Origin of the sequence: Thiomicrorhabdus aquaedulcis (assembly GCF_004001325.1) — a bacterium.
Lineage (GTDB): Bacteria > Pseudomonadota > Gammaproteobacteria > Thiomicrospirales > Thiomicrospiraceae > Thiomicrorhabdus > Thiomicrorhabdus aquaedulcis.
Genome location: NZ_AP018722.1, coordinates 749,222 through 979,907 on the forward strand (window position 1 = coordinate 749,222; position 230,686 = coordinate 979,907).

The 230,686-nt window shown below is 43.9% G+C and carries 222 protein-coding genes, 3 tRNA genes and 10 pseudogenes (2 of these 235 cut by a window edge); 178 read left to right on the forward strand and 57 right to left on the reverse strand.

Annotated features, from left to right (window positions below; translation table 11 throughout):
- The 10 genes from EP181_RS03310 to EP181_RS03355 form a co-directional block, all read left to right on the forward strand.
- Positions 1 to 125, forward strand: the 3' end of a protein-coding gene (locus EP181_RS03310) for a CinA family protein (RefSeq protein WP_127470397.1). The gene continues 373 nt to the left of window position 1, outside the view; the window shows 125 of its 498 coding nt (coding positions 374–498); its start codon lies beyond the left edge, outside the window; the stop codon is at positions 123 to 125.
- A 146-nt stretch (positions 126 to 271) separates the two neighbouring features.
- Positions 272 to 1,318, forward strand: coding sequence for a recombinase RecA (gene recA, locus EP181_RS03315; protein ID WP_127470398.1), 1,047 nt, complete (start codon positions 272 to 274; stop codon positions 1,316 to 1,318).
- 52 nt (positions 1,319 to 1,370) lie between these two features.
- Complete coding sequence (locus EP181_RS12945; RefSeq protein ID WP_476718457.1) at positions 1,371 to 1,988, forward strand: regulatory protein RecX; 618 nt, start codon at positions 1,371 to 1,373, stop codon at positions 1,986 to 1,988.
- Between the two features lie 183 nt (positions 1,989 to 2,171).
- Positions 2,172 to 4,763, forward strand: coding sequence for an alanine--tRNA ligase (alaS, locus tag EP181_RS03325; protein WP_127470399.1), 2,592 nt, complete (start codon positions 2,172 to 2,174; stop codon positions 4,761 to 4,763).
- Positions 4,764 to 4,812: 49 nt separating this feature from the next.
- Positions 4,813 to 6,039, forward strand: a complete 1,227-nt coding sequence (locus tag EP181_RS03330) for an aspartate kinase (protein WP_127470400.1) — start codon at positions 4,813 to 4,815, stop codon at positions 6,037 to 6,039.
- A 205-nt stretch (positions 6,040 to 6,244) separates the two neighbouring features.
- Positions 6,245 to 6,336, forward strand: a tRNA-Ser gene (locus EP181_RS03335).
- A 110-nt stretch (positions 6,337 to 6,446) separates the two neighbouring features.
- Positions 6,447 to 6,523, forward strand: a tRNA-Arg gene (locus EP181_RS03340).
- Between the two features lie 134 nt (positions 6,524 to 6,657).
- Positions 6,658 to 10,572 carry an Eco57I restriction-modification methylase domain-containing protein gene (locus EP181_RS03345; RefSeq protein ID WP_127470401.1) on the forward strand — a complete coding sequence of 1,305 codons (3,915 nt, stop codon included), beginning with the start codon at positions 6,658 to 6,660 and terminating at the stop codon, positions 10,570 to 10,572.
- Between the two features lie 45 nt (positions 10,573 to 10,617).
- Positions 10,618 to 11,085, forward strand: coding sequence for a hypothetical protein (locus EP181_RS03350; protein WP_127470402.1), 468 nt, complete (start codon positions 10,618 to 10,620; stop codon positions 11,083 to 11,085).
- A 182-nt stretch (positions 11,086 to 11,267) separates the two neighbouring features.
- The gene (locus EP181_RS03355) at positions 11,268 to 12,188 is read left to right on the forward strand and encodes a restriction endonuclease (RefSeq protein WP_232023557.1); all 921 of its coding nucleotides are present in this window, start codon (positions 11,268 to 11,270) and stop codon (positions 12,186 to 12,188) included.
- 230 nt (positions 12,189 to 12,418) lie between these two features.
- Here EP181_RS03355 and EP181_RS12840 read toward each other — a convergent pair.
- A pseudogene (locus EP181_RS12840) lies at positions 12,419 to 12,575 on the reverse strand (IS3 family transposase); the annotation flags it as partial.
- 74 nt (positions 12,576 to 12,649) lie between these two features.
- Here EP181_RS12840 and EP181_RS03365 point away from each other — a divergent pair.
- Positions 12,650 to 12,949 carry a transposase gene (locus EP181_RS03365; RefSeq protein WP_127470405.1) on the forward strand — a complete coding sequence of 100 codons (300 nt, stop codon included), beginning with the start codon at positions 12,650 to 12,652 and terminating at the stop codon, positions 12,947 to 12,949.
- A gap of 107 nt (positions 12,950 to 13,056) precedes the next feature.
- On the opposite strand, the gene EP181_RS11880 is transcribed toward EP181_RS03365, so the two are convergent.
- Entirely contained in the window at positions 13,057 to 13,233 is a 177-nt protein-coding gene (locus tag EP181_RS11880) for a hypothetical protein (RefSeq protein ID WP_172959681.1), read from the reverse strand.
- A 532-nt stretch (positions 13,234 to 13,765) separates the two neighbouring features.
- Between EP181_RS11880 and EP181_RS11885 the strand changes: the two genes are divergently transcribed.
- From EP181_RS11885 to EP181_RS03370, 3 genes are read left to right on the forward strand one after another with little or no spacing between them, the layout of a single operon-like run.
- Positions 13,766 to 13,924, forward strand: a complete 159-nt coding sequence (locus EP181_RS11885; protein ID WP_172959682.1) for a hypothetical protein — start codon at positions 13,766 to 13,768, stop codon at positions 13,922 to 13,924.
- The gene (locus EP181_RS12035) at positions 13,896 to 14,147 is read left to right on the forward strand and encodes a hypothetical protein (RefSeq protein WP_197723421.1); all 252 of its coding nucleotides are present in this window, start codon (positions 13,896 to 13,898) and stop codon (positions 14,145 to 14,147) included. Before EP181_RS11885 ends, EP181_RS12035 begins: the two co-directional genes overlap by 29 nt.
- The gene (locus EP181_RS03370; RefSeq protein ID WP_232023495.1) at positions 14,078 to 14,530 is read left to right on the forward strand and encodes a Fic/DOC family protein; all 453 of its coding nucleotides are present in this window, start codon (positions 14,078 to 14,080) and stop codon (positions 14,528 to 14,530) included. Before EP181_RS12035 ends, EP181_RS03370 begins: the two co-directional genes overlap by 70 nt.
- A gap of 111 nt (positions 14,531 to 14,641) precedes the next feature.
- Here the strand turns inward: EP181_RS03370 and EP181_RS03375 are convergent, their stop codons facing one another.
- The 3 genes from EP181_RS03375 to EP181_RS03390 form a co-directional block, all read right to left on the reverse strand.
- A complete protein-coding gene (locus EP181_RS03375; protein WP_127470406.1) occupies positions 14,642 to 15,718 on the reverse strand; it encodes an ATP-binding protein in 1,077 nt (358 codons plus the stop codon).
- Between the two features lie 531 nt (positions 15,719 to 16,249).
- Positions 16,250 to 17,350, reverse strand: coding sequence for an alkene reductase (locus tag EP181_RS03385; protein WP_127470407.1), 1,101 nt, complete (start codon positions 17,348 to 17,350; stop codon positions 16,250 to 16,252).
- A 122-nt stretch (positions 17,351 to 17,472) separates the two neighbouring features.
- Positions 17,473 to 18,804, reverse strand: a complete 1,332-nt coding sequence (locus EP181_RS03390) for an ABC1 kinase family protein (protein WP_127470408.1) — start codon at positions 18,802 to 18,804, stop codon at positions 17,473 to 17,475.
- Between the two features lie 151 nt (positions 18,805 to 18,955).
- Between EP181_RS03390 and EP181_RS03395 the strand changes: the two genes are divergently transcribed.
- Entirely contained in the window at positions 18,956 to 19,591 is a 636-nt protein-coding gene (locus EP181_RS03395) for a cupin domain-containing protein (RefSeq protein ID WP_127471754.1), read from the forward strand.
- A 46-nt stretch (positions 19,592 to 19,637) separates the two neighbouring features.
- Here EP181_RS03395 and EP181_RS03400 read toward each other — a convergent pair whose 3' ends face one another.
- The 3 genes from EP181_RS03400 to EP181_RS03410 form a co-directional block, all read right to left on the reverse strand.
- Positions 19,638 to 20,843, reverse strand: coding sequence for a DEAD/DEAH box helicase (locus EP181_RS03400; RefSeq protein WP_127470409.1), 1,206 nt, complete (start codon positions 20,841 to 20,843; stop codon positions 19,638 to 19,640).
- Between the two features lie 314 nt (positions 20,844 to 21,157).
- Positions 21,158 to 22,195 (reverse strand): tryptophan--tRNA ligase, encoded by a 1,038-nt coding sequence (gene trpS, locus EP181_RS03405; protein WP_127470410.1) that lies wholly within the window; start codon positions 22,193 to 22,195, stop codon positions 21,158 to 21,160.
- Between the two features lie 97 nt (positions 22,196 to 22,292).
- Positions 22,293 to 22,748, reverse strand: a complete 456-nt coding sequence (locus EP181_RS03410) for a methyltransferase family protein (RefSeq protein WP_127470411.1) — start codon at positions 22,746 to 22,748, stop codon at positions 22,293 to 22,295.
- A 226-nt stretch (positions 22,749 to 22,974) separates the two neighbouring features.
- Here EP181_RS03410 and pcnB point away from each other — a divergent pair, with 226 nt between their 5' ends.
- The 4 genes from pcnB (at position 22,975) to panC (ending at position 26,884) form a co-directional block, all read left to right on the forward strand.
- Positions 22,975 to 24,426, forward strand: coding sequence for a polynucleotide adenylyltransferase PcnB (gene pcnB / locus EP181_RS03415; protein WP_127470412.1), 1,452 nt, complete (start codon positions 22,975 to 22,977; stop codon positions 24,424 to 24,426).
- Between the two features lie 5 nt (positions 24,427 to 24,431).
- A complete protein-coding gene (gene folK / locus EP181_RS03420) occupies positions 24,432 to 24,941 on the forward strand; it encodes a 2-amino-4-hydroxy-6-hydroxymethyldihydropteridine diphosphokinase (protein WP_127470413.1) in 510 nt (169 codons plus the stop codon).
- A 270-nt stretch (positions 24,942 to 25,211) separates the two neighbouring features.
- A complete protein-coding gene (gene panB, locus EP181_RS03425; protein ID WP_232023496.1) occupies positions 25,212 to 25,973 on the forward strand; it encodes a 3-methyl-2-oxobutanoate hydroxymethyltransferase in 762 nt (253 codons plus the stop codon).
- A gap of 53 nt (positions 25,974 to 26,026) precedes the next feature.
- The gene (panC, locus tag EP181_RS03430; protein WP_127470415.1) at positions 26,027 to 26,884 is read left to right on the forward strand and encodes a pantoate--beta-alanine ligase; all 858 of its coding nucleotides are present in this window, start codon (positions 26,027 to 26,029) and stop codon (positions 26,882 to 26,884) included.
- Positions 26,885 to 26,974: 90 nt separating this feature from the next.
- Here panC and panD read toward each other — a convergent pair whose 3' ends face one another.
- The 4 genes and pseudogenes from panD to EP181_RS03450 form a co-directional block, all read right to left on the reverse strand.
- Complete coding sequence (panD, locus tag EP181_RS03435) at positions 26,975 to 27,373, reverse strand: aspartate 1-decarboxylase (RefSeq protein WP_127470416.1); 399 nt, start codon at positions 27,371 to 27,373, stop codon at positions 26,975 to 26,977.
- Between the two features lie 229 nt (positions 27,374 to 27,602).
- A pseudogene (gene ppc, locus EP181_RS03440) lies at positions 27,603 to 30,391 on the reverse strand (phosphoenolpyruvate carboxylase).
- Positions 30,392 to 30,569: 178 nt separating this feature from the next.
- A complete protein-coding gene (gene ppa, locus EP181_RS03445; protein ID WP_127470417.1) occupies positions 30,570 to 31,103 on the reverse strand; it encodes an inorganic diphosphatase in 534 nt (177 codons plus the stop codon).
- A gap of 142 nt (positions 31,104 to 31,245) precedes the next feature.
- Positions 31,246 to 32,217 (reverse strand): class 1 fructose-bisphosphatase, encoded by a 972-nt coding sequence (locus tag EP181_RS03450; RefSeq protein WP_127470418.1) that lies wholly within the window; start codon positions 32,215 to 32,217, stop codon positions 31,246 to 31,248.
- Between the two features lie 284 nt (positions 32,218 to 32,501).
- Between EP181_RS03450 and thiI (EP181_RS03455) the strand changes: the two genes are divergently transcribed.
- Both thiI (EP181_RS03455) and thiI (EP181_RS12215) read left to right on the forward strand, forming a co-directional pair.
- Positions 32,502 to 33,518 (forward strand): tRNA uracil 4-sulfurtransferase ThiI, encoded by a 1,017-nt coding sequence (gene thiI, locus EP181_RS03455; protein WP_232023497.1) that lies wholly within the window; start codon positions 32,502 to 32,504, stop codon positions 33,516 to 33,518.
- Between the two features lie 8 nt (positions 33,519 to 33,526).
- The gene (gene thiI, locus EP181_RS12215; RefSeq protein WP_232023498.1) at positions 33,527 to 33,904 is read left to right on the forward strand and encodes a thiazole biosynthesis protein; all 378 of its coding nucleotides are present in this window, start codon (positions 33,527 to 33,529) and stop codon (positions 33,902 to 33,904) included.
- Here thiI (EP181_RS12215) and EP181_RS12220 read toward each other — a convergent pair.
- The gene (locus EP181_RS12220; protein ID WP_232023499.1) at positions 33,886 to 34,422 is read right to left on the reverse strand and encodes a transglycosylase SLT domain-containing protein; all 537 of its coding nucleotides are present in this window, start codon (positions 34,420 to 34,422) and stop codon (positions 33,886 to 33,888) included. The two genes, thiI (EP181_RS12215) and EP181_RS12220, sit on opposite strands and share 19 nt — an antisense overlap.
- 53 nt (positions 34,423 to 34,475) lie before the next feature.
- The gene (locus EP181_RS12225) at positions 34,476 to 35,132 is read right to left on the reverse strand and encodes a transporter substrate-binding domain-containing protein (protein WP_232023558.1); all 657 of its coding nucleotides are present in this window, start codon (positions 35,130 to 35,132) and stop codon (positions 34,476 to 34,478) included.
- A gap of 793 nt (positions 35,133 to 35,925) precedes the next feature.
- Here EP181_RS12225 and EP181_RS03465 point away from each other — a divergent pair.
- Genes EP181_RS03465 through rlmB form a run of 3 tightly spaced genes read left to right on the forward strand, consistent with a single transcriptional unit; the run spans position 35,926 to position 38,992 of the window.
- Positions 35,926 to 37,443, forward strand: coding sequence for a ribonuclease R family protein (locus tag EP181_RS03465; protein ID WP_338064740.1), 1,518 nt, complete (start codon positions 35,926 to 35,928; stop codon positions 37,441 to 37,443).
- An 8-nt stretch (positions 37,444 to 37,451) separates the two neighbouring features.
- Complete coding sequence (locus tag EP181_RS12785; RefSeq protein WP_338064741.1) at positions 37,452 to 38,243, forward strand: RNB domain-containing ribonuclease; 792 nt, start codon at positions 37,452 to 37,454, stop codon at positions 38,241 to 38,243.
- A 2-nt stretch (positions 38,244 to 38,245) separates the two neighbouring features.
- Positions 38,246 to 38,992, forward strand: a complete 747-nt coding sequence (gene rlmB, locus EP181_RS03470) for a 23S rRNA (guanosine(2251)-2'-O)-methyltransferase RlmB (protein WP_127470419.1) — start codon at positions 38,246 to 38,248, stop codon at positions 38,990 to 38,992.
- Positions 38,993 to 39,221: 229 nt separating this feature from the next.
- Here the strand turns inward: rlmB and EP181_RS03475 are convergent, their stop codons facing one another.
- Positions 39,222 to 40,325: a PfkB family carbohydrate kinase gene (locus tag EP181_RS03475; protein WP_232023500.1), complete on the reverse strand. Its 1,104-nt coding sequence runs from the start codon at positions 40,323 to 40,325 to the stop codon at positions 39,222 to 39,224.
- 807 nt (positions 40,326 to 41,132) lie between these two features.
- Between EP181_RS03475 and fnr the strand changes: the two genes are divergently transcribed.
- The 9 genes and pseudogenes from fnr (at position 41,133) to EP181_RS03520 (ending at position 49,915) form a co-directional block, all read left to right on the forward strand.
- Complete coding sequence (fnr, locus tag EP181_RS03480) at positions 41,133 to 41,891, forward strand: fumarate/nitrate reduction transcriptional regulator Fnr (protein WP_127470420.1); 759 nt, start codon at positions 41,133 to 41,135, stop codon at positions 41,889 to 41,891.
- 503 nt (positions 41,892 to 42,394) lie between these two features.
- Complete coding sequence (pal, locus tag EP181_RS03485) at positions 42,395 to 42,919, forward strand: peptidoglycan-associated lipoprotein Pal (RefSeq protein ID WP_127470421.1); 525 nt, start codon at positions 42,395 to 42,397, stop codon at positions 42,917 to 42,919.
- A 141-nt stretch (positions 42,920 to 43,060) separates the two neighbouring features.
- Positions 43,061 to 45,705 (forward strand): annotated as a pseudogene (gene pepN / locus EP181_RS03490) (aminopeptidase N).
- A 38-nt stretch (positions 45,706 to 45,743) separates the two neighbouring features.
- Positions 45,744 to 47,330 (forward strand): type 1 periplasmic-binding domain-containing protein, encoded by a 1,587-nt coding sequence (locus EP181_RS03495; RefSeq protein WP_172959683.1) that lies wholly within the window; start codon positions 45,744 to 45,746, stop codon positions 47,328 to 47,330.
- A gap of 85 nt (positions 47,331 to 47,415) precedes the next feature.
- A complete protein-coding gene (locus EP181_RS03500; RefSeq protein ID WP_127470423.1) occupies positions 47,416 to 48,312 on the forward strand; it encodes a hypothetical protein in 897 nt (298 codons plus the stop codon).
- A gap of 82 nt (positions 48,313 to 48,394) precedes the next feature.
- Complete coding sequence (locus EP181_RS03505; RefSeq protein WP_127470424.1) at positions 48,395 to 48,577, forward strand: hypothetical protein; 183 nt, start codon at positions 48,395 to 48,397, stop codon at positions 48,575 to 48,577.
- Between the two features lie 35 nt (positions 48,578 to 48,612).
- Positions 48,613 to 48,825, forward strand: a complete 213-nt coding sequence (locus EP181_RS03510; RefSeq protein ID WP_127470425.1) for a hypothetical protein — start codon at positions 48,613 to 48,615, stop codon at positions 48,823 to 48,825.
- 94 nt (positions 48,826 to 48,919) lie between these two features.
- Complete coding sequence (locus tag EP181_RS03515; protein ID WP_232023501.1) at positions 48,920 to 49,432, forward strand: LPP20 family lipoprotein; 513 nt, start codon at positions 48,920 to 48,922, stop codon at positions 49,430 to 49,432.
- A 69-nt stretch (positions 49,433 to 49,501) separates the two neighbouring features.
- Positions 49,502 to 49,915, forward strand: a complete 414-nt coding sequence (locus tag EP181_RS03520; protein ID WP_127470427.1) for a hypothetical protein — start codon at positions 49,502 to 49,504, stop codon at positions 49,913 to 49,915.
- 145 nt (positions 49,916 to 50,060) lie between these two features.
- Here EP181_RS03520 and EP181_RS12230 read toward each other — a convergent pair whose 3' ends face one another.
- From EP181_RS12230 to flgA, 5 genes are all read right to left on the reverse strand, one after another.
- A complete protein-coding gene (locus EP181_RS12230) occupies positions 50,061 to 50,435 on the reverse strand; it encodes a PilZ domain-containing protein (RefSeq protein ID WP_232023502.1) in 375 nt (124 codons plus the stop codon).
- Positions 50,436 to 50,440: 5 nt separating this feature from the next.
- Positions 50,441 to 50,662 (reverse strand): hypothetical protein, encoded by a 222-nt coding sequence (locus tag EP181_RS12235; RefSeq protein ID WP_232023503.1) that lies wholly within the window; start codon positions 50,660 to 50,662, stop codon positions 50,441 to 50,443.
- A 229-nt stretch (positions 50,663 to 50,891) separates the two neighbouring features.
- A complete protein-coding gene (locus EP181_RS03530; RefSeq protein ID WP_127470428.1) occupies positions 50,892 to 51,383 on the reverse strand; it encodes a flagellar export chaperone FlgN in 492 nt (163 codons plus the stop codon).
- Between the two features lie 133 nt (positions 51,384 to 51,516).
- Positions 51,517 to 51,834: a flagellar biosynthesis anti-sigma factor FlgM gene (gene flgM / locus EP181_RS03535; protein WP_127470429.1), complete on the reverse strand. Its 318-nt coding sequence runs from the start codon at positions 51,832 to 51,834 to the stop codon at positions 51,517 to 51,519.
- A 152-nt stretch (positions 51,835 to 51,986) separates the two neighbouring features.
- Entirely contained in the window at positions 51,987 to 52,727 is a 741-nt protein-coding gene (gene flgA / locus EP181_RS03540) for a flagellar basal body P-ring formation chaperone FlgA (protein ID WP_127470430.1), read from the reverse strand.
- Between the two features lie 174 nt (positions 52,728 to 52,901).
- Between flgA and EP181_RS03545 the strand changes: the two genes are divergently transcribed.
- From EP181_RS03545 to EP181_RS03875, 69 genes and pseudogenes are all read left to right on the forward strand, one after another.
- On the forward strand, positions 52,902 to 53,861 hold the full coding sequence (locus EP181_RS03545; RefSeq protein ID WP_127470431.1) for a chemotaxis protein: 960 nt from the start codon (positions 52,902 to 52,904) through the stop codon (positions 53,859 to 53,861).
- An 85-nt stretch (positions 53,862 to 53,946) separates the two neighbouring features.
- Positions 53,947 to 55,266 (forward strand): hypothetical protein, encoded by a 1,320-nt coding sequence (locus EP181_RS03550; protein ID WP_127470432.1) that lies wholly within the window; start codon positions 53,947 to 53,949, stop codon positions 55,264 to 55,266.
- 560 nt (positions 55,267 to 55,826) lie between these two features.
- The gene (gene flgB / locus EP181_RS03555) at positions 55,827 to 56,225 is read left to right on the forward strand and encodes a flagellar basal body rod protein FlgB (RefSeq protein WP_127470433.1); all 399 of its coding nucleotides are present in this window, start codon (positions 55,827 to 55,829) and stop codon (positions 56,223 to 56,225) included.
- Between the two features lie 40 nt (positions 56,226 to 56,265).
- Complete coding sequence (gene flgC / locus EP181_RS03560; protein WP_127470434.1) at positions 56,266 to 56,676, forward strand: flagellar basal body rod protein FlgC; 411 nt, start codon at positions 56,266 to 56,268, stop codon at positions 56,674 to 56,676.
- Between the two features lie 39 nt (positions 56,677 to 56,715).
- Positions 56,716 to 57,408, forward strand: a complete 693-nt coding sequence (locus tag EP181_RS03565) for a flagellar hook assembly protein FlgD (protein WP_127470435.1) — start codon at positions 56,716 to 56,718, stop codon at positions 57,406 to 57,408.
- Between the two features lie 363 nt (positions 57,409 to 57,771).
- The gene (locus EP181_RS03570; RefSeq protein ID WP_232023504.1) at positions 57,772 to 59,190 is read left to right on the forward strand and encodes a flagellar hook protein FlgE; all 1,419 of its coding nucleotides are present in this window, start codon (positions 57,772 to 57,774) and stop codon (positions 59,188 to 59,190) included.
- A 383-nt stretch (positions 59,191 to 59,573) separates the two neighbouring features.
- Entirely contained in the window at positions 59,574 to 60,317 is a 744-nt protein-coding gene (locus tag EP181_RS03575) for a flagellar basal body rod protein FlgF (protein WP_127470437.1), read from the forward strand.
- Between the two features lie 30 nt (positions 60,318 to 60,347).
- Positions 60,348 to 61,139, forward strand: coding sequence for a flagellar basal-body rod protein FlgG (gene flgG / locus EP181_RS03580; protein WP_127470438.1), 792 nt, complete (start codon positions 60,348 to 60,350; stop codon positions 61,137 to 61,139).
- Between the two features lie 114 nt (positions 61,140 to 61,253).
- Positions 61,254 to 61,991, forward strand: coding sequence for a flagellar basal body L-ring protein FlgH (locus EP181_RS03585; protein WP_232023505.1), 738 nt, complete (start codon positions 61,254 to 61,256; stop codon positions 61,989 to 61,991).
- 406 nt (positions 61,992 to 62,397) lie between these two features.
- Positions 62,398 to 63,510 carry a flagellar basal body P-ring protein FlgI gene (locus EP181_RS03590; RefSeq protein ID WP_127470439.1) on the forward strand — a complete coding sequence of 371 codons (1,113 nt, stop codon included), beginning with the start codon at positions 62,398 to 62,400 and terminating at the stop codon, positions 63,508 to 63,510.
- Between the two features lie 26 nt (positions 63,511 to 63,536).
- Positions 63,537 to 63,989: a rod-binding protein gene (locus EP181_RS03595; protein WP_127470440.1), complete on the forward strand. Its 453-nt coding sequence runs from the start codon at positions 63,537 to 63,539 to the stop codon at positions 63,987 to 63,989.
- Between the two features lie 101 nt (positions 63,990 to 64,090).
- Positions 64,091 to 65,878 carry a flagellar hook-associated protein FlgK gene (gene flgK / locus EP181_RS03600; RefSeq protein ID WP_127470441.1) on the forward strand — a complete coding sequence of 596 codons (1,788 nt, stop codon included), beginning with the start codon at positions 64,091 to 64,093 and terminating at the stop codon, positions 65,876 to 65,878.
- A gap of 2 nt (positions 65,879 to 65,880) precedes the next feature.
- Positions 65,881 to 66,924 (forward strand): flagellar hook-associated protein FlgL, encoded by a 1,044-nt coding sequence (gene flgL / locus EP181_RS03605; RefSeq protein ID WP_127470442.1) that lies wholly within the window; start codon positions 65,881 to 65,883, stop codon positions 66,922 to 66,924.
- A gap of 76 nt (positions 66,925 to 67,000) precedes the next feature.
- Positions 67,001 to 68,332 (forward strand): murein transglycosylase domain-containing protein, encoded by a 1,332-nt coding sequence (locus EP181_RS03610; RefSeq protein ID WP_127470443.1) that lies wholly within the window; start codon positions 67,001 to 67,003, stop codon positions 68,330 to 68,332.
- Between the two features lie 107 nt (positions 68,333 to 68,439).
- Entirely contained in the window at positions 68,440 to 69,984 is a 1,545-nt protein-coding gene (locus EP181_RS03615) for an ATP-binding protein (protein ID WP_127470444.1), read from the forward strand.
- Positions 69,985 to 70,547: 563 nt separating this feature from the next.
- A complete protein-coding gene (locus EP181_RS03620; RefSeq protein WP_127470445.1) occupies positions 70,548 to 71,552 on the forward strand; it encodes an NAD-dependent 4,6-dehydratase LegB in 1,005 nt (334 codons plus the stop codon).
- Positions 71,545 to 72,723 (forward strand): LegC family aminotransferase, encoded by a 1,179-nt coding sequence (locus EP181_RS03625; RefSeq protein ID WP_127470446.1) that lies wholly within the window; start codon positions 71,545 to 71,547, stop codon positions 72,721 to 72,723. The genes EP181_RS03620 and EP181_RS03625 overlap by 8 nt, the downstream gene beginning before the upstream one ends.
- Before the next feature lie 151 nt (positions 72,724 to 72,874).
- Positions 72,875 to 73,090, forward strand: a complete 216-nt coding sequence (locus EP181_RS03630) for a hypothetical protein (RefSeq protein ID WP_127470447.1) — start codon at positions 72,875 to 72,877, stop codon at positions 73,088 to 73,090.
- Entirely contained in the window at positions 73,087 to 73,665 is a 579-nt protein-coding gene (locus EP181_RS03635; protein ID WP_127470448.1) for an acetyltransferase, read from the forward strand. Before EP181_RS03630 ends, EP181_RS03635 begins: the two co-directional genes overlap by 4 nt.
- Positions 73,662 to 74,395, forward strand: a pseudogene (gene neuB, locus EP181_RS03640) (N-acetylneuraminate synthase); the annotation flags it as partial. The gene EP181_RS03635 and the pseudogene neuB, both read left to right, overlap by 4 nt.
- An 87-nt stretch (positions 74,396 to 74,482) precedes the next feature.
- A complete protein-coding gene (locus EP181_RS12620) occupies positions 74,483 to 74,656 on the forward strand; it encodes an SAF domain-containing protein (RefSeq protein WP_269471163.1) in 174 nt (57 codons plus the stop codon).
- Positions 74,653 to 75,690: a PDDEXK nuclease domain-containing protein gene (locus EP181_RS03645; RefSeq protein WP_127470449.1), complete on the forward strand. Its 1,038-nt coding sequence runs from the start codon at positions 74,653 to 74,655 to the stop codon at positions 75,688 to 75,690. The genes EP181_RS12620 and EP181_RS03645 overlap by 4 nt, the downstream gene beginning before the upstream one ends.
- A gap of 116 nt (positions 75,691 to 75,806) precedes the next feature.
- Positions 75,807 to 77,249: an ATP-binding protein gene (locus EP181_RS03650; RefSeq protein ID WP_127470450.1), complete on the forward strand. Its 1,443-nt coding sequence runs from the start codon at positions 75,807 to 75,809 to the stop codon at positions 77,247 to 77,249.
- Positions 77,246 to 78,421, forward strand: a complete 1,176-nt coding sequence (neuC, locus tag EP181_RS03655; RefSeq protein ID WP_127470451.1) for a UDP-N-acetylglucosamine 2-epimerase — start codon at positions 77,246 to 77,248, stop codon at positions 78,419 to 78,421. Before EP181_RS03650 ends, neuC begins: the two co-directional genes overlap by 4 nt.
- A gap of 643 nt (positions 78,422 to 79,064) precedes the next feature.
- The gene (locus tag EP181_RS03660) at positions 79,065 to 79,889 is read left to right on the forward strand and encodes a class I SAM-dependent methyltransferase (protein WP_172959684.1); all 825 of its coding nucleotides are present in this window, start codon (positions 79,065 to 79,067) and stop codon (positions 79,887 to 79,889) included.
- 2 nt (positions 79,890 to 79,891) lie between these two features.
- Complete coding sequence (locus tag EP181_RS03665; RefSeq protein WP_127470453.1) at positions 79,892 to 80,851, forward strand: phosphotransferase; 960 nt, start codon at positions 79,892 to 79,894, stop codon at positions 80,849 to 80,851.
- A gap of 124 nt (positions 80,852 to 80,975) precedes the next feature.
- Positions 80,976 to 82,025 (forward strand): nucleotidyltransferase family protein, encoded by a 1,050-nt coding sequence (locus EP181_RS03670; RefSeq protein WP_127470454.1) that lies wholly within the window; start codon positions 80,976 to 80,978, stop codon positions 82,023 to 82,025.
- Positions 82,026 to 82,046: 21 nt separating this feature from the next.
- Positions 82,047 to 82,766 (forward strand): acylneuraminate cytidylyltransferase family protein, encoded by a 720-nt coding sequence (locus EP181_RS03675; protein WP_127470455.1) that lies wholly within the window; start codon positions 82,047 to 82,049, stop codon positions 82,764 to 82,766.
- A 497-nt stretch (positions 82,767 to 83,263) separates the two neighbouring features.
- Positions 83,264 to 84,318 (forward strand): annotated as a pseudogene (locus tag EP181_RS03685) (6-hydroxymethylpterin diphosphokinase MptE-like protein).
- Positions 84,318 to 85,247 carry a tetratricopeptide repeat protein gene (locus tag EP181_RS03690; RefSeq protein WP_127470458.1) on the forward strand — a complete coding sequence of 310 codons (930 nt, stop codon included), beginning with the start codon at positions 84,318 to 84,320 and terminating at the stop codon, positions 85,245 to 85,247. Before EP181_RS03685 ends, EP181_RS03690 begins: the two are co-directional and overlap by 1 nt.
- A 516-nt stretch (positions 85,248 to 85,763) precedes the next feature.
- Positions 85,764 to 86,699 (forward strand): flagellin N-terminal helical domain-containing protein, encoded by a 936-nt coding sequence (locus tag EP181_RS03695; RefSeq protein ID WP_127470459.1) that lies wholly within the window; start codon positions 85,764 to 85,766, stop codon positions 86,697 to 86,699.
- Between the two features lie 116 nt (positions 86,700 to 86,815).
- Positions 86,816 to 87,751 (forward strand): flagellin N-terminal helical domain-containing protein, encoded by a 936-nt coding sequence (locus tag EP181_RS03700; protein WP_127470460.1) that lies wholly within the window; start codon positions 86,816 to 86,818, stop codon positions 87,749 to 87,751.
- Positions 87,752 to 87,788: 37 nt separating this feature from the next.
- Positions 87,789 to 88,193 (forward strand): flagellar protein FlaG, encoded by a 405-nt coding sequence (locus tag EP181_RS03705; RefSeq protein WP_127470461.1) that lies wholly within the window; start codon positions 87,789 to 87,791, stop codon positions 88,191 to 88,193.
- A 27-nt stretch (positions 88,194 to 88,220) separates the two neighbouring features.
- Entirely contained in the window at positions 88,221 to 88,667 is a 447-nt protein-coding gene (locus EP181_RS03710) for a flagellar protein FlaG (RefSeq protein ID WP_127470462.1), read from the forward strand.
- Between the two features lie 156 nt (positions 88,668 to 88,823).
- Complete coding sequence (gene fliD, locus EP181_RS03715) at positions 88,824 to 91,178, forward strand: flagellar filament capping protein FliD (protein WP_127470463.1); 2,355 nt, start codon at positions 88,824 to 88,826, stop codon at positions 91,176 to 91,178.
- 85 nt (positions 91,179 to 91,263) lie between these two features.
- Positions 91,264 to 91,697, forward strand: a pseudogene (fliS, locus tag EP181_RS03720) (flagellar export chaperone FliS).
- Between the two features lie 11 nt (positions 91,698 to 91,708).
- Complete coding sequence (locus tag EP181_RS03725) at positions 91,709 to 92,011, forward strand: hypothetical protein (RefSeq protein ID WP_127470464.1); 303 nt, start codon at positions 91,709 to 91,711, stop codon at positions 92,009 to 92,011.
- A 155-nt stretch (positions 92,012 to 92,166) separates the two neighbouring features.
- Entirely contained in the window at positions 92,167 to 93,348 is a 1,182-nt protein-coding gene (locus tag EP181_RS12625; protein ID WP_127470465.1) for a sigma-54 interaction domain-containing protein, read from the forward strand.
- 32 nt (positions 93,349 to 93,380) lie between these two features.
- Positions 93,381 to 94,529 carry a sensor histidine kinase gene (locus EP181_RS03735; RefSeq protein ID WP_127470466.1) on the forward strand — a complete coding sequence of 383 codons (1,149 nt, stop codon included), beginning with the start codon at positions 93,381 to 93,383 and terminating at the stop codon, positions 94,527 to 94,529.
- A complete protein-coding gene (locus EP181_RS03740) occupies positions 94,526 to 95,941 on the forward strand; it encodes a sigma-54-dependent transcriptional regulator (protein WP_127470467.1) in 1,416 nt (471 codons plus the stop codon). Before EP181_RS03735 ends, EP181_RS03740 begins: the two co-directional genes overlap by 4 nt.
- Positions 95,942 to 96,226: 285 nt before the next feature.
- A complete protein-coding gene (gene fliE, locus EP181_RS03745) occupies positions 96,227 to 96,574 on the forward strand; it encodes a flagellar hook-basal body complex protein FliE (protein ID WP_127470468.1) in 348 nt (115 codons plus the stop codon).
- A gap of 64 nt (positions 96,575 to 96,638) precedes the next feature.
- Positions 96,639 to 98,339, forward strand: coding sequence for a flagellar basal-body MS-ring/collar protein FliF (fliF, locus tag EP181_RS03750; protein ID WP_127470469.1), 1,701 nt, complete (start codon positions 96,639 to 96,641; stop codon positions 98,337 to 98,339).
- On the forward strand, positions 98,332 to 99,354 hold the full coding sequence (gene fliG, locus EP181_RS03755) for a flagellar motor switch protein FliG (RefSeq protein ID WP_127470470.1): 1,023 nt from the start codon (positions 98,332 to 98,334) through the stop codon (positions 99,352 to 99,354). Before fliF ends, fliG begins: the two co-directional genes overlap by 8 nt.
- A gap of 1 nt (position 99,355) precedes the next feature.
- Positions 99,356 to 99,667, forward strand: a complete 312-nt coding sequence (locus EP181_RS03760; protein WP_127470471.1) for a hypothetical protein — start codon at positions 99,356 to 99,358, stop codon at positions 99,665 to 99,667.
- 95 nt (positions 99,668 to 99,762) lie between these two features.
- A complete protein-coding gene (locus tag EP181_RS03765) occupies positions 99,763 to 100,212 on the forward strand; it encodes a FliH/SctL family protein (RefSeq protein ID WP_172959686.1) in 450 nt (149 codons plus the stop codon).
- A 329-nt stretch (positions 100,213 to 100,541) separates the two neighbouring features.
- Positions 100,542 to 101,885 carry a flagellar protein export ATPase FliI gene (gene fliI / locus EP181_RS03770; protein ID WP_127470473.1) on the forward strand — a complete coding sequence of 448 codons (1,344 nt, stop codon included), beginning with the start codon at positions 100,542 to 100,544 and terminating at the stop codon, positions 101,883 to 101,885.
- A complete protein-coding gene (gene fliJ / locus EP181_RS03775) occupies positions 101,885 to 102,334 on the forward strand; it encodes a flagellar export protein FliJ (protein WP_127470474.1) in 450 nt (149 codons plus the stop codon). The genes fliI and fliJ overlap by 1 nt, the downstream gene beginning before the upstream one ends.
- 131 nt (positions 102,335 to 102,465) lie before the next feature.
- Entirely contained in the window at positions 102,466 to 104,061 is a 1,596-nt protein-coding gene (locus tag EP181_RS03780) for a flagellar hook-length control protein FliK (RefSeq protein WP_127470475.1), read from the forward strand.
- A 9-nt stretch (positions 104,062 to 104,070) separates the two neighbouring features.
- Positions 104,071 to 105,060: a methyl-accepting chemotaxis protein gene (locus EP181_RS12630; RefSeq protein WP_127470476.1), complete on the forward strand. Its 990-nt coding sequence runs from the start codon at positions 104,071 to 104,073 to the stop codon at positions 105,058 to 105,060.
- 97 nt (positions 105,061 to 105,157) lie between these two features.
- Positions 105,158 to 106,009 carry a flagellar motor stator protein MotA gene (gene motA, locus EP181_RS03790; RefSeq protein WP_127470477.1) on the forward strand — a complete coding sequence of 284 codons (852 nt, stop codon included), beginning with the start codon at positions 105,158 to 105,160 and terminating at the stop codon, positions 106,007 to 106,009.
- 64 nt (positions 106,010 to 106,073) lie between these two features.
- A complete protein-coding gene (motB, locus tag EP181_RS03795; protein ID WP_127470478.1) occupies positions 106,074 to 106,955 on the forward strand; it encodes a flagellar motor protein MotB in 882 nt (293 codons plus the stop codon).
- A gap of 63 nt (positions 106,956 to 107,018) precedes the next feature.
- Positions 107,019 to 107,612, forward strand: a complete 594-nt coding sequence (locus EP181_RS03800) for a flagellar basal body-associated FliL family protein (RefSeq protein WP_127470479.1) — start codon at positions 107,019 to 107,021, stop codon at positions 107,610 to 107,612.
- A gap of 10 nt (positions 107,613 to 107,622) precedes the next feature.
- On the forward strand, positions 107,623 to 108,642 hold the full coding sequence (gene fliM / locus EP181_RS03805; protein ID WP_127470480.1) for a flagellar motor switch protein FliM: 1,020 nt from the start codon (positions 107,623 to 107,625) through the stop codon (positions 108,640 to 108,642).
- A complete protein-coding gene (fliN, locus tag EP181_RS03810) occupies positions 108,635 to 109,087 on the forward strand; it encodes a flagellar motor switch protein FliN (RefSeq protein ID WP_127470481.1) in 453 nt (150 codons plus the stop codon). Before fliM ends, fliN begins: the two co-directional genes overlap by 8 nt.
- A 133-nt stretch (positions 109,088 to 109,220) precedes the next feature.
- Positions 109,221 to 109,850: a flagellar biosynthetic protein FliO gene (gene fliO / locus EP181_RS03815; protein WP_127470482.1), complete on the forward strand. Its 630-nt coding sequence runs from the start codon at positions 109,221 to 109,223 to the stop codon at positions 109,848 to 109,850.
- Positions 109,819 to 110,616: a flagellar type III secretion system pore protein FliP gene (gene fliP / locus EP181_RS03820; protein ID WP_127470483.1), complete on the forward strand. Its 798-nt coding sequence runs from the start codon at positions 109,819 to 109,821 to the stop codon at positions 110,614 to 110,616. The genes fliO and fliP overlap by 32 nt, the downstream gene beginning before the upstream one ends.
- Complete coding sequence (gene fliQ / locus EP181_RS03825; RefSeq protein WP_127470484.1) at positions 110,616 to 110,885, forward strand: flagellar biosynthesis protein FliQ; 270 nt, start codon at positions 110,616 to 110,618, stop codon at positions 110,883 to 110,885. Before fliP ends, fliQ begins: the two co-directional genes overlap by 1 nt.
- Positions 110,886 to 110,898: 13 nt before the next feature.
- A complete protein-coding gene (gene fliR / locus EP181_RS03830; protein WP_232023506.1) occupies positions 110,899 to 111,558 on the forward strand; it encodes a flagellar biosynthetic protein FliR in 660 nt (219 codons plus the stop codon).
- Entirely contained in the window at positions 111,555 to 111,677 is a 123-nt protein-coding gene (locus EP181_RS12635; protein WP_269471150.1) for a hypothetical protein, read from the forward strand. Before fliR ends, EP181_RS12635 begins: the two co-directional genes overlap by 4 nt.
- 3 nt (positions 111,678 to 111,680) lie before the next feature.
- Complete coding sequence (gene flhB, locus EP181_RS03835; RefSeq protein ID WP_127470485.1) at positions 111,681 to 112,808, forward strand: flagellar biosynthesis protein FlhB; 1,128 nt, start codon at positions 111,681 to 111,683, stop codon at positions 112,806 to 112,808.
- An 86-nt stretch (positions 112,809 to 112,894) separates the two neighbouring features.
- The gene (flhA, locus tag EP181_RS03840) at positions 112,895 to 114,988 is read left to right on the forward strand and encodes a flagellar biosynthesis protein FlhA (protein ID WP_127470486.1); all 2,094 of its coding nucleotides are present in this window, start codon (positions 112,895 to 112,897) and stop codon (positions 114,986 to 114,988) included.
- A gap of 1 nt (position 114,989) precedes the next feature.
- Positions 114,990 to 116,183 (forward strand): flagellar biosynthesis GTPase FlhF, encoded by a 1,194-nt coding sequence (flhF, locus tag EP181_RS03845; RefSeq protein ID WP_127470487.1) that lies wholly within the window; start codon positions 114,990 to 114,992, stop codon positions 116,181 to 116,183.
- Positions 116,173 to 117,051, forward strand: coding sequence for a MinD/ParA family protein (locus tag EP181_RS03850; RefSeq protein WP_127470488.1), 879 nt, complete (start codon positions 116,173 to 116,175; stop codon positions 117,049 to 117,051). The genes flhF and EP181_RS03850 overlap by 11 nt, the downstream gene beginning before the upstream one ends.
- Positions 117,052 to 117,059: 8 nt before the next feature.
- Positions 117,060 to 117,785, forward strand: a complete 726-nt coding sequence (locus EP181_RS03855) for an RNA polymerase sigma factor FliA (protein WP_127470489.1) — start codon at positions 117,060 to 117,062, stop codon at positions 117,783 to 117,785.
- A 76-nt stretch (positions 117,786 to 117,861) separates the two neighbouring features.
- The gene (locus tag EP181_RS03860; protein ID WP_127470490.1) at positions 117,862 to 118,266 is read left to right on the forward strand and encodes a chemotaxis response regulator CheY; all 405 of its coding nucleotides are present in this window, start codon (positions 117,862 to 117,864) and stop codon (positions 118,264 to 118,266) included.
- Between the two features lie 86 nt (positions 118,267 to 118,352).
- Positions 118,353 to 118,760, forward strand: coding sequence for a protein phosphatase CheZ (locus tag EP181_RS12640; RefSeq protein WP_269471151.1), 408 nt, complete (start codon positions 118,353 to 118,355; stop codon positions 118,758 to 118,760).
- Positions 118,745 to 119,035 carry a protein phosphatase CheZ gene (locus tag EP181_RS12645; protein WP_269471152.1) on the forward strand — a complete coding sequence of 97 codons (291 nt, stop codon included), beginning with the start codon at positions 118,745 to 118,747 and terminating at the stop codon, positions 119,033 to 119,035. Before EP181_RS12640 ends, EP181_RS12645 begins: the two co-directional genes overlap by 16 nt.
- Before the next feature lie 116 nt (positions 119,036 to 119,151).
- Positions 119,152 to 121,233, forward strand: coding sequence for a chemotaxis protein CheA (locus EP181_RS03870; protein ID WP_127470491.1), 2,082 nt, complete (start codon positions 119,152 to 119,154; stop codon positions 121,231 to 121,233).
- A 19-nt stretch (positions 121,234 to 121,252) separates the two neighbouring features.
- Complete coding sequence (locus EP181_RS03875) at positions 121,253 to 121,756, forward strand: chemotaxis protein CheW (protein WP_127470492.1); 504 nt, start codon at positions 121,253 to 121,255, stop codon at positions 121,754 to 121,756.
- Here EP181_RS03875 and EP181_RS03880 read toward each other — a convergent pair.
- From EP181_RS03880 to EP181_RS03900, 5 genes are all read right to left on the reverse strand, one after another.
- Positions 121,753 to 122,046 carry an EscU/YscU/HrcU family type III secretion system export apparatus switch protein gene (locus EP181_RS03880; RefSeq protein WP_127470493.1) on the reverse strand — a complete coding sequence of 98 codons (294 nt, stop codon included), beginning with the start codon at positions 122,044 to 122,046 and terminating at the stop codon, positions 121,753 to 121,755. The genes EP181_RS03875 and EP181_RS03880 overlap by 4 nt on opposite strands.
- Positions 122,047 to 122,166: 120 nt before the next feature.
- The gene (locus EP181_RS03885) at positions 122,167 to 122,442 is read right to left on the reverse strand and encodes an STAS domain-containing protein (protein ID WP_127470494.1); all 276 of its coding nucleotides are present in this window, start codon (positions 122,440 to 122,442) and stop codon (positions 122,167 to 122,169) included.
- A 33-nt stretch (positions 122,443 to 122,475) separates the two neighbouring features.
- Complete coding sequence (locus EP181_RS03890; RefSeq protein WP_269471153.1) at positions 122,476 to 122,847, reverse strand: response regulator; 372 nt, start codon at positions 122,845 to 122,847, stop codon at positions 122,476 to 122,478.
- A 90-nt stretch (positions 122,848 to 122,937) separates the two neighbouring features.
- Positions 122,938 to 123,459 (reverse strand): chemotaxis protein CheW, encoded by a 522-nt coding sequence (locus EP181_RS03895; protein WP_127470495.1) that lies wholly within the window; start codon positions 123,457 to 123,459, stop codon positions 122,938 to 122,940.
- 146 nt (positions 123,460 to 123,605) lie between these two features.
- Entirely contained in the window at positions 123,606 to 124,601 is a 996-nt protein-coding gene (locus tag EP181_RS03900) for a hypothetical protein (RefSeq protein ID WP_127470496.1), read from the reverse strand.
- Positions 124,602 to 124,863: 262 nt separating this feature from the next.
- Between EP181_RS03900 and EP181_RS03905 the strand changes: the two genes are divergently transcribed.
- The 5 genes from EP181_RS03905 to EP181_RS03925 all read left to right on the forward strand — a co-directional run bounded on the left by EP181_RS03905 (position 124,864) and on the right by EP181_RS03925 (position 130,111).
- Positions 124,864 to 125,691, forward strand: a complete 828-nt coding sequence (locus EP181_RS03905) for a CheR family methyltransferase (protein ID WP_127470497.1) — start codon at positions 124,864 to 124,866, stop codon at positions 125,689 to 125,691.
- A 66-nt stretch (positions 125,692 to 125,757) separates the two neighbouring features.
- The gene (locus tag EP181_RS03910; protein ID WP_232023560.1) at positions 125,758 to 126,852 is read left to right on the forward strand and encodes a protein-glutamate methylesterase/protein-glutamine glutaminase; all 1,095 of its coding nucleotides are present in this window, start codon (positions 125,758 to 125,760) and stop codon (positions 126,850 to 126,852) included.
- A gap of 160 nt (positions 126,853 to 127,012) precedes the next feature.
- Positions 127,013 to 128,242, forward strand: a complete 1,230-nt coding sequence (locus EP181_RS03915) for a methyl-accepting chemotaxis protein (RefSeq protein WP_127470499.1) — start codon at positions 127,013 to 127,015, stop codon at positions 128,240 to 128,242.
- Positions 128,243 to 128,445: 203 nt separating this feature from the next.
- On the forward strand, positions 128,446 to 129,303 hold the full coding sequence (locus EP181_RS03920) for a DUF6279 family lipoprotein (protein WP_127470500.1): 858 nt from the start codon (positions 128,446 to 128,448) through the stop codon (positions 129,301 to 129,303).
- Positions 129,304 to 129,499: 196 nt separating this feature from the next.
- Entirely contained in the window at positions 129,500 to 130,111 is a 612-nt protein-coding gene (locus EP181_RS03925; protein WP_127470501.1) for a lipocalin family protein, read from the forward strand.
- A 49-nt stretch (positions 130,112 to 130,160) separates the two neighbouring features.
- On the opposite strand, the gene EP181_RS03930 is transcribed toward EP181_RS03925, so the two are convergent.
- Entirely contained in the window at positions 130,161 to 130,505 is a 345-nt protein-coding gene (locus EP181_RS03930) for an acyl-CoA thioesterase (RefSeq protein WP_232023561.1), read from the reverse strand.
- Positions 130,506 to 130,696: 191 nt separating this feature from the next.
- On the opposite strand from EP181_RS03930, the gene aroC reads away from it, so the two are divergent.
- The 4 genes from aroC to EP181_RS03950 all read left to right on the forward strand — a co-directional run bounded on the left by aroC (position 130,697) and on the right by EP181_RS03950 (position 136,004).
- Complete coding sequence (aroC, locus tag EP181_RS03935) at positions 130,697 to 131,791, forward strand: chorismate synthase (RefSeq protein ID WP_127470502.1); 1,095 nt, start codon at positions 130,697 to 130,699, stop codon at positions 131,789 to 131,791.
- A gap of 104 nt (positions 131,792 to 131,895) precedes the next feature.
- Positions 131,896 to 133,032 (forward strand): MFS transporter, encoded by a 1,137-nt coding sequence (locus EP181_RS03940; protein WP_232023508.1) that lies wholly within the window; start codon positions 131,896 to 131,898, stop codon positions 133,030 to 133,032.
- A 40-nt stretch (positions 133,033 to 133,072) separates the two neighbouring features.
- Complete coding sequence (gloA, locus tag EP181_RS03945; RefSeq protein WP_127470504.1) at positions 133,073 to 133,468, forward strand: lactoylglutathione lyase; 396 nt, start codon at positions 133,073 to 133,075, stop codon at positions 133,466 to 133,468.
- Positions 133,469 to 133,571: 103 nt separating this feature from the next.
- Positions 133,572 to 136,004 (forward strand): methyl-accepting chemotaxis protein, encoded by a 2,433-nt coding sequence (locus EP181_RS03950; protein ID WP_127470505.1) that lies wholly within the window; start codon positions 133,572 to 133,574, stop codon positions 136,002 to 136,004.
- Positions 136,005 to 136,038: 34 nt separating this feature from the next.
- On the opposite strand, the gene ygfZ is transcribed toward EP181_RS03950, so the two are convergent.
- Positions 136,039 to 137,142, reverse strand: a complete 1,104-nt coding sequence (gene ygfZ, locus EP181_RS03955; protein ID WP_127470506.1) for a CAF17-like 4Fe-4S cluster assembly/insertion protein YgfZ — start codon at positions 137,140 to 137,142, stop codon at positions 136,039 to 136,041.
- Positions 137,143 to 137,330: 188 nt separating this feature from the next.
- Between ygfZ and EP181_RS03960 the strand changes: the two genes are divergently transcribed.
- Positions 137,331 to 137,894, forward strand: coding sequence for a chemotaxis protein CheW (locus EP181_RS03960; RefSeq protein WP_127470507.1), 564 nt, complete (start codon positions 137,331 to 137,333; stop codon positions 137,892 to 137,894).
- Between the two features lie 148 nt (positions 137,895 to 138,042).
- Here EP181_RS03960 and nadB read toward each other — a convergent pair whose 3' ends face one another.
- Positions 138,043 to 139,734: an L-aspartate oxidase gene (gene nadB, locus EP181_RS03965; RefSeq protein WP_172959687.1), complete on the reverse strand. Its 1,692-nt coding sequence runs from the start codon at positions 139,732 to 139,734 to the stop codon at positions 138,043 to 138,045.
- A 272-nt stretch (positions 139,735 to 140,006) separates the two neighbouring features.
- On the opposite strand from nadB, the gene EP181_RS03970 reads away from it, so the two are divergent.
- The 10 genes from EP181_RS03970 (at position 140,007) to EP181_RS04015 (ending at position 149,331) form a co-directional block, all read left to right on the forward strand.
- Positions 140,007 to 140,570, forward strand: a complete 564-nt coding sequence (locus EP181_RS03970; RefSeq protein WP_127470508.1) for a SoxR reducing system RseC family protein — start codon at positions 140,007 to 140,009, stop codon at positions 140,568 to 140,570.
- Between the two features lie 93 nt (positions 140,571 to 140,663).
- Positions 140,664 to 142,091, forward strand: a complete 1,428-nt coding sequence (locus EP181_RS03975) for a DegQ family serine endoprotease (protein ID WP_127470509.1) — start codon at positions 140,664 to 140,666, stop codon at positions 142,089 to 142,091.
- A 257-nt stretch (positions 142,092 to 142,348) separates the two neighbouring features.
- The gene (gene lepA / locus EP181_RS03980; RefSeq protein ID WP_127470510.1) at positions 142,349 to 144,157 is read left to right on the forward strand and encodes a translation elongation factor 4; all 1,809 of its coding nucleotides are present in this window, start codon (positions 142,349 to 142,351) and stop codon (positions 144,155 to 144,157) included.
- Positions 144,157 to 144,927, forward strand: coding sequence for a signal peptidase I (lepB, locus tag EP181_RS03985; protein WP_127470511.1), 771 nt, complete (start codon positions 144,157 to 144,159; stop codon positions 144,925 to 144,927). The genes lepA and lepB overlap by 1 nt, the downstream gene beginning before the upstream one ends.
- A gap of 2 nt (positions 144,928 to 144,929) precedes the next feature.
- Positions 144,930 to 145,643, forward strand: a complete 714-nt coding sequence (rnc, locus tag EP181_RS03990) for a ribonuclease III (protein ID WP_127470512.1) — start codon at positions 144,930 to 144,932, stop codon at positions 145,641 to 145,643.
- Between the two features lie 62 nt (positions 145,644 to 145,705).
- The gene (era, locus tag EP181_RS03995; RefSeq protein ID WP_127470513.1) at positions 145,706 to 146,692 is read left to right on the forward strand and encodes a GTPase Era; all 987 of its coding nucleotides are present in this window, start codon (positions 145,706 to 145,708) and stop codon (positions 146,690 to 146,692) included.
- A gap of 52 nt (positions 146,693 to 146,744) precedes the next feature.
- Positions 146,745 to 147,488 carry a DNA repair protein RecO gene (recO, locus tag EP181_RS04000; RefSeq protein WP_127470514.1) on the forward strand — a complete coding sequence of 248 codons (744 nt, stop codon included), beginning with the start codon at positions 146,745 to 146,747 and terminating at the stop codon, positions 147,486 to 147,488.
- Positions 147,489 to 147,549: 61 nt separating this feature from the next.
- On the forward strand, positions 147,550 to 148,299 hold the full coding sequence (gene pdxJ, locus EP181_RS04005; RefSeq protein ID WP_127470515.1) for a pyridoxine 5'-phosphate synthase: 750 nt from the start codon (positions 147,550 to 147,552) through the stop codon (positions 148,297 to 148,299).
- A 14-nt stretch (positions 148,300 to 148,313) separates the two neighbouring features.
- Positions 148,314 to 148,694 (forward strand): holo-ACP synthase, encoded by a 381-nt coding sequence (acpS, locus tag EP181_RS04010; protein ID WP_127470516.1) that lies wholly within the window; start codon positions 148,314 to 148,316, stop codon positions 148,692 to 148,694.
- 64 nt (positions 148,695 to 148,758) lie between these two features.
- On the forward strand, positions 148,759 to 149,331 hold the full coding sequence (locus EP181_RS04015; protein ID WP_338064743.1) for a DUF445 domain-containing protein: 573 nt from the start codon (positions 148,759 to 148,761) through the stop codon (positions 149,329 to 149,331).
- A gap of 207 nt (positions 149,332 to 149,538) precedes the next feature.
- Here EP181_RS04015 and EP181_RS04020 read toward each other — a convergent pair whose 3' ends face one another.
- The 7 genes from EP181_RS04020 to EP181_RS04050 form a co-directional block, all read right to left on the reverse strand.
- Positions 149,539 to 150,300 carry an EAL domain-containing protein gene (locus EP181_RS04020; RefSeq protein WP_127470517.1) on the reverse strand — a complete coding sequence of 254 codons (762 nt, stop codon included), beginning with the start codon at positions 150,298 to 150,300 and terminating at the stop codon, positions 149,539 to 149,541.
- A gap of 144 nt (positions 150,301 to 150,444) precedes the next feature.
- Positions 150,445 to 150,696 carry a transporter suffix domain-containing protein gene (locus EP181_RS04025; protein ID WP_127470518.1) on the reverse strand — a complete coding sequence of 84 codons (252 nt, stop codon included), beginning with the start codon at positions 150,694 to 150,696 and terminating at the stop codon, positions 150,445 to 150,447.
- On the reverse strand, positions 150,693 to 151,595 hold the full coding sequence (locus EP181_RS04030) for a PA4780 family RIO1-like protein kinase (RefSeq protein ID WP_127470519.1): 903 nt from the start codon (positions 151,593 to 151,595) through the stop codon (positions 150,693 to 150,695). The genes EP181_RS04025 and EP181_RS04030 overlap by 4 nt, the downstream gene beginning before the upstream one ends.
- A 133-nt stretch (positions 151,596 to 151,728) precedes the next feature.
- Positions 151,729 to 152,205 (reverse strand): transcription elongation factor GreB, encoded by a 477-nt coding sequence (gene greB, locus EP181_RS04035; protein WP_127470520.1) that lies wholly within the window; start codon positions 152,203 to 152,205, stop codon positions 151,729 to 151,731.
- Between the two features lie 25 nt (positions 152,206 to 152,230).
- Positions 152,231 to 152,683, reverse strand: a complete 453-nt coding sequence (locus tag EP181_RS04040) for a hypothetical protein (protein ID WP_127470521.1) — start codon at positions 152,681 to 152,683, stop codon at positions 152,231 to 152,233.
- Between the two features lie 325 nt (positions 152,684 to 153,008).
- Positions 153,009 to 153,368, reverse strand: coding sequence for a DUF6858 family protein (locus EP181_RS04045; RefSeq protein ID WP_127470522.1), 360 nt, complete (start codon positions 153,366 to 153,368; stop codon positions 153,009 to 153,011).
- A 74-nt stretch (positions 153,369 to 153,442) separates the two neighbouring features.
- Positions 153,443 to 154,567 carry an NAD(P)/FAD-dependent oxidoreductase gene (locus tag EP181_RS04050; protein ID WP_127470523.1) on the reverse strand — a complete coding sequence of 375 codons (1,125 nt, stop codon included), beginning with the start codon at positions 154,565 to 154,567 and terminating at the stop codon, positions 153,443 to 153,445.
- 258 nt (positions 154,568 to 154,825) lie between these two features.
- Here EP181_RS04050 and cobU point away from each other — a divergent pair, with 258 nt between their 5' ends.
- The 4 genes from cobU to cobS are packed head-to-tail and all read left to right on the forward strand — an operon-like array spanning position 154,826 to position 157,804.
- Entirely contained in the window at positions 154,826 to 155,377 is a 552-nt protein-coding gene (cobU, locus tag EP181_RS04055) for a bifunctional adenosylcobinamide kinase/adenosylcobinamide-phosphate guanylyltransferase (RefSeq protein ID WP_127470524.1), read from the forward strand.
- A gap of 18 nt (positions 155,378 to 155,395) precedes the next feature.
- Positions 155,396 to 156,448 (forward strand): nicotinate-nucleotide--dimethylbenzimidazole phosphoribosyltransferase, encoded by a 1,053-nt coding sequence (gene cobT, locus EP181_RS04060; RefSeq protein WP_127470525.1) that lies wholly within the window; start codon positions 155,396 to 155,398, stop codon positions 156,446 to 156,448.
- Between the two features lie 5 nt (positions 156,449 to 156,453).
- On the forward strand, positions 156,454 to 157,062 hold the full coding sequence (locus EP181_RS04065) for a histidine phosphatase family protein (protein WP_127470526.1): 609 nt from the start codon (positions 156,454 to 156,456) through the stop codon (positions 157,060 to 157,062).
- Positions 157,049 to 157,804, forward strand: coding sequence for an adenosylcobinamide-GDP ribazoletransferase (cobS, locus tag EP181_RS04070; RefSeq protein WP_127470527.1), 756 nt, complete (start codon positions 157,049 to 157,051; stop codon positions 157,802 to 157,804). The genes EP181_RS04065 and cobS overlap by 14 nt, the downstream gene beginning before the upstream one ends.
- An 85-nt stretch (positions 157,805 to 157,889) precedes the next feature.
- On the opposite strand, the gene EP181_RS04075 is transcribed toward cobS, so the two are convergent.
- Positions 157,890 to 158,882: a 1-aminocyclopropane-1-carboxylate deaminase/D-cysteine desulfhydrase gene (locus EP181_RS04075; RefSeq protein ID WP_232023509.1), complete on the reverse strand. Its 993-nt coding sequence runs from the start codon at positions 158,880 to 158,882 to the stop codon at positions 157,890 to 157,892.
- A 57-nt stretch (positions 158,883 to 158,939) separates the two neighbouring features.
- Between EP181_RS04075 and EP181_RS04080 the strand changes: the two genes are divergently transcribed.
- From EP181_RS04080 to EP181_RS04110, 7 genes are all read left to right on the forward strand, one after another.
- Positions 158,940 to 160,157, forward strand: a complete 1,218-nt coding sequence (locus EP181_RS04080; RefSeq protein WP_127470528.1) for an ammonium transporter — start codon at positions 158,940 to 158,942, stop codon at positions 160,155 to 160,157.
- A gap of 462 nt (positions 160,158 to 160,619) precedes the next feature.
- Positions 160,620 to 162,764 (forward strand): Lon protease family protein, encoded by a 2,145-nt coding sequence (locus EP181_RS12795; RefSeq protein ID WP_338064744.1) that lies wholly within the window; start codon positions 160,620 to 160,622, stop codon positions 162,762 to 162,764.
- A 1,014-nt stretch (positions 162,765 to 163,778) separates the two neighbouring features.
- Positions 163,779 to 166,334 carry a methyl-accepting chemotaxis protein gene (locus EP181_RS04090; RefSeq protein WP_127470529.1) on the forward strand — a complete coding sequence of 852 codons (2,556 nt, stop codon included), beginning with the start codon at positions 163,779 to 163,781 and terminating at the stop codon, positions 166,332 to 166,334.
- Positions 166,335 to 166,387: 53 nt separating this feature from the next.
- Positions 166,388 to 167,326 carry a GGDEF domain-containing protein gene (locus tag EP181_RS04095; protein WP_127470530.1) on the forward strand — a complete coding sequence of 313 codons (939 nt, stop codon included), beginning with the start codon at positions 166,388 to 166,390 and terminating at the stop codon, positions 167,324 to 167,326.
- A 44-nt stretch (positions 167,327 to 167,370) separates the two neighbouring features.
- Positions 167,371 to 168,351, forward strand: a complete 981-nt coding sequence (locus EP181_RS04100; protein WP_127470531.1) for an EAL domain-containing protein — start codon at positions 167,371 to 167,373, stop codon at positions 168,349 to 168,351.
- 33 nt (positions 168,352 to 168,384) lie between these two features.
- The gene (locus EP181_RS04105) at positions 168,385 to 168,672 is read left to right on the forward strand and encodes a transposase (RefSeq protein WP_127470532.1); all 288 of its coding nucleotides are present in this window, start codon (positions 168,385 to 168,387) and stop codon (positions 168,670 to 168,672) included.
- 11 nt (positions 168,673 to 168,683) lie between these two features.
- A complete protein-coding gene (locus EP181_RS04110; RefSeq protein ID WP_232023563.1) occupies positions 168,684 to 169,577 on the forward strand; it encodes an IS3 family transposase in 894 nt (297 codons plus the stop codon).
- Here the strand turns inward: EP181_RS04110 and EP181_RS04115 are convergent.
- Together EP181_RS04115 and EP181_RS04120 are read right to left on the reverse strand one after the other, a co-directional pair.
- A complete protein-coding gene (locus EP181_RS04115) occupies positions 169,557 to 170,408 on the reverse strand; it encodes a GGDEF domain-containing protein (RefSeq protein ID WP_127470534.1) in 852 nt (283 codons plus the stop codon). The two genes, EP181_RS04110 and EP181_RS04115, sit on opposite strands and share 21 nt — an antisense overlap.
- 604 nt (positions 170,409 to 171,012) lie before the next feature.
- Positions 171,013 to 171,789 carry a M90 family metallopeptidase gene (locus tag EP181_RS04120; RefSeq protein WP_127470535.1) on the reverse strand — a complete coding sequence of 259 codons (777 nt, stop codon included), beginning with the start codon at positions 171,787 to 171,789 and terminating at the stop codon, positions 171,013 to 171,015.
- Between the two features lie 94 nt (positions 171,790 to 171,883).
- Here EP181_RS04120 and EP181_RS12650 point away from each other — a divergent pair, with 94 nt between their 5' ends.
- The gene (locus EP181_RS12650) at positions 171,884 to 172,015 is read left to right on the forward strand and encodes a hypothetical protein (RefSeq protein ID WP_269471154.1); all 132 of its coding nucleotides are present in this window, start codon (positions 171,884 to 171,886) and stop codon (positions 172,013 to 172,015) included.
- A 217-nt stretch (positions 172,016 to 172,232) separates the two neighbouring features.
- Here EP181_RS12650 and EP181_RS12655 read toward each other — a convergent pair whose 3' ends face one another.
- The 5 genes and pseudogenes from EP181_RS12655 to EP181_RS12665 all read right to left on the reverse strand — a co-directional run bounded on the left by EP181_RS12655 (position 172,233) and on the right by EP181_RS12665 (position 174,313).
- Positions 172,233 to 173,525 carry a methyl-accepting chemotaxis protein gene (locus EP181_RS12655; protein WP_197723393.1) on the reverse strand — a complete coding sequence of 431 codons (1,293 nt, stop codon included), beginning with the start codon at positions 173,523 to 173,525 and terminating at the stop codon, positions 172,233 to 172,235.
- A gap of 14 nt (positions 173,526 to 173,539) precedes the next feature.
- The gene (locus EP181_RS12660; RefSeq protein ID WP_269471155.1) at positions 173,540 to 173,668 is read right to left on the reverse strand and encodes a hypothetical protein; all 129 of its coding nucleotides are present in this window, start codon (positions 173,666 to 173,668) and stop codon (positions 173,540 to 173,542) included.
- On the reverse strand, positions 173,665 to 173,817 hold the full coding sequence (locus tag EP181_RS12845; RefSeq protein ID WP_420824415.1) for a hypothetical protein: 153 nt from the start codon (positions 173,815 to 173,817) through the stop codon (positions 173,665 to 173,667). The genes EP181_RS12660 and EP181_RS12845 overlap by 4 nt, the downstream gene beginning before the upstream one ends.
- A gap of 6 nt (positions 173,818 to 173,823) precedes the next feature.
- Positions 173,824 to 174,200, reverse strand: a pseudogene (locus tag EP181_RS04135) (cache domain-containing protein); the annotation flags it as partial.
- Positions 174,191 to 174,313 carry a hypothetical protein gene (locus EP181_RS12665; protein ID WP_269471156.1) on the reverse strand — a complete coding sequence of 41 codons (123 nt, stop codon included), beginning with the start codon at positions 174,311 to 174,313 and terminating at the stop codon, positions 174,191 to 174,193. The pseudogene EP181_RS04135 and the gene EP181_RS12665, both read right to left, overlap by 10 nt.
- Positions 174,314 to 174,880: 567 nt before the next feature.
- Between EP181_RS12665 and EP181_RS04140 the strand changes: the two genes are divergently transcribed.
- Positions 174,881 to 175,444 carry a hypothetical protein gene (locus tag EP181_RS04140; protein ID WP_127470537.1) on the forward strand — a complete coding sequence of 188 codons (564 nt, stop codon included), beginning with the start codon at positions 174,881 to 174,883 and terminating at the stop codon, positions 175,442 to 175,444.
- Between the two features lie 17 nt (positions 175,445 to 175,461).
- Positions 175,462 to 176,535, forward strand: coding sequence for a hypothetical protein (locus tag EP181_RS04145; RefSeq protein WP_127470538.1), 1,074 nt, complete (start codon positions 175,462 to 175,464; stop codon positions 176,533 to 176,535).
- A 140-nt stretch (positions 176,536 to 176,675) separates the two neighbouring features.
- Here EP181_RS04145 and EP181_RS04150 read toward each other — a convergent pair whose 3' ends face one another.
- From EP181_RS04150 to EP181_RS04170, 5 genes are all read right to left on the reverse strand, one after another.
- On the reverse strand, positions 176,676 to 177,149 hold the full coding sequence (locus EP181_RS04150; RefSeq protein WP_476718458.1) for an efflux RND transporter periplasmic adaptor subunit: 474 nt from the start codon (positions 177,147 to 177,149) through the stop codon (positions 176,676 to 176,678).
- Between the two features lie 152 nt (positions 177,150 to 177,301).
- Complete coding sequence (locus EP181_RS04155) at positions 177,302 to 177,940, reverse strand: efflux RND transporter periplasmic adaptor subunit (RefSeq protein ID WP_127470540.1); 639 nt, start codon at positions 177,938 to 177,940, stop codon at positions 177,302 to 177,304.
- Positions 177,941 to 178,005: 65 nt separating this feature from the next.
- The gene (locus EP181_RS04160) at positions 178,006 to 180,432 is read right to left on the reverse strand and encodes an ABC transporter permease (protein WP_127470541.1); all 2,427 of its coding nucleotides are present in this window, start codon (positions 180,430 to 180,432) and stop codon (positions 178,006 to 178,008) included.
- 1 nt (position 180,433) lies between these two features.
- The gene (locus EP181_RS04165; RefSeq protein WP_127470542.1) at positions 180,434 to 181,162 is read right to left on the reverse strand and encodes an ABC transporter ATP-binding protein; all 729 of its coding nucleotides are present in this window, start codon (positions 181,160 to 181,162) and stop codon (positions 180,434 to 180,436) included.
- Between the two features lie 249 nt (positions 181,163 to 181,411).
- Complete coding sequence (locus EP181_RS04170) at positions 181,412 to 181,954, reverse strand: DUF2062 domain-containing protein (protein ID WP_127470543.1); 543 nt, start codon at positions 181,952 to 181,954, stop codon at positions 181,412 to 181,414.
- Between EP181_RS04170 and EP181_RS04175 the strand changes: the two genes are divergently transcribed.
- From EP181_RS04175 to EP181_RS04195, 5 genes are read left to right on the forward strand one after another with little or no spacing between them, the layout of a single operon-like run.
- Complete coding sequence (locus EP181_RS04175; protein WP_127470544.1) at positions 181,938 to 184,577, forward strand: DNA internalization-related competence protein ComEC/Rec2; 2,640 nt, start codon at positions 181,938 to 181,940, stop codon at positions 184,575 to 184,577. The genes EP181_RS04170 and EP181_RS04175 overlap by 17 nt on opposite strands.
- Before the next feature lie 52 nt (positions 184,578 to 184,629).
- Positions 184,630 to 185,709 (forward strand): tetraacyldisaccharide 4'-kinase, encoded by a 1,080-nt coding sequence (gene lpxK, locus EP181_RS04180; protein WP_127470545.1) that lies wholly within the window; start codon positions 184,630 to 184,632, stop codon positions 185,707 to 185,709.
- Positions 185,710 to 185,711: 2 nt separating this feature from the next.
- Positions 185,712 to 185,912, forward strand: coding sequence for a Trm112 family protein (locus EP181_RS04185; RefSeq protein WP_127470546.1), 201 nt, complete (start codon positions 185,712 to 185,714; stop codon positions 185,910 to 185,912).
- A gap of 23 nt (positions 185,913 to 185,935) precedes the next feature.
- Entirely contained in the window at positions 185,936 to 186,712 is a 777-nt protein-coding gene (gene kdsB / locus EP181_RS04190) for a 3-deoxy-manno-octulosonate cytidylyltransferase (RefSeq protein WP_197723394.1), read from the forward strand.
- Entirely contained in the window at positions 186,706 to 186,912 is a 207-nt protein-coding gene (locus EP181_RS04195) for a hypothetical protein (RefSeq protein ID WP_127470548.1), read from the forward strand. Before kdsB ends, EP181_RS04195 begins: the two co-directional genes overlap by 7 nt.
- Positions 186,913 to 186,919: 7 nt before the next feature.
- On the opposite strand, the gene EP181_RS11890 is transcribed toward EP181_RS04195, so the two are convergent.
- Positions 186,920 to 187,084 carry a hypothetical protein gene (locus EP181_RS11890; RefSeq protein WP_172959689.1) on the reverse strand — a complete coding sequence of 55 codons (165 nt, stop codon included), beginning with the start codon at positions 187,082 to 187,084 and terminating at the stop codon, positions 186,920 to 186,922.
- A 105-nt stretch (positions 187,085 to 187,189) separates the two neighbouring features.
- Between EP181_RS11890 and EP181_RS04200 the strand changes: the two genes are divergently transcribed.
- Positions 187,190 to 188,161, forward strand: a complete 972-nt coding sequence (locus EP181_RS04200; RefSeq protein ID WP_232023510.1) for a hypothetical protein — start codon at positions 187,190 to 187,192, stop codon at positions 188,159 to 188,161.
- Positions 188,162 to 188,195: 34 nt separating this feature from the next.
- Entirely contained in the window at positions 188,196 to 188,990 is a 795-nt protein-coding gene (locus EP181_RS04205) for an HAD family hydrolase (protein WP_127470549.1), read from the forward strand.
- 57 nt (positions 188,991 to 189,047) lie between these two features.
- Here the strand turns inward: EP181_RS04205 and EP181_RS04210 are convergent, their stop codons facing one another.
- The 7 genes and pseudogenes from EP181_RS04210 to queE form a co-directional block, all read right to left on the reverse strand.
- A complete protein-coding gene (locus EP181_RS04210; RefSeq protein WP_127470550.1) occupies positions 189,048 to 189,977 on the reverse strand; it encodes a metal ABC transporter permease in 930 nt (309 codons plus the stop codon).
- Positions 189,974 to 191,314, reverse strand: coding sequence for a metal ABC transporter permease (locus tag EP181_RS04215; protein ID WP_127470551.1), 1,341 nt, complete (start codon positions 191,312 to 191,314; stop codon positions 189,974 to 189,976). Before EP181_RS04215 ends, EP181_RS04210 begins: the two co-directional genes overlap by 4 nt.
- A 32-nt stretch (positions 191,315 to 191,346) precedes the next feature.
- Complete coding sequence (locus EP181_RS04220) at positions 191,347 to 192,144, reverse strand: metal ABC transporter ATP-binding protein (protein ID WP_127470552.1); 798 nt, start codon at positions 192,142 to 192,144, stop codon at positions 191,347 to 191,349.
- Between the two features lie 73 nt (positions 192,145 to 192,217).
- Positions 192,218 to 193,152 (reverse strand): annotated as a pseudogene (locus EP181_RS12850) (metal ABC transporter solute-binding protein, Zn/Mn family).
- Between the two features lie 37 nt (positions 193,153 to 193,189).
- Complete coding sequence (gene rlmD / locus EP181_RS12270) at positions 193,190 to 193,855, reverse strand: 23S rRNA (uracil(1939)-C(5))-methyltransferase RlmD (RefSeq protein WP_232023511.1); 666 nt, start codon at positions 193,853 to 193,855, stop codon at positions 193,190 to 193,192.
- Positions 193,856 to 194,022: 167 nt separating this feature from the next.
- The gene (locus EP181_RS12275; protein ID WP_232023512.1) at positions 194,023 to 194,448 is read right to left on the reverse strand and encodes a TRAM domain-containing protein; all 426 of its coding nucleotides are present in this window, start codon (positions 194,446 to 194,448) and stop codon (positions 194,023 to 194,025) included.
- A 112-nt stretch (positions 194,449 to 194,560) separates the two neighbouring features.
- Entirely contained in the window at positions 194,561 to 195,205 is a 645-nt protein-coding gene (gene queE / locus EP181_RS04235; protein WP_127470553.1) for a 7-carboxy-7-deazaguanine synthase, read from the reverse strand.
- Positions 195,206 to 195,325: 120 nt separating this feature from the next.
- Here queE and leuC point away from each other — a divergent pair, with 120 nt between their 5' ends.
- The 14 genes and pseudogenes from leuC (at position 195,326) to EP181_RS04305 (ending at position 209,987) form a co-directional block, all read left to right on the forward strand.
- Positions 195,326 to 196,741: a 3-isopropylmalate dehydratase large subunit gene (leuC, locus tag EP181_RS04240; RefSeq protein ID WP_127470554.1), complete on the forward strand. Its 1,416-nt coding sequence runs from the start codon at positions 195,326 to 195,328 to the stop codon at positions 196,739 to 196,741.
- A 23-nt stretch (positions 196,742 to 196,764) separates the two neighbouring features.
- Complete coding sequence (gene leuD, locus EP181_RS04245; RefSeq protein ID WP_127470555.1) at positions 196,765 to 197,406, forward strand: 3-isopropylmalate dehydratase small subunit; 642 nt, start codon at positions 196,765 to 196,767, stop codon at positions 197,404 to 197,406.
- 52 nt (positions 197,407 to 197,458) lie between these two features.
- Positions 197,459 to 198,546: pseudogene (gene leuB, locus EP181_RS04250) on the forward strand (3-isopropylmalate dehydrogenase).
- A gap of 3 nt (positions 198,547 to 198,549) precedes the next feature.
- Positions 198,550 to 199,557 carry a M23 family metallopeptidase gene (locus tag EP181_RS04255; RefSeq protein ID WP_127470556.1) on the forward strand — a complete coding sequence of 336 codons (1,008 nt, stop codon included), beginning with the start codon at positions 198,550 to 198,552 and terminating at the stop codon, positions 199,555 to 199,557.
- Positions 199,558 to 199,673: 116 nt separating this feature from the next.
- On the forward strand, positions 199,674 to 200,696 hold the full coding sequence (locus EP181_RS04260) for an aspartate-semialdehyde dehydrogenase (RefSeq protein WP_127470557.1): 1,023 nt from the start codon (positions 199,674 to 199,676) through the stop codon (positions 200,694 to 200,696).
- A 3-nt stretch (positions 200,697 to 200,699) separates the two neighbouring features.
- A complete protein-coding gene (gene truA / locus EP181_RS04265; protein ID WP_127470558.1) occupies positions 200,700 to 201,491 on the forward strand; it encodes a tRNA pseudouridine(38-40) synthase TruA in 792 nt (263 codons plus the stop codon).
- On the forward strand, positions 201,482 to 202,117 hold the full coding sequence (locus EP181_RS04270; RefSeq protein WP_232023513.1) for a phosphoribosylanthranilate isomerase: 636 nt from the start codon (positions 201,482 to 201,484) through the stop codon (positions 202,115 to 202,117). The genes truA and EP181_RS04270 overlap by 10 nt, the downstream gene beginning before the upstream one ends.
- 33 nt (positions 202,118 to 202,150) lie before the next feature.
- A complete protein-coding gene (gene trpB / locus EP181_RS04275; protein WP_127470559.1) occupies positions 202,151 to 203,356 on the forward strand; it encodes a tryptophan synthase subunit beta in 1,206 nt (401 codons plus the stop codon).
- Between the two features lie 69 nt (positions 203,357 to 203,425).
- A complete protein-coding gene (gene trpA / locus EP181_RS04280) occupies positions 203,426 to 204,253 on the forward strand; it encodes a tryptophan synthase subunit alpha (RefSeq protein ID WP_127470560.1) in 828 nt (275 codons plus the stop codon).
- A gap of 15 nt (positions 204,254 to 204,268) precedes the next feature.
- A pseudogene (gene accD, locus EP181_RS04285) lies at positions 204,269 to 205,122 on the forward strand (acetyl-CoA carboxylase, carboxyltransferase subunit beta).
- 37 nt (positions 205,123 to 205,159) lie between these two features.
- Complete coding sequence (locus tag EP181_RS04290; RefSeq protein WP_127470561.1) at positions 205,160 to 206,608, forward strand: bifunctional folylpolyglutamate synthase/dihydrofolate synthase; 1,449 nt, start codon at positions 205,160 to 205,162, stop codon at positions 206,606 to 206,608.
- Entirely contained in the window at positions 206,601 to 207,143 is a 543-nt protein-coding gene (locus tag EP181_RS04295) for an SPOR domain-containing protein (RefSeq protein WP_127470562.1), read from the forward strand. The genes EP181_RS04290 and EP181_RS04295 overlap by 8 nt, the downstream gene beginning before the upstream one ends.
- Positions 207,144 to 207,215: 72 nt before the next feature.
- Complete coding sequence (gene purF / locus EP181_RS04300; protein WP_127470563.1) at positions 207,216 to 208,733, forward strand: amidophosphoribosyltransferase; 1,518 nt, start codon at positions 207,216 to 207,218, stop codon at positions 208,731 to 208,733.
- Positions 208,734 to 208,808: 75 nt separating this feature from the next.
- Complete coding sequence (locus EP181_RS04305) at positions 208,809 to 209,987, forward strand: O-succinylhomoserine sulfhydrylase (RefSeq protein ID WP_127470564.1); 1,179 nt, start codon at positions 208,809 to 208,811, stop codon at positions 209,985 to 209,987.
- 47 nt (positions 209,988 to 210,034) lie between these two features.
- Here the strand turns inward: EP181_RS04305 and EP181_RS04310 are convergent, their stop codons facing one another.
- Positions 210,035 to 210,271, reverse strand: a complete 237-nt coding sequence (locus tag EP181_RS04310) for a YhbY family RNA-binding protein (RefSeq protein WP_172959690.1) — start codon at positions 210,269 to 210,271, stop codon at positions 210,035 to 210,037.
- 310 nt (positions 210,272 to 210,581) lie between these two features.
- Here EP181_RS04310 and rlmE point away from each other — a divergent pair, with 310 nt between their 5' ends.
- From rlmE to nuoN, 21 genes are all read left to right on the forward strand, one after another.
- Positions 210,582 to 211,199, forward strand: coding sequence for a 23S rRNA (uridine(2552)-2'-O)-methyltransferase RlmE (gene rlmE / locus EP181_RS04315; RefSeq protein WP_127470565.1), 618 nt, complete (start codon positions 210,582 to 210,584; stop codon positions 211,197 to 211,199).
- 186 nt (positions 211,200 to 211,385) lie between these two features.
- Complete coding sequence (ftsH, locus tag EP181_RS04320) at positions 211,386 to 213,338, forward strand: ATP-dependent zinc metalloprotease FtsH (RefSeq protein ID WP_232023514.1); 1,953 nt, start codon at positions 211,386 to 211,388, stop codon at positions 213,336 to 213,338.
- Between the two features lie 65 nt (positions 213,339 to 213,403).
- Positions 213,404 to 214,237 carry a dihydropteroate synthase gene (folP, locus tag EP181_RS04325; RefSeq protein ID WP_127470566.1) on the forward strand — a complete coding sequence of 278 codons (834 nt, stop codon included), beginning with the start codon at positions 213,404 to 213,406 and terminating at the stop codon, positions 214,235 to 214,237.
- A 32-nt stretch (positions 214,238 to 214,269) separates the two neighbouring features.
- On the forward strand, positions 214,270 to 215,604 hold the full coding sequence (gene glmM, locus EP181_RS04330) for a phosphoglucosamine mutase (RefSeq protein WP_127470567.1): 1,335 nt from the start codon (positions 214,270 to 214,272) through the stop codon (positions 215,602 to 215,604).
- Between the two features lie 68 nt (positions 215,605 to 215,672).
- Positions 215,673 to 216,428: a triose-phosphate isomerase gene (gene tpiA / locus EP181_RS04335; protein ID WP_127470568.1), complete on the forward strand. Its 756-nt coding sequence runs from the start codon at positions 215,673 to 215,675 to the stop codon at positions 216,426 to 216,428.
- A complete protein-coding gene (secG, locus tag EP181_RS04340; RefSeq protein ID WP_127470569.1) occupies positions 216,428 to 216,745 on the forward strand; it encodes a preprotein translocase subunit SecG in 318 nt (105 codons plus the stop codon). The genes tpiA and secG overlap by 1 nt, the downstream gene beginning before the upstream one ends.
- A 69-nt stretch (positions 216,746 to 216,814) precedes the next feature.
- A tRNA-Leu gene (locus EP181_RS04345) sits at positions 216,815 to 216,899 on the forward strand.
- Positions 216,900 to 216,957: 58 nt separating this feature from the next.
- Positions 216,958 to 217,314: an NADH-quinone oxidoreductase subunit A gene (locus tag EP181_RS04350; protein WP_127470570.1), complete on the forward strand. Its 357-nt coding sequence runs from the start codon at positions 216,958 to 216,960 to the stop codon at positions 217,312 to 217,314.
- Positions 217,305 to 217,781, forward strand: coding sequence for a NuoB/complex I 20 kDa subunit family protein (locus tag EP181_RS04355; RefSeq protein ID WP_019555923.1), 477 nt, complete (start codon positions 217,305 to 217,307; stop codon positions 217,779 to 217,781). Before EP181_RS04350 ends, EP181_RS04355 begins: the two co-directional genes overlap by 10 nt.
- A 35-nt stretch (positions 217,782 to 217,816) precedes the next feature.
- A complete protein-coding gene (locus tag EP181_RS04360) occupies positions 217,817 to 218,488 on the forward strand; it encodes an NADH-quinone oxidoreductase subunit C (RefSeq protein WP_127470571.1) in 672 nt (223 codons plus the stop codon).
- Between the two features lie 12 nt (positions 218,489 to 218,500).
- A complete protein-coding gene (locus EP181_RS04365; RefSeq protein ID WP_127470572.1) occupies positions 218,501 to 219,754 on the forward strand; it encodes an NADH-quinone oxidoreductase subunit D in 1,254 nt (417 codons plus the stop codon).
- Positions 219,751 to 220,254, forward strand: a complete 504-nt coding sequence (locus EP181_RS04370) for an NADH-quinone oxidoreductase subunit NuoE family protein (RefSeq protein ID WP_127470573.1) — start codon at positions 219,751 to 219,753, stop codon at positions 220,252 to 220,254. The genes EP181_RS04365 and EP181_RS04370 overlap by 4 nt, the downstream gene beginning before the upstream one ends.
- Positions 220,255 to 220,260: 6 nt before the next feature.
- Entirely contained in the window at positions 220,261 to 221,541 is a 1,281-nt protein-coding gene (gene nuoF / locus EP181_RS04375) for an NADH-quinone oxidoreductase subunit NuoF (protein WP_127470574.1), read from the forward strand.
- Positions 221,542 to 221,628: 87 nt separating this feature from the next.
- Complete coding sequence (nuoG, locus tag EP181_RS04380; RefSeq protein ID WP_127470575.1) at positions 221,629 to 223,743, forward strand: NADH-quinone oxidoreductase subunit NuoG; 2,115 nt, start codon at positions 221,629 to 221,631, stop codon at positions 223,741 to 223,743.
- Positions 223,744 to 223,746: 3 nt separating this feature from the next.
- Positions 223,747 to 224,808, forward strand: a complete 1,062-nt coding sequence (gene nuoH, locus EP181_RS04385; protein WP_127470576.1) for an NADH-quinone oxidoreductase subunit NuoH — start codon at positions 223,747 to 223,749, stop codon at positions 224,806 to 224,808.
- 13 nt (positions 224,809 to 224,821) lie between these two features.
- Positions 224,822 to 225,313, forward strand: a complete 492-nt coding sequence (gene nuoI, locus EP181_RS04390; RefSeq protein WP_127470577.1) for an NADH-quinone oxidoreductase subunit NuoI — start codon at positions 224,822 to 224,824, stop codon at positions 225,311 to 225,313.
- A gap of 17 nt (positions 225,314 to 225,330) precedes the next feature.
- Positions 225,331 to 225,972 (forward strand): NADH-quinone oxidoreductase subunit J, encoded by a 642-nt coding sequence (locus tag EP181_RS04395; protein WP_127470578.1) that lies wholly within the window; start codon positions 225,331 to 225,333, stop codon positions 225,970 to 225,972.
- Complete coding sequence (nuoK, locus tag EP181_RS04400) at positions 225,969 to 226,274, forward strand: NADH-quinone oxidoreductase subunit NuoK (RefSeq protein ID WP_127470579.1); 306 nt, start codon at positions 225,969 to 225,971, stop codon at positions 226,272 to 226,274. Before EP181_RS04395 ends, nuoK begins: the two co-directional genes overlap by 4 nt.
- A gap of 6 nt (positions 226,275 to 226,280) precedes the next feature.
- Entirely contained in the window at positions 226,281 to 228,254 is a 1,974-nt protein-coding gene (nuoL, locus tag EP181_RS04405; RefSeq protein WP_127470580.1) for an NADH-quinone oxidoreductase subunit L, read from the forward strand.
- A 32-nt stretch (positions 228,255 to 228,286) separates the two neighbouring features.
- Positions 228,287 to 229,801, forward strand: coding sequence for an NADH-quinone oxidoreductase subunit M (locus EP181_RS04410; protein ID WP_127470581.1), 1,515 nt, complete (start codon positions 228,287 to 228,289; stop codon positions 229,799 to 229,801).
- 22 nt (positions 229,802 to 229,823) lie between these two features.
- Positions 229,824 to 230,686, forward strand: partial view of an NADH-quinone oxidoreductase subunit NuoN gene (gene nuoN, locus EP181_RS04415; RefSeq protein ID WP_127470582.1) — the 5' portion only. The gene runs 589 nt beyond the window's last position; only the first 863 of its 1,452 coding nucleotides appear in the window; the start codon lies at positions 229,824 to 229,826; its stop codon lies off the right edge, out of view.

Consider the following 230,686-nt stretch of genomic DNA (forward strand, 5'->3'; position numbering starts at 1 on the left):
GTCACGAGGCGGTAGTGACCCAGGCCTGTTTGTTTAAGGGCGACCGTCAAGCCATTCGCGAGCAAACCACTCAAACCGCTTTATTAGGCATCATAACGTTGCTCGAAACCCAAGCGATTGCGTGATTTAATCGCCCGCCTTAGCTAGGATTTACGCCCGAGTTGTGGGATAATTTTGCGCTTATTAAAATGCGTAACGGTGTTTTAAGGGTCTCTAAGTATTTAAATAAACTAGCCCGACATGATAGCCCAACATTAAAAAGGATTTACAGATGGATGATAACAAGCAAAAAGCCTTAATTGCTGCCTTAGGTCAAATTGAAAAGCAATTTGGTAAAGGCTCAATTATGCGCATGGGTGACAGCACCGCACCCAGAGACATTGAAGCCATCTCCACCGGTTCTTTAGGGTTGGATATTGCGTTGGGCATTGGCGGTTTGCCAAAAGGTCGTGTTATTGAAATTTACGGCCCCGAATCGTCTGGTAAAACCACCTTAACCTTGCACGTTATTGCCGAAATGCAAAAAGCTGGTGGCACTGCTGCGTTTATTGACGCCGAACACGCGCTTGACCCCATTTACGCCGAAAAACTTGGTGTGGACATTGATAACTTATTGGTGTCGCAACCTGATACTGGCGAACAAGCGCTTGAAATTACCGATGCGCTGGTGCGTTCTGGCGCAGTGGATGTGGTCGTTATCGACTCGGTAGCCGCCTTAACGCCCAAAGCCGAAATTGAAGGCGATATGGGCGATTCGCACATGGGTCTGCAAGCCCGTTTGATGTCGCAAGCGTTGCGTAAGCTGACCGCCAATATTAAACGTACCAATACATTGGTGATTTTTATTAACCAAATTCGTATGAAAATTGGCGTTATGTTTGGCTCGCCCGAAACCACTACCGGTGGTAACGCACTTAAGTTTTACGCCTCGGTGCGTTTAGACATTCGTCGTATTGGCGCGATTAAAAAAGGCGAAGAAATCATTGGTAACGAAACCCGCGTTAAAGTGGTCAAAAACAAAGTGTCGCCGCCGTTTAAACAAGTGGAATTTGATATTCTGTACGGCCAAGGTATTTCACGCGAAGGCGAAATTATTGACTTGGGCGTGCAAGAAAAACTGATTGATAAATCGGGCTCGTGGTACAGCTACAAAGACCAGAAAATTGGCCAAGGTAAAGACAATGTGCGTCAATTTTTAATCGACAATCCCGAAATTGCTAAAACGTTAATTGTGCAAATTAAAGAGCGTTTAATGCCCAAGCCTTATGTGCGCGGCGGTGCTGTGGCAGATAATATTGACGACGTTGAATCAGTATAAAAGACTCAACTTGTATTAAACCCAGTTTAAGAACTTACCAGGCCTGGTCAAAATGAAAAGTGCCGAAGACTTTTTGGCTGAGTTGGCTGCAACAACGCAAACCTTGCAGCCAACGGTTACATTAACCGTAACCCAAGAATGTGCTGGCGCTAAACAGTTAAAACAGCAAATTGAAGCCCGCGCGGTGTTGCTGTTGGCCATGCGTGAGCACGGTGCTAAAGAACTTAAACAAAAGCTATTAAGCAAGTTTGTTGAAACCGATGCCTTGTTAAGTCAATACAACGTGTTACCAGGCCTGGTGAAAAACCTAATTAACGATGTAGTGCAAATTTGCCAAGAAAAAGATTGGCAAAACGACGAACGCTACATTGAACAAGCGGTGCGTAACTGGGCCGACAAGGGCAGTGGGCCGCTAAAAATTAGGCAAAAACTGCAGCAAGGCAGTGCGCGCGATGACTTAATTAGCGCCTATTTAGACTGGGACGATGCCGATTGGCTTGCGCTGGCGCGTGCGGCGTTATTAAAAAATACGGTGCAACCACCAAGCCAAAAGAGCCAAAAGAACAGGCTAAACGCATGCGGTTTTTACAAAGTCGCGGCTTTACCGGGCAGGCTGTTTGGAAGGCGTTTTGTTGAGTCAGTATTGGTTGACCAGCTTGCGTGGGTTTAGGTTAGTCCAAAAAAATACATCAACCCCTTGCGCCGCCCTTAAGTGGCGCAAGGGGTTTTTAACACAATTAATCGCATTACTATTGTCTGATTCAAAAGCTCGCAAATTAGCTTACTAAGCTAATTTATAAAGGCTTTAGACAGACGTTACCCCATTATTTTAAACGTTTAAGGTAGATTCACTATGACCAGTGCAGAACTTAGAAAGGCTTTTTTAGACTTTTATGTTAAGCAAAACCACACCGCGGTTCACTCAAGTCCGGTGGTGCCTGCCAATGATCCAACGCTGTTGTTTACCAACGCCGGCATGGTGCAGTTTAAAGAGACGTTTTTAGGTCAAGAATCACGCGATTACGTGCGTGCCACCACGGTGCAACGTTGTATTCGTGCCGGCGGCAAGCACAACGACCTTGAAAACGTTGGTTACACTGCGCGTCACCATACGTTTTTTGAAATGTTGGGTAACTTCAGTTTTGGCGATTATTTTAAACATCAAGCCATCACCTTTGCCTGGGACTTTTTAACCAAAGAGCTTAAATTACCGGCCGAAAAATTGTGGGTAACGGTGTTTGACGAAGACACCGAAACCGCCGACATTTGGTTAAAAGAGATGAAGATTAGCCCAGAGCGTTTTTCACGTTGTGGCGCTAAGGACAACTTTTGGTCGATGGGCGACACCGGGCCTTGTGGGCCGTGTACCGAAATTTTTTACGACCACGGTGCAGACATTGCCGGCGGCCCACCCGGTTCGCCCGACGAAGACGGCGACCGTTACATTGAAATTTGGAACCTGGTGTTTATGCAGTTTGATCGTGCGGCCGATGGCACCTTAACGCCTTTGCCCAAACCGTCGGTAGACACCGGCATGGGCTTAGAGCGTTTAGCGGCCGTAATGCAAGGTGTACACAATAACTACGACATCGATTTGTTTAAAGCGTTGGTCAGCAAAGCCGCACAACTCACCGCGCAAATCGACTTAAGCAACAGCTCGTTGCGCGTGATTTCAGATCATATTCGCTCGTGTGCGTTTATTGTCGCCGACGGGGTTATGCCTTCAAACGAAGGACGTGGTTACGTGTTACGACGCATTATTCGCCGCGCCATTCGCCACGGTTACAAGTTGGGTCAAAGCCAGCCCTTCTTTTATAAAATTGTCGGCACCTTGGTTGAGCAAATGGGCGAGGCTTATCCTGAATTAAAAGCGCAACAAGCCAATGTAGAACGCGTGTTAAAACTCGAAGAGGAGCGCTTTGCCGAAACCCTTGAAAACGGTATGAAACTGCTTGACGAAGTGATGAGCAATTTGCAAGGCACTGTGATTGCTGGTGATGTCGCGTTTAAGTTGTACGACACCTTTGGTTTTCCGTTGGATTTAACCGCCGATGTAGCGCGTGAAAATGGCTTAACGGTCGATAACGACGGATTTGCCAGCGCCATGGACGCACAGCGCGAACGCGCGCGTTCGGCGAGTAGTTTTGGCAGCGGCGTGGCTCAACGGGTTGATTTTGAAGGTCATACGCAGTTTTTAGGCTATGATCGTGATGAAGCCGACAGCACCATTTTAGCGATTTTTGTGGACGGCAAGTCGGTGGCTTCGGCCGCTGAAGGCACTCATGCCATTGTTATTTTAGACCGTACCCCGTTTTACGCCGAATCGGGCGGACAAACCGGTGACAGCGGCAGTCTAACCGAAGGCATGAACAGTTTTCATGTCAACGATACCCAAAAACAGGGCACGTTGTTTTTGCATCAAGGTGTGGTGACGGCGGGCACAATCAGTGTCACCCAAGCCATTCATGCCAAAATTAATTTAGAAGATCGTCGCGCCTGTGAGGGTAATCACTCGGCCACCCATTTACTGCACGCGGCTTTGCGTAAAGTATTGGGCACACACGTTCAGCAAAAAGGTTCGCTGGTAAAAGCCGATCGTTTGCGTTTTGACTTTGTGCAGTTTGAGCCTATTTCGGCTACCCAATTGCGTGAAGTAGAGCAGATGGTTAACCAAAAAATCATGCACAACGCCCCAGTAGAAATGACCGAAATGGACATTGAATCGGCTAAAGCTAAGGGCGCAATGGCGCTGTTTGGCGAAAAATACGGTAAAGTGGTGCGAGTGGTGCAAATGGGTGAGTTTTCTGTTGAATTGTGCGGTGGAACACACGTCAATTCGGTGGGCGACATTGGGCCTTTTCGCATTACCGCTGAAAATGGCATAGCCTCTGGCGTAAGACGTATTGAAGCGGTCACCGGTGAAGCCGCTTGGGCAGCCATTTACGCCGAAGACGCGGCACTGGCACAGGTAGCCGAAGTGGTCAAAAGCGACAAGCAACAAGTGGTAGCTAAAATCACCCAGGTGATGAACGACTACCGTGCGCTCGAAAAAGAACTTAAGCAGTTGCAATCTAAGTTAGCCGCATCACAAGGCGATGATTTAGCCACTCAAGCAGTTAAGGTTGGCGAAGTGAATGTGCTGGCGGCCACGATGCAGGGTGCAGATACTAACGTGTTGCGCGAAACCCTAGACAAGCTAAAAGACAAATTAGCCCCGGCGGTGATTGTTTTGGCGGCGGTTGAAGGCGACAAAGTCACCTTAGTGGCCGGTGTAAGCAAAGCCGTAATAGGGCAGTACAAAGCTGGCGAATTGGTGAATCACGTCGCCATGCAAGTGGGGGGTAAAGGCGGTGGTCGTCCCGATATGGCGCAAGCCGGTGGCAATGACCCCAGCAAATTAGACGCGGCTTTGGCTTCGGTAGTGGCTTGGGCGCAAAGCAAGTAACGTCAAGTAAAATTTACTTAATTTAAAACTAACAAAAGAAATAGAAAAAATGGCATTAATTGTTCAAAAATACGGCGGCACTTCAGTAGGTAATATTGAGCGCATCCAAAATGTAGCCAACAAGGTCGCGCAGTTTGTCGATCAAGGGCATCAGTTAGTGGTGGTTTTGTCGGCCATGAGCGGCGAAACCAATCGCTTGATGGCGATGGCCAACGAAATTCAAACGCGCCCCTCTAAGCGTGAATTAGACGTGATGTTAACCACCGGCGAGCAAGTCACTATTGCGTTATTAAGCATGGCGTTGCAAGAAAAAGGCTATCCAGCCATTTCCTACACCGGTTGGCAAGTGCCTATTCGCACCGACGATTCGTATACCAAAGCGCGTATTTCTGAAATTGATGGCGATAAAATTCGTTATCAATTGGCCGAAGGCAAAGTGGTGGTGGTCGCGGGCTTTCAGGGAATCAGTTTTGAGGGTGATATTACGACCCTTGGTCGTGGCGGTTCGGATACCACAGCGGTGGCTTTAGCCGCCGCATTAAACGCCGACGAATGTCAAATTTACACCGATGTAGACGGCGTTTACACCACTGATCCGCGCGTAGTGCCCGAGGCCAAACGGTTAGATAAAATCACCTACGATGAAATGCTTGAATTGGCCAGTTTGGGTGCCAAAGTATTGCAAATTCGTTCGGTTGAATTTGCCAGTAAATACAATGTACCGTTAAGAGTGTTGTCGTCTATGCAAGACGGTGGCGGCACGCTGATTACTTCTGAAGAACACTTTAAGGACAATGAGATGGAACAACCACTGATCTCGGGAATTGCGTTTAGTCGCGATGAGGCAAAATTGATGATGTTAGGCGTACCCGACAAACCGGGCGTTGCCTATAAAATTATTGGCCCTATTTCGGACGCCAATATTGATATTGATATGATTATTCAAAACCAAGGCGTAGACGGTACTACCGACTTTACCTTTACCGTAAGCCGTTTAGACGCACCCGCTGCGCTAGAGATGCTGCAAAGCAGCGCCAACAAGCTAGGTGCGCGTGAAGTCTTGTCTGACGACACCATTGTTAAAATTTCTATGGTAGGTGTGGGCATGAAATCACACGCCGGCATTGCCAGCACTGTGTTTAAAACCTTGGCCGACAATAACATTAATATTCAAATGATAGGCACCACCGAAATTAAAATATCGGTGGTGATTGAAGAGCGTTATTTAGAAACAGCGGTGAAAGCCTTGCACCAAGCGTTTGATTTAGACAAATAACTTAATAAATCTTTTGCCAGTGTTTTAAAACCCGCTTAACCGCGGGTTTTTGTTTCTGGCGGTTAAAGCGGCGTTGATTGAATGTTGATTGAGTATTCACGTTGGTTTTAATGGTTTTAATGCCCGCAAACCAAATAAAACCTAAAAATTGCACCTGTAAGGTTTACAAGCCGTAACATTGCTTGTATTATACGCGCCTGAAATAGGAGACGTGGCCGAGAGGCTGAAGGCGCTCCCCTGCTAAGGGAGTATAGGGTTTATCCCCTATCGAGGGTTCGAATCCCTCCGTCTCCACCATTTCATTGGTTTTATTTAGTGTTAGCCTACTAAAAATAGTGAAATAAAAATAGTGAAAAATATTCTTGACAGTTTACAAATTAAACACTAGAATACGCACCACTTACAAAGCGCCCGTAGCTCAATTGGATAGAGTACTCGGCTACGAACCGAGCGGTTAGGGGTTCAAGTCCCTTCGGGCGCACCATATACTAAACCCCGTTTAATCTAAGATTAAACGGGGTTTTTTATTGTCTAAAATTTATTCGTCTTGTTTAATTTTTAATATTTCGTATACTCGTTGGCTTGCTAAAAATACTTAACAAACCAGGTGTCGAATCCTTGAAAATTAAAAACCACAAATCACTCATTTCTTACGAACACAATTTATTTAGCCCCGCGTTTTTAATGTCCCATTGGGCGAAAGATTACGATGCCTATTGCGCCAGCGGTGAAGATGATACGCTGCGCGAAAAACTAAGCCATTGGGCGAATAAAGACTTTCAAAAAGAAACGGCTGCCGAAGGGCGCTTTGTACAATTATTTTTTGTTGAACTTTGGTGTTACATCGGCTCTGGTGAACAAAACCGAGAAGATGGATTTACCCTTTACCCACAATTTCCTATCAATCATGCTGGGCAGCGCGGTGGCAAAGGTTATGCCGACTTAGCCCTCGGCTGGTTTGCCTTACAAGATCACCCCGAAACGCCGCAAGTGTTATGCGAATTTAAAGATATTCGTTCCGGCCTCGACGAAAAACAAAATCGCAAAGACAACGATCGTTCGCCGGTGCAACAATGCGCTGACTATCTACACTTTGCCCGCCAGCAATATGCGCCTTACGGACACGAGAAAATTCAACCCACCTGGGGCATTGTTACCGATATGAACGAATTCCGTTTATATTGGAAAGCCAAAATGCCGGGGCAATACCAGCGGTTTATTCTCAAACCCAAGACCATGAAAGAGCAATCGCTTAGCCTGCTGGCCGATAGCGAACAGGCTCGTCAACAACGGTTTTTATTCAAAACCCTGTTTCAAAGCGACATGCTCCTAAATCGCGGCAATGCATCTGCTTTGCTCAAACTGTTCAACTCTCAGCAAATTCAAGAAAAAGTGCTTGAAAAGACCTTTTATTTTGAATATCGCGACTATCGCGAAACCTTATTTAAAACCTTGTTAAAAGCCAACACTTTAAACTACCCACCGCAAAAACTGGTACGCCTCACCCAAAAACTGCTCGACCGCTTACTGTTTATTATGTTCTGCGAAGACATGGGCGCGCACCTCGAATATCCGGTAAATCTGCTGCGCGATTTAATGGTCGAAGGCTCGCAAGACACTCGCTATAACCCACTAGCCAACGACTTTTACGAAGAAAAAGTATCACGCCTGTTTAAAACCATGCGACTGGGCGGCACCTTATGGAATCACCGCATCAACAAATTCAATGGCGGATTATTCGCCGCCGATGACGACTTAGAAAACTTGTTTATCCCCAACCACATCTTTTTTACCCCGATGCAGGGCGCAACCGAACAGGCGATGAAAACCGAAAAACACACCTTGCTGTATTTTTCCGCCAACTACAATTTCGGCATCGAAGACGGCGGCGAACGCACCATCGGCCTTTACACCCTTGGGCGCATTTTCGAGCAATCCATTACCGACCTCGAAATCATGGAAGCCGAAGCCGCCAACGAAGAATCGCTGATGAAACTCAGCAAACGCAAAACCGACGGCGTGTACTACACCCCCGAATGGGTCACTGAATATGTGGTCGAACAAACTCTTGGGCTACGCCTGCGCGAACTGCAAACCGAACTTGGCTTTGAGGCCTACAGCGACTTAACCGATTTAGAAATCGACGCCGCCCACACCAAAAATGGTAAATTCGCCGCGCAAAAATCCCGCGCCAAAAGCTACTTTGAAGTACTTGAAGAATATGAAGTGCGTCTGAGCGAAATAAAAGTGCTTGACCCTGCCTGCGGCAGTGGCGCGTTTTTGATACAAGCGCTTAAACGCCTGCTAAAAGAACACGAAGCGATCAACAAAGAAAAAGCCCGCATCAGCTACGAATTTAAACAAGGTGGCCTGTTTGATGTTGGCCAAGTCTATCGCAATATTCTCTCTAAAAACCTTTACGGTGTGGACATCAACCCAGAATCGGTTGAAATCACCAAACTCGCACTTTGGTTGCATACCGTCATGCCCGGCCAGCCCCTATCCTCGCTGGATAACAATATCCTTTGCGGCAATAGCCTGGTCGATTGGGATATTCAAACCATCTTGCCCGACCTTAAGGAACACCAACTCGCCAAAATCAACCCGTTTAGCTACGCCGAAGCGTTTCAAGAGGTCTTCGCCAACGGCGGTTTTGACGTGATTATCGGCAATCCGCCCTACATCAAACTGCAAAACATGAAAAAGGTCGCGCCGGAAGCGACCGAATACTGGGTAAAGGCCACTAAAACCGAAAGCCTGACCGACGAAAACGGTCAAATAATTGAAAAGCAGGTGCCGAAATTTCGCAGTACCCAAACCGGCAATTACGATATTTATTTACCGTTTTTTGAACAATCGGTGCAACTGATTAACCCAAAAGGGCGCATGGGGTTTATCGCGCCGAGTGTTTGGGCGGTAAACGAATACGGCGCAGGGCTAAGAGCCTTTTTACATCAAAGCCAACAAATGGATCGTTGGATTGACTTTAAAAGTTACCAAATTTTTGACGAAGCCATTACCTACACCGCGTTGCAGTTTTTTACTGGTCAAGCGAATGACGGCATCAAATTGCATTTTGCTCCGCAAGGCGCGGATGATTTAGCAGGCCTGCATTGGGACGACATTACGCCTTTACCTTATCATCAACTCGACCCTAACCAGGCCTGGCAGTTTATGCCGGAAGTTGAACGGGTTTTAATCAATAAATTATTTGAAACTTGTCCATCTTTGAAAAGCATGACTACATCAATTTCACAAGGTTTGATTACAAGTGCAAATAATATTTATCACCTCACCAAAGTCGCAGACGGACGTTATATTTCCTATACCGATAAACAAAATCCATTGGAAATTGAAATCGAAGACGGCTTAATGAAACCGCTGATTTCCGGTATAGAGGCCAAGAGATATCAACAGCCGCTCACCGAAACCTATTTACTGTTTCCCTATGACCTCAGCGGTGATTCACCGAAATTATTTACTCAGCAACAAATGCAAACCCAATTCCCGCAAGGCTGGGTGTATTTGCAAGCGCATGAGGCATATTTACGCGGGCGCGAAAGTGGAAAATTTAGTAACGATGCTTGGTATCAGTTCGGGCGTAATCAAAATCTAGATAAGCAGGGAGATAAAAAGTTATTTGTCGCTGGCACAGCACCAGAATTGAGACTCTCGTATGACTATGAGGCTAAATATACTGCGAATGATAAACGCGTTTATACAATTCATGCGGAAAAACAAAATGACTTAATCTACTTGCTGGGTATCTTAAATGCCCCTGTAGCCAGCTACATTTTCAAAAAAATTGCTAGGCCAAAAGCCGGTGGATTTTTTGATATTGAATCGCAATATCTTGCCCCTTTGCCCATTCCAAATGCCAACGACGAGCAAAAAGCCCATATTGGCGAACTGGCGCAAACTTTACAAAACTTGCATTCGGAATACCGCGATAAACTCGCGCAATTTGATAAACGCCTCGCTTCTACGCAAATGCTCGCCGAACCCAAAGACTTAGCCTGGCTTTGGGCGGATATTCAACCCATCAACGACCTTAAAAAATCCGACCAAGCCAAAGCCAGCGGCTTAAAAGGCAAAGAACTCACCGAATGGGCGAAACAACAGGCACAAAAAGTGTTGGACAAAAACCTGCAGCCGCTAGCCAGCCAACTCAACGCCAAAACCAAGCTGGTCGTGCAATATCAAGACGGCGAAATGAGTTTATTAGCAAATGGCATCGAAGTCATTACCCAATATATCACCGATGAACAAGCCGCTTTGATGGTTCCGCAATGGCGACAAGTCATACGCACCACCAATATCACCCCCAGCGTCACCGCCGACAAACTCGTTGGACACCTGCTCAACCTAAAAACCACCCATAACGCCAGCCTAATCCAACAACTCAACACGCTCGACACCGCGCTGGAAAACCTCCAAACCCAAATCCAAACCAAGGAAACCCAACTCAACCAACACACCTACCAACTCTACAACCTAACCCAAGACGAAATCGCGTTGATTGAGGGTGGGTGAAGTTCATTTTTATTTGAATCTGCGAAATGAAAAAAAGGATTGATTATGAAAAAGCGTTCTTTTAAATCGGTTTTAACATCGCTGCCTGATTTGGTCGATATGCGTGTGACTTATCTTAGGCCTATTTTTGCGACAATTATATTTTTGAGCCTTGTTATTTGGGTGATATTTTTAACGGATGGTTCGGTTATTTGGATAGCTTTAACGCTTGGTGCTTTATGGGGTGGCTTTCCTGTCATTACCGGCTTAGCAGGCCTGGTGGTTTTTGTGTGGTGTTTAATGGAATCTTTGCTGAGCTGGGCAATCAACAAGCCTAGAGTTTTTAAAGCGCCCAAACGGCTTTCGATTGAAGAAAAGCAGAAGTTAAATGATTGGTTGGCCAGTCAAGAACAAAATACTGAATGCGAAAATGGTCAATTAACCCATACTAAAAAACAAGACAATAAATTTTTACTTGGCGTTATTGCAGGTGCCATTGGAATAAGCCTGTTAAGTGGTTGTGATGATGAATAAATTGATGTGTGAAGGTTCAGTCGTCACTCATTTCTGGGCACCTGCGTGGGAATGCAGACCGATAGCGAGTAAATCGGGGTCGTAAATGAGACTGTTGAACAAGGAACGGGTTTCCAGTAACCAAGTTTGATGGCGGTATCGGTCTGCTTTTGAACAATTAATAGGATTAAATTTTTGAGGTGATGATGGCGATTCCTGATTTTCAAACGGCGATGTTGCCGGTTTTAAAATGTTTGGCGGGCAAGGATGTGGTGAGTTCGGCGCAGATTGTGGAGCAGTTGAGCGATGCGTTTGCTTTAACGCCGGAACAGCGTGCGGAGTTATTGCCCTCTGGTAAGCAACCGATATTTAAAAATCGTGTTGGTTGGGCGATTCTGCATTTAAAAAAGGCCGGCCTGATCAGTTCGCCTAAACGTGCGCATGTTCAGATTACCGAGTTGGGACAATCAGTGTTGGCGCAAATGCCAGAGAGTATCAACCTGCGGTATTTAAATCAGTTTGAGAGTTATCGCGAATTTCGTTCCATTAAAGCTTCAGATAAAGAACCTCTTGAAGACATTTTAGCGCCAAATTCAGCAGGCACACCGGACGAGCAATTACAGCAGGCGTATCAGTCGTTGAATTGCAGTTTGGCGGCGGAACTATTGGATAACGTTAAACAGCTTTCGTCCCAAGCATTTGAACAGTTGGTGGTGGATTTGATGATTGGTATGGGTTATGGCGGTGCGCGTAAAGAAGCGGGGCAGGCGACTAAGCTGACGGGCGATGATGGCATCGACGGTATTATCAATGAAGACAAATTGGGTTTGGATGCGATTTATCTGCAAGCCAAGCGCTGGGAAAACACCGTTCATCGTCCAGAGATTGATAAGTTTATTGGTTCGTTGACGCGGCAAGGCGCAAAAAAGGGGGTATTTATTACCACGTCGGATTTTTCGCAGGGCGCGTTAGCCTCGGTGCGTGGGCTAAATTTATCGGTGGTGCTGGTGGACGGTCAAAAGCTGGCTGAGTTAATGATTGAGCATAATGTGGGTGTGAGCGTGAAAGAAATTTATCAAGTTAAAGCTTTGGACTCAGATTACTTTGAGGGCTTTTTAGCCTAAAAACCCGCCAAAAACAACCAGGCCTGGTTGTTTTTGTTGGCATTTTAAATGTGTTCATTATTTATGAACTTGAAGTTGTTGTGAACGGCTTGTTGTGATCTAAGCGGTGTAGTTATACGGTATGGACTGTCAACCCTTTTTCGTACACAAAGACGCCCATTTTTTATCTAAGTCCTTCATGGCTTTGATCCATTGATTTTCATACTCTACTGGCGAGTAATCGTCATTGGTACTGTGCATTCTTTTGTGGTTGTACCAACCAATATATTCGGTCACATCGTACAATGCTTCTTTACCCGTGCTGTAGGTTGTCCGATACACTCGTTCCTTTTTCAAAGAAGCAAAAAAACTCTCTACCACCGCATTATCCCAACAGTTTCCGCGACGGTGGACTGGATACAATCCTTCGTACACAAAGACACGTTAAAATGTAACTAAAAAATACGAACGGAAATTGAAATATGAAACACCTAAAACGCTATGACGATCAACTCAAACAACAAGCCATTGAAATGGCGTTAGAAGGTTCAAAACCAGTCGCGCAAATCGCCCGGGATTTGGGCATAACCGCTAACACCCTCTACGGCTGGGTCGATAAAACCCGCCGCGCCAATCCGAGCAAAGCGTCAACTAAACCTGCTGAAGTCAAGCCAGTTGATTTAGAGGCAGAGAGCCGCAAACTCAAACGCGAATTAACGCGTGCGCTGAAGGACGTCGAACTGCTAAAAAAGGCGGCCGCGTACTTTGCGGCACACAAGTAGCAAAGTACGCCTGGATAGACGAACATAAGACCCAGCATGGCACTTGTCGATTATGATCTATATCCTATATTTGAGGTAATTATAGGCTATAAAACCCTACAGGTTTATTAGACCATTACAGGCCAAGCTCTTTCACCCATAGGGTTGTTATTGACAGTGATCATTTGAAATTCAATGGATTTCCAATCAATGAGTTGATTGAGTTCGTCTAACTCTGTAATCGCTTCATGCTCGTGGATAAAGGCATCTGCAAGTGAGGTTTGAGTTAGGTTTTTCCAGGCCATTTTAGTGCTCCATTGAATGGTTTTAATGGGGTGTATTTTAAAGGTGAGTGACTTTGCATATCAGAATATTTTGAGTTTTTCAAAGGGTTCTCGTGCAAAGGTCTCTATTAGAATGAATTGTTTTATTAATTAATAGTGGTACACATTTGGTACACAAAATTTGAATTTCTTGAATATTTAATAGGTATAAAAAAGCCACAACCCCTGTTTATAAAGGATTGTAGCTTATGGTATCTGGTGGAGGTGGGCGGAGTCGAAAGCCCTTTTTTTATAGTGGTTTTAGTGGCTATATTGCCATTTTTGTGCCACTTGGTTTGTTGCTTACTTGGTTCTATAGAGGATTTTGTTGATCATCTAGGCCATAAATCCACTCAGATACTATATAACATTGTTTAAATATGAATTTAAAATGCAGGCTAAAAAAGGGCGTGAATAGATGGGGAAAAAGGCTTATAATTTCAGACGATAAATAATTGACGTTAGTGTTAAAAAAACGTCAGGGTGTAGTGAATGATTTATGGAGGAACTAAAAATGGAACTGTCTTCTAAACTTAAAGAACAGCTTAAAAAAGCCGTCCGAGTATCCATGCGTATTGAAGGTTACTCTGAGAAGTCGTCACCTGAGCTCCAAAAACAAGCTAAGACCTTAATGGAGTTGTACGGTGTTAAAGTATCAATTCCAGCAAAGTAACATCTACTATCCAAAAACAACCATTCCTAAAAACCGTCTTGAAATAACGGATTCAGCCCTACTCACTGAAATTGAAGCGGAGCTGTTAAATACCGCTTATACCGATTACACCCAATTTATCACCCCACAAACCGAATTTGATTTAGATTTTTTGTGGGTTTGCACCACAACACGTTTAATTCTCTTTACGACTGGGCAGGCTTCATTCGTACCGACAATATGAGTAAAGGCGGAAGCTTATTTTGCCAAGCGGCTTTTCTGCACAAAGAACTCAATAAATTGTTTAGTCAGCTAAAAGCAGAGCACTACCTTAAAGACGCAGCCAACACTTCGACACAAACCTTTGCGGAGCGCATTGCACACTATCAATGTGAGCTGATTAGCCTGCATCCTTTTTATGAACTCAATGGCCGCATTACGCGTTTGTTCTTTGATTTAATTGCGCTTGTTAACGGCTATCAACCTATTGACTACGAATCGGCCTTAATGATTGATAAGCAGCCTAATGACTACATTCAGGCTTCTATTGAATGTGTACAGTTGGCCGATATGAACTCCTTACTGAACATTATTTTGAACGGACTTCAAAAGCAAGAGGCTCTTTGACAAAGAATATCCCCGTTATATTGCTGTCAATTTAATGCCCTCTCAAGACATTAAAAATTGACTCCTTGCGTAAAAAAGCGGTCTTTAGCATGGCTTAATTTAAATGAGTCTTTATGTACTAAGTTCTCTAAAGTTCAACTTCAAATAACCGTCACTTACTTTTCTTGTTGCAAGAAGCGTATCACCACCATGTTTTGTAACTCTGAGATGACATTTTATCTTGTAGGGTTGTCGGGTATAGTTTATTTCAGATGACTTATTTGCCCTCACATAGGCTTCACCAGCACTCAACCTGTTCATCATTTCTGGTGTCAAACCTTTTAAAGCCGTATTAGCTTGTTGGATATGTTTTAGCCAGTTTGGTGAGTTAAATTTGTGTAAAAAAATAATCGATGATAACTCAATTAATGGAAGTGGCACGGAGAGCGGGTCTTGGCTCGCAATAATAACACTTGTAGCCCGGTGTCTCATTTCACGTACTGCTTCAACTAACCCTGTCACCATGTCAGGGTTATCAATGTATTTATGACACTCGTCAAAAATTATAATTTTATTAAAAGCCTGATTTTCAAATTTGGTTTCAGAAAACAGATTGAGTAGGACTACAAACAGGCCGAGTGCTTCGTCCTTTTCAATTAATTCATCCCGAATATCAACAATAATTAGCCTTCCAGGTTTAAGCAATGAGCCTAAATCAAATTCATCGTCAATGTACTGCTCAGCGAAGTCCAAACGCATTTGAGCAAGTTCAATTGTTTTATCAGCCATTTCTGAATTACATATCTCTTCTCGGAGTATTTCTAATGTCAACTCATCACGGTAATAACGCATAATTTGGGTGAGCTGTCGAATATAGGCTGAATTATTTCCTACAGCGCCCATTAAAAACTTCCAATGACTTACATGTGGTTTTTTTGAAGAAAATTTTAATGGATATACATCTATTCCGGGATACTCAATTTTACGTTCATTGACTTTATCTTCACTAGTTAACATTACGACATCATTTAAACAGCTCGGCTCTGCTCCATAAATTGATCTTAATTTCTCAACTTGATCGGTATCCGTATTTGGATTAATCATTGAACAAAATTCAGGGCTATAGTTCTGCGTTGCACTGTAATGAAAAATTACCGAAGCCAAGGGCTGTACCAAATAATTAATTCCAGGAATTTGCATCTGTGCCATTTCTGAAATTGCGCCTAATGTATAACTTTTTCCTCCTCCTTGAACACCAAATAAACTAATTGTATTTGGATGGTTTAAGTCTAATACAACTTTGGTTCCTGCATTATCAGCAATGATTCCATATTGAGCTGAATATTCATTCGCACCAAGGATTACGGTATCATCGACGCTAGATAAACTACTCTGAATTAATCGTCCGCGATAAAATCAACTTAGATATTTTTTGGCTCAAAGATAAAGCACTAGAAGATTCTGGAAATCTTCCGTCACCAGAAGTTTTGGCCGCTGAAATTGTAGAACAGCTGGATGCGGCTTTGGAAGAGTTTAGATCTGCTGAGGCACTCTTAGGATAATAAATTATTATTTCTAATACACAGATAGTTTATCTGCCAGTTAAGACCTTTTACACGAGTAAGGTACAAAAGAAAAACGCGGAAAGATTTGCCTGATTTCAGTTTAAAATGCAGGTGAGTTTTTACCTTTTTTTGTGCCTTTACCCTTGCAGAGTTCTTTTAAGATGGCCTTTTTAATTTAGTCCATAAACGGATAGTCGTTGTAGCCTTTGGCGCCAGGTGTGTAAAAGGTGCTGGGGTCGGCTGGGTTGAGTGGTGCGCCGGCTTTAATGCGCTCGGGCAGGTCGGGGTTTGCCAAGTAGGGTACACCAAAGGCCACGGCACTAAGCTGATTTTGGGCAATGGCCGTTTCGGCTTCTTGGGCGTTATAGCCCATATTTCCAATTAGGTTGCCGTGGTAATTTTGTTGTACAGCTGTCAAAATATCTTGTTTTTGCAGGCCTAAAAAGTCACTGCGCATTACGTGCAAATACGCTAAATTGAATTGGTTTAATTCGGTGCTTAACCAACGTGTTAGCTCGATGGGCTGGCTGTCTTGCATGCTGTTAAAGCTGTTAACCGGTGATATTCTAAGTCCCACACGGTCACTGCCCCATACTTGGCAGACGACGTCTAATACTTCTAACAATAAACGCGCTCGATTTGGAATGCTGCCGCCGTAGACATCGGTGCGCTGATTGCTGCCGTCGCGTAAAAATTGGTCTAATAAATAGCCGTTTGCGCCGTGAACTTCTACTCCGTCAAATCCAGCCGCCTGCGCGTTAAGGGCGGCTTGTTTAAATCCTTGAATAATGTCGGCAATCTCGTCAAGGGTTAAGGCTTTGGGCACGGTGTAGGGCAATTTGCCTTGTGGTGTGTGCACTTCGTCGTCGGTAATGGCCAGTGCACTGGCGCTTACTGGAACGTTACCGTTGTTTAACGCGGGGTGACAGGCGCGCCCACCGTGCCAAATTTGTAAAAAAATTCGGCCGTCTTTGGCATGTACCGCATCGGTAACGGTTTTCCAGCCAGCAATTTGTGCGGCCGAATAAATTCCGGGCTCTTTATAAAACGCACTGCAGCCTTCCATAGCCATGGTGGCTTCGGCGATCAGCAGGCCGCTGCTGGCTCGTTGGGCGTAATGTTGAGCCATAAGCGCAGTAGGAATATGGTCTTGCTCGGTGCGTCCACGGGTTAAAGGCGCCATAAGAATGCGATTGGGCAGGGTAATTGCCCCAAGCGTTAGCGGGGTAAATAGGTGCGGGTAGGCGTGCTGATTTTGCTGGGTGCTGTGGTTCATAACATCTCTTTTTTAGGGTTTTTTAATAGCGACCAGGCCTGGTAAGACGCTGGATGAGTGAATTTAAGTGAAAGTTATTCAAAAGATTATTGAAACGTTCGTTCTAAAGGTCGTTCAAAAGGTCATTCGTTAATGTCTTGGGTCACATTTTTAAACAGTTGATACACATTAATACGTGCCTTAAGTTTGCTGGCCAACAAATAAAGGCCACCGAGTTTGCGATGAAAAAACAGCGCATCGGCCGGCGGGGTATGCCAATAATCTTGTTCTAGGCTTAAGGCCATGCCTTTGGTTTTAATGCGACTGGCTAAGTCGGATTGGGCAAAGTCGTATTCGCCATCATACTGTAACGGCTCACAGGCCTGGTAAAACAACTCGAGTACGGCGGTTTTTTGTTGGGGTAAGATATGCTCGCTAAAAAAGCCAATTTGTTGGGCGGCGGCCAAAATATCATCAAGCTGATGATTTTGTGCTCCGCGCATTAATTTTAAATACCCATTGGCGATTAAATCGCTGTAATGACGGGTTGCCCCAAAGTCCAGCAGGACAATGCGTTGGGTGGCTGGGTTAAATTGATAATTGGCAAAGTTAGGATCGGTTTGCACCAGTTTAAAGACAAACATCTCTTTAAAGAGCAGTTCAAACAATGTGCTCATAATAAAATCACGTTCGGCTTGTGGGGCATTTTCGCGTGATTCAATGGCGACACCCTCAACAAAATCCATGGCTAAAATGCAGTCACAGCTTAAGTCGGCATGCACTTTGGGCAGGGTAAAGCGCGCATCGTTGTTTAAATGTGTTCTGTAAAGATTTAAACAGTCGGCTTCGTAATGGTAGTCGGCTTCGGCGTGCAGTTGGCGTTTGGCTTCTTCTAAAATGGGTTGCAGGTTGACTTCTTTAGGAATCAAGCGCGACAGCCGTAATAAACTGGCTAAATTATCAATGTCGCTGTCAATGCTGGTTTTAATACCCGGGTATTGAATTTTTAACGCCAAATGACGCCCATCAAGAGTGTGCGCTTGGTGCACTTGGCCGATGGACGCGGCGGCCACAGGGTAAAACGAAAATTGGGTAAATTGTGCTTGCCAATCGACTCCCCAGGCCTGGTCTAATTGCCCCATTAATTGGTTCAACGGCATAGACTTGGCTTCAGAGCGCAGTTTGGACAAAATAAGGGCAAGTTCTTCAGGAATGAGATCGCCCGCGTCCATAGACAACAGTTGCCCAACTTTCATGGCGGCACCGCGCAATTGGGCTAGATGGTCGGCCAAGCGATGAGCATTTTGCGGGGTGAGCAACAATTCTTTAGAACTTGGACGCTGCCCTTGCAACCACTGTTTACTGCCTTGTGCCAACATGCTGGCGGCAACACCACCCACCAATTGTCCCATTTTAGATAGGCGACCTAAACGGCTTTTGGGAATGTTGGCACTTTGAATCGGTGGTTTGTTCATGAAGATTCCAAATAAAAAAGCCAAGAGATTGTACAATGAATGCAGTTTAATTATACGTTATGCACAGTTATTGTATAGTATTTTGAGTCATCCGACATTTTAAGACGTTTTAAGGAGTTTCATTGTGACCACTGACCGTCCAGCCATTAATATGGATTTTACCCAACGTGTCTGGGTAGACACGCACGCGATGGAGTGGCAAGGCAGTCGCGCCGATGGAGTGTTGCGTAAACCTCTAGAGCGTGAGTTTACCGAGCACGGTCGCACCACCAGTATTGTGCAGTTTATGCCAGGGGCGGCGTTTCCTAAGCATACGCATCCGTTGGGCGAAGAAATTTTGGTGCTCGATGGCGTGTTTTCGGACGAACGCGGCGATTATCCCGCCGGAACCTACCTTCGCAATCCACCCAATTCTAGCCATGCGCCGTTTTCAAAAGAGGGTTGCGTCTTGTTTGTAAAGTTAGACCAGTTTGACCCATTAGACTTGGATACGGTGGTGTTGCCAACGCACCAAATGCCCATGCAACCAGGCCTGGGTGGTTTAAAGGTGTTGCCATTGCATCACTATGGCACAGAAAGTTGTGCGTTGGTGTTTTGGCCAAAAGGTGAGCGCTTTCAAGCCCACAAACATTGGGGTGGCGAAGAGATATTGGTGCTAAGTGGCACGTTTAAAGACGAGCACGGAGCCTATCCAACCGGCAGTTGGCTGCGCAGCCCACATTTGAGCGAGCATTTTCCGTATGCCGACGAAGAAACGCTTATTTATGTGAAAACGGGTCATTTGTAATGCGTGTTTTTAATGCGCTACTTTGACCAGGCCTGGTTGTTTTAAGTTAGTACGATCGACGGGGGTGATAGTTTAAAACAGACACCGGCACCGTTTTTTTCACGGTAAAGCCATCTATTTCTTTACGCTCAATAAGATGCCCTAACAAGCTTTCGATGGCACATAAGTTTTTAAAGTCGTCTTTAGACACAAATGAGATGGCTTCTCCTGACGCACCGGCACGTCCTGTGCGGCCAATTCTATGTATATAATCTTCGCTTGGAAACGGCAAATCGTAATTGACCACACGAGCAAGTTGCTGAATGTCAATGCCGCGCGCCGCAATGCCTGTGGCCACTAAAAAGCGCAATGTACCGGCTTTAAAGTCGGCCAATATTTGCTCTCTTATAGCTTGGCTGCGCCCACTGTGAATGCAGTCGGCTGCAATGCCGCGTTTTTCAAGCTGAGCGACTAATTTGGCGGCCGAGTGTTTTTTCTCAACAAAAATCAACGCCTGATTCCACTGATTTTGCACAATAAGATGACTTAATAAGGCTGATTTATTGTCTTTGTCGACCGTGATTAACCATTGCTTTATTTTAGGAGCCGTTTTTTTGTGTGCGGTTATTGAGATTTCTGCGGCATCATCGTATACGGTATCGGCCAAATAGCGCACTTCGTCGGTCAGCGTGGCGGAAAACAGTAGACTTTGGCGAGCCCCAGGCAGGCGGTCGATTATTTTGTTAATGTCGTCAATAAAGCCCATGTCGAGCATTCGGTCGGCTTCGTCTAACACCAAGGTTTCTAAATCGTCAAAATACAACGCGCGTTGATAGGCCAAATCCAGCAGACGGCCAGGGGTCGCTACTAAAATATCAATGCCGTCGAGCAAACGCTTTTTTTGCGGTTCTAAGTCTGTACCGCCGTAAACTGCCAGCGAGCTTATGGGCAGATACTTAGCGCACTGAGTAATGTTGGCCGCAATTTGCACCGCCAGTTCACGGGTAGGGGTAAGGATTAGGGTGCGAATGGACTTACTGCGCAATTGGCTTGATGGGTTTTGTGCGTCAAGTTGGGTTGCGTGAATTTTTTCTAAAATAGGCAATACAAAACTGGCGGTTTTACCTGTACCAGTTTGCGCGGCAGCCATGAGATCTTTGCCCGATAAAATAATAGGAATGGCTTGTTTTTGAATGTCGGTAGGCGTTTTGTAACCAATGTCTGACAGTGCTTGCAATATGGGTTGGCTTAATCCGAGTTTTGAAAATGGCATAAAACACCTTTAAAAGTAATAAGCGCACCAGTAGAGCGCAAAATGGCATTATAGAGACTTAATGCAAAATAAAGCGTAAAAACGCACAACGAGGTGCTCGAGTGTTGTAAACAAAGAGCCTTTTTTTTGAGACGCAGAACTTGGCGATTAGCCAACCATTCACTTGTGCAAACAATCTTTTAAGATGCTTTTTAGCTTAAAGAGTTTATTATTTTTATGGTTATTAATGGTTGTTTAATGTTTATGCCTCACAAAAAAGCCCAATTTGTTTTGGGCTTTTTTGTAGGTCACTTTAAATTGCAAAGGTCTCTAAATTAAGGCAAAACAAAGCCGATGGTTTCATGAACTTGCTTTAAGGTTTTTTGCGCTTGGATGCGTGCGGTGGCGGCACCTTGTTTTAATACGTCGCGCAAAAAGGTTTCGTCTTGGCGAATTTGGTAAAAACGCGTTTGCATGGGTTCTAGATAATTTACCACCAGTTCGCCCAGTTCGGCTTTTAAGTGGCCGTACATTTTGCCTTCAAACTGTTTAACCACCGCATCAATCGGCTGGCCGCTAATGACCGAATAAATGGTTAACAAGTTGGCCAGGCCTGGTTTGTTTTCTAAATCGTATTCGATTTGCGTGCCAGAGTCGGTTTGGGCTTTTTTAAATTTGGTCAGAATGGTTTTTGGGTCGTCCAACAGGCCAATAAAGTTGTTTTTATTGCTGTCCGATTTGGACATTTTGCTAAGTGGGTCTTGCAGGCTCATAATGCGACCGCCCGATGTGGTGGGGGCAATAAACGGTTCGGGAATTTTGAAGACTTCTTTGCCAAAGCGGTTGTTGTAGCGATGCGCTAAATCGCGGGTGAGTTCTAAATGTTGTTTTTGGTCGGCTCCTACGGGCACCATTTGAGTTTGATACAACAAAATGTCGGCGGCCATAAGCACGGGGTAGTCAAACAGACCCACGTTGATGTTTTGTTCGCGTTGTTCGTGCTTTTGCGATTTGTCTTTAAATTGCGTCATGCGGCTAAGTTCGCCCATGTAGGTTGAGCAATTTAAAATCCAGGCCAGTTCAGAGTGCTCGGGAACGTGCGATTGAATAAATACCGTGCTTTTGGCCGGATCAATGCCGGCGGCTAAGTACAAAGCGACAAAGTCTAGGCTGCGTTTTAGCAGGTCTGCGGGTTTTTGTTCGACCGTGATGGCGTGCATGTTAACCAGTGAAAACAAGCAGTTGTAGTCGTCTTGCATGGTAACCCAGTTTTTGATTGAACCGATGTAGTTGCCAATCATTAAATCGCCAGAGGGCTGAATGCCACTAAAAAGCGTGGGTTTGTTGGCGTTGGAAGTGGTGTGAGGGTGCATAGTAGGTTCTTTGTTGGTTCTTTGTGAGTTAATAATGAATGGGCCGTATTTTCGCATTTTTGCTTTTGAATAACCAGTTTGGCCTGCGCCTGCTTAGTTAAAATACGCCGGGAATTAGCCGTTTGGTCTTTTGTTGATACAACGCGTAAAACGGTAGTTGTTCTTTCAGTAGGCGTTCTTCGTAGCTGAGTTTAATCACCAACGCTAAAGTAAGTGTGGCATAGATTGCATAAGTAATGAGTGAGTTGTGCTCAATCACCATGACGCTAAAAAACAGCAAAATAGAGGCGTACATAGGATGGCGTATTTTGCTGTAAGGCCCGGTTGTGACCAATTCAATGTCGGGCATGGGGTCGGGCACAATATTAAAGTGGCCTAAATGCATGGTTTTTATGGCCCACAACCCTAACACAATCGCGCTGAACTGAGCAATCAACGCTATTACGCTAAATTGCCAAGGTAAATTCAACAGTAATAGAGCAATTAAAGTAAATTGCGCGGCCACTAAGCCAAAAGACAGGCTAGGGTGTTTAAGGGTTTGGTTAGATGGCATGGGAGACTCTTTTGAGTACGTGAATGAAATTTAATTGTACTCGAGTGGTGAATGTTGAGGGATTAATGTGCTTTAAAAACACCTTAAAAACACCTTAAAAGCGCCCTAAAAGGCAATGCCCGTGCAAATAGCTGTTTAGATTGTTGGTATACTGAGTCAAAGACTTTAAAAAACTCGTAAAAGCGGCTAGAATGCAACTCTATTTTTGGCAAACCAATGGCATTCTATGCAACGAATTATTCGTAAAATCACCGCTTTTTTCTCTAGAACACCCAAGTCCGAGATGTCGATTGAGCGCGCTCAATCCTTGCCCAAGGTGATTGAACGTAATCAGCATCACATCTCACGCGATGACGTAGATAAGTCGGCATTAGATGTTTTATACGGCTTAAAACGCGCTGGTTTTGAAGGGTATTTGGTCGGTGGTTGTGTGCGCGATTTATTGTTAGGCTTGGAGCCTAAAGATTTTGATGTGGTGACCAACGCCGAACCCGATCAAGTTAAAAACGTCTTTAAGCAACGTTGCCAACTGATTGGCCGTCGTTTTAGACTGGCGCATGTGCGCTTTGGTCGCTTAGTGGTTGAAGTGGCTACGTTTCGCGGCCCAGGAGAGGGCGAAGGCGCACAGCGTAAAGACCGTTTTGGACGCAATGGCAAGTTGTCAGGCCCAGCCAGACAGGTCGATGGAGCGGGTAGGCTAGTGCGTGATAACGTCTATGGCACCATTGAAGAAGACGTGTGGCGCCGTGACTTTACCGTTAACGCGCTGTATTACAATATAAAAGATTTTTCTATTGTGGATTACACGGGCGGCTTAGAGGACATTCAAAAAGCCCAATTGCGTTTGATTGGTGATCCTGAAACGCGTTACCGCGAAGACCCAGTGCGCATGATTCGTGCAGTGCGTTTTGCCGCTAAGCTTGGGTTTAACATCGAGACTAAAACCGAAGCGCCTATTAAATCAATGGCCATATTACTGCGTGATGTGTCTAATGCCCGTTTGTTTGAAGAGGTGTTAAAACTGTTTCACGGCGGTTCGGCGGTGCAGGTGTTTGAAAAGCTGCGCCATTACGATTTGTTTAAACACTTGTTTCCGCTTACCGACCAAGTATTGGCCGAAGAGCACAATAATTTTCCTAGAATGTTGGTGATTGAGGCACTTAAAAGCACCGACAGTCGCATTCAAAATGGTAAGTCGGTTAATCCATCGTTTTTGTTTGCAGCTTTATTGTGGGAGCCGATGCTTAAGCGCCAAAAAATTCATTTAGCCGATGGGTTGGTTCCGCAAGAAGCCTTTTTTGCAGCGTGCAATGATGTGATTGATCAGCAAATTCGTAATACCGCTATTCCAAAGCGTTTAACAGCGCAAATACGTGAAATTTGGAGCTTGCAGCCAGCCTTGCCAAAACGTCATGGAGACCGGGCGCAAAAGCTAATGGAGCACCCTCGCTTTAGAGCGGCTTATGACTTTATTGGCATTAGAGCCGCCGCGGGTGAAACTGATTTAATCCCTATTTTTGACTGGTGGACAGAATACCAGACCAAAGACCCTGTTGAGCAAGTTGCGTTTGCCAATGCGGTAGAAAAACCACAGTTTATTAAGAAAGTTCGACGCAATCGCAACTTTTACCGCAAGCGCAGTCAAAATAGCCGCAGTGGCAACGGCGAATCCAGTTAACGTTTATGGCACAGGTTTATATTGGGTTGGGCAGTAATTTAGCCAATCCGTCTTTACAGTTGCGCTCGGCCTTAAAGGCTATGGCCAACTTACCCAATACTTGTCTGCTTAGCACGTCTTCATTTTACGGCTCTGCCCCTCAGGGCCCACAAGATCAACCCGATTTTATTAACGCAGTGTGCTTGCTGGACACGCCACTGTTGCCTAACGAATTGCTTAAGGCGCTTCAAGCTATTGAGCAGACCCAAGGACGCACCAAAAAGCGCCATTGGGGCGAGCGTTTAATTGATTTGGATATTTTGTTGTACGACGACCAAGTTATTAATGCCATTGATTTAACTGTACCGCACCCACAATTGTTATTACGTGATTTTGTTTTGCAACCGTTGGCTGAAATTGCACCAGGCCTGGTCATTACTCAATATCAATTACGGCCATTTGAGCCACCTCATGCGCAACTTATGCAAACGGTTGAAGCGTGGTTGGAGCAGCTTGGGTGCGCGTATTTAAAGTAAAAAGGGTGCTGTACGCATCAAAGTCAGTTAAATATTAGCCAAACTATTTTTTGAGCCACGGTCTTAAAGAGACCTTTGCACGAGTCAAGGCACGGTAAAAAATGGCTAAAATTTACCTGATTTTTGTTGAAAACCTTGCGAATAGCCAGCTATTCACTGCAGATTTCGCCGCAATCAGGTAAATTTTATCTCATTTTTATCTCGCACCTCATTCGTGCAAAGGTCTCTTAAAGGATGTTCTATGCGCAAAACCTTATCGTTCTTAAAAAAATGCACCAAAGTGGTGAAAAAATAGCGTGCCTAACCGCCTATGATGCGCCCACCGCTTTTTGGGCAGCGCACGCGGGTGTAGACGTGTTATTGGTGGGCGACTCGCTGGGTATGGTGGTACAGGGTCACGCTACCACCTTGCCGGTGTCGCTGGATGAAATGGTTTATCACACTCAAATGGTGCAACGTGGCAATGACCAGGCCTGGTGTATTGCTGACATGCCTTTTATGAGTGACGCTTCGTTAGAAAGTGCATTGCAATGCGCCGCCCGTTTAATGAAAGAGGGTGGGGCAAACATGGTTAAACTCGAAGGGGGTGACCGAGTGTTGGGCATCGTGCAACGCTTGGCTGAGCTGGGTGTGCCAGTCTGCGGTCATTTGGGTTTGTTGCCACAATCGGTAGAAAAGCACGGTTATAAGGTGCTAGGCAAGGACGACGATTCGGCCAATAAACTTTTAAAAAGTGCGCAAGCCTTGCAAGATGCCGGTGCAGACATGTTGGTGCTAGAATGCGTGCCCAGTGCATTGGCACAACAAATTACAAACGCCTTGGTTATTCCAGTTATTGGCATTGGCTCGGGTGCGGCCACCAGTGGTCAAGTGTTAGTGCTACACGATGTTTTGGGGATTACGTTAGGAAAATCCCCTAAGTTTGCCCATAATTTTTTGCAAGAACACAACTCTATTCAAGCGGCATTGGCGGGTTACGTTACGGCTGTTAAAACCCATGCTTTTCCCCAGGCCTGTCATGCAGTGGGGTAAATTAAAGCGTGATGAACATCGCAACATCTCGTTATGTAACAGGAAAACTAACTATGCAGGTTGTTGAACAGCTTAGTGATTTAAAAACAGTGCTTCAAGGTTGGCGGCAAGCGGGTTTAACGGTAGGGTTTGTGCCCACTATGGGCAATTTGCACGCAGGGCATTTAAGCTTGGTGAGCTTGGCGCAAAGACACTGCGATAAAGTGGTGGTAAGTATCTTTGTTAATCCGTTGCAGTTTGGACCAAATGAAGATTTTGCAGCCTACCCAAGAACTGGGCTTTTGGATCAAGCAGCATTGCGCTCATTAAACACAGACGTACTGTTTTACCCAGCTGTAACGCAAATGTATCCCAATGGCTTAACCCAAACACTGGTTAAGGTGCCGCCACCGTTAACGACCGTGTTAGAAGGCTCAAGTCGTCCTGGGCATTTTGATGGGGTCACTACGGTGGTTACCAAGCTATTTAACATGGTGCAACCTGATGTGGCGGTGTTTGGGCAAAAAGATTTTCAACAGCTTCGAGTGATTGAAACGATGGTGGCTGACATGGCATTGCCCATTAAAATTATTAGTGGGGCAATTGCACGGGATGAAGACGGTTTAGCGTTAAGTTCACGTAATCAATATTTAAACGCCAAGCAACGCGTCATCGCGCCCAAGTTAAACACTGTGCTGCAAGATGTTCAAATGGCGTTGCACGCAGGCAATACAAACTACACGGCATTATGCGCTGCCGCCAGCGCACAATTGTTGGCATTGGGGTTTGATGCGGTTGACTACTTAACAGTATGTAATGCACAGACCTTACAATCGCTAAAAAACGATGCAACCGAGCAGGAAGTGGAGCGGGTTATATTAGTCGTTGCCAGGTTAGGCAAAACCCGTTTGTTAGACAATATTGTGGTGTAAGTGCACAAATATCAATGTTTTAAAATTTACACAGCAAAAAGCCCCAAAGGGGCTTTTTTTTAAATGTACCCATACATCAACACGTTTGGGTTACACCGTTTTAGTGTGCTCTTGCATTTGTACCGCAACAAAGTGACTGGTGTGAGTGATTTTATTTTGCGCATCAAAATACACCATGTTCGGCTTAAACGCGTTGGCGTGGTTTTCATCCATGCTGGCGTAAGTGGCAATAATTAACAAATCTTTTGGCTTCGCTTTGTGAGCGGCTGCGCCATTGACCGAAATAATACCACTGTGATCTTCTGCGCGTATTGCGTAGGTTGTAAAACGTTCACCATTATTAACGTTGTAAATTTGAATTTGTTCATATTCACGAATGCCAGCCGTGTCTAATAAATGCCCATCAATGGCGCAAGAGCCTTCGTAATCAAGCTCGGAGTGCGTGGTGGTTACACGGTGTAGTTTTGCTTTTAAGAGCGTAATTTGCATAAATGTCTCGTTCATTCGTTTGCATTGATTGGTATGGAAATAGCCACCACACCACTGCATAATCGCGGTTTAAAAGGCATTAAAATGTCTTAAGCACGCGTTTTAAACCACAAAGTTTTAAAATAGCGGTCTATTATACTGTTATTTTTTAAAAACTCTAAATTGCCAAACCTTGTAATACTCAAAAGGTTGAGCACCCCAGGGAATTCTTTCACATTCAATAACCTAATTAACCCGTATTACGCATGCCTGCGGCAATGGCGTTTATGCTGTTAAGTAAGGGTGGAAGCCATACTTCGCGTTCTTCGGGGGTAGAATTTTGAGCTTTATAACGGCGCAATAATGCAATTTGGATGTTGTTTAACGGTACTAAATACGGGTTGCGACGCTTAAGCGAAAGGGCAATGCCCGGGGTTTCGGCCATTAGATATTTGTTACCACTGATGCTTAAAATGTGTTTAACCGCACGGGCATGCTCAGATGCAATCATGTGATAAATCTTTTGAGCGTCCGATTGATCTTGCCCAAGCTTACTATACTCTTCGCCAATGGATAAATCGGTTTTAAACAGCGCCATTTGAATGTTGCTAAGTAAGGATCTAAAAAATGGCCAGTTTTGGTACATGTCTTTTAACTGTTCTTCGCCGTGTTGAGCAATCCAATTGTCTAAAGCATAACCGGTACCTTGCCAAGCCGGAAAAGTCATGCGGGCTTGTGCCCAGCCAAATACCCAAGGAATCGCTCTAATCGATGATTTGGATAAATTGCCGGTTTTACGGTGCGAAGGACGCGAACCAATGTTAAGTAAACCAATTTCGGTTACGGGCGTGGATTCGTAGAAAAATTTAAAAAATCCTTCAGTGTGATCGGTAAGCTCTCTAAAATTATGTTCGCCTTCCTTAGCAAGGTTTTGCATGATTTCTAGGTGTGCGGGATTGTCGGCATTGGTGCTCTTAACCAGGCCTGTACTGGCTTTCATTAAGCCCGTTACGCCAAGCGATATTTCATACATAGCGGTTTCAGAGTTGCTGTATTTGTACGACAATACTTCGCCTTGCTCGGTAAACTTAATAGAGCCACGCACCGTGCCTGTGGGTTGCGACAAAATAGCAAAATGGGTAGGGCCGCCGCCGCGACCCACTGTACCACCGCGACCGTGAAACAGGCGACAATCAACTAGATGCGCGTCGGCCAGTTTCATTATTTGTTGTTGGGCTTGGTACAAGCTCCAAGCCGATGATAAATTGCCGCCATCTTTAGCCGAGTCTGAATACCCAAGCATGATTTCTTGCTGATTGCCCGACGCTTGCAGTAACGCTTTGTAGGTGGAGTTTTCAAATAAAGCCGCAGTGACGGGCACAATTTTTTCAAGATCTTCAATGGTTTCAAACAGCGGTGCAATTTGAATATCGCAATAAGGTTTGCCCGCGTTGTAACCGGCCAGGCCTGCTTGATGCGCTAAGAACAATACTTCCATCACATGACTGGCTTTGTGGGTCATGGATATAACGTAATTGTTAAAGGCGTTTACGCTAATCTCTTTACGCATTTCACGAATGACATTGAAGACTTCTAATACTTCAATGGTCATCTCACTCAGGGTTAAATGTTGAGTATCAATAATGGTGGCCGAGGCGACGTGGCTGGCTAATAGATTGAGTTTTTCTGATTCACTTAAACTGTTGTAATGAATGCCTAAATGCCCTAGTAGGTCGGCAACGGCATCGCTGTGCACATTGGATTCTTGACGAATGTCCAAGCGCATTAGGTAAAAACCAAAGGTTTTGACCAAGCGAATTAAATCTTGAATGTCGGCATTGGCCACATTGGCATCACCGTGACCAATTAACGAGTTTTGTATGAGCTCAAGATCTTCTAAAAAGCTTTGTTCTGAATCATAAGCAAACGGACTTTTTAAGCAGCGTTCGTCGTTTAAACGGGCTTCAATGTATTTTAAATTTTGCTGAAGTTTGCCATGAATAAGGTATAACAAGCGGCGATAGGGCTCGTCTTTAAAGCGTTCTGGACGCTTTTTGAATACTTTTTCAATTAAGTCGGCGTCAACAATGGTGGCGCGATTAATCACTTCTTGTGAAATGCTACACAAATAGCGCGAATGAGTCAGTTTAGAACTTAAATCAAAAACGCGTTTTTGGTATTCGTAAATCACCGCGCGAGATTGGAGCAACAGTGCGTGCACTGTGGTGGTATGGGTTACAAATGGATTGCCATCACGGTCGCCACCAATCCACGAACCAAAGGTTAAAAATTGGGGGTGGTCAGTGCATCGTCTGGATAATGTTTAGCCAGAGCGCGTTCCATATAGCGATAGACTTGTGGCACGGCATCAAACAGCGATTTGCGGAAATAATAAATACCGTTACGAATTTCATCTTCTACGGTGGGTTTTTGACGGCGAATTTCGTCAGTTTGCCACAATACTTGAATTTGAGTTTCAAGTTGTTCGTATACCGAGTCTTTGGCGTAATCGTTATGGTAACTGTCTGCTTCGTTAAGAGTGCTTAAATCTAAGAAAATACGCCTTAGATTGTCCATGACAGATCGGCGTTTAGACTCGGTTGGGTGGGCTGTAAATACCGGAATGTAATGTAACTTGTTAATAAGGTTTTGAACCTGCTCTCCATTCATTCCTTGTTCTTTAAACTCACCAATCGTGTTTAAGACCGAACCTGCCCATAGAGGGCCATCAGAGCGCAATTGACTTTGGCGCTCATGGTATTGATGTTCTTCTTCAGCCAGGTTTACTAGGCTAAAGTAGAGGTTAAAGGCGCGAATAATTTGCGTGAGTTCGTCGGCACTTTTAGATTCGATAAACTGAGTTAACGATTGGCGCAGAACCGCATCTTCTTCTTTTTGCAACGTAAGGTAGCCTGTACGCAACTGCTCGACTGCATCGTAAATATCTTTACCCACTTGCGATTCAATAACGTTGCCAAGTACACGACCTAATAACTTAACGCGGGCTCTTAATTGTTTATCGCGATTCTCTGCAACCATAGTAACTCTCAGTTTCTTAAACAAAATTTGGCGCAAATTATAACAGAAAATCTTGATGCGTTAAGTTGGATAATTAATGAGGGGGTAAACGAGCGAAGCAAAAAGCAAAAAAGCCCTTTAAAAAAGGGCTGTTTAAATTGCTTTGCTAGCTCTGTCTAGTCTAAGAAGATTTGCAGAGTTACTTGTCGCTGGCTTGGTATTGCGCAACGCCATTTAAAATTTCTTGACGAGCGGCTTCAACATCACCCCAACCATCAACTTTAACCCATTTTCCTGGCTCTAAATCTTTGTAGTGGCTAAAGAAATGCTCAATTTGCTGTTTAAGCAGCGGCATGTCTTCAACTTTTTCAATTTTTGAATAGATGGGAGAGAGTTTGTCTACCGGCACGGCGATGACTTTAGCGTCTTCGCCACCGTCGTCGGTCATTTTAAAGACGCCAATGGGGCGACAACGAATGACCGAGCCAATCATTAATGGGTGCGGTGTAACCACTAATACGTCTACTGGATCACCATCGTTTGACAAGGTGTTGTTAATATAGCCGTAGTTGGCGGGGTATTGCATGGTGGCACCTTGTAAGCGATCAACCCAAACCAAGTCGGTTTCTTTGTCGACTTCGTATTTGATAGGGGGCGCAAACGCCGGAATTTCGATGATAACGTTAACGTCGTTTGGTACGTCTTTGCCCGCAGGGACAGCTGAATAACCCATGATGGTTTCCTTTTAAACTTGTATATTTTTTGTAAATTAAAACTTGAAAGACTTGAAAGACTTGAAAGACTTGTAAGGCTTATAAACCAAAACACCCTCTATGAGGGTGTTTTGAGTCTGTGTAAGCAAGTTTTAACCAATTTTATTTGTGGTAAGCCACAACTTTAGCCACTTCGTTTTTAGATCCTAATACCACTGGTACGCGGTCGTGAATGCCTTTAGGCTCAACGTCCATAATGTCCATACGACCGGTTGAAGAAGCACCACCGGCTTGCTCAATCAACATAGACATTGGGTTACCTTCGTACATTAGACGTAGTTTACCGGCTTTTGAAGGGTCACGACTGTCGTAAGGGTACATGAAAATACCACCACGCATTAAAATACGGTGAACTTCGGCCACCATTGAGGCTACCCAGCGCATGTTGTAACGTTTGCCTAACGGGCCTTCTTCGCCTTTTAAGCAGTCGTCAATGTACTGCTTCATTTCAGGTTCCCAAAAACGTTGGTTTGACATGTTAATGGCAAATTCAGCGGTGTCTTCAGGGATTTGAATGTTTGACTTGGTTAATACAAACTCGCCAACGTTGCGGTCTAGTGTAAAGATGTTTACACCGTTGCCGGTGGTCATAACCAATAGAGCAGATGGGCCGTAAAGAACATAACCGGCAGCAACTTGCTTACGGCCATTTTGTAAGAAAATTTCTTGCTGATCGCCTGTGCGGTCATCGGCTGGGGCTTCTAAAATTGAGAAGATAGTACCAACAGAAAGGTTAACATCAATGTTTGAAGAGCCGTCAAGTGGGTCAAAGGTAACAAGGTATTTGCCCGTTGAGTGGCCAGCGATAGTGAAGTCTTCTTCTTCTGAACCAACGCCTTTTACATAGGGGTTGGCAACCAAAATGTCTTTTAATAAGTCGTTAGAGATAACATCAAGCATTTTTTGAGTTTCGCCTTGAACGTTTTCGTCTTCGGTAGCACCCAAAATTCCAGCTAATTCACCTTGGCCTAGTTTGTAGGCGATGTCTTTACAGGCCACCATAACGTGATTAATAACCAGTTCTAGTTCTGCAGAAATGTTGTCATTGGCTAATACTTGGTCGAGTCTTTTCATTGAGGGCCTCTTTTTTTAATGAAAGTAAAAATTTGCGCAATATTAACATGGCATTTGGCTTTTTATCAATTTTTATCATCACCAGGCCTGGTTGATTGTGTTGGATTGCGCTTAGGTAAGTGATTGTTAGGTGTGAATAATTTAAATAGAAAAGCAGGGTTTGTCTTAAAAATCAGTAAAATACGCAGTTTAAACGTGTGTGCAATAGCAAGTGAGAGTGTTATGAAGTTTATGGTTAAGCTGTTTCCAGAGATTATGATTAAAGGCCAGCCGGTTAAAAGAAGATGATTTTACGGCTCAGTGATAATCTACGTGTGCTGTTGCGGCGCATTGATGCCGATGTAGTGGTTACCCATTTTTGGGACAAAATAGAAGTACACACCGCCGAACCTTTTGTGACTAAAGTGCGTGAGGTTTTAAAACAGACGCCAGGTATTGAGCAGGTTTTAGAGGTGGTGCAATACGATACTGGCGTAGATTTTTTAACCATTGCTCAAAAAGTAGCGGTGCACGCTGTGCCCTTAATTGCAGGTAAAACCTTTGTTGTACGAGTTAAACGTACCGGAAATCATCTTTTTAGCTCATGTGATTTGCAGCGTTTTGTGGGTGAGTACTTGTTAATGGTGGGCACGCCTAAAGCGGTTGATTTGCATTTGCCTGAGGTCAAAGTGCAATTTGAGTTGCATCAAGACGTTATTAATGTCATTACCGATCGTTACCCAGGTTTGGGTGGCTACCCTATGGGTGGGCAGGGTGATGTGCTGTCATTAATGTCGGGTGGTTTTGATTCAACCATTGCCAGTTACATGACCATGAAGCGTGGCATTAAAACTCATTTTGTGTTTTTTAATTTGGGGGGTGCGGCGCACGAGTTAGGTGTAAAACAAGTGGCGCTTTATTTGTGGGGTCAGTTTGGTGCGTCGCATCGGGTGTCGTTTGTAACCGTACCATTTGAAGACGTTGTGGCTGAAATTTTTCGTTCTACCCATGAAAGCTACATGGGTGTAATACTTAAGCGGCTTATGTTAAGTGCATCTGAGCAAATAGCCGATCAGATGGGTATTGAGGCATTGGTCACCGGTGAAAGTGTTGCGCAGGTTAGCAGTCAAACACTAAGAAATTTGGCGGTTATTGATGCGGTGACCACAAAGCTGGTTCTTAGGCCTTTGGCGACCTTTAATAAAGTGGATATTATGGCCATGGCCGATGCCATTGGCACGCGTCAATTTGCTCAAAGCATGCCTGAATATTGTGGCGTTATTTCTAAAACCCAGTCATTAATGCCTCGTTTGAGCGCGTAGCGCGCGAGGTGCAGAAGTTTGATTTTAAGGTTTTGCAAGCGGCAATAGACGCCGCAGTGAGTGTGCCGGTGGATAAAATTATTGAGGACGTACAACGCTCGGAGTTTACTAAGGTGATTCATGCTATCGACGACACGATTGACAGTGAGCAAAATCCAGTAGTGGTCATTGATATTCGTCGACCCAATGAAGTTACTGCCGAGCCTTTAGCTTTACGCCATGTGTTAACGATTCCTTTTTACGAGCTTAAAACGGCCTTTAAAACCCTTAATCCCAGTGTGCGCTACGCTTTGTATTGCGACAAAGGCGTAATGAGTCAGTTGCACGCTCAGTATTTAATCGAGTTAGGTTTTGATAATGTTTTGGTTTACAGACCTTTGGTTTGATTTAAATAGTCGTCTATTTGTATGTTTTTAACCCGCTGTTTGTTGTCAAACAGGGTTTGTGCCGTTTTTAAGGCTATTTTGGTTTTTTGTATTTGGGTGACGTAATTAACCGTGCTGATGCCAATAGAGCTTCGTGCTAAAACCTCAACGTTATAAAACCATTTGTAGCGGTTATAGCCTTGTTGTTCGGCTTCTCTTTGCAGCATTTGAATTCTGGCAGGGCCTGCATTGTAGGCGGCTAAAGTAAAATTTATTCTATCTTCTGTTGAATAGTTGGGGTCAGAAAAAAACGTATCGCGCAAATAGGCTAAATATTTTGTTCCAGCGTGAATGTTTCCCTCTAGTGTACTAATGTCATCTATGTTAACCGCCCAAGACTGAGCGGTTGTAGGCAGTATTTGCATAATGCCTAAGGCTCCATTAGGGCTTTTGGCACTGTTGTCAAAGCGTGATTCAAAATAAGCCAAACCGGCCAAAAGCAACCAATCAAAATCATAAAAATCACCGTATCTTTGCAAATAATGTTGCAGGCAATTAATCTCAGTTAATGGGCTTAAGTTGATGGGTTTATTTATCCAAAGGGGTTTTCAAAATATCGATTATACAACGTGTTGTGCAGTGGTTGACCAGGCCTGGCGTACTGGGTAATAAAGTCATTAAGCGACGCTTGTAGCTCGGGAAGTTTAGGGTTAATTGCCCAGGCTAGCTTGCCGCCATGGTGAAAAATAAACTCGCTTTCAACCCGAATGTTTGGCAATGTTTGTTGGTAAATTTGAGCGATGTGACTGTCGGCCACCGTCAAGTCAAATAAACCGGTGCCTAGCATTTCTAATAAATCTTCAGTTTCTAAAAAAGGGTCGGCTTGAATAATTTCCATTGGTTCAAGTCCTAATTGTCCAAGTCCTTGATTAAATTTTTCAAGATGAATAATGTGGTTGCTGTTAGAAACCACCACCACTTGGCGACCAGACAGGTCTTCAAGTCGTTTTAATTGCGGTTGGTTTTGGTGTGCAACTAATACTTTGTTAATGTTTTCAATATACGGTTCAGTGTAAGTAATAAGCGTTTGAATTTCGGGGGTGACAGTAAGACCCGCAGCGATGACATCACCACGACCTGCTTTAAGTTCGGTAATAAGGACTTCAAAAGGATGAGCTAAAAACACTACGTGAGTTTGATAACGCTGTTTTTTTGGGCCTCGGTTTAGATAATGTTCGTACGCTTTAATAAGGTCATGTTCAAACCCTAGTTGACCTTCACCTTTGGCAGCACCAAAAAATTGGTGCGATTATGGCTTACTAAAACGCGTAATACTCTGCGTTGTCTAATGTCTTTTAAGTCACCAAAAAATGGTTCATTAATGCGTGTGGTAATTGACGATTTAGGCACAAATGGTTGGGTGTTAAGGGGTAGTATTGAAGATGTGTAGACTTGTTCATTGGCAAAAGCCAGTGGCGCAAGCCAGCCTGGGTAGGTGCCCCAAAAAAGAGTTAAGCCAAATAGATGCACTATAAAGAGCTTAAATGACGAGTGGATTGTGCGATTGACAAAGTTATAACCTTGCAATTTACGGACAGTCATTTTAATTTAATGCCTTGTTTTGTAAAGATTTATTTTAAGTTATTAAGAAGGCATTGCATCGAATAGGTTAAACAAACGTCAAGTCAAAAAAACCTTTTAAAGTAATTTGTAGGTTTGAGCAAAAAGTGCCGTAAAAAACCTCGAAACCATAATGCTTGCAAGCTTTTTAACCCCTGCAAGGCCGCATTGAGTTAAGAATTTATTTGCAGATAAGATTTATTACGCACTGTTTTATTGTGTAATCAAGGTCTCTAGTACTTGTTTTAAGGATTTCAGAGGTCTTTTAATCTTCTCAATCGAGTACATTTAAAATGAATGCAATAAACTGGGCTAACTATTTGTTATAATAAGCGCAATTTTTCAATCAAACAGTCTCTGTTGTGCGTTTTAATGAAAGCGCAGACAATAAACAGACTTGTTTTTAACTTAGATGGTATCGAGTGAGCAATCAGAATACTCCGGATCTATTAGATCCACACGCAACCCGTGAAGCGGCAAAATACGACAATCCTATCCCCAGTCGCGAATTTATTTTAGACGCCTTAGAAACAGCTCAAAAGCCTTTGCGTCTGTTTGAACTTGCCGAAATCTTAGATATTACCGAAGACGATGAAGAGCGCTATGAGGCCTTGTCGCGTCGTTTAAAAGCCATGAGTCGTGATGGACAACTTATTCGCAATCGCCGTGGTGCATTTGGCTTGTTGCAAAAAATGGATTTGGTTAAAGGACGCGTCTTAGGCCACCCAGATGGTTTTGGGTTTTTGGTGCCAGAAGAAGGCGGTAAAGATTTATTTTTATCTGAAAAAGAAATGCAAAAAGTTTTGCATGGCGACATTGTTATTGCTTCGATTGTGGGTGAAGATCGTCGTGGCCGTCAAGAAGGTACAATTGTTGAGGTTGTTGAATATTGCACCACTCAAGTGCTGGGTCGTTTAAATTTAGAAGATAACATGGCTTGGGTGCGTCCTAATAATAATCGCATAACCCAAGACGTTTTTATTCCTCAAGACGGCTTGATGGGAGCTAAAGAAGAGCAAATTGTATTGGTTGAAATTATTCATCAACCATCAAAGCGTTCCGGACCTGTCGGTAAAATTGTTGACATCGTGGGCGATTATATGGCGCCGGGTATGGAAATCGATTCGGCTATTCACGCTTACGGGTTGCCTAATACCTGGTCGGATGAATTGCTTGCCGAACTAGCGCAAATTCCAGATGAAGTCACTGAAGCTGACCTAGAGGATCGTAAAGATTTACGGTCATTAAATTTAGTGACCATTGATGGTTCGGATACAAAAGATTTTGACGATGCCGTGTTTGCTAAGCGTCGTAAAAATGGTTGGCGCTTAGTGGTGGCCATCGCTGACGTAGCCCATTATGTGAAGCCAGGCACCGAAATCGACAAAGAGGCTTATAAACGCGGCAATTCTGTGTACTTTCCTCAGCGCGTGGTTCCCATGTTGCCGGCTAAGTTATCCGATGGTTTGTGTTCGTTAAACCCACATGTTGACCGTCTGTGTATGGTGGCTGACTTGTCTATTAACGAAGACGGTAGCTTAGAGCGCAGTCAATATTATCGCGCTATTATGAATTCAAAAGCGCGCTTAACTTATGATCAGGTGAACAGCATTTTAACCGATGCAACAAGCGGCTATCGTGAGCAGTTTGCTGAGCAAGTTGAAGACGTTGAAGAGTTGTATGCATTGTATAAAGTGTTGCAAAAAGCACGTGAAGAGCGTGGCGCGCTTGAATTTGATACTACGGAAACCCGTATTATTTTTGATGACGCACGCAAGATTGAGGCTATCGTGCCAGTGGTGCGTAATGACGCGCATAAGTTAATTGAAGAATGCATGCTGATGGCAAACGTAGCCACCGCTCGTTATTTAAAGTGGCACAAAATGCCCATGGTGTATCGCGTACATGAGTCGCCCACTTTAGAGCGTTTAAAAACTTAAGAACCTTTTTGGCTGATTTTAGCCTAACCTTAGAAGGGGGCGATGAACCTACAGCGCACGATTATGCAGCGGTTATGGCCAAGATTCAGGGCGAAACCTATCAGCATTTAGTGCAAACAGTTTTGCTTAGAAGTATGAATCAAGCCGTGTATCAGCCCGAAAATAAAGGTCATTTTGGTTTGAATTATGAGCATTATACGCATTTTACATCGCCCATAAGACGTTACCCTGACTTGCTAATTCATCGTGCCATTGCTCATGTTTGGACCAAAAAAGGTCCTGAGCTGTTTGATTACACCGAAACTCAAATGCAAGCTCTTGGTCAACATTGTTCAGATACCGAGCGCCGTGCCGATGAAGCTACCCGTGATGCTGTTACGTTCTTAAAATGTGAGTTTTTATCGCATCGTTTAGGGCAAGAGTTTGAAGCCGTTGTAACGGCCGCAACCAACTTTGGATTGTTTGTTGAAATTGATCCACTTTACGTTGAAGGCTTAGTACATATTACCGAATTGGGTGAAGATTATTTTCATTACGATAACGCTCGTCATTGTTTAAAAGGTGAACGCACTGGTAAAGTCTATCGCTTAGGCGATCGTGTAAGGGTTCAAGTGGCGCAAGTTAATTTGGATGACCGTAAGGTCGACCTAAGGTTTGTTGCAACGGAATCATCATTAACGCCATCAAACGAAACCGATGAACTTAATGATGAGTTAGCTGACGGTGACGAAGCGCCTAAGCGTGCAAAAAAGAAACGTTTTTATCGTAAAAAGAAAACTTCTTCAAAAGCTGGAGCGTAATAGTGGCTCAAGAAATCATTTACGGTTTGCATGCGGTTGAAAAGTTTATTAAACAATCACCTCATCTTGTGTACTTATTGGGGTTTGAAAAGGGGCGATTAAACAATCGTCAACAAGCATTGTTTAATCAAGCCAAAGGTTTGGGTTTGGCGCCGCAGTTGTTAGAACAGTCTGAGTTTGATGCTCTTGATGCCAATCATCAAGGGGTAATGGCTAAGGTTGCCCAGCAAGCGGATTTAACCGAAGCGGATTTAGCCCACATTGTTGAAACCACCCAAAACCCGCTGTTTGTCTTTTTAGACGAAGTGCAAGACCCTCATAATTTAGGCGCTATTTTAAGAACGGCCGATGCTGTGGGGGTTCACGCGGTTATTATTCCTAAGCACAATTCAGTTGGCTTAAATGCAACAGTACGTAAAGTGGCTTCGGGTGCGGCTGAAAATGTTAAATTAATTGTGGTGTCAAATTTAGTGCGCACTATGAAGGAGCTGCAACAAGGCGGTATGTGGATGATTGGGTTGGCGGGTGAAACCGAGCAAACCATTTATGACCATGATTTAACAGGTTCAATCGGCATTGTGATGGGAACCGAAGGCTCTGGTTTACGTCGTTTGATAAAGCACGAGTGTGATCATTTGGCGTCTATACCCATGGTGGGTGTTGTAGAAAGTTTAAACGTGTCTGTGGCCACTGGAGTCGTTTTGTATGAAGCCTTTAGACAACGCCGTGTTGCGCCAACGTTAGCCTGAGTTGAGTGGCGTAAAGACGCTAATTAAGACGTTAATTTAAGACATGTAAACAATGTGTTGTATTAAATGAAGCAAAAAAGCCGACCAGGCCTGGTCGGCTTTTTTGTTTTTAGAGCGCCGATAGGCACAATCTATTACGCTAAAAAAATATCTCCCTTGTCATCAATTTTAATATCAATGACCCGCAACGATTCGTTCCAGCATGGCCCATCAATACACAAACCGTCTTCTATATTAAAAAAGCCTCATGCACTGAGCATTTAAGGGTTTTTTCAAATGGGTTTACGTCAATTTTAAACGCTTCATTAAGCGGCACGTTTTGATGTGGGCAGTTGTTCTCATAAGCTTTTACCGTATCGTCAAACTTAATAAGTACCACAGACGGAGCACCGTCTTTGGCTGGGGTAACTAGGGTTTTGGCGTTGCTCAATTGTTTAATATTTGCCAATGGCGTTGCATGATTGTCCAATAGTAAGTTGTCCAGGCCTGGTTGTCGGCATTTTTTGGCGGCTAACGAATTGGCGTGCGTGACCGCTTGGCTTAAAGACATTTCTTTTACTAAACCATCAATTAACCCTGCGTTAAACGTATCCCCAGCACCTAAAGTATCCACAATCGGCATAACAGGCTCGGCGGGTAAGTGGTGTACCGAGTCGTTTGGAGTACTGTACCAAACGCCTTTTGCTCCCCATGTACACACTAAATTTGCGTGTTTGACTGTTTTTTTAATAGCATTTAGCAATGATTGGCCATCAATAAAGCCTTTGGCTTTAGCGTAATGGTGCGAAAAAATAATTAAATTAACCTGAGGAAATAACGCTTCAATGCCTTCACGAGGTTTTTCAACTTCTAATGAAATGGGTTGATGGCTTAAAAATGTTTTAGCGATATTGAGCATGCCACTTAAGTTGTCAAGGTTACGACCTTCAAAATGCAGCCAGTCATATTCTTCAATCTCAATTTTGGCAAAATGCTCAAAGCTCAGCTCGGGTAAGTCGCGAAAATGCACAATGGTTCGATGGCCATTCTGGGCATTTAGGGTAATAAATGAGGTAGGTGTACGACCTTTAATAAAGGTTTGTATGTGCTGAGTATCAATTTTACGTGCGCGTAAGTTGCTTAACAACTGTTTAGCTTCGCCATCGGCCGCCAGCGTGGCGCATAGTGCAGTTTGATGGCCTAATTGAGTTAGTACATGCAAGCTGTTACTGGCATTACCACCGCTGGTGGTTTGTTTTTGTGTGGCGCGAATCTCTTCATCTTCGAGGGGATGGTGAGGAACGGTTAAGACAATGTCGAGTACCACGTTGCCGATGCCTAAAATTTTTGCCATGAAGGGTTTCCTAAACGTTGTATGTAATAAAGCAGTTTAAAATGTCGAGTAGTAAAAATCTCTGAGTGCGGCTGTACGCAATTAGAGTTGCCGAATCGAATTTTAGCATATTTACAGTAATCATCACGGTTGACAAAAGACGATTGTCAATAAATATAAAAGGTGAATAATTTTTAAAATAACTTGACAAGGCCTGTGCTAGAGTTAATTTTTATATTTATATTCTGTTGTCATTAAGTACTGTAACATATTGTTTCTATTATGTTATATGTCTATTTTATAAAGCAATAACTTGGATTATGGTTCACGTTTGTTTATCCACAAAAGCTGTGGATAACTTTGTGAGTAATCTTTATAAAGCACGCTTAAGTGCTTTAAAATAGGATATAAATATTAAACTGATTAAATTTTAATCAATCGTTTAAATTGCACCCAAAGTCGGTAATGCCATTTCATGTCTATTTTTAAATATTGTCAAAATAAAGCTCTCACAAAGGCTTAATTAACTCAAAAAATCGCTCGAACGGGTGATATACAGAAAACCACTTCACTTTTACCATAAGGGCGTAAACACAATAAAGGTACGGCCGCTAAAACTTATCTTGTATCAAGAAAAATCATAAGGTTGCAAAAAGGGGGTTACAATTTGTAAATAGAAAACTCTTAACCAGCGTGCCGTTTTGGGTGGGTAAAATTAAAAAGTCTTTGGTCATGTTTACCAGTATCTAATAAAAATTTTTCTGTCTTGATGCTATTTTTATGGATGTAAAACGCGAGCAAAGGTTTTGTTAAAGAATAGGTGATGCTATGAATGAAATAAAATCGGCTTTTAATGTTGGCTGTTTAAACTGTGGATTGCAAAAAATCTGTTTTCCAACAGGCCTGCAGAAAAGTGAAATTGACCGTTTAGATGAGATTGTGGAGCGAAAAAGTCCTTTAAAAAAAGGCCAACATCTTTTTTCAACAGGCGACGTATTTAGTTCTTTATTTGCCATTCGAGCAGGGGTTGTAAAAGTGTACTCTTACTCTGATGTGGGAGAGGAAGTTATACACGGATTTTATTTACCCGGCGATGTGATTGGCGTAGAGGCTGTTGCCACTAAAACGCATCATTTAAATGCCATTGCCTTAGACGCTACTAGTGTATGTGCACTGCCTTTTGATGAGTTGAGTGAGTTGTCATTGCAGATTCCACATTTAAATCAGCAAATGTTTACTATTATGAGTAAAGAGGTAAACGAAGGGCGTATTCATGCCGAAATGTTAACCAAACGTAATGCGGATCAGCGTGTGGCGCAATTTATTTGGGATATGGCCGAGCGTTATCGTAATCGTGGTTATTTTCATAAAGAATTTAGGTTAGGCATATTACACCGTGATGTGGCTGTGTATTTGGGCTTAACTCCAGAAACGGTGTCACGTATTTTAGCCAAGTTGCATCAAGATCAAATAGCCACGTGGAAAAAGAAAGAGGTGGTTATTCATAACGAATCCAAGTTACGGGCGTTAGCGGGTTTATTACACTGTGATTTAAATTATTACTCGCCAAAGCTACTGGCTGTTTGATGGTGGAAAAAAATGCTTTTATTGAGACCTTTGCACGAGTGGGGTGCGAAAAAAAATGAGTAAAAATTTACCTGATTGAGGCGGGAAACGTAGTGAATGGCTGGCTATTCACAAGTTTACCAACTAAAAGCAGGAAAATTTTAACCATTTTTGGCCGTACATCCATTCGTGCAAAGGTCTCTATTAGCGGCTGTTACTAGAAAATAAGTACGTTTAAAGCACTTGCTTTCAAGAGTCGCAGAGCACCCATTAAAGAATTTTTACCGTAATTTGAAATATTTATGATGCATTTTTGCACCTGTTGTAAAATAAACACCAATTTATGCCTGTTTAGTTAATAAAGTACGCAAATATTTTTGCGTTCGGGTAGAATCCGCTCTTAGGTGAAAGCTTGGTTAACAAGTTTTTTAGGGGACTTCTAAACCATCAAAACACCAAAATTTTTTTGTTTAATTACAGCATCTTATAATGATGTTGAATTTTAATTTTAGGAAGTAATCAATATGTCAGTCACAAATATTAAGCAATTATTTTTAGTTGGTTTTTTAGGTTTAGCGTTAGTAGGTTGTAGTTCTACTCCTAAAACAGAAGAAGCGGCTCCTGTCGCTACTGTAGATACAACTGATGCAGACGCAGCGCGTCTAGCGGCAGAAAAAGCAGCAGCAGATTTAGCGGCTAAAAAAGCAAATCTAATGGCAATCATTGCGGGCAAAGTAGTTCGTTTTGAATTTGATAAATCAGATGTTCAGCCAGAGTTTTTCAGCATTGTTAAAGCAAACGCTGATTACTTAGCACTTGACCCTTCAGTTGCTGTTACCATTAACGGCCACTGTGATGAGCGTGGAACACGTGAGTACAACCTTGCTTTAGGTGAGCGTCGTGCTGCTGCGGTTAAAACTGCATTAATGTCTGAAGGCGTAAGCGCTGACAGAATCAACGTAGTCAGCATGGGCGAAGACAGTCCTGTTGCTGAAGGTCATAACGAAGCGGCTTGGTCTGAAAACCGTCGCGCTGAGTTTGCATATTAATTGAATTAATAGCTTAATCTCGTTATATTTAAAAGCCTTTCTGCCCGCGGGTAGAAAGGCTTTTTTTTTACCTAATTTTTATCTATTTTCTACGCCATTTTCTATTATATTTTTTCATTTATTAAGAAGAGTCCCTACGCTATGTCTGCCTCAGAGCCCGTTGTTCATTATTTAAAAGACTATCAAGCACCATACTTTAGTATAGAAGCGGTGCATTTGCAGTTTGAGTTGCACCCAACGGCTACGCGCGTTACTAATACCATGCACATAAAAACGCTGACCATTCAGCCGCATTTAGTGCTGTTGGGCGAGCAGCTTAAGTTGGTGCAGGTCTTATTAAATGGGGTAGACATCACCCAGGCCTGCTTATGCGATGCTGAAAGTTTAAGCGTGCCTTTAAACGATTTTATGAACACTTTTGATTTAGTGATTGTGACCGAAATTGCTCCCCAAAAAAATACTGCGCTCGAAGGGCTGTACCGCACCAGCGGTAACTATTGCACCCAGTGTGAGGCTGAAGGGTTTCGTAAAATATCTTATTACTTAGATCGTCCCGATGTATTGAGTTGTTTTACCACTAAAATTATTGCCGACAAAACCGACAACAGAGTGTTGTTGTCTAATGGTAATTTGATTGAAAGCGGTGACTTACCCAATAATCGTCACTACGCCGTATGGCATGATCCATTTAAAAAACCCTGTTACTTGTTTGCACTGGTAGCCGGTAATTTAGAGTGCATTGAAGACGTATTTTGCACTGCGGATGGCCGTGATGTCGTGTTACGGATTTACGTTGAAGCGCAAAATATTGATAAATGCGAACACGCCATGGCATCGTTAAAAAATCCATGCGCTGGGACGAAACTCGCTTTGGCCTCATTTATGACTTGGATATTTACATGATTGTGGCCGTAGACGACTTTAATATGGGTGCGATGGAAAACAAAGGCTTAAACGTTTTTAATTCTAAGTTTGTTTTAGCCAAGCCCGACACGGCCACCGATGTAGATTATGAAGGCATTGAAGCGGTTATTGCCCACGAGTATTTTCATAATTGGACGGGCAATCGTGTTACCTGTCGGGATTGGTTTCAGCTCACTTTAAAAGAAGGTTTAACGGTTTTTAGAGACCAAGAGTTTACCGCCGACATGCTCTCGCCTGAGGTAAAACGCATAGAAGATGTCAAGCGCTTGCGCAGTAATCAGTTTCCTGAAGACGCCGGCCCGATGGCGCATCCTATTCAGCCACAGTCGTATATTGAGATGAATAATTTTTATACGATGACAGTGTACGAAAAAGGTGCCGAAGTGGTGCGCATGTACCATACCTTATTGGGTGAAGAAGGTTTTAGACGTGGCATGGATTTATATTTTAAACGCCACGATGGTCAAGCGGTGACAGTGGATGATTTTAGACGCGCCATGCAAGATGCCAACAATATAATCCTAGAGCAAATGCACCACTGGTATGTTCAAGCCGGAACGCCGACTCTTAAGATTAATACCCATTTTGACGCCACGACCAATCTCTATCGCATTGAGGTGGCTCAGTCATTGGCTTCTGTGGAAAATAAGGCCGACTTTAAGCCGTTATTGATTCCATTAAAAATGGGGTTGTTAAACTCAGCAGGCCTGGTTATTGCACTAAAACCTGCGGCCAATACTCTGCATAAGGTGATGGGCAACGCTCAAGAATGTGTGTTGCGTATCACTGAAGTTTGCGAATTTTTTGAATTTGAAGCCGTAGATGAACTACCCGTGCTTGCGTTGTTAAAAGGTTTTTCGGCGCCTGTACAGTTAGAGTATGCCTATTCTGATGCCGAATTAAGCCTTTTAAGCCGTGCAGACAGTGATGCGTTTGTGCGTTGGGAAGCCATGCAAACATTGTTTATAAATGAGCTTAAAGCCAATGTTAAAAGGTTTGAGTCTGGCGATGAGTTAGCCTTATCCGATGCCATGCAAAGTGCATTTAAAGGCGTTTTAGAAGATACCACGGCCGATGCAGGATGGGTGGCTTTGGCTATGACCTTGCCAGATTTAACGTACATAGGTGAGCAATACCCTCAAGTGCCGGTCGAGGCCGTGTATGAAACGCACTTGTGGTTGAGAACCGCTCTAGCCAAAGCATTTTCGGATCGTTTATTGACGTTATATCAAACCCTTAACCAAGTTAATGCGCCATATCGTTATGATAAAAATGATATTGCTAAACGCAAATTAAAAAACAGTTGCTTACGTTATTTAATGCGTCTACCAGAGCACCTTAATTTGGCAAAGGCGCAGTATTTCAACAGTCAAAATATGACCGATGTGCTGGCGGCCTTGGAAACGCTGTCGCACACCGAAAGCCATGATCGTGCAGAATGTTTGGCACATTTTTACGCAAAATGGCAACACGACGGTTTGGTGCTGGATAAATGGTTTACGTTACAAGCGGCTTCACATCATTTGCATGCTCTTGAGCAGGTTAAAGCCCTAATCGAACACCCCGATTTTATCTACACCAACCCTAATAGGGTGCGCAGTGTGATTGGCGTGTTTGGCCGTTTGAGTTGGTTAGGTTTTCATAGACAAGACGGTTTGGGCTATGAATTTTTAGCGCAACAAGTCTTAAAAATTGATGCCCTCAATCCACAAGTAGCGGCGCGCATGGTGGCTCCGTTTACACATTGGCAACGTTTTGATGACACTCGAAAAGCTCAAATGCGCGCGGCGCTTGAAAAGATTTTGGCGCACACTCCTCTTTCTAAAGATGTCTTTGAGATTGTTTCTAAATCGTTACATTAGGGGCGAATATGCGCAATGTGTTTAACCATAGCATGTGCATGGTTTTGTTAAATCTGGGTGTATTATTGAGTGCTTTGCCGCTGGCAAGTGTTGCCTATGCCAACGATTTAAGCACCTATTTACTGCAAGCCATTCAAGAAGAAGAGGGTGGGCAAGAAGCGGTGACGGCGTCTCCAGACACCCATCAATCTGACCCAATGCAAGCGGTTGGTACGCCCATTGAGCAAATTGATCAAGAGATTATTATTTTACGTGCTGAATTAGCACACAGTCAAAATCAGCCCGAACAGGTAAGTTTGTATCTTAATCAGTTAAGCGCGCAGCGCATTTTTCCCGCATTCAAAGCTCGTTATTTGGCGCTGTTAGACAGGCAAAAAGCGCCGCAGCCTAAAGTGACTCAAATTGAATTGCCCGACTACCTATCAGACGAGGCGCTAAACTTGCCCAGCAAGGTAGGTTTAGAGGTTGTTGACACGCATATCGTCAAAGGTTTAAAGATTGATTATCAAAACCCCAGTACGGTGTTTGCTGTGTTATTGCCCTTGTCTGGAGATTATGAAGCGGCTGGAAAAAAGGTACTTAATGGCATTACGGATGCGATAAAAAACCAGTCTATTCGAGCTAAGGTGGTGGTCTTTGACACCGAAGAATACGGGTCGGCATGGTCGCTTTGGCAGGCGGTTAAGGTGCATCAACCCAGCTTGGTGTTGGGGCCGTTACAAAAAGAACAGGCGCGAGCCTTTCAGGCGTTAAAAACGCAAGTGCCTACCTTATACTTTAATCAACTTTCTCCATTGTTTGCGTACGAACGAACACTTGCCCCTAATAAAAGTGCCGGTCTTAAAGCTGTTTTTTCGATTTTGGACAGTCACGAAAATCAAAATGTATTGGTTTTAAGTGACGCTGATGAAGCCTTTATTAATCTTGAAAAAACTTTTCACCAGGCCTGGTTAAATCAATATCCTGATGCGCATTATGTCCATCAAAGTCTTAACGACTCAAAAGAGCGAGAAACCCCCGGTAAAGTTCGTGCCAGCAAGTTGAATGTGGGGCAGGTATTAGAAAATGGTTTAAACATTCACCACTCAATAAATAGGGCAAAAGTGCTTGAAAACATTGTAGAAACTGCAATTGAGTTTAAACCTCGGCCACGACAAGATTTTGGCGCGGTGGTGTCGCTGTTGCCGCATAATCAAGCCGCACAAGCCGCGCCTTTTTTGAGTTTTTTAGGCGCTCAAAAAACTAAGCATATTTGGTATCCAGGGCAAATGCCCAACATGGCATTGCTGGCCAATGAGTTACAAACTTGGCCAAAAACGTATGGGGTTTTACCCTTTTACGGTGCCGAAAATGCACGTGATGCCCTATTGGCGCTTAAAAATGAAGATAGTGGCCTATTTTATGCTTTGGGTAGATCGGCTGTTGAAATGGTAAAGTACGATGTGCTGTCAAATCCCTTGGCGCAATCTTCGCAAGGGTTATTAGACCAAGTGGAAATGCATCAAACCAGTCATTTTCAACTTATGCCCACGGTGTATTGGATAGATAACGGAGTGTTTAAGGTTATGCCAGAGGCAGCACTGTACGAAGAGTCGGCGAAGCCTGCTAAAGAAAACCAAGAATGAGCCGATACACTTTATTAATGTAAGTAATTCGCAGTGTAGCCGGTCTAGGTTATGTACTGTATGAATTGACTGAGGAACTCACAAAGTGGCAGCGAAAGATGAAACGTTTGACCCAAATGACTTAGACAGTATTGATGCTCTGTTGGACGAGGCAGAGTTAGATGCACTCATTGATAAGCCGTCTGAACCGCCTGTTGTTTCAGTGGCGCCCGCGCCTGAGCAGACTATTGATATGGACGCTGCGGCGCAGGTTATTGACAGTAATAATAAATCGTTGGGTGGTCTGGACGCTGATGTGCTTAATTCACTGAGCGAAGTGGCTCCCGCAGCGGTGGCACCGCCTTTAGCGTCTGCCAGTGCTGCACAATCGGCGGTAAATACCAGTAAAACAGTGGACGATGCAGACGATTTTTTAGCAAAACGTGCAGCGGCAAAAAACAACCCTAATGTACAAATGACGGCGGATGATATGGATGCAATCAAAAAGATGATTATTATCTTTGGTTCAGTTTTGGTGGTGCTCACCCTTACAGCCATTGGTATTGGTGTGTGGGGAGCGCTTTCAGGCTCGTCGAGTACATTAGATGAGGAATCTCAAACATTGATTGAGTCGGTTAAGGTGGTTAGCGATACCAATGCAGAAACCATTAACAGTGCTGATAAAACCATTAAGTCGGTCGAAAAGAAATTAGACGCGCTTAATTTTCAACTTGAACAACTGGCCACAGACATGCTCGAGTTGGGAAAGTCGACACCGGTGAGCGCGCCGGTCGTGAGCACTAGTACTCCAGCGCTTAAGTCAGGAATCATTGACCCATTGGGCTTAGGCGCTCCAGTCACGCCTACACCGGTGGACGCAAAAGCCTTAACGCCTGCACAAGCAAGTCCTGCAGTGGTCGCAGTAAGTGCTGACCCATCGCCCGTTATGTTAAGAAAAATGGCGGAGTTAAACAAAAAGTGCTTAGCACTCAAGCAAAGCTAGATGAGGTAAATGCTCGACTAAAAAAAATGCAAGGCCAATATCAGTCGTTGTTGCTTAGCGTAAAAAAGCTGAAAAACAAGCCGTGATACATCAGTTAGAGCAGCAGTCAGCATTGCAAAAAGCACAGGCTGAGCAACGCGCTAAACTGGCACAAGAGGCTCAAAAGCAAGCTGAAAAACAAGCGAATAGCAAAAATTCGGCCTATCAATACAAGTCATCAGAAGGTGGTGTGTATGACCGAGCTATTAGCGATTCGTACCCATAACCAAGCGTACAAACCTAAAAACAGGGAGCTGGCTAATGTCATATTATTTGTTTAAGTTGAGTTTTTATGGCCTGTTGAGCATGGCTTTAGTGAGCCTCAGCGCGTGCAGTACGTTTGACAGCGCTGAGTGGCTTGGTTTGGATGCGCAAGGCACGTCTTTAAAAGTGCCCGATTATTATTCAACAAAAAATTTGCCAACAGAGTATTCACCAGGCCAGGTCTATTACATTCAATCGGTACAAGAATAAGCCTTAATAATGCCTTTCTAACGCATTAAAAGCATGTGGACTCGTTAAATTTACAATTTTAAGCAGACAGCGGAGTAAAAAAATGAAACATAAAATGTTATCTACACTCGGGTTAGTGGGCGCTTTATCGGCGGCTTCTTTAGGTGGCTTAAGCGGTTGCGTTGCCAACTCATCTTGTCCAGACGGTTCGTGTCAAAGTACGGCTCAGTCTGCAAAGCCAGAATTAATGAAAATAGCCGGCATTGGTTATGGTGCAACCGGTACTTATACTGGCTATACACCCGGTCAAAGTCGTTTGATGGCCATTAGAGCGTCTAAGTTAGACGCGTATCGTGCGCTGGCCGAACAAATTAACGGCATTAAAATTGACAGTAATACGTCCGTTGCTACTATGACCGCCAAAAGCGATAGTTTTAGGGCGCGTGTTAATGCAGTGGTGCGCGGCGCTAAAGTTGTCAGCGTTACCCCGATGGCAGACGATAACTACGAAACTGTTTTAGAGGTGCTGGTTGATAAGCGTTTCTTTGAAGATGCCATGGTGTACAACAGTGCTTCAAACTCTAAATCGTATGAACCGGACAATGGTTACAAAGTGAGTTCATATTAAAAATTTTACAAATTAACCTGCATTAGTTCAGTGTGAAAGTGATAAATTCAGGTGTTTGGGAGCGATTCAATGAAAATAAATACCATTACACTCAGTGTTGTATACGGTTTTTTTGTGAGTATTGTTGTGTTGCAAAGCGTTGCACACGCCGCCAGTATCAGTACTCGGGTTAAGACTTTAGAAGGGCAGGTCTCTAAGCACGATAAAGTGGTTAAGCAGAGTCAATCGCTTATTAAGGCGCAAAACGCCAAAATTGATAAGAGTGTGGCATCGGTGAAGTCACTGGAAAAAAAGGTGGATAATTTAGCGCAGCAAAAACCACCTTCAATTGAGCCGCTGGCAGTGGGTGATAATCAGTCTAAAAATCCTGTTCTGTTTAACGCCAATGCGTTTGCAAGTAAGCCGAGCGATTCAGCAGGCATACCCCCCGTTGCCCAACAAGGCAATAAACCGCCCAGTCTAAAGGCTTATACGTTTCCGTAAAAGAACGTTGGCGGGGTCTAAGTTATATTGATTTTTACAGCTGTTAAGTCTGTCAATAAATAGTCTATAAACAACTATCCCGCCAATTGGCGGGATAGTTGTTTATGGAGCTTAAAGCTGTATAAAAAGGCATGGTAGATTGATGTTATGCAATATTATTATTTCGTTTTAGTCGTTCTGCACGACGTTGCTCTTGCGCATATTCAATCTCTTTAGCTTGAATAAAATACACCAGTTTACGACGATCTTCTTCGGTTAACTTTTGATACTCTAACGCCACGGTTGAACTTTGTGAGCCATCTTTGTTTGGAGAGATGCTCACCACGTCACAGCGAACAAACACAGGGCTTTCGTTGACTAAGGGTTTAATTAATAAATCAACCTTGTAACTTTGATCAATCTTTTCACTCATTTCAATCGCAATACCACTGGCGCTTAAATTCACTAAGCGATGAGGAATCGCGCGCGACAACTGTTTTTCATCGACAGTTTGCAATAAAAAATTAATTTTAGTGTTCATAGCCGTTAGGGCTGCGGCCAGTAATGTACTTTTTGATTGATTTGTCCAATGACTTGATTAATTTGCTCATCCAACTCGTTTAAATTTTTCATGAAGTATTCTTCAATATATCGAGCGTCAGGACGTGCAGGTAAAGCGATATTTTGCGCTTCTTCAGCGGTGAGTAATCTATAACTGCACGGCATCATGACATCAATTCTAAAAAATTTACGTTGGTCTTTAAGCATAGTGTTCTCTTAATATATTCGGGTTTTAAGCACCGCGTTTTATCTAGCTCTATAAGATACAGCCAATACGTTTTGTGTGCAAAACAATAAAACAATAGTTTAGACGAAATACGATCAAAATAAAAATCGGTTGTGCGGTATGAGCAAAAAACATTAAGCAATAAATAAGCCAGGCCTGGTCATTTGCTTTTAGAGATTATAAAGCGATGAGGTGAGTTGCTACTCTAGATTAAGCTTGGCCTAAAGTGGTTTGCTGGCTTGAGGTGGATTTGCTTTCTCCAGCCGCGTCATAAAGGTTAACTTGGGTTGCTGATTTGCCAGAGATGAGGTTTAGCGTGTGTTGGTTTAGCGTGCTTAAGATTTGAATAGAAATGCCATTGGCGGCGTTTAAATTAAAGCAAGCTTGAGTGAGTTGTTCAATCTGCAAAAGGTCTTGTTGCAAGGTGGTGGGTAAGGTGGGCCAAATAGAATCGCTTAACAGTTGAGTTACAGGCATTGGAGGGCTAATGCATAACTCAAGACTGCTGAGTTGTTTTGCAAGTTGTTGTTGCAATTGTTCTTTAGACTTAAGTATGTGTAGAATTTTTTCAATATTGTTTATCTGTTTTAAAGCTTGCGCTTCAACGTCTAAAACGGCTTTAAATTCAAGCAAAGCACTTTTAAGTTGACCTATTTGTGAGGTAAATACATCAAGTAAAGTAATGGCTGTGTTTGAGTTCATAAAGAGTCTTTAGTAAAGGTTTTAAATAGACAAACCAAATTAAGCTAATAAATCTATTAAGCCGTTAAATCTAATAAGCCATTTAGGCTAACAAAAAAAGCTATAAATCTTAAGCCGTTTAAACGATTAAGCTTTATAGACGCGCAAATAAAGCTTCGGTTTGCATTAATTTGTCGGCAATTTTTTCTGGATTAACCTGGTAGCTGCCATCTTGAATTGCGGCTTTAAGCGCTAAAATACGTTCTGAATTATCAATGTTAACGCTTTGCGCTTTTTGCTCAAGGTCACGTACTTGAGATAACGTGTTGGTTAATGTGACTTTATCAGTATTGGCGGTTAGGCCTAAATTAATGCTGCCTTGAGCATTTGCCATACCGTCTTTATCGGCGGCTTTAGTTTGTTCTGCAGAGCGACTGGATAATGGGCTGCTGTTTACGTTTTTAATGTCCATTTTATTTGGCCTCACACCTATGGGATGGAATAGTTTAGCAGTATTGCTTGCTGCTGTTTAAAGATTTCTAAATACGTTAACGGCAAGTTTTGAATAACTTTAGGGTAAATGTTTTGTTTTTTTTAAAAAATGCAAAAAAAGCATAAAAAAATTTACGGAATCAACACGGTATTGGGAGCAATAACTATGCCTTTTATAATAATTTCGGACGTGCCGTTTTTAACTTCAACAGGTTGTTGTTCTACTGCATCGTTTAATGCGGTGCCGTTAGTTTGAACTTCAATGGTGCCAATGTAGGTGATAATGTTAATTTGTTGATTTTTAAATACCCAGAATGGCGGTTGTAAATCGTTTATGTTCAGAACGCTGCGTGGGCCAATGGCTTTTTTGGTGCGCATTCCCACCGCGTTTTCAAGGTTAATTAAACTGCCTTTTTGCACATTTTTATAATGTGTTAACACTTGTTCTACATCATCAGGTTTAATAACGGCCTGTTTGGCAATTGCTTGAGTGGTCATTATCGCCGGCAATTTTCCATCTACTACGGCCGGAACAAACACTTTCCACATGGGTTGAGCGCAATTAACGCCAATAGTCATGCGCCCGGCGTAGTCACTGGGGTTTCTGTCGACTAACTCAAGCGGCTGGGTACACAGCGGAAGTTGCAGGGTGGGGCTTAATTTTTTAAGCGTAATCTCTGCTTCATAAATATGTTGGTCAGTTTTTTGCTTAACGTATTCAAGAACCTGGTCGTGAATGCTTTCAATCGATTGAACTGTGGTTGGAATGGGCGCTGAAAAAACGCGCCAAGGCGTAAACAGGGCGCCAAAAAAAGTGGCTAAAATCAACCACAAAAGTGCTTTTGTTGTAAAGTGTGTCAAAGTAATATGCATGCATTACATACTAACCGAGTTTGTCTGGTTTTTAAATGGCGAGGCAAAAAATGGTTTAAACAATTGACCAGGCCTGGTTGTTTTACCCAAAGTATTAACAATCGTATCAGTAGCTGTATCAGCAATAAGAATGAACAATTCAAACATGAACAATTCAAATAGGGTGGCGTTACCATGTCTAGCTTTTTAAAAGGAGTTGACCAAAGAACTTCGTTGGCCGGTATGAACCGGATGGAGTTATTGCTTTTTACCATTCGTGGTAAGCAGTTATTTGGTATTAATGTGTTTAAAGTGCGCGAAGTCATTCGCACGCCAGACATTTCGCCGGTGCCTAAGTCGGACGCTCGTGTGGTGGGCGTGTCATACATACGCGGTAAAACCATGCCCATGATTGACTTGGCAAAAGCGCTTGATTTAGAAGCCATTGACCCTACAAAGTATGGCGAAACCTTAACCATCGTGACCGAGTTTAACAGCTCGGTGCAGGGGTTTTTGGTAGAAGATGTTGATCGCATTGTGCATTTGCGCTGGGAAGACATTTTGCCGCCACCCGACTCGTTGCAAAATTTAAACTACTTAACCGGTATTACTCGGGCGCGTGATCAAATTGTTGAGATTGTCGACGTCGAAAAAGTTTTAACCGAAGTGTCTGGTAAGCCGCGCGAGATGTCGGACGAGTTTGTGAGTAGCTACCTGGCTAAAACGCGTGGTCACGACTTTTTTGTATTGGGCGCCGATGATTCGAGCGTGGCGCGGTCGCAGCTTAAAAGTATTTTAGACAAATTAGGCATTGCCAATAAAATTGTAAACAACGGTAAGTTGGCGCTCGAGTTTTTACAGAAATGGGCTGACGAAGCCGATAAAGGCCTTGCTGATCGCGTGAGTCAGCGCATGCTGATGGTTATTTCTGACATTGAAATGCCCGTAATGGACGGTTACACCTTAACCACCAGTATTCGCAAGGACGACCGTTTAAAGGATTTATACGTTGTGCTTAACTCATCATTAAGCGGTGGGTTTAACGAATCGCTTACCGGCAAAGTGGGTGCAAATAAGTTTATATCCAAATGGCATGCTGAAGAGTTGGCGACCACCATTGTGGCTAGAATTGATGATATTACTAAAAAAGCCTAATCGCTCTTTAAGTTTGTCTGAGTGGTTTAAAGGCCGTTTAAACGCTTTTTAAATAGGTTTTAACGTTAAAAAAGGAATGCACACCATGCACAAACACATTGACCAGGCCTGGTTAAAGGCTGTTTTTAAGTTTTGTTCTATGGGTTTGATGTTGTCATTCTCGTTATTGAGTGTGAGCGCGTGTGCGCAAACATTTGAGTTTGAAGAGCCGGTCAAGCCACTTAAGTCACAAGCCATGCAGGCTAATCCAGACGCGTGTGTGGTGGCCAGCGGGCAAGCCAGTTCAGAGGGAGTTGATACGCAATTTGCAAAAAAAATGGCCATTCGTGATGCCCTGAAAGCCGCCTCTCTTAAAAATAACGTTACGGTTAAAACCGATCAATCGGTCGAAAATCAGCAGCTTACCAAAGACAGCGTACGCTTTACCTCACAAAGCAAAGTTAAAAATTACACTATTTTAAAAGAAGGGTTAGAAGAGCGAGAAGACGAGTATGGGCAAGTTAAAAAAGGCGCGTTAAATTATCAAGTAACCTTAAAAGTATGCTTAACCGAAGAGGCCAGCGCCTGCCCAAACTTGCCGGGTAACGCTTATCAAACTCGTGTTGCCATTGGTCCGGTTGTGATGGTAAAAGCCAATGAAGCCAATGATATTTCTAATTTACTGTTTGGTTTTCAGCAAGAGCTTGATCGACGTATGGCCAAACAAGGCTATCAAAACCACGTCTTGTTTGATGAAGCCGTTGATTTGCAACCCAACGTCATGGTGGCGCCTAATTTAGAGCCCGAGCAATTAAATTTAATTAGAGATAAAACGGGTGCGCAGTTTTTATTGCTGACGGTTATTCGCTCTATGTCGTCGCACAACGAAGGCAGTAACACGTTTAACAACGTTAAGCGGTTTTACAATTACGAGGTTAAAAACGACAGTCGCTACATTGAAGCCGATTGGTATGTGATTGATTTAATGCGTTACGAAATAGTGAGTCAATCGCGTGGCGGATTTGATGTAAAAGGCGAGGTGTATGTAGGGCGTGATCGTCCGTTTGGCACCAACGCTTTTTTTGCCAGCGACACCGGTATTGCCTTTCATGCATTGTTAGAGCAACAGACTCAACAAGTGTTGGGGTTTTTGCAATGCCAACCACTCGAAACTCAAATAATTGACGTGCGTGACGGCGAATACATTGTGTATTTAAACCGTGCTTCGGGGGTAAAAGAGGGTGACGATTTAGCGGTATACAACAAAGTAGGTCGCCCAGTACGAGTTAACGGCATTGATTTGGGCACGGACGAATCGCCCAGTGGCTTTATTAGAATAAAGCGCATGATGCCCAAATTTGCCGTGGCCGAGCTGACGACCCAAAAAGGCTTGGTGCAAAACGGTGACGTGGTTCGGGCTTGGTAGTCATTGACGCTTAAAAATATGTATTTAAAAACCGGTCATTCAAGTTTGAGTGACCGGTTTTTTTATGTCAAAAATTTGACCAGGCCTGGTTGTCTTAGTTTTTACATGCATAAATTGCGGTCATTGTAGACATAAGCCAATCCACGTCATTGCGGGCTTGCAGTATATGGGGCAGATGCCGTGTCGTAGCACGGCATGACGTAAATGTGGCGTGGCATGAGGGTGGTTTGTGGTTGAAATGAAAGCCAATCCACGTCATTGCGGGCTTGACCCGCAATCTATTGGGGTTTCCAGTGCATGGGGCAGATGCCGTGTCGTAGCACGGCATGATGGAAATGTGGTGTGGCATGACGGTTTAAGCAAAGCAACCAGGCCTGGTTAAAGTAAATTTTAAAATAACATAAAGAAGTCTCCTAATGTTTTACAAACTTGGCCGAATACGGGCGGTTTTAAATTTCTTAAGTTATTTTTTACGATTTTAAGCCACTATTTTTAATGTTGGCATTCACTTTGCTAATGTCTTGATAAGAATACAGTCGTTAAAAGTAAAGGGGGCAATCATGGCAGAATCAATATTTGGCATACACGAACGCGCGTTGCAAGTACGCACGGCGCGCGGTGAGATGCTGGCCAATAACTTGGCCAATGCCGACACGCCTAATTTTAAGGCGCGTGACATTGATTTTAGACAAGCCATGAACGAAGCAGGTCCGGTAAAAGGCTCGCACAGTTCGGATATGAATAGAACCAATGCGCGCCATATTGAAGGTTTTGCGCAGATGTCAACGTCCGACTTTTTAAAGTTTAGACAGCCCACCCAACCCGCATTAGATGGCAACACGGTCGAAACGCACATTGAAAAAGCCAAGTTTATGGAAAACGCCATGCAGCAAGAAGCCACGCTGGAGTTTATTAACAGCCGAATTACTGGAATACGTGGCGCATTGCGCGGCGAATAATGATTAACGTTAAATTGGTTAAATTGCTTAGGAGTTTATTATGTCCATGTTTAATATTTTAGATATATCCGCCACTGGATTGCACGCGCAAACGGTGCGTTTAAACACCATCGCCTCAAACATGGCCAACGTTGACAGCGTAAGCTCTAATAAAGAAGACACTTATCGCTCTAAGCAGCCGATATTTCAGACCATTTTAAACGGTGCCAAAAACGAACCCACTGGAGGGGTGCGTATTAAAGAGATTGTTGAAAACCAAGAACCGTTAAAAATGGAATACAGCCCAAATCACCCTATGGCCAACGGCGATGGGTACATTTTTAAACCCAATGTCAATATTGTGGAAGAGATGGCCAATATGATGTCGGCCTCGCGGTCGTATGAGACCAATATTGAAGTGATGAACACCTCTAAACAGCTGTTGCTACGCACCATTCAATTGGGTAAATAACACACGTTACCTAAGTACCTAATTTAACAGGAGTCTATCATGGCCGATTATCTACCCAGTGTTACCAGTGGCAACAACGATTACGTCAACTCGTTGCAACAGTCAACCAATGCAAGTGCGTCTTTACCCAGTAAAGTCATGGGTCAGGCCGACTTTTTAAGATTATTGACCACACAATTGCAAAACCAAGACCCGTCAAAACCGATGGATCCCACCAGTTTTGTAACCGACCTTACCCAAATGAGTCAGTTAGAAGCCACCACCAAAATGAACGCCTCTATTATGGCAATGACCTCGGGTTTTCAGGGGTTGCAGACCATGCAAGCGGCGGCCATTATAGGTAAAAACGTGCAAGTGGTGGGGGATGACTTTTCACACACACAAGGCCAGGCCTCACAATTTAGACTGAACAGTGAAAGCCCGCTTACCGACGTAAAAGTGGTGGTAAGTGATGCCAACGGCATAGTCAAAGAGCTGAGTGTTGGCGATGTGCAGTCGGGCGAAAAAGTGGTGGATTGGAACGGTTTAGACAAAAACGATCAGTTACGCGCCGGCGGAGTGTATTCGCTTACCGCTTATGGCACCGATGCCAATGGCGATTTAAAGTCGATTGGTACGGTGGTGCCATCACGCGTTAATTCGGTGGGCGTGGGTTCGGACGGAGCCATGACCTTAACCCTAGCCACGGGCGAGCGCGTTAAAATGGATGCGGTGCGTGAGATTAGTGGTTAAGTGGCGGTTAATGGACGGTTATATTGAGACCTTTGCACGAGTCAATGCACGAATAAAAATGGTTAAAATTCACCTGATTTTTGTTGAAAAACTTGTGAATAGCTCGCTATTCACTGCGTTTTCCGCCGCAATCAGGTAAATTTTCCCTCATTTTTCTTTCGCACCTGACTCGTGCAAAGGTCTCATATTGATTTAATAGTTTATTGAGTTTTGCTTAGACAGCGCAAAATTAATTTAAGTTGGTTTGTAAATTGCTACTTATTTTAAACGTTTTACACGGTTTTAGACGCTTTAAACGCTTTAAAAAATCTAAAACAACCAACGGTTTTTTATTACAAAATACAAAAAAGTGGGAGAGTCATCATGGCTTCATTTGATTTAAATGCATTAAGCGGTATTAATGCTGCGTCGAACGGTTTAGCGGTTATTTCTAACAACCTAGCCAACTCACAGTCGGTGGGGTTTAAAGCTTCACGTGCCGAGTTTGCCGATATGTTTTCCGGCCCGCAAAATTCACCGGGTTCTGGGGTGCGTGTGGCGGCCATTACGCAAAACTTTACCCAAGGTACGGTAAGTGGCACAGGGCGTGAGTTAGACATGGCCATGAACGGCGAAGGCTTTTTTGTACTAGAAGACCAAACAGGTAAATACGAGAACGTATACACACGAAATGGCTCGTTTAAATTAGATAAAGAAGGTTTTTTAACCGACCAATCTGGCAATAAAGTACAGGGGTATTTGTTAAACGAAGCTATGTCCACTGAGCTTAAGCCGGTGTTTAGCACAGCGTTATCCTCGATTGATTTGGACGCCTTAAACAAAATACCCAAAGCCACTTCTGAGATGACCTATAACATTAACTTGAATGGCCAAGAAGTAGATAATTTAGATTCTACCGGTGCCCTTGTAAGTGCAGATTTAACCAAGTTAACCACGCCAGGCGATGATAATCTTAACGCGTATGATGGGTTTCCAGACTATTTTTACCCTATGACCATTCACGATAGTTTGGGTGGCGAGCATACGTTAAACGCTAATTTTTATAAAAATACAGTAGTGGATAATGGTACAGATCCCAAATACACATCTTGGATAGCGCAGTACACCATTACCGCGTTAGACGATCAAGGTAATACCACCTATACAGGTCACACCGTCGCACCAGCGACTCCGGCGGCGGCTCAAGGGCAGATTTATGAACTGCGTTTTGATACCAACGGACAGTATTTGGGGGCGTTTGATGAAGCTTCAATTGGAACTCTTGGCGCAACGCCCATTACCCCAGTGTTAAATTTCGAAATTGATAATCCCCTGACTGGAGCAACCGATCCATTAGGCGATTTAGCGGGTATTTCACTCGACTTTACCGACATGAGCCAATTTTCTGGCACATATAACCAGCGTGGAACCACACAAAATGGTTATTCAATTGGTGACTTGGTGGGCTTAAGCACGGGGCTAGACGGGGTGATTGAGGCACGTTATTCTAACGGACGCTCTATTCCGGTTGCGCAGTTGGCGGTGGCTAACTTTGCCGATAAAAATGCGATGGAAAAATTGGGTGGTCAAACTTACGCTCAATCGTTTGCGTCGGGTGCGGTGCAATTGGGTACGCCAGAAAACAACGGTTTTGGTTCGATTGTGGCGGGTTCGTTGGAGTACTCTAACGTGGATACCGCGGCCGAATTGGTGAATATGATTCAAACGCAACGTACTTACCAGGCCTCGGCTCAGGTGATTTCAACGTCGCAAGAACTGACCCGAACTATCTTGAACTTGTAATGTAGGCGCGTAAGTTAACATGTAACAAAAGTTTAGCACACCGTTTTAACCTATCTTGCCGGCGCCTTGCCGGCATTTTTTTGCCGTATGGCAAGTCTTTCCTTATAAGTGTATCGGCTTATTTCTAAAACCTTTAGCGCGGCTTAAGCATAAAACTTTCTTAAATTGGCACGCTTAGTGCTAAAAAACTCGTGTATCAAAAATAAAGTGTCAAAAAAAAGACAATGCTAAACATACAAGGAAAGGTAAGCACGTAAATTAGGGCGTTAGACCCATACAAAGCGTGTTTAAAGTTTAGGTAAGGTGGTGGGTTGGCAGTGCGTTGTTTAGACGCCTAAACATCTAAAACGCCGCCTTACTTTTTATTGAATTGGAGAAGTTTCATGGATCGCATGCTGTACATCGCAATGAGCGGGGCTAAAGAGGTGATGTTGTCGCAAGCTAACAACGCCAACAATTTAGCCAACGCCAACACCGATGGCTTTAAACAAGATTTTAATATCTTTAGAGCCCAGCACATGCAAGGTCCAGGTTGGGAGTCGCGCGCCTATTCTATGGACGAGCGTCCCGCCACCGATTACACCGCAGGGGCTATTAAAGTCACTGGGCGTGATTTAGACGTGGTCACCAAGTCGGACGGTTACATGGCCATTCAAACCCCAGCGGGCGACGAAGGTTTGGTGCGTACCGCCAGCATGCAAGTGCTTGAAAATGGTAATTTGGTGGACGTATCAGGTAATCCGGTTTTAAACGAGGGCGGTATTCCCATTAATATTCCGCCCACCAAAAGCATCACCATTGGCGATGACGGTACGATTTCGATTGTGCCGGCCGATTCGCCCAGCAATCAGTTGGTGGTACTAGACCGTTTGCGCTTGGTAAAGCCCGATATTAAAGATTTACAAAAAGGCTTAGACGGTTTTAGCCGTTTAAAAGCCGATGCCGCACCTTTGGTGCAAGAGCAAGTCAGTGTGGTGAGTGGTGCGTTAGAAACCAGTAACGTCAATACCGCCGAGGCGTTGGTACGCATGATTGAGTTGTCGCGTAAATACGAGCTGCAAGTCAAAATGATGTCTACCACCAAAAGTCATGCTCAAAAATCCGATCAATTATTGTCGTTAAGATAGCGTAGCCGCACTGCGGCCTAGGAGACCATTATGAACAGAGCTTTATACGTTGCCAAGACGGGCTTAGAAGCCCAACAGTTTAGATTGGCGGCTATTTCTAACAACTTAGCCAACGCCAATACTTACGCCTATAAAGCGGGGCGAGCCGAATTTGACGATTTAATGTATCAAAACATTCGCCAACCCGGCGCACAGGCCAACCAAGATGAAACCAGTACCTTGCCTTCGGGTTTGCAGTTGGGTACTGGGGTAAAAGCCATTGGGGTGCAAAAAATTCACACCCAAGGCAACTTAATGGTCACCGATAACCAGTTGGACGTTGCCATTGAAGGCAAGGGGTTTTTTCAGGTATTAGACCAGGGTGGAAACTTAACCTATACCCGTGACGGCTCGTTTCAGGTGAATCAAAATGGCGACGTGGTCACCTCGTCGGGGTATTTGTTAGAGCCCAATATTAATATTCCGCAAGATGCTACCGAAGTTTCAATTACCCGAGACGGCGGGGTGTTTGTAACGCAGCCGGGCAACGTTGAGCAAAACCAGGTGGGGCAAATTCAGTTGGCCAGTTTTATTAATCCGGCTGGTTTGGAAGCGTTAGGGCACAACTTTTACGCCGAAACAACGGCCAGCGGCGTGGCCAACGTAAACGACCCACAAACGGCCGAAGCGGGTGCTTTAACGCAAGGCGCGCTAGAAGCGTCTAACGTGAATACCGTAGAAGAATTAATTGGCATGATTGAAGCCCAGCGAACTTACGAAATGAACTCAAAAGCCATCGCCGCCGCTGACGGCATGATGCAGTATTTAAACAATAACGTTTAATAAGCGTGCAAATGTCTTTAAAGATACGCCAAATATAACGTAATTAAATCACCAGGCCTGGTTGCAAGCAGCGCGACAAGCAAGGCTATTGTGAATAGACTAAAGGGATAAAAAATGAAATCTTTAATGCAAAAACACATTAAGTTAGTGAATTTAGCCAGCGTGTTAATGTTGACAGGCGCAGTGTTAAGCGGTTGCAGCAGCACGCCAGAGCGTTTAGAGCACATTAGTTATGCGCCAAATTATCCGCTTAATATTCCCAAACCCGCGCAACCGCAAAATGGTTCGTTGTATCAGACTGGCGCCATGACGTTGTTTGACGATTCGCGCGCGCACCGCATTGGCGACATTATTACCATTAGTTTGACCGAAAAAATCTCGGCTAAGAAAAAAGACGAAGCTAAGTACGATAAATCGAACAGTCAAGATTATGGCGTTAAAAATCCATTTAGTGTCACCACACCCAATAATTTGGTGGGCGATGCCATTAATGCCGTTACGTCACCCTTGCAAGGTTTAAGTTTGGGTTACGGCTCAGAAGGCTCGTTTGCGGGTAAAAGTGATGTTAAACAAGATTCAAGCTTAACCGGTTCTATTGCGGTGACCGTGGTAGAAGTGATTGGCAATGGCAATTTGGTGATTCGCGGCGAAAAGTGGATTACCATTCACGATGGCGATGAAGTGGTGCAATTTGCCGGCATTATTCGTCCAGAAGATATTCAGTTAGACAACACCATTTCGTCCACCAAAGTGGCCGATGTGCGCTTGGTGTATAAAGACGTGGGTATTTCGGGCAACACCGCGCGCTCTGGCGCGGGCACGCAGTGGTTAAGTAAGTTTTGGCCTTTGTAATTGGGTTTAGCCAGGCCTGGTGATTTACTAAAAAATCGTCATGCCGTGCTACGACACGGCATCTGTCACACCCACGGTCAGGTGCAATAGATTTCGGGTCAAGCCCGTAATGACGAAGTTTATTTATGACCAGGCCTGGTTGTTTATTAGTATTTAATTTTAAAACGTTTTTCTGGTTTGGGGCTGTTTAGCCCCTTTTTTGTGTCTAAAATTTAGTCCACGTGTTAAGGGCGGCACTGCGCACGCTTTATAGGTTTTATAGGTTTTGGCATGCCACATGCTTTAGACTAGTAAGAGTTGCGTTATGACAATTCGTAAAAATAATAAAAACAAGGTGTTACGTTGTTTTACACCACCAAAAACCCAGAAAAAATGTGACACGTATTGTGTTGCCAGGAGTTTTACCATGAATCTTACTGTGTTTAGTAAAATGTTAGTCAGTATTTTAGCCGCCAGCCTGTTTTGGAGCAGTTACAGTTACGCCGATCGTATTAAAGACATCGCTAACGTGGGGGGCGTGCGCTCTAACCAGTTGGTGGGATACGGTTTGGTGGTGGGGCTAAATGGTTCGGGCGACAAAACGCCCTTTGCCGAGCAGAGTCTATTAAGCATGCTCAATAAATTTGGGATTCACGTGCCGCCAGGGGTAAAAACCAACACCAAAAACATCGCCGCCGTGGCGGTGCACGCCGAGCTACCCGCATTTGCTAAGTCGGGTCAAAAAATTGACATAACAGTGTCGTCATTAGGCAACGCCAAAAGTTTGCGCGGCGGCACGTTATTGCTGACCCCATTAAAAGGGGTGGACGGTAATGTGTACGCGATTGGGCAAGGAAACTTAGTAGTAGGTGGCTTAGACGCCAGCGGTGCTGATGGTTCTAAAATTACCATTAACGTGCCCAGCGTAGGGCGTATTCCGGACGGTGCCAGTGTTGAACGTACCGTAAACACCGGGTTTGAGCTGGGCAATACCATTAGTTTAAATCTTAAAAACGCCGACTTTACCACCGCCACCAATATGGTTAACTCTATTAACGCCTTATTGGGTGACGGTACCGCTAATGCATTGGACGCCGAAACGGTTGAGGTGATGGCACCACGTTTGCCTAATCAACGGGTGTCATTTTTGTCGGTGTTAGAAAATATTGAAGTTACGCCGGGTCAAGATACCGCTAAAATTATTGTTAACTCTAGAACCGGTACGGTGGTGATTGGTCAAAACGTTCGTGTTCGCCCAGCGGCGGTGACGCACGGCGGCTTAACGGTTAAAATTACCGAACGCCCACAAGTCAATCAGCCCAACGCATTGGCCGACGGCGAAACCGTGGTGACGCCACAAACCGACATTAACGTGCAAAACACCGGCACCGGACGTATGTTTAAGTTTCCCGAGGGCGTATCCTTAAACGATATTGTGCAAGCTGTTAATAAAGTGGGCGCAGCACCAGGCGATTTAGTGGCTATTTTAGAAGCACTAAAACAGTCTGGCGCGTTAACCGCTGACTTAATTATTATTTAACGCCGCGAGAGAATGAGTAAAACGCCATGACAACCTTAAACAGTTCAAACAGTTTAACCGCACAGCCTCATCAGTCCACTGGGCTTAAAGCGCACAATAACTACACCGATGTGGGGGCGTTAAACGATTTAAAGCAGCAAGCGCGTGAAGATCAGCGTGCGGCACTAAGACCGGTGGCCGAACAGTTTGAAGCGATTTTTGTGCAGCAAATTTTACAAGAAGCGCGTAAAGTCAGTTTTGACGAAGGTTGGCTAGAGGGCGGTCAAGGCGATTTTTACAAAGATTGGTCGGATAAACAGCTCGCTCAAAATTTATCTTCTAAAGGAACGCTGGGGTTTGCCGATAACATAGTTGAACAGTTAGCACCCAGCTTGCCAGGCTTGCCAAGCACGCCGGCTGAGTCAAGTGACGTTACTAAAAGTTTAAAGCCGCCGTCTACCGAGCAAGCACTGTTATCAAGACCGCTTAAGCCGTTGTGACGCTGTAGTGCTGTGATAGCAATAAAAACGCTAATGCGTTTATAATCAGATTTTGTGCATGCGGCTAATGAACCGTTTTAGCTTTTATAAAGGAGCCTTGTATGGCAGACATGTTAACCATCGGTGCGTTGGCCACCAACACCTTTAAAAAGGCATTGGATGTCACCAGTCATAACGTTGCCAATGTGGCCACCGAAGGCTACAGTCGCCAGCGTGCCGAGATTTCGAGCAACTCGCCTAATACAGTGGGCACCACATTTATGGGTGGAGGCTCGCAAGTAAGCAGTGTAGAGCGTATTAATGCGCAATACTTAGAGTCGCAATTGCTTAACAGTCATTCGATGGTGAGTCGATACGAATCGCAGCTAAGTTTGTCAAGGCAAGTAGAAGGCGTTATTGCTGGTAACGATGCGGGTGTGCAAGAGTTTATGCAACGTTTTTTTGACTCGTTGCAAACGGTCGCTAACAACCCCACTTCTACTACCAGTCGACAATTATTGTTAGACGAGGCGGGTAATCTTGAAAGTCATATTGGCAACTTAACCAGCGTATTAAACGACACGCAAAGCCAGATAAACAATCAAATCAGTGGGTTAACCACAGAAATTAATAATCGCTTAACCACTATTCAGGCTATTAACGTGCAAGTTGAACGCTCGTTAGGCGCTTCGCAACAGCCGCCAAACGATTTGCTAGACCAGCGCGACCAAGCGGTTATGGAATTAAGTCAATACATTGACGTTAAAACGTTTACGCAAAGTGACGGTCGCATGGATGTTTTTGCCGGTAACGGCAAGCTCCCTTTATTGGCCGACAATAACATTGTGCCGCTGCAAGCGCGTTTAAGCCCGTACGAAGATGAAAATCGTATGGAAATTTACATGACAGTGGGTGGCGCAAGTCAAGTGGTGAGTGACCGTATTATTGGCGGTGAGTTGGGTGGGGTACTTAACGTTAGAACCAATATGCTCGACCAAGCGCAAAATGATTTGGGCTTAACTCTGAATGGCATGGTGGCGTCGATGAATTGGCAACACTACCAAGGCTATGATGCTAATGGCAACCCCGGTGGCAATCTGTTTGAGCCTTTGCAAATTAACGGGGTGTTTGCGGCCAGCAAAAACACCATAGATGGCAGTGCTATTTCGGTAAGCTTTAACCCCAGTCAAGGTGTTTCAGAGCCGCCATACACATTGCCCGAGGCAGGTACGTTTGCCAATAAACAAGCTCATTTGCAAACTGCGCTTGACGCTGTGGGTGACTTTGCATCACGTGATTATCAAATTAAAGCCGATGGTGCCGGTTATAAATTTTACGATTATAAAACGGGCGAAGAGCTTACGCCTACTGCGGGAAGTGTCGCCAATACATTTCAGTTAGACGGGCTGTTGTTTGATTTAAGCGCCCACAGTAATGTGGCTGGCGACAGCTTTTTGGTCAAGCCGCATCAGCAAATGTTAGCAAGCTTTACCAAAGCCATTACCGACACCAACGCCATTGCGGCGCGTGGCCAATCGCCCGATCCTTTAGAGCTTGATCCAGCGGCCGCAGCGGAAGGTGACAACGTTAACATGGCCAACATGGCCAGTTTACAATCGGTCAAGTTACTGTACGCAGACGGCAGTGGGGGCACTGAAACTTTACTGGGTGGCTATTCTCGAATGGCCACCACCGTGGGCATGTATGCCCGTGGCAGTGAAATTCAGTACACAGCGCAGTCTAATGTAAATACCCAGCTGGTTCAGCAACGTGAGTCTATTTCTGGGGTAAGTTTGGACGAAGAAGCGGCTAATTTAATTCGTTATCAACAAGCTTATGAAGCGGCGGCACAAATCATTGCCACCTCACAATCGTTATTTCAAACGCTGTTAGGCGTGGTACGAGGATAATCATGCGAATTTCAACCAATATGTTTCATAATCAAGGTGTGAATTCTATTCAAAAGCATCAAAATGCGGTAGTAGATTTGCAATTGCAACTCAGTACAGGCAAGCGGGTTAATGCCGCAAGCGATGACCCAGTGGCCACTAGCCAAATTCACTCGCTTAATCGCACCACAAGTACTATTGACCAGTACGCCAAAAACGGCGAATACGCCAAGTCGCAATTGGTGCTTGAAGAGACCGCCATTGAGGATGTGACCGCCTCATTACAGCGAGCGCGTGAGCTTACTATTCAAATGTTTAACAGTACTTATAACGCCACTGACCGCCAAGCGGCAGCGCAAGAAATTGGGCAGTTAATAGAACAAACCAAAAACATGATGAACTACCGAAACTCTGAAGGCGAGCTGATTTTTGCCGGCAGCAGCGTGAATGCCGAACAAGCGTTTGTAGAAGATGTGAATAACCCTGGCTACTACGCTTATATTGGAAGCAATAACGCTGATGATGGTACGGTTGACACGGTATATGAGCCATTAGCAAGTTTTGGTTCTCGCTTTGTGCAAATAGGCTTTGATGCGGACAATAAAGTATTGCCAAACGATCAAGGAGACCCGAGTAGGGTTCGAATTACTGATAATGGTGATAAGGTATTTGGTTGGCCTGACCCAGCCCTTGCAGAAACTACCTTTGCTAATCCAACAGGGACTGGAACGCCAGACAGTAATATTTTGAATGTGCTAGTAGAGCTTAAAAATGCTTTAGACGCGGGGCTAAAGCCTCCCGAAGGCATTGCTAACGATTTAGCATTTGGTATTGATCAAATGTCAAAGGTGCGTGCTGAAATTGGTGGACGCCAAAACCGTATCGAAAGCCAGTTTGATGCAGGGCAGACCTTTAAAATTGCTTTAGAAGAGCGACGTATGAATTTAGAAGACATGGATTTGGTGCAGGGTATTACCGACTTAACCAAAAACCAAAACGCCTTACAAATAGCGCAGCAAATTTTTACCCGTGTACAAGACATGTCATTGTTTAATTATTTAAGGTAGTTAAATCAATGGCTTGTTGTATATTTTGTACACTTGGCCTGTGACTTGCTAAAACCTCCCAAACGGAGGTTTTTTTGTGAAAAATCAAATACGCATTGCGTCAATTATTTTGGCTTCAGGTGGGTTACTGGCAGTAACCGCACTGGCGTTTGCTCAAATGCAAGAACCAGTACAAATTCAAGTTAGCACAGCTGTGCAAGCCAGTTTGCAAGCGAATGTGCCTACCGGTGCCATTCGCGCCATACACCATGAGGCCGCACCACACACCACCCTAGCGTTGGCTAATACGCTGCTGGCACAAACCACTCAACCATTAATTGACAATCCGCAGGTGATGGACGAACCCTCTGTCAAAAATTCAACACCGTTAATAGCAGACGTTCCTACTAGTATTGACGCTAGCGCTAACATAGAAAACGACTATTCGTCCAAACTTACCAGGCCTGGTGAGCTTATAAGCGCTCAATCAACCGACATGGTTAACTTATTTACCACGCCCATTACGCCGATGAGTGCTGATCAAGAACTGTCTTTGCAACCGGTTATTATTTGGTACGATCACGAAATTATTATTGAATATCCCCAAGCCTTAGTGACTCCGCAAATTCTTAAACGGTCTATTGCACGTTTGTTGTTAAGCCCAGACAAGCTCGCAGCCGAAGAGTTGTTAAGTTTAAAACCCATTAAAAGTCAGCAGGTACCCGCGCTGTATTTAAAAGTGCGCGATCAAAATGGCAAAGCCATTCGTTATCCAGCGGACGCTTATGCGTACGTAGATTATTTAATCAAACATCAAGCCGAAGAAGTCGGCGACGATCAAGAGCGTTTTACCTTGGTGCACATTCCCATTACCAAGCGTCATTTGCCCAATCCGGTACAAGCTTATCAACACTGGGTGCAAGCGTATTCAGAACGTTTCAAGGTGTCGCAAGACATTGTGTTTGCCATTATGGAAGTGGAAAGCGCTTTTAATCCAAAAGCCGTGAGTAAGTCTGAGGCGTTGGGGTTAATGCAAGTGCAAGCGCACACCGCTGGTAAAGATGTGTATGAGTTGGTGGATCGCAAACAGGGCATGCCCGGGCGCGCCGAGTTGTTTGACCCGCAAAACAACATTCGCATGGGCGTGGCTTACTTTGGGTTGCTGAATCACGACTATTTAAAAAGTGTGAGCAATCCTAAAAGTAAAGAGATGCTGGCCATTTCGTCATACAATGGAGGGTTTTCAACGGTCTTAAAGTTGTTTGGCAAGAATGCCGAAGAAGCATTGGCTCACATTAATCGTTTGCATCCGCAACAGGTTTATCGTATTTTACGTTACGACCATCCGTCGGATGAAACGCGTAACTACCTAGACAAGGTGATGCACGCCAAAAGTCGTTACACCGCTATGTTGGATTTAAATGTGTAAAGCGTTTTTAACGTTAACTTACGGGAAGGCCATAAAACTACTTGGGTTCAAGTTTTTTATGCAAAGGCCTTAGAGAATTCACATGAACAGTGAAAATGAATAATGAAATGAAAAAGTTATTGCCCATTGGAAAATCCACCTTCAAAACATTAATTGAAGAAAACTACCTGTACGTTGATAAAACCCAACATGCACTGACATTGATTCAATCAGGCACCTATTATTTTCTATCGCGTCCACGCCGTTTTGGCAAGTCGTTATTTTTAGACACGCTGGCCACCATTTTCTCGGGCGAAAAGGAATTGTTTAAAGGACTGCATATTTATGATAAGTATGCTTTTCCTAAACATCCTGTTATTAACATGAGCTTTAACAGCGGCAGTTATTCTGATTTGGCTGCATTACGCCAACGCATTTATGAAATTTTAAAAGCTTCCCAAGAAATTTTAGAGGTTAGTTGTGATACCGACCTATCTTTAGCCGGGTGTTTTGAACAGTTGATTCGTAAAACTCATCAAAAATACCAAACTAAAGTCGTCATCCTAATTGACGAATACGACAAGCCCATCTTAGACAACATCGAAAAACCCGACATAGCCACCGAACTGCGCGATGAACTCAAAGGGTTTTACAGCGTTATAAAAGGTGCCGATCAATACATTCAATTTGTATTTATGACTGGCGTGAGTAAATTCTCAAAAGTAAGCCTATTTAGTGGGTTAAACAACCTTGAAGACATTACGCTTAATCCACGATTTGCCACCATTTGTGGCTACACGCAAAATGATATCGAAACCACGTTTGCCGCGCATTTAGAAGGGCAAGATTTTAACAAAATTAAAACCTGGTACAACGGCTACAAATGGTTAGGCGAAGGGGTCTATAACCCCTTTGATATTTTACTGTTTATTTCCAATCAATTTATTTATGAAAATTATTGGTTTTCGACAGGAACGCCAACCTTTTTATTAAAAATGCTAGAAAAAAATCAATACTTTTTACCTGACCTTGAAAGCATTACGGCTGACAGAAGCATGTTAGACAGCTTTGATGTCAATCACATTCAGTTCGAAACCCTAATGTGGCAAACCGGTTATTTAACCATTGAACGAGTGACTGAAAATTTTGATAGCACACCAAAATATTGGTTATCTTTGCCAAATCAAGAAGTGCGTTTATCCTTATTAAACATCATTGCCGACTATTTAACCGCCATTGATCGTCCTTTAAAGGTTAAAGGTCAAATTTATGAGGCATTGATTTCTTTGGATTTTGAAGCCCTCAAAAACCAACTTACGTCCCTCTACGCCAGCATTCCTTACGAACACTTTACCCACAGCAAAATGCACTTATACGAAGGCTATTACGTAAGCGTGTTTTACGCCTATTTAAAAGCGTTAGGGTTAGAATTAATCGCCGAAGACGCCACCAGCAAAGGCCGTATTGACTTAACCCTAAAACTGCCCGATGCCACAATAGTAATAGAATTTAAAGCCGATGGCGCAACCGCCGAAGACGCGTTGGCGCAAATAAAAGCCAAAGGCTACGCCAACAAGTATTTAAATAACGGCAAGCCTGTGTACGCGGTAGGAATAGGGTTTGATAAAGAATTACGTAACATTTCTAGTTTAGCGTACCAAATAGTTGGTTAGTGCCTGTCAATGTATTAGTTTTTTGGTTTTTTAGGCTGTTAGCAATGATAAGCAACTGTCTTAAAGTGGTATGACGCTCATTAATCGTTTGCATCTCCTGTAGGTTTATCGTATTTTTTAAATCTGATTATTTTTTGGATGAAATGCGTCAATACCTAGCGTAACTAACTGGAGAAGGTGATGCACGCTAAAAATATTAAGCCGCCGAATCGGATTTAAACGTGTTTTCTCTGTTTAGTTTTATTTGGGGTCCGAATAATTTACCGTTGAATTGATGTGGTCTAGTTTTTAGACAATGCAGATTATTTGGTAACTATTTTTAATAGCACGAGCATCAACAATGTTAGCGAGACCAATTTTTTAATTGGTTTAAGACTTTTCACGAAAACTATTTGGACTCAAGTGGCTCTCATACAAGGGTCATAATCTAAGTGAGACTTTTGTACGAATGAATGCACTCATAAAAGTGGTCAAAATCAGGTGGATTTTTCCTCTTTTTTCTTTGGCATATTACACGTATAAAGGCTTTTAAGTAATTTTTTTAAAAAATAAGATGGTGCTGTATGTATAAATCTAATTATTGGCAAGGCAAGCAAGTTTTGGTAACAGGTGCTGATGGTTTTATTGGTTCACATTTAACAGAAGCCCTTGTGAGGTCAGGTGCTAAGGTTCGGGCTTTGGTTGTTTATAATTCTAATAACTCTTGGGGGTGGTTAGACGCAACGGACATATCTAATGAAGTTGAAGTTATTTCTGGTGATGTGAGAGACCCTTTTTTGTGCAAAAAAATTACAAAAAATTGCCATACTGTTTTTCATCTTGCGGCATTGATTGCCATTCCCTATTCTTATGCTGCGCCTAACTCTTATGTAGAAACCAACGTTAACGGTACTTTAAATATGGCTCAGTCCTGCTTAGAAAATGGCGTAAGTCGTTTTATGCATACGTCTACTTCTGAAGTATATGGTACCGCGCAATATGTGCCCATTGATGAAAAGCATCCTTTGCAACCGCAATCGCCCTACAGTGCCAGTAAAATTGGTGCCGATGCGATGGCAATTTCTTACTATAATTCATTTGAATTACCCGTATCTATCGCACGTCCGTTTAATACTTATGGGCCAAGACAGTCGGCGCGTGCGGTAATCCCAACAATTATTAGCCAAATTGCCAATGGTATGAAGCAGATTAAATTAGGCGACACCAGTCCAACCCGCGACTTTAATTATGTTGCCGATACCTGTCAAGGCATGATGGCCTTGATGGCAACGGATGCCACCATTGGCGAAACGGTTAATATTAGCTCGAATTTTGAGGTGTCGGTGCAAGATACTTTAGAGATAATTAAAGATTTAATGGGTTCTGATGTTGAGTTTGTGCAGGACCCGCAACGTTTACGCCCAAAAGATTCTGAAGTGTTTCGTTTGTGGGGTGATAACCGTAAATTGATTGAACTGACTGGCTATCAGCCGACCACTTCTTTACAGCAAGGTTTGCTACGCACCATTGAGTGGTTTAGCCAGCCGAAAAATCTGCAAGGCTATAAAGCCGGTATTTATAATGTTTAATCACCAGGCCTGGTCATTGCTGTTGGCGCATATTAATCAATATTATGGGCAAGAAAAAGGCGTAATTCCTTTGCACGCTCCCTGTTTTGATGCGCGCGAAAAAGCACTGGTTGTTGACACTATTGAATCCACATTTGTGTCTTCGGTGGGAGCCTATGTAACCGAGTTTGAGCAAGCGGTTGCTCTGTTTACTGGGGCCAAACATGCAGTGGCAGTAGTCAACGGCACTATGGGGCTGTATTTAGCATTAAAAGTGGTTGGCATTCAACCCAATGATTTGGTTTTAACCCAATCGTTAACGTTTGTTGCGACTCCCAATGCAATCAAAATGCATCAAGCAGACCCTGTGTTTATCGATGTTGAACACAAAACGCTAGGGCTGTGTCCCGAATCATTAAGCGCTTTTTTAAATGAGCACACTGAGCAACAACTTGGTCAATGTGTCCATCGCCAAACAGGTCGGGTAATTCGCGCCTGTATGCCAATGCATACGCTGGGTTTTCCGGCTAGAATTGATGTTATTTTAGAAATATGTAACCAGCACAACGTTGCCTTAGTGGAGGACGCCGCAGAGAGTTTGGGCAGCCTCTATAAAGGGCTGCATACCGGACGTTTTGGTAAGGTGGGCGTGTTCAGTTTTAACGGCAATAAAGTGATTACCACCGGCGGGGGTGGGATGCTAATTACCGATGATGATGAGTTGGCAGCAAGTGCTAAGCACTTAAGCACCACTGCAAAAATTTCGCATGCCTGGAAGTTTGAGCATGATGAATCTGCTTACAATCTGCGTATGCCCAATATCAATGCCGCCTTAGGTGTTGCGCAGATGCAAAAATTGCCGTCATTTTTGGCAGAAAAACGGCATTGGGCGCTCAGTTATCAACAGTTACCAGGCCTGGTGATGCTAAAGGAATCAAACAATTCGCAAGCCAATTATTGGCTGAACGCGCTGTTATGCGAGTCAGAAGCGGAGCGTGATGCATTTTTAGAGTTCAGCAACGGCCAAAATATTCAAACGCGTCCGCTTTGGACGCCGATGCATCAATTGCCAATTTATAAAGATTGTCTGCGAACTGATTTACCCAACACCGAATGGCTAGCACAACGGATTGTTAATTTACCAAGCGGTGTGGTGTGTAGTAAAAAACCAGAAAAGGGTTCGCACGGTTAATCTGTCTAGACGTTATTAAACCAACTGTCCATGCTTAAGCACCGCTTTGTTACGCCATAAATCAACGCCTGATGGCTTGCCAAGCGTTTAGTGAATATACTAAGAAATGTTATAATTTAACCTTAAGTGAAATACTAATTCGGAGAGCCAAATGCACATACATGCCGTTGATTTACTTGATAATATTGGCAATTATGTAAGTAGACGCCTCGATGGTCATCTTGAGCAAGAAAGTGTTGAACGACTCTCTGATTTTCGAATTATTCATACCAGTCATGCAGTTTATGACAAGGTATTGGACGAAGGGGTTTTAATTGTCAGGCTGTTGCATAACAAGCAAGATTCGGCCAGGAATCTTATGCCATGAAACAGCTTCTTTTAATCGGCGCAGGCGGCCATTGTAAAGCGTGTATTGATGTTATTGAACAAATTGGGGAATGGCAAATTGCGGGGATAATCGACCGTAAAGACTCAGGTGTTACGGATGTATTAGGTTATCCGGTAATAGGTTGTGATGATGATTTAGCCCAACTAAAAAAACAATACGACTATGCGTTTGTCACGGTTGGGCAAATTCGTTCAGCAGATCTCAAAATCAAATTATTTAATCAACTCAATATGCTGGGTTTTAAACAGCCAGGCCTGGTTTCGCCATTAGCCTATGTTTCCAAACACGCCAAAATAGGCGAGGGCACCATTATTATGCACCATGCAATGGTCAATGCCTCCGCAAAAGTCGGAGACAACTGCATTATTAATAGTAAAGCTTTAATAGAGCATGATGCCGTTGTTGAAAACCATTGTCATGTTTCAACAGGCGCAACCATTAATGGTGGTGTAATTGTCGGTGAGCAAAGCTTTATTGGCAGTCACGCCACGACTAAACAATTTATATCCCTTTTACCCAGGTCTTTTATCAAAGCGGGAACCGTAGCAATATGAGCATTTTTATCATAGCAGAAGCTGGAGTCAATCATAACGGCTCATTAGTATTGGCAAAACAACTGGTAGATGTGGCAGCAGATTCGGGTGCTAACGCGGTAAAGTTTCAAACCTTTAAAGCGGCAACACTTGTCACCAAGTCCGCCAAACAAGCGGATTATCAAACAGCAAACACCGGTAAAGAAGAAAGTCAATTTGATATGCTCAAGCGGTTAGAGTTGAGTGAAGCGGATCATCAAGAACTGGTTGATTATTGCCAATTCAAAAAATTGAATTTATGTCCACGCCGTTTGATTTACAAAGCATTCGGTTCTTAAACGGTTTGGGTTTAAAGCGTTTTAAAATCCCGTCCGGTGAAATTACCAACTACCCTTACCTAAAAATGGTCGGCGGTTATAACAAAGAACTTGTACTCTCAACGGGCATGGCAACCTTAGCTGAAATAGAAGCCGCATTAAGTCTATTGATTGAGTCCGGCACAGAAAAAAATAAAATCACCATTTTACACGCCACCACCGATTACCCGACCCAAATGCAAGACGTCAACCTAACCGCTATGCAAACCATTGCACAGGCGTTTAAAGTCAACGTAGGTTATTCCGATCACACACCGGGCATCGAAGTGCCAATAGCGGCGATCGCACTTGGTGCGTCTATTATCGAAAAACACTTCACTTTAGATAAAAACTTGCCTGGTCCTGATCATAAAGCCAGTCTAGAACCCCAAGAGTTAAAGCAAATGGTGCAAGCCATTCGCAATATCGAAATCGCTCTGGGTGATGGCATTAAACGCCCAAGCGCTAATGAGCAAAAAAACATGCAGGTCGCCAGAAAAAGCCTCGTCGCTTTAACCGATATTAAAAAAGGCGACACCTTTAGCGAACACAACCTCACCGTCAAACGACCAGGCCTGGGTATTTCACCGATGCGTTGGAACGAAATCATCGGCCAAGCCGCCCAAAAAGATTATCAGGCAGATGAATTGATATGAACCTAGAAAACCTACAACCCTTTGTAGAAGAACTTAAAACAGCGATTCGACAAGCCCAAAACCAAGCGCTACAAAGCGTCAATAAAGTATTGATTCAACTCTACTTGACAATTGGGCAACGCATTGTTGAAAAACAAGACCAATATGGTTGGGGCAAATCAATCGTTTCGCAAATTAGCGAAGAACTGCAAAATGAGTTTGTTGGCACAAAGGGTTTTTCAGCTCAAAACCTTTGGAATATGCGCCAATTTTATCTGGCATATCAAGATCAACCAAAACTCCAGACACTGTCTAGAGAAATTAGCTGGTCGCACAATGTCAAAATCCTGCAAAAGCTCAAAGACCCTTTAGCACAACAATTCTATATCCAAGCCAGCATGCAAAATCGCTGGAGTGTGCGCGTACTTGACCACCAAATCGACAACCAAACCTATGAAAAAACCCTGCTAAACCAAACCAACTTTGCCCAAACCCTTCCAGCAGAGTTACAAAACCAAACGCAACAACTTATCAAAGACGAATACACCTTTGATTTTCTAGGGCTGAGTGAACAACATAGCGAAAAGCAACTCGAAGACGCCCTAATTTTAGAAGTGCGCAACTTTCTTACCCAAATGGGTGCCGATTTTACCTTTATGGGCAACCAATACAAACTCACGATCGATCATGAAGACTACTATATCGACTTGCTTTTGTATCACCGACGCTTAAAGTCATTGATTGCCGTAGAGCTTAAAATCGGCAAATTTAAACCTGAATACGCCGGAAAGCTCAGTTTTTACCTCACCGCACTTAATGAAACAGTTAAATTACCGGACGAAAATCCCTCAATCGGCATTATCATCTGTAAAGAAAAGCAACGAACCACGGTTGAGTTTGCGCTAAAAGACATCAACCAGCCCATTGGTGTCGCCACCTACAAATTAGCGCATGAACTACCCAAAGAGCTTCAAGCCTCATTACCGTCACCACAACAAATCGAACAAAAACTGAGCAAACTCTTCGAGCAAGTTGGGAGTGAACAAGGTGAATAACCAAAACACAAAAAAAATCTGTGTAGTCTCCGGAACGCGTGCTGAATACGGTTTGCTGTATTGGTTAATGCAGGTCATTAAACAAGCCGACGAATTAATATGAGAGAGCTAGTGCGATGAGTCAGTTTCAGATTTTTTTAAGTAGCCATCAAAAGGAGTTTGCCGAAGAACGCAAAGCCTTAAAAGCCTACATTGAAACAGATGCTTTATTGCACCGGTTTTTTAGCGTATTTGTGTTTGAAACTCAGTCCGCAAAAGACCAAGTGGCGCAGGCGATTTATTTGGAGCAGGTGAAGCAATCTGATATTTATATTGGGCTATTAGGTGATGTATACGGCCAGCCAGACGATAGCGATTTATCACCAACGCATCAAGAATACAATGCGGCCACCGAATTACATAAAACGCGTTTAATCTTCATCAAAGGTAATGACGACCAACACAAAGCACCCATTATGCAAGCCTTGATACAACAGGTGCAAACCCAACTGGTTCGCAAGCGTTTTAATAGCATTACTGAATTACTCACGCAAGTGTATAGCAGCTTGATTGACTACCTTGAGCGAGTCGGCAAACTCAACAGCTTGCCATTTGACCGAACACCCCTTGCCAACGCTACGCTTAAGGACATTGATACTGAAAAACTGCAAACCTTTTTAGCCATCGCGGTACACCAACGCAATTACGCCGTGAAACCCGGTACACCGATTGAAAAGGCATTAACCCAGCTAAATCTCTATCATCATTCGCAACTTACTCAAGCGAGCTTATTACTTTTTGGTAAACAGCCTCAGCGATTTTTTATTTCCAGTGAAGTCAAATGCCTGCACTTTCATGGCACCCAAAAAATTAAACCCATTCCCTCGTATCAAATTTATAAAGGCACTGTGTTTGAACTGGCGGATCAGGCCATCGACTTTGTACTCTCCAAGCTTAACCGACGTGTCGGCACACGCCAACAAAGTAGCCAAGCGCCCGTGCACTACAATATCCCTAAAGAGGTGGTGTCTGAAGCGATAGTTAATGCAATTGTGCATCGCGACTACACCAGCCCAGCCAGTGTAGAAGTGGCGCTTTATAGTGACCGATTAGAAGTTTGGAATCCCGGGCAATTGCCACAAGGATTGCATTTGCAAGACCTAACGCAACCGCATACCTCTTACCCGGTGAATCCTCTCCTAGCTGAGCCCATGTTTTTGGCAAAATACATCGAAAAAGCCGGAACGGGTACGACCGATATTATTGAAAAATGCCAACAAGCAGGCTTGCCTGCACCCAAGTTTGAATTAAAAGCAGGGTGTTTTGTTCTCACGGTTTACAAGGCTCAAGAAACCGCCCAAGAAACCGCCCAAGAAACCGCCCAAGAAACCACGGTTGCACGATTGATTGAACTGATAAGGCATAATCCGCGCATCACTAGAAAAGAAATGATGGCACAGCTAAACAAAGCAGACGGCACCATCAAGCAGCATTTGGACAACCTGAAAAAAGCAGGCGTGCTTACTCGCATCGGAAGCAATAAATCGGGCGTTTGGCAGGTCAATGAGGAAGAAATATGAAAAAAATCTGCGTAGTCACCGGAACCCGTGCTGAATATGGTTTGCTGTATTGGTTAATAAAAGCCATAGAGCAAGACTCAGATTTGCAGTTGCAAGTAATTGTAACCGGCATGCACCTGTCACCAGAATTTGGCTTGACCTATAAAGAAGTTGAAAAAGAATTTAAGATTGATAAAAAAATTGAAATGCTATTGTCCTCTGACACCGCTATTGGCATTTCAAAATCAATGGGATTGGCGCAAATTTCGTTTGCCGAAGCTTATGATGAGCTAAAGCCGGATTTGGTAGTGCTCTTAGGTGATCGTTATGAGATTTTTGCTGCCGCGTCAATCGCGATGATTGCCCGTATTCCAATTGCTCACTTACATGGTGGTGAAACCACAGAAGGCGCGTTTGATGAAGCAATGCGCCACAGCATTACCAAAATGGCCTATTGGCATTTTACTGCGGCAGAAGTTTATCGCCAAAGAGTGATTCAGTTAGGTGAGTCACCAGAACGGGTTTTTAATGTTGGTGGATTAGGGATAGAAAACATTAAGCGATTAACTTTGTTGTCAAAAAATGAGTTTGAAAAGTCGATTGACTTTAAATTGGCTGATCGAAATGTTTTAGTAACTTATCATCCCGTTACCCTTGAGCGTTCAAGTGCTCAAGAACAGTTTCAAGTTTTATTGAACGCATTAGATCAGCTTAAAAATACACATATTATTTTAACCAAGGCCAACAGCGACACGGATGGTAGAGTTATTAACCAAATGATTGATCATTACGTAACTAAGAACGCCCAAAAAGCGATTGCTTTTACTTCATTGGGTCAACTTCGTTATTTAAGTGCATTGCAGTTTATGGATGCCGTTATTGGCAATAGCTCTAGCGGCTTGCTTGAAGCCCCCAGTTTTAAAATCGCTACAATCAATGTTGGTGATCGTCAAACAGGGCGTTTAAAGGCTGCAAGTGTCATTGATTGCAAACCAGAGTTATCAGGTTTAGCGCATGCTTTTCAAAAAGCGTTTTCAGATGAGTTTAAAAATATTTTAGAATCAGTAGAAAACCCTTATGGTGATGGCAATGCCAGTGCACAAATTTTACCCATCCTAAAGCGTAAAGTTTACGCACAGGATTTAAAGAAAAAATTTTACGATTTAGACGCCTTAGTACAGCCTAAGCTATGAAAAATATTGAAAGCATACTGGTCAATAATCAGATAACGATTAAAAAGCTCTATTGCGAATGGGTTAAATATAGTCGCAGATTTTACTGGTGGTTAAAGGCGACAAAACCATCCTCTATGGTTATATTCGCTGTGAATTATTGAAGGGTTTGAAATTTGATGATGCTATCGAATCGATTGTATCCACTTCGCCAACGGTTGGATGTAATGGTGAATCCAATTAAGGGATTATTAAAAAAGCGATTGCCAAAAAACGGCATCAAATCCCGATTATTGATGAAGCAAATCGTGTTTTGGGTTTAAAACAAATTGATGAATTATTAAAACCAGAGATTAAGCCAAATAAAACGGTGCTAATGGTGGGCGGTTTGGGGGCTCGTTTGCATTCGTTAACAACTGTGATGCCCAGTTAATGCTAAAAGTGGGCGAAAAATCTTTTTGGCACTGGCCTCTAAACACACTTTAAATATCAAGAGTGATTAAATTCCACTAAATAAAAAAACGCTCTAGCCGTTAAAGAATTTAGTCTTTAGATAAACATGTTCAGGAATGCTACTTAAGAGTAGAGGTAGAGCCTGAATTTCGCAATAATAAATGTTGTTTAGATCGTTGTTGAATCGACTAAATACTAGGAGCAAATGCCAGTGAATGCAGCGAATATTAAAGTGCAATTGAAGTTATTTTTATTAGTTGCCACAAGACCTCTGGTATTGACACCAAGACATGAGTATAAACGTTCACATGATTATTCAGCAGGTTTTGTAAAAGCTGATAAATCTTACCATGAAGGTTATCACGCATCGTTTGATAAACGACCCGGTCGAAAAATGATTTGGGAATTTGAGCAGGCAATTTTAAGAAAAATAGTAGAAGACTCTCCCGCGCAAACACATTTAGATTTTGCGGGTGGAACTGGTCGCATTGCTAAAGTATTAGAAGACTTTGTGCCGCAACAATTTGTATTGGATATTTCTGAAGGGATGCTTGCAGTTGCAGCCCAACATCTTACAAAGGCTAAAATTTTAAATTGTGATTTTTCAAAGGGTGTGCCTGAAATTGAAGATAACAGTTTGGATTTAGTGACTGCTTTTAGATTTTTTCCGAATGCAGAAGTAGAGCTTAGAGAGAGTGCGATGGCATTTTTGGTTCAAAAAATGCAATGTGGTGGAAAATTAGTTTGTAATAATCACCGCAGCTTTTGGTCATTATCGTATTTGTTGAGTCGTCTACTCTTTAAGGGGGGCGATGTTGGAATGGCTAATAATGAAATGGAAGCGCTTGCAAAACGACATGGTTTAGTTCTGCAGAAATATTACAGCGTGGGAGTCGTTCCGCAAAATGAAAATAAATCTCTCTTTTCATGGGCTCTGACTCAAAAGATTGAAAATTATTTTTTTAAACATTTTTTGTCAAAACAGCGATTAGGGTACAACACCATATTTGTGTTTGAAAAGCTTATAAAAGCCTAAGTATGGCTGACTTTTGGTTGCCTCGAACGCCAGCATTTTTAGAAATGCATCCTTCAAATGTGATTTGGGAAGGTGTTTCTGAGTTTGAGGCACAAAACATTCAACACTGGTCCGGGTTTGATGGTCCTGTTAAAGCATTAAAGTCTGGACATTTATTAAGGCCAGGGTATTACCTTGTTGGTTCAAAATCATTAAAGTTCGTTAAGGTGATGAGTGAGGAACATTTAAAGCTTCAACTTGCAGCTAATCAGGTTGCCGAATATGTATTCAGTCAAGGTGTATTGGTTAGTTTGTTGTTAAATGGGTTTCCTAAATTGTTGCCTAATAATCAGGTTTTATTGGCCTATGAGTATGTTGAGGGTGACTTTATTTCGCCAACAGTTGACAACCTGGAGCATCTAGGACGTTCTATTGGGAAATTGCATCAAGCTTTAAAAAAAGCGCCCTTTATTAAATCGGTGAGACAGGCTGGCATTGAGCGTTTCTCTTATATTCAAGAAAGTTTTAAAACCTTTAAAAGCAATAACTCATTTTCTAAACGCCCCGAAATTGCACAATTACTTCAAAATTATTCCCCAGATGATTTATCAATACTTGTGGAAAATGCTCAATCAACACACGGTGACTTAAATGTAGGGAATTTGTTGGCGACGTCTAAGGGTATTTTATTTTTAGATTTTGAAAGTAGTTTTAGCGCTTGGTGCAACCCCTTAAAAGAGTTAGCATTCGTGATTGAGCGTTTTGTTTTGACAAGAGACATACCATTAATTGAACCTTTGTTAAATGCTTTGCTTAAAGGGTATGAAGATGAGATGGGCGTAACATTTAAAAATGCCAATGATTTGGTCAGTCTTTTAAAGGCGCTCTCTGTGAGAAGTTTTGTTATTTTGATGGAAATGGAACTAAAAGGAAAAAATCCTTTAGAGTCAGAGTGGCAAAAGTTTTTAATTTATTTTTGTTAGCAGAAAATAGTCAGCACACTTTAGAAAGGCTACTAGACAAGCAATAACGTTAAAATTATACATTAAATGCCTTTTGCTTTTACAATGGCCGTGTCATTTTTAACCCGCTTATAAGGTGAAATTTATGCCAGTTTATGATCCAAAAAGTATTTCGATAACCTCAGAGTCCACAATTAAAGATGCCTTGCGTATTTTAGATAAAAGTCCGATGCAAATTGTTTTAATTGTGGATGAAGCACTCAGGCTCCAAGGAACGCTTACCGACGGTGATGTTAGACGGGCACTGTTAGAAGGGGGCGGGCTTAACTCTTCTGTTAGCTCAGCCATGAATACTTCACCAACTTATGGGCTTGATAGTGAGAATGAAGTAGGTTGGCGAATGAAAATGCAGCCCAGAGGACTAAGGCATTTACCCATCTTAGACATTCAAAAAACCGTTGTTAAACTTTTTTATATAAAAAGAGGCATAACAAAATCCTATAAAAACCCAATCGTACTTATGCTGGGTGGGCTGGGTATGCGATTAAGACCGCTCACTGAAACTGTTCCCAAACCTATGTTAAAAGTAGGCAATAAACCTATTTTAGAAACAATCGTGAATCACTTAGCAGAACAAGGCTTTTCTGAGTTCTATTTTTGCATCAATTATCTGGGTGAACAAATCCGTCAATATTTCGGCAATGGCGAAAATTGGGGTATTAATATCCAATATATTGAAGAAGATACTCCTCTTGGTACAGCAGGTGCCTTATCTTTATTGCCGAGTCAACCCGGACAAGATTTTATAGTAATGAATGGTGATCTATTAACAAAAGTTGATGTGACAGCATTGCTGAGCTTTCACAAAGCCAATCAAAATATAATTACAGCTTGTGTTAGAGAGCACTCTCAGCAAGTTCCGTATGGAGTGATTGAGTTTTGCGATGGTCGTATCACTCAAATTACTGAAAAACCGCTTTATCGTTATTTTGTAAACGCAGGCATTTATGCATTATCGCCTGATGTATTCAAGTTATTATCCTTTAGTGGATATTACGACATGCCAAATTTAATGGATGATTTATTGGCGATTAAACAACCCGTTGGAGGATTTCCTTTAACCGAGTATTGGATGGATATTGGACAGATGCCAGACTTTGAAAGAGCCCAAGTAGATTATGCAGTTCATTTTTAACGGTAAATCTTAGAGCATTATATGGAAAAAAATATTTTAGCGATTATTCCAGCCAGAGGCGGCTCTAAAGGCATCCCAAGAAAAAATATCTATCCGATTAGCGGAAAACCCTTAATTCAATACACGGTTGAAGCGGCGCTGGCGAGTAAAAAGTTAACGCGTATTATGCTGAACTCTGATGACAACGAAATTATAAAAAAAGTTGAAACAATGGGGGTGGACGTTAGCTATCAACGACCCGCAAATTTGGCCACAGATACGGCAAGGCTGGTTCATGCTGTTTTGGATATGTTAGATTGGCTTGAAAAAAGAAACCAATTGCCAGACGTAGTCGTTTTACTGCAGCCGACATCACCTTTAAGAGGCTTAACATTAATTGATGATGCTATAGACGCTTACCTTGAAAGTGGTTTGGAATCTTTGGTTGGGGTTAATCTTATGAAAGATCATCCTGCAAAAAGTATTCATGAGTTAAAAAGCGGTTGGCATTATTTGGCTTCAACACGTAAGTTAAAGTACGTCCCAAGAAGACAGGAATTAGAAGGTGACTACTATGTTATAAATGGTTCCATTTATATCGCAACACCTCAGTGGATTAGACAAAATGAGAATTTTGTTGTTGAAGGCAAAACAGCACTTTTTAAGACCAGCGAAATTGAAGGGATTGATGTTGATACGGTTATGGATGCCTTTTTGGTTGAAGCCTATCAGAACGCCTTAAAAATGATTAAACAGAAGTAATGTAATGGCAGACTCTAATGATTGAATTGAAAACACCACAAACGAACATCTTCGGTGAAACCTACTTTACTGAGATCAACCAGTTACTTTTTGCTAAACAGTCTTCTGAATCGGTTTACAAAAATAATTATGCTTCTTTATTTGAACCCAAAGAGATGCTCTATTTAGTCGTAGGCACAGATGGAGGTTTATTTTATAAATACATCAAGAATACTAAACTTCCAGAACATGTTTATTTTGTTTTTTTGGAGGATTTAGACGTTCTTCGTCAGATTGGCCTTGATTCAGAGATTTCTGATGGCTTGGATGAGCCAGTTTCATTAGTCTCTCATCATTTTAAACTTAATATAATTTCATCGAAGTTTTCACATTTTTTTGCGCGAAAAAAAGTTCGAATTTTAAAGTCAATGGCGGTTGTAGATAGCCAAAAAGATAGTTTTTATGGCGTTTTATGGCAACAGGTTAAGTCTTCGTTTGACACGCTAAGTTCTGCCATAATGTTAGCGCAAAACTCTTGGCAGTTTGAAAATGCAAGACTTTTAAACGCCGCAGACAACTTCATTCCAATTAAGCAACTGGGTCGTTCACTCGAAGGACTTTCAGCAGTATTAATTGGAGGGGGGCCTACGCTTGATGATTCGATTGAGTGGATTAAAAAGAATCAGGAGCATCTTGTTATCTTTTCTGTGGGTCGAGTTGCCGCTAGGTTATTAGAAGAATCAATCGTTCCTGATTTTTTGTTTCGGTTGATCCGCATGATGTGAGTTTTGATAATTCGAAGGGAATGTTTCATTATTCGGAGGAAGCAATCCTTCTTCATAGTTATCATGTGAACCCTAAACTCTTAGGCCAATGGCTGGGGCTAAAAGCTTATGGTGGATTGAAGTATGGTTGGAAAGACCAAGAGGTGTCTGAGAATATTGGATCTCCTGGACCAACAGTCGTGAATTCTGCGTTTCACTATGCAGCAGAGCTCGGTTGTCGTCAAATATTTCTATCAGGTGTTGATTTTTGCTTTGCTAAAGGCAAAACACATGAAAGTTCGAGTAATGAAGCCCAGCTATCGGCTCATCTTCAATTCAAAAATTTGATAACGCTTGAAACCAATTCTGGTGAAGTCGCTGAAACTAAATTGACATTAAAAAACACCAAAGATACTTTTGAAGCGCAAGTTTACTTTCACAAGTCGAAAAAAGCCGATTTTCAAGTGTTTTCGTTGGGATTGGATTCAGCAAAAATGAATCTTGTTGATTATGTGCATCCAGATGATTGCACGCTCATGACACAGAAAAAACAAGCTATTTTGAATGTCAGAGAGGCTTTAACGCTCACTAAATCGCAACGATTGGATGCTGTAACCGAAACTAAGAAAGAACTTTCCAAAGAAATTAAGCGGTTTGTATCTGTAAAAAGTTTTGCCAATTTAGCCTTGGCGGCTACGCCTAAGCTAATGAATGATAAAACTCAACAACCAAATCAAAAGGTTAGGAATAAGATTGAAAAGTTAAGAAAGAAAATCAATAACGCCTTAGGCGAAGATGCTGATTTTTAATGACATATAACTTTACTCATTTTTCTGAGAACTTTAATCCCGAACTTGAATCAAGTGAGCTTCAAAGCGCAATAGAGCAACTTACCATTTTCTTTGAATCTGTGAATAGTGCATCCGTTCAATATGGGCATTTACTCGAGCTGGCTGAAGAGAGAGCTGGAGTGAGGTTGCAAGAATTAAAAGGCATTTCGCCTAAAGAGTTATGCCCTTATTGGGAGAAGTATGGCGAACTCGGTAGGGCGTTATTTTGGTTGCGCTTTAACAATCCAAAAAATAATGAAGAGGTAGCAATTCTTGAAGATGGTACTAATCGTTTTCAAATAGAGATGACAAAGTCCGATACTCTTCTTTATTCAAAATTGAAAAAAACAGTTCAATCACTTAGTGTTCTTGCAGATAAAGCAAAAGAGGCTCTTATTGGCAATAAACCGCAAGAATTAAAGTATTTAAAAGAAACGGCTTTAACATTAGATTCAGACAATGAACGTTATGCTCTTATCCAGCTTATTGAGGCTATGGAAGCAGACTTAGAGAATCAAAATTCACTGGCTTTTGATCGATATTTATTGGTTAAAGAACCTTTGGCTCAGCATATTGCCCTACAACAAGCACTAAACCTTGCAATAAAGTCTGAGCGTTATCAGGATGCTTTAATGGTGCTTGAAGGTTTATGTCGTTTTTCATTAGATTATATGGTGCCTTATGCTGAAATGATCGATTTGTTAGGTAATACTTTAAATGCAGTTGATGTGTTGAAAATATATTTAATGCAGAAACCTCAGCAATATTTGATTAATCTAAAACTTGCAACGCTTTATCTAAAACTCCAAGACCTAGAAAGTTCTAGGCAGGTTCTTAACTTAGTCTTGAGTCAAGAGCCCGATAATAAAACAGCACAATATATGCTGCTCCAGCTAAACCCTACCTAATGAAAGCATTCGGCAAAAACACGTCTCTTACTCTAAATAGTCTAAATTGTTGGTGTCTGCTCTTAATAAAGAGATACCAACTGTTTCAAAAAGCTGCCGCGTCAGCAACCCCCTGTCATCCCCCAATCTAATTTTAAAGCCGTCAGCGTATTTATTTAGTTGGCGAACGTCTCTTATTTTCCTCACGTACTTATCAACAATGTCACAACAGATCTTCCCATCATTCGAAAGCCAAAATGTCGCTACTGCGCTGAATCTAAGCCATAAGCGTCCGGCGAACACATCTTTAACTTCACGCCTTTAGTAGCGTTCATTTTAATTCATACGTTTCAATCCAAAATAATTCAACCATTGGCGTTTGATGATTTGAATATAAAAATTGATTATTTTTCTAAAGATATTTCTAACGTGCCGTTATATAAACTGAAGGCACCAAAGAGAGCCTCAAAATCAAAATATAAAAAACACAAAACACACACAAAGAGTGATTGTTAAATTACTCAAGGAGAAAGAATCATGGCAATGGTAATTAACACAAATATGGCTTCAATGAATGCGGTGCGTATGTTGGATCGTACGTCGGGAGAGCAGTCAACTTCAATGGAGCGTTTAACTTCAGGCTTAAGAATAAACAGTGCGGCTGATGACGCTGCGGGGCTTGCAGTTGCTACAGGTATGACGACCCAAATCAGAGGCACAGAACAAGCGATTCGTAATGCAAATGATTCTATCGGTATGTTGCAAACATTGGATGGCGCGACAGATGAAGTGGTCAATATGTTGCAACGTATGCGTGAGTTAACTGTTCAGTCTATGACCGGTACTTACAATAATGATAACCGAGCACAAATGCAGTCTGAAGTGAATCAGTTGCAAAGAGAAGTAGTACGTATTTCAGACACAACCAAGTTTAATGGTATGAACATTATGAATGCATCAAGCTTTAGTGGTGGTGTGTTGTCGGCTGGACAAATTAGCGCTGGCACGATTGCTAGTGTTATTAATGCAAGTACTAGTAATGCATTCCGTGCTCACGTAGGTTGGGAAGAGGGGCATGACAACCGTATTGGTATTCCCTTGCTTGACTTTGGTACTTTACACACACTTGACAGCGCAACGGTTCGTTTAATGAGTGGAAATCCCACTAGTGTCACTTTTGCTTCTGCTGTAGGTTTTGCGTCCGCCGCATTAAGCGCAATTGACGCCGATTTAGCCTCGCTGTCTACCATGCGTGCAAACTGGGGCGCAATTCAAAACCGCTTGGATTACACGGTTTCTAACTTACAAAACGTAAATGAAAATATCAATGCGTCAAAATCACGAATTATGGATGCAGATTTCGCCAAAGAGAGTGCGAATTTAGCAAGAACACAAGTATTGCAACAAGCAGGCATGAGTATGCTTAGTCAGGCAAATCAGCAATCTCAGCAAGTTTTATCACTGCTGCAGTAGAGCGTTTAAAAAGATTTCATGAGCGGTAACGCCGTAACTGAAAAAATAGAAACCTTAAAAAACTACATGTTATCTGTAGCTTAAAAGTTTCATTCTAGTACAAAAGGAGATTTATTATGGCAATGGTAATCAATACAAATATGGGGGCAATGAATGCCCAACGCACACTTAATACTAGTGCATTAGAACAATCAACTTCTATGGCGCGTTTGACATCCGGTCTAAGAATTAATGGTGCAGCAGATGATGCGGCTGGCTTAGCGGTAGTAACAGGCATGAATACTCAGTCAATTGGTACTCAGCAGTCTATTAGAAATGCCAATGATGCGGTTGGAATGATTCAAACAATGGATGGAGCGGCTGAAGAAGTTGTTAATATGCTTCAGCGTATGCGTGAGTTAAGCCTTCAATCAATGAACGGTACTTACAATAATGATAACCGTGATCAGATGCAATCTGAGTTTAAACAACTGCAAAGTGAAGTAGTTCGCGTTGCAGACACTACTAAATTCAATGGTATGAATGTCATGAATGCATCATCGTTTAGTGCAGGAGCTCTATCGGTTGGTCAAATTAGTGCTGGTACTATTGCTAGCGTTGGCAATGCAAGTGCTGGCAATAACTTTAAAGCGCATGTGGGTTGGGAGGGTGGTCACACTAACCGAATTGGTGTGGCCATGTTAGATTTTGGCACGCTAACCTCTTTAACAAGTGCAGATGTTAGATTAATGAGTGGAAATCCTGCAAGTGTGACATTCGCTTCTGCGGTTGGGTTTGCTTCTGCTGCTGTGAGTGCGATTGATTCTGATTTGGCGGCTATTTCGACAATGCGAGCTAACTGGGGTGCGATTCAAAACCGTTTAGATTACACCGTTTCTAACCTGGCAAACGTGGATGAAAATATTAATGCTTCACGCTCACGTATCGAAGATGCCGATTTTGCAAAAGAATCAGCAAACCTAGCGCGTACACAGGTTCTTCAGCAGGCTGGAATGAGTATGCTATCGCAGGCTAATCAAAACTCTCAAAGTGTTTTATCACTACTAAGATAGTAAATGCATGACGAGATTTTATTAAGGGGAGACAGTTATGGATATTAATTCAGTTAATCCATTTGCTTTGAATCAAAGTGTTCAATCTACTGAAAAGTTGCATAGTGCCAATGATACAAAGTTAATGGCTGAATCATCAGTCGTCTCTCCAAAATCAAGTGCACAAAAAGAAGCAACGGAAGAATTAAAGGTTCAAGCAGGTTCGGTTAACAATCTGTTGAATCAACTTGGGCAAGCGATTACTTTTGCTGTGGACGAAACCACGCAACACTCGGTGGTAAAAGTAGTTGATAAAACGACTGGTGAAGTGATAAAACAATACCCAAACGAAGGATCATTGCAGATGATGAAAAACATCCAAAATTATCTAGAGTCAGTACAGAAAACAGGTTTATCAAGTAAAGAAGGTTTGACAGGTGCTTTGTTTAATGAAATCATATAAATGATTCGTTGAATATTGGAGGGGCGTATGAACGATTTTACGAGCATACAACCTAATAACTTGGCTAGTATGTTATATGGTAAATCTGAAAAGCCCATCGCCTCTAGCGACTATAATGAAGTAATTAAACAAGATGTTTTGCCAGAGGTTCTTAGCAGACAAATTGAGCTTAATAATTTAGAGTATCGAGAGGTTGGTGGCCAAATTAATGTAGCTGAGATAGACAGCCAAGTAGCGAGTCTAAATTCTCAGATGCAAAAGCTTCAAAATTATTTAAAATTTGAACGAAATGAAGATTCCGATAGATTGGTTATTTTCATAAAAGACAGTGAAACAGATGAAGTAATTCGTCAGATTCCAACAGAAGACTTTTTAAATATTTCTAAAAGTATTACTCAATATTTAGAAATGAATAATAAGGTCTCTGAAAAAGTTTCATCGCCAGTTGGTTTGATTACTAACGAAACTGTGTAGATAGGGCGGTAATATTTTCCTTGTGTGTTTAGCGACTTTTTAGTCGCTTTTTTTGTTTTAAAGTTTTAGTTTTACTTGCCGATAAAGTTTTTATAAGGTTGGTATTTAAAATGCTTACCATTGTAAATAATTAAACATAAATTAGAGAGCATTGAAATGGCAAATGAAATTGGTTCCACGCTACTCAATAGCATCACAAACAGCACATTTGACGTAGGTAGTATGGCAAAAGTATTGGCAGAAGCTGATGTTGCTGGCCAACGATCTATTGTTGAAAGGGGCACAACCAGAGCTACTACAGAACTGGATGCTCTAAAGTACCTTGAGTTAAATTTGCAAGCGTTTAACAGTTATGTCCAAGATCTTTCTGATCCTGCGCTGTTTAACGAAAAGAAAGCGTTATCCTCAAATGAATCGGTTATTAAAGTAACTGCTGATGAAACCGCAAGCTTGGGCTCATTTTCGATAGAGTCTAAACAGTTAGCTCAAGCGCATAATATTATAACTAATTCTAGTTATTCATCGCCGTACGACACCATCGCATCAGGTTCTTTAACCATTTCGGTTGGTGGGCAAGTGTTTGAGCCTATTGTGATTGATGCAGCCAATAATAATTTAGATGCTCTTAAACGCACTATTAACAGTGGTGATTATGGTGTAACTGCGTCTGTTATTAATAATGCAGGCAGTTATCAAATGATGTTTACCTCAAAGCAAACGGGAGCGGCAAGCGAAATTAGTTTGTCAGGTATTGCGGAATTAGAAAGCTTTACCACAACAGCACAAGCCCAAGATGCGGTAATGGTATTAAATGGTTTAACCATTTCTAACAGTTCTAACACGTTTAATGAGGTGGTTGAGGGCGTTTCTTTTAGTTTAAACTCGGTCGCTGTTGGTCAAACACAATCGGTGAATATTTCACAAGATCCCAGCAAAGTGACCGATGCAGTTAAAAGTTTTGTTGATGTTTACAACCAAATGGACACCATATTAGACGAGTTGGCTAAATACGATACGTTCGATTTAACCCCAGAACAGTTAGAGTCAGATCAGTATAAGTTTTATGGTGATCTTGCTGGCAACAGTACTTTACGAGAGGTTAGAAGCAATATAAAGTCAGCTTTGTCGGGTGCGATTGAGGAGGTATCAGGTAATTTTAATGCGTTAAGCTCAATAGGCATGAAATTTACTTTGGATGGCCAATTAGAATTAGATGAAAGTATTTTGAATAGCGTTGCGTCTAATAACATGGAAGCGTTGGGTCAATTGTTTGCAAAAGGTGGCACATCATCGGATGGCTTGGTGAATGTATTGTCTAGTTCTAGTAAAACTCAAGCTGGCTCTTATGCCCTTAACATTACGCAACTTGCAACCCGTGCTACCACCGATGCAATGGGCGTAACATTAGGCACGGATGAGCAGGTTTCGCTAACCCGAGTCACAGATAATTTGGCAGCTTTAAGCGTTGGTTCGGGGGCCACTTTTAGTTTAACCCTTGGTGATGGTTCAGACCCTGTCAATACAAAAACACTTAACATCACACAAGGCTCTTACGCCAGCTTGCAAGACCTGGCCACAGAAATGCAAACGCAGATAGACACTGGTTTTGGTGTAGGGATGATGGCGGTGAGCTTTGATACAGCGCAATCGCGCTTTGAGATTAAGGCAGCCAATTTACAGGGCGCTGTGAGTCTTAACAGCGCAACTGGTTTAGACGCGCAGGGTTTTAAAACAGGTAATGTCTACACTGGTCAAAAAATGCTTGATTTAACGGCTGCAGAATCATTTGATATTAAGATAGATGACTCGACGACCGCAAATATTTCTTTAGCAAGTGGGCGCTATACGCTGGAAGATTTAGCGTATCAACTGACCAATAACATTAACAATAATGCAGACATTAAAGCCTCTGGTAACTCTGTAAATATTGCGGCTAATGCAACCGGCAGCAACTTGGTCATGACATCAAATCGTTATGGTGGTTACTCCAGTTTAAATATTACGGGAGCGACTAATGCCTCCGGTATAAACTTTGGTGTTGTGGATACGGGTACGGTTAAAACTGGTTTGAGTGTTGACGGTACGCTTACAACAGCCTCTGGCACCATTAATATTGGGGCTTATGCCGACCAAAAAGATGGCCGAAAAATAAACATTAGTGATTATGCGTTTATTGGCGCCGAGCCTGCAGAAGTAAGAGGTTTGTCTTTTGAAGTATTGGGCGGCAATCTAGGTGCTCGCGGTGAGATAACCTTTGCTCAGGGTTTTGCCAGTCGTTTAGAAGCCATGATAAATGGTTTTTTTGAAAAAGATACGGGCTTGATTTCTAGAAAAACAGACTCATTGAGTACTAAAATTGACAGCTATGATGAGCGTAATAAAACACTTGATTTACGTTATGAAAAAATGGAAATGAAATATCGACTTCAGTTTTCTATGTTGCAGTCGATACTGTCACAGTCACAGTCAACAAGAGATTCTTTGACTGCTCAATTTAGTAATAACAACTAAAATTGATTTAATAATGAATGTTAGCCTTATAAAAGTTAGCCTTATAAAAGTTAGCCTTATAAAAGCAACAAAAGAGGGATAGCACATGAGCCTTTTAGCCAAACGAAACTTTGCACAACAATATGCAAATACTTATTTAGAAACGTCTATTTCAGAAGCTTCGCCACACAAGTTAATTGAACTTTTATATGATGGCGTCATCAAGAACATAAAGTTGGGAAAAATTTTGTAGAACAAAAAAATTATGAAAAAAAGTCTGATCATCTAAATAAAGCCCTATCAATTATTATGTCTTTAAGAGAAGGGGTTGATTTGGTAAAGGGTGGCGATGTTGGGCAAAACTTATATTCACTTTATGACTATGCATATAGAAGATTAGTTTCTGCTAGTGTTAAAAATTCGGTTGAAATACTCGATGAAGTCTTAGGTTATTTTGTTGATTTGGCGGATGCATGGCGTGAAATGCCCGATAATTACAAAAAACTGAGTAAAGACAGTCTTAATCAATTAGCCAGTTAATGAGTAAAGTTTTGGAGTTACAACAAGTGGCTAAAAATAAATTAAGCCTGTTGGCATTGTCAAAACAATTAGTAACTACAACAGAAGCTGAAAAGTGGGAAGAGTTTAGTTTGCTAAACAGGCAGTTTGTTGAGTTATATAAAAACTTGGTTGAACAAAATCCTAGTTCTTTAAACGATATTATGACTTCGCTTTTAGAGGACAGTCGGCAATATCATTTAAACATACAAAATGCTCTGTTTAGCTTGTCTTCAGAGCATCTTAAGGATGTGGCTAATTTTAAAAAGCTAAAAACTTATATTAAAGAGTCTTAAAATGGTCAAGTTAGCAGTGTGCTAATCATTAATGTCTGGGGTTAATGTTAGTTTGATCTATTTGAAATAGTGCATTTAATATCGCCAAATTTTTGACATTCGTTAAAAATCTCTATATAAAGCTAGCCTAGTTGTTATTAATAGTTGGCGGCAAAATGTCTCAAGAATACTTAAATTCTTTGGTGGGCGATGGTCCTGCCATGCAAGCAGTCAAAAAGCTTATTCTTCAAGTGGCGCAAACCGACGCAACCGTGCTTATTTTGGGTGAGTCGGGCACGGGTAAAGAGGTGGTGGCGCAAGCGTTGCACGCGGTGTCTAACCGCCATGAGCGTTCGTTTATTCCCATTAACTGTGGGGCTATACCGGCCGAGCTGTTAGAGAGCGAATTGTTTGGGCACGAAAAAGGTGCGTTTACCGGAGCCATTACCGCGCGCAAAGGCCGTTTTGAAATGGCCGAGCGCGGCACTATTTTTTTAGACGAAATTGGTGACATGCCCTTGCCCATGCAAGTTAAGTTGTTGCGGGTGTTGCAAGAACGCTCGTACGAACGCGTCGGCGGTAATAAAAGTTTTCAGTGCGATGTGCGAGTGATTGCCGCCACTCATCGAGATTTAGAAAAAACCATTGAAGAAGGCTCGTTTCGCGAAGATTTGTTTTATCGTTTAAACGTGTTTCCCATCGAAATGCCGGCTCTGCGCGAGCGTCCAGAAGACATTCCTGCTTTATTTAAGTTTATGTTTACTAAAATTCAAGAAAACAACCGCAAAACTCCGCAATTAACCGCTAAAGCCTTAACCGCGTTACAACATTATCCGTGGCCGGGCAACGTGCGAGAATTGGGGAACTTGTCCGAACGCTTGTCCATTTTGTTTCCAGGCCTGGTGGTCGATTACCACGATTTACCCCCTAAATATCAAGTAGAACTCACCGATGACATGGTGTTTATTGGCGTTGACAGCGTATCTGAACCGCGCACTGTGCCAACACAAGTCGCTCAAACCGAAGTCGTCCAAACAGAAGGTTTGACGATTTTAACACCGGACAACGACAATCCGCAAATGCCCTCACAACCAACAACAGAACCAACATCTGAGTCGCCTGCCGTGCTGGAGTTTGTGGCCAATAAAGGCACAGGGATGTCGGGGTTTCCCAGTTTTTCGCCTAATTTAGACGATGGATTGGATTTAAAGTCGTATTTGGTTGAGATGGAGGTGCAGCTTATTCAGCGTGCCTTGCAACAAACCGATGGCAATGTGTCGCAGGCGGCTAAGTTGTTGCAGACCAATCGCACCACGTTGGTCGAAAAAATTCGTAAGTACGATTTAACCGCACTTTAAGTGCTAAAAAGTGTTAAAAGGTGAACTTGGCCATGCTCGATACCGTTGAAAAAGATCGTTTAAAAACCCTAGAGCAAGCCTTTGAGTTGTTTAACGAAACTTCGGTACAGCTTACCCACGCTTACGACGCATTGCAGCGCCAAGTGGCCGAGTTGCAAAAGCAGTTGGCGGCCAGTGATTCCGAAAAAAAACGCGTGGCCGAACGCTTAAGTTTATTGCTTACCCTTTTGCCCGCGGGGGTGATTGTGTTAAACGCTCAACACCAAATTGCCGAGATGAACCCCAGCGCACAAGCCATTTTGGGCGCCGACGCCTTAGGGCGCAACTGGGATGTGGTGGTGATGAACGTGTTTTTAGTCAGCAACGATGCGGGTGAATTAATCACCCACGACGAGGTGGTGTATCAATTGTCCCAGACCGATTTGCAACAGGGTTTGGGTAAGATTTTGCTCATTCAAGACGTCACTTCCGCGCGCCAATTGCAAGAGCATATGAGCCGTCATCAGCGTTTAAGTTCTATGGGTGAGATGGCCGCGTCTTTGGCGCATCAAATTCGCACGCCGTTGGCTTCGGCGCTGTTGTATGTGTCGCAAATGAACTCGGCGCATTTGGACGATGCAAAACGTGAAAAGTTTGTGCATAAAGCGCTGGCGAGTTTGCATCATTTAGAAGCTCTGGTAAAAGACATGCTGCAATACGCTAAGGGCGGTAAAGGCAGCGAGAAAAAAATTGCGTTACCTGAGCTTTTTTTGCATTTGGCGCAGTCGGTCGAAACCCAAGTAAGCCGCTCTAATAGCGTGATTGAATTTAAACCCGTGTTACCAGGCCTGGTGGTATTGGGCGATTTGGACGCGTTAATAACCGCATTGCAAAACTTAATTGGCAATGCCATTGATATTGTTGGCCAGCAGGCACGCATTGAAGTGATGGTGAATGTCTTGCCCGGTTATAAAGTGGACATTGTGGTAAGCGATCAAGGGCCGGGTATTAGCGCCGATCGTTTAGAGAAGGTGTTTGAACCTTTTTACACCAGTCGTGCCAAAGGCACGGGGCTTGGATTGGCCGTAGTGCGTGCCATTGCCGAGGCGCATAATGGTGAGGCCTGGGTAAAATCTATTCCGGGTTATGGTTCTCGATTTGGTATTAGACTGCCATTAATTGACGCAAAGGGGGTTGCATGAGTTTTGCCAAAATATTGGTTGTAGAAGACGATGCTGAGCTGCAAGAGGCGCTGGTGGATACCCTAATGCTCAACGGTTTTGAAGTGTTGAGCGTGAGTTGCGCCGAAGAAGCCTTGGTGGCGCTAGACGACGACATTGGCATGGTGTTTAGCGACATTAGAATGGACGGCATGGACGGCTACACGTTAATGCAGCGGATTCGCGCCATGAAACCCTATTTACCCATTGTTTTAATGACCGCTTACGGCACCATCGAACAGGCGGTAAACGCCATGAAAGCCGGTGCAGTAGATTACATTGTTAAGCCGTTTGAGGCCAATGTATTGGTTGAAAAAGCCCATATTTACTTTAACCGCGACGCGTCCAGCGAAGACGATTTTGTTGCGGCCGACAGCGTGACCCAGCAGCTAAAAGCCATGGCTAAAAAAGTGGCGCAAAGTGACGCGAGTATTTTAATCAGCGGCGACAGTGGCACGGGTAAAGAGGTGTTGGCGCGCTACATCCACAATCAATCACCCCGCGTAAAGCAGCCGTTTGTGGCTATAAATTGTGCGGCCATTCCTGAAAATATGCTGGAAGCCATGTTGTTTGGTTATGAAAAAGGCGCGTTTACCGGTGCGTTAAAAGCCATGCCAGGCAAATTTGAACAGGCGCAAAATGGCACCATCTTTTTAGATGAAATTGGCGAAATGAAACCCGATTTGCAAGCCAAGTTATTGCGCGTGTTGCAAGAAAAAGAGGTTGAACGCATTGGTGGCCTAAAATTAATTCAATTGGATGTTCGGGTGTTAAGCGCCTCAAACATCGACATGAAAAAAGCCATTCTCGACGGAAAATTTAGAGAAGATTTATTTTATCGTCTTAATGTTTTTCCCATGCGTTTGCCACCGCTTAAAGAGCGACCCAAAGACATCGCGGCCATTTTAGAGCGTTTAATTCAGCGCCATTGCGGCACCCGCCGAGTAGAGCCGATGGTGTCGGCACCGGCTATGAAGCGTTTAATACAATATCCGTGGCCGGGCAATATTCGCGAGCTTGATAACGTGGTGCAACGCGCTCTGGTGATGATGTCGGGCAACACCATTGAAGAACAAGATATTTTATTAGACGATTATGACGAGCAGGCTCTTGTGCAATCGTTGGTTGCAATACCTCAAGTTAAAAACTTAACGGCACAGGTCAACGATGAATTAAACGTCGTTTATGCAGAAGATTCGCAAAATGCGTTTAATGATTTTGCCAATACTGAACGTACATTGGATTTAAAAGGGCGCGAAACCGAGCTAATTTTAAACATGTTAAAGCAGCACGAAGGGCACCGTCAAAAAACCGCTGAAGCCTTAAGTATTAGCCCAAGAACGTTGCGCTATAAATTGGCGAAATTAAAAGAATTGGGTGTAGATGTTCCTTAAATGCGCCTAAGGTTAAAGAGACCTCTACACGAGTGAATGCTCGGTCAAAAATGGTTAAAATTTTCCTCATTTTTTCTCGTACCCCACTCGTGTAAAGGTTTCTTAAAAGTTGATTTAAGATTTTTTTAAAAGACTGACCAGGCCTGGTGGTTTGGTTTTAGCTATTTATTAAAAGGTTTTGGCATATCAATTGCTGATTCGCTTTAAAAACTATGTGATAATGATTTTCTTAAAAATCCCGTTAAATTTAGCCTCAAATGTTCAATTTTGGAGTCAAAAGTTGTAATGAACACGATTGATACACAAAGCTTAATGCTACAAATGCGCTCATTGGCCAGTCAGGCGCAAGCACAACCGCTAAATGCACCCACCGCGCTTGAGGGTATGGACGCCAATGGGCAACAAAAAGCGGCGAGTTTTGCCGAGTTATTGTCGCAATCGGTCGAAGCGGTTAGCGGTGAGCAAAATAAAGCCGGTGACATGCGTGAAGCATTTGAACGCGGAGACCCCAAAACCGAGTTGTCTGAGGTTATGTTGCAAGTTCAAAAAGCCAGTTTGTCGTTTCAAGCCATGACTCAAGTACGTAATAAGTTGGTAGAGGCTTATAAAGATGTAATTAATATGCCTTTATGAGACGTTTACTCTGCGTTTGTAACGACTTTCTTATGCAATTTTTTCCCATTAAAGAAGATTTATTATGGCCAATCAACAAGCGTCTTTAGACCCGACCCTAAACACGCAACCACCGGCGAGTTCATCGGCGTTGATTAATAATTTAACTTCTTTAAGCGTCGCCAAGCAAGTGAGTTTGGTTATTGCCTTGGCGGCGTCTATTGCATTGATTGTGGGCATTATTTTATGGTCGCAAAATACGCCGTATTCGTTATTGTTTGGCAGTATGGACGCCAAAGATTTAAGTGAAGTGGTGCAAACGCTTGACACCGAAGGCGTTAAATACAAAATTGATGAAAAGAGTGGTGGGATTTTAGTTCCTGCCGACAAAGTCCCCGCTTTACGTCTTAAGTTAGCCGCCGCAGGCTACCCCAAACAAGCCGCTACTGGCTATCAACTTTTGGACGTTGAGCAAGGTTTTGGTATTTCACAATTTAAAGAAACTACCCAATATCATCGTGCTTTAGAAGGCGAGCTGGCCAAGTCTGTGTCGTCTATTAATGCGGTTAAGTCAGCGCGTGTTATGTTGGGGTTGCCTAAGCGTTCGGTGTTTGTTCGCAAAGAGCAAAAGCCTTCGGCCTCGGTGTTGGTGCAGCTGTATCCTGGGCGCACATTAAACGAAGAGCAGGTAAGCTCTATTGTCTACTTGGTGTCGGCCAGCATTCCTAACATGGAAGCTCAGTCGGTTACCGTGGTTGATCAAAACGGAAATTTGCTGACCAGCCAGTCGGCTAATACATCGATGAACATGAGCATGAAGCAGCTCGATTACACTCGTACCGTAGAAGAAACCCTATCCAATCGCATTGTAAATTTGTTGGCACCCATTGTTGGCGGTCAGCACAAAGTGCGTGCGCAAGTGACAGCCGAACTCGATTTTACCCAGCAAGAACAAACCCGTGAAAATTACCAGCCTGATCCCGCCGCCATTCGCTCAGAACAAGAGGTTCGTGAGTTTAATCGCTCGGCCGGGCCTGAAGGTGTTCCGGGCGCTTTAACCAATCAACCACCTGCAGCAGGTTTGGCGCCCGAAGAAGGCTTTAATGCTGGGGGTGATGGCGCTAATGGTACCAACAGTTCGAGCGAAAAAACCACTAAAAATTACGAAATTGACCGCACCATTAGCCACATAAAAAACTCGGTGGGCAATATTCACCGTTTGTCGGTTGCGGTTGTGCTGGACGATAAAATTACAGTAAACGAGACGGGCGAACAGGTGCGTACCGCGCTAACCGATGACGAGTTGTTGCGCTATCGCCGCTTGGTAAGCGATACCGTGGGCATGGATGAAACACGTGGTGATACCCTTAGTGTGGTAAATGCTTCTTTTGTGGTAGCCCCAACCGAAGAGTTGGCTAGTTTGCCTATTTGGCAAGAAGCATGGTTTTTAGATTTGCTTAAACAAGTGTTGGCTGGTTTGGCGGTGTTGATTATTGTGTTTGGGGTGATTCGTCCTATGCTAAGAGATCTGTCTAAAAAAGAAGTGAGTGCATTAGACTATCCTGAAGACGTGGCCGAAGAGTTGGAAAAAGTTGAGAACGTCGATGAGATTTCTAAAGCACTTGAACAGATGAATGTTGAGGTGGAAAAAACGGCCACTGCATCCGAAGCCGATTCAAGTGCGCAACACGAATTGCTCGAAAAAGTACGCGCGATTGTGGCCGCCGATCCAAAAGTGGCTGCTCACGTGATTAAACAGTGGATGTCAGGGGGCAAAGATGGCTGAGTCGGTGATTGAAGAAGTTGCAAATGAAAAAGAAATAACCAGCTTAAATAAAGCGGCCATTTTATTGCTCTCGTTGGGTAAAGACTCTGCGGCCAAGGTGCTAAAGCACTTAAACCCCCGCGAGGTTCAGCAGATTGGTTCAGCGATGACGTCGGTTGAAAATGTATCGCATAATGACATTCAGCGAGTGATGAAATCATTTTTAAACGAACTGGGCGAAGACGCTTTGGGCGTTGACCCTAGTGAGTACGCGCAATCATTAATGGCCGATGCGCTGGGCGCGGGTGGCGGACATTTAATGGACGCGGCGTTATTGGGCGATCAGGTCAAAGGGCTTGAAGCGCTTAAGTGGATGCACCCATCTACTATTTCAAACATGTTACGTAATGAGCATCCGCAGGTTGTGGCGATTGTGTTGTCGTATTTTGATTCGGATCAGGCCGCCGAAGTGTTGCGTGGGATTCCGCAGCGTTTTCAGGCCGAGGTTATTTATCGTATTGCCACTTTAACCACGATTCAGCCACGCGCTCTATTTGATTTAAACGACGTGTTGGAGAACGCCTCAAGTGATGGTGAGGGCGGGAAGCTGGCAACCATTGGCGGTGAAAAGCGTGCCGCTGAAATCTTAAACTTGGTGGGCGGCGGTGTCGATACGCGTATTTTGGACGACATTGCCATTGAACACGAAGACGTGAGCAAGGCGATTCAAGACAAAATGTTTGTGTTTGACGATATTGCGGGTATTGATGACCGTGGTATTCAAACCATTGTGGGTGAAGTGCCCAATGAAATTCTTATTGTGGCTCTTAAAGGTGCTGATACGGCACTTAGAGAGAAGTTTCTATCCAACGTGTCTAAACGTCAAGCCGATATTATGCGTGATGATCTTGAAACTGGTGGTCCTGTTAAACTCAGCGCGGTTGAAGAAGCCCAGCGAACTATTATTCAGACCGTACGCCGCTTGGCCGATGAAGAGCGCGTTATGATGCCGGGTGGTGGTGAGGAGTTTGTATAAAGTGCGCAAAACCAGCGATGATGTTAAAACCACTCATGGCAAAAGTGATGACAAAAATGCCTTTACAGAAGCGTTTATTCAGCGATTGCCTGACACGCCAAAACCGGCGCCACTGACTAAGTTAGTAAATCCTTCCGATTTGGGAAATAGTCATATATCCACATGGCAATTAAGTGGCTTTACGGATGATGATTTAAGTGTGCCAAGCGCTTTAACTCCGCCTGCGGAGGACACTATTGATGTGTTGCAACTGCAAAAGGCCAATGAAACTCTACAACAGGCTGAACTGCTAAAAAAGAAGCTTATGACATAGCCTTTAAAGAGGGCTACGATGCTGGTTTTGAGCAAGGCTCACAAGAGGGACTGTTAGCAGCAAAAACGGAAGGTTTAATTGCTGAAGCAGAAGCCTTGGTTCCAAAAGTGGCGCAGTTTGATGAGGTGTTGTCATTGTTAACCACACCCTATCAAATGTTAGAAAAACAGACATTAGATGAAATAGTGGCCATGGCTTTGCACATTGCAGTTGCCGTGATAGAGCGTGAAATTGCTCAAGACCCACAGTGGATTGCCCAGGCCTTGCAACAGGCTATTAATACGTTGCCCGAATGCGAGCCCAATGAAGTAGGCGTGATTCAAGTTCAATTGCACCCGTCTGATTTTGAGGTGTGGCAAACGCATAACGCACAACACAGTGCGCTAAACAATGCTACCAGTGGTGGCGTAAATCCTTGGCATGTGAGTGCCAACGCTCAGTTGGTTCCTGGTAGTTGTTTGGTTAAGCAAAATCAATCTGCGGTATTAAACAGTTGGCAAACCCGATTTGATGCGCTTACCGAAAATGTGTCACTGGGCAGTTAAGCGGTCGCGATAAGTTTGTTAGACAGCGCTTCTTGTTTGTCTCTTAGAGACCTTTGCACGAGAGGGGCACGAGAAAAAAAATGAGGAAAAATTTACCTGATTGAGGCGGGAAACGCAGTGAATAGCTAGCTATTCACAAGTTTTCCAACGAAAAGCAGGAAAATTTTAACCATTTTTGGCCGTGCATCCACTCGTGCAAAGGTCTCTCTTAGTAATTTGATTAATAATTTAATTTTTTCGTGCTAAAAAATAAAAGCGTATGTTCGCTTGTCATGTGTTTGCTTTTTTTGTGTTTCTTTTTTTCCTTTTTATTATGTGTAGGTTCCTGCATGAATTTTTCTGCTCGTTTTAATCTTGGTCTTGCTAATCAGCTGCAGGCTTTAACGCAGTCAATGCCGGCTGCGCCAAGTTTAAAAGTGGCCGGTCGGCTGGTACGCATGGTGGGCATGACGTTAGAGGTGGTGGGAACCTATGCACCCTTGGGTGCGCGATGCAAAATTTTAAACGGATTGGCACCCGCGGTTGAAGCCGAAGTGGTGGGGTTTAATGGCAATAGATTGTTTTTAATGCCGATTGGCGATACTCAAGGTCTTGCACCCAATGCGATGGTTCTGCCAATGGAAGGCGGGGTTAAAGTACCCGTAGGCATGGCCTTATTAGGACGAGTTGTTAATGGCAGTGGCCAGCCACTCGATGATAAAGGGCCTATCGAAGTTGAGGCTTATGTGCCTTTAACCGGTCAGCGTATAAATCCGTTGCATCGCCATCCTATTAGCCAACCATTAGATGTGGGTATTAAAGCCATTAACGCATTACTTACCTTGGGACAAGGGCAGCGCGTGGGCTTAATGGCTGGAACAGGTGTGGGTAAAAGTGTTTTATTGGGCATGATGACCAAATACACTACAGCCGATGTGGTGGTGGTGGGATTAATTGGTGAGCGTGGTCGCGAGGTGAATGATTTTATACGTCAAAACTTGGGCGAAGAAGGATTAAAGCGCGCGGTAGTAGTGGCCACACCAGCCGACGATGCACCTTTAATGCGCCTGCACGGTGCTATGTTGGCAACGGCGATTGCCGAATTCTTTAGAGATAAAGGCCTTAACGTTTTATTGTTAATGGATTCTTTAACACGATTTGCTCAAGCGCAGCGTGAAATTGCTTTGGCCGTCGGTGAACCTCCTGCCAGTAAAGGGTATCCTCCTTCGGTGTTTGCTAAGTTGCCGCAATTGGTTGAGCGTGCTGGTAACGGTCAAGCGGGTTGTGGTTCGATTACCGCTATTTACACCGTGCTGGCCGAAGGTGATGACCAGGGCGATCCAGTGGTAGATTCAGCTCGTGGGGTGTTAGATGGACACATTGTGTTGTCGCGCAGTGTCGCCGACTCGGGGCGTTATCCCGCCATAGACGTTGAGTCTTCGGTAAGCCGAGTGATGGTAGAAATTGCCTCTAAGGAACAGTTGCAGTTTGCACGGCGCTTTAAACAGTTGTATTCGGCGTATCAACAAAATCACGATTTAATTGCCGTTGGGGCGTATCGCCGTGGCAGTGACCCAGAAATAGACGTGGCTATGGCTAAATATCCAGCATTAAACGCATTTTTGTCGCAGCAAATTTCGGAGCAATTTACTCTTGAGCAGTCGGTGGCGGCTTTGGCTAAGGCGCTTGCTTAATGGCAGCCAATGGGCAACAGCGCGCCAAGACAATGCAAACCTTGGTGGACTTAGCGCAAATAGAGTTAGACAATGCGGCAAAATCGTTGGCAATGTTTCAGGCGCAGTTAGAGCAGGCAAAACAGCAATTAGCGTCGTTAATGCAATACTCTGCTGAATATTCAACCGATTTAATTGCCACTCATCGCCCTTTAAGTCCTATTCAGTTGCAAAGTCGTGCGGCCTTTGGCGGGCGTGTACAGCAAGCCGTTGCGGCTCAAACCACTCGGGTAACCGAGGTGGAAAAAATGGTTGAAATGGCCAATCAGCAGTGGTTAGAGCGGCGCACGCGGGTGAAGGCTTTGCAAGCTTTATTGACAAAGTTAAAGCAGGGTATTCAAGTGCAAATGAATAAACGTGAACAGCAGTTTATGGATGAACTGGCTACACAGGCCTCATTGAGAAAATAAGAGTTCAATGCTACCAGGCCTGGTAACCAGGCTACAGTTTTGTGTTTTGGTTCTAATTTTTGACATTTGTATAAATAGGCATGCTAATTGCTTTTTGTGAGTTACTCATACGATAAACTCGAGAAACCATTATGTTGCATGCCACACACGCTATTAAACCCCCATCAGTCGCAAACGCCGCGGTACAGGACGTTGTGGCTCAATCAAAAGACAAGCTTTCTGCAAAGGGGGCGAGTTTTGCCGATGTGTTTTCAACGCTCACCGAGACGACAACGGAAACAGAGGCGTCGGTTTTAAGCTCAGCGTTAACATTAGCACCGGGTCAATCGATATCTTTGGCGGGGTTACCAGCGTTGCCTGATGTAAGTGCTCAAATAGCGCAACCTGGCCTAGTTAATAATTTAACTGAAACAGATTTAAATACGACATTAACTGAACCTGATGCCACCGTGATGGCGCAGTTAGGTTTGCTGAACACTGGATTGTCTGATGATGCGTTAGCCCAAGTTGCAAGACCTGCTAATGGATTGACCAGGCCTGGTGAATTGGCTGTGGCAACCATTGACAAGAGTTTAATTGATTCAGATGGCATGGCTTTAAGCACGGACGCTAGTGGGTTGCTCGTGAGCATCGAAAGCAGTAATGCAATTACAGCACCTATTGCCAACGCATCAGAGGTTTCTAGCACGTTGGCAGATGCGGTTGTTAATGATAAAACTATGGTTGATTTGTCTACAATTAATGCGTCTTTAGAGGCACAAGCAGTCCCAGTGGTTGGTGCACTTGGGGTTAGCACAAGTTCGCTGGTAACGCCTACAGGCACTGTAAATACTGCCGCAAGTTCGGCAAGTATTAATACCGGTGCAGGCATGCCACAATCTGGGGCTCAAACCGGTACGCAAGATGGTTCAACACAGTCTGGATTTTCTGGACAAGGGCAGTCTAATGCTGGTGGACAGCCGAATGCTGGGCAATCGAATGCTGGTGGACAGCCGAATGCTGGGCAATCGAATGCAGGACAGCCAAATGCTGGGCAACCGAACGCGGGGCAGTCCAATCCTGGACAAACTAATCCGGGCCAGCCTAATGTTGGTCAAGCAACGCCAGGCCAGGCCATTGCACAGCAAATGATGGCTATGGGTCAAAATGTACAGGGTGATAAACAGGAGGCCTTAGAGCAACAGGCCAATGCATTTAAATTGACGGACGGAAATCTGGCAAAAAGTGGCGGTACAGACTTGTTAGTGGGGGCAGAGGTTGCCACTGAGCGGCGCAGTAGTTTGCCGCTTGGACTGCAAACCATTGCACATCCAGTTAAGCATCCTCAATGGGGGCAGGCTTTGGGACAGCGGGTAGTCTTTATGGCTAACAGCGGTATTTCACAAGCGCAAATCACGCTTAACCCCGAAAAGCTCGGACCCATGCAGGTTAAGTTGCATATGGACAAAGAACAGCAACTGCACATCACGTTAAACGCGCAGCATGGCGCAACGCGTGAAAGTATAGAAAACGCCTTGCCACGTTTAAAAGAGATGTTAGAGCAAGCAGGGATTGATTTAGGTTCGGTAAACGTTGGTCAAGATCGCCAGTTTTCCGAGCAGTTTTCAGGGGATTCATCGTCTCAACAACATTCACCAGGCCTGGTTAACGGGTCTGACACGCACACCGATGAACCAATGGTAATACCAGCGGTTTTGTCTGATAATCTTGTCGACTATTACGCCTAGGAGCATAGCATGACGTTTTTAAAGTATTTTGTAAGTGTATTAGGGCTGTGTGCTACCACGGCAATGGCCGACTCAGATGTGACGCAAATTCCCACACTGGGATTTGTGGTAATGGCGTTTGTAGGCGGTGCGTTAGTAACCGGTACGTTAGTGTATTTGCTTTGGTGCAATAAGGGCGGCGCATGCGATCAAACCCAATTAATAAGCCAGCTTAATTCAGTGGTTCAAACTGAAGACTTTGACACGCATCTTAACAACGAACACACCGACCCTAAGCTGATAGTCGTGCTTAATAAGCTGTTAGAAAGTGCGTCCAATCAAGTGGTAAAAGGCATGATTGAAAAATCTAAAGTCGAATCTAAAGTGGCAGATTTAGAAGCGCAAATGGAAGAGTTAAACGAATCTCTAGCCGCCGCTTACACCAAGCAATTTAATACGGTAGCGCATGAACCTTTTGATAACTCTGAACTGCTTGGATTATCCGGTAACTTGGCCAGTGTGGTGACTTTGCTTAATAAAGGTTCGGCCGAAGGCATTGCATCTGCGGCCAGCGTTATTACCGAAGTAAGTGGCTTAACACACGAAATGACGCACGCGTCGTCGGTCATTAAACGCTTAGAAGAAGACAGTAATAACATTGGAACGGTGCTGGTATTGATTCGCGATATAGCAGAACAAACCAATTTATTGGCCTTAAACGCGGCCATAGAAGCGGCACGTGCCGGAGAGCACGGTCGTGGGTTTGCCGTTGTGGCCGATGAAGTTCGAATTTTAGCCGGTAAAACCCAACAAGCCACTAAAGAAATTCAAAAAATTATTGAAGAATTACAACAACGCGCGCGTAATGCGGTGCAAGTAATGGAAAACGGACAGCAACGCGTTAGTACTACGCAGAGCCAAGCAGGTCGGGTAAATAGTCTTTTAAATGATATCGTTAGCAATCTTTCTACGTTAAAATCAGCGCAGGAAGCCTTGGCCAGCGTGATTAAAAAAAGTTAAGTTAGCGTAGTTTCAATTAGAATAAGTTCATTTTTTGCCAACTAACTTGGTAAATCGTGGACAAAGAAGTGACAAAAAGTAATAGGGTGAAGCGAGCATGAAAGCAATTGTAGGGACATTAGTCGTAATCGGAACGTTGCTGGGTGGGTATCTTCCTCACGGTAGTTTTGGCATCATGATTCAACCGCTCGAGTTGGTGATTATTTGTGGTGGTGCTCTGGGTGCCTACATTATTGCCAACCCCGGCTGGGTTATTAAAGCCGGTTTTGCTCAAGGGATTGGCTTAATGAAGCCCTCGCCTTACAACAAAGAGTTGTTTATGGAGTTGCTTGGCCTGATGTTTAAAATTTTTAATAAAGCGCGTCGCGAGGGCTTAATGTCGATAGAGGCCGATGTTGAAGATCCTCATTCGAGCGACTTGTTTAACAGTGCACCAAAAGTGGCTGCCAATCACCATGCGATCGACTTTATTTGTGACTATTTACGTTTAATGATTAGTGGTGCAAGTAACCCCTATCAATTAGAAGATTTAATGATTGTTGAATTAGACTCTCACCACCACGAAGCCTTAATGCCCAGTGCGGCCATTGGTAAAGTGGCCGAAGCCTTGCCTGCGTTTGGTATTGTGGCCGCGGTATTGGGGATTATTATTACCATGAGTTATTTGGATGCCGGACCAATGGAAATCGCCCATCACATGTCAGTTGCTTTGGTAGGAACGTTCTTAGGGATTTTAATTGCTTATGGGTTTATCGCCCCAATAGCATCCGATTTAGCCAATCGTGCTGAAGCCGAAGGAGCGTTTTTTTCGACCATTAAAACCTGCTTAATGGCTAATTTAAATGGTTACGCACCTCAAGTAGCGGTCGAGTTTGGTCGTAAAGCCATTCCAAGTCACGAGCGTCCTACGTTTCAAGCGGTTGATGAATATTTACAAACTCAAAAATAACCTATTCTTTTTTTACTAAAAAGCTCAAGCTTGTGTTTGGGCTTTACTAAACGGTTGAACTGTCATGGCAGATGAACAATCCATCATTATTAAACGCTTAAATAAGTGTCCGCACGTGGCACATGGAGGGGCGTGGAAAATTGCTTTTGCCGATTTTATGACCGCCACCGCCGCGTTTTTTTTAATGTTATGGGTACTCGGCGGTACGAACGATGAAGAGATGAAGGCTATGGCTGAGTTTTTTCGCGACCCCACCGTAATTGAAGCATCCCCCTCTACGTTGGTTGAATCAAAAGAGGCCGGACAGACGGCCGATGCGATGATTGATATGGGGGGGTTTAAAGACGCACCTAAAGGCACTGAGGGCGATGACGACGGCTCAGGAAAAGCCCAAGAAACCGCGCAAATGGAAGCCATGAAGCAAGAGCTAGAGCAAAAAATTGAACAAAGTCCTACGCTCAATGAACTTAAAGAACAGCTAAAGATAGACATCACCCCAAACGGTTTACAAATACAAATTTTGGACGACCGTAAACGTCCTATGTTTGGTTCAGGGGTGGACTTGCCCAAAGATTACGCCCAACAGTTATTGCGTGAAGTGGGAACTGTGTTGGCTACTACTAATAATAAAATTAGTATTGCAGGTCATACAGATTCGTCGGGGTATCATGACAGTTCCGATTACACTAACTGGGAATTGTCTTCAGACCGAGCTAATGCAGCACGGCGTTTGTTGTTAGAAGGCGGTGTGGAGTCGTTAAAAATCGCTCAAGCCGTTGGTATGGCTGATACAGTGCCATTTGATAAAGAAAATCCGTATAATCCGCGCAATCGCCGAATTAGTATCATTGTCTTGAGCAAAGAAGCCGAAGATCGTTTAAAAAGTTTAAGCGATGCGCCTCTAATTGAAAACTTAAGTGAACAAACTATTCTAAATGGCGGTTAGCCAGGTGTTTATTTTCGTTAAGGTCTAGTGTAAAAAGTTTTAATCATCACAAGGAAAATCAGCATGTCAGAAGCGGTGGTAGAAGAGAAGAAAAAAGGCGGTAAAGGCCTGGTCATTGGTTTGATTGTTTTGGTGGTGTTGTTGCTAATAGGTATGGGTGCAATGGCATTTTTATTATTAAGTGGCGATAAATCAAAAGCAGAAGACGGTGAAACCCCTGAAGCGCACGCCGATGCAGAACATGGTGAAGGTGAATCTGCCGAGGATAAAGGCCACGCTAAAACCTATTCGCCAAAATACAAGCAGTTTCCACCACCAGATCCAGCAGCACCTCCAGGTTATTTTGTGATGGAAAAATTTGTCGTCAATTTTAATGGGGATGGCCAAGCTAAGTTTTTAGCGGTGGATTTGCAGTTTATGTCTTATTATCAAGAAATAGTGAGTGCTACGGGTGAGATGGAGCATCTTCGTCCTATGTTAAAAAATGATATTGAGCGTTTGCTTAGAAATCAACATTTTAATGCCTTATCAAACGCGGATGGTCCGGATAAACTGCGTACCGAAATTTTAGATGTGACGCGCAAGGTTTTAGAAAAACACAATATTTACCCCGACTTGCTCGAAGATGTCTACATGACACGCTTTGTAATGCAATAAGGCCGGAAAAATGGATGATATCTTAAGCCAAGATGAAGTCGATGCCCTTTTAAAAGGCATGGGCGGGGGCGACGTGGATACCGAGGGTGATGACCCGTCTGCTCGCAAGGGTGCCAAGGTTTACGACTTCACCAATCAAGAGCGTATTGTTCGTGGACGTTTGCCGGCTTTAGATATTATTAACGAGCGTTTTGCGCGCGGTTTTCAACGCCATTTTAATGAGATGATTATGTCGAGCGTGGAGGTCACGGCTGGCGAAGTTAAAATTATTAAAATGATTGATTACTTACGCAATTTATTTGTACCAACCAGTTTAAATATTTATCGAATTAATCCGTTAAACGGAGTGTCATTATTTACCCTAGATTCAAAGTTGATTTTTACGGCGGTTGATATCTATTTTGGTGGTACAGGCTTGCTGCCTTTTAAAATTGAAGGGCGTGAATATACGCCAGTTGAAATGAGCATGGTGCGCAGTATTTTAGATATATCTGCCCAAAACCTTCGCAAAGCGTGGGGGCCGGTGATGGACATCGAAATTGAATACATGCATTCTGAAATGAATCCAAAATTTGCCGGTATTGTTGATCCAACCGATATGATTGTTGTTAGCCCAATCAATGTGCGTTTTGAAGGGGTTGAAGGTCGAGTGGACATTGTGATGCCTTATGCAATGCTTGAGCCTATTCGCGACAAGCTTGAAGAAGGGATGCAAAACTTACAGGGTGAGAGCGATAATCGCTGGTCAAGAACGTTAAAAGAAGAAGCTAAAAACATTGAAATTAACTTAAGCGTCTCATTGGCTGAACTGCAAATGTCGATGCAAGATTTAATGAATATGGAAAAAGGCGATATTATTCCTTTAGAAATGCCCAAGCAAGTGAGTATTAAAGCCGAAGATATTGCTATTATGCGCGGTAAATTGGGTGAAAGTAATGGTAAAAAAGCCGTAAAAATTGAGCAGATATTACATCACCCCGCTTATCAAGAGCGAACGATCGAAAATGTGAAGGAATGGTACGATGAGTGAAAATGACGATTTAAGTGCGTGGGGCGATGCCTTAGCCGAGCAAGCGCAAGCCGCTGAGGAAGATCCATGGGGTTCGGCATTAAACGAACAGGCGGCGGCCAAAGATAAAGCAAGTATTAACGCCGACTCTATTAGTACAGCCGAGTTGGATGCTTTGGCGTCTGAACGCGGTGATAAAAAGAATAAAGTGGATTTAGATGTCCTGTTGGATATTCCAGTCACTTTGCAGCTTGAAATTGGCCGTGCTAAGGTGTCAATTCGCAACTTGTTGTCGTATACCCAAGGTTCTGTGGTTGAGATGGATAGATTAGCCGGCGAGCCATTAGACTTATTGGTAAACGGTACGTTAATTGCGCACGGTGAAGTAGTGGTCATTAATGACAAGTTTGGTGTGCGCTTAACCGATGTGGTGAGTCCGCAAGAACGAATTAAAAAACTTAAGTAACGCCACGATTAAACAGTGTCATGATTAAATTATGGTTCACCACCACTTTGTAATGCACTGATTATGGCTTTACAAAGTGGTTTATGCGTCATTGTCTAAGCACATAACAGTGCAAACTAAAGAAGTAAATCAGATGCAACGATTCAACCAGGCCTGGTTAATGTTATTAAGCCGCTCAATCTTTTCGGTTATGTTGCTGGGGTTTTTTACGTCCGTTCATGCGACCGAAGCGCCGGAGTCTCAAGAGCCTAACAAAACGTCTATTGATCAAACTGTTACCACGCCAGCTACGCAGCCGCATTTTGCAATAACGTCTGCCGATCCTAAATCTTCATCTGTTACAGCACCCGCATCAACGGCTGCACCAACGCCGGTTATTGGTGAGTCGGCTTCAAAGCCCAGTGATTATTTTGGCCAAATTATGCTGTCTTTGGTGTTGGTGCTCATGATTATCTTTTTGGCGGCGTGGTTGTTGCGCCGCTATGGTCGTTTTCCTGGCGTAGCCGACGGGCATTTAAAAGTGCTTGGGGCTTTATCGGTCGGACAACGTGAGCGAATTTTACTGTTGCAAGTAGGAAGTGAGCAAATACTGGTGGGCGTGACTACCAGTAAAATAACCACGTTGCACCATCTTGAAGAGCCTGTGCAAGTAAAGGATAATGTGGCCATAAGCAGCCAGTTGATGAACAGTTCGTTTTCGCAGCGTTTGCAAGAAGCCCTAAAACCCAAGGATGCAACAAACACCCCTCGTGCAGACACTTAATTTTTTTACCTTATGTAAGTTTCTTAAACCACTCTTGTTGATTGGCTTAGGCTTGTTGCCTTCTTTGGCGTGGGCTGAGCCAGGTGTGCCCGCCTTTACGGTTGAAACCGACGCTGAAGGCAATCAAGACTATACCCTGACCATGCAAATTTTGATGTTGATGACGGGGCTTACCTTTTTACCTGCCGCGCTTATTGCGACCACTTCATTTTTACGGATTGTGATTGTTTTAGCGTTATTGCGTCAAGCCTTAGGTACCATGCAAACACCGTCTAACCAAGTTTTGATTGGTTTAGCACTGTTTTTAACCTTGTTTATCATGTCTCCGGTTTTAGATAAGGTCTATGAAACGGCGGTTGAGCCTTATATGGAAGAGCAAATTCAGTTTAAAGAGGCGTTGGACTTAGGTTCAAAGCCAATGCATCAATTTATGATTCAACAAACCCGTGAAGACGATTTAGCTTTGTTTGCCGAAATGGCCGACGTGAGTTTAACGGATCCTTTAACGGTGCCTTTTAAAGTGTTGATTCCAGCTTTTATGACCAGCGAGTTAAAGACGGCTTTCCAAATTGGCTTTATGTTGTTTATTCCCTTTTTAATTATTGACTTGGTGGTGGCCAGTTTATTAATGTCCATGGGGATGATGATGTTGTCACCCATGATTATTTCATTGCCTTTTAAACTCATGCTGTTTGTGTTAATTGATGGTTGGGTATTGGTTATGGGAACGTTGGCCAACAGTTTTGTGGTTCCGGGAGGAATATAGTGCAACAAGAGTTTGTTTTAAATTTAGGCCAAAGAATGCTCGAGGTGACCACGATGTTGGCCGCTCCATTGTTGATTCCTGCTTTGTTGGTAGGCTTGTTGATTGGTATGTTTCAGGCGGCCACGCAAATTAACGAAATGACGTTAAGTTTTATTCCTAAGTTGATGGTGGTGGTGGTGGCATTGGTCATTGCAGGCCCTTGGATGTTGACCACATTAATTTCTTTTACCCGTGAGTTGTATGAAAACATTCCCGCTATGATTGGCTAGTGAGGATGACATCATGAGCTTTAGTTATACTGAGTTTCTGCAATTACTAGGATTGTATTTTTATCCCTTTGTGCGCATTGGCACTATGCTGTCTGTTATTCCTATCTTTGGTACGCAAACCGTTCCGGTGCGTGTTCGCTTATTTTTAACCCTGTTTATCACCCTTGCAGTGGCTCCTTCGTTAGCTTTACCACCCGCTGTAGACCCTTTTACATGGTTGGGATTGTTGACTATTTTGCAACAAGTTCTTATTGGTTTAGCCATGGGCGTTATTTTTATGGTGGTGTTTCAGGCGTTTGTATTGGCGGGGAGTTTAATCGCCATGGGTATGGGACTGGCGTTTGCTTCAATGGTTGACCCTGGTACAGGGGTGCAGGCACCCATAGTGTCGCAATATTTTAGTATTATTGTAACTTTATTATTTTTGGCGTTAAACGGTCATTTGTTGGTGATTCAAACGGTGGCGGACAGTTTTGAGTACCTGCCAATAGGCACAAGTTTTTTAACTACGGACAGTTTGAAACTAGTATTTGAGTTTGGGCTCTATATTTTCTCAGCGGGTGTGTTAATTGCCTTACCGGCTATTACGGCCTTATTATTAATAAACATCGCGTTTGGTGTAGTAACCCGCGCGGCACCGGCGTTAAATATTTTGCGGTGGGTTTTCCGGTGACGTTGTTAACAGGCCTGGTGTTATTGTCCTTAACCACGCCGCTTATGTTGCCGCATTTGCAAGAATTGGTACAACGTGCGGTCGAGTTGATTACCAGTTTGCGTTTAAACGAGGGCTAGCGCATGGCAGAAAACGCAGATGGCTCCGAAAAAAGTGAAGACCCTAGTGAGAAAAAGCTCAGAGAATCACGCGATAAAGGTCAAATACCACGATCACGCGAATTAACCACTTTATTGATGACATTATCGGCCGCTGTATTTATGTTGTTTTACGGTGGCACGATGATATTAGAGTTTGCGGTGGTGGCAAAACAAGGTCTTAGTTTTGATAGGGCGCACGCTTTTGATGTGCAAAAAATGTTTAATTTAATTACCGGCATGATAGTGGCAACCTTTTACGTTATTTTGCCTTTTTTGCTGTTAATGGTGTTTATTGCGATGGTTTCGCCCATGCTGTTGGGCGGTTGGTCGTTTAGCACTAAGGCGATGTCGCCTAAATTAAGCAAGCTAGACCCTATTGCGGGTATTAAACGCATGTTTTCTCTTAAAGCGTTGCTAGAACTTTTAAAAGCATTTGCTAAGTTTGTTTTGGTAATGGCCGTAGCAACGTATTTTTTGTATCTGGTGTTTGCCGAAGTTTTAGGCTTAGGTTTAGAGCCTATTTTGTTTGCATTGGGACACTCGGGTACCTTAATAGCCCAGGCGTTTATTTTTGCCAGTTTGTCTTTAATTGTTGTGGCTTTAATCGATGTGCCATTTCAGTTATGGGATCACACTCAACAGCTTAAAATGACTAAGCAAGAAGTTAAAGAAGAATATAAGCAACAAGAGGGTAATCCGGAAGTAAAAGGACGCATTCGTCAGATGCAACGTGAAATGTCGCAACGCCGCATGATGCAAAAAGTACCCGAAGCCGATGTGGTTATTACCAACCCAACGCACTTTGCAGTAGCATTAAAGTACAATCCAGAAACCATGAATGAGCCAGAAGTGCTGGCAATGGGCGCTGATTTTATGGCCGCACAAATGCGAACTATTGCAAAAGCCAACAACATTACTATTATAGAAGCGCCGCCGCTTGCGAGAGCTTTGTACTATAATGCAGAGGTTAATCGTCCTATTCCGTATGATTTATTTAAAGCAGTTGCAGCGGTTTTAGCGTATGTTTATCAATTAAAAGAAAAAGGCTATGCCGATACCGTCGATTTTACGGGGTTAGCGATTCCTAAAGAGATGAAAACCGAGGCATAACATCAATGCCTATTGATGCAAAGATCTCCTAAAGTAAAACAGACTTAATATAAAACAGACCTAAGGTAAAAAAGACCCTAAACAGCATGGATTTTAATCAACTTTTCCGCAGATTTAAACAAAGCTCGCTAAAAGGCCTGGGTGTGCCAATTGCTGTGCTGGCTTTGTTGGGAATGATCACAATTCCCTTGCCGCCATTGTTGTTGGATGTCTTTTTTACGTTTAACATTGCGCTGTCTTTAGTGGTGTTAATGATTACGCTCTATGCCAAACGTCCTTTGGACTTTGCTATTTTTCCGACCGTTATTCTATTGGTTACCTTGTTTAGACTGTCGCTAAACATTGCCTCAACCCGCGTTATTTTGTTAGAAGGCCATCAAGGTGGTGCGGCGGCCGGTCATGTTATTGAATCATTTGGTGAGTTTGTTATTGGTGGAAACTACGCTGTAGGTTTGGTGGTGTTCGCCATTTTGGTGGTAATTAACTTTGTGGTTATCACTAAAGGTGCGGGTCGTGTTGCTGAGGTGAGCGCACGTTTTACACTGGACTCTATGCCCGGTAAACAGATGGCGATTGATGCCGACTTAAACGCAGGGTTAATCAACCAAGAGCAAGCTCAAGCACGACGTGCCGAAGTGGCCAGTGAAGCGGAATTTTACGGCGCGATGGACGGAGCCAGTAAGTTTGTGCGTGGTGATGCCGTTGCCGGCCTTATTATTATGTTTATCAACTTAATTGGCGGCTTTATCATTGGCATGACTCAGCACAGCATGAATGCTGCAGATGCCGCCGAAGTTTATACGCTGTTGACACTGGGTGATGGTTTGGTTGCGCAAATACCAGCACTATTATTGTCAGCCGCTACAGCCATTATTGTCACGCGCGTCAGTGACAGTGACAGCAAAGACATGGGACAACAAATGCAAACGCAGATGTTGGCCAATCCAAAAGCATTGGGAACAGCGGCGGGGATTGTTGGTTTTATGGGGTTGATTCCTGGCATGCCAAATGTCGCGTTTTTAACCTTTGCCGCAGTCGCTGGTGGCGGTGCGTACATGATTCACCGTAAAGATAAAATTGAAAAATCCACAGATAAACCCTTAAATATAGAACCAGAGCAAGCCATTAAACCTGCTGACTTAAGTTGGGAGGACGTGCAGTCGGTTGATATATTAGGGCTTGAAGTGGGTTATCGATTGATTCCGATGGTGGATCAGTCGCAAAATGGTCAATTATTAGACCGTGTTAAAGGAGTGCGCCGCAAGGTGTCGCAAGAGTTGGGGTTCTTGGTGCCACCGGTGCATATTCGAGATAATCTTGACCTAAAACCCAATCAATATCGCGTTATGCTTATGGGTGTTCCCATTGGTATGGGTGAGGTGTTTCCCGACCGAGAATTGGCCATTAACCCTGGACAAGTATTTGGTAATATTGCCGGCACGCCAACTAAAGACCCAACATTTGGCTTAGATGCCGTGTGGATTGCAGCCAATGATCGCGATCAAGCGCAAGCATTAGGATACACAGTGGTCGACTCCAGTACAGTAGTGGCCACACACGTCAGTCAAATTGTACAAGATTATGCTTACGATTTATTGGGCTACGATGAAACACAAAAGCTATTGGATAAGCTCAAGCAAACCTCCCCTAAACTAGTGGATGAGTTAGTGCCGAATCGTTTGTCGTTGGCGATTGTGGTGCGCGTTTTGCAAAACTTATTGCAAGAAAAAGTCTCAATTCGCGACATGCGTACCATTTTAGAAACGCTAACCGAAAAATCAAGTTTAACTCAAGCGCCAAGTGAGCTCACCTCTTATGTGCGCACCGCATTAGGGCGTTCAATTATTCAAGATATTGTTGCCAATGATGCCGAATTAAAAGTAATTACATTAGAGCCAAGTTTGGAACAGATTTTGCTTCAAGCCACGCAGGGCGCTCCAGAGGGTCAATTAGCCATTGAACCAGGCCTGGCCGAACGGTTGCACACGACCCTTAAAGACGAGGCGCAAAAGCTTGAAATGTCAGGTCAATCGGCGGTTTTGTTGGTGGCACCACAAATTCGTTCTCAGTTGGCAAGGCTTTTTAGGTACAGTTTACCCACCTTGACCATTTTGGCGTATTCAGAAGTGCCAGAAAATCGTCAAATTAGTGTTGTCGCCAATGTAGGGCAAGGAGGCTAAGGTGCAAATAAAACGCTACTTCGCGCCAACCATGCGTCAAGCGCTTATTTTAGTTAAAGAAGAGCATGGCGACGATGCCGTTATTTTGTCGTCCAGAGAGACTATGGATGGTGTAGAGGTGGTTGCGGCATTAGACCCTGAAGCCCTGCAGTTCCAAAAAACGACCGAATTAAGTGCTTCAGTTGCTAGAAGCGGTTACGATTCACCCGAAAGTACGTTAAGAGATTTTCGCGCTCAGACTTTGCCGTCATCGACTGCGGAATCCCCGCAGTTATCAAGCATGGCTGAGGAATTAAAAGCCGTGCGCGCTATGTTAGAAAATCAGTTGTCTGGTTTGGCTTGGGGACAAAACGAACAAAATGAACCGCATAAAGTCGAATTACTTAAACGTCTGCTGCAGCTGGGAATAGGTTGGGGCTTAAGCCAAAAACTGGTCGCCAATATTCAAACTAAAAATCACCAGGCCTGGTCAGATATTTTAAGTGAGCTGGAACATCAAATTCCCATTGATGAGCGAGATATTATTGACCGTGGTGGAATTATTGCATTAGTTGGTCCTACTGGAGTGGGTAAAACCACTACTATTGCTAAAATGGCGAGTCGATTTGTGATGCGTAACAGTCCAAATCAGTTGGCTTTAATCACGACAGATTGTTATAAAATTGGCGCGCAAGCGCAGTTAAAAACCTTTGCCGATTTAATCAGTGTTCCCGTTCATGTAGTGAGCTCTCAAGGTGAGTTGTACGCATTGCTAACTTCGCTAAGCCATAAGAAAATGGTGCTTATTGACACCGCCGGCATGAGCCAGCGTGATTTGCAACTTACCTTGCAATTAACATCAGGACACGAAGGCTTAACCAGTGTACGTAATTACTTGGTTATGTCTGCGGCCACACAATTAAGCGTAATGAAAGACATTGTGCGCTCATTTGGCAAGGTGGTATTAAAAGGTTGTATATTGACTAAGGTCGATGAGGCGCTGCAGTTGGGCAGTATTTTAACGGTGTTAATTGAAGAGCAGCTGCCCATTGCCTATTTATCGAATGGGCAGCGTGTGCCAGAAGATTTAGAAACCGTGCGTATTAGAGAACTGATTGACCGAGCCATTGTGTTAGGTCAACAACACAAACAACCCATAGAAAACGAGCAAGCATTCCGAATGGGAATGGGAAAGGAGATAACCAATGCTCAATGATCAAGCCGCAGGCCTGCGAGCCATGCAATCCACCAATAGCGCCCTAAAGCAGCCAGCCAGTCAGCCGGTAAGAGTTATTGCTGTGGCCAGTGGAAAAGGGGGCGTTGGTAAAACAAATGTCTCGGTTAATCTAGGTATTTCGCTCAGTAAATTGGGCAATCGCGTGTTGCTTATGGATGCCGATATGGGCTTGGCAAATGTGGATATTATGCTGGGTCTTCACACCTCTTATAATTTATCGCATGTGTTAGATGGGTTAAAAACTCTGCAAGAAGTTATTGTCGAAGGTCCGGGTGGGCTTAAAATTATTCCGGCTGCGTCAGGCGTTAGACGCATGGCGCAATTGACTGCTATGGAAAATGCTGGAATAATCAACGCCTTTTCCGAACTCAATGGTGAGTTGGATGTGTTGATTGTAGACACGGCGGCAGGGATTGCCGACAGTGTCGTGAGTTTTTGCCGAGCCGCGCAAGAGGTTGTGGTGGTAGTGACTGACGAGCCTGCCTCTATTACAGACGCATATGCTCTTATTAAAGTGCTGAGTCGTGACTATCAACTCACTCGCTTTAGATTGTTGGCCAATATGAGCAAGTCTGAAGCGCACGGTCGCGCACTCTACGAAAAACTAGCACGCGTGTGCGAGCAGTTTTTAGACGTGAGTCTTGATTACTTGGGTTCTGTGCCATTTGATCACGATTTGCGTGATGCGGTACAAAAACAGATTCCTGTCACCTTGTTTAAGCCGGGCAGCGAGTCTGCTAAAGCCTTTAGAGCGATGGCGCAAAAAATAGAAACTTGGCCAAGACCCAAAGGGGTTACGGGGTATTTGCAGTTTTTTGTTGAAAACTTATTTCAATCAAGCCACTAGGAAGCCCAATGAGTGCAACCCATGTCTATGAACAAGTGCAGCGTCAAGCCACTAATGAAGTGCAAGATTTAGAGCAGTATTTACCGTTGGTAAAGCGTATTGCCTATCATTTAAAAGGGCGTTTACCCAGCAGTGTGTTTGTTGAAGACTTGATTCAATCGGGCGTAATTGGTCTTATTGAAGCGATGCAAAAATTTAACGCCAATCAGGGTGCCAGTTTTGAAACTTACGCGGGTATTCGTATACGGGGCGCTATGCTCGATGAAATTCGTAAGGGTGATTGGACGCCACGCTCGGTGTATCGAAAGTCGCGTGAGGTAAGTGAAGCAATTAATAAAGTTGAATCTAGGTTAGGTCGTGAAGCGCGCAGTGAAGAGATTGCAGAAGAGTTAGGTGTGTCGTTAGACGAGTACTATCATATCTTGCAAGATACGAATGGTTCGCAACTGTTGTCCATTGACGTGCCAGATCACGAAGAATTGGCCGAAGAACGTATGATTGGGCACTTTAAAACACCTTTGGCCGAGCTGACCGAAACTGGTTTTAAAGCCGCATTGGCCAAAGAAATTGCCGAACTTCCCGAAAAAGAAAAATTGGTAATGGCTTTGTATTACGACGAAGAGTTAAATTTAAAAGAAATTGGCGAGGTGTTGAGCGTCAGTGAATCACGCGTAAGTCAAATTCATAGCCAAGCCATTAAAAGAATTAGAGCACGTTTATCCGCTTGGATGTAACGGCAAATCCATTATAGAGCCAAATTGAACTACGTTGAGTTCAGTTCAATTAACCGCAGAGTTGAAGGAAGTAGAGATGCAAATTAATAGAGATATGAATATTTTAGTGGTAGATGATTTTTCAACCATGCGCCGAATCGTTAAAAACCTATTAAAAGAGTTGGGGTTTAGTAAGTTTGATGAGGCTGATGATGGGTCAACCGCCTGGCCAATGATTCAATCGGGAAAATACGACTTTATAGTCAGTGATTGGAACATGCCGCAAATGACAGGTATTGATTTGCTTAGAAATGTAAGAGCTAATGAGGCTTTAAAAAGTACCCCATTTTTATTGATTACGGCCGAAGCTAAACGAAGCCAAATTTTAGAAGCCGCACAAGCAGGAGTAGACGGTTACATTGTAAAACCGTTTACGGCCGCTACGTTAAACGAAAAAATTCATAAAATATTTGAACGCGTTGCCGAAAGACAGAACCAATAAGCCTGTCTTTATTCAATGGTCTTCGCCCTAAAGCCCTATACAAATGCTATTTTGTATAGGGCTTTTTTTATTTAAGGAAACAAAAAATGAGTGGTGCCACACAAATTAATCCAGCCTTAGTACAAGCCCTGTTAAATGCTTTAAACGCCCAAGATACTGAGCGCAGCAGCGAATTATTAGATGAGATTACTCAGCTGAGAACTTCAGAGCTCTACCAGCAGTTAAGTCATTTAACTCAGAACTTGCATAAAACATTAGATGATTTAAACCATGATGACTCGTTGTTAATTCAAACAAAACACGACATTCCTGATGCCACCGAGCGCTTGCAATATGTTATTTCGGCCACCGAAGACGCCAGTAACACTACGTTAAACAGCGCCGAGCAGGCGCTTTCAAGTTTGGAAAATTTAGAAGAGTCGCTTAAAACTTTTTATCAAATGACCAGGCCTGGTCAGTTCAAGCATTACTCAATCAAGTGCAAAATGAATTAACGACCATTATGCTCGCACAGTCATTTCAAGATTTAACTGGGCAAGTACTGAATCGTGTCATTTTAATCATATCGTCGTTAGAGCAAAGTTTGGTCGACTTAATCAGTCGCTCGGGTCACGATTACAACGCCATTCCGGCAAGAGTAGAAACTCTGGAACAGCAGCAAAAAAATCAAGCGCAAGGCATTGGGCCTAATGTGACTCAGGCCTCTAAGACCGATTCGGCTGGTTCGCAGGATGATGTTGATGATTTACTGAGTCAGCTAGGCATTTAGTCGTTTGTAAGGTGTTGTGATTATGCGAGTGGCACATTGCTTGCTTAATATTGTGAAATAAGAACAGTCTGCTTTTGGGTTAAGTCCCATCTGTTATTTCCAAAGGGGTGAGCATTGTGGATGAAGAAATTTTACAAGACTTTTTAGTTGAAGCTTCTGAACTGGTTGAGCAACTTAATGAGCAGTTAGTGGAGTTAGAGAATTCACCATCAGATGAAAATTTGCTCAACGCCGTATTTAGAGGGTTTCATACCATTAAAGGCGGAGCAGGGTTTTTAGGGGTCAAGCCGCTGATTGAGGTATGCCATCGTGCGGAAAACGTTTTTGACAAAATTCGTAACGGTGAAGTTGATTATGACGCCGTAGCGGCAGATGTCATTTTGAGAGCGTTTGATGTCATTAACGATTCTATTGAGTTGTTAAAAGATGGAGAACGCGAGTTGCCCGAAAACCAACCTAGTTTGCTTAAAGAGTTAGACGAATTAACCCGCCCACAGGTTGCTCATTTGCCCGATTTGGGTGTCGCTTCAAATACGGTTCAACCCACCTTGCAGTTGGCACCCGGTTTAGACCCTGACGGCGATATGACTGATGAAGAGTTTGAATCCTTATTGCAACAGCGTCAAGGCGGAAGTTTGCTTGCTGCTCAGTCGAGTACGCCAGTGGCTTTGAGTTTGCCAGAAGGCGTTGACCCTGATGGCGATATGACCGATGAAGAGTTTGAGGCTTTGCTTAATCAACGCGCAACCTTAGAGCCTAGTCAGGCGAGGCCGTCGAGCAGTCAACCGGCCTCGGGGTTGCAATTAAGTCCCAATTTAGATCCGGATGGTGATATTTCGGATGATGAATTTGAGGCTTTGCTTAACCAGCGGGACATGTTTGAATTAAGCAGTCAATTAGAAGCAGAGGTTGAGCCTATTGTTGCTAAAGCCCCTATTAAACCGGTTGAAGTTGCGCGTAAAAAGCCCGTATCTAACTCAGTAGAGGACGATGGTGATGTAAAAAGTGTCGCCAATGCCGCGGGTAAAAATGCCACCGAATCAACGGTTCGAGTGGACACTCGTCGTTTAGATGAAATTATGAATTTAGTGGGTGAACTGGTTTTGGTGCGTAATCGTCTGCTTACCTTGCGAGGTACAGAGGCCAAGAACGAGGACTTATCAAATGCAGTGGCTAATTTAGATCATGTCACTACGGATTTGCAAGCATCGGTGATGAAGACGCGGATGCAACCTGTTAAAAAGGTTTTTGGACGCTTTCCCCGTGTGGTTCGTGATTTAGCACGTAAGCTGGGCAAAGAGATTGAATTAGAGCTTAAAGGTGAAGAGACCGATTTAGATAAGAATTTGGTTGAGGCATTGGCCGATCCTTTAGTGCATTTAGTAAGAAATTCAGTGGATCATGGCATTGAAATGCCTGATGAGCGAGCGGCCAAAGGTAAGCCACGTTGTGGAACGGTCGTCTTATCGGCTCAGCAAGAAGGTGATCATATTTTATTGTCGATTACCGATGATGGCAAAGGAATGGATCCTGTTATATTGAGACGAAAAGCCGTTGAAAAAGGCATGATGGATGAAATGGCGGCCAATCAATTGGATGATAAAGCGGCTTTTCAACTTATTATGGCCGCTGGTTTTTCGACCGCAGAAGTTGTAAGTGACATATCGGGTCGAGGCGTGGGCATGGATGTGGTAAAAACCATGATTGCTAAACTTAATGGCAGCATTGATATTAATTCTGTATTAGGCGAAGGTACGCAAATCAGTATAAGAGTGCCATTAACATTGGCCATTTTGCCCACATTAATGGTGTCATTTAAAAACGACAGCTATGCTATTCCATTAACCAGTGTGCAAGAGATATTTGACTATAAATCTGAGCAAACCAATAAAATTGATGGGCAGATGATGGTACGTCTGCGTGAAAAAAGTGTTCCGCTGTTCTTTTTAGCCGACTGGTTATCACCTGAAAGTGTAAAAGATGATTATGAAGGCGATAAAGTGGTGATTGTATCCATTGGTAATCAGCGTGTTGGCATCGTGGTTGATCAGGTAAACGGACAGGAAGAAGTGGTGATTAAACCGTTAGGCGTCATGTTGAAAAAGGTTTATGGTTATGCTGGTGCCACCATTACAGGCAATGGAAATATTGCTTTAATTTTAGACATGCCTGGCGTCGTTCAGCGCTTTCAGTATTAAGGGCTAGGAGAGTATTGTCATGAGATTAAGCAGCGAAAACTTGGTTGACTCTAAATTTGTGTTAAATGATTCGGATGAAGAAGGGGCTTACTTGGGTCCTAGCGCGCGCTGTGTTTTGTTTACATTAGAGAATGAAATTTATGGAATTCACGTTAAAAAAATTCGTGAAGTTCTCCGCGTTGGCACTATTCGCAAAGTACCGGGTACACCGCGCAATGTGTTAGGTGTTATTAATGTACGAGGTGTGATTGTTACCGTATTAGACACTCGTGCAGTGTATGGCATGGCGGCAAAGTCCATTAACGATGTATCGCGTATTATTATTGTTGAGCTTGATGATGAGCGAACAGTGGGTATGTTAGTTGATTTTGTAATGGAAGTAAAAGACATTCCTGAAAAGCAGTTTGAGCCGTTATCGTCTACCAAAGAGAACGCGTCACGTTATATTCAGGGTATTGCTCATTTTCAAAAAAATGTAATTATATTAATTGATGTAGACAATATGTTTGGGGATTTAGATTAGTTTTTGGAATGATTTGGAATTTCTTTGCCGCTGAGTTGATAAGCAAAAACGAGCACTTGAACGACTGCTTCAAAGAGCTCTTCGGGGATTTCTTGATTAAGCTCTACTTGGCTTAACAAGCCAAGAAGTGGCGCGTTTTTTTGAATAGGAATGTTGTGAGCCTGAGCCATCTTTATGATTTCATCGGCTATAAAGCCAGAACCTTTGGCAGTCACTTTTGGCGGGCCATCTCCCTCATATTGCAGAGTAATGGCCACTTTGTCAGATAGGCGTGGGGCGGGTGGTTTCATAATAAAGATCCAAAACTACGCTGTATTGAATAACCCCAAAAATGACATAAAAAAAGAGCATTTTGTGCTCTTTTTTAAATTGGTGTTTTAAATTTTATCAGTGCCTTAAAGCTTAAAAAATTAAGACAGTGTCAACCCTTCTGATAAACCCAATTTTTGGGCGGCATTTAATAAAACATCTGGTGTATTTAACCAAGAAATTTGTTTGCTGTTTTGCAATGCATTTTGAACCAGTAAAAGCAAGGTTTGTAGGCCTGCTGTATCAATGGCCTCAATGAGTGCTGCATCAATAGTAATAACTTCATCCGAGTCCATAAACTGCTGATTTAACACGTTGAAATGTTGATCTATTTGATGAATAGTCATATTTTCTGGAAGAGTGATTATATTGCTCATCGTTTTACCTGCATTAGTCTAAGCTTGGTCAAATTACAAAACACGGTCAATTACAGACAGTAATTTTTCGGGGCTAAAAGGTTTTACAATCCAGCCAGTAGCACCGGCTTCTTTACCCTTGGTTTTCATGTCGCCTGATGACTCAGTGGTTAGGCATAAAATAGGGGTAAATTTGTAATTAGGCATGGCTCTTAACGCCGTAACCAATTCAATTCCATTCATATTGGGCATGTTAATGTCAGTGACAATTAAGTCAAATTGATTTTGTTTGGCAATGCTCAAGGCGATGGCGCCGTCTTCGGCTTCTGTAACGTCATGTCCTGCAGACTTAAGTGACATGCTGACCATTTGTCTCATTGATTTAGAATCATCGACGGCTAAGATTTTGACATCTTTTGTTCTCACTGTAATGGTTTGGAAGTAGTTTTGTTTAACCACTTCTTTGTTTTATTAATAACGTTAATTTACGAATAGATGGCGCTAATTATAACCCGCTTAATCGCTTGGAATTGTTTTTTTAATCGCGGCCAAAATGCCATCATTAATGAGATGGTCAACGTGTAAGATTATGACCATTTTGTCACCTACGGTGGCCAATCCATTCACGTAATCTGTATGCACAGTGCCTGACATTTCTGGGGTTGATTGCAGTCCAGCACGGTTAAATGCATACACATCAGAAACGCCATCAACCACTAAGCCAATAATTTTTTGCGAACCGTCATGGTCTTCAGATCTAACAATAATAACAACGGTCGATTCATTGTAAGTGACATTTTCTAGCCCAAAGCGGACTCTTAAATCAATAATGGGCACAACTGCACCGCGTAAATTGATAACACCCATAACGTAGTTTGGACTGTTAGGAATTGCAGTGGTTTTTTCCCACCCTTTAATTTCCTGAACTCTTAAAATATCAACACCGTATTCTTCATTGCCTAAAACAAAGCTGAGTACTTGATCATCGTGGGTGCGTTGTTCGATTTGTCCTTGAATAGAGTCAAGATTATTGTCCATGAAAAGAGTCTCTTTTAGGTTGATGCTAAGTAAATGCAATTTATTGGTTAAACTAACCGATTCAATATTAAACGTCTAGTTTTTATTTACTGGATAACTCGAAATTTTAACTAAGCTATCTTAATTTGTCTCTGTGTGCACGTTTGTTAAATGTGAATGTCAATTAAAGCTATTTTAGTAGAGGCCACGCTTTTACTGGGTTTAATGGGGATAATTTGTAAGTTTCTAAGGTTTAATTGGTTGTCGGAAAATTGTTGCTGTAATTTTGTTAAATTATCACTAATTTGTTGCTGCAGTTGCGGTGTTTCGCACCATAAATAGCAGTTTACCTCTTGGGCGCCTTGGGTGCTTTGCAAAGTAATTTTAGTGCTTAATTGGCCGTTTGGCAGGGTTAAATCCATGTAAACCTCCCAGATGCTTTCACTGTTTTGGGTGTTGTGGCGAAATTCTAGGCTGATTTTTTCGACTGTCTTATGGCTTTCTACGGGAAGCTCAAATGGAATAATGTTTGGATTTTCTATCATTTGCAATTGTTGAACGGTTAACCGATTAATGGCTTGCGTGAGTGTACTTGAAAGCTGCGTCAGCGCCGAAGTAGGTTTGAGATTTTGTTCATTGAGCGTCTGCTGTTGAAGTTTAAGCAGTAACGCCTTAATATCGGTTTGGGGTGAACCTTTGCTCGGTTGCGCTAGTTTAGATTCTAAAAAAAGTCCGCTGTCAGCCAGCTTTTGTTGCAGCTCTTTGGTGCTAAGGGTTTGGCTTTGTGGCTTAAGCATTGAGTCCATTAATTGATTAATAGTGCCCTGTAACGCACTGGGCAATGTTGGCAGTAAGCTGAGTTGTTGAAAAACCTGTGTTATAGCGGTTTGATTAGGGTAAAACTGCCGGTATGCAAGTTGTAATGTCTGAAGTGTTTGACTGTTTTGCGGGGTTGGATTACTTGTGCTTGTGGTTTTGTTTGGGTTTAAAATGACCAGCTCAAGCGTTGGTTGGGTCTGTTTAACCTGAACTTGCAAGGTACCTGTTTGAGTTATTGGCTCTTTTGCATGGGCGACATAGGTTTGGTTACCAAGGGTAAGTTGAACATTTTGCCCTTGTGTTTGCAAAATATTAACCGTAAGTTGTTGGCCAACTTTAAACATGGCAAGGCCAAGAGACGCGTTTGGCGTAGCATTGTTTGCAGAGACAGCCGAGTGCGTTCCGCTAAAGTGGCTGGAAATGTTCGCCATGTTTTTTCCGCTTGATGTAGTGGTTCTAGTGTGGAATAAGTGAGTTTTGCTTGCAACCGTTAACATTCGTATTATAGTGAGCAAAATAATTAAACCATGAAATTAAAAATTGTCCAAAAATTGTCCAAACAGAGTGGTTGGATTGTCAAAAAGACATCACAGAAATGAGTGCACTATGAGCGATAGAGAGTTTGATTTTACCCAAGCCGATTTTTCAAGAGTTCAAAAGTTGGTTTACGATTTTGCTGGAATTGATTTAAACGATTCAAAAAAGAATTTAGTTTATAACCGCTTAGCAAAAAGAATTCGTTTTTTGGGTATGCAAAGTTTTGATGACTATTTAGATTTTGTGGTTGCACAAGGAGAGCAAGAGTTTGTTCAGCTTATTAATGCAATCACCACTAATTTAACGTTCTTTTTCAGAGAAAATCATCACTTTGACTATTTAGCTCAGACCGTTATTCCTCAATTACTTAAAAAGAACAGTGGCAGTAAAAAAATTCGTATATGGTCAGCCGGTTGTTCTACGGGTGAAGAACCTTATTCGATTGCCATTGTTTTAAAGGAATGTGTACCCGCCGGTTGGGATGCCAAAGTAATTGCAACCGATTTAGACACTACGGTGGTGCAAACAGCCATTGATGGGGTGTATAAAGATGAACGTTTAAAAGGGGTGACTGAGTCGCGTAAAAAACGTTGGTTTTTAAAAGGCAGCGGTGCAAATGAAGGGTTTGTAAGGGTAAAGTCTGAACTGCAACAGATTATTGAGTTTGGACAAATTAACTTAATGAACGATTGGCCTTTAAAAGACTCGATTGATGTTATTTTTTGTCGCAATGTGGTTATTTATTTTGACAAGCCTACGCAAACCAAATTATTTAATCGTTATGCCGATAAACTACCCGAGCACGGTTACTTATTTATCGGTCATTCAGAATCACTGTACAAGGTGTGTGACCGTTTCGAGTTGCTAGGCCAAACTATTTATAAAAAAATAAACTAAAAGGGAAAGATTGTGGGAAATCCAATAAGAGTATTAATTGTTGATGACTCCGCCTTAGTGCGCAAAATGCTTCAAGAGATGTTGTCTTCTGACCCTGCTTTAGAAGTGGTGGGTACGGCGTCTGATCCATTTATTGCACGCGAAAAAATTAAAGAGCTTCATCCCGACGTGCTCACTCTTGACGTTGAGATGCCCCGCATGGATGGGGTGACGTTTTTAAAAAACTTAATGCGTCTTCATCCTATGCCGGTGGTAATGGTGTCTACTTTGACCGAAAAAGGTGCTGATGTAACCTTTGAGGCGATGGATTTGGGAGCTGTTGATTTTGTTACAAAGCCCAAAATTGATTTGGTCAACACGTTTGAAGAATACACACAAGAAATTTGCACCAAGGTTAAAACGGCCGCACGTGTTAATCGCCAAATGCTCGAGCGTCAATACAATCGGTATGTAGCCAACAGCAACGCGCGTCCCATTGTTTCTAGAGCGTTACCTTCTTCGGTTGATTCACGTACGCTTGGGGTGCCTAATAAATTAACAACCGATGCCGTTCTTGAGAAAAAAGCCTTTAACAGTCGTCATTTTAGAACGACCGACAAAATCATTGCCTTAGGTGCTTCAACCGGTGGAACAGAAGCCATTAAAGAGGTGTTAATGCGTTTACCGGCTAATACCCCTGGTATGGTGATTACCCAGCATATACCCGCGGCGTTTAGCTTACCCTTTGCCAAGCGTATGAATACCGTGTCCGAGATGACTGTTTGCCAGGCGGAAGATGGTCAGCAAATCTTGCCGGGACACGCCTATATTGCTCCCGGCGATAAGCATTTATTGGTGGAGCGCGACGGTGCTCGCTATGTGTGCCGCTTGCACGATGGACCGCCGGTTAACCGTCATAAGCCATCGGTAGACGTGATGTTTCGTTCGGTTACTCAAAACGTCGGCCCTAATGCTATTGGCGTTCTTTTGACAGGAATGGGTGCTGACGGTGCTTTGGGAATGAAGGAGTTGCAGGAGGCAGGCGCGTCAACCATTGCCCAAGACGAAAAAACCAGTGTTGTCTGGGGAATGCCAGGTGAAGCGGTTAAGTTAGGTGCAGCAGATTACATTCTTTCGTTAGAAGTCATCGCCCAAAAAATCTTAGATTTAGCAAGCCATTAAGTCGATTGGTGGCGGATTGCGGCTTAGGGTTTAAAATTTGGCATATTTACTGCTTTCAATGATTTGTAGAAATTTTAAATCCAAATCAAGTCGCATGCCATATTAAGGCGTACAAGCGTTACCGACCTTGGCAACGAACTTAAATTTAAGGAAGAATGTTATGCTTCAAATCATAAAAGCCTATTGGTCTGCTTGGTTACTAACGCTGATTGGCGTGGCTTTAACTGTACTAGAAGTGCCTTATATTGGCGTAGTCATGCTGGTTGTTGTGTCTTTTTACTGGTCTTTTTTAGTGGCAATAATTGCCAGGCCTGGTCGTTTGGCCAAACAGGAGCATGCCCCAGTAGGTGCTCAAAGTAATCAAGTAGTGGTTCGAGTGCAAACGGTAGATGAATCATTACAACTGATTATGAATGACGTTGATGCGGTCATTGGACAAGAGGTCGGCGTTGTTCAAGAAGAGTTAATGCAAGTTAAATCATTGGTTTCTGAAGCTATTGAAACACTTAATGGCAGCTTTTCTGGTTTACATGAGCAAACCCAGTCTGAGTACAAATTGGTGGTGTCATTATTGGACAATTTAGGTGGCGGTAATGACGCTAATGAAATGAGCATTCAAAAGTTTTCAACTGAAATTACCTCGGTACTGCAATATTTAATTGATTTACTGACTAATGCAAGTCAACGAAGCAATCAGACTGTCGCTAAAATTGACGATATGATTGGGCAGATTGAAGCGATTTTTACCTTGCTCGAAGACGTTAAAGGCATTGCAGACCAAACCAACTTGTTGGCATTAAATGCGGCTATCGAAGCGGCTCGTGCGGGTGAAGCGGGTCGTGGTTTTGCCGTAGTGGCCGATGAAGTACGTAAACTATCACTTAATTCAAACGTGTTAAACGAGCAAATTCGTAAACAGGCTGAAAAAGCGCGTCTAACGGTTGACCAAGTGCGCCACATTGTGAGCGAAACCGCCAGTAAAGACATGGAACACGCTGTGTCATCACAAACCAAAGTCAGCAGTATGCTAGGGGATTTGGAATCGATGAATGGCGGAATTTCGGATAAGCTGGGCGATTTATCTGGCATGATTACCGAGATTGAGCGCAGTGTTTCTAATGCAGTACGCTCACTGCAATTTGAAGACATAGTGCGCCAACTGGTAGAGCAGGTAATGAATCATTTGCGAAATTTAAATCAATTTTCACGCGAAATTAGTCTATTTTTAGAAGAAAATAAGTCTAATCCGGCTTTGTCTGAAGAGGAGCATAAAGCACGTATTGAGGGGTTTAGACAAAAAATTCACAGTTCACGCCAGCAAATTGAAAACAGTCGCATGAGTCGTGTTAGTACTGTTAGCATGGATGAAGGTGAGATTGAGTTGTTTTAATCGGCCAAAGTGCTAAGGTTTCCAAAATTTTAATCTTCACAAAAACCCGTTATACGGGTTTTTGTGTTTTTAATGTTACTGTTATTTCAATGGGCATTTAAAAGAAATCTTTGTGTGAATGGACTGTCGGTCTTAATATCCAAACTTTACCTTAAGGGTATTTAGCCCTATCAAAGGTAAAGATTTTTAGGAGTAAAAGCACCATGACGTTGGTATTTAAAGTCTGGCAAAAGTGGCTGTTATTAACTGTGTTGGTTACACTTATGAGTGGTTGCACGGTAAAGTTGGTTTACAACCAGTTAGATTGGCTTACCGCTTGGTATCTTGATGACTTTGTTCGCCTAACACCCGAGCAAACGCAGTTGTTTGAGTCGCGTTTAACTCGATTTTTGGAATGGCATCGCCAGCAGGCACTGCCGCACTACGCCGATTTTTTTGAAGATATTGCTAAAGCCTCAGACGACTATTTGTCTGTGGCCGAGCTGCAAGCTTTTCAAACTCAGCTAGAAGGCTTTTTAGACCAGGCCTTGTTGCAGGTAAGCAATCCACTCACTGATGTGATGTTTGAGCTTGATGATGCACAAATTATTCAATTACAAGGTCAGTTTTTTACTGTTAATCAAGAGTATCAGTCTAAATTTATTGATATTTCTCAGGCCGAACAACGTTCAGTGCGAGCAGAAAAAATGCAACGATTTATTGAACGTTTTAGTGGCGATTTAACGCTAGAACAAGTTGAAAAAATTACTCAATGGTCGCAAGAATTTCCTTTGATGGGCGCAGATTTTTTGCACTCTAGAATGACTTGGGAATCTCATTTTATGGCTATATTGCACACTCGAAATAATCAATTGTCATTTAAAGAGTCGGTTTCTTCGCTGTTGTTAAACCGAAAAGCCCACCAGTCGCCAGAGCAGCAGAGCAAGTTTTCCCATAACCAAAAGCGCATACTGGTCTTGCTGAGCGAGCTTTCGAAGAGTTTTAATGCTAAGCAGAAACAGACTTTTAAAGAAACGTTATTAGAATTGGCTGACGATGCTCGAGCATTGTCGCGTCAATAAAAAGTATTTGGGTGCTCCTTGGTTACTCCAAGAATCAACTGGGGTAAGTTGAGGTGCTTACAGAGAGCTTTGCAGGAGTGTCTGCGCGAATAGAAATGGTTAAAAATCAGGTAAATTTTCCCTTATTTTTCTTTCGCAGCTCACTCGTGTAAGGCTTTTTCATATAAGTTTAAAAATTGTTAAAAGGCCTATAACCATGTTTAAAAAACAACGTTTTAAAGAAGTGACTAAAACCGATGGTGCTAAACCGTTAAATCGTCTTAAGTTGTCATTGGCGAGCGTATTTACCGCTTTTGTGGCCTTAGCAACCCTAGGGTCGTTAACCAGCTTAAGTGGATGCACTCAGTTACCAGACAAAGTTGTCCCCGTTACACAATTTGATTTGCCACGTTATTTAGGTGTGTGGCATGAAATTGCGCGCTTAGATCACAGTTTTGAACGCGATTTAATTGACGTGTCGGCCACCTACTCTATGCGTGAAGATGGTGGCGTTAGGGTCATCAATCAAGGCGTTAACCAATTGACTGGCCAAGCTAAAAGCGCTGAGGGTAAAGCGTATTTTGTCGAAACGCCCGACATTGGTCGCTTAAAAGTGTCATTTTTTGGCCCATTTTACGGTGGCTACAACATCACAAAACTAGATGAAAACTACCAAATGGCCTTGGTGATTGGTCCTAATTTAGACTATGCATGGATACTGGCGCGCTCTACTACGCCGAGTGCGAGCCAATGCCAAGCGTATTTTGAAGCCGCCAGTGCGCTAGGGATTGATAGGCAAAAATGGATTGAATTGCGTACCTGTCAGTAAGCGTATAAAAATGATTTGACCAGGCCTGGTTAAAACCGGTTACAACGGTTTAAGTTTGGTATGGCTCAATAAACTCGTTAGGAATCGCTTTAGGTTGGTGGGTTTGTAAATCAATGCAGACAAAGGTGGTGGTGGCGCTAAAAACCGTTTTGGCATCGCGCACTCTAATAATTTGCGTGTGGCGATCGCGCAAGCAGCGACCGGTTTGTTTGCCAATCCACGTGCCGATCAGCAGTTGATCGTTTAAATAACAGCTCGCCAAATAGCGCATTTGGTGTTGATACACCGCCATAATACGATTGAGCTGGCTTTGCAGCTCATGAGTAATGCCCACCGACACGCTATGCGCCCAAGCCGCCTCTTCCATCCAGGCCAAATACGCCTTATTGTTCACGTGGTTCAAAAGTCTAAATCACCGGCCTGCACTTGGTAGGGCACAATAAAAGGGTTTTGGGTTTGCCAGTTCATGCGTGTGGCCTTTGTTATTGTTTACTTGTTGCCGTTTGCTTGCAGTGGCTTGGTATGCAATGCGGTGGGTTTTAGGTAGAATATGACGATTATAACCAATAGTAGAGAAATTCGTTTATGTCTGGAAATACGCTGGGACAAAATTTTAAAGTGACCACGTTTGGCGAAAGCCACGGTTTGGCGTTAGGCTGTATTGTGGACGGCTGTCCACCAGGACTTGCGTTGTGTGAGGCCGACATTCAACTAGAGCTTGATCGCCGTAAACCCGGGACTTCAAAGCACGCCACGGCGCGACGTGAAGACGATGTGGTGCAGATTTTGTCGGGCGTGTTTGAAGGCAAAACCACCGGCACTCCCATTGGCATGATTATTCACAATACCGACCAGCGTTCGGGTGACTACTCTAAAGTGGCGGAAACCTTTCGTCCTTCGCACGCCGACTACACTTACACCCAAAAGTACGGTTTTAGAGATTATCGCGGCGGCGGACGTTCCTCCGCGCGTGAAACCGCCATGCGCGTGGCCGCAGGAGCGATTGCTAAAAAATACCTTAAAGAGCGTTTAGGCGTTGAAATAAAAGGCTTTTTGTCGCAGTTAGGCCCTATTAAAATCGAAAACGTCACCTGGCCGTTTGACAACGACAACGAATACTTTTGTCCAGACGCGGTTAAGTCCGAAGAAATTAGACTGTACATGGACAATCTGCTTAAACAAAAAGATTCGGTGGGTGCCAAAATTACCTTGGTGGCAAAAAACGTCCCTGTGGGTTTAGGCGAGCCAGTGTTTGACCGCTTAGACGCCGATTTAGCTCACGCCTTAATGAGCATTAACGCGGTAAAAGGGGTCGAGATTGGCGACGGTTTTGCCGTGGCGGGTCAACGCGGCACGCAACACCGCGATGAAATGGCACCAGAAGGCTTCCTGTCTAATCACTCGGGTGGAATTTTGGGCGGAATTTCAACCGGTCAAGACATTGTGGCGCACATCGCCCTTAAGCCCACATCGAGCATTATGACCCCAGGTAAAAGCATCAACACGCAGGGCGAAGCGATTGAGATGGTCACTAAAGGCCGCCACGACCCGTGCGTGGGCATTAGAGCCACCCCTATTGCGGAGGCGCAAATGGCGATTGTGTTGCTGGATCATTTTATGCGAAACCGCGCACAAAATGCCGATGTAGTCGCGCCGATGATGGATTTAATGCACCCTTAAACATCTATAAACACCTATAAACACCTATAAACGTTTAAATACGTCTTATGTAAAACCAGCAGGCCTGGTTAATTGAGATGCCCATTTGTGGATATTGTAAAACCGTGCACGTATCAATCGGCCTATTCGCGTTTATCATTACACTACTTTTTTATTTTAGTGTGCTGGGCGCATTGCTGCCTTACCTGGGTTTGTATTTGCAAACGTTGCAGTTTACGCCGGTTCAAATCGGTCAGCTATTGGCGGTGTTGCTGGGCACTAAAATTATAGCGCCCAATATTTGGGGCTGGTTGGCCGATCGCTCTGGCCACAGTATTAAATGGGTGCGTTTGGCGACCGGTTTGTGTTTGCTGGCCGCGCTGGGCTTGGTGTGGTTTGAACAGTTTTGGGGACTGTTTTTTAGCATTTTGTTTTTTAGTTTTTTTTGGCACGCTTCATTGCCGCAGTTTGAATCGTATACCTTTGGCTGTTTGGGCGACGATAAACACCGTTATGGGCAAATTAGGCTTTGGGGTTCGGTAGGCTTTATTGTTGCGGTGCTTGCGGTGGGTTGGCAAATTGAGACGTTCTCAGTGCGCGTACTGCCATGGGATTTGTTGATTTTGCTGGCGTTGGTGTGGTTAAGCGCCTTTTTAGTCAAAGACACACATAAGGCTCCAGCGGTTACGCAGTCGCAAAACTTTTGGGTCATCTTGCGCCAGCCAACGGTATTAAGTTTGCTGGTGGTGAGCTTTTTGGTTCAGCTGTCGCACGGCGTGTATTACGGCTTTTTTACCATCCATTTAAGCGGCCTTGGGTTTGATAAAACCACCATCGCCTGGTTATGGGCGTTGGGCGTGTTGGCCGAAGTAGCGGTGTTTTTTTACATGCGCACCATTTTTAAACACGCCACGGTGCGCTGGCTTATTTTAGTCAGCGTGGCACTCACCGCCGTGCGCTGGTTAATGAACTCCTATTTGGCCGACTCTTTGGGTTGGATGACAGTGGCGCAATTATTGCATGCGGCCAGTTTTGGATTGTTTCACGCCGCTGCAATTCACTTAATTAATGAACATTTTAGCGGCGCGCATCAGGGCAAAGGACAGGCTGTTTTTGCCGCCTCCAGCCACGGTTTGGGTGGCGCATTGGGTATGTTATTGGCCGGATACGCTTGGGCGTACGGCGGGGCGCAATTAAGTTATGTATTAAGTGCCCTGAGCGTAATGCTGGCGTTTTTGATTGCGTATCGCTGGGTGCGCTAAGATTTGAAACATTCAAGAATTATAAACTAGGAGATGAACAATGCGTTTATTACACACCATGTTACGCGTGGGCAATTTAGAAAAATCCATTGCGTTTTACACCCAAGTGCTTGGCATGACGCTGTTACGCCAAAAAGAGTACCCACAAGGCGAATTTACGTTGGCTTTTTTGGGCTACGGCAACGAAGAAGGGCACACCGTTTTAGAGCTTACCTACAATTGGGGGGTGGACACTTATACCCTAGGCAACGCCTATGGCCACATTGCTATTGAAGTGCCGGATGTTTATGCCACAGCGCAAGCGGTCAAAGAGGCTGGCGGTAAGATTATTCGTGAAGCCGGTCCGATGAACGCAGGTACGACCATTATTGCGTTTTGCGCCGATCCAGACGGTTATCAAATTGAATTTATTGGTGAAAATCACGTTCGCGTTTAATTTTGTCTAAATCGAGATAACACTGGGTTTATGAGTTATAAGGTTTATGGATTTGACCAGGCCTGGTCGCTTTAGGGTACCGTAATTAAAACAAGGAGTTAATATGCAATTTCATTCTTTAAAAGCCAAAGTTATGGCCATATCGGTCGTGGTAGCCACGGTAGTGTCTATCGCGGTGGGCTCTGTGCTGTACATCACTCAAGTTAGCCCGGTTAACGCCAAAGCTCAAGACACGCTAAAAGTGCAGATGGCTCAATTTATTGACGGCAAAATAGACCTCAAAATTCAAAGCGGCATTATTGGCGCTACAATGATTTCATTGCAGTTTGAAACTCAGCAAGCTTTGTTAGACCAATACTACGATCCGCTCAAGGCAAGTTTTAAAACCTTAAAAGCCGACTACGAAGCTAAAACCAACTTTAAGGGAATTTTTAGCGAAATTATTACCCCGCAGGGTCAATCTGTATTGCGCTCTTGGGATTTGCAAGGTGAACCTAAAGACGTTAGCCAAGACTCATTGGTTAAAACTGTATTGGAGTCCAAGCAGGCCAAAGGGTCGCTAGGTTTTGGACAGCGTGGTGTGGTCATTACCTCTATCAGTCCAGTGTTGGTCGAAAAAAATATCATTGGTTTGGCGACTATGGTGCAAGGGGTAGGCTCTATTTCACGCGATTTTAGTCAAGAGCACTCGGGTGCTTGGGTCATGTTAATTGATACAGAATACGCTAAAAAAAGTGGTTATTCTAAAGCCATTGAAACTTTAGATTCGGTAACGCCGCGCTATGTGTTGGCTAATAATAAATGGTTTTCACCCGAAGTCATTGCGCTTGCTAAGCAGGTTTATCGTCCGGTAGATGGCCAAAATTCGGCGGTGTATTTACAAGGTGATTCGGTGGTAGTCGATTTGCCGGCGTACGATCAAGAAGGTCAAGTTTTTGGACGTCAGGTCTTTATTCAAGATAAAACTGTTTTTACTCAATATGTAACACAAGCAAAGAACCAGGCCTGGTTAACGTTGTTAAGTGTAGTGGGTGCCATTATTCTATTGGCAACGGTGTTGTTGTTAAGCGTTATTCGTTTAGTGGTTAAGCCATTAGAAAGTTTGAAAAAAACCATGTTTTTAATTGAAGACACCGGTGATTTTAGTATGCGAAGCACTATAAAAACCCGCGATGAAGTAGGGCAAACAGCGCAAGCCATTAATCACCATCTTGATCGCGTGAGCAGCGCCATCAATGAAGCCAATGGTGCCGTAGCGGCTTTGGCGTCGGGTAATTTACAACAGCGTATTCAAGGGCGTTACGTTGGAGATTTGCGTTTATTGCAAGACGGCATTAACCAAAGTGCCGAAAACGTGAGTGGAATGATCAGTGAAATAGGCAAAGCCATTGATAAACTTAAACAAGGTGAGTTTAATATTGAGATTAACCAGGATGCAAAAGGGGTGTTTGCCAGCATCTTACAAGACACATCTGTGGCAATGCAAAGCTTAAACAGCACCTTAAGTCAAACCAATAATGTGATGCAACAAGTCTCTAATGGCGTGTTTCAACATCGTGTGCAAACCGCAGCTCAAGGTGAGTTGGCGATGCTTAAGAAGGCCATTAATCAAACCTTAAATAATTTAGACGAAGTGATTCAAGACATTAGTAAAGTGATGTTGGCGCAAAGTCAGGGCGATTTAACTCAAAGGGTTGAGGTGGAATGCTTAGGCGACTTATTGGCTTTAAAAACTGCAATTAACCAAAATGCAGAGCATTTAAATCGTACTATTTATGGTGTTATGGTGTCGGCCAATACAGTAGCCGGCGCAGCGGATGAAGTGGCATTGGGATCACAAAGTTTAAGCGATAGTGTGCAGCAGCAAGCCGCATCAATGGAGCAAACATCTGCGACCATGGAAGAGATGAACGCCGCCATTAAAAACAATGCCGAAAACGCTGTAACCGTTGATCACTTAGAGCATGAGCTTGAGAATAACTCAAAAATAGCGGGTAAAGTTATGCACGATACCATTGAAGCTATGAATGAAATTCAGGCATCGAGTCATAAAATTGGTGAAATTGTAACTTTGATTGACAGTATCGCTTTTCAAACCAATTTATTAGCGCTAAACGCCGCTGTCGAGGCGGCGCGAGCCGGTGAGCATGGGCGTGGTTTTGCGGTAGTGGCTTCTGAAGTACGCAACTTGGCACAGAAATCGGCCGATGCAGCTAAAGATATTAATTTGCTCATTGGTAACAGCATTGCTCTTATTAATCGCGGAACCCATTTAGCGGGAGAGTCGGAGCAGGTTTTGAGTAAAATGAATGTTAGTATTTCTGAGGTGACCGGTATGATTGCTAACATTGCGAATACCTCATCCGAGCAAGCGCGAGGAGTGGGGGAAGTGAATCAAGCCTTAAGTTTAATGGATGATGTAACTCAACAAAATGCCGCATTGGTTGAAGAAACCTCGGCGGCGGCAGAGAGCTTAAAAGAGCAAGCTAATGTGTTAACTCAGAGGATGTCTGAATTTAAAATTGTTCGTCCGTAACCTATGGCGCACTTAATGGTGCGCCGTGGTTTGTTTACTCGTCGTCGGTAATAGAGTAAGGCAGCGGTTCAATAATAGCCGCTTTGCCACTTTGACTTATTAAGTTGCCTTCAACGGCGTCAAGTGACTTTAATGTACCAATGGCTAGACATAAAGTGCCGCTAAAAATATCTCGTTGCGCCTTAATTACGTCAAAATTGTGGTTTCGGCCGTTGGAGTCGTTTAACGTGAGTACATCACCTGGACTTAGGGGCATTTCTTCTTCTAAGTGCACTCGTAGCATGCGTTTGGTAACTTTGCCACGATAATGTACGCGGGCGATTATTTCTTGTCCTGGAAAACAGCCTTTTTTAAAGTTAATGGCGTCTAATTTATCCAAGTTCAAAAATTGTGCAATAAATTGCCCGCTGGTTGAACTGTTTACTTCGGGTATGCCGGCGGCGATGTCTAATAAATTCCAATCGGAGTTATTGGTAACGTCACAGGTGGCTTTTAACAGTGTCCATACGTTAATAATTTGTTCAACTGGGCCAAGTATGGCGTACTTGTGATAAGGGCCTGGTACCTTAACGACCAGCACATCACGCATGCCATCAAGGTCAATGTGGCCGGTTTCATAGGTGTTTTTAACTTTGGTGTTTAATCGACGTTGAATGTCCACATCTGCAAACTCACCTGCGTAGCCAATTTGAATGAGAGTGTTGGCCATGTCAGTAATTTGCACGTCGGCACGCATCACAAACATTTTTAAACGTTTTAAAATGGACTCTTTAAGTGAGTTTTCAAACGTTAAATAAAATGCATCTTGATGTTTAAAAATTAAAAAAATCGCTAATACTTGACCTTTTGGGTCGCAGTAAGCCGATAACTGAGCGAGTTGCTCTGTTACTTGATGTAAGTCGTTGGTGAGCTGGCCTTGTAAAAAACTGGTTGCATCGTTGCCCGATATTTTTAGCAATGCTTGATGACTCAAATTGGCCAAAACCGGGCCGTGCTTAACTAAGTAATGCTCTAATTCGGGTTGGCCAAAGCTGTTGATGGTTCCATCGACATTCCATTGAGCGTGTTGGCTGTTTAAAAAATCGAGCCAAGTTGAGTTTGTTGCGGCTGAATCGTCAGCGGTTGCAATCGTTGGCATGTTAAAACCTTTATTTAGTATTAAGTGCGCTGATGATACAACATTCGTTTGTAATCACAAAATACGTTGTAAAATTGAGATTGTCAAAAAATACTTATGACTGGGTTAAGGCGTTATTTGAATTTTGTTTGATTTATGGTTAGTATGACGTTTATTAAAAATCAACTGTCATAAACTGGAGAGTTAGGGTGTCTACATTAAATAAAGAGTTTTTGACCTTTAAGCTAGGGCGCGAAGAATTTGCAGTTGAAATTTTGCGAGTGCAAGAAATTCGTGGCTGGGAAACTCCCAGTCCTTTGCCCAGTGTGCCGCCTTATGTAAAAGGTGTGGTCGACTTACGCGGTACGGTTGTGCCTATTATTGACTTACGTGAAAAATTTAAGTTACCGCTTAGTTACAATGGAACTACGGTAGTCATTGTGGTGCATGTACTCACATCACAAGGTGAAAAAGTGGTTGGACTAGTGGTCGATGCTGTGTCAGATGTTCACCAGTTTGATGTTAATAACTTGCAATCACCACCGGATATTTCGTCGTCGGTTGAAAACCAGTTTGTATTAGGTTTAACCACTATATACGATGAAAAGGGTCAGCAAAGTATGGTTCACAGTCGCGCTGATGACGACAAACCTGCTGTAAAAGGACGCATGGTAATTGTGATTGATATTGATAAATTGGCTTCTGAAAATTTACTGCAGAGTGTGTTAATTGATTCTTTTCAGGACGCAACAACTACTAATGAAGCCCCTTAGTAACCTTCCTTTAGTTAACATTATTATGCAGTGCTAAGATGGGGTAATAATGGGCTATTTTAACAATGCCGCCTTGATAAAATTTAAGGCTGGCAAAGTTAAACAAAGTTAACATCATGCACTTATAAACGCTCAGGTTTAGAACACGTCACTTAGGTTGCAATACAGTAGGTTTGGCTGTTTTATGCGTGTGTGGATAGTCCAAATTGTAATGCAAGCCTCGACTTTCTCGACGGCGTTGTGCGCTCATTACCATGAGTTCGGCTACTAATACTAAATTGCGTAACTCTAGCAAATCGCTTGATAGCGTATGTTGACGATAATACTCATGCACCTCTTTATGTAAATTACGAATCCGTTGCCGCGCACGCTTTAGACGTTTATTGGTGCGCACAATGCCTACATAATCCCACATCACTCTACGGACTTCGTCCCAATCGTGCGAAATAAGTACTTTTTCTTTAGGTTCAGTTATGCCCGTGGTGTCCCAAGACTTGATGATTTGCGTGATAGGCTGGTGGGTTTTAAAGGCTTTTTCAATGCTTAAATGCGCCATTTTAGCAAACACCAAACCTTCGGCTAATGAGTTGCTGGCCAGACGGTTGGCTCCATGCAGTCCGGTGTAAGCGGTTTCGCCAATGGCGTACAATCCTGTTAAGGTGGTTCGGCCTTCTAAATCGGTAACGACACCTCCGCAGGTGTAATGAGCCGCAGGGACGACTGGAATCTGCTCTTGGCTTATGTCAATGCCAACCTTTAAACACCGCTCATAAATAGTGGGAAAGTGCGCTTTTAAAAAGTCTTTGGGCTGGTGAGTGATGTCTAAATACACGCAATCAATACCGTGCTTTTTCATTTCTTGGTCAATAGCGCGCGCCACAATGTCGCGGGGTGCTAAATCGCCACGTTCATCGTACTGTGTCATAAAAGCCGTGCCGTCTGGCAAGCGTAATATGCCGCCTTCACCTCGCACCGCCTCACTTATTAAAAATGAACGATCTTTTGGGTGAAATAAGCACGTAGGGTGAAATTGATTAAATTCCATATTACCCACCGCACAGCCAGCACGCCAAGCCATGGCAATGCCGTCGCCAGTCGACGTGTCTGGGTTGCTGGTGTAAAGGTACGTTTTGCTTGCGCCACCGGTGGCCAACACGGTAAAGTCGGCGGTAATATCCATCACTTTTTTGGCTTTTTTATTGAGTGCATAAGCGCCAACACATCGAGTTCGTTTGGGATTTAATATTAAATCGATGGATATGTGTTCGGGCAATAATGTAATGTTAGGATGGGTTTTTACTGCTTTGATTAAAATGTCTAACACCGATTGACCCGTGTGGTCGGCGGCGTGTATCACGCGTCGATGACTGTGGCCGCCTTCTTGTGTTAAGTGAAACGGAAAATGACTGACGGTGTGGGCTGTGCTGTTTTCGAGCTTGTTTATTTTGCTAAATGGCACGCCCAAATCAATTAATTCGGCAATTGCTTCGGCGGCATGAGTAGCCACCACGGCGACTGCTTTTGGGTCGCACAGACCAGCACCTGCGTCTATAGTGTCGGCAATATGAGCTTCAATGCTATCAAATGGGTCTAATACTGCCGCAATACCACCTTGGGCGTAATTGGTGCTGCCCTCAGAAAGCGCCGCTTTGGCCAGGATCATTACTTGGTGACCACCCGGTTTACCCGCCAGTTTTAAGGCCAAAGACAGGCCTGCAATGCCGCTGCCAATCACCAATACTTGTGTACGCAAACTCTGCTTAGTCGCTTTGGCCTGCGTGGTCTTGTCGGTTTTTTTGGGTGCCGATTTTTTGGGGGTGGAGTTGATTGTCTGCGTCATTTGCTCAACCTTTTGTGGCCATGCCCTTGAATAAAAAACTAATAGTAGCATATTATAACTTGCCAAACGCAAACGCCAATCCCACCAGGCCTGGTGGTTGTCTGGAAGGCTTTATTAGTGGTTGCCAGAATCAACTGGGGTTAATAAAGATGCCCTTTAATTGACCTTAATTGGCTTTGGTTAGTTAATGGTATTTTTAGAGACCTTTACAGCTGTAAAAGTTCCTAAAAATTGAAATTAAGCGTGACGACAAAAAAGGTTTTAGAAGTTTAATGCCAACGCCAAATACAAATGAAAATGCCGGTAATCTTATATTTGAAAGCTCGCAACACAATTCCACAAACACCGAGCAATACGCCAAGCGGTTACTGCTTGAACAGGGTGTGGTTGAATCGGTAGACAAAGGCTTTGCCTACGTTGTTACCCAACGTGCAACAGGGTGTAGTGGTTGTCAATCTTCTTCAGGCTGCGGCACATCAGCGTTGTCTAAACTGTTTAGCAGTACTTCGGGTGTAAACTCGGCCATTAAAGTCAGTAACACCGAGCATTGTCAACCTGGTGATGTGGTGATGTTAAGCTTAGACGAGTCACGCTTGCTTAAGCATTCTTTTATGGCCTATGGTTTACCATTATTAGGCTTGTTTATTTTGGCCTGGCTTAGCAGTCAAATCCTTCAAACGCTCGGCGCAAGCCCCGTGCTAATGGATGTAGGTTCCATTGTGGGCGGTCTATTTGGCTTGATTGTGGGTTGGACGTTGACACGTAAATTTTACCAACCCATTATGCCTTGCATACAAAGCGTACTCAGTCGTGTTAATGACAAAAATTTAACTTAAAAATGAGGCCTTTGAACGAGATAATCAATGCAAAACTCATGTATTGACAATTTACTGGTGCAAAGTTTACTTAATTAATGAGAGGTGATAAACATGAAGAAAGGGTCTTTTTTTAGTTCGGTAATGTTATCGTGCTTGTTAGTGGTGCAAATCCCTTACGCCAGCGCCGACAATAACAGTCGTTATGGCTTACCTGATTTTACGCAATTGGTTGAAGAGAATAATATGGTGGTGGTCAATATTAGTACCACTAAAAAGGTAGAACGAGAGTTGCCGCCCCAATTTAAAGGCATGCCTGATGACATGCTACGTTATTTCTTCGGTATTCCCGGCTTAGGCGCACCGCAAAGTCCACATGGAAAATCGGCTCCCGACAAAGAAGAAGTACATTCGCTGGGTTCGGGTTTTATCATCAGTGCTGATGGCTATATTATTACCAATAATCACGTTATAGAGGGTGCCGACGAAATAGTGGTACGCATGCGTAATCGCAAAGAATTAAAAGCCACCGTAGTGGGTACAGACAAACGCACGGACGTGGCGTTGTTAAAAATTAACGCCAAAGATTTGCCGGTTGCAAAAATTGGCCGATCACAGGGTTTAAAAGTAGGCCAGTGGGTCGTCGCGATTGGTGAACCATTCGGCTTGGATTACACTGTTACTCAAGGGATTGTGAGTGCACTTGGGCGCGCATTACCCGAAGACACTTACGTGCCCTTTATACAAACCGATGTGGCCATAAATCCGGGTAACTCGGGTGGGCCATTGTTTGACCTAAATGGTGAAGTTATTGGGGTAAATTCACAAATTTACAGCAAAAGTGGTGGTTCGATGGGCTTATCCTTTGCCATTCCCATTGATATTGCCATGAATGTGGTCAACCAAATAAAAGAAACTGGCAAAGTCACGCGTGGTTTCTTGGGTGTGCAAGTGCAAGAAGTCACCTCAGATTTGTCTGAATCGTTTGGCTTAACTAAGCCTATGGGTGCTTTAGTCGGTGAAACTTTTCCCAATACTCCCGCACAAAAAGCGGGTATTGAATCAGGCGATATTATTTTAGAGTTTGATGGCAAAATCATTGAAAAATCATCTGATTTACCGCCCATTGTTGGGGTTACACCGGTGAATAAAAAAGTGGACGTCAAACTCCTAAGACAAGGCAAAGAAAAAACTGTGAGCTTAACATTAGTATCACTAGAGCAAGCCGAAATGAGCAGCGATGCTCAAGCCAGTCAGCACATCAGCAACCGCTTTGGTGCCACGGTAGAAGACATAGATAAAAATGTGCTAAACGATTTAAAGCTTCCGTTTGGTGTCATGGTGAGCAACGTAACGGGTGGACCTGCCGAGCAAGCTGGTTTACGCAAAGGCGATATTTTAGTGACCATTGATTTTAAACCCATTAAAAGCGCGCGCGAATTTGAAGCAATTGTTAAAACCTTACCAAAAGGTCGCTCTTTGCCAGTACGTGTGGTGCGAAATAATCAGTCGTTATTTTTACCGCTGGTGTTTGAAAAATAATCCAAGGCTTTTTTTGGCCGGTCATGCAACGTATTTTAAGATGCGGATTTTTAGGATATAGCGTAAAATACGCGATTATTTGATTTGAACCAAAAATCGATGAGCTCAATAAATATATTTTAACTGCTATTTAACTGCTAAATAAGCAGGGTTGGGTAAGTGGATTAAAAGGGGCTTTGGCCCCTTTTTTTATGAGATGGTTTTTTACCAGCGGGCGACTCTAATTTAAAGTTAACCTGTTGATTTGTGGAGTTTAAATGTCAGACCAGTTAAAGTTTATTCGTAATTTCTCGATTATTGCGCACATCGACCACGGAAAATCGACCATTGCCGATCGGTTTATTCATCTATGTGGCGGTTTAACCGATCGCGAAATGTCCACTCAAGTTCTAGATTCAATGGACATTGAACGTGAGCGAGGCATTACCATTAAAGCGCAATGCGTCACCCTAAACTACAAATCAAAAGACGGTAACACCTACAAACTTAATTTTATTGATACCCCAGGACACGTCGATTTTTCGTACGAAGTATCGCGTTCGTTAGCCGCCTGCGAAGGTGCTTTATTGGTGGTAGACGCTTCGCAAGGCGTTGAGGCGCAAACCGTAGCCAACTGTTACACCGCCATCGAGCAAGGCTTAGAAGTGTTGGTGGTGTTAAATAAAATAGATTTGCCAGCCGCCGATCCCGAGCGTGTTATTGAAGAAATTGAAGAAATTATTGGGGTTGAAGCCACCGACGCCGTTCGTGCCAGCGCCAAAGCGGGTATTGGTATTGAAGAAACCCTGGAAGAAATTGTTTTAAAAATACCACCACCACAAGGCGATCCAGACGCACCACTAAAAGCCTTGATTATCGATTCTTGGTTTGATAATTACCTGGGTGTGGTGTCATTAGTTCGCGTGATTGACGGCAAAATTGGCAAAAAAACCAAAATGAAGGTCATGTCCACTCAAGAGGTTTATCTGGTGGATGAAGTAGGGGTTTTTACCCCTAAACGTACGCCAAAAGACTTTTTGTCGGCCGGTGAAGTTGGTTACGTGACATCGGGTATTAAAGACATCGACGGTGCGCCAGTGGGCGACACCTTGGCGGATGCCGCAAGACCCAATATTGTGGCGTTGCCTGGGTTTAAACCCGCGCAACCACGCGTGTTTGCAGGGTTGTTTCCTATTGCATCCGATCAGTATGAAGACTTGCGTGAATCGTTGCGTAAATTACGCTTAAACGATGCCGCGTTGCATTTTGAACCTGAAACATCCGAAGCACTTGGCTTTGGTTTTAGATGTGGGTTTTTGGGCATGTTGCACATGGAAATTGTGCAAGAGCGTTTAGAGCGTGAATACGATCTGGATTTAATCACCACCGCACCCACGGTTATCTATGAGATTCTGACCAAAAATGGTCAAGTTATGACCATTGATAACCCATCAGAATTACCCGATTTAGGCATTGTGGCCGAAATCAGAGAACCGATTATTCAGGCTAATATTTTAGTCCCGCACGAACACGTGGGCGCTGTAATGAAGTTGTGCATTGAAAAACGCGGCGTGCAAAAAGACATGAACTACTCGGGTGGTCAGGTGTCTATTCATTATGAACTGCCGCTCAACGAAGTGGTTTTGGATTTCTTTGATCGCTTAAAGTCTTGCAGTCGTGGTTATGCGTCTATGGATTATGAGTTTAAGCGTTTTCAGGCCGATGACTTGGTGCGTATGGACTTTTTAATTAACGGCGAACCAGTCGATGCGTTATCGGTAATTGTCCATCGAGCGTTTGCAGTTCAGCGTGGTAAAGTTATTATTGAAAAGCTCAAAGACGTTATTCCTCGGCAAATGTTTGACGTGGCCATTCAAGCGGCCATTGGTGCAAAAGTCATTGGTCGCACCAACGTCAAAGCCTTGCGAAAAAACGTGACCGCCAAGTGTTATGGTGGTGACGTTTCGCGTAAGAAAAAATTGCTGAACAAGCAAAAAGAGGGTAAAAAACGCATGAAGATGATTGGCAGTGTTGAACTACCACAAGAAGCCTTCTTGGCCATCTTAGATACCGGAGGAGAGTCTTAATGAGCTTTGAACTGATTTTAGTGATGATTACGGCCGTTACCGGCGTGATCACCTATGTTGATCGCATCATTTGGCGTCCTAAGCGCTTAGCGGCGGTTACCACCGAAAAAGAGCCAATTTTGGTTGAGTACGCGCGCTCGTTGTTCCCGGTGTTTTTGGTGGTATTGGTCTTGCGTTCGTTTATTATCGAGCCGTTTCGCATTCCGTCGGGTTCGATGTACCCCACGTTAGAAATTGGTGATTTTATTGCCGTGAATAAGTTTTCTTACGGCGTTAAATTGCCGGTATTGCAAACCACTATTATTCCGATCAGCCTGCCACAACGCGGCGATGTGGTGGTGTTTAAATACCCCAAAGACCCCGATGTTGACTACATTAAACGCGTAGTGGGTCTGCCGGGTGATCGTATTACTTATTTAGACCGTGTGTTGTACGTTAACGACCAAGCAGTCAGTTATGAACCTATTGGTAAATACGTTGGAAACGAATCGGGTTCGGTGATGAACGGCGCTAAAGAACTTAAAGAAACTTTAAGCGATGGGCATGAACACCGCATTTTGTGGGATGAAAGCAAAGCCAGCTTAGACATTCAAACACTTACGGTTCCCGAAGGTGAATACTTTATGATGGGCGACAATCGTGATCACAGTAACGACAGTCGTTTTTGGGGTACCGTCCCCGAAAAAAATCTTAAAGGCAAAGCCTTTGGTATTTGGATGAACTGGGATAATGGCGTGCATTTTAACCGCATTGGTAAAGGGATTAACTAACTATGGCGGTTAAATCCTCAGATACATTCCCAGTAGAGCGCATGGCAAAATTAAATGCGTTGTCTAAAAAACTGGGTTACGAGTACCAAAATATTGACTATTTGCAACGCGCTTTAACCCATCGCAGTGTGGGTTCTAGAAACAACGAGCGGTTGGAGTTTTTGGGTGACAGTTTGGTCAATTTTATGATTGCCGATGTGTTGTTTCACCAGTTTGACCGCTTGCCAGAAGGTGACATGAGCCGTATTCGCGCTCATTTGGTTAAGGGTGACACCTTGGCGGTCATTGGCCGAGAGTATAATTTAAGCGATTATTTAGTCTTGGGACCCGGTGAGCTAAAAAGTGGCGGTTACCGACGTAACTCGATTATTGCCGATGCGGTTGAGGCCATTATTGCCTCGGTTTATGAAGACGGCGGATTGGATGTGTGTCGAGATTTGGTTACGCGTTTTTATCAAGAGCGCTTGGCTGAATTAGACCCTAAAAATGTTGGTAAAGACCCTAAAACACGTTTGCAAGAGTGGTTGCAGTCTAATAATCAACCGCTGCCCGAATACAGTATTATTAGTGTAAATGGTGCCGCACACGCCCAAGAATTTACAGTGTCGTGTTACGTTGAAAAACTCACCTCAAAATTTGAGGCTACGGCATCAAGCCGTCGCAAGGCCGAACAATTAGCCGCCGAAATAGCGCTGGAAGCCTTAGGCGAATTTTAATGACCAATCATGGTCAACCTGCGTAAGCTTTGTCTTATGCATTTGTGGTACATAAGGACGCTATGACAGACAATATACTTTCACTGGAGGCTATTTTAGCCAGCGCGGAATTGGCACAATCAGCCGATGAATTGGCGGCACACTCTGATTACAAAGCCGGTTTTGCTGCGGTAATTGGCCGTCCTAATGTGGGTAAATCCACTATTATGAACGAGTTGCTGGGGCAAAAACTCAGCATTACCTCACACAAACCACAAACTACGCGCCATCGCATTCACGGCATTCACACCACCGACACGCATCAAATTGTTTATGTAGACACGCCAGGAATGCACTTGGGTGGGCAAAAGTCCATTAACGATTATATGAACCGCACCGCCAACAGCGCGTTTGCCGATGTAGACGTCATTTTATTTGTGGTCGAAGCCGGGCGTTGGAGCAGTGAAGACCAAGCGGTCGCTAAAAAATTGCAAGGCAGTCCAACGCCGGTGGTGGTGTTGGTGAATAAAATTGATAATTTTAAAAACAAAGAAGACCTGTTTCCGTACTTGCAAAAAGTGGCCGCTAACGTTGAATTTACGACGTTAATCCCTATTTCGGCTTACAAGCGCAATGGGTTGGATTTGGTTGAAAAAGAAGTTTTAAAATACCTGCCCAATCAAGCCAAACTGTTTCCAGAAGAGTACATTACCGACCGTTCAACGCGCTTTTTGGCATCGGAAATTATTCGTGAAAAACTCATGCGCAGTTTAGGCGAAGAAGTGCCGTATGGCGCTACTGTTGAAATTGAACAGCTTAAGTTTAACGAGGACCAAAATCGCTGGGAAGTAAATGCACTTATTTTGGTAGAGCGCCCTGGGCAAAAGCAAATTGTGATTGGTAACAAAGGTTCGCTTATTAAAGAGATGGGCATTCAAGCACGTAAAGATTTAACCACCTTGCTGGACGGTCGAGTGCATTTGGAGTTGTGGGTTAAAATCAAAGAAAATTGGTCGGATGACGCACGTGCGTTGGCCAGTTTGGGTTACGACGACAATTACAGCAGTTGAGTTTTTAGCACCATTAACGGCGTTAACACCGTTAATTTTTGCCAGGTAACCCGTGGATATTGAACAAAACGCCTTTGTGCTGCATTCCAGACCCTATCGGGAAACCAGTTCGTTGGTAAGCTTGTTTACCCCGGATTATGGCAAGCTAACGGCGGTGGTGCGTGGTGTGCGTGGTGGCAAAAAAGCCGCTGCGCACAAAGTGGCCATGCTGCAACCGTTTCAAATGCTGACCATTGGGTGGCGTCACAATCCGCGCGCTACATCCGATCTAATTACCTTACAGCAACTTGAAGCCACACCCTTACGTTTTCCGTTGTTGGGCGAAAACGCGGTGTGTGGTTTGTATGAAAACGAGCTGCTGTATCGAATGCTGTATCCTGGCGTGGTGTCTGAGGCGCTGTTTGTGGATTATCAACAGAGTTTGTACCATCTGGCCAACGCCCAAAATCGACTTGACCAGGCCTGGTCATTACGCCAATTTGAGTTTCAACTGTTGGATGCATTGGGGTTTGGTTTGGTGTGTGATGTGGATACCCAACAGCAACCGCTTGACCCACAATCCCAATACGCTTACTACCCCCAAATGGGGGCGGTGAAGTTAATGGACTCTGTGACCGAGCCGGGTCAAGCGGTGATTATACGGGGTGAATGTTTGTTAAAGTTGCCTCAGTTAAGCCTTTGCCCCACGTGTATGAACGCGTGGAAAGCTTTATTGCGCAGCGCGTTGCAAGCGCATTTGGGCGCAAAACCCATTATGACGCGGCAACTGTTTAGCCGCGCGCCAACGACGTATTAAGACGACCGATAAAGTCGACTATAAAACCTCTCTATTTGCACTTGTTAAAAGGAAAATTGCCATGAAACCTATCTATTTAGGGCTAAACATTGATCACGTTGCCACCTTAAGACAAGCGCGCGGTACGCGATACCCCGACCCGATTAAAGCGGCTCTAGACGCAGAAATGGCCGGTGCCGACAGCATAACGTTGCATTTACGCGAAGACCGTCGCCATATTCAAGACAGTGATGTAACGCGAATTTGTGCGATGCGTCAAACCAAAGTCAACTTAGAGATGGCGGCCACCGAAGAGATGGTGCAAATTGCCTTAGCACATCAACCCGAAGACATTTGCCTTGTGCCCGAAAAACGCGAAGAGCTCACCACCGAAGGCGGGTTGGATGTGGCCGGCCAACTGCCATGGCTTACCCAAGTGTGCGCGCGTTTGGCGCAAGCGGGTTGTCGAGTATCGCTGTTTATTGACCCAGATGAAGTGCAAATTGAAGCCGCTAAAGAAGCCGGTGCGCCAGTAATTGAACTGCACACCGGAACCTATGCCGAGTTAACCAAGCCGGCTGAAATTGCCGCTGAGCTAGAGCGTATTCGCCATGCCGCAGAGTACGCCACCCGTTTGGGTTTGGTGGTCAATGCGGGGCACGGCTTGCATTATCATAACGTACAGCCGCTGGCCGCCATTAAAGAGATTGAAGAGCTTAACATTGGTCATGCCATTATTGCTCACGCCGTGTTTGTCGGCTTGCCTGAAGCGATTCGTGAGATGAAGCGTTTGATGGTGGAAGCGCGTCAACAAGCGTATCTGCCTGAGTAAATTAAAGGCTTAATATGATTATTGGCATTGGCACCGACATTGTAGACGTAGCGCGGATTGCGGGTGTGTACCAGCGCCAAGGTGATGCGTTTGCCAAACGTTTATTGTCGCCCAGCGAGTTATTGGATTACACCCAGCACACCCACCCCGAACGCTTTTTGGCCAAACGTTGGGCGCTTAAAGAAGCGGTCTCTAAAGCGTTGGGCACGGGCATTAGCCAAGGGGTCTGTTTTTGCGATATGACCATTGGCCACAGTCCTTTGGGGCAGCCCATTTTAACCTTAGCCAATCAAACACTCGCTCACGCCAACCGCTTGGGCATTACCAATTGGTCGGTGAGTGTGAGCGATGAAAAAACTCACGCGGTGGCGTTTGTCATTGCTGAACAGCGCTAAGGAAGTCTTAACCCGCCTTATTCTTCACGCACTCTTTAAAAAACCATCGTTAGGAACTCATAGCATGAATAAAAGTCTTATCACCAATCTAGTTGCGGCGTTGTTGCTGGTGGCCGGTGTGTTATTAAATAACACGCTATTGAGCTTGGTTGGCTTGTTTGCCTTATCGGGCGGGTTAACCAACTGGCTGGCGATTCATATGTTGTTTGAAAAAGTACCAGGCCTGGTCGGTTCTGGGGTGATTCCCGCGCAGTTTGAGGCCTTTAAAAATGCCATTAAAACGCTCATGATGGAACAGTTTTTTACCCAAGCCAACATTGATCGCTTTGTAAGCGGGCAAGATTCGCAGGTGCATTTGCACTTGCAACCGGTCATTGAAAAAGTCGATTTATCGCCTTCGTTTGACAAGCTGGTGGACGTGATTATGAACTCGTCGTTTGGCAGCATGCTCAGCATGTTTGGCGGCGCTAGCGCACTCACGCCGCTAAAAGAGCCGTTTGTGCTTAATATGAAACAGTCGTTGATTGAACTCACACAACAAGAATCGTTTATAGAACTGCTTAAAAATCAGATTGATCAGCCCAATGTGATGGCCGAAATTCGCGCAAAATCGAAGAAATTATTGATGCCCGGCTAACCGAACTTACCCCGCAAATGGTAAAGCAAATGGTGCACACCATGATACAGCAACACCTTGGTTGGCTGGTGGTGTGGGGTGGCGTGTTTGGTGGGCTAATTGGTTTGGTTTCGGGGCTGGTCGCCCCAATGATGGCATGATGTTGCTTTTAAGGCCTGGGCATTTTGAATGACCAGGCCTGGTTGATTGTTTTAAATAAAACTGGTTTTATACAAAGCCGGCCACTTCGGGTAAGGTTTCAAAGCCGGGTTTGGCAAAATAGTAACCTTGCATCAGCTCTACCCCTTCTTTGGCAAAAAAGTCTACTTCTTCTTTGCATTCAAGCCCTTCGGCCAGCACGGTAATGTTGAGTTGCTGGCAAATCGAAATCAACCCTTTGGCAATAATTTGTTTAACTGGATTTAGGTGAATGTCACGGATTAATTCCATGTCGATTTTTAATATATTGGGTATGAAATTGGCCAATAAATTTAAACCCGCATGACCCGCACCAAAGTCATCAATAGCCGTGGTAAAGCCTTGTTTTTGATAGTAATTAAAGATTTTAGTAAGGTGTTTTGAATCCACAACCACTTCAGATTCGGTAATCTCAAACATAATTTGACTAATTGGAAAATTATGCAATTTTGCGGCGCGTAAGGTGCTTTGAATGCAATGCTCTGGTTGGTAGACGGCATTGGGTAAAAAGTTAATGCTTAACATCGATTTTAAGTTAAGTTGCGCGGCTAAACCAATGGCCTTAACCCGACAGGCCTGGTCAAAAGCGTAGCGATTTTGGTCATCCACTAGCGACAAAATGCTGTAAGCCGACTCACCATTTTCGCCACGCACTAAGGCTTCATAACCAAAAATGGTGTGCGTTGAAATGTTAACGATGGGTTGAAACGCATAACTAAAACCAAAGGGCAGTTGAGCGGCACAATGCTCACAGCCTATTTGAATGTCCGCAATTGGAAAGTAGGTTCCCATAAAAAAGGTTCCTTAAAATTAAAATGATTATTCTACGCTGTAACAAGCCAATTAGAGATGAATTTAAAAAACTTTAAGACAACAGTCACGCTCTACACGCGTTATTTAAACAGACACCGCTAATTTGAGCTTTTAAACGGTCTGTTAATCCACCGAACGATTAAGCTTGTTGCTCAGCGTCTGTTTGATTTTTTGCCACAGCGGTTTGCCCAACAGTAAAATCGCCAGGTAAAACGTCACTTCGGCAAAAATAATCAGTGCCGTGATAAACGCGGCGATTTGCCCAACACTCAGGTCTAAAAACGGCACAATAAACACCGCAATCCAAGCCAGTGTTGACAGCGCAATCAGTCCATAGCCCAACGTTTTTAGCATACGGTAATCACTTAATGTCATCTATATTCAGGTGGGCAATAATCATCGTCCACAGGTTTTTCGTCTTCTAACCCCTGGGCAATTCTTAAACGAGCCAGGCGCGCTTGTTCGGCCGCAAAAGCGGCTTTAATCTCTTCCATCACGGCGTCCACATCGGCCTCTATTTCTACTTCGTCAAATTCGCCAGTCAATTGCAAGTCACGGTCTAGTTCGCCTTTTTCAAACAGTGCCCAGATCTCTTTGGCGTACTGTGTAGTAAGCAGTTCGGGTGCGTATTGGCCATAGTATTCGGTCATGTTATTGACATCACGTGCCAGCATGCGTTTGGCATTGTTGTTGGCCGCCGCGTACACCGCTTGGGGCAGGTCAATAATCACTGGGCCGTACTGGTCGAGTAGCACATTAAATTCCGATAAATCGCCATGCACCAAGCCCACGCACAACATGCGCATTATGTAGTGCATGACCACGGCGTGGTCTTCAAGTGCTTGTTCGTGGGTAAGGGTTACGTCGTTGAGTCTGGGGGCTACGTCGCCGTTTTCGTCGGTAATTAATTCCATTAACAACACGCCGTCAAAACAGCCGTAGGGTTGTGGCACCCTAACACCGGCAGCGGCCAGTTGGTAAAGTGCGTCTACCTCGGCATTTTGCCAAACGGTTTCTTGTTCGGCGCGGCCAAATTTAGAACCTTTTTCCATGGCACGCGCGCGGCGACTGTTGCGAACTTTACGTCCTTCTTGGTATTCAACCGCCTTTTTAAAACTGCGCTTATTGGCTTCTTTGTAAATCTTGGCGCAGCGTATTTGAGTACCACAGCGCACCACAAATACATCGGCCTCTTTACCGCTCATTAACGGACGCAACACTTCATCCACCAGGCCATCTTCAACCAATGGCAAAATTCTTTTTGGGGTTTTCATGGGGTATTTACAGCGTCCTTAGGCGTTAATAACAATATGGATGGCATCATACAATTTTTTGACTCAAAAAGGCTAAAAAGGGCGGTTAATCGGTTGGATTGGCTGAGTGTGCAAAGGTTACTACTAAAGGATATTATTTATACCAAATGCGGTTAACGTACCAAACTTTTGTGCCTTCTGGAGTAATGACCGTCACTTCATCGTCCACTTGTTTGCCAATCAGCGCCCGCGCCATGGGCGAGTTGATGCTGATGGCGTTTTTTTGCGGGTCAAATTCATCCGCGCCCACAATGCGATAGTGCACCACCAGTTTGGCGTCGTTTTCAAGCTCTACCCATGCGCCAAAATAGACTTTGCCTTCTTGCTGTGGCGAATAATGCACAATTTTAAGTTCGTCTAAGCGTTTGCGTAAAAACCGAATACGGCGATCAATCTCACGCAAACGACGCTTACCTTCTTTGTATTCGGCATTTTCTGACCGGTCGCCATGCGCAGCGGCTTCGGTTACCGCTACGGTGGTGTCGCGTCGTTCAATGCGCCATAAAAAGTCGAGTTCTTTTTCTAAGACCGCACGGCCTTCTTGAGTGATTAAATTTGCTGGGCTGTTCATCGTATTAACTTAAATGAGTGTGGGGTTATTCTGGAAACCAGGGGGATTTTTCGGCTTGTTGGTAGAGTTGGTTAAACTGGTTTTGTAAGTCGTCTACTAACCCTTGGTCTTTGGCGTTTTGACAGCTGCTAAGTTGATTGAGTTGCTCGTTAAGCTGGTGTTCTAGGGCTTGTTTTAGCACTTTAATGTCTTGGTTTAGATGACGTTTAACGTAGTTGTGGGCGGTTAAACGGTATTTGGTGACAAACAAGCGGTTTACTTTGTCGTAATGTTTGTCAAAACTGACTCCGCGACAGCGTTTGTTGTAAAAGTCGTAGCGAATAGCGGTTTCAATAAGGGCTGTATGCAATGCGGCGTCGGCTAAAGGCTGCGGGGTATTTTGTGGCTGCGTGGTTTGTGCCGTGGCAGGGGTGGCCGCTTGAATGGGCAGGCTTAACATTAAAAAAGCCGTAACAATAAATAGCACTGGTGTTGACATAAGTGTGACCCCCAAAGTTAAAACAATTTTTAAGTGTAATGGTTTTAAGGGGTAAATCCAATGTTTAACTTTAAGAGACCTTTGCACGAGTGGGGTGCGAGAAAAAAATGTGGAAAAATTTACCTGATTAAGGCGGGAAACGCAGTGAATAGCTGGCTATTAACAAGTTTTCCAACGAAAAGCAGGAAAATTTTAACCATTTTTGGCCGTACATCGACTCGTGCAAAGGTCTCTTTAAGGCGTTGGCTTCTTCCGCCGCGTGTCTAAAATAAAAAACCGCCAAAAGATGGGCGGTTTTAAGAGAGGTTAAACGTTCATTTACGACTTATTTAATCAACGATTTTACCCAAGCTTCCATGGTGTCGTTGGCAATGGGATTAGGGGCTTCCATAAAGTTGACCACAAAACGATCGCCCAAATCGGTTACGCCAATAGAGCGTGGGCGCACGGCGACTGGGTCGGCCGAAGGCAGTTGCATACCAAAACATAAAATGATGTTTTGCGCGTCTTTAATGTCGGGATTAATTTCGCCATCAATGCTTTTGGTGTGGCTGTAATGGTCAAAAATGGCGATGTTAACCGCTTTTGGGTGCGCTTCAATTAAGCCGTGCAAATAATTTAAAATGTCTTTTACGCTGGCAAATCTAGACTCGTCTTTGGTAAATTCAAGTTCAAAATAGGGTATTTTTCTTTAAATATTTTTTGTTTCATGGGGTAATTCTCTTAAGTTGTAATTGGTAAGTGGTTAGGGTCTTTGTGTTATTTGTATTGACGCAAATACAGTATTTCAAAGCCGCGTTTGGCCCAATGCAGTAGACGGCAAGGCGGTAATAAGGTGGTGCCTTTTTCGGTGCGTTTGATTAAAATGCCGTGGGTTAAGGTGTCTACAATGCAAATAAGTTCGTGCTTAAAGCTAACAAAGTCGCTTTGCCCTTGCAGCGATTTAACCAAGTTGGTGGCGGCGGCTTTAGCTTGTAAATCGGCGGCGTGCGCTTGTTTGGGTTGCCAATCGGGTCCTGGAAAACTCCCGTTATCACCGGCGACAAAGACGTTTTGATAGCCTTCAACTTGCGTCTGCATGTTGGCGGTAATCATGCCGCCGGGTGATTTGGGCAGTTCTGATTGGTCTAACCACGCCGGGCCGGTCATGCCAGGCATAAATAAAATTAAATCGGCGTGAAACTCACCACCTTCGGTTTTAACCAGGTTGCTCTCAAAACCGACCATTTTGTGGCCAAGATGAGTGTCGATGTCTTGTTTGGCCATCATGCTGGCGAGCTTTTCGGGCACTTTTTCGCCTAAGCGTAAACCGGGTTGGGCAGACGGGTTAAAAAACACAATTTTGAAATTTTTACGGCGACCTTGTTTGCGCAGTAGGTTATCAATACCAAACAAAAATTCAAACATTGGCCCGCCGCGCATGGCCGAAGGTTCGTTGGGGTTGGCGCCAAAGCCAATGGCGATGGTGCCCGATTCCATCGCGTCTAAACGGTCACGAATTTTTTCGGCGGCTAAAATGCCTTCGCATGGTGTAATGGCGTGTTCAATGCCGGGAAGTTTTTTAATAAAACGTCCTCCGCTGGCAATAATTAAGCCGTCGTTAGGGTAGGTGCCTTTGTCGGTCACGACTGTACGGCCTTGATTAATGACGTTTTGCACAGTGCCTTCTACAAACTGCACGCGCTGACGATTAAAAAAGTTATGCAAATTAATGCGTAAATCGTCGCCCTTGCGTAAACGCGCCGGAATCCAAATTAAACTGGGGTAATACACCAGTTCTTCGGTAGGGGCAATAACGGTGATGTTGGCGTTGGGGGCTAATTTACGAGTTTGTTTAATTGCGGTGAGTGCGGCAAAACCGCTGCCTAAAATGGTGATGTTCATGGGTGATACTCTGTGGTTTAATCATTAATTAATTTGATGCATTATAGAAAATATTTATAGGATAAGCATCTTAAAGTTGTTTATGAATCTTACCAAAATTAACTTATGAGTTGATGTCTAACTCAAGCAAAATATTGATTTGTTTGCTGTTTTTAAATGCCAATCCGTTAGAATAACGCCCCGTGTGCGCCGGAGTGCGTAGCGTACAATGACGCAAAACGCTTGTTTAACATAAAAACATTGAAAAGGAGGCGTTGCATGCTGCAGTTGGTTTTAGGAGGCGCTCGTTCGGGTAAAAGTCGGTTTGCTGAGCAGTTGGCGCAACAGCATGCGCAAGCAGGATTGCAGGTGGTGTATGTGGCCACCGCGACTGCGTACAGTTTGAGCCACCCCATTGATTTACCCCTTGCGCACGACGTTGAAATGTTGGCGCGCATTGCACAGCATCAAGCCGACCGGCCAGATGATTGGCAAACGGTCGAAACCCCGCTTAACTTGGCCAGTACCTTGGCGCAATTTAATCACCCTCAATACTGTATTTTGGTGGATTGTTTAACGCTGTGGACGCTCAATGTTTTAGAAACTGAGCAGCTCCAAACACAAGCCGATGCGCTGTTTGTGCAGTTAGAACGCATGAACGTGCCGCTGATTTTAGTGAGCAATGAAATTGGTTTGGGGGTTATGCCACTGGGGCAACTTACACGCGAGTTTGTTGACGCTTTGGGGCGTTTGCATCAGCGTCTGGCGCAGCGCGCCGATAACGTAACGTTAATGGTGGCCGGCTTGCCGTTGCCGCTTAAAATACAATAAAACTCATTAGGAACGTTAATGCAAGTAACCTTAAAACCCATAAAATCGATTGACCAGGCCTGGTCAGAACGCGCCGCGATTCGTCAACAAAGTTTAACCAAGCCCGCCGGTTCGTTAGGCGTGTTAGAGGCGTTGGCGATTCAATTAGCCGGTCATCAAGGCTGTGAATGTCCTAGCATAGTGTTGCCGTGGATTAGCGTGTTTGCCGCCGATCATGGCATTGCCCAGCAGGGTGTGTCGGCGTATCCTGCTGTGGTAACCGCTGAGATGGTTAAAAACTTTTCGGCCGGCGGTGCGGCCATTACGGTGCTGGCGCGCGCGCATCAAGCGGCGTTTGAGGTGGTGGACGTGGGCGTGCTGGCCGATGTCGCACCGCTCAAAAATTTAGTGTCAAACCGTGTGGCGGCCGGTACGTTTGATTTTTCGGTGCAACCGGCCATGACCCCCGACATGTTGCAAAGCGCCTTGCACGCCGGAGAACAAGCGGTGGCGCGGGCACTGGCCGCCGGCGCCGATGTGTTTGTCGGGGGCGAAATGGGCATTGGCAATACGTCATCGGCCGCCGCCATGATTGCCCAGCTTTGCGCCCAACCGGTTGCTCCCTTGGTGGGCTTGGGCACGGGCATTAATGCCGCGCAAAAAGCTCATAAAATAGTGTTAATTGAACAGGCTTTGCAGTTGCATGCTGCGCAGATGACCAATCCCATGGCGGTGTTGCGCTGTGTGGGCGGGTTAGAAATCGCCGCCTTGGTGGGGGCGTATTTTGCCTGCGCCCAACACGGTTTAACCATGGTCATTGACGGGGTCATTGCCTGTGCCGCCGCCTTGGTGGTGTGCCAAACCGCACCGCAGGCGCAAGCGTGGATGGTGTTTGGACATCGTTCGGTTGAGCCGGCACAAATGGCGGTCTTTAAGGCCTTAAAAGCCCAGCCCGTATTAGATTTGCAGATGCGCTTGGGCGAAGGTTCGGGCGCTATGATGGCCGTTGGTGTGCTTAAAATGGCCTGCGTATTGCATCAAAATATGGCCACGTTTGAGCAGGCTGGGGTGAGTCACGGCGATGAGAGTTGATTTAGATGAGAGTTGATTTAATTAGACACGGCCAATGCGCCGACGACGTTTTTTTACGCGGCCGCTGTGATTCGGTGTTAAGCGAAAAAGGCCAACGCCAAATGCGTGCGGCGTTGGCCAGTGTGCCGCCCAGCGCACAGCGTATCGTCTGTTCGCCCGCCAGACGCTGTGTTGAGTTTGCCACCGAGTATTTTAATGCGCACAGCATCGATGTGGACGCGAGCTGGCAAGAACGCGATTTTGGCGCGTGGGACGGCTTAAGTTACGCCCAAGTTGACGCTTTAGACGCGCTTGGGTTGGCGCAGTATTTAGACCAACCGTTTGACTACACGCCACCCAATGCCGAACCGTTTAACGATTATCAGCAGCGCATTGACCAGGCCTGGTTAAGTTTGTTGGACAGTGCAATGGCTAAAAATCAACAACACCTTGTGGTGATTGGCCACGGCGGGCCGATGCGTTTACTGGTGCGCTCGCTGCTGGGTTTGAGTTTGCCCAGTTTGTTTCAGTTGCACATTGGCTACGGCGCTCGGATAACGTTTGAGATGAGCGCCACGCAATGGGGCACTTTTAGCAAACTCATAGAAGTGGTGCAATACGATGAGTCTGTTTAAGTCATTTAAACCATTTAAATCATTCTGGCTGGCGGTGCAGTTTTTAACCCGTTTGCCCACGCCGCACTACGCCACCGTCAGCGCTCAAGACATGGGCAAGGCCATTGCTTGGTTTCCGCTGGTGGGCGCAATTATCGGGGCGGGATTGGTGGCAGTGGCGCAGTTTAATGCGGTGTTGCCCGCACACATTGTCGCCGGCTTGGTGTTGGCGTTTTGGGTCTGGGTGACCGGTGCATTGCATTTAGACGGCTTAGCCGACACCGCTGACGGCTGGCTGGGCGGTACGGGCAATCCACAACGCGCGTTAGAGATTATGAAAGACAGCCGCATTGGCACTGGCGGCGGCGTGGCGCTGGGCTTAATGCTGCTGCTTAAATGGTCGGTGTTGGTGGTTATTATAGAACACCAGGCCTGGTGGTTTTTGGCGCTTGCCCCCGTTATTGGACGCATTGCCAGCATCGCTTTAATGCCGGTTACCGCTTATGTAAGTGCCAATGGCATCGCCGAACAGATGTTTAATCACCTCAATCGCGGGTGGGTTGGCCTGTGGGTTTTGGGGTTGCTATTGGGTCTGCTATGGCTACACCCAGGCCTGGCCATTGGGCTAAGTTTAGCGTGGCTGTGGATTCGCAAAACAATGCAAACCATCACCGGCGGCATGACTGGCGACACCGCCGGAGCCACCACCGAACTTATGGAGTTATTCTGGTTAATGGGCGTGATTGGGGTTTTGCTTAATTAAATTTAACTTGAATGGAACTGAACTGAACTAAACTGAACTAAACTGAACTGACCAGGCCTGGTCAATTCGATTTAGATGTTTTTAATCATTCTTTTGTAAGTCTTCCTTGCAAGCCGCCAGTGTGCAAGATAATGATGTTGTCGCCGGCTTTAAAGGCATTTTGTGTCAGCAGGTCGTAAAATCCGGCCACCAGTTTGGCGGTGTAAATAGGGTCAAGTGGGATGTTAAAGTCGTGTTCAAATTGGCTTTGTGCTGCGGTAATGTTGGGCGCTGTTTTAGCGTAGCCGCCGCCGTGGTAGTCGCCTAACAGTTGCCAGGGGTTAACCTGCTCGTGTGGGCTGTTTTGTGTAATCCATTGGGTAATCTGTGGGCGCAAATAGTCGGCTTGTTTTAATACGGCCACGCCTAAAATATGCCGTCCCACTTTGGGTGGTGCGTAACTGACCAGGCCTGCTAAGGTGCCGCCGGTGCCAACTGCGGTTAATAGATGCGTCCAACTGGGGCATTGGTTTTCTAGGTCGTGTATTAACGGCGCAAAGCCTTGCACGGCTAAGTCGTTAGAACCGCCTTCGGGCACAATATAGGCGTTGGGGTATTGGCGTTGCAGTTGCGCTAAAAAGGGCGCTTGGTCTTTTAAGCGATAGTCGGCACGGCTTATAAACTGCAATTGCATGCCGTTGCGCTGAGCCAAATTAAGGGTGGCACCCCAGTCTTTTGCGTTATTTTGCAGTTCGTCGCCGCGGATTATGCCAATGCTGTGCAGGCCATTTGCTTTAGCGGCGGCGGCCGTGGCCGCGATGTGATTGGAGTAAGCGCCGCCAAAGGTGAGTAAGGCGGTTTTTTGGGCGTTTTGCGCCGCCAAAATGTTGTAATGCAGCTTGTGCCATTTGTTGCCCGAAATGTCGGGATGGTTTAAGTCATCGCGTTTTACCCATACCCGCACACGGCGTTGTGCAAAATGGCGGTGGTGCAGTTCGGTTAAGGGTGTTGGTCGGATGGCATTATAAAGTGCATTACAAGGTGCACTATTTGAGTGGTTAGGCATATTTTGCTCGTGGGTAAGGGCGATTTGATACAATTCGCGCTCGTGTTAAAACACGCTTTATTTCGGTTGCCATTAGTCGGAGAGTGAGTCATGGAACAGTTAACCACCAGTGTGGATGTGTTGTTTATTTTATTGGGCGCTATTTTAGTGCTGTTTATGCATGCGGGGTTTGCTTTTTTAGAAGTGGGCACGGTGCAGCATAAAAACCAGGTAAACGCCTTGGTTAAAATTATGACCGATTTAGCCGCCTCAACGGTCGCCTATTTTTTTGTAGGTTATGGCATCGCGTACGGGGTGTTTTTGGGGTTAAACCTAGACGGCGCGCTTACGCAGGCCATGACCGAGCGTTCGGGCTATGATTTGGTTAAGTTCTTCTTTTTAATGACGTTTGCAGCGGCCATTCCCGCCATTGTGTCGGGTGGTATTGCCGAGCGCGCTAAGTTTTATCCGCAATTGGCGGCCACTTTTTTAATTGTGGCGCTGGTGTATCCACTGTTTGAAGGTCTGGCCTGGAACGGAAATTTTGGTGTCCAGGCCTGGTTAGAAGCCAGTTTTGGCGCTAAGTTTCACGACTTTGCCGGTTCGGTGGTGGTGCACGCTGTGGGCGGTTGGATTGCCTTAGCCGCCATATTATTACTGGGCGCGCGCACGGGTCGTTACACCAAAGACGGTCACATTAAAAACGCCCATCCACCGTCAAGCATTCCGTTTTTAGCCTTGGGGGCGTGGATTTTAACCGTGGGCTGGTTTGGTTTTAACGTGATGTCGGCACAAGCCATCGAAGGCATTCAAGGTCTGGTGGCGGTTAACTCGCTTATGGCGATGGTAGGGGGAATTTTGGCCGCTACGTTTGTGGGCGATAAAGACCCTGGTTTTGTGCACAACGGCCCTTTAGCAGGCCTGGTGGCAATTTGCGCCGGTTCGGACGTGGTAAATCCCTTAGGGGCCTTGGTGATTGGATTGGTGGCCGGCGCGTTGTTTGTTAAAGCGTTTGTTTGGACGCAAAAAAATCTTAAAATCGACGACGTATTGGGCGTGTGGCCACTGCACGGTTTGTGCGGCGTGTGGGGTGCGATTGCCGCCGGAATTTTTGGGGCGCAAAGTCTCGGTGGCTTAGGCGGCGTGGCGCTCGAATCGCAAATTATTGGCACCTTAATTGGCGTAAGCATCGCGTTAATCGGCGGGTTTTTGGTGTATGGTCTGGTTAAATTGGCCGTAGGCATTCGCCTAACCCCCGAAGAAGAGTACGCCGGTGCCGACTTAACTTTGCACCGCATTCACGCCAATCCGCGCGCGGACGATTATTAATTTACTTAACCGAATTATTTACCAGAGACCTTTGCACGAGTGGGGTACGAGAAAAAAATGAGGAAAAATTTACCTGATTGAGGCGGGAAACGCAGTGAATAGCTGGCTATTCACAAGTTTTCCAACGAAAAGCAGGAAAATTTTAACCATTTTTGGCCGTACATCCAGCCGTGCAAAGGTCTCTACCAGATCATCTACATAGGAACGCCTTTAAAACATGCATAAACTCACGGCCGAACAACTTTACCGTTACACCCGTTTAGATCCAAACACGCTTAATTCTGAAAAAATTCAGGACCGCGATGCCGAAATCTTAGATTTTATGCAACGTTTTCACCCCCGTGCGTATCAATCGCTTAATTTTGGCTTGCACTTACGGCGCAGTCAAAATCATATTTTTATTATGGGCGAACCCGGCGTAGGGCGCATTGGCATGACCAAAGCCATGCTAAAAAATCGGCTTTGCAAAAACCTATTCCGCCTGACGTGGTGTTGGTGTCGGACTTTAAAGAGAGCAATAAAACCCTGTATCTGTATTTTGAAGCCGGGCAAGGCTATCTGTTTAAGGGCGCGGTAGAGGCGTTTGTCACCCAGTTAAAAACGCAATTGCCGGTGTTGTTTGACGGCCACGCCTACCAATTACGCAGCCAACAACTTGAAGACGAACTTGACGACAAGCAACAACAAGCCTTATTGCCGGCCTATGATTTGGCCGAAACCTTAAACATTGAAATCACTCAAACCGAAAACAACTTTTTACTGCACGCGCTCATAGACGGTAAACCGTACCGCGCCGCCGAACTTAAAGGCTTTGATGAAGAGATTCAAAAACAGTGCATTGACGGCTTTGACCAAGTAGAAGAGGCGCTTAACCAAGGTTTAACGCATTTTCCGTTGCTGCAACACGAATACATGGACGCAGGCAAACGGTTAAACACCGAAGTGGCCAATAAGCACCTTGACCCACTGATTAACGCGCTGAAACAACAATTTGCCAAATCGCCCGAAATCACCGCGTATTTAGACGCGTTGCAAGAAAATTTGGTGTCTAAATTGCATCTGTTTTGGGATCAAACCGACGATCAAGTTACCTCAAACACCCAGTCGAGCATGGACGAACTCTTGGCCGAACAACAAGGTTTGGCCGTGTTTGAAGTCAACGTCTTGGTCGACAATCGCGATCTTAAACACGCGCCCGTTATTTACGAACAAAACGCCACTATGCCCAAACTGTTTGGCTACGCCATTAATTCGGCCAGCGCCAATTCAACCGACTCGGTAAGCCTGGCCATGAACCATCAAGCCGGTTTGTTGCAACAAGCCAATGGTGGCTATTTAATTTTAAGCATTCAAGCGCTGTTAAAAGACCCCGAAATTTGGTCGAACTTAAAAGCCGCGCTGATGAGCCGCAAACTCAGTTTTGAAATTCCGTCCACCAGCAATGTCGTAGCCTACCATCTGCCCGATTACCCATTAAGCTTAACCTTGGTATTGGTTGGGCAATCGGTGCATTTTTACACCCTGCAAGAAATTGACGCGCAATTTAGTCGCCTGTTTAAAGTGCAAGTCGAGTTTGAAGTAGAACTGGCGCGCACCCCAGAACACGAAATGACCTTGGCGCAACAGTTGGCCTCTGAAATTGATATTTGGGACGATTTACCGGTCGATTTATCGGCCTACGAGCGTTTAATTGAATTTGCCTCACGCATGGCTGAAGACGAAAACCGCTTGTACACCAACAAAGCCATTTTGCGTGACGTTTTGGCCGAAGCCAACGCCTTTGCGCGCGCCAACGGTCAAGAATGTGTTACCCGCGACACGGTCGAGGCCACCATTTTGCAACGCGAGTTTCACACCGGCTTAATGGAAGAATACTACCACCGCGCCATCACCGAACAACAAGTGCTGATCACTACTCAAGGAGAGCACATTGGCATGGTCAATGGGTTAACGGTACTCACCGTCGGTCGTCAATCGTTTGGTCAGCCAGTGCGCATTACCGCCCAAGCCTCGGCGGGCGACGAAGGGGTGTTGGACATTGAGCGCGAAGTTGAAATGGCCGGCCCAATCCACTCAAAAGGCATGTTGATTTTGTCGGGCTTTTTGCGTGGTCGTTACATGAAACAACGTGCATTAGGGTTTAGCGGATCGATTGTGATGGAACAATCCTACAACGGCGTAGACGGCGACTCGGCCTCGTCGGCTGAATTATTGGCGTTGTTATCGTCACTGGCGCAACTGCCCATGCGTCAAGACATTGCCATTACCGGCTCTATCAATCAATTTGGCGATATTCAACCCATTGGCGGGGTCAATGAAAAAATCGAAGGGTTTTACAAAATCTGCTCGGCACGCGGCTTAACCGGACAGCAAGGGGTTATTATTCCCCAAGCTAATGTCTGTCATTTAATGCTTAACGCCGAAGTGATTAACGCCGTAAGTCAAGGGCAGTTTCATGTATACACCATGAGCCACATAGACTTTGCCCTAGGCCTGCTTACCGGCGTAGACGCCGGCCAACCCAACGAACTAGGCGACTTTCCCGAAGGCTCGGTTAACGCACGCGTGGTAAAAGCACTCGAAAAAATGAACGAAAAAGACGACTAACACCGGTTTATTGGTCGTTTTAAACACAGTTAAAAAACTAAGCGTAAGACACTTTAACCAGGCCTGGTTAAAGTGTCATAAATTGGAGACCTTTGCACGAGTGGATGTACGGCCAAAAATGGTTAAAATTTGCCTGCTTTTCGTTGGAAAACTTGTGAATAGCCAGCTATTCACTGCGTTTCCCGCCTCAATCAGGTAAATTTTTCCTCATTTTTTTCTCGTACCCCACTCGTGCAAAGGTCTCAATTGGATTAAACGGGCTCAGAATAAGTTTATTTTGAGCTGTCTTCTATTGATATTAGTTGTGCAAATGCGGCACCTAAAAGTGCAAGTAATGCTCTTAGATAAATGCCAAGCATGTGTTGGGAAAGAATCACAAATCATAGAAAATCCAATGACCAAATAAGCGAATCACCAAGATAAGCGAAGGCTTGTTAAAGCAGTCAGTCTAAAAAATTCTTTGCCTTTTTAAAGCGCAATGCTTAAGGCGGTTAAATATTTTGCCTAAACCCTGTCTGACCTCAATTATGTTATTTTTGTTCGAAACCTTTATTCAATACCCTCGTTACATTCATAAAAATATTCATAAAAATAATGGCCGTTAATAGTTATTATTTATATGCAATCCCAGCTTCTTTTTACTTATAACCTTTGTTTTATGCAGTGCTCACATTTTTAACACTATGTTTCATAACAGAAAAATAAGCTTATCTATCCATAAAAAACTTTAGTGCCCAGCCGCATGATTTTCATTAAATATAGTTTATATTGATATCAAATATCTTTATGTTCGTTTTTTTACGAAAAAAAAGTAAAAGCTTAGCAGGGTGTGGCGGGAATCTCTTTGAATCGAGGGCTGTTCATACGTTTTTAAACGAAAAGCAGAAATATTTTAACTGTTTTAGGCCGTAATTTTACCCGTACAAAGATTTTTAGGTATGCTTTTTAAATCAGAAAACAACAAAAACCAAAAAAATAAAAACCCAGATCAGCTACCTAAATGTGAGCATTATCATGTCAACAGAATATTTACTACCGCCCAGCACCGTTATTCTTTCTACTGCTGATTTACAAGGCAGAATTCTCACATTTAATCAAAGCTTTCTGGAGGCATCAGGCTACACTATTGATGAAATTCAGGGAAAGCCGCACAGCATTCTGCGTCATCCAGACATGCCCAAAGAAGCTTTTAAAGACATGTGGCAAACCATTCAAGCCGGTAAACCTTGGTTTGGTCTGGTTAAAAATAAACGCAAAAATGGTGACTTTTATTGGGTGGCTGCCAATGCGAGTCCCATTTTTACAGATGGGAAAATAACCGGCTTTGTATCAGTACGCTATCCTGCAAGCAGCGCCCAAAAAACGATGGCAGAAAAACTCTACAACCAAATTCGTAATCAACAAGCCAAGATGCCTTGGACAAAAACACGCCCCGCCTATTTAAATCATTTTATGGGTTCAGGTCTGCTTGTGTTGACGGGAGCACTTTTACCAACGCTGACCACTTTGCCATCTTTAGTCGCTACCTTAGTAACCTTAGCGGGTTTGGCTTGGGTTAGTATCTTCTATTTTAAAGCAAACAAACCCAATGCAGTTCAAAGCAGAGCGATTGAAGACCTGAGCAATGGCATTTTTCGCGAACCTATAGTGGGTCATGATGCCTGGTCAAATGCACTTAACCTACTTCGCACCCGAGTTGGGCAAAATGCCAGTGATACTCTTGATGCCGCTCGCCAAAGTGCCATGCTTACTACGGCCATGAATGCGGCAAGCACAAACTTAATGGTTGCCGATAGTGATTTTAATATCGTAAGCATCAATACAACGCTGGCTGAGATGTTTCAGCGCAACGAGACAACCTTGCAAACTGCGTTGCCCAATTTTAGTGCAAAAAGCATTGTTGGCAGTAATATGGATATTTTTCATAAAGACCCAAGTCATCAAAGAAAAATGGTTGGAGCGCTTCAAACGACTTGGAGCGGTCGTTTAGATGTCGCCGGACTGAGCTTAGACCTTACGGTCGTACCGGTGTTAAACCAAGGTGTTAAACAGGGCTTTGTGGTCGAGTGGCGCGACATGACGGCTCAAGTGCAAATTCAAAACCAACTTGCGCAAGCAATACAGGCCGCAAGCACCGGTGTTTTAACCAGCCAAATTAATCTTAAAGGACAAGATGGGTTTTATTTACAGGTTGGACAAGGCATTAACGCGCTCTTAATTGGCTTGCAAGACTTTATGGCTAAAACCATTTATAACATTGGCGAAATTGCGTTTAATCGCTTAAACGGTCAACTGGATGGTCAATTTGATGGCAGTTATCGTATGACTCAAGACGCTATTAACATAGCGTTGCGAGGCTTAAATGAAATGGTTGGACAAGTGCAGTTTTCGGCCAACCTTGTTAATAATGCTATGCGCCAATTATCCTCTGGCGTCAATGAATTTTCGAGCCAGGTACAGCAGCAGGCGGCGGCCATAGAGCAAACATCGGCGGCTTCACAGCAAATGCTGGCCAGCGTTCAACAGAATATGAGTACTATTCATCATGCAAACAGCGTGACTCAAAATGTAACCCTTCAAGTTAAGTCGGGGAGCGGGGTCATGGACAAAGCATTAATCAGCATTCAAGCGGTAGAAGCTTCGGGTCATAAAATTGGCGAGATCGTCATTTTAATTGATAGCATTGCTTTTCAAACCAATCTATTGGCGCTCAACGCCGCCGTTGAGGCCGCTCGTGCGGGGGAACATGGCCGTGGTTTTGCAGTAGTCGCCAGTGAAGTGCGTGCCTTGGCAGGTAAGTCTGCACAAGCCGCTAAAGAAATAAAAAACCTTATTGACACCAGTGTTCAGCAAATTGATGAGGGCACTCAACGAGTTAAAGAAGCCAGTAATGCCCTGAATGAAATCATGTCATCTACCAATGAAGTCAGCAGCATTATGCTTGAGGTTACCAATGCCAGTGCTGAACAAGAACAAGCTATTCACGAAGTAACCAATGCTATGACCATTATGGACAGCGCCATTCAGCAAAGTGCTGCACTGGTTGAGCAGACCGCTGCCAGCGCTGAACAGGTTTCAGATAATATGAATACACTAAATCATTTGATTTCAAGTTTTGAATTATCAAACGAGGCAAAAGCCATTAGCCAATCTGGACGCTCACCTTTGGCAGATATGAAGCAAATTCACCTTAATTGGCGCTTAAGCATCGCTAATGCATTAACAGGTTTTGATACAAGCGTTTCTGTAGAAGATGCGGTTGACATCCATATATGTGAACTGGGTAAATGGCGTTACAGCGAAGGCAGTCAATTAGAACATTTACCCTTAATGCGTCAGCTTGATGAAAAACACATTCATTTCCACCAGTTAGTAGGACAGGCGCTTGGTTTTGCAAAAAAAGGCGATTATGCGAACGTTGATCCTATGATGCCGCAAATAAATCTTTTATCTACCGATATTGTTGAATTGCTGACCGAACTGGAAAAAAACATTATTACACCCTTAGGAATCGCTGCTAATTTACCCGCTTGTAAGGGTCAACCACATGGTTGCGCTCAAAAATACTAAATTATTACCCAAAAATTGGGTGAGCTTAAATCAGAAAAAATGAGCAGATTTTAATGGATAAAAATGACCTTGCAAGACATAGCAACCACGCTATAACGATTGATCAACGACTTTTGGAGCAACGGCGTGCCCTTGATGAAGCGGCCATTGTTTCAGAGACCGATTTAACCGGCAACATCACTTACTTTAACGATAAATTTGTTGAAATTTCTGGTTACAGTCGTTATGAACTGATTGGCCAAAACCACCGCATCATAAACTCAAACACGCATAACCCAGCTTTTTTTCAGCACATGTGGCACACCATTTTAATGGGCGATACATGGCAGGGAGATATTTGTAATCGCAAAAAAGATGGGCAACTATATTGGGTTAAAAGCACTATTGTGCCAATTATGGATACCAACACACACAAGCCCGTGCGCTTTCAATCCATTCGCTTTGACATCACCCCCCAAAAAGAACTCGAACAATCTCTAATTCACCAAACGACCACCGACCCGCTTACGGGGATTAATAATCGTTATGCTCTTAATAGACTGTTTAACATCGCAAAAAACCTTGCAGAGAGCCAGAACACACTTCTTGCAGTTTGCCTAATCGACCTTGATGACTTTAAATCAATCAACGATCAATTAGGTCATAAAGAGGGTGATCAAGTTCTTATTCAGTTAGCACTAAGGTTAAAGCACACCTTGCGTGACCATGACATGGTTGCGCGACTGGGTGGTGATGAATTTGCCTTAATACTTAATAATTTAAAAAGCAAAGATGAAATTAACGTTTGTCTTCATCGGCTATCTCAAGCAATTGAACAGCCACTCCATCTTGACGGTTACTCCGTTACTCTGAGTGCTAGCCTTGGCGTGGCTATTTACCCTGAGCATAACGATGAATTTGATGTTTTAATTCGCCAAGCCGATTATTCGATGTATCTCGCCAAACAAAAGGGCAAAAATCAATTTGTTTTTTTGATCATTCTGAAAATTTAGAACAAAAAGACCTCAACAACCTTTTTAACGACGTACACAATGGCATGATTGCAAACGAATTTTTATTGCATTATCAACCCAAAGTTAATATGCGCACTGGGAGCATCTTTGGCATGGAAGCCTTGCTGCGCTGGCAACATCCAACACAAGGCAACAGACCCCCTTTAAGCTATCTTCCCAAAATTGAGCAACATGACATTATCATCGAGCTTGGTAATTGGATTCTCGACAGTGCGCTGAGTCAAATTGCAAAGTGGCATCAACAAGGTAACAGCTGGGTGGTGAGTGTCAATATTGCAAGCCATCACCTGCAACATCCCGATTTTTTTACAGTGCTAACACAAACCTTAGCGCGTCATCCCAATGCACCGGCACATTTATTAGAACTAGAAATTTTGGAGACTGTTGTATTAACCGATGTTACTTATGTCAAAGATCTGATTAATAAATGTCAGTCACTAGGGGTACATGTTGCGCTGGATGATTTTGGGACAGGATATTCATCACTTAGCTATTTAAAAAACTTGCCGACAGAAACCATAAAAATAGATCAAAGCTTTGTGAGAGACATGCAAACTGACCAAGGTGATTTGGCCATTATTGAAGCCATTATCAGCATTGGTAAAGCGTTTAATCGTAAAGTCTTAGCAGAAGGCGTTGAGACGGATGAACAAGGGGTAATATTAATGCGGCTAGGTTGCGACCTAGCGCAGGGCTATGGAATCGGCAGACCCATGCCTGCCGAACAAGTGCAAGTTTGGGCTAATGCCTATCAACCAAGTGAGCTTTGGCAACAATGGAACAGTCAAAACTGGTCTTTGGAAGATATGCCTTTAGTCATGGCGCAACGCGACCATGCCCAATGGGTACAACAAATTGAACGTTATGTTTGTTCACCCAATAGCCAGCAAATGCCTGAAATTGAGTATCATCATCATTGTCGATTTGGGCAATGGTATTATGGCGCGGGCAAATCCTATTCTTTATTACCTGTGGAGTGGTTACACTATTTCGTACCTAGATGATGTTATAAAATCACCATCCAAAGGAGACCCGAAATGGCCAATGCAAAATACGACCTTGAACTTAAAAAAGAAGTTATTGACGCCATCGTCAATGGTGGAAGAAGTTCAGCTCAAGCCGCAAGAGATTATGAGTTACCCGTTACCGTTGTTTACACTTGGGTTCGTGCACATAAACTTAAAAATGATTTGGCTGTGATTCCAAAACTCTCGGAATCTCTAGAACAAGAAAATAAACGGCTTAAAAAAGAACTCGCTCAAGCCAAAATGGAGCGAGACATCTTAAAAAAAGCCACCGCATACTTCGCCAGTCTCGAGAAATAAAGTATGCGTGGATACAAAAGCATCGAGAAGAATTCCCGCTTGTACTGATGTGTAAGGTATTAAACGTGCCCGTCAGCAGCTTTAATAGCTGGCTAAAATTAGACCCCACAGATAAGGCAGCCGAACAAAAAGAGAATACTGATTTGGTTAAAGAGACCTTCGGCATCTTAAAAGGAAATGCAGGAGCAAGAGGCATAAAAGGTTATTTAACCAACGAAAAGAAAGTGACGATGAGTCGGCGTAAGATTGCTCGAATCATGCGAGAACAAGGCCTAATCGTCCACACTCGTAAGAAGTTTAAGAAAGCCAGCAGTGCGGCCATTAATGACCCAAAAATACAGCCAAACTTACTCAAACGGGAGTTTAAAGTCAGCTACCTCAACCAAGTATGGGTCGGTGACATAACGCAAGTTAAAACCCAGCAAGGCTGGATGTACTTGGCCACCTACATTGACCTCTACTCAAGAAAAGTAGTCGGATGGGCATTGGAATCGCATATGCGCTCAGAGCTCATCGAAACCGCATTAAAAAGAGCACTGTGGAATCGTAAACCACCAAAAGGACTGATGGTTCACACGGACCAAGGCAGTCAATTTATCAGTAATGCTTACCGCAAGCTGATTGCCCATTGGGGCATTAAGCAAAGCATGAGTCGTCGCGGAAATTGTTGGGATAATGCCGTTATTGAAAGCTTCTTTAAGTCTTTCAAAACAGAAACCGTTTATCAGCTTACAAAATTAATCGACCAACAAGAAATGCGTTGGCTGGTTTCGGAATATATGGGGCACTACAACCACATCAGGCCACACAGCTCGAACGGTTATATTGCGCCTGCAAAATTCGAGCAAATAAGGCTAGACCGACTAAAAGAAATTGAAGAAAATCTAGGTACGAAAAAGTGTTGACACTCCACAGTTTCTACCCTGCGACTTGGCTTTATACAATTTAATGTCAGCTCTGTGAATGGCTGATAACAAGGTTTCGTTTTGAGTTAACGGCACCAGTCCGGCGCTAAAGGTAACCTTTTTTGCTTGAGGATCGTAAAGGTTTAAGTTTTGCCTAAAGGCATCCAAAATACTAAAGGCTTTTTGTAACGGCTGTTTTAACAAAATCAAAAACTCTTCGCCACCATATCGAGCAACTAAAAATTCTTCATCCTCGTTTATTGTTCTTAAACGTTTTGCAAAAGTAACCAGCACCTCATCACCACACTGATGTCCATAGGTGTCATTGAGTAATTTAAAATTATCCAAATCTAAAATGGCCAAACTATAGTCGCTCTTGTCATTTATATTGTTGTACAACTGAGCAAATGCACTCCGATTATAAAGCTTGGTGAGTGAATCGGTTTCTGCAAGCACGCGTAACTGCTGTGCCAGTCGTTCAGACTTTTCGCGTTGCAAACGATAACGCTTGCCATACATTTTCATTATAAATATAGACATGCCAACCGTAACGGCATAACTTACCCAAATATCCAACTGTTTGGCTTGAACGTTAGGATATGAATAAATCCAAGGTTGAAGGCTAGTCTCACTAAATACCAATCCGGCTGGAATAACAATAATTAGCATCGTAAAAAAATAACGTGATTTTGGGTAATCCGCTAACAAAAAGCTAAAATAAAACGCCGCAATAAGATAGAGCAACAATGTCGGACCGGCAGAGCCGCCATTATAAAACCAGTTAGCTGGAAGAACGAATACAATCGCTATCACTAGAAAAAGGAGTGACATTTAAAAAACTGTCCCTTAAAGCGAGAGTAATAAAAAATTACGACGTGTGATAGAGCAATAAAAATTAAAACGAGGTTGAATTCAAGCTTTGTTGTTAAAAACGCCATATTAAAAAATGCAAAACCCGAGTACAAAAAAATACCCGCTAAAAGCAATATATGATGCGTATACTCCTGCGAACGCTCTGGATCACCTAATAACCATCTAAGTTTATTCAATCTAATTTGCCTTATGCTGCTGAGTTTTTATCGCTAAACCGAAGATTCTAAACTATTTTTTTTAAAAAAGTAAATAGGGTCAACTCAATGGAGGCATAGAAAAAAGGGGATGATTTCTATCCAGTGTCAATTCCTCTGTCGTACGCTTTAAACAGCGTTTGTAAAAATTAGTTTCACTCTAAACCAGCCAGGCCTGGTCAAGTTGGCGGTTGAATAAAAAGGTAGCGTCGTCCTTTATGCTAACGCGGATTCAAGTAATAACTGCAGTTTGTATTTAATTTGACCCTGTTTATTCCATGGCTTATTACGCTTCATAGTCAAAAGTCAAACAGTCAAAAAGTCAAAAAAAATCAAACGCTTAATATCTTACTGCAAGCCGTTGTTAATTAAATGCGCTGTGCGTTAGGATCTTGTTGATAAAACAATACCAACTGCTGATAGACCGCCGGAAAATGGTGAATTAACAGATTGGGTGCGGTAAAAAAGTATTCTGTACAGACGGCAAAAAATTCAGCCGGATCGGTGGCGGCATAAGAATTTATAACCGCATGATGCCCATGTTCAACTTGATGTTGTAACCGTTCAAACGCCTGGCTAAAGGCTTGAGTCCATGGCTCGCGTGTCATCTTGTTATGCAGTGGCGGCATGCCGTTGGCGCGGCCATTCAACATATCCAACTTATGTGAAAATTCGTGCAACACCAAATTGTGCCCTGGCTTAATTTGGTCTGATTCGGCTTTAAAACTTTGCCAATCCAACACCACCGGTCCGTTTAACCAAGCCTCACCCTCCAATACCTCTTGTTGGTGCGATACAACTCCCCATTGGTCTATTTCATCGCGTTCTACAAAAAATGCACTTGGATAGACGACAATATCATGCCAACCCTGGTAATACTCCAGCCCCAATTCTAAAATTAATAAACACGCATAGGCCGAGATGGTTAAGGTCATTGGTCTAGATAAACTGAAATCATTGCTGGCACTAAAGTTTTTTTGATGTGTAAATAAAATCGTTAACTCGCGCAATTGCACTTTTTGCAGTGGCGTTAAATGGTCAAAAATGCGGTGATCGGTCATTAACTGATGCCAAAACGCGTGCGAAATTGGATAACGCTTTAATATACGTTGTGTTTGCCAATCTTTAAGCCAGTTAAAAATCATCTATACGCTCACGTATTTTAGGTATTTAAGTTACAAGCTTAACCTGGTTTTTGATGGCGTGAGGTTTTATGGGTTAAATTTTAATGAGGGTTTCATGTTCTTATTGGGCTTTAACGCCCACGCCGTTGTCGATTTGATTGCTGGGGTGGTTGATGAGTATTTTTTGGTTAAGCTCGTTCGTCACTTGGGCGTGCAGTCCGTTGATGCGAGCAATGGTTACCAATAGAAAAATAGGAACGTTTTCTTGCCCAATTAAAAAATTAAAACACAGCTAAACTGAACTGGCCTGGTGGGTTTAATTTGTAATTTTGTCTAAAAAACCCAGTTTAGATTATGGAGCATGAGTCTAAATTAGAATAATAGAGTGGCGTTTAGCTTTTTTATGATGGCTTGTTGCGTTGAGAGCCTGTAAACAACGGGCTCCTAAAGCAATATTTTGGCTTTTAGTTTAGCCGTGCGACATGGCCGGTATTAAAAAATGCCATTTCTTTTTGCAATAAATTGGCCTGCTCGTTCAGACTTTCTGAGGCTGCACTGGTTTCTTCTACCAGTGCGGCATTTTGTTGAGTCGCCCCATCTATTTGAATAATGGCGTGGTGGACTTGGCGTACACCCTCGGCTTGTTCGGACGAGGCAGTTGCGATCTGAGTAATCATTTGTGTCATTAACCGAACGGACTCATTGATTTCTTTTAAAACCCCTCCTGATTCCGATGCCAAATTTGCCCCTTGATTAACGCGAGTCACCGTTTGATCAATCAGCAGTTTTATACTTTTTGCCGCATCGGCTGATTTTTGAGCCAATTGACGCACTTCGCTGGCAACTACGGCAAATCCACGTCCATGTTCGCCAGCTCTTGCTGCTTCAACTGCGGCATTTAAGGCTAATAAATTGGTTTGAAAGGCGATGCTGTCAATCAACGTGACTATTTCTGAAATTTGATGACTCGAATCTTGAATCATTTGCATGGCTTGTAGGGTTTGTTGCATGACCTCAACCCCTTGATGCGCTTTACCTTGTACTTGTTGGCTTACCTGCGTTGCCTGTTTAGCGTTATCGTTGGTGCTTTGTACTTGGCTACTCATTTGGTGTATGGCTGACGAAGTTTGTTCTAAAGCCGCGGCTTGTTCTTGTACTCGCTCACTTAAATTTAAAGAGCCTTGCGACACTTCATGAGCTGCGCCACTGACCACTTCGGCGGCGGCCAAAGCGACATTAACCACGGTTTTAATTTTGGCAGTTGAATCATTCATGGCGTGTTGCAAGGTTTGCAACTGCCCTTTAAAGCCATCGCCGGTTAAGGTCTGAGTTAAGTCGCCGGCCGCTTGCGCAGTAACAACGCCATTGATGGCATCAACGGTATGCGCTATAGAATCCATGGCTTGATTGACTCTATCTTTGAGTTGCGCCAAACTGCCACGGGCACTGACTTTAACTTGACCTGTAAAATCACCTTGCGCCATTTGATGCATGACTTGGTTAATTTCGGCCATCACCGTGTCTAACGCAGTCATGGCATTTTGCACCAGATTTCGAAACTCTCCCGGTACCTTAGCGTCCATTCGGGCTGAGAAGTCACCTTCATACAGCGCTTGCATGACCTTTGCCAGTTCATTCATGCTAAATGCGACAGACTCGGCCGAGCCATTTACACCCAATTTAAGGGTGGCTAAGTCGCCAATATAATCGCCTTGCATGCGCTGATTAAACTCGCCTTTGGCAATCCCATTGACCACTTGATTGGCTTCATTTATGGATTTTCTAAGTCGGCCAATAAGCCATTTAGACTTTGTCCTACTTGGTCTAGCTCATCTTTGCGCGGTTCAAATCGTAAAGAAAAATGCATTTCGCGTGATACGTGACTGACTTGATTGGTCATGCTCGCAATGGCTTTTTGAGAGAGCGCACCAGCAACCCACCCATAAAAATAACGACCAGCAGTATTAGGGCAATAACGACGACTTCACTTTTTAGCTTTTCGATAAACTGTGCATTAATATCGTCAATATAAATCCCGGTTCCAATAATCCACCCCCAAGGAGCAAACTCTCTGACATAGGATAATTTTCAACGGGTGTATCACTGTTGGGTTTAGGCCAAAAATAATGAACAAATCCTCCTGCCGCATTCGCCTTAACCGCTTTAACCATATCGACAAACAAAAAATTGCCCACTTTATCTTGGTTTGTAGACAAGTCTTGACCATCCAGTTTTGGGTTGGTGGGGTGCATAATCATTTTAGGCTGGTGATCATTTATCCAAAAATAATCCCCCTGACCGTACCGCAGAGTTTTAATGTAAGCCACGGCTTGTTGTTGCGCCTGTGCCTGTGACAGTTGACCCTCTTTTATTTTTTGTTCATATAAAAATAATTGACTAAACAAAGTGTCGGTTAACTTGGTTAATTGCACTTCTTTTCTTGCAGCATATTGGCACGTAAAGAATTTAAAGAATAAGCACTTAACACCAGCAGCCCTAACAAAGCGGTGGCTATCATTAGCCACACTCTACTCTGAATCGTCATATATCCTCCTTTGGATGGTTTAAACAGTTTGTATAAAATGATTTAAATGAAACCTTTTTTAGGCATAATTACATCCATGGAAATGGTTAAAATTCATTTATTTTTAGTAGTAAATTTTCTAGCAGTCTGCTGTTAGCTTAATTTTGCCGTAGAAATCGGAAATCGGAAGACGAAAAGGCCATTCAATTCTTTTCATTTGTGTGCGTGGATTCGACATCAAAAACCATCAAAAAAATATTTTATGAATTCTATACCAAAAAAACTGGTTTGGCTGGATTAAGTGCGTACCCTATTACGGCTAAAAAAGAAAGGGACTTAATTCTTTAGAGTAAGGCGCACCTTTTTACGTAAAAAGGCAGCATCCTCTTTTAGACAAACTTGTTTAGTACCATATGTTTTAATTTAGGGTGCTGGCTGAGAGAGAAGGGGATTCTTAAGTTTTATTTTAGCGTTGCTTAATTAAATTTACCGGTTATGAGTTTAATTTTACTCTGACCCCGTTTATTCCGTTTATGTGCCGTTGGTGCAAGGTCTCTAGTTGATTAAATTTTATTAAAAGGATAAAAAATGAGTAAAACAGCGATGTTATTTGTTGGCACAACGATAGGTGGCCTTATTTTGCTACTGGTTATATTGGCGTCCTCTTACATTTCAGCAAACAATTATGGTGCAAAAACAGAGGCTTCAATTGAGGCTCAATGGAAAAACAATAAAAATATCCTAGCTCAATACGAGCAGAAAGTGTTTGAAGTCGTTCAAGTGCCTAGCATGTACAAGGATGATATGAAGGAGGTCATTACATCCGCAATGACGGGTCGATATGGAGACGATGGATCTAAAGCTTTATTTCAATGGATTCAAGAGAAAATGCCCAACTTTGACTCTAATATTTATTCTGAAATTCAAAGGATTATTGCGTCAGGGCGTAAAGATTTTGAATTAGGTCAAACTAAGCTGCTTGATATGCAATCTCAATATGAAGCACAGTTAGGTTTTTTTTGGCGTGGATTATGGCTAAATATAGCGGGATTTCCAAAGAAAGATTTAAGTGAATTTACAATTATAACCACTGAGCGTACAGAGAATGTCTTTGAAACTGGTATCGAAAAAGCGCCCTTAAAGTTGCGATAAGAATAGGTGGCAGTGCAATGGATTTAGCGTTAATAGTTTTGGCACTGCCATTAATTTATCTCATCTTTATTAAGCTCTATTTAAAAGAAACCATTACATGGACAGAATGGGCTTTGAATGTGTTTATCGTTGTTGTATCTGTCATTGCGGTGCTTGAATTTAGTAAATACATCCAGCATCACGACATTGAAATTTGGAATGGTGCCGTTGTGAGCAAGCATGATGAGAAGGTTTCTTGCACGCACTCATATTCTTGTGACTGCACAACTTATAAAAATTCAGATGGATCCACCTCTGAGTCATGTGCTACTTGCTACAAACATGATTTTGATGTTGATTGGATAGTGAAGACTACTGCAGGCAATATTAAAATTGACAGGGTTGATGAACAAGGTATTGTTGAACCTAAAAGATATTCTAATGTTCAAATAGGTGAGGCTGCTTCGTTAGAGCATCGTTTTGAAAATTATATTAAAGCTGTGCCAGAAAGTTTATTCAACGATCAAAATACGTCTATCAAATCAATAGATCGGGTTTTGCCTTTGTACCCTAAAGTGTTTGATTATTATAAGATAAATCGTGTTTTAGTGGATGCTCAAGCCATCGATGCAAAATATGTTTCGGATTTAAATGCGGCACTTAATGCTGGATTAAAAGAGCTCGGTAGTAAAAAAGAGGTCAATGTTATCGTTGTTCTGACAGATTATCCAGATGGGTTTTCTTATCGTGATTCGTTAAGATCAAAATGGCTAAATGGCAAAAAAAATGATGTTGTCGTATTAATCGGGGTTGGAGAAAATTACGAAGTAAAATGGTCGCATGTTTTTGGTTGGTCAAAAAATGAGTTAACAAATCTATCCATTTCAGAGGACATAATAAAGCTTAAAAAAGTCGATGATGCTCTTAATCTTTCAAGCGTTATTTTAAGCAACATTGAAAAATATTTTGAACGTGACTCTATGCAAAATTACGAGTACTTAAAGGATTCTATTGAGCCACCTTTATGGGTCATTTTATTAGCCTTATTTTTAGGATTGAGCTTTTCTATTGGACTTTCAATTTACTTCCATAAAAGCATAAGATTTGAATAAACGTCTATTATAAACGGTAGCGCTTAGAATCATCATGCAAGTGCAACACTAAATAAACAGTTTCCTTTTACAAAAACCCATATGACCAGGCCTGGTCATATGGGTTTTTTTTGGGATTTGTTGGGTTTATTTTAAACGTTTTATTTTTGGGGTCGGGCTTTTACGCGCACGCCGTTTTCGATTTGGTCGCTGGGGTGGTTGATGAGTATTTGGTTTTGGTTTAGCCCGCTTATCACTTGGGCGTGCAGTCCGTTGTTGCGTCCAATGGTGACCGTTTGGCGTTGGGCGCGGCCGTTTTTAAGGATAAACACCGCCCAGTTTTGGTTGTTATGACCGTCACGACCTTCGCGAAATAGGCAACTGGCGGGAATTTGTAACACATCGTCTTGGTGCCATAGGGTAAATTGCGCTTCTACCCGATAGCCATCGCCCAAATTTTGCCACTCTTGTGCGGGTGAGGTTATTTGGGCGATGACCCAAACCCGTTGTTCTTCTAAGCCCAGAGCCGACAATTTGGTGAACCCCGAAGGTTCAATTAAACGTATTACGCCGTTAAGGGTTTGTTGGCCTCCCCAACGATTAAAACGGACGCTCATGCCCGGTTTGAGTTGCACGGCGTCGGCCGAGAGTACGTCTATTTGAACTTCGAGCGCGCTTGGATCGCCCAGTTCTAAAAGGGTTTGTCCTCGGTTGATGGGGTTTTGACAGGTGCGCTCGACATTGAGAATTTTGCCTTTTATGGGGCTGGTGATGGCGAAGTGGGCGCTTAAATCAGTTGTATCGGTTGAGCTGGTTGAGTCGGTTGAATCGCTTGAGTTGTGATCTTTAGGGTTAATGTTTTTAAGGCGGCGCGGGCGGCTTGCAGTTCGTAGTGCGCCACATCGACTTTAAATTGTGCGCTGCGTTGATGGGCGGCGGCGGTGAGTGCGGCGGTGTTACTTTGGTCGTAGGTGTCTTGGGCGATTAGGCCTTTTTGCAAGAGAGTGTGGTGGCGGGTAAGTTGAACTTGCGCCATGTTGCTGTTGGCCAGCGCGATGTTTACTTGCGTTTTGGCCGATTCAAGTGCGGCTTGGGCGGCGGCAACCTGCGCTTGGGCTTGGGCGTAATGGCGTGCGTCTAACGCGGGTGCGTGTTGCGGTGTAATGGTGAGCAGGTGTTGGCCTAGTTCAACCGAATCGCCGACGTTTAAGTGCATTTTGCAGGTTTCGCCGTCGATGGGGGCGGTGATAATGTAGCGGTTCATTAGCCGTGTCTGGCCGTCTTCTTCTAAGGTTTGGGTGAGCGGTGCGCGTTGTACGGTGGCTACCTCGACCCATTGGGCTTGTGGCCAAAACCCCCAAATAAGCAAGGCTACGGTTAGGCTGCTGCCAATGACCAGGCCTGGGTAACGTAAAATGTGCGCCATATCATGTTCCTTATTCTCTTTATTATCTTCTGTTTTATTCATTCGTTCAGTTATTCAGTCAGTTTTTATTCGTTGGCTTTTAAGGCCTTTACCATATCCAGTTGGCTTAAATTACGCCAAATGAGTAACGCCGATAACAGGGATGAGCCTATTACCACCAACGCGGCAAAGGCGTACACTTGGGCATCAAGCACCAGCGGAATTCGGTATAAGTCGCTTGCAAATTGCATGGCCAAATAGTGGCACAGTCCAACGCCAATTAAAAACCCCAGCGGAATCGCCAGTAGGGTGAGCAGGGCGTGCTCGCCCAATAAAATGTAGGCCACTTCGTGTTTATAAAAGCCTAATACTCTTAAACTGGCCAATTCGTGCTGCCGTTCGGACAGCGCAATTCGCAGACTGTTGTAAATAACGCCAAACGCAATGCTGGCACCCAAAAGGGTGGTAATAAAGGTGAAAAATAAAATGGTGTCGTCCATGGTTTGGTAAAAAGCCTTAATGGCCGAAGATTGCTCGGTCACGCTGACAATTTTTGGCCAGCCTTTAAGGGTTTGAATCAGTTGCGCTTGATGTTCACTGTCCACTTTGAGTCGCGCGCCCGATATCACGTCGCCTTCGCGCAGCAGTCGGTTTAGGTGGTGGCGCGGCAAATAAACGTTTAACCCAAGGTACTCTTTAATGGTGCCAATCACCGGAATTTGTAGGGTAGGTCGCCGACCTTCTAATACATAAACGGTGAGCATGTCGCCGGGTTTAATGTGCAGCCACGCGGCCAAATGGTCGGTGATGATAACGCCCGTGGCGCTAATGGCGGGCGTTTGCAGGGTTTCCAGTGGGTTAAAGGTTTTAGAGGTGATGGGGTTAAGGTGTTGGTCAAGCAGTCTAAATAACCCCATATTGTGTTGCCCGGCATCACCGTTGTGTTCCAGTCCGGTGAGTGCGGTGGTGTAGTGGCGATGGGCAAACTCTACTTTAGCCATTACGCTGCGAAAGCCTTCAATTTGTTGCACGCCTTGCAGGCTTTTAATAGAGTGCAGTGAGGTTGTGGCGCTGGGTTCGGTGTAAAGCACTTTAAAGTCTTCACGTTGGCTTAGCGTGTAGTGCACCTCAATCATTTTGTTGATAGCACCTTCTTGAAACCCACCCACCATCATAATGGCGCACGCCATGCTAATGCCTAATACGGTCAGCAAGGCTTTAAATGGCCGACGTTCAAGGTGCCTAAAAATCATGCGCGTGGGTTGCGATAAGCTGTTTTGCAGCCCCAAACGTTCGATAAGCGTTGCCCGATAAAGTGTGGGGGTTTGGCCGTGCATGGCTTGCGCGGGCGGTTGTTGCGCGGCGCGAGTAACGACCATAATGGTGCCTATTACGGCCGCCCCTAAGCTGATGAATACCGCCCATACTATTAATATGGGTTTAAGTTGATAGTGCATGTAGGGCAGGCTGTAAATGTCCATGTAAAGTTGGCTCATGGCGTGCCCCATCCATGCGCCAAGGGCAATGCCGAGCAACGTGCCCAGGCTTACCATAAGCACCACCAGTTTACTGTAATGCACCGCAAGTGCCCATGAGCTGTAACCAAAGGCTTTTAGGACGGCAATTTGTTGGCGCTCTAACGCCATTAAACGCCTAATCACCACGTTAAGTAAAAAGGTGGCAACGCCTAAAAAAATAATCGGAAAAACGTGTGCCATTACCTTGAGCTGTCCCAACTCGGCGCTTAAAAAACGGTTGGACAATTGATCTTTGCGCGCGTAAGCACCTTGGCCGCCATAGGGTTTTAGCAGAGTGTCTAAGCGATCAATGACCGCTTGGGTATTGGCCTGCTTGCTGAGCGTTAAGGTGACATTGTTAAACGCGCCTTGCATGTCGTATGCACTGGCTAAGGGCGCGCGTGCCATCCACAAAACACCGTAACTTTGGTAATCTGGAAACATGGCACCTGGGGCAATTTGGTAAATGTATTCGGGCGATAAACCGGTGCCCACCAGGGTAAGCGTTTTGCGATGGCCATTAATGGTGGCGCTGAGCGTGTCGCCCGTGCTTAAGCGATGAGCGCGGGCAAATTCTTCGCTCACAATGACCTCGGTGCTGGCCATGTCCTCAATAAAACGACCCTGACGCAAATAGAGTTGATTTAATTCGTCCGACGCCGAACTGTCTAACGAGATTAGATGCGCGCTGATGGGTTTTGAGTGGTCTTTTAGGCTTAAATTAACGTAGCTGATGACGCGAGTTTGTACGGTTTGCACACCCGGAATGGCTTGAATGCGTTGCACCAGCGACAGTGGGGCGCGTTTTAAATCGGCAAATACATCGGCAAAATGGTGGTCGCGGTAATAGCGTTCGCGGGTTTCGAACAGTGAATCGTAGGTGCTTAACGACATAATAAAAATGGCCACACCACTGGCAATCACTAGCCCAATTGCAAGGGCTTGCAAGCGCATGCCCCAGAGTTGCCGGCCTATTTTTAAATTAAGCGCGCGCATGTTACCAGCGTATTTGTTGGGCAGCCACGCGCGTTGCGTTGACCGCAATGTGGGTGATTTGGCCATCGGCCATGTGAATAACGCGGTCGGCCATTTGCGCCATGCTTACGTTGTGGGTAATGATAATGGTGGTGGTGCTCAAGGTTTTATTGATGCCTTGTAAGGCCTCCAATACCTGAACGCCCGTGTGCGAATCGAGCGCGCCAGTGGGTTCGTCGCACAACAACACCTTGGGGTTTTTGGCCAACGCACGCGCCAAAGCAACCCGTTGCTGTTCGCCACCCGAAAGTTGCGCCGGAAAATGATTCAGCCGATGGCTTAATCCCACTTTGGCTAAAGCGTCTTGCGGTGGCATGGGGTTGTGGGCAATTTCGGTGACGACGGCCACGTTTTCGAGCGCGGTTAAGCTGGGAATAAGATTGTAAAACTGAAACACAAAGCCCACATCAAACCGCCGATAGTCGGTAAGTTGCGGTTGGCCGGCGGCGGCTAAATTTTGCAGGCCATACCAAACTTGGCCGGTGGTGGGTGAGTCAAGGCCGCCCAAAATGTTTAAAAGCGTGGATTTGCCACTGCCCGATGCGCCTAAAATGACCACAAACTCACCGTGATATAAGGTTAAATCAATGCCTTGCAATGCCACGACCTCAACCTGTCCCATTTGATAGACTTTGGTGACGCTCTTTAGGGTAAAAAGCGCGGTTTGAGCAGGGTTGGTGTGTTGAGTCATGAGGCGACTTACCGAGCATGGATTGAGTTTTAGTATAGCAAATCCAGGTTAGGCTAAGGCTTTCTAAGCCTGTCTGGCTTAGGATTTGGGGGAGATTTGGCGAAAGGCTTGTTTTAAGATAATTTTTTAAATAATCCTAAAAAGACGGGTAGATTTTGTTGGCGGTGGTTATAAGATGTTTATTACTGCTTATAATTGCTTATTACTAATTATAACTGCTCATAACCGCGTATGATTGCTTAGAGTTGTTTATAGAGAGGTATCGGTTTTTTTGCGTTTGCGTGCGGCAATGCGTTCTTGCCAGCTTTTAACCACATGCCAGCGCCACACAAGGTTGATTGTAAAATAGGCGACAAACGCCAGCACCACACCCACCACAAAACTGCCTAAATACAGCGGTTGCCATAAATCGCCCAGCACGTTGATTATCCAATGCCAACTGAGTTCAAAATCAATGGATTCATCGGTTTTTTGCCCTAATAAATACGTACCTATTGTGTAATTAAAGTAGAAAATAGGCGGCATGGTCAGTGGGTTGCTTATCCATACTAATGCAACACTTAAAGGCAAGTTAGCACGAAACACAATTGCCGCCAGTGCGGCAAACAGCATTTGCGAGGGAATGGGAATGGACATCCAAAACAGGCCAATAAAAAAAGCTTTAGCCACACTGTGGCGATGCAGGTGCCACAGTGCTGGATTGTGCAGCCAAGTGCCTAAAAACCCTAACCCTTTCATGGACTTGATTTTTTCTGGTGTAGGAAGGTAACGCTTAATGAATTTTCTAGGCATGTTTATTCTTTTTGTTTTGGCGTGGATTAGCGCCATTATTCTGTTTTTTCAAATGCCTAGTTTTCCACCGGTTTGGGTGGGCTTGCTGGGGCTGTTGTTAAGCATTGTATTGGGGTCTATGATTTGGCTTAAACCTTTTAAAAGCCGCTTGACGCTCGGTTATTCAAGGTTAACCATGGCACTTTACAACATTTTTTTGGGTTTTATTATAGGCGGGACGTGGGTGTTTTGGCAGTCTTTTTTTCAACCGAATGTGGCACCCGAATTTTTGAATCAATCGGTGATGGTATCGGGGCAAATCATCGAGCTGCCGGAGCTGACTAATTTAAATTTAAACGGCACTCAAAAGCGCCGAGTTCGTATGACCATGGCGCTTAATTCAATTAGTACAATTCCTTTAAATTTTAAACCTGACCAGGCCTGGTCAGGTTTAAAACCTATTTTGATTATTAATTGGTATCAAACGCAAGCCGATACCGTGGCATTTTTGGCACCCAAATTAGGCGAAACCTGGCAGTTTAAGGTTAAGTTGTCGTCTAATCATGCGGCCATTAACCCTGCAGGAATGGATTACGAACGCTGGTTGTTTGGGCAGTATGTAAGCGCCAAAGGCTATGTGCAAGGCCAGTCACCCAAAAATGCACAAAGTCAGGTGCAAGACCTCTCCCCCATTAATGACCACTACGCAAAGCGAATAGACGATTGGGGAGTGTGGAGTTGGCGCGCTTCAATGGCCGAGCATTTAAGCATGACCTTGGCGCACAGTCCGTATCAAGGCGTGTATAAAGCCTTGTTGTATGGCGACGACTCGGCTATTGAACCCAGTGATTGGACGCTGCTTCAAAGCACAGGAACGATTCATTTAATGGCTATTTCGGGTTTGCACATGGCCTTGGTGGCATTTCTTGGAATATTGTTGGCCAAAGGATTATGGCAAATATGGGCTTACCGATGGACTGGCATGGATTTGCCCATGTTGAGTTTGGTGTTCTCTGTGGGTTTTGCAACAGCCTATTTAGCCATGTCTGGCGCGGCTATTCCCACCCAAAGAGCTTGGATTATGGTGGTGGCTATTTTGGGTTTTTTGCTTTTGCAACGCCGTTTTCAGCGTTGGCAAGTTTTGGCCATGGCCGCTTTGCTGGTGGTGATGTGGGATCCTCGGGCTGTGTTGAGTTACGGGTTTTGGTTGTCGTTTGGAGCCGTGGTATTAATTTTTGTGAGTTTAACCAGGCCTGGTCAACCTCAACTTGATAATAATAAAGCTGCTAATACCCAAATGGGTAAAGTTCTAAGGTGGTTAAGTGGGTTATATGGTTTTTTAAAAATACAAACCGTACTTACTTTAGGGTTAGCACCCGCGTTAATTTGGGCGTTTAGCAGTTTGCCTATTTACAGTTTTTTGGCCAATTTATTGGCCGTGCCACTGGTTAGCTTTGTGGGTTTACCCGCCTTATTTGGCATTGCTTTACTGAGCGTTATCTCAGTGGAATGGGCGCAGTTTTGGGTGGCGCAATTGGATGTGGTATGGGGTGGCTTATGGTGGTTTTTGGAGTTGTTAGCCCAGTTACCCCACAGCAATTGGCGCAATGGTGCGCTGTCGTTTTTGGGCATGCTGGGGCTGTACGCGTTACTGCTTTTAGGCGTTGTGCTCACCAAACCTGCGCTTAAATGGACGGCGTTACTGGCCTTTGTGCTGGGGTTAGGCGGGGTGTTAAGTGACCCCTTTGTTAAACGCCCGCATTTTGGCCAGGCCTGGGTCACGGTGTTGGACGTGGGTCAAGGGCAGGCCGTGGTGATTGAAACCCAGCATCATGTTACGGTGGTGGACACCGGTGCCAAGTGGGGCGATACCATGGACGGGGCTAAAATGGCTATTTTGCCCTATCTTCGGGCGCAAAACTGGTCAAAAATAGACACGCTTATTATCAGTCACAGCGATTTAGATCACGCCGGAGGCGTACAAACCTTGTTAGACAGTCTGCCAATTAATCAACTGTTAAGTGGGCAAGCTGAGGTGTTAAACATTAAACATGCGTTACCAAAAGCTGCGCCCATGCAAGCAAATCATGCCATATTTAAACCCTGTCTGGCACACCAGGCCTGGTCGGTTGATGGCGTTGATTTTACAATGTGGTCGCCGTTTAAGGCCGATTTAGAGAGCGGATTAAGATCCGATAATGACTTGTCGTGCGTGCTTAAAGTGGGGCAAGGGGTTAATTCTGTCTTGATTCCAGGCGATTTAAGCACCGCGGGCGAAAAACGTCTGTTGGCCACACATTCTGTTGAGGCCGGCACACGCCCAGAAACTGCGCACTTGTTACACGCGGGTTGGCTTGTGGCGGGGCATCATGGCAGTAAACATTCTACTTCTAGCGATTGGCTGCATAGGGTAAATCCGCACACCGTGGTGTTTTCGGCAGGGTATTTAAATCGGTTTAACTTTCCTAATGTTCAAACGGTTGAGCGTATTGGTTCGCGCAATATTCGTTGGTTTAATACAGCGTGCTCGGGGGCGGTGCGCTTTGAATTAGGTGCGTTGGAAGTGCAAGAGTCGCGAAAAACTCAGCGTAAATGGTATCATCACGCGTGTTTAGACACTCAAAAAGGCGTTTTTTTTGAGTAGTTTAGTCTTAAATAAGCGCCGTACACAGGTAAAAAGAGGGACATAAAAGACAATGAGTTGGCCTAGTTTTTGGATGAATCGGCAGTTGCCCACCCGTTTACTTGTTCCGTTAAGCGTAATAGTCTGCTGGATCGCGCAACGTCGATTACGTGATTTTAAACATAACCCACCGCTTAAGCGCACGCAAAGTGTCGTTATTGTCGTGGGCAATGTGGTGGTGGGTGGCACGGGCAAAACTCCCTTTATTGTTTGGCTGGCAACGCGCTTGCACCAACATGGACTGACTGTGGCGGTGATAAGTCGCGGTTACGGCGGTCAAGCTAAACAGTGGCCTATAGTGGTTACGCCAGAAAGCGACCCTATTTGGGTGGGCGATGAACCGGTATTGCTGGCCAAGCAATTACATCCATTAAACTGCGCGGTGGTGGTGTCGCCCAAACGCAATCAATCGGTAGAGTGGTTAGAGAGCCACGCGCCGGTGGACGTCATCATCAGTGACGATGGACTGCAGCATTTTGCGATGGCACGCGACCTCGAAATTGTTTTGGTCGACGCGCAACGTCAGTTTGGCAACGGTTATTGCTTGCCGGCGGGCCCATTGCGCGAGCCTTTAACCCGTTTAAACAGCGTAGATTATCTGGTGTGGAATGGTGGTGTGCCTAAAAACCCAGTTGCATTAAATGCATTTAATGCGCTAACCATTAATGCACCGCAATATACTATGACCCTGGTGCCCAGTGGTTTTAGACAGGTGCAAAACCCCAGTCAATGGCTGTCAATAGCTGAGTTTTTAGCGCGTTATGCCACGCCTATTAAGGCAGGTAAAGTGCACGCGGTGGCGGGTATTGGCAACCCTCAGCGGTTTTTTGAAAGCTTAAACCAGTTGGGCATTAACGCCACCTGCCAACCCTTTGCCGATCATTACGCCTACACCGCGCACGATTTTAAGGCCATTGACGATGAAAAACCTTTGCTTATGACGCAGAAAGATGCGGTAAAATGCCATGCTTTAGCGCAACAAGGTCAAAAAACGCATTGGTGGTATTTGGACGTTAATCCACAGGCCGATGAGGCTTTAATGACGGCGCTTTTAGCGCGCATTTTACCCAAGACAACTTTAAAAGAGAGCTGATAATGGATCCTAAGTTACTAGAAATTTTGGTGTGTCCGGTGAGTAAAACCAAATTGTTGTTTGATAAAAACAGCCATGAACTTATTTCGACCGCCGCACATTTGGCCTATCCGGTACGCGATGGGATTCCCATTTTATTGGAAGACGAAGCTCGCATATTAACCGCGCAAGACGTTGAACACTATCGCGCACTTAAATCGTAGAACTTATTGTAGAACCTATTATTATGGCCTTTACCGTTATTATTCCCGCCCGTTTTGAATCCAGCCGTTTAAGCGGTAAGCCGTTAATGGACATTCACGGCAAACCCATGATTGAGTGGACGTGGCGTCAAGCGCAAAAATCGGGTGCCAGTCGCATTATTATTGCCACCGAATCGCTTGCCGTGCAAGCGGTGTGCCAAGCCTTTGGTGCCGAGGTGTGTTTAACCGGTGCGCACCATCAGTCGGGTACCGAACGCATTGCTGAGGTGATTGATTTGGCAAAGCTTGGGGGCGATGAAATTATTGTCAATGTGCAAGGCGACGAACCTATGTTGCCGCCCGAGTTAATTCATCAAGTGGCCGATGGATTGGCCGCCCACCCCGAGATTTCGATGGCCACCTTGTGCGAACCCATTAACGATGTTGAAACGGTGTTTAACCCCAATTCGGTTAAAGTGAGCGTGGATTTTGCGCGTCGCGCCATTAGTTTTAGCCGTGCACCTTTGCCCTGGTCGCGTGATACGTTTAACACGCAGCCGCCGGTATTGCCCAGTAATTGGGCGTATAAACGCCACATTGGTTTGTACGCGTACCGCGCCGCGTTTGTAAAACAATATGTGGCCTGGCCAGAGTGTGCGTTAGAACAAGTAGAAAAGTTAGAGCAGTTGCGGGTATTGTGGCACGGTGAAAAAATTTTGGTGTTAGACGCGCTTTGTCATGCGGGAGTGGGCGTTGACACCCAAGCCGATTTGGATAAAGTAAGGGCATTAATGGCAAATAAAACCGGTGCGGTATGCTGAAATATTTAACCCTTGCCGGGATTGCATATTTTTTTTACTGGTTAATTAAACACAAACTGCGACAGCGCAAATTGGCGCAACAAGGCATTTTGGTTCAAGAAAAAGGCTTACGTCCCATCACTTTATTAAGTTTGGTGGTGCTGGTCAGCTACGGGGGCTATGCACTGTATTACGCTTTGACGGGTCAGGCATCGCATTAAATGCTTTTTAAGAGGACGCTTTATCTTCTGTATTGATGGGCGGTTTGGCCATCGATTTTAACCGCGTTTGTTTTATACGTTGCCATTTAAACCAAAGGTGCAGGCCAAAATGCACCGCAATCAAAAACACAAAAAATCCCATCGCAATCGTACCAATATGTTCAATCCACACAGTTGTTTTCCTTTTATAAATTGTTTTGACCAGGCCTGGTTAAGTCTGTTTTGGTGCAAGTGACGTTAAGTTAATGCACGTTAATAGGCTATTTTATGCGATGTGATGGCCGTGTTATGGCCTATTTATTTATCTATCTGTTTGAAAATCCAATTAAAAGCCCCCGATGGAACGTATTGCGCTTTAAAACGTTCTAATCATTTAATTAAGCTGGATTTTACGATGCAAGAGTTTTTAAAGGTCTATAAAGAACACCAAGATGAGATTGAGCAGTTTGTGCTGCAAAGTCTTAAAAACATGGGTGGCATGACCGACTTTACCGAAAAAGATTTTCAGGCGCTGTTTACCCCCTTTCCGTCGATGGAGCTGATTTACGGTGTCGATAAAAACATGCTGCAAATCACGCCTAATATTGGGCGCAAAACCATGGACACCGGGGCGGTAGGGCGCGACCGCAGTTACTTAAAACGCAAGTTAACCACGCTAGAAGAAGGTTTTTGCATCAGTGTGCCGTACGTGAGCTCGGCCAGTGGTGAGTTGTGTGTGACGGTGATGATTGAAGGCCCAAAATGCAATGTGTTTATTGATTTTGAAGTGTCGGTACTGTTAACCCGCTTGGGGTTGGTGGAGCTGCATGAAAACTTTAACAAGGTGCTCAAAGGCTTTTACATTTTGGTGGGCGGCTTGCTCATGTTGTTTGCTTTGCTGGCGATTGGCTACGCTATTTTTGAATACGTGAATCATCTATTGACCGACAAAACCTTGAGCTTAGAGCAAATTTTTAAACCCATTGTGTCGCTCACTTTGGGTTTGGCCATTTTTGATTTGGCCAAAACCATTTTAGAACGCGAGGTGTTTTTTAAGAACTACGCCGAAGACGAAAAAGGCGACAGCCGTTTGCTGGCTAAGTTTTTAATCGCTATTATTGTGGCCTTGTCGATTGAGGCGCTGATGGTGGTGTTTAAAATCGCCATTAACGATTATTCGCAAATGCTCTACGCGTTGTATTTAATTATAGGCGTGGCGTTAATTATTTTTGCTTTGGGTTTTTATCAAGCCATGTCGCGCAAAAAATAATCGGTATTTTTTTAACACGCATGCGGAGCTTGCCATGCTTAAATTAGTGGTGTCCGATTTAGACGGCACACTGTTAAACCCAAAACACAGGTTAACCGCTAAAACCATTGCTACCGTGCAAAGCCTGGTAAAGAGTGGCGTGCCATTTATGTTGGCCACTGGACGGCATTATCAAGACGTGTATTTGTTGGCTAAGCAGTTGCAAGTGCCCATGTACCTCATTACCTCTAACGGTGCGCGGGTGCATAAAGCGTGCGGCACTTTGTTGTACGAAGACCACATTCCCGAACCCTTAGTGGCCAAGGTGTTGGCGTTGTCGGCGGGCTTTGACATTCATCGCAATCTCTACCAACAAGACCTTTGGCTGGTAGAAGAGCCGCACCCTGAACTATTGGCTTTGCACGCCGAATCGGGGTTTAAGTACCAGCAAACCGACTTTGGCCGCTTGGCATTGCAGCTCATTGATAAAATTTACTTTACCGCCGATCACGCTGTTTTGGTGCCGTTAGAGCAACAATTACGCGCTCAGTTGGGTTCGCAATTAATGATTACCTTTACCTCGCCCGAATATTTAGAAGTGATGAACGCTGGAGTGTCTAAAGGCCATGCGTTAGCCAAATTGTTGGCGCTAAAAGGCATTAATCCTGCGGATGTGATGGTGCTGGGCGACGGCATGAACGACAAAGAAATGTTGGCGTTGGTAGGGCATCCCGTGATGATGGACAACGCCGTACCGGTGGTAAAAGCGTTGCTGCCTAATGCCCCAATAGCACGCTCCAACGCCGAAGACGGTGTGGCGTGTTATTTAACAGACTATTTTAATTTGTAAGTTTAACCAGGCCTGGTCAAACGTATTTTAAGGTTTTTTAAGGCGTTTTTAAGTGTGTTAAATGGATTCATTGGCGGGCGTATTAAAGGGCTGCTGCTTTTGACGAGAGAGTTGCCATTTTTGCACCGCAATAGTGGCAAACAATAATCCGCCTGCGCTGACCGCAATAGACGCGGATATGGCGCTGTCGAGCCAAAAAGCCAAACCGTAGCCTAAAATCACCGCCATTTGCGAAAAGCCCACCGCCAACCACAGCATTTGCTTGAGCGAACGAGCTATTAAATACGCGGTACTGGCGGGAATCACCAACAACGCGACCACCAAAATTGCGCCCACTGCATCAAACGAGGCCACAGTGGTGAGCGACACCAGCGTCATTAAAAAGTAATGCCAAAACACTACGTTAATACCCAAAGAGATGGCCAATGCGGGATGAAATGCCACCGCATTAAGGCGCGAAAACCCTATCAGAATCGACGTTAATACCACGCCAAACACCACAGCTATGCTCCAAAAGGCGCGCGGGCCAATGTCCCAATAAGTGGCCTGGTTTGCAACGTCGCTTTTTAAGGTGTTTAAAGCACCAATTGTGATGGTATCAAACGGTATAAAAGCAATTTCACCGTATAAGACGCACTCTTGGTCTAAGTCAATTTGGCCGCTGTACAGCGACACTAAAATCACCCCAATTGAAAAAAACAGCGTAAAGACAATGCCAATACTGGCATCGCTTTGCAGCTTGCCAACCCTTTGCAAGCTGTCGCTTAACCAAGCGGTTAATAAGCCAATAAACACCGCGCCGGTAAGCATCACGGGCAGGGAGCGGCTGTCGGTGATTAAAAATGCCAAGACCAAACCCAGTAACACCGAATGACTGATGGCGTCGCCCATTAATGCTTGGCGGCGTAAAATTAAAAATACGCCCACCAGCGCACAAGACGCGGCCACTAAGGCGGCGGTGGCGACAATCCAAAGATCGTACATCATACATTTACTCCCTTAGGCGTAATCATCGGTGCGCTGAGTGTTTTTTCGGCGCTGATGCCCATGTCGTATTCGATTTGATTGGCTTGTGCATCGGTTAAAATATGCTCAATGCGTTCGGCTTGTTTGTGGGCTTGCGCCCCGTTTAGAGCCACTTCTTGATTAAGGTAGTTTTCCCATAAACGATGTCGATGGGTAAGCAGCGCGGCTTGTTCTAATCCCGCAGGGGTTAAGGCAATGCCGTTGGATGTGACGTGTACCAAGCCTTTTTTTGCCAATAAGTTAAGCGTGTGTTTAAGGGTGTTTAATTCTAAACTTCGTTGCGCTTGGATTTCAGCGTAATGAAATAAAGAATCTTTAAAGTCGTTTCTTTCTAATAGCTTATAGAGTGTTCTTAATACATTTTCTTTGGCTATTTTGCGACCAAGCCTGCGTCGTTGGAGTGCGCGATTGAGCAGACCCTTGTAGGGGGCAAACAAGAGCGAAATAAAGAATAGCAAAGCAAGATTGACCACCATCCACGGTCCGGTGGGCATGGCGGGTGCTAAATATGAAATGTGCGTGCTCACCAGAGCGCTGATGGCGCCTAGAGCGGCAGCAATCATTAAAATACGCGCCAATTGATTGCTCCAAAATCGTGCAGCCGCCGCAGGTGTTAACAGAACGGCGGCCATAAGAACCACGCCCACCAATTGTAAGCCTACCACCACAGCCAGCACAATCAGTAACGCCAGCAGCAATTCGTAACCGGTGACGTTGACACCCAAGGTACGGGCGTATTGGCGGTTAAAGGCAATTAAACGTAATTTGTGAAAAAACATCACCACGTTAATAAGCACAAAAATGGTCACAGCCAATAAAAGGTTGATGTCGTCGCGTGTCATAGCGGCGGCTTGACCAAAAAGAATTTTGTCTAAGCCACTTTTGTTTTCAACTTCTAAGCCTTGAATATACGACAACAACATAAGCCCCAAGGCAAAAAAGAACGAAAGGGTAATGGCCAGGGCGGCATCGGCTTTAATTTTGGTGTGCTTGGGCAACCAGTCAATGAGGTAAAACCCTACAAAACTGCTTATCATCGCTCCCAATAACATCACCCAGGGGTCGCGAGTTTGCAACAGTAAAAAAGCCATCATCACCCCAGGTAAGGCTGCGTGTGCTAAGGCATCGCCAATTAAGGCACGTTTACGTAACAGCGCAAAACCACCAATAACCGAGGCGCTTATGCCCAGTAGCATACTGCCGGCTAATACCCATACTACGTTCATGTCGTCAAAACGCCAAAAGTGGGTCAAGCTTTGCCATACGGACGGGCTGTTTAGCAGTTCAAAGTGGGGCATGGGCGAATGCTCCTAGTGGTTTTGTTAATAATTTATTGCTCATCGTGAACGGTGTTTAGTTTGGTGCGGTACATCTCTTGGGTTAAATCGTTTAATAGCGACAAACGCCCGCCGTAGGTTTTGTTGAGGTTGTCTTTGGTTAACACGGTTTCAACTGGACCACAGGCTATTAATCGGGCATTGATGAAAATAATCCAATCAAAATATTCGCCCACGGTATTTAAATCGTGATGCACGCACACAATGGTTTTTTGTTGTGCTTTTAACGTGCTAAACAGCTCAATAATGGCTTTTTCAGTGGTAACGTCTACCCCCGCAAACGGTTCGTCCATTAAGTATAAACAGGCTTGTTGTGCCAAAGCGCGCGCTAAAAATACCCGTTGTTGTTGACCCCCTGACAGTTCGTTAATTTGACGGTCTTTAAAGTCCCACATTTGTAAATCTTTGAGTGCTTGTTCGGCAATTTGAATGTCTTCAAGACGCGGTCTTTGCCAAAATTTAAGTTGACCGTGGCGCCCCATTAAAACTACGTCTAGCACATTAATGGGAAAATCCCAGTCAATTTCTTCACGCTGTGGCACATAGGCCGTAACCAAACGCTTTTGTGCTAAGGGTTCGCCAAAAAATTGCACTTTTCCTTCAGTCAGTGGCTCTAACCCCATGATTCCTTTTAGTAAAGTCGATTTACCCGCTCCGTTTGGGCCTACAATAGCAATGGTTTTACCTTGTGGGATTTCAAAACTTACGTCGGTTAACACTGGTTTGTGTTGATAGCGCATGCTTAAGTTTTCGACCTTTAGGGGCGCAATGGCGGGGCGCGTTTGCGACATAGTGTTACCTTTTGGGTTCAGTTAAGTTGAGTTGAGATGAATTGATGTACAAGCGACTAAATTCTTAATGTGTTTATTTTAGGGCTTGTACTACGGTGGTGACGTTGTGCTTAACCATGCCAAAGTAGGTGCCGCTGGGCGTGCCACTTAAGCCCATAGCATCGGAATACAATTCGCCCCCAACTTGCAAGGCATGGCCTTCGGCGCGACTGCCCTCAACTAATGATTGAATTAAACGCGGCGACACGCTGGATTCGATAAAAACGGCTTTAATATTTTGCGCCATAATAAGGTCTTTTAAACGTTTTAAATCTTGCAATCCAAATTCGGATGCCGTGCTAACCCCTTGTAAACCAAGTACTTTAAGTCCGTATGCTTGACCAAAATAACCAAAAGCGTCGTGTGCGGTAATTAACACGCGTTGCGCGGGCGGAATTTGATTGATTTGGGCTTTAATCCAGTCGTTAAGCTCGGTCATATTGCCGAGGTAAGTGTTGGCTTGGGTTTGATAGACGGCACTGTTGTTGGGGTCTTGTTGCTGAAGATGCGCTAAAACGCGCAGGCCTGCTTGGTGCCACAAGGCTAAATCAAACCAAATGTGAGGGTCAGGATGGCCATCGTGAAACAAGAGTTGGCTTTTTTCAAGAGTGTCGCTGATGGCAAACACTGGTTTTTTTGAGCCATTTTTTCAAATAAGCTTTGCATTTTGCCTTCAAGCATTAAGCCGTTGTAAAAAATAATGTCGGCTTGGCTTAAACGGCGTAAATCGCCTTGAGTAGCTTTGTAAAGGTGCGGGTCTACGCCCGAGCCCATCAATGCGGTAACGGTAACGTGTTTGCCGCCAATGTTTTGCACCAGGTCGGCAATCATGGCGGTGGTGGTGACAATGTTAAGGGGAGCGGTTGTGGTTGGACTGGCGTAGGCGTTTGAGCCAAATAAAGTCACCAGGCCTGCTAACAATAACCTTAATAAAGTAGTGCGTGTGGCACAGGTAAAACAGGCGTTCATGGTCAGTTCCTATGTTAAAGCGGGTTATTGAATCGGGTTAAATTTTAAACACGGGGCGATTTTTCTTGCCTTGTGCATTTTGCGATTTTTTACCGAGTGGTTTTTTTTCTGCCGTGCGGGTAAGTTGCACCATCACTTCGGCGTGAGTGGTGTGGGCAAACATGTCTACCAGGCCTGCTTGGGTTAAACGGTAACCTTGTTTTTCAAGCTCTTTAATGTCGCGAATTAAGGTCGCGGCGTTGCACGACACATAAACAATAATGGGCGCGTTCAGTTGTCCCAGTATTTTACACAGCTCAAACGCCCCTTGACGACCGGGGTCTAATAATACACTTTGGTAGGTTTTTTTGTAAAACCACGGCATTTGTTCTACATCGGTAAACAGGTCGGCTTTATGAAATGTGGCGTTATTCATTTTATTAAGTTGGGCGTTGTGTTGCGCTCTGGTCACCAATGGTTTTTCGCCTTCAACGCCTATTACCTGTTTTACGTGTTGCGCAATGGGCAGTGTAAAGTTGCCAATGCCGCAAAAAAGATCTAGCACCGTATCGTTTGGCGTGAGCTTGAGCCAGTCGATTGCTTGGTTGACCAGGCGCGCATTGAGTTCGCCATTAATTTGAATAAAGCCGTCGGCTGAAAACTCAAGCGTTAATTCATTTAAACGATAGTGAGGGATTTGTTCGCTGGGCGCGAGTCCAAACACGCCGTTGTCGCCCTGGGCGATGTTAATTTCTTTGTAAGCGCGACTGGCTTGTTCTAACAGTTGGGGTTTGTGGGCTTGAATGGCTTGGTTAAGCTCTGCGCTAAGAATGGGGCAGTGCTCAATATCGACCAGTTCAACCGACTCTTTTTGTCTAAACCCTAAGCGCGCTACTTTGTCTTTTTGCTAATGGCTAAGCCCAGGCGCGCGCGACGACGATAGCCTTGGTCTTGGCCAAAAATGGGCTCGGCGATGTGGGCGTGGGTGCTGTCAACCGCTTGGGTAAGGCGCGTGATAAAGTTTTGGTTTTTCCAAAAACGTTGGGCTTCAATGCTTAAATGCTGTAATTGACAGCCACCGCATTGCGCGTAATGCGCGCAAAATGGCGCAACACGTTGTGGTGAAGGTTCAATAATAGACAGCAATTGCGCTTCGTCGTATTGGTCGCTTTGCACGCGAACTTTGGCGTTGACTACGTCGCCGGGTACTGCGTCGCTAATAAAAATGGCTTTGCCTTCAAAGCGGGCAATGCCGCGACCGTCGTGACTTAAGCCCTCAATGGTGAGTGATGTTAAAGTTTGGTTAAGGTGCGTCATGGTGGTCTGCTTTAAAGGTTGTGGTGCGTTGATTGGTAATGTAAACAGCGTCAAAATGAATTGACCAGGCCTGGTTAAAATAGTTTTTTATTGGTTTTTTATCAGGTTTAGCCTAATCAATCCCCAATATCTTATGGGTTTGTAAGCTGAGTTTCCACTGTGGGTGCGCTAAACAATAGCGCACGGCCTCTTGAATGTTGCGTTGACTTACGGCGGGGTCATGGTCGTCCATGGGTTGTAAATAAAAATGTGCAAAGTTTAAATGCGCCACTTTTTCGGGCAGTAAGTTGGGTTGCGGGTACACCAGTTTAAGCTCTTGACCCTGAGTTAAAAGCAGCGGCGCGTTGGCTTTGGGGCTTACGCACAGCCAATCAATATCGTGCACTGCCGCTAAGGTGCCATTGGTTTCAACGGCAATTTCAAAGCCTTGCGCGTGCAGCGCTAAAATGAGTGCATCGTCTACTTGTAATAAAGGTTCGCCGCCGGTAATCACCACAAAAGGCGCTTGTTGGCTGGGTTGCGGCCAAAATGTTAACAGGTGTTTAGTCAGGGCTTGAGCGGTTTTAAAACGGCCGCCGTTTTGGCCATCGGTGCCAATAAAGTCGGTGTCGCAAAACTGGCAAATGGCGGTAGCTCGGTCGGCTTCGCGTCCTGTCCATAAATTGCATTTACTCATTCGACAAAAAATAGCCGGACGTCCGCTGTGAAAGCCTTCGCCTTGTAATGAGTAAAAAACTTCTTTAACTGAATAACTCATGCATCGCCTTTAAATTACGGGGTTTGAAAACGCTTGTGGCGGCTATTTTACCCTTTAGATTGTTAGATGGGGTTTTGAAATGATATAATTTTGGACTATTTTGATTTTAGGTGGTCAGCTATGTCAGCCAAAACGTTATACGATAAATTGTGGGATGCGCACGTGGTGCGTCAAGAAGACGATGGAACTGCGTTAATTTATATAGACCGTCAATTGCTGCACGAAGTCACCTCACCGCAAGCTTTTGAAGGCCTGCGCATGGCCAATCGCAAGCCGTGGCGCATTAACGCCAACTTGGCGACGCCAGACCATAACGTGCCCACCACCGATTTAACCGGCGGTGTTGAAAGCATTACCGACCCTGTGTCGCGTATTCAAGTGGTTACCTTGGGTATGAACGCACGTGAATTTGGCATTACCGAATACGCCATGGGCGATTCGCGTCAGGGCATTGTGCATGTGGTGGGGCCAGAAGCGGGCGCTACCTTGCCGGGCATGACCGTAGTGTGTGGTGATTCGCATACGGCCACGCACGGCGCATTGGGGGCGTTAGCGCACGGCATTGGTACTTCTGAGGTAGAACACGTTTTGGCCACGCAGTGTTTGCTGCAAAAGAAAATGAAAAACATGCTGATTCGAGTCGACGGTCAATTGCAATCGGGTGTCACGCCAAAAGATGTGGTTTTGGCCATTATCGGTAAAATTGGTACGGCCGGTGGTAATGGCCACGCCATCGAGTTTGGCGGGCAAGTGTTTCGCGATATGTCTATTGAAGGACGTATGACCGTTTGCAACATGGCGATTGAAGCCGGAGCGCGCGTAGGCTTAGTGGCGGTGGATGAAAAAACCATAGAATACGTTAAAGGTCGTCCTTTAGCGCCAACCGCCGAGCAGTGGGATGCTGCAGTGGCCTCTTGGCAAGATTTGCATTCGGACGCGGATGCCCTGTTTGACAAAGTAGTAGAGTTGGATGGTTCAAGCATTCAACCACAAGTGTCGTGGGGCACTTCGCCCGAAATGGTAATGGACGTAAACGGCTTTGTGCCTAATCCAGACAAAGAGACCGATGCGGTAAAAGCCAGTGGCATTCGTCGCGCGCTAAATTACATGGGGCTTAAAGCCGACATGGCCATTAAAGACATTCCAGCGCAATACGTCTTTATTGGCTCGTGTACCAATTCGCGCATTGAAGATTTGCGCGCGGCAGCGGCCGTGTTAAAAGGCAAAAAAATTGCCAACAGCGTTGAATTAGCGTTGGCGGTACCCGGATCAGGCCTGGTTAAATTGCAAGCCGAGCAAGAAGGTTTGGATAAGATTTTTATGGACGCTGGTTTTGAATGGCGCAACCCAGGTTGTTCTATGTGTTTAGCCATGAACGCCGACCGTTTGCCCGAGGGTAAACATTGCGCCTCCACATCCAATCGTAACTTTGAAGGACGACAGGGTGCTGGCGGTAGAACGCATTTGGTTAGCCCGCAAATGGCGGCCGCAGCGGCCATTGCCGGTCATTTTGTGGATGTTCGTGATTATTTATAACCACGCGGTCAAGGAGAGTAAAAATGGATAAGTTTATTAAAATGACCGCAATTGTTGCCCCAATGGATCGCGCCAATGTGGACACCGATGCGATTATTCCTAAGCAGTTTTTAAAGTCGATTAAACGCACAGGGTTTGGCCCAAACCTATTTGACGAGTGGCGTTATGAAGACGAAGGCCAACCCGATTCGGATAATTCACACCGCCCATTGCGTAAAGAGTTTGTTTTAAATCAAGCGCGCTATGCGGGGGCAAAGATTTTATTAGCCCGTGAAAACTTTGGTTGTGGTTCAAGTCGTGAGCACGCGCCGTGGGCGTTAAAAGATTACGGTTTTGATGTGGTGATTGCCCCAAGTTTTGCCGATATTTTTTATAACAACTGTTTTAAAAATGGCATTATTCCCATCGTGCTCGATGAAAAAATGATTGATGGTTTGTTCAACGAGGTGTTTGGCCAAGAGGGGTATGTGCTTACAGTTGATTTAGAAGCGTTGCAAATCGTGAAGCCTAATGGCGAGGTAATTGCCTTTGAAGTTGACAGTTTTAGACGTCATTGCTTATTGCACGGTTTGGACGACATTGGCTTAACACTGCAGCACGCCGATGCCATTGCGGCATTTGAAGCGCAAAAGAAAAAAACCGCTCCATGGTTGGTGGGTGCTTAAATACAGCCCATTCATTAGACACACAAATTTAAGTAAATTTAAGAGTTTTTACATGACAACACATTCGCAAACAAAACAAATATTAGTATTACCCGGTGACGGCATTGGCCCTGAAATTATGGCCGAAGCGGTTAAAGTGTTACACGCTTTAGTAAAAAATGATGGCTTAGACATCGCGCTTACCGAAGATTTGGTGGGCGGTGCTGCTTACGATGTTCACGGCGTGCCTTTAGCCGATGAGACCATGGCCAAAGCACACGCCGCCGATGCGGTGTTGTTGGGCGCGGTTGGCGGTTATAAGTGGGAGTCTTTGGACATTGCTGTGCGTCCCGAAAAAGGGTTGTTGCGTTTGCGCTCTGAAATGCAGTTGTTTGCCAATTTGCGCCCGGCGTTTTTGTTTCCACAGTTGGCGGCGGCTTCGACCTTAAAGCCCGAAATTGTTTCGGGTTTAGATATTTTGATTGTGCGTGAGCTTACCGGCGGCATCTATTTTGGACAGCCTCGCGGTGTGCGAATGTTAGAAAACGGCGAGCGTGAAGGCTTTAACACTTACGTTTATCGTGAATCTGAAATTAAACGCATCGCCCACGTGGCCTTTAAAGCCGCCATGCAGCGCAACAAAAAACTTACATCGGTCGACAAAGCCAATGTGCTAGAAGTGACCGAGTTGTGGCGCGAAGTGCTGATTGAAGTGTCGGCAGACTACCCAGAAGTCGAGTTAAAACACATGTACGTTGACAACGCCGCCATGCAATTGGTGTTGCGTCCCAAGCAGTTTGACGTGATTGTGACGGGTAATATGTTTGGCGATATTTTGTCGGATGAAGCTTCTATGCTGACCGGTTCAATTGGTATGTTGGCGTCGGCCTCACTCGACGCCAATAACAAAGGCATGTACGAGCCAAGCCATGGTTCGGCACCGGATATTGCGGGTAAGAACCTAGCCAACCCTTTGGCCACAATTTGTCGGCGGCGATGATGTTACGTTATAGCCTAGGGCGTGAAGATTTGGCGGTTAAGATTGAAAACGCCGTATCCAATGTATTAGACCAAGGTTTGCGTACGGGGGATATTTTCTCGGAGGGTATGATCAAGGTATCGTGCAGTCAAATGGGTGAAGCGGTCGTCGCGGCGCTGTAGTTTATGATGTTGGCAAAGCGTTTTTTAACGAACTCATGGCAAGCCATCGCACTGTCTTCTTTGTTAGTGGGTATGCTGGTGTGGGATGGTGGTGTGTCGTCAAAGTGGCAAGAGACCACTGCGAGCTTTTTAAATAATGAGCACGAACACGGCAAATTATTACCTGGGCTTAAGGTGCCAGATGATACAACCCTATTGACAAACTCAACGGTCGCTAAAGGTCATAATTTGACCAAAACCGCTTCTGACACTGCCAGCATTGATAAACACTTTATTGCTAAGAGGTTTTCATTTGAAGCGCGTGATTCATCAATGGATGTTGAGGCTCATATTGATGAGGTACAGGCTCGGCCACTTAATCAACGCCAGAGTTTAGAGGCGTTATTGGATCAACAAGCCGCCGCTCTCAGTGCGAGTGAAGTCGCCCAAAAATGGAATGGCATGAGTCATGCCGCTAAAGTGTATATGTTGTCTATGGTGCCAAATGGTCATCCATTGGCTGAGTTTAAGGGGATTAGTAGCTCATTTGGTTTTAGAACCCACCCCATTACCGGCTTAAGACAAATGCACAGCGGGTTAGATTATCGGGGCGAACGTGGAGACGATATTTTAGCCACTGCAGATGGTTTAGTTGATTTTTCAAACTTTAGTGAAGGTTCTGGTTTTGGTAATTTAGTCACTATCATGCATGCTAATGGATTTGAAACGCGCTATGGTCACCTTAAACGATCTGTTGTAAAAGTGGGCGATTACGTTCGTAAGGGTCAAAAAATTGGTGAGATGGGTAATACCGGTCGTTCATCTGGGGTGCATTTACATTACGAAGTGGTGTTTGTTGAGCGACGTATAGATCCTTCACCGTTTGGAGAGTGGACGTTAACAAACTTTGATACTGTATTAAATGAAGTGAAAGATGTCCCATGGCATGGTTTAAATCAATTTGTGGAAAATCGTGTAACCCATATGCAAACCCGACTGGCCTTTAAAAGTCCGTTGTTAATTGTCAAATAAATTAAAAGCTTTGCACCTCACTTTGTGCAGAGGTCTCAATATAAAAAAATAAATATTGGGCGTTATGACCGTTTAAAGGTTTACGCTAGATTAAGTTTAAGATTAAAGGGAATAAAATGACCAAGTTATACGATGTGGCCGTGGTTGGTGCAACTGGTGCGGTTGGCGAAACTATTTTAAAGGTATTAGAAGAACGCAAATTTCCAGTGGGAAAATTATATCCTTTAGCCAGCAGTCGCTCTGCGGGTAAAAAGGTTGAATTTAACGGACAGTGGATCGAAGTCTTAGATCTTGAAACCTTTGATTTTTCTAAAGCGCAAATTGGCTTATTTTCGCCCGGCGCTAGTGTATCAGCCATTTACGCACCCAAGGCGGCCGCGGCAGGTTGTGTGGTTATTGATAACACGTCACAATTTCGCTACGACGATGATATTCCGTTAGTGGTACCAGAGGTTAATCCACACGCCATTGCCGATTATAAAAATCGCGGTATTATCGCTAACCCAAACTGTTCAACCATTCAAATGTTGGTGGCCTTAAAGCCTATTTATGACGCGGTGGGTATTAAACGTATTAACGTAGCCACGTATCAAGCGGTGTCGGGCACGGGCAAAGAAGCCATTGAAGAGTTGGCAAAGCAAACAGCCAATTTACTGAACATGAAGTCGGTTGAATGCAATGTGTACCCTAAGCAAATTGCCTTTAACTGCATTCCGCAAATTGATGTGTTTATGGACAATGGCTACACCAAAGAAGAGATGAAAATGGTGTGGGAAACCAAAAAAATTATGGGCGATGAACGTATTTTGGTTAACCCAACTGCAGTTCGTGTGCCCGTGTTTTTTGGCCACAGCGAAGCGGTACACATTGAAACTGAACGCAAAATTACGGCACAGCAAGCCAAAGAGTTAATGCGTAATGCTCCAGGGATTGTATTGATTGATGAGCATGTTGACGGAGGCTATCCAACAGCAGTGAGCGATGCGGCCAATACTGATCCGGTGTATGTTGGGCGAATTCGTGAAGACATTTCAACTGAAAATGGTTTGAATATTTGGGTAGTTGCAGACAATGTTCGTAAAGGTGCGGCTACCAATACCGTACAAATCGCCGAAGTGTTAATTAAAGACTATTTATAATTAATGAATAAGCGCATTGCACTCGGTGTTGAGTATATGGGTACACAGTATTGTGGTTGGCAACGTCAACAACATTGTGCCTCAGTGCAAAGTCATTTAGAGCAGGCGCTTAGCGCCATTGCCGCTACGCCCATTAGCGTGCATTGTGCAGGGCGAACCGACACTGGCGTGCACGCGTTGGGTCAAGTAGCGCATTTTGAAACTACTGTTATACGTCCTAATCGCGCTTGGTTGCAGGGTGTAAATACTCATCTACCTGGCGACATTAGAGTAGGTTGGGTAAACACCAATCTGGCTGATGATTTTCATGCGCGTTTTTCGGCCGTTGCTCGGCAATATCGTTATGTTATTTACAACCGTCCAGTTCACTCGGCAGTACTGTTCAATCGAGTGACGTGGGAGAAAACACCCTTAGATGCTAACGCCATGCACCAAGCAGCGCAAGCGTTGATTGGTGAGCAAGATTTTTCTTCGTTTAGAGCGTCAACCTGTCAATCTACGCATGCTCGACGTGAAGTGCAGTGGGTGACCGTTAGCCGTAAAGGTGATTTTGTATTTATTGATGTTCAGGCGAATGCGTTTTTGCATCACATGGTGCGCAACATTGCGGGCAGTTTACTTCAAGTGGGAAAAGGTGCAGTGGGTATTGAGTGGTTGGCAGAGGTTTTGGCAAAGTTAGATCGCACCCAAGCCGCACCCACTGCACCGGCTTGCGGACTGTATTTTGTTAATGCACTGTATCCCGACGCATGTGGTATTGAGCGTGTTTCTTTGAATGAAGTCTTATGGCAGTGAGTGAATTGATGCGAACTCGTGTTAAAATCTGCGGTCTTACATCAATTGATGATGCGTTGATGGTGGCTGCAAGTGGGGCAGATGCAATTGGTTTGGTGTTTTATGAACCCAGTCCTCGCCACGTCACTATAGAGCAGGCGCAAAAGATTGCCCAAGCAATACCAGCGTTTGTAACGAAAACGGCACTGTTTGTAAATCCAACGGTTGAGTACGTTCAAGACGTATTGCGGATGGTAAAAATTGATTTGTTACAGTTTCACGGGGATGAATCCCCCGCTTTTTGTGAGCAGTTTGGCTTAAGTTATATAAAAGCCATTCGCATGCAAGCCGACACCAATTTACTTCAGATTGCTCACGCGTATGATTTGAGTGCGGGTTTATTATTGGATGCGTACAAAGAAGGTGTGCCAGGCGGCACTGGTGAGCAGTTTAATTGGTCTTGGGTGCCAGCTTGTTTTCCTAAACCAATTATTTTGGCCGGTGGCTTAGAGCCCGGCAATATTGCAAACGCTATTGCTCAAGTGAAACCTTGGGCGGTTGATGTGAGTGGTGGGGTTGAAGAGAGTAAAGGTGTAAAATCGGGACAAAAAATAACGCAGTTTATGCAACAAGTGGCAATGCGCTAGGGTTAAGAGTTAAATACAAAGGATGCGGATAAAATGACGATTGATTATGCAAAATTTCCGGATAAAAACGGGCACTTTGGACCTTATGGGGGTATTTTTGCACCTGAAACTCTTATGGCGGCGTTAGAGCAGCTTAACCAAGAATATGAAAGCGTAAAGCATGACCCGGCATTTTTAACAGAAATCAGCGATGATTTACGTGATTATGTGGGACGTCCTACCCCTTTGTACCACGCAAAGCGTTGGTCTGAGCACTTGGGTGGCGCTAAAATTTATTTGAAACGCGAAGATTTAAATCACACGGGTGCGCACAAAATTAACAACACTATTGGCCAAGCTTTGTTGGCTAAACGGTTGGGCAAAACTCGTATTATTGCAGAAACAGGCGCAGGTCAGCATGGCGTAGCAAGTGCTACCATTGCGGCTCGTCTGGGTCTGGAGTGTGTGGTTTATATGGGGGCGGACGATGTGATTAGACAATCGCCCAACGTAGCACGCATGAAAATGCTGGGTGCAACGGTGGTGGCGGTTCAGTCGGGAACAAGAACGCTAAAAGATGCTTTAAACGAGGCTATGCGTGATTGGGTAACCAATGTTGACGACACCTTTTATATTATTGGTACGGTAGCCGGGCCGCATCCCTATCCTGCGATGGTGCGTGATTTTCAGGCGGTGATTGGTCAAGAGGCGCGCGCGCAAATATTAGAAAAAGAGGGCCGTTTACCCGATGCCATTATGGCGTGCGTAGGCGGTGGTTCTAACGCAATTGGACTGTTTCACAAGTTTTTGCCCGATGACAGTGTAAAAATTTATGGTGTAGAGGCAGCGGGGCATGGTTTAGATACTGATCAGCACGCAGCGCCCTTGTGCAAAGGTAAACCTGGTGTATTGCACGGCAATCGCACTTACTTGGTTCAAGATAAAAATGGTCAAATCAGCGGCACACATTCAATATCCGCTGGTATGGATTATCCTGGTGTTGGTCCTGAGCATTCTTGGTTAAAAGACATTGGACGTGTTAATTACGTGGCGGTAAATGACGAAGAGGCCTTGCAAGGCTTTAGAGATTTAACTCGGTTTGAAGGTATTATTCCGGCGTTAGAGTCGAGTCACGCTTTAGCCTACGCCACCAAATTGGCGCCAACTATGGCAAAAGATCAAATTATTATCATTAACCTATCAGGCCGTGGTGATAAAGACATGAATACTATCGCCCAAATCGAAGGGTTTAAGTTTTAAATTGACACCTACGCGCGAGTTAAAGTTAACTCGGTATTAGTGCATGCTGTGTATTTTAAGAGAATGTTTATGAGCAGAATTCAAACTACCTTAGCGGCGTTAAAAGCGGCGCATAAAACCGCGTTAATTCCTTACATTACCGCCGGTGATCCACAACCCAACGCCACTGTGGCCTTAATGCATTTATTGGTTGAAAAGGGTGCAGACATTATTGAGTTGGGTGTGCCTTTTTCAGATCCTATGGCCGATGGCCCGGTCATTCAAAAGGCGGTTGAGCGTGCATTGCGTCATAACGTTAGTTTGGACGATGTGCTGGAGTTTGTGCGGGTATTCCGTGAAAAAAATAGCCGCACGCCTATTATATTGATGGGCTACTTAAATCCCATTGAAGCTCAAGGCTATGAAGCATTTGCTCATGCGGCTAAGTCGGTGGGTGTAGACGGAGTATTAACCGTGGACATGCCTCCCGAAGAGTCGCAAGGTTATTTACAAGCGTTGCAAGCCGATGGCTTAGACAGAGTGTTTTTGGTGTCGCCAACCACGCCAGACGGTCGTTTAAATGCTGTGAATCAAAAAGGCAGTGGTTTTGTGTATTACGTTTCATTAAAAGGGGTTACGGGGTCGAGCGAATTGAATACTCATGCCGTTTCTGACCAAGTAAATGCGTTAAGAACAAAATTAGATTTACCCATTGGCATAGGGTTTGGCATTAATAATGGCCAAACGGCTTTTGAAATGGCCAAAGTCGGGGATGCCGTGATTGTCGGTTCAGCCTTAGTAAATTTGATTGAAGCGAATGAGGCGCATGGCTTGTATGACATTGAATTGGCCATTGGTGAAAAAATGACAGAATTTCGTGATGCGCTCGACCGTGCAGACGCATTAAAAGCGCATTAAGATTGAGGAGTTGTAATGAACTGGTTTGAAAAGATTTTACCCAGCATTAAACGTGTGACTGATCGCACCAAGTCGGTACCAGAAGGTTTGTGGACTAAATGCCCAAAATGCGAGAGTACCTTGTATCGCTCCGAAGTGTCGCGTAACCAAGAAGTTTGCCCAAAATGTGATCATCATATGCGCTTGTTTGGTCGCAAACGCTTAGCGGTGTTTTTTGATGAAGGTTCGCATCACGAAATTTCGGCAAATGTGACACCGGTCGACGCACTTAAATTTAAAGACATTAAACGTTACAAAGATCGATTGTCAGCCGCGCAAAAAGACACCGGTGAAAAAGATGCGCTTATTACAGAGGTGGGTAAAATAAATGGCCTTGAAGTGGTTGTAGCGGCCTTTGATTTTGACTTTATGGGTGGCTCAATGGGGTCAGTTGTGGGTGAAAAGTTTGTACGTGCTGTTAATAAAGCGATGGAACTTAATTGTCCGTTTATTTGCTTTTCGGCCAGTGGCGGTGCGCGCATGCAAGAAGCACTGTTTTCATTAATGCAAATGGCAAAAACCAGTGCAGCCTTGGGGCGTTTACGTGCTAAAGGATTACCCTATATTTCGGTATTAACCGATCCAACAATGGGTGGCGTATCGGCAAGTTTTGCGATGTTAGGTGATTTGAATATTGCCGAGCCAAAAGCCTTAATTGGCTTTGCCGGGCCGCGAGTGATTGAACAAACTGTTCGTGAAAAATTGCCAGAAGGGTTTCAACGCAGTGAGTTTTATTAGATCACGGTGCGATTGACCGAATTGTACATCGCCATGAGTTACGTAATGAACTGTCGGCTATTTGTAAAATGTTAATGAAAAAGCCGGCGTAATGCGTGTTTTTTTGAGTATTTTTAAAAAAGAAGGCTTATGAATAAACCAACGCATCAATCGAGTTTGTCGCAATGGATTGAGTGGTTACTCAATTTACACGCTAATGAGATTGATTTGGGCATTGAGCGGGTTAAAAAAGTCGCGCTGTGCATGCAAATTAACAAACCAGCACCTTTGGTTATAAGCGTAGCGGGCACCAACGGAAAAGGTTCTAGCGTTGCTATCGCCGTGTCTATTTTAAGTGCGGCGGGTTATCAAGTCGGTGCTTACACCTCACCGCACATTGAACGGTTTAACGAACGTATTCAGGTCAATGGCCAATGTGTCAGCGACAAAAAAATTGTAGATGCGTTTGTAAGAATAGAAGCGGCTAGACAGGGTGTTAAGCTTACCTATTTTGAGTTTGCCACATTGGCCGCTTTAGTCATTTTTAAGGATATGGCATTGGATGTGGTGGTGCTGGAAGTGGGCTTGGGTGGTCGTTTAGATGCCGTAAACCTGGTGGACGCTGATGGTGCATTAATAACAGCCATTGATATTGATCATATTGATTGGCTGGGCAGTGATCGCAGTGTGATTGCCACCGAGAAAGCTGGCATTATGAGAACTGGCAAGTTGGCGGTTTGTTCTGATCCTAAGCCCCCTGAAAGTTTAGCTCTCTACGCCAAAAAGCACGATGTTGCGTTAAAGCAACTCAATCAAGATTTTAGTTTTACATTAAATGACCAGGCCTGGTCATTTATAACAGCAGATTCGTTTTTTGATACCAAAAACTATTCTGAATCTACTCTCATTAATTTACCAATGCCTGCGTTAAAAGGTGCTTTTCAGCTCGCTAACGCCGCAGGTGTTGTAGCGCTATTACAGCTGTTTGGTGCCCGTTTGCCGGTGAGCGAAGCGTCTATTAGGCTCGGTTTGCAAAGGGTTAAACATCCGGGGCGCTTGCAGTCACTTAAAGTCGGTCAAGCTAATTGGTTGATTGATGTTGCACATAATCCACAATCTGCTCAGGCTTTGGCCGTCTTTTTGGCTAATATAACAGACGCTTCAGTAAACGATTTAACCGATACTGCAGTAGATGCTTCTGCAACTCACCAGGCCTGGTTAAATTCTTTAAATACTTTAAATTCTAAAATGTGCTCAACTCAATTGAGTTCTGCACCACATCCTGCACAACGTGTGGCTATTTTTTCGGTGCTGGCAGATAAAGATGCATTGCCAATGATTGCCGTTATGGCTCCGCATATTCAAACCTGGTATGTGGCCGATTTAGCCATAGCACGCGCTAGCCAGACGGCTGATATTGTCAATTGGCTTCATCAAGCGGGTGTTGATAATAAAAATATTGTGACATGCACATCGATTAGTGATGCAGTAAAGCAGGTGTTGAGCCAAAATTTATCTGATGTGGTAGTTTGGGGGTCATTTTTTACCGTATCTCAAACGTATGCAGCCTTGAGGCTTCTGGGCAAAATGGATGGATGAGGTCAGTAAATATCGACTAATGGGTGCCACTATTTGGCTGGGATTATTGGTGTTGATTGTGCCTACTTGGTACAGTAACCCGGTTAATTTCTCACCCGTTGGGCACCAACAAGAAGTAGAGCAGTCTACACGGCCTATTGTTGACCAAGCGTACACCTTGTCACCAAAAGATCAAAATATTGAAGAGCCACAACTTAATAAGATAGTTGAGTCAACCATCAGCGCGACTACTAATGCAGTCGATAAAGGTTTGCAAACTACTCCAAATAACACCGATTCGGCGCAAGCGCCGCCAAGTTTGTCTGCAAAAAGTCAATGGATTGTGCGAGTATCGTCTTATCCTAGTTCGGTTCAGGCTAAAGCGTTAGAGGCAGAATTAAAAGCCAACTATAAGGTGGCCATTAAGTATTTTGAAAAAAGTAAAGTGTATTCGGTACGAACAGGGCCTTATGACTCAAAAAATAAGGCCGAAGCGGATCGAATTAAATTGGATAAGTTATTAGGGACGAAATCTCAAGTCGTTGAGTTTCGTTAAGATCCGCGCTTATTTGGGCGATAGGCTCCTTTAATAGGGGTTACTTTTATTTTAAAAAGAGAGTGTGCAAAGATGTGCGGGATCGTTGGGATTGTTTCAGTAAGTCAAACAGCAGTCAATCAAGAAATTTATGATGCGTTAACTGTATTGCAGCATCGTGGACAAGATGCTGCAGGCATTGTGACCTGTGAAAATGGCCGGTTTTTTCAACGCAAAGCCAACGGCATGGTAAAAGACGTGTTTAGAACGCGTCACATGCGTGACTTATACGGCAATATGGGAATAGGTCATGTGCGTTATCCAACGGCGGGTTCATCATCAAGTGCCGAATCACAGCCGTTCTATGTAAACTCTCCTTACGGAATTGCAATGGGGCATAACGGTAATTTAACCAACGCCGATGAACTGAGTGAAGAGTTGTTTCAACAAGATTTACGCCATTTAAACACCAACTCTGATTCAGAAGTGTTATTAAATGTGTTTGCACATGAGTTAATGCAGCAAAAGAAATTGGCTATTGATTACAACGATGTCTTTAACGCTGTTAAAGGTGTGCACAAGCGTGCCAGGGGTGGTTATGCCGCTGTGGGGATTATTCCTGGTTTGGGCGTGTTTGCGTTTCGTGATCCTTTTGCATTGCGCCCAATTGTGGTTGGAAAGCGACAAACCGAGTTTGGAACCGATTACATGGTAGCCTCTGAAAGTGTGGCATTGGTTAGCCTCGGCTTTAAAATAGAAAAAGACTTAGCGCCAGGCGAAGCCGTAGTGATGACCGAAAATGGTCAAATATTTTACGAGCAGTGTGCCGAAAACCCAGTTATGACACCGTGCATTTTTGAGTTTGTTTACTTTGCTCGTCCAGATTCCATGATAGACAATATTTCTGTTTATAAATCACGTTTACGCATGGGTGAAAAATTGGCTGAAAAAATTCAGCGTGAGTGGCCTGATAATGACATTGATGTGGTAATGCCTATTCCTGATACCAGCCGGACTTCGGCTCTAGAATTGGCGGCTAAATTGGGCAAGCCCTATCGTGAAGGCTTTATGAAAAACCGCTATATTGGCCGCACTTTTATCATGCCAGGCCAACATTTGCGTAAAAAATCGGTACGTCAAAAGCTAAATCCTATTGATTTAGAGTTTGAAGGTAAAAACGTTTTATTGGTAGATGATTCGATTGTCCGTGGCACTACTTCGGGTGAAATTGTTCAAATGGCACGTGAAGCGGGCGCTAAAAAAGTCTATTTTGCATCTGCCGCACCGGCTGTGCGTTATCCCTACGTATACGGCATTGATATGCCATCGGCCTCGGAGTTAGTAGCCAACAATAAAACCACCGACGAAGTGGCTGAGTTTATTGGTGCTGATAAGTTAATTTATCAAGACCTAGAAGACTTGGTTGATGCGGTCACCTTTGGCAACTCCAAAGTCAAAATGTTTGATACCTCGTGCTTTAGTGGTATTTATGCAACTGGCGACATTACGCCTGAATATTTGGCATCGCTAGACACAGCACGTAATGACAGCGCACAGAGCGTTAAAAACGAAATTAGTAAAGAGACCGTTGGTTTACATAACGGTAATTAAGCGATTTATAGCTTGATAAGTTCTTTGCTATTTTAGGCCACAAAACCTTTAGCACTTATTTTAAAGAGTAACAGCATGAACGATTTTGAAATAGAAACCTTAGCGATTCGAGCAGGTTATGATCAAACTGCCGAGCAAGAAAACAGCGAGGCAATTTTTCCGACATCGAGTTTTCGTTATCATTCGGCCGCTCAAGCGGCGGCGCGGTTTAGCGGTGAAGAAAAAGGCAATGTCTATTCACGTTTTACCAACCCAACCGTTAGAGCGTTTGAAAATCGCTTGGCGCTTATGGAGGGCGGTGAAGCGTGTGTGGGAACGGCATCGGGCATGGCCGCAATTTTGTCTACCTTTATGGCGTTGTGTCAGTCAGATGATCACGTTGTGTGCTCGCAAAGTGTCTTTGGAACTACTAAAGTGCTTTTTACCAAATACTTGGCAAAGTTTGGTCTGCAAGTGACTTTTGTTTCGCAAACCGATATTGGCCAATGGCAGGATGCGGTTCAGCCCAATACCAAAGCGTTCTTTTTAGAAACGCCGTCCAATCCCTTAACCGAAATTGCCGATTTAGCCGCCATCAGCGCGTTAGCCAAACAGCATGATTGCTGGCTTATTGTGGATAACTGCTTTTGCACACCGGTTTTGCAACGCCCATTAGAGCAGGGGGCAGACATCGTAATCCATTCGGCCACTAAATTTTTAGACGGTCAAGGACGCGGCATTGGTGGAGCGGTAGTCGGTTCGTTAGAGTTGGTGGATGAACACGTTCGCGGTTTTATGCGCACTGCTGGACCGTCAATGAGTCCTTTTAATGCGTGGATTTTTTTAAAAGGTCTCGAAACGTTGCCGGTTAGAATGGCGGCGCACTGCCAGAATGCATTATTGCTGGCGCAATGGTTGTCAGAACACCCGGCGGTTGAGCAAGTCTATTACCCAGGCCTGGTCACTCATCCACAATACGCGTTGGCGTGTGTTCAGCAATCTGCTGGCGGTGGTTTGGTGAGTTTTAAAATAAAAGGCGATCGAGCCGCGGCTTGGTCGGTAATTGATGACACGCAAATGTTGTCCATTACCGCTAATTTAGGCGACGTTAAAACCAGCATTACTCATCCTGCCACCACAACGCACGTTAGGGTTGAACCAGAAGCACGTTTAAAAGCTGGCATTACCGAAAATTTAGTGCGTGTTTCGGTCGGTTTGGAAGCCATTGAAGACATTAAAAAAGATTTGGCGCGCGGTTTAGATAAGTTGATTTAAGCGTGTAAACACACTAAACCCAATTATTAGAATGGGTTTAGTGAAGGTTACTTTTTAGGCAATGGAAGTTCTGTTTCTTCGTTTTGACGATAAATTACGCAGGTTTTACCAATTGTTTGCACCAGTAACGCCCCAGTTTGCTGAACAATGTGTTCAACCGTTGCTGCACGTTCAATGCGGTCGTTCGACGCAATTTTGATTTTAAGCAGTTCATGGTGCGTTAAAGTACTGTCCAGCTCAGCCATGACGCTGTCGGTAACACCGTTGGCGCCAATCATAATCATTGGGTTTAGGCCGTGAGCGATGCCTTTAAGGTATTTTTTTGGTTGTTAGAGAGTTTTTCGGGTTGGCGCATTGAAAATTCCAATCGTGATTATTATAAATTTAACTAAAGTGTAAAAACTTTGAGAGACCTTTGCACGAGAGGGGTACGAGAAAAAAATGAGGAAAAATTTTCCTGATTGAGGCGGGAAACACAGTGAATAGCTAGCTATTCACAAGTTTTCCAACGAAAAGCAGGCAAATTTTAACCATTTTTGGCCGTACATCCACTCGTGCAAAGGTCTCTTTGACTATTGTAGTAGAAATAAAACTATGGCGAGAAGTAAATCCAGTGCAGGTTGGTTAAAAGAGCATTTTGACGACCCTTACGTGTTAAAAGCAAAGCAAGAAGGTTGGCGCTCTAGGGCAGTTTATAAATTGCAAGAGATTGATGAAAAAGACAAACTCTTTAAACCAAGCATGTGCGTGGTGGATTTGGGTGCGGCACCGGGCGGTTGGTCACAGTGGACGGCTCACAAGACTGGCTCGGCCGGTGAAGTGTTTGCATTAGATTTATTGCCAGTAGAACCGTTTGCTGGCGTGACGTTTATTCAGGGTGATTTTCAGGATGAAGCGGTTTATAACCAGTTGTTAAGTGCGTTAGATGGTCGAGAAGTCGATGTGGTGATGTCGGATATGGCACCCAATATGAGCGGTAATAAAGGAGTGGATATTCCACGTGCCATGTATTTAGTTGAATTGTCGGTTGAGTTGGCCGATCAGGTGCTAAAACGCAATGGCGATTTACTCATGAAGGTGTTTCAGGGTGAAGGTTATGATCAACTTTTATTGACACTAAAAGATAAATACCAAAAAGTCATCACCCGAAAACCCAAAGCGTCACGGCCAAGAAGCAAAGAAATTTATCTATTGGCACGTGGTAAAAAGTAACGGCATAATGGTTTAAAGACTTAACCAGGCCTGGTAGATTAACAAAATAAGCTGGGTATAAGAATTTCTTATAATTGTTTTGTGGTAAAGTATTTAGCTATTACGTTAAAAGCAGATTAAGATTAAATTAAATTGTTTGTGGCAATATTGTTCAGTAAACATTTGTGAATTTGACAAGGATAACCAATGAAAAATGATATGTTAAAAAATGTATTGGTTTGGACAGTCGTCGCCATGATTTTGATGTCGGTGTTCAATCATTTTAGTGGCCAAAATCAGGCGGCTTCTAGTCGTTTAGACTATTCGGAATTTATTGATCAAGTTCATCAAGGTCAAGTCAGTAAAGTATCCATTGAGGGTGCCACCATTCGGGGCGTTTACCTAAGCGGCGACAGCTTTACTACCTATAACCCAGGTGATCCAGGGTTGATGGGTGACTTACTCGACAACAAGGTAAAGGTGAGTGCGCAAGCCGCTGAGCAACAAGGCGTGTTAATGCAGATTTTTATCTCTTGGTTTCCTATGTTACTGCTGATTGGAGTGTGGATATTCTTTATGCGCTCTATGGGCGGAGGTATGGGGGGCAAGGGCGGTCCCATGTCTTTTGGTAAAAGCAAGGCAAGAATGCTGACTGATGACCAAGTTAAAGTCACGCTAGACGATGTGGCCGGTGCGGATGAAGCCAAGCAAGAAGTTGGCGAAATTGTAGATTTTTTAAAAGACCCTAGTAAATATCAAAACCTGGGTGGCACAATTCCACGTGGTGTTTTAATGGTGGGCCCTCCAGGAACCGGTAAAACTTTATTAGCCAAAGCGATTGCGGGTGAGGCCAAGGTACCGTTCTTTACTATTTCAGGTTCAGATTTTGTTGAAATGTTTGTAGGTGTAGGCGCTTCACGTGTTCGCGATATGTTTGAGCAAGCTAAAGCGCATGCGCCGTGCATCATCTTTATAGATGAGATTGATGCCGTTGGTCGTAGTCGTGGAACCGGAATGGGCGGCGGTAATGATGAGCGTGAGCAAACTTTAAACCAGCTTTTGGTTGAAATGGACGGTTTTGAGGGCAATGAGGGTGTGATTGTCATTGCCGCTACTAACCGTGCAGATGTTTTGGATAAAGCATTATTACGTCCAGGTCGTTTTGATCGTCAGGTGACGGTTGGTTTGCCAGATATTCGTGGGCGTGAACAAATTTTGAAAGTGCATATGCGTAAAGTTCCTGTGGGTGAGGATGTAAATCCTTCGTACATTGCTCGAGGAACGCCTGGATTTTCAGGAGCGGATTTGGCGAATTTGGTTAATGAAGCAGCATTGTTTGCGGCGCGTAGTAATGATAAATTGGTGACGCAAAAGCATTTTGAAATGGCTAAAGATAAAATTCTTATGGGTGTAGAGCGTAAGAGTATGGTTATGAATGAAAAAGAGCGTCGTATGACGGCCTATCATGAAGCCGGTCACGCTATTGTTGGTTTTATTGTTCCGGAACATGATCCAGTATACAAAGTAAGTATTATGCCACGTGGTAGAGCATTGGGTGTCACCATGTATTTGCCAGAAGAAGACTCTTATAGCTACAGTAAGCGTAAGCTCGAAAGTCAGTTGTCGAGTTTGTATGGTGGTCGAATTGCTGAAGAACTTATTTTTGGAAAAGACGCAGTGACAACCGGTGCTAGCAACGATATTGAGCGTGCCACGAGTATTGCTCGCAATATGGTGACTAAGTGGGGGTTGTCAGACAATCTTGGGCCGTTGATGTATGAAGAAGACGATAATGGCAGTTTTATGGGTACATCGCGTAATGCCAATGTATCTGATGAAGTCTCAAAAGAGATTGATAAAGAGATTCGTAACTTAATTGATCGTAATTATCAACGTGCTACCGATATTTTAAAAGAGCATGCGGATAAATTAGAGATTATGACGGACGCTCTGATGCAATATGAAACCATTGATGCGCAGCAAATTAAAAATATAATGGAAGGTAAGCCACCAGGAGAACCACGTGAGTGGGGGGCGGTAGATGATGTAAGCAAGCCTTCTAATGATGAACCTGCGGCTACCAATAATATTGAAACAGTTGCAGATGACTTAAGTGGTGATCAATCAGCACCAGATCAAGGTGAGCCCAAGCTTCACTAAGGTTTTATAATGATAAGACCCCGTTTATTCGGGGTTTTTTTTTGGATAAATAAAGAGAAGCATCGATGAGCATAGTTGCATTAATAAATCAGAAGTTTGCAGACGAACATGGTGCTCCATTGGTTATGGGTATTTTTAATGCCACTCCAGATTCGTTTTCGGATGGCGGTAAGTTTACTGTGCAAAATAAAATGCAAGCTCAGGTTGAAGCCATGATTAAGGATGGGGCTGATATTATCGATGTGGGCGGTGAATCTACTCGCCCAGGAGCTCAGCCAGTCAGTGTGCAGGAGGAGCTTGATCGTGTTATGCCTGTTATCGAGTTTATAACAGCTAATTTTGACGTCCCTGTGTCGGTTGACACTTATAAAACAGCGGTAATGCGAGCGGCAATTGCAGCTGGCTCAAAAATAGTAAATGATGTAAATGCGCTGCAAGACTTGGGTGCCGCTGAATTGGTTGCCCAAACCGGTGTTTCAGTTTGTTTAATGCATAAGCAGGGTGGTTTTACGGATATGCAAAACAAACCGCAGTATCATAATGTGGTAGATGATGTGACTGAGTTTTTACTCAAGCGTGCTAAAGCCTGCGAGCATGCTGGAATAAACGCAGATAATATTGTATTAGACCCAGGGTATGGATTTGGTAAAACCCTTGAGCATAATTTGGCATTATTTGAGCATTTAGACCATTTTGTAAATCTACCATATCCTGTATTGGTGGGGGTGTCACGTAAGAGTATGATTGGGCAGTTACTTGGCGATGTACCGGTTGAGGATCGTATGGTTGGAAGTGTAGCAGCCGCCATGTTAGCAACATTAAAAGGTGCCAAAATATTGCGTGTACACGATGTTAAGCCTACTGTTGAGGCTTTGCGTGTAACGTTGGCTCTACTTTAATAATATAAACCGATGAGATAGGTCAAAGAGTAATGAATAAAGAGAAAAAATATTTTGGTACTGACGGTATTCGTAATCGTGTTGGTCAAGGAATGATCAAGCCTGATCAAATCTTAAAGTTAGGCTGGGCAACAGGAAAAGTCATGCGGGCACGTGGTGAAACCAAGGTGATGATTGGTAAGGATACCCGCATTTCGGGTTATATGTTTGAATCTGCACTCGAGGCTGGGTTTATTGCGGCAGGTATTGATGTTATGTTGCTTGGTCCTATGCCTACTCCTGCGGTAGCGTATTTAACCCAAACGTTTCATGCTGACGCGGGCATTGTTATCAGTGCGTCGCACAATCCGCATTACGATAATGGGATAAAATTTTTTTCATCCACGGGCAAAAAAATCAGTGATGACATAGAGCATGCTGTTGAACTTGCCTTTGAGGAAGAGATGGATGTGGTGTTGTCTGAAAACTTGGGCAAAGCCAAGCGTATTGAGGATGCGGCAGGGCGCTACATCGAGTTTTGTAAAAGCACTTATACGGGTCGCGTTAAGTTAGATGGGTATAAAATAGCGATTGACTGTTCTCATGGGGCGACCTATCACATAGCGCCACATGTGTTTACTGAATTGGGTGCGCAAGTAGTCACTATGGGGGTACAGCCCAACGGTATTAATATTAACCAACATTGCGGCGCTACCGACGTTAAGGCGTTACAAGCCCTGGTATTGAGTGAGAAAGCTCATTTAGGCATTGCCTTTGATGGCGATGGTGATCGGGTTATCATGATTGACTCATTGGGTAATGTTGTTGATGGTGATTTAATTTTATATATTTTAGCCACTCATAGTTCCAGTCCTGTTGAGGGAGTGGTAGGTACGGTTATGAGTAATTTAGGTGTTGAGCTTGCTCTTAATAAAAAAGGTATCGCGTTTGTACGTTCGGCAGTTGGTGATCGCTACGTTATGGAAAAACTAGTAGAAAACAATTGGTGTTATGGGGCTGAAGCATCTGGACACGTGCTGTGTTTAAATAAAACGACAACAGGTGATGGAATAGTTGCGGCATTGCAAGTATTAAGCGCTATGGTAGATAAGCAAAAGTCTTTAATGGAAATGACCGCAGAGGTTGAGGTGTATCCGCAGGTTCTAAAGAATGTACGAGTCCTAAATAATCATGGTGTAAGTGATAATGTTGTTTTAAAACAAGCTATTATCGAAGTTGAGTCCGAGTTGCTAGATAGAGGTAGAGTATTAATTAGAGCCTCTGGCACAGAACCGCTGATTAGAGTAATGGTAGAAGGTGCTGATAAAGAGCAGGTAGAAAAAGTAGCGGAAAGGCTAGTAAGCGTGGTTACTTCAGAATTTTCATAAAATTGCAATATTGTATTTATCAAAAGAAAACGCTAATATTGCCGGACTTTTGTGTTGGAGAATAACGAATGAGAAAACCATTTGTCGCTGGGAACTGGAAAATGCATGGTTCAAAGGCTAGTATTAAAGAATTAATCGCTGGTTTAAATGCTAAAGTTGAGCAGGTTAGTGGTGTTGATGTCACAGTATGTCCTCCGGCTATTTACATTGATTATGTGTCTCAATTGTTAAATCCTAGTATTAAAGTTGGTGCTCAAAATGTCGCCCAAGAGCCGGTTCAGGGGGCTTTTACTGGCGAACATTCGGTTGAGATGCTAAAAGATTTGGGTTGTCAATATGTGATTATTGGTCATTCTGAACGCCGAGCCATTTTTGGCGAAAGCAATGCACTGGTGGCTGTGAAAGTTAAGGTGGCATTGCAAGCAGGTGTAACACCTATTTTATGCGTGGGTGAAACTTTACAAGAAAGGCAGTCCGGCGTAATGCAAAGCATTATTTCTGGTCAATTAGATGCCGTTCTTGATTTGGTTGGCATTGAATCATTTGAAAAAATTGTTATTGCTTATGAGCCTGTCTGGGCTATTGGTACCGGTGTAACCGCTTCTCCTGAACAGGCGCAGGAAGTGCATGCGTTTATTCGTGGCAAATTGGCCAGTTTAAGTTCTGAGGTTGCACAAAAAGTCATTATTCAGTACGGCGGAAGCGTCAAGCCGGATAATGCGGTTGAATTATTTGGACAAGCCGATATTGATGGCGGCTTGATTGGCGGAGCATCCTTAAATGCGGATGATTTTATGGCTATTTGTAAAGCAGCGGGTGCTTAATGTTTCAGATCGTATTGGTAATACATTTAATAATTGCGTTTTTATTGATTGTTTTAGTGCTTATTCAGCACGGAAAAGGTGCTGACGCCGGCGCTAATTTTGGTGGTGGTGGGTCTTCGCAATCGGTATTCGGCAGCGGTGGATCAGCTACCTTTTTATCAAGAATGACGGCCGTTGTTGCCACGGTATTCTTTATTACTAGTTTAACATTGGCGTACATTGGTAGTCAGCAAGCAAAAGGTTATCAGAGTGTGGCCAAAGAGGCTGCTAAAATTGAAGCACCTAAAGATGTTAATACACCGGTGGTACCAAACTAAAATATGCGTGCGTTGAGCTTGTTATCGTTTGATTTGCTTGATGTAGTTATACGCTAAGTTATACAAAAAGCCGATGTGGTGGAATTGGTAGACACGCTATCTTGAGGGGGTAGTGGCGTAAGCTGTGCGGGTTCGAGTCCCGCCATCGGCACCATACACTGAGCTACTGCTTTGCGGTAGTAATTTAAATTGCTAGATGAGGTCTAAAACCAATGCTAGAAAATTATCTTCCCATTCTGGTTTTTATTGTACTAGGTATACTTTTTGGAGTAGGCCCTATCTTACTTGGCTATTTGCTAGGTCCACAAAAGCCTGATTCAGAAAAAAACTCACCCTACGAATGCGGATTTGAAGCATTTGAAGATGCTCGTATGAAATTTGACGTCCGTTTTTACTTGGTGGCTATTTTGTTCATTATTTTTGACCTTGAAATTGCATTTTTGTTTCCATGGGCCATTGCTTTGGATGAAATTGGTTCTTTTGGCTTATTTTCCATGGCAATATTCTTGATTATTTTAGTCGTTGGGTTTATTTACGAGTGGAGAAAAGGGGCGCTAGAATGGGAGTAGAGGGCGTTTTAAAAGAAGGGATTGTCACAACTTCTGCAGATAAGTTGATTAACTGGGCAAGAACTGGATCGCTATGGCCTATGACCTTTGGTTTGGCATGTTGCGCAGTAGAGATGATGCATGCAGGTGCTTCACGCTATGATTTAGACCGTTTTGGTATTATTTTTCGACCTAGTCCAAGACAGTCAGATGTTATGGTGGTAGCAGGTACGCTGGTTAATAAAATGGCTCCTGCTTTGCGTAAGGTTTATGACCAAATGGCCGAGCCTCGTTGGGTTATATCTATGGGTTCGTGTGCAAATGGGGGTGGTTATTATCATTACTCCTATTCTGTAGTTCGTGGTTGTGATCGAATTGTTCCAGTTGATGTTTATGTTCCTGGATGTCCTCCTACTGCCGAAGCTCTTTTATATGGAATCATTCAACTACAAAATAAGATTAAGCGCACCAATACCATCGCGCGTTAATTCCGCTTCTTAGAACATAATCAAAGTGGCTAAATATGAAAAAATCTATACTAGATTTACAAAATAATGTTCAAAAAATATTAGGTGAGCGCATTGTTGCTCTTAATATTGCATTAGATGAACTAACCATTGAGTTATTGCCATCCAATGCATTAGAGGGTTTGTCATTGCTTAAAACAGCGTTAGGTTTTGAGCAGTTAATGGATTTGTGCGGTGTTGATTATTTAGATTATGGCCAAGCTAATTGGGAAACCTTTAAAGCCCCCAATAGCGGTTTTAGTCGCGGTGTTTTTGATTTTGCAGAAGATGATATGACGCAATCTATTGATATGGAAAGACGTTTTGCTGTGGTCTATCACTTGTTGTCAATCCAGCACAATCTAAGGATTCGAGTTAAAGTCTATCCAAGCAATACCCAAATGCCAATGGTAGACAGTGTAATAGAGGTTTGGAATTGCGCTAATTGGTTTGAGCGTGAGGCTTTTGATTTGTTTGGTATTTTGTTTAATGGACATCCTGATTTAAGGCGCATTTTGACAGATTACGGTTTTATTGGGCATCCTTTACGTAAAGACTTTCCTCTGATTGGGCATGTTGAAATGCGTTACGATGCTGAAAAAGGACGTGTTATCTATGAGCCTGTTTCCATTGAGAATCGTGTAAATGTGCCACGTGTTATTCGTCAAAAATCGTTTAAAAACGTTTAATAGGGAACCGTTATGCCAGAAATTCGTAACTATACTTTAAACTTTGGCCCCCAGCATCCGTCGGCGCATGGTGTATTGCGTTTAGTACTTGAGTTGGATGGTGAAACGATTGTGCGTTCAGATCCACATATTGGTTTATTGCATCGCGGTACCGAAAAATTAGTTGAATACAAGCCTTACAACCAATCTATTGGTTACATGGATCGTTTAGATTACGTTTCAATGATGGCAAATGAACATGCTTATGTTATGGCTATTGAAAAAATGCTGGCATTAGAAGTTCCTGAGCGAGCTCAGTATATTCGAGTTATGTTCGATGAAATTACACGTGTTTTAAACCATTTAATGTGGCTCGGAGCGCATGCACTTGATATTGGTGCTATGACGGTGTTTTTATACGCTTTTCGCGAGCGTGAAGATCTTATGGATTGCTACGAAGCCGTTTCGGGTGCAAGGATGCACGCAACTTATTACCGTCCTGGCGGCGTATATCGTGATCTTCCAGATACCATGGCCAAGTATTCTAAGTCTAAGTGGCATTCTGGTAAAAATCTTAATCAGTTAAATGAGACTCGTGAAGGTAGCTTGCTTGATTTTATTGAAGCATTTACACAACGTTTTCCAGGTTACATTGATGAGTATGAAACGCTGTTAACGGATAATCGTATTTGGAAACAAAGAACGGTCGATATTGGTATTGTTTCTCCTGAGCGCGCTTTACAACTGGGCTTTACTGGTCCTATGTTAAGAGGTTCAGGGATTGCCTGGGATTTACGCAAAAAACAACCTTACGAAGTCTATGATCGTATGAAGTTTGACATCCCAGTGGGTGTAACAGGCGATTGCTACGACCGATATTTGGTTCGTATTGCCGAAATGCGCGAATCCAATAAAATTATTAAACAGTGCGTGGATTGGCTTAAAGTTAACCCAGGTTCCGTTATGTCGGATGACAACAAGGTCGCACCGCCATCACGTGAAGATGCCAAGTCTAATATGGAGGCGTTAATTCACCACTTTAAATTATTTACTGAAGGATATAGTGTGCCTGAAGGTGAGGTGTATTCAGCGGTAGAGCATCCAAAAGGTGAGTTTGGTATCTATATGGTTTCAGATGGCGCTAATAAGCCCTACAGAATGAAAGTAAGAGCGCCTGGTTTTGCGCATTTAGCGTCGTTAGATGAGATGGTTAAGGGCCACATGATTGCTGATGTGGTGTCAATTATTGGAACGCAAGATATTGTATTTGGAGAGGTGGATCGATGAGTTCATTAGAAAACAATACTGCTAATTTTATTCAAGGCGATGTAAAAAACCGCATTGATCGTTGGATAGCTAATTATCCACAAGATCAGCGTCAATCTGCGTGTATGCCAGCCTTAAGAATTGTACAAGAAGTACATAACGGTTATTTAACCACTGATTTAATGGATCAAGTTGCTGTATATCTAGACATGACACCTATTGCTGTCTATGAAGTAGCTACGTTTTATGGCAACTACGAACATGCTCCTGTCGGTAAACATAAAATTTGTTTGTGTAACAGTATCTCTTGTATGTTGCGAGGCAACGCTGACATTTTGTCACACATGGAAAATAAGTTGGGCATTAAACCTGGTGAAGTATCTGCTGATGGTCGCTTTTCAATTAAAAAAGTTGAATGTTTAGGGGCTTGTGCGGGTGCTCCAATGATGCAAATTGGTAAACATTACTACGAAAATCTAACAGAAGTCTCTGTAGATCAAATTCTTGACAGTTTGGAGTAAGTTAGTATGGTTCATCAAAATGAAAACTGTTTTCGCCTAAACCATCTTGAAAATTCTTGGGATATTGATGTTTATATCGCCAATGGTGGTTACGAAGTTTGGAAAAAAGTATTGGCCGGTGAGCTAGAACCAAATGAAATTATTGAAGAGGTTAAAGCCTCAAATATACGTGGTCGTGGAGGTGCTGGATTTCCAACAGGTCTAAAGTGGAGTTTTATGAATCGCTTTGCACCGGGTCAAAAATACATCGTCTGTAACTCAGACGAAGGTGAGCCTGGAACCTGCAAAGATCGCGATATATTGCGCTACAACCCTCACGCTTTAGTTGAAGGGATGATGATCGCTGGTTATGTAATTGGTGCCAGTGCCGGTTATAACTATATTCGTGGTGAGTTTTGGGAACCGTACAAACGTTTTGATAACGCGGTCAATCAAGCGCGTGAAGCGGGCTTGCTTGGAAAAAATATTTTAGGTTCCGGTTACGATTTTGATTTATTTACTCATCTGGGTGCAGGCGCTTATATTTGTGGTGAAGAAACAGCATTAATAGAATCCATTGAAGGGAAAAAAGGCCAACCCCGTTTTAAACCACCTTTTCCAGCAAGCTATGGTTTATACGGACGGCCTACCACCATTAATAACACTGAAACTTTGGCATCGATTCCAATGATTTTAGCCAAAGGTGGTGAGTGGTTTAATGCACTAGGCGTAAATAATGCAGGTGGTACTAAGTGTTATTCTGTGTCTGGTCATGTCAATAATCCAGGTAACTTTGAAGTAAGAATGGGTACGCCTTTTAAAGATTTACTGGAACTGGCTGGCGGCGTTTGGAAAGGTCGTCAATTAAAGGCTGTAATTCCTGGTGGTGCCTCAACGGCGATACTGCCGGCCGAAAAAGCCTTGGCCATGAATATGGACTACGACTCTATTGCTAAGGCAGGCTCATTTTTAGGCGCTGGATCAATGATTGTTATGGACGATCGCACTGATATTGTGCAGGTAATGGAAAACCTAAGTCACTTTTATTGGGATGAGTCATGTGGACAATGCACGCCATGCAGAGAAGGTACCGGCTGGTTGTACCGAGTGCTAAAGCGAATTCGCGAAGGTAAAGGACGCCCAGAAGATATTGCAGCCCTAAAAGACGTATCCGGAAAAATTATGGGTAATGTTATTTGTGGTTTAGGAGATGCGGCAACCATTGGTTTAAGCAGTGCATTACAGCATTATGAGCATGAGTTTAGACATTACATTGAGCACGGTTGCAGTATTTACGATCGTAATTAATACTATTTATTCGTAATAAATTTAAGTAAATCAATGATGTTAGTTGATTTGTAAATTGAATTATTTGAAACCTTGGGTCAGAGAATTATGGTAAAAGTTGAGATAAACGGTCAGGTTATTGAAGCGCATGAAGGTGACATGTTGATTGATGTTGCTGACGGTGCACACATTTCTATTCCCCGTTTCTGCTATCACAAAAAGCTTTCTATTGCTGCCAACTGCCGTATGTGTTTAGTAGAAGTAGAGGGCGCATGGAAGGCATTGCCTGCTTGTGCTACACCTGTTACAGACGGCATGAAAGTTCATACCAAATCAGCCAAGGCAATCGCTGCACAAAAATCAGTAATGGAATTTTTGTTGATCAACCATCCTTTGGATTGCCCTATTTGCGACCAAGGCGGTGAGTGTGAGTTGCAAGATGTGTCTATGGATTATGGTGATGATGTATCTCGCTACCATGAGGCAAAGCGTGTGGTTAGTGATCGCAATACCGGCTCGCTAATCAAAACCGAAATGACTCGTTGTATTCATTGCACACGTTGTGTTCGTTTTGGCCAAGAAATTGCCGGAATGATGGAATTGGGTGCAACAGGTCGAAGCGAGTGGATGGAGATAGGTACATACATTGAAAAGTCGATTGATTCTGAAATGTCAGGCAATATGATTGATTTGTGTCCTGTAGGTGCTTTAACCTCAAAGCCATTTCGCTACACCGCGCGTTCTTGGGAGTTAAAAGCTCACAACGCAATAGCACCACACGATTCCATAGGTTCACATATTATTATTCATTCAAAAAATAATGAAGTTAAACGTGTCGTGCCGCGCGAAAATGAAGCAATAAATGAAGTTTGGTTGTCAGATCGCGACCGTTTTTCTTATGAGGCTATTAATTCCGAACAGCGTTTAACTCAACCAATGATTAAGCAAAATGGTTTTTGGAATGTGGTTGATTGGGAAACGGCTTTGCAGTTTGCGGCAGAGGGATTACAGGGTTTAATAGCTGAGTCGGTCAACGATATTGGTGTTTTAGCGGGAGCTAATTCGACATTAGAAGAATTGCATTTATTACAAAAGCTGGCTCGTGGACTGGGAATAGAAAATCTTGATCATCGTCATAGACAATCTGACTTTAGTTTAGACGCATTAGGTTTCAATCAACCTACGTTAACCATTTCTTTGGCCGAGGTTGAGACTTTAAACTCAGTATTAATGGTGGGAACTTATTTAAGAAAAGAGTTGCCAATCCTAAATCATCGTGTGCGAAAAGCGGTTTTAAATGGTGCTAAGGCTTTTGTTGTTAATCCAGAGTCTTTAGATTATAACTATAAACTCGCCAATACGCATTCCGAATTAGGCATGATTAAAGAACTGTCTGGGCTTGCCAAAGCTGCACTAGGATTAAATAACAAGACTGACCAGGCCTGGTTAAATACCATTCAACCAACAGATCAACATATTAAGATGGTCGAAAATTTAAAACAGTCAGAACAATCGGCTTTATTTTTGGGGCAGTTGGCACAATCTCACACCGATTACACAGTGATTCAAAAGTTGGCGGCTATTATTGCAACGGAAACTCAATCATCCTTGAGTATTTTGCCAATGAGTGCCAATGAGGTAGGTGCGCATTTAGTACGCTTTGTTCCGCGCAATGGTTTAAACAGCATGCAAATGATACAAGCTGAAATGAAAGGCTTTATTAATTTGAACATTGAGCCAGAATCTGACTTTACACAAGGAAATTTAGCCCTTGCCGCAATGCAAAAAGCGCAGTTTGTCATTAATTTAACCGCTTTTGACAGTGCAGCACAGCGTGATTATGCCAACGTACTGCTTCCTATTGCTACTTTTGCAGAAACCGCTGGTACGTTTGTTAACGCAAATGGACTAAAGCAATCATTTAAGATGTCTGTTGAACCAAAAGGTGATGCAAAGGCCGCTTGGAAAGTGTTGAGAGTCTTTGCTAATGTATTGAATGTAGACGGTTTTGAGTATACGCACACCAATGAAGTGTTACGCGAAGTGCTAGATAATGTAGCAACTCAAGTTGATTTTTCAAAGGCAATTTGTATTTTGCCTATGCAAAATAATGATGCAATCGTGCAGCGTGTTTCGCCGTATGCCATTGATTCATTAGTGCGTAGAGCGGCTTCTTTACAAGCCACCCCGGACGCAAATTTTGCCACAATGGAGAGAGGTTAATTCATGTTTGATGCATTACAGGCTTTTTTGTCTATTTATATGTACCCATGGTTAGCCATTACCATTACATTGGTTATTCAGGCGATTGCTGTAATTTTACCTATTATGCTAGTAGTCGCATGGTTAACGTATGCAGAACGTAAAGTCATTGGTTACATGCAAGTTCGTCTAGGGCCCAACAGAGTTGGCCCAGCAGGTTTATTGCAGCCTATTGCGGATGCATTAAAGTTAATGACCAAAGAAGTTATTTTTCCTGATCAAGCCAATAAATTTTTATTTATTACGGCTCCCGTACTGGCAATAGCGCCTGCTGTTGCCGTTTGGGCAGTTATTCCTTTTTCAGATGGTGTTGTGGTTACTGATATTAATGCAGGTGTTTTGTATGTATTGGCCGTGTCGTCCATTTTAGTGTACGGAACGATCATTGCTGGTTGGGCATCAAACTCTAAATACGCATTTTTAGGTGCTATGCGTGGTTCAGCGCAAAAAATTTCATACGAAATTGCCATGGGCTTTGCGCTGGTAACGGTGCTAATGATTGCTGGAAGTATGAATTTAACTGAAATTGTTAATGGTCAAAAGGGGGGTATTTGGCATTGGTATCTATTACCATTGTTGCCCATGTTTTTTGTCTATTTTATTTCGGGATTAGCTGAAACTAACAGAACGCCATTTGATGTAATTGAGGGTGAAGCTGAGATTGTGGCAGGTTTTCACGTAGATTATTCTGGCATGACCTTTGGTGTATTTATGCTTGCTGAATACGCCATGATGATTTTAATTTCGTTTATGACTTCCATTATGTTTTTGGGTGGCTGGTTGTCTCCGTTTGAAGGAATTCCATTTTTAGAAGCCGCCTTTTCTTGGGTGCCACAATTGGGATGGTTGGCGTTTAAAGTTTCATTTTTGTTATTTGTTTTCTTATGGTTAAGAGCCACTTTTCCGCGCTATCGCTATGATCAACTGATGCGCTTAGGCTGGAAGGTATTAATTCCACTGACGATTTTGTGGGTCTTTGTAGTTGGTGCTATGCAGTACTTTAGTGTTGGTCCTTGGTTTAACTAATTGAGAGGTTGAGATGGTTCGATTTATTAAACATCATGTAAAGACTTGGGGTCTAACAGAGTTATTTAAAGGTTTAGGTGTTACGGGCAAGTATTTGTTTAAAAAGAAGATAACAGTCCGTTATCCAGAAGAAAAAACACCATTATCACCTCGTTTTAGAGGCCATCATGCTCTGCGTCGTTACGAGAATGGTGAAGAGCGTTGTATTGCTTGTAAGTTATGTGAAGCGGTGTGTCCTGCCAATGCCATTACAATCGAATCTGAAGAACGAGATGATGGTTCAAGGCGTACCACTCAATACGATATTGATATGTTTAAATGCATTTACTGTGGTTTTTGTGAAGAAGCTTGTCCCGTAGATGCGATTGTAGAAACTCGTGTGTTTGAATACGAGTTTCAGGAAAGAGGGCAGCATATTATGACCAAAGATAAGTTATTGGCTTTTGGTGACAAGCACGAAGTGCAAATCGCAGCTGATCGTAAAGCTGATGCTAAGTATCGATAATTTAAAGAGAATTTAATATGACATTTGAACAATTTATCTTTTACACATTGGCAGCTGTTGCAATCATTTCAGGTTTTATGATGATTACTGTCAGAAACCCTGTTAAAGCGGCTTTGTGGTTAGTACTGGCGTTTGTTGCCACTGCCGGAATTTGGATTACAGCGCAAGCAGAGTTTTTGGGATTGGTGCTTATATTGGTCTATGTGGGCGCGGTGATGGTGTTGTTTTTATTTGTTGTAATGATGTTAGACATCAACTTGACCATTTTGAAAGAGGGTTTTACTAAGTATCTCCCGTTGGGCGCTATGGCTGCGATTGCTATTTTTGCGATGATGTATTTAGTGTTGGGTCCAGAGCATTTCGGTACGGATGTAACAGGCATGCCAATAACACAGGCTGCAGATTACAGTAATACTAAAGCGATTGCCATTCCTCTATACACGACGCATGTTTATGCTTTTATTCTGGCCGCAGTTTTGCTATTGGTCGGTATTGTAGCGGCAATATCTTTAACATTACGTCGTCGTTCAAGCACAACTGTTTTGTATCAAGACATTGATAAGCAGGTTAAAACTTTAGCGGTTGATCGTTTTAGAATGGTACAAATGGACAGCGTGGTTGAAAAACACATTGCGTCAAAAAGTGAGGATGACAAATGATAGCACTTTCGGATTACCTGCTTTTTGGTGCAGTGTTGTTTATGATTAGTATGGCGGGTATTTTTTTAAACCGTAAAAACGTTCTTGTTTTGTTAATGTCCATTGAACTGTTGTTATTGGCCGTAAACACTAACTTGGTCGCGTTTTCGTACTATTTAAATGATGTTACCGGACAGGTTTTTGTCTTCTTTATTTTAACGGTTGCTGCAGCTGAAGCGGCAATTGGACTAGCCATTCTTGTATTGGTGTTCCGTAATCGTAAGAGCATCAACGTTGATGATCTTGGTTCACTAAAGGGGTAGTTGTTAATGTTGCACACAATTCTTACGGTTATTTTGCTGGCTCCTTTGTTAGGAGCGATGATCGCAGGCCTGTTAGGCCGTCAGGTTGGACGAAGTGGGGCTCATTTTGCAACCATTATCGGTGTTGCCATTTCAATGGTTTTGTCCGCCTACGTGTTTTATCTATTTGTATTTGAAAATGCAGAAGCCTACAACGCCAGTTTGTACACTTGGATGGTCAGCGATGGCATAAAGTTTGAGATTGGCTTTTTGATTGATAAGTTGTCGGCCACCATGATGTTGGTGGTGACTTTTGTCTCGTTAATGGTGCATATTTATACCGTTGGTTATATGGATCATGATGAAGACTACGATCACAACGATCCTTATTATCAGCGTTTCTTTAGTTATATCTCGTTGTTTACGTTTTCTATGCTTTCGCTGGTTATGGCCAATAACTTTTTGCAGCTGTTCTTTGGCTGGGAGGCGGTTGGTTTAGTCTCTTATTTATTGATTGGCTTTTACATGAAGCGTGAGTCAGCGATTCAAGCAAACTTAAAAGCGTTTTTAGTTAACCGTGTGGGCGATCTTGGTTTTATTTTAGGGATTGCCGTGGTATTTGTTTATTTTAATACCATGGATTACAAAGAGTTTTTTGCTCAATTGAGTTCACAACGTGATGTCATGATTGAGATTATTCCGGGTGTGGAATGGTCCATGATTACGATGATGTTGGTTCTGCTGTTTATTGGCGCTATGGGTAAATCTGCGCAAATGCCCTTGCACGTATGGCTACCAGAGTCGATGGAGGGCCCAACGCCTATTTCAGCCTTAATTCACGCTGCCACCATGGTAACGGCCGGTATTTTTATGGTGGCACGTTTGTCGCCCGCCTTTGAAATGTCTGAGGCTGCGCTTAGTTTTGTCTTAATTATTGGTGCACTTACCGCTTTTATGATGGGTTTATTAGGGTTGATTCAAAACGACATAAAACGGGTCGTTGCCTATTCGACCTTATCACAATTGGGTTATATGACAGCGGCCTTAGGCGCTTCGGCTTACGCCGCTGGTATGTTCCATGTATTGACTCACGCCTTTTTTAAAGCCTTACTATTTTTGGCGGCGGGTTCGGTCATTATTGCAATGCACCACAAGCAAGACATTCGTGATATGGGTGGACTCAAAAAGTACATGCCTATTACCTATGTGGCGATGTTGGTGGGTTCTTTAGCGCTAATTGGATTCCCAGGATTTTCGGGCTTCTTCTCAAAAGACAGTATTTTGTTGTCATTAGATGAAAGTCAGCGATTTGGTTCAACCTTTGCCTATGTCTTATTAATGGCTGGGGTGTTTATCACCGCGTTTTATAGTTTCCGCATGTTTTTCTTGGTGTTTCACGGTCAAGAAAGTCATTATGTAAAAACCCATAAGATTAAAGAGTCGCCTTGGGTCGTAACTGTACCACTTATTTTATTGGCTATTCCTGCGGCCTTCATGGGCATCCCAATGTTTGAACCGATGTTAACCGGTGCATATTTTGGTGAGGCTATTCAAGTATTGCCTCAAAACGATACGATGCTTGCGGTGTATAACAATTATTACCAAGGGTTACTACATCTAGTGGTGAGTTCATTTATGACTCTACCGGTTATTTTGGCGTTGTCTGGAGTTTTGATTGCTTGGATTATGTACATTAAGCGTCCAGATTTACCGGGCAAGTTAAAAACAATGTGTCCACGTGGTTTTTATGTTTTGGATAATGCTTACGGGTTTGATCGTTTAAATGAAATAGTTTTTGTCGATGGAACACGTAAATTGGGTCATTTCTTTACTCGAGTAGTCGATATTAAGCTGATTGATACTGGTATGGTCACCAATACCTTTATGGCTGTGTCAAATGCGGCGCACACGTTGCGCCAGGCTCAAACTGGTCTTATGTACCACTATGCATTTGTAATGATTTTTGGCCTGCTAGTGATGCTAGTTTGGGTTTTATGGTAATTAAAGAATAATAAGAGAAGGGAATAGATTACATGCTATCAAGCTTACCTATTTTAAGCACATTAATTTGGCTACCAATTATTGGTGGGCTGTTGGTGCTGTTTGCGGGGCGTAATAATCCAACGGTTGCTAAGTGGTTGTCTTTATTGACGGTTGTCGCGACGTTTTTACTTTCCATTCCCTTAGTCACTGGGTTTGATACCACTACTGCGTCTATGCAGTTTGTTGAGCAGGTGGCTTGGGTTCCCATGTTTAACATTCATTACCATTTAGGGGTTGACGGTTTGTCGATGCCTTTGGTGTTGTTAACCACGTTTACACAGGTGTTAGTCATTGCTTCTGCTTGGGATGTGATTAAAGAGCGTGTTGAACAATACATGGGCGCTTTCCTCATCATGGGCGGCATCATGGTGGGTGTATTTGTTGCGCTTGACTCAATTTTATTTTACATATTCTGGGAAGCGCTTTTGATTCCTATGTTTATTGTTATTGGTAAATGGGGCGGGCCACGACGTGTTTACGCAACCTTAAAGTTCTTTTTGTATACTTTTTTTGGCTCGGTTTTCATGTTGGTGTCGTTTTTATACATGTACCATGAGTCGGGTAGTTTTTCGATTTTAGACTTCCACGGCATGCAATTAGGTATGACGGCACAGATTTTAATCTTCTTGGCTTTTTTCTTGGCCTTTGCGGTCAAGATTCCAATGTTTCCAGTGCACACTTGGTTGCCTGACGCGCACGTTGAAGCGCCAACAGCTGGATCGGTTGTGCTTGCCGCCATAATGCTAAAAATGGGTGGTTATGGTTTTGTACGTTTAAGTTTACCGGTAACGCCCGATGCTTCGATGACTCTAGACTGGTTAATGATTGGGCTATCGCTTATTGCCATTGTTTACATTGGTATTGTGGCCTTGGTGCAAAATGACATGAAAAAGCTTGTGGCTTATTCCTCTATTTCTCACATGGGTTTTGTTACTTTAGGTCTGTTTTTGGTGTACGACATTTTACAAAATACCGGCTCTATTCAAGGTGCGCAGTTGGGTATGGAAGGTGCGATGGTGCAAATGATTTCGCATGGTTTTATATCCGGTGCGATGTTCTTAGCCATTGGTGTTTTGTACGATCGAATGCATACGCGTGAAATTTCGGCTTACAGCGGCGTGGTTAATAAAATGCCGTGGTTTGTTATGTTTGCTGTGATTTTTGCGATGGCCAACGTAGGGTTACCCGGAACCTCTGGTTTTGTGGGTGAGTTTATGGTTATTTTAAGTGCGTTTAAAGCTAATCTTTGGTACGGAACCTTGGCGGCTCTAACCTTGGTTATTGGAGCAGCTTATACCTTATGGATGGTTAAGCGGGTGTTCTTTGGTCAGATAACAAATGAAAATGTAGAAAAATTAACGGATTTAAACAAACGCGAGTTTGCCATTATGGCCACTTTAGCGATTGTCATTATTGCTTTAGGGGTTTTCCCGGCACCGTTAATGGAAGTGATGCATGCATCGGTTGAAAATTTACTGGTGCAAGCCACAACCTCTAAACTTTAATTCGGATAGGTGAGTTAACAATATGAATTTTGTCATTCCAGATTTTGCTCCAGCCATTCCCGAAATGGTGTTATTGGCCTTAACCTCATTTATTTTAGTGGCCGACACCTTTTGGGCAAAACGCTCTCAGTTTGCAACTTACTATGCAACCCAAATTGCATTGGTAGTTGTGGCTGTTCTTATATTAATGAGTTTTTCGACCACTCAAATTATTACCTTTGATGGTAGTTTTGTTAGAGACAGTTTTGCTGATATTTTAAAGCTCTTTGTTTTGGTTATATCGATTGGAATTTTTGTATTTTCTAAAGAATATTTGCTTCAACACAAGTTTTTTAGTGGAGAGTTTTTTGTTTTAGGCCTGTTTGGTGTGTTGGGTATGTTTGTGATGATTTCATCCTACAACTTCATCACGCTCTATCTTGGGCTAGAAATAATGTCCTTATCCATGTATGCCATGGTCGCCATGAGAAAAGATTCAGGGGCCGCCGTTGAAGCTGGAATGAAGTATTTTGTGTTGGGCGCATTAGCGACTGGTATGCTGTTATATGGTTTTTCTATGATTTACGGTGCAACCGGAGAAATTGGTTTTGCACAAGTATCAGAGGTTATCTCTAGCGGTAATGCCGATGGTGTCGTTTTGGCTTTTGGCGTAGTGTTTATTGTTATTGGTTTGGCGTTTAAGTTGGGTGCGGTGCCTTTTCATATGTGGATGCCAGACGTATACCAAGGAGCACCCACAGCCGTTACCTTGTATTTAGGAACTGCCCCAAAAATTGCTGGCTTTGCTATCGTCTATAGATTGTTGGCCGAGGCTCTACCAGGCCTGGTAGAAGAGTGGCAGTCATTAATTATTATGCTGTCTATACTTTCTATGGTGTTAGGTTC

What these genes read in the sequence shown, in the direction of transcription:
- ygfZ (WP_127470506.1), bottom strand. Translation starts at nt 137,142, where the DNA reads ATGCCAACGATTGCAACCGCTGACGATTCAGCCGCAACAAACTCAACT.
- fliO (WP_127470482.1), top strand. Translation starts at nt 109,221, where the DNA reads ATGCAACGATTCAACCAGGCCTGGTTAATGTTATTAAGCCGCTCAATC.
- cobS (WP_127470527.1), top strand. Translation starts at nt 157,049, where the DNA reads ATGAGTCTGTTTAAGTCATTTAAACCATTTAAATCATTCTGGCTGGCG.
- EP181_RS03515 (WP_232023501.1), top strand. Translation starts at nt 48,920, where the DNA reads ATGTTATCTACACTCGGGTTAGTGGGCGCTTTATCGGCGGCTTCTTTA.
- EP181_RS04120 (WP_127470535.1), bottom strand. Translation starts at nt 171,789, where the DNA reads ATGATTTTTAACTGGCTTAAAGATTGGCAAACACAACGTATATTAAAG.
- EP181_RS04025 (WP_127470518.1), bottom strand. Translation starts at nt 150,696, where the DNA reads ATGACATTAAGTGATTACCGTATGCTAAAAACGTTGGGCTATGGACTG.
- EP181_RS03495 (WP_172959683.1), top strand. Translation starts at nt 45,744, where the DNA reads ATGGTTTTGTTAAATCTGGGTGTATTATTGAGTGCTTTGCCGCTGGCA.
- EP181_RS04270 (WP_232023513.1), top strand. Translation starts at nt 201,482, where the DNA reads ATGGCAGTGAGTGAATTGATGCGAACTCGTGTTAAAATCTGCGGTCTT.
- EP181_RS03895 (WP_127470495.1), bottom strand. Translation starts at nt 123,459, where the DNA reads ATGGACAATAATCTTGACTCTATTCAAGGACAAATCGAACAACGCACC.
- rlmE (WP_127470565.1), top strand. Translation starts at nt 210,582, where the DNA reads ATGGCGAGAAGTAAATCCAGTGCAGGTTGGTTAAAAGAGCATTTTGAC.
- EP181_RS03545 (WP_127470431.1), top strand. Translation starts at nt 52,902, where the DNA reads ATGTCTAGCTTTTTAAAAGGAGTTGACCAAAGAACTTCGTTGGCCGGT.
- fliD (WP_127470463.1), top strand. Translation starts at nt 88,824, where the DNA reads ATGGCAAATGAAATTGGTTCCACGCTACTCAATAGCATCACAAACAGC.
- pal (WP_127470421.1), top strand. Translation starts at nt 42,395, where the DNA reads ATGTCAGTCACAAATATTAAGCAATTATTTTTAGTTGGTTTTTTAGGT.
- purF (WP_127470563.1), top strand. Translation starts at nt 207,216, where the DNA reads ATGTGCGGGATCGTTGGGATTGTTTCAGTAAGTCAAACAGCAGTCAAT.
- EP181_RS04155 (WP_127470540.1), bottom strand. Translation starts at nt 177,940, where the DNA reads ATGGCGCACATTTTACGTTACCCAGGCCTGGTCATTGGCAGCAGCCTA.
- EP181_RS03330 (WP_127470400.1), top strand. Translation starts at nt 4,813, where the DNA reads ATGGCATTAATTGTTCAAAAATACGGCGGCACTTCAGTAGGTAATATT.
- EP181_RS12640 (WP_269471151.1), top strand. Translation starts at nt 118,353, where the DNA reads ATGAGTGGTGCCACACAAATTAATCCAGCCTTAGTACAAGCCCTGTTA.
- EP181_RS03855 (WP_127470489.1), top strand. Translation starts at nt 117,060, where the DNA reads ATGAGTGCAACCCATGTCTATGAACAAGTGCAGCGTCAAGCCACTAAT.
- cobU (WP_127470524.1), top strand. Translation starts at nt 154,826, where the DNA reads ATGCTGCAGTTGGTTTTAGGAGGCGCTCGTTCGGGTAAAAGTCGGTTT.
- flgL (WP_127470442.1), top strand. Translation starts at nt 65,881, where the DNA reads ATGCGAATTTCAACCAATATGTTTCATAATCAAGGTGTGAATTCTATT.
- EP181_RS12235 (WP_232023503.1), bottom strand. Translation starts at nt 50,662, where the DNA reads ATGCTTAAAGACCAACGTAAATTTTTTAGAATTGATGTCATGATGCCG.
- EP181_RS04020 (WP_127470517.1), bottom strand. Translation starts at nt 150,300, where the DNA reads ATGGGAACCTACTTTCCAATTGCGGACATTCAAATAGGCTGTGAGCAT.
- EP181_RS03630 (WP_127470447.1), top strand. Translation starts at nt 72,875, where the DNA reads ATGCACATACATGCCGTTGATTTACTTGATAATATTGGCAATTATGTA.
- EP181_RS04410 (WP_127470581.1), top strand. Translation starts at nt 228,287, where the DNA reads ATGCTATCAAGCTTACCTATTTTAAGCACATTAATTTGGCTACCAATT.
- EP181_RS04100 (WP_127470531.1), top strand. Translation starts at nt 167,371, where the DNA reads ATGATTGCAAACGAATTTTTATTGCATTATCAACCCAAAGTTAATATG.
- fliM (WP_127470480.1), top strand. Translation starts at nt 107,623, where the DNA reads ATGGATGATATCTTAAGCCAAGATGAAGTCGATGCCCTTTTAAAAGGC.
- EP181_RS03925 (WP_127470501.1), top strand. Translation starts at nt 129,500, where the DNA reads ATGTTTAAAAAACAACGTTTTAAAGAAGTGACTAAAACCGATGGTGCT.
- fliG (WP_127470470.1), top strand. Translation starts at nt 98,332, where the DNA reads ATGGCTGAGTCGGTGATTGAAGAAGTTGCAAATGAAAAAGAAATAACC.
- ftsH (WP_232023514.1), top strand. Translation starts at nt 211,386, where the DNA reads ATGAAAAATGATATGTTAAAAAATGTATTGGTTTGGACAGTCGTCGCC.
- gloA (WP_127470504.1), top strand. Translation starts at nt 133,073, where the DNA reads ATGCGTTTATTACACACCATGTTACGCGTGGGCAATTTAGAAAAATCC.
- EP181_RS03350 (WP_127470402.1), top strand. Translation starts at nt 10,618, where the DNA reads ATGAAAAAGCGTTCTTTTAAATCGGTTTTAACATCGCTGCCTGATTTG.
- nuoK (WP_127470579.1), top strand. Translation starts at nt 225,969, where the DNA reads ATGATAGCACTTTCGGATTACCTGCTTTTTGGTGCAGTGTTGTTTATG.
- EP181_RS03575 (WP_127470437.1), top strand. Translation starts at nt 59,574, where the DNA reads ATGGATCGCATGCTGTACATCGCAATGAGCGGGGCTAAAGAGGTGATG.
- EP181_RS04290 (WP_127470561.1), top strand. Translation starts at nt 205,160, where the DNA reads ATGAATAAACCAACGCATCAATCGAGTTTGTCGCAATGGATTGAGTGG.
- EP181_RS03690 (WP_127470458.1), top strand. Translation starts at nt 84,318, where the DNA reads ATGACATATAACTTTACTCATTTTTCTGAGAACTTTAATCCCGAACTT.
- EP181_RS03970 (WP_127470508.1), top strand. Translation starts at nt 140,007, where the DNA reads ATGCCAACGCCAAATACAAATGAAAATGCCGGTAATCTTATATTTGAA.
- EP181_RS04065 (WP_127470526.1), top strand. Translation starts at nt 156,454, where the DNA reads ATGAGAGTTGATTTAATTAGACACGGCCAATGCGCCGACGACGTTTTT.
- fliR (WP_232023506.1), top strand. Translation starts at nt 110,899, where the DNA reads ATGAGCTTTAGTTATACTGAGTTTCTGCAATTACTAGGATTGTATTTT.
- fliP (WP_127470483.1), top strand. Translation starts at nt 109,819, where the DNA reads ATGCAACAAACACCCCTCGTGCAGACACTTAATTTTTTTACCTTATGT.
- neuC (WP_127470451.1), top strand. Translation starts at nt 77,246, where the DNA reads ATGAAAAAAATCTGCGTAGTCACCGGAACCCGTGCTGAATATGGTTTG.
- EP181_RS03410 (WP_127470411.1), bottom strand. Translation starts at nt 22,748, where the DNA reads ATGCCATCTAACCAAACCCTTAAACACCCTAGCCTGTCTTTTGGCTTA.
- EP181_RS04215 (WP_127470551.1), bottom strand. Translation starts at nt 191,314, where the DNA reads ATGCCCCACTTTGAACTGCTAAACAGCCCGTCCGTATGGCAAAGCTTG.
- EP181_RS03570 (WP_232023504.1), top strand. Translation starts at nt 57,772, where the DNA reads ATGGCTTCATTTGATTTAAATGCATTAAGCGGTATTAATGCTGCGTCG.
- flgK (WP_127470441.1), top strand. Translation starts at nt 64,091, where the DNA reads ATGGCAGACATGTTAACCATCGGTGCGTTGGCCACCAACACCTTTAAA.
- EP181_RS03885 (WP_127470494.1), bottom strand. Translation starts at nt 122,442, where the DNA reads ATGAGCAATATAATCACTCTTCCAGAAAATATGACTATTCATCAAATA.
- EP181_RS04360 (WP_127470571.1), top strand. Translation starts at nt 217,817, where the DNA reads ATGAAAAAATCTATACTAGATTTACAAAATAATGTTCAAAAAATATTA.
- motB (WP_127470478.1), top strand. Translation starts at nt 106,074, where the DNA reads ATGGCAGATGAACAATCCATCATTATTAAACGCTTAAATAAGTGTCCG.
- EP181_RS03355 (WP_232023557.1), top strand. Translation starts at nt 11,268, where the DNA reads ATGATGGCGATTCCTGATTTTCAAACGGCGATGTTGCCGGTTTTAAAA.
- EP181_RS03900 (WP_127470496.1), bottom strand. Translation starts at nt 124,601, where the DNA reads ATGTTTAAAGTTGGCCAACAACTTACGGTTAATATTTTGCAAACACAA.
- nuoH (WP_127470576.1), top strand. Translation starts at nt 223,747, where the DNA reads ATGTTTGATGCATTACAGGCTTTTTTGTCTATTTATATGTACCCATGG.
- EP181_RS04365 (WP_127470572.1), top strand. Translation starts at nt 218,501, where the DNA reads ATGCCAGAAATTCGTAACTATACTTTAAACTTTGGCCCCCAGCATCCG.
- leuD (WP_127470555.1), top strand. Translation starts at nt 196,765, where the DNA reads ATGGATAAGTTTATTAAAATGACCGCAATTGTTGCCCCAATGGATCGC.
- fliJ (WP_127470474.1), top strand. Translation starts at nt 101,885, where the DNA reads ATGGCAGCCAATGGGCAACAGCGCGCCAAGACAATGCAAACCTTGGTG.
- flhB (WP_127470485.1), top strand. Translation starts at nt 111,681, where the DNA reads ATGGCAGAAAACGCAGATGGCTCCGAAAAAAGTGAAGACCCTAGTGAG.
- EP181_RS03905 (WP_127470497.1), top strand. Translation starts at nt 124,864, where the DNA reads ATGAGCGATAGAGAGTTTGATTTTACCCAAGCCGATTTTTCAAGAGTT.
- EP181_RS04030 (WP_127470519.1), bottom strand. Translation starts at nt 151,595, where the DNA reads ATGAAAACCCCAAAAAGAATTTTGCCATTGGTTGAAGATGGCCTGGTG.
- fliN (WP_127470481.1), top strand. Translation starts at nt 108,635, where the DNA reads ATGAGTGAAAATGACGATTTAAGTGCGTGGGGCGATGCCTTAGCCGAG.
- EP181_RS04395 (WP_127470578.1), top strand. Translation starts at nt 225,331, where the DNA reads ATGACATTTGAACAATTTATCTTTTACACATTGGCAGCTGTTGCAATC.
- fnr (WP_127470420.1), top strand. Translation starts at nt 41,133, where the DNA reads ATGAATGAAATAAAATCGGCTTTTAATGTTGGCTGTTTAAACTGTGGA.
- EP181_RS04040 (WP_127470521.1), bottom strand. Translation starts at nt 152,683, where the DNA reads ATGTCAACACCAGTGCTATTTATTGTTACGGCTTTTTTAATGTTAAGC.
- fliI (WP_127470473.1), top strand. Translation starts at nt 100,542, where the DNA reads ATGAATTTTTCTGCTCGTTTTAATCTTGGTCTTGCTAATCAGCTGCAG.
- folK (WP_127470413.1), top strand. Translation starts at nt 24,432, where the DNA reads ATGGCACAGGTTTATATTGGGTTGGGCAGTAATTTAGCCAATCCGTCT.
- panB (WP_232023496.1), top strand. Translation starts at nt 25,212, where the DNA reads ATGCACCAAAGTGGTGAAAAAATAGCGTGCCTAACCGCCTATGATGCG.
- EP181_RS04195 (WP_127470548.1), top strand. Translation starts at nt 186,706, where the DNA reads ATGCTGAAATATTTAACCCTTGCCGGGATTGCATATTTTTTTTACTGG.
- EP181_RS04140 (WP_127470537.1), top strand. Translation starts at nt 174,881, where the DNA reads ATGAGTAAAACAGCGATGTTATTTGTTGGCACAACGATAGGTGGCCTT.
- EP181_RS04015 (WP_338064743.1), top strand. Translation starts at nt 148,759, where the DNA reads ATGAATAAAAGTCTTATCACCAATCTAGTTGCGGCGTTGTTGCTGGTG.
- EP181_RS04210 (WP_127470550.1), bottom strand. Translation starts at nt 189,977, where the DNA reads ATGATGTACGATCTTTGGATTGTCGCCACCGCCGCCTTAGTGGCCGCG.
- nuoL (WP_127470580.1), top strand. Translation starts at nt 226,281, where the DNA reads ATGTTGCACACAATTCTTACGGTTATTTTGCTGGCTCCTTTGTTAGGA.
- trpS (WP_127470410.1), bottom strand. Translation starts at nt 22,195, where the DNA reads ATGCACCCTCACACCACTTCCAACGCCAACAAACCCACGCTTTTTAGT.
- EP181_RS12625 (WP_127470465.1), top strand. Translation starts at nt 92,167, where the DNA reads ATGTCTCAAGAATACTTAAATTCTTTGGTGGGCGATGGTCCTGCCATG.
- EP181_RS03920 (WP_127470500.1), top strand. Translation starts at nt 128,446, where the DNA reads ATGACGTTGGTATTTAAAGTCTGGCAAAAGTGGCTGTTATTAACTGTG.
- nadB (WP_172959687.1), bottom strand. Translation starts at nt 139,734, where the DNA reads ATGACGCAGACAATCAACTCCACCCCCAAAAAATCGGCACCCAAAAAA.
- EP181_RS03670 (WP_127470454.1), top strand. Translation starts at nt 80,976, where the DNA reads ATGCCAGTTTATGATCCAAAAAGTATTTCGATAACCTCAGAGTCCACA.
- EP181_RS03740 (WP_127470467.1), top strand. Translation starts at nt 94,526, where the DNA reads ATGAGTTTTGCCAAAATATTGGTTGTAGAAGACGATGCTGAGCTGCAA.
- EP181_RS12945 (WP_476718457.1), top strand. Translation starts at nt 1,371, where the DNA reads ATGAAAAGTGCCGAAGACTTTTTGGCTGAGTTGGCTGCAACAACGCAA.
- EP181_RS03780 (WP_127470475.1), top strand. Translation starts at nt 102,466, where the DNA reads ATGTTGCATGCCACACACGCTATTAAACCCCCATCAGTCGCAAACGCC.
- EP181_RS04350 (WP_127470570.1), top strand. Translation starts at nt 216,958, where the DNA reads ATGCTAGAAAATTATCTTCCCATTCTGGTTTTTATTGTACTAGGTATA.
- EP181_RS04355 (WP_019555923.1), top strand. Translation starts at nt 217,305, where the DNA reads ATGGGAGTAGAGGGCGTTTTAAAAGAAGGGATTGTCACAACTTCTGCA.
- EP181_RS03510 (WP_127470425.1), top strand. Translation starts at nt 48,613, where the DNA reads ATGTCATATTATTTGTTTAAGTTGAGTTTTTATGGCCTGTTGAGCATG.
- EP181_RS12620 (WP_269471163.1), top strand. Translation starts at nt 74,483, where the DNA reads ATGCAGGTCGCCAGAAAAAGCCTCGTCGCTTTAACCGATATTAAAAAA.
- flgM (WP_127470429.1), bottom strand. Translation starts at nt 51,834, where the DNA reads ATGGACATTAAAAACGTAAACAGCAGCCCATTATCCAGTCGCTCTGCA.
- greB (WP_127470520.1), bottom strand. Translation starts at nt 152,205, where the DNA reads ATGAACAGCCCAGCAAATTTAATCACTCAAGAAGGCCGTGCGGTCTTA.
- pcnB (WP_127470412.1), top strand. Translation starts at nt 22,975, where the DNA reads ATGCAACGAATTATTCGTAAAATCACCGCTTTTTTCTCTAGAACACCC.
- recA (WP_127470398.1), top strand. Translation starts at nt 272, where the DNA reads ATGGATGATAACAAGCAAAAAGCCTTAATTGCTGCCTTAGGTCAAATT.
- EP181_RS04175 (WP_127470544.1), top strand. Translation starts at nt 181,938, where the DNA reads ATGAATTTTCTAGGCATGTTTATTCTTTTTGTTTTGGCGTGGATTAGC.
- nuoG (WP_127470575.1), top strand. Translation starts at nt 221,629, where the DNA reads ATGGTAAAAGTTGAGATAAACGGTCAGGTTATTGAAGCGCATGAAGGT.
- EP181_RS03950 (WP_127470505.1), top strand. Translation starts at nt 133,572, where the DNA reads ATGCAATTTCATTCTTTAAAAGCCAAAGTTATGGCCATATCGGTCGTG.
- EP181_RS03595 (WP_127470440.1), top strand. Translation starts at nt 63,537, where the DNA reads ATGACAACCTTAAACAGTTCAAACAGTTTAACCGCACAGCCTCATCAG.
- EP181_RS03635 (WP_127470448.1), top strand. Translation starts at nt 73,087, where the DNA reads ATGAAACAGCTTCTTTTAATCGGCGCAGGCGGCCATTGTAAAGCGTGT.
- trpB (WP_127470559.1), top strand. Translation starts at nt 202,151, where the DNA reads ATGACGATTGATTATGCAAAATTTCCGGATAAAAACGGGCACTTTGGA.
- fliF (WP_127470469.1), top strand. Translation starts at nt 96,639, where the DNA reads ATGGCCAATCAACAAGCGTCTTTAGACCCGACCCTAAACACGCAACCA.
- EP181_RS12275 (WP_232023512.1), bottom strand. Translation starts at nt 194,448, where the DNA reads ATGACGCACCTTAACCAAACTTTAACATCACTCACCATTGAGGGCTTA.
- EP181_RS03850 (WP_127470488.1), top strand. Translation starts at nt 116,173, where the DNA reads ATGCTCAATGATCAAGCCGCAGGCCTGCGAGCCATGCAATCCACCAAT.
- EP181_RS11880 (WP_172959681.1), bottom strand. Translation starts at nt 13,233, where the DNA reads ATGGCCTGGAAAAACCTAACTCAAACCTCACTTGCAGATGCCTTTATC.
- panD (WP_127470416.1), bottom strand. Translation starts at nt 27,373, where the DNA reads ATGCAAATTACGCTCTTAAAAGCAAAACTACACCGTGTAACCACCACG.
- EP181_RS11885 (WP_172959682.1), top strand. Translation starts at nt 13,766, where the DNA reads ATGGAACTGTCTTCTAAACTTAAAGAACAGCTTAAAAAAGCCGTCCGA.
- EP181_RS04145 (WP_127470538.1), top strand. Translation starts at nt 175,462, where the DNA reads ATGGATTTAGCGTTAATAGTTTTGGCACTGCCATTAATTTATCTCATC.
- leuC (WP_127470554.1), top strand. Translation starts at nt 195,326, where the DNA reads ATGTCAGCCAAAACGTTATACGATAAATTGTGGGATGCGCACGTGGTG.
- fliE (WP_127470468.1), top strand. Translation starts at nt 96,227, where the DNA reads ATGAACACGATTGATACACAAAGCTTAATGCTACAAATGCGCTCATTG.
- EP181_RS04185 (WP_127470546.1), top strand. Translation starts at nt 185,712, where the DNA reads ATGGATCCTAAGTTACTAGAAATTTTGGTGTGTCCGGTGAGTAAAACC.
- flhA (WP_127470486.1), top strand. Translation starts at nt 112,895, where the DNA reads ATGGATTTTAATCAACTTTTCCGCAGATTTAAACAAAGCTCGCTAAAA.
- panC (WP_127470415.1), top strand. Translation starts at nt 26,027, where the DNA reads ATGCAGGTTGTTGAACAGCTTAGTGATTTAAAAACAGTGCTTCAAGGT.
- nuoI (WP_127470577.1), top strand. Translation starts at nt 224,822, where the DNA reads ATGGTTCGATTTATTAAACATCATGTAAAGACTTGGGGTCTAACAGAG.
- EP181_RS04260 (WP_127470557.1), top strand. Translation starts at nt 199,674, where the DNA reads ATGACCAAGTTATACGATGTGGCCGTGGTTGGTGCAACTGGTGCGGTT.
- EP181_RS03385 (WP_127470407.1), bottom strand. Translation starts at nt 17,350, where the DNA reads ATGAACCACAGCACCCAGCAAAATCAGCACGCCTACCCGCACCTATTT.
- EP181_RS04200 (WP_232023510.1), top strand. Translation starts at nt 187,190, where the DNA reads ATGGCCGTGTTATGGCCTATTTATTTATCTATCTGTTTGAAAATCCAA.
- EP181_RS04370 (WP_127470573.1), top strand. Translation starts at nt 219,751, where the DNA reads ATGAGTTCATTAGAAAACAATACTGCTAATTTTATTCAAGGCGATGTA.
- EP181_RS03695 (WP_127470459.1), top strand. Translation starts at nt 85,764, where the DNA reads ATGGCAATGGTAATTAACACAAATATGGCTTCAATGAATGCGGTGCGT.
- EP181_RS03650 (WP_127470450.1), top strand. Translation starts at nt 75,807, where the DNA reads ATGAGTCAGTTTCAGATTTTTTTAAGTAGCCATCAAAAGGAGTTTGCC.
- EP181_RS03565 (WP_127470435.1), top strand. Translation starts at nt 56,716, where the DNA reads ATGGCCGATTATCTACCCAGTGTTACCAGTGGCAACAACGATTACGTC.
- EP181_RS03395 (WP_127471754.1), top strand. Translation starts at nt 18,956, where the DNA reads ATGGATTTTACCCAACGTGTCTGGGTAGACACGCACGCGATGGAGTGG.
- trpA (WP_127470560.1), top strand. Translation starts at nt 203,426, where the DNA reads ATGAGCAGAATTCAAACTACCTTAGCGGCGTTAAAAGCGGCGCATAAA.
- EP181_RS03705 (WP_127470461.1), top strand. Translation starts at nt 87,789, where the DNA reads ATGGATATTAATTCAGTTAATCCATTTGCTTTGAATCAAAGTGTTCAA.
- flgC (WP_127470434.1), top strand. Translation starts at nt 56,266, where the DNA reads ATGTCCATGTTTAATATTTTAGATATATCCGCCACTGGATTGCACGCG.
- truA (WP_127470558.1), top strand. Translation starts at nt 200,700, where the DNA reads ATGAATAAGCGCATTGCACTCGGTGTTGAGTATATGGGTACACAGTAT.
- EP181_RS03585 (WP_232023505.1), top strand. Translation starts at nt 61,254, where the DNA reads ATGAAATCTTTAATGCAAAAACACATTAAGTTAGTGAATTTAGCCAGC.
- EP181_RS03975 (WP_127470509.1), top strand. Translation starts at nt 140,664, where the DNA reads ATGAAGAAAGGGTCTTTTTTTAGTTCGGTAATGTTATCGTGCTTGTTA.
- aroC (WP_127470502.1), top strand. Translation starts at nt 130,697, where the DNA reads ATGTCTGGAAATACGCTGGGACAAAATTTTAAAGTGACCACGTTTGGC.
- glmM (WP_127470567.1), top strand. Translation starts at nt 214,270, where the DNA reads ATGAATAAAGAGAAAAAATATTTTGGTACTGACGGTATTCGTAATCGT.
- EP181_RS03700 (WP_127470460.1), top strand. Translation starts at nt 86,816, where the DNA reads ATGGCAATGGTAATCAATACAAATATGGGGGCAATGAATGCCCAACGC.
- EP181_RS03710 (WP_127470462.1), top strand. Translation starts at nt 88,221, where the DNA reads ATGAACGATTTTACGAGCATACAACCTAATAACTTGGCTAGTATGTTA.
- EP181_RS03625 (WP_127470446.1), top strand. Translation starts at nt 71,545, where the DNA reads ATGTTTAATCACCAGGCCTGGTCATTGCTGTTGGCGCATATTAATCAA.
- nuoF (WP_127470574.1), top strand. Translation starts at nt 220,261, where the DNA reads ATGGTTCATCAAAATGAAAACTGTTTTCGCCTAAACCATCTTGAAAAT.
- EP181_RS03875 (WP_127470492.1), top strand. Translation starts at nt 121,253, where the DNA reads ATGAGATTAAGCAGCGAAAACTTGGTTGACTCTAAATTTGTGTTAAAT.
- lepB (WP_127470511.1), top strand. Translation starts at nt 144,157, where the DNA reads ATGAGCTTTGAACTGATTTTAGTGATGATTACGGCCGTTACCGGCGTG.
- EP181_RS03620 (WP_127470445.1), top strand. Translation starts at nt 70,548, where the DNA reads ATGTATAAATCTAATTATTGGCAAGGCAAGCAAGTTTTGGTAACAGGT.
- motA (WP_127470477.1), top strand. Translation starts at nt 105,158, where the DNA reads ATGAAAGCAATTGTAGGGACATTAGTCGTAATCGGAACGTTGCTGGGT.
- flgA (WP_127470430.1), bottom strand. Translation starts at nt 52,727, where the DNA reads ATGCATATTACTTTGACACACTTTACAACAAAAGCACTTTTGTGGTTG.
- EP181_RS04255 (WP_127470556.1), top strand. Translation starts at nt 198,550, where the DNA reads ATGATGTTGGCAAAGCGTTTTTTAACGAACTCATGGCAAGCCATCGCA.
- EP181_RS12230 (WP_232023502.1), bottom strand. Translation starts at nt 50,435, where the DNA reads ATGAACACTAAAATTAATTTTTTATTGCAAACTGTCGATGAAAAACAG.
- EP181_RS04165 (WP_127470542.1), bottom strand. Translation starts at nt 181,162, where the DNA reads ATGACTCAACACACCAACCCTGCTCAAACCGCGCTTTTTACCCTAAAG.
- EP181_RS12660 (WP_269471155.1), bottom strand. Translation starts at nt 173,668, where the DNA reads ATGACCAATCAAGTCAGTCACGTATCACGCGAAATGCATTTTTCTTTA.
- EP181_RS03615 (WP_127470444.1), top strand. Translation starts at nt 68,440, where the DNA reads ATGAAAAAGTTATTGCCCATTGGAAAATCCACCTTCAAAACATTAATT.
- lpxK (WP_127470545.1), top strand. Translation starts at nt 184,630, where the DNA reads ATGAGTTGGCCTAGTTTTTGGATGAATCGGCAGTTGCCCACCCGTTTA.
- EP181_RS04105 (WP_127470532.1), top strand. Translation starts at nt 168,385, where the DNA reads ATGGCCAATGCAAAATACGACCTTGAACTTAAAAAAGAAGTTATTGAC.
- EP181_RS03390 (WP_127470408.1), bottom strand. Translation starts at nt 18,804, where the DNA reads ATGAACAAACCACCGATTCAAAGTGCCAACATTCCCAAAAGCCGTTTA.
- EP181_RS04095 (WP_127470530.1), top strand. Translation starts at nt 166,388, where the DNA reads ATGGATAAAAATGACCTTGCAAGACATAGCAACCACGCTATAACGATT.
- ppa (WP_127470417.1), bottom strand. Translation starts at nt 31,103, where the DNA reads ATGGGTTATTCAGCTGTCCCTGCGGGCAAAGACGTACCAAACGACGTT.
- thiI (WP_232023497.1), top strand. Translation starts at nt 32,502, where the DNA reads ATGATTTTACGGCTCAGTGATAATCTACGTGTGCTGTTGCGGCGCATT.
- EP181_RS12630 (WP_127470476.1), top strand. Translation starts at nt 104,071, where the DNA reads ATGACGTTTTTAAAGTATTTTGTAAGTGTATTAGGGCTGTGTGCTACC.
- EP181_RS03520 (WP_127470427.1), top strand. Translation starts at nt 49,502, where the DNA reads ATGAAAATAAATACCATTACACTCAGTGTTGTATACGGTTTTTTTGTG.
- era (WP_127470513.1), top strand. Translation starts at nt 145,706, where the DNA reads ATGACAGACAATATACTTTCACTGGAGGCTATTTTAGCCAGCGCGGAA.
- folP (WP_127470566.1), top strand. Translation starts at nt 213,404, where the DNA reads ATGAGCATAGTTGCATTAATAAATCAGAAGTTTGCAGACGAACATGGT.
- flgG (WP_127470438.1), top strand. Translation starts at nt 60,348, where the DNA reads ATGAACAGAGCTTTATACGTTGCCAAGACGGGCTTAGAAGCCCAACAG.
- flgB (WP_127470433.1), top strand. Translation starts at nt 55,827, where the DNA reads ATGGCAGAATCAATATTTGGCATACACGAACGCGCGTTGCAAGTACGC.
- EP181_RS03915 (WP_127470499.1), top strand. Translation starts at nt 127,013, where the DNA reads ATGCTTCAAATCATAAAAGCCTATTGGTCTGCTTGGTTACTAACGCTG.
- EP181_RS04170 (WP_127470543.1), bottom strand. Translation starts at nt 181,954, where the DNA reads ATGCCTAGAAAATTCATTAAGCGTTACCTTCCTACACCAGAAAAAATC.
- EP181_RS03450 (WP_127470418.1), bottom strand. Translation starts at nt 32,217, where the DNA reads ATGAAAAGACTCGACCAAGTATTAGCCAATGACAACATTTCTGCAGAA.
- alaS (WP_127470399.1), top strand. Translation starts at nt 2,172, where the DNA reads ATGACCAGTGCAGAACTTAGAAAGGCTTTTTTAGACTTTTATGTTAAG.
- EP181_RS04080 (WP_127470528.1), top strand. Translation starts at nt 158,940, where the DNA reads ATGGAACAGTTAACCACCAGTGTGGATGTGTTGTTTATTTTATTGGGC.
- queE (WP_127470553.1), bottom strand. Translation starts at nt 195,205, where the DNA reads ATGAGTTATTCAGTTAAAGAAGTTTTTTACTCATTACAAGGCGAAGGC.
- EP181_RS04090 (WP_127470529.1), top strand. Translation starts at nt 163,779, where the DNA reads ATGTCAACAGAATATTTACTACCGCCCAGCACCGTTATTCTTTCTACT.
- EP181_RS03365 (WP_127470405.1), top strand. Translation starts at nt 12,650, where the DNA reads ATGAAACACCTAAAACGCTATGACGATCAACTCAAACAACAAGCCATT.
- cobT (WP_127470525.1), top strand. Translation starts at nt 155,396, where the DNA reads ATGCAAGTAACCTTAAAACCCATAAAATCGATTGACCAGGCCTGGTCA.
- EP181_RS03645 (WP_127470449.1), top strand. Translation starts at nt 74,653, where the DNA reads ATGAACCTAGAAAACCTACAACCCTTTGTAGAAGAACTTAAAACAGCG.
- EP181_RS04305 (WP_127470564.1), top strand. Translation starts at nt 208,809, where the DNA reads ATGAACGATTTTGAAATAGAAACCTTAGCGATTCGAGCAGGTTATGAT.
- EP181_RS04205 (WP_127470549.1), top strand. Translation starts at nt 188,196, where the DNA reads ATGCTTAAATTAGTGGTGTCCGATTTAGACGGCACACTGTTAAACCCA.
- EP181_RS03880 (WP_127470493.1), bottom strand. Translation starts at nt 122,046, where the DNA reads ATGAAACCACCCGCCCCACGCCTATCTGACAAAGTGGCCATTACTCTG.
- EP181_RS03375 (WP_127470406.1), bottom strand. Translation starts at nt 15,718, where the DNA reads ATGGCACAGATGCAAATTCCTGGAATTAATTATTTGGTACAGCCCTTG.
- EP181_RS03860 (WP_127470490.1), top strand. Translation starts at nt 117,862, where the DNA reads ATGCAAATTAATAGAGATATGAATATTTTAGTGGTAGATGATTTTTCA.
- EP181_RS03800 (WP_127470479.1), top strand. Translation starts at nt 107,019, where the DNA reads ATGTCAGAAGCGGTGGTAGAAGAGAAGAAAAAAGGCGGTAAAGGCCTG.
- EP181_RS03475 (WP_232023500.1), bottom strand. Translation starts at nt 40,325, where the DNA reads ATGGCAAAAATTTTAGGCATCGGCAACGTGGTACTCGACATTGTCTTA.
- EP181_RS04115 (WP_127470534.1), bottom strand. Translation starts at nt 170,408, where the DNA reads ATGTCACTCCTTTTTCTAGTGATAGCGATTGTATTCGTTCTTCCAGCT.
- EP181_RS03675 (WP_127470455.1), top strand. Translation starts at nt 82,047, where the DNA reads ATGGAAAAAAATATTTTAGCGATTATTCCAGCCAGAGGCGGCTCTAAA.
- lepA (WP_127470510.1), top strand. Translation starts at nt 142,349, where the DNA reads ATGTCAGACCAGTTAAAGTTTATTCGTAATTTCTCGATTATTGCGCAC.
- EP181_RS03530 (WP_127470428.1), bottom strand. Translation starts at nt 51,383, where the DNA reads ATGAACTCAAACACAGCCATTACTTTACTTGATGTATTTACCTCACAA.
- pdxJ (WP_127470515.1), top strand. Translation starts at nt 147,550, where the DNA reads ATGAAACCTATCTATTTAGGGCTAAACATTGATCACGTTGCCACCTTA.
- EP181_RS03550 (WP_127470432.1), top strand. Translation starts at nt 53,947, where the DNA reads ATGCACAAACACATTGACCAGGCCTGGTTAAAGGCTGTTTTTAAGTTT.
- EP181_RS04050 (WP_127470523.1), bottom strand. Translation starts at nt 154,567, where the DNA reads ATGAACATCACCATTTTAGGCAGCGGTTTTGCCGCACTCACCGCAATT.
- EP181_RS03910 (WP_232023560.1), top strand. Translation starts at nt 125,758, where the DNA reads ATGCTTCAAGAGATGTTGTCTTCTGACCCTGCTTTAGAAGTGGTGGGT.
- EP181_RS03735 (WP_127470466.1), top strand. Translation starts at nt 93,381, where the DNA reads ATGCTCGATACCGTTGAAAAAGATCGTTTAAAAACCCTAGAGCAAGCC.
- EP181_RS04295 (WP_127470562.1), top strand. Translation starts at nt 206,601, where the DNA reads ATGGATGAGGTCAGTAAATATCGACTAATGGGTGCCACTATTTGGCTG.
- acpS (WP_127470516.1), top strand. Translation starts at nt 148,314, where the DNA reads ATGATTATTGGCATTGGCACCGACATTGTAGACGTAGCGCGGATTGCG.
- EP181_RS04160 (WP_127470541.1), bottom strand. Translation starts at nt 180,432, where the DNA reads ATGCGCGCGCTTAATTTAAAAATAGGCCGGCAACTCTGGGGCATGCGC.
- EP181_RS03665 (WP_127470453.1), top strand. Translation starts at nt 79,892, where the DNA reads ATGGCTGACTTTTGGTTGCCTCGAACGCCAGCATTTTTAGAAATGCAT.
- EP181_RS12665 (WP_269471156.1), bottom strand. Translation starts at nt 174,313, where the DNA reads ATGACGATTCAGAGTAGAGTGTGGCTAATGATAGCCACCGCTTTGTTA.
- kdsB (WP_197723394.1), top strand. Translation starts at nt 185,936, where the DNA reads ATGGCCTTTACCGTTATTATTCCCGCCCGTTTTGAATCCAGCCGTTTA.
- EP181_RS04220 (WP_127470552.1), bottom strand. Translation starts at nt 192,144, where the DNA reads ATGTCGCAAACGCGCCCCGCCATTGCGCCCCTAAAGGTCGAAAACTTA.
- EP181_RS03400 (WP_127470409.1), bottom strand. Translation starts at nt 20,843, where the DNA reads ATGCCATTTTCAAAACTCGGATTAAGCCAACCCATATTGCAAGCACTG.
- rnc (WP_127470512.1), top strand. Translation starts at nt 144,930, where the DNA reads ATGGCGGTTAAATCCTCAGATACATTCCCAGTAGAGCGCATGGCAAAA.
- EP181_RS04310 (WP_172959690.1), bottom strand. Translation starts at nt 210,271, where the DNA reads ATGATTATGATTGGCGCCAACGGTGTTACCGACAGCGTCATGGCTGAG.
- secG (WP_127470569.1), top strand. Translation starts at nt 216,428, where the DNA reads ATGTTTCAGATCGTATTGGTAATACATTTAATAATTGCGTTTTTATTG.
- EP181_RS03590 (WP_127470439.1), top strand. Translation starts at nt 62,398, where the DNA reads ATGAATCTTACTGTGTTTAGTAAAATGTTAGTCAGTATTTTAGCCGCC.
- EP181_RS12650 (WP_269471154.1), top strand. Translation starts at nt 171,884, where the DNA reads ATGTTCTTATTGGGCTTTAACGCCCACGCCGTTGTCGATTTGATTGCT.
- tpiA (WP_127470568.1), top strand. Translation starts at nt 215,673, where the DNA reads ATGAGAAAACCATTTGTCGCTGGGAACTGGAAAATGCATGGTTCAAAG.